Origin of the sequence: Bacteroides neonati (genome assembly GCF_000499785.1) — a bacterium.
In the GTDB taxonomy this organism is placed as follows: domain Bacteria; phylum Bacteroidota; class Bacteroidia; order Bacteroidales; family Bacteroidaceae; genus Bacteroides; species Bacteroides neonati.
In genome coordinates, this window is record NZ_HG726020.1 from 762,857 (window position 1) to 934,387 (window position 171,531).

The 171,531-nt window shown below is 43.5% G+C and carries 137 protein-coding genes, 1 tRNA gene, 1 other RNA gene, 6 pseudogenes and 1 riboswitch (1 of these 146 running past the window's edge); of the genes and pseudogenes, 64 read left to right on the forward strand and 81 right to left on the reverse strand.

The features are described from left to right. On the reverse strand, positions 1-407 hold the beginning of the coding sequence (locus TY03_RS06220) for a DUF6845 domain-containing protein (RefSeq protein WP_042368296.1). The gene continues 457 nt to the left of window position 1, outside the view; only the first 407 of its 864 coding nucleotides appear in the window; its start codon is at positions 405-407; its stop codon lies off the left edge, out of view. 898 nt (positions 408-1,305) lie between these two features. Between TY03_RS06220 and TY03_RS06225 the strand changes: the two genes are divergently transcribed. Together TY03_RS06225 and TY03_RS06230 are read left to right on the forward strand one after the other, a co-directional pair. Beyond that, on the forward strand, positions 1,306-1,707 hold the full coding sequence (locus TY03_RS06225; protein ID WP_042368298.1) for an FKBP-type peptidyl-prolyl cis-trans isomerase: 402 nt from the start codon (positions 1,306-1,308) through the stop codon (positions 1,705-1,707). A gap of 10 nt (positions 1,708-1,717) precedes the next feature. Next, positions 1,718-2,458, forward strand: coding sequence for an SDR family NAD(P)-dependent oxidoreductase (locus TY03_RS06230; protein WP_042368300.1), 741 nt, complete (start codon positions 1,718-1,720; stop codon positions 2,456-2,458). Positions 2,459-2,465: 7 nt separating this feature from the next. Here TY03_RS06230 and TY03_RS06235 read toward each other — a convergent pair whose 3' ends face one another. Then, positions 2,466-2,738 (reverse strand): GNAT family N-acetyltransferase, encoded by a 273-nt coding sequence (locus TY03_RS06235; protein WP_042368301.1) that lies wholly within the window; start codon positions 2,736-2,738, stop codon positions 2,466-2,468. A gap of 77 nt (positions 2,739-2,815) precedes the next feature. After that, positions 2,816-3,661: pseudogene (locus TY03_RS06240) on the reverse strand (TIGR01777 family oxidoreductase); the annotation flags it as partial. A 119-nt stretch (positions 3,662-3,780) separates the two neighbouring features. Between TY03_RS06240 and TY03_RS06245 the strand changes: the two are divergent. Then, complete coding sequence (locus tag TY03_RS06245) at positions 3,781-4,758, forward strand: lytic transglycosylase domain-containing protein (RefSeq protein ID WP_042368303.1); 978 nt, start codon at positions 3,781-3,783, stop codon at positions 4,756-4,758. A 61-nt stretch (positions 4,759-4,819) separates the two neighbouring features. Further along, positions 4,820-5,653, forward strand: a complete 834-nt coding sequence (locus tag TY03_RS06250) for an ion transporter (RefSeq protein ID WP_042369227.1) — start codon at positions 4,820-4,822, stop codon at positions 5,651-5,653. Positions 5,654-5,714: 61 nt separating this feature from the next. Here the strand turns inward: TY03_RS06250 and TY03_RS06255 are convergent, their stop codons facing one another. From TY03_RS06255 to TY03_RS06265, 3 genes are read right to left on the reverse strand one after another with little or no spacing between them, the layout of a single operon-like run. Next, a complete protein-coding gene (locus tag TY03_RS06255) occupies positions 5,715-6,488 on the reverse strand; it encodes a TIGR03915 family putative DNA repair protein (RefSeq protein ID WP_042368304.1) in 774 nt (257 codons plus the stop codon). Next, complete coding sequence (locus TY03_RS06260; RefSeq protein ID WP_042368305.1) at positions 6,485-7,750, reverse strand: putative DNA modification/repair radical SAM protein; 1,266 nt, start codon at positions 7,748-7,750, stop codon at positions 6,485-6,487. The genes TY03_RS06255 and TY03_RS06260 overlap by 4 nt, the downstream gene beginning before the upstream one ends. A 57-nt stretch (positions 7,751-7,807) precedes the next feature. Then, positions 7,808-7,984: a histone H1 gene (locus tag TY03_RS06265; RefSeq protein WP_042368308.1), complete on the reverse strand. Its 177-nt coding sequence runs from the start codon at positions 7,982-7,984 to the stop codon at positions 7,808-7,810. Positions 7,985-8,468: 484 nt separating this feature from the next. On the opposite strand from TY03_RS06265, the gene TY03_RS06270 reads away from it, so the two are divergent. From TY03_RS06270 to tatC, 6 genes are all read left to right on the forward strand, one after another. Continuing rightward, positions 8,469-9,098: a hypothetical protein gene (locus TY03_RS06270; protein WP_042368310.1), complete on the forward strand. Its 630-nt coding sequence runs from the start codon at positions 8,469-8,471 to the stop codon at positions 9,096-9,098. 149 nt (positions 9,099-9,247) lie between these two features. Further along, positions 9,248-11,341: a KamA family radical SAM protein gene (locus TY03_RS06275; protein WP_042368311.1), complete on the forward strand. Its 2,094-nt coding sequence runs from the start codon at positions 9,248-9,250 to the stop codon at positions 11,339-11,341. Next, positions 11,338-12,327, forward strand: coding sequence for a GSCFA domain-containing protein (locus TY03_RS06280; RefSeq protein ID WP_042368312.1), 990 nt, complete (start codon positions 11,338-11,340; stop codon positions 12,325-12,327). Before TY03_RS06275 ends, TY03_RS06280 begins: the two co-directional genes overlap by 4 nt. Then, entirely contained in the window at positions 12,306-14,789 is a 2,484-nt protein-coding gene (locus TY03_RS06285) for a bifunctional UDP-N-acetylmuramoyl-tripeptide:D-alanyl-D-alanine ligase/alanine racemase (protein ID WP_042368313.1), read from the forward strand. Before TY03_RS06280 ends, TY03_RS06285 begins: the two co-directional genes overlap by 22 nt. A 74-nt stretch (positions 14,790-14,863) precedes the next feature. Beyond that, a complete protein-coding gene (locus tag TY03_RS06290; RefSeq protein ID WP_042368314.1) occupies positions 14,864-15,115 on the forward strand; it encodes a Sec-independent protein translocase subunit TatA/TatB in 252 nt (83 codons plus the stop codon). A 3-nt stretch (positions 15,116-15,118) separates the two neighbouring features. Next, positions 15,119-15,907, forward strand: a complete 789-nt coding sequence (gene tatC, locus TY03_RS06295) for a twin-arginine translocase subunit TatC (RefSeq protein ID WP_042368316.1) — start codon at positions 15,119-15,121, stop codon at positions 15,905-15,907. A gap of 93 nt (positions 15,908-16,000) precedes the next feature. Here tatC and TY03_RS06300 read toward each other — a convergent pair whose 3' ends face one another. Further along, a complete protein-coding gene (locus TY03_RS06300; RefSeq protein WP_042368318.1) occupies positions 16,001-17,323 on the reverse strand; it encodes a nucleobase:cation symporter-2 family protein in 1,323 nt (440 codons plus the stop codon). Between the two features lie 7 nt (positions 17,324-17,330). Beyond that, positions 17,331-18,032 carry a nucleoside-specific channel-forming Tsx family protein gene (locus TY03_RS06305; protein WP_042368321.1) on the reverse strand — a complete coding sequence of 234 codons (702 nt, stop codon included), beginning with the start codon at positions 18,030-18,032 and terminating at the stop codon, positions 17,331-17,333. 87 nt (positions 18,033-18,119) lie between these two features. Between TY03_RS06305 and TY03_RS06310 the strand changes: the two genes are divergently transcribed. The 3 genes from TY03_RS06310 (at position 18,120) to TY03_RS06320 (ending at position 19,218) form a co-directional block, all read left to right on the forward strand. Further along, positions 18,120-18,704, forward strand: a complete 585-nt coding sequence (locus TY03_RS06310) for a uracil-DNA glycosylase family protein (protein WP_042368323.1) — start codon at positions 18,120-18,122, stop codon at positions 18,702-18,704. A 22-nt stretch (positions 18,705-18,726) separates the two neighbouring features. Further along, the gene (locus TY03_RS06315; RefSeq protein WP_042368325.1) at positions 18,727-19,080 is read left to right on the forward strand and encodes an arsenate reductase family protein; all 354 of its coding nucleotides are present in this window, start codon (positions 18,727-18,729) and stop codon (positions 19,078-19,080) included. Positions 19,081-19,145: 65 nt separating this feature from the next. Next, positions 19,146-19,218 (forward strand) — tRNA-Trp (locus tag TY03_RS06320). 59 nt (positions 19,219-19,277) lie between these two features. Here the strand turns inward: TY03_RS06320 and TY03_RS06325 are convergent. Then, entirely contained in the window at positions 19,278-20,150 is an 873-nt protein-coding gene (locus TY03_RS06325) for a pyridoxamine kinase (protein WP_042368328.1), read from the reverse strand. Positions 20,151-20,163: 13 nt separating this feature from the next. Continuing rightward, positions 20,164-21,015 carry a phosphodiester glycosidase family protein gene (locus tag TY03_RS06330; protein ID WP_042368330.1) on the reverse strand — a complete coding sequence of 284 codons (852 nt, stop codon included), beginning with the start codon at positions 21,013-21,015 and terminating at the stop codon, positions 20,164-20,166. Between the two features lie 141 nt (positions 21,016-21,156). Between TY03_RS06330 and TY03_RS06335 the strand changes: the two genes are divergently transcribed. Beyond that, positions 21,157-21,519, forward strand: a complete 363-nt coding sequence (locus TY03_RS06335) for a YbaN family protein (RefSeq protein ID WP_042368332.1) — start codon at positions 21,157-21,159, stop codon at positions 21,517-21,519. Here the strand turns inward: TY03_RS06335 and TY03_RS06340 are convergent. The 3 genes from TY03_RS06340 to TY03_RS06350 are packed head-to-tail and all read right to left on the reverse strand — an operon-like array spanning position 21,486 to position 22,949. Continuing rightward, on the reverse strand, positions 21,486-22,052 hold the full coding sequence (locus TY03_RS06340) for a phosphorylase family protein (protein WP_042368333.1): 567 nt from the start codon (positions 22,050-22,052) through the stop codon (positions 21,486-21,488). The two genes, TY03_RS06335 and TY03_RS06340, sit on opposite strands and share 34 nt — an antisense overlap. Before the next feature lie 5 nt (positions 22,053-22,057). Next, positions 22,058-22,345: a winged helix-turn-helix domain-containing protein gene (locus TY03_RS06345; RefSeq protein WP_042368336.1), complete on the reverse strand. Its 288-nt coding sequence runs from the start codon at positions 22,343-22,345 to the stop codon at positions 22,058-22,060. Beyond that, positions 22,338-22,949 (reverse strand): hypothetical protein, encoded by a 612-nt coding sequence (locus tag TY03_RS06350; RefSeq protein ID WP_042368338.1) that lies wholly within the window; start codon positions 22,947-22,949, stop codon positions 22,338-22,340. The genes TY03_RS06345 and TY03_RS06350 overlap by 8 nt, the downstream gene beginning before the upstream one ends. A gap of 862 nt (positions 22,950-23,811) precedes the next feature. On the opposite strand from TY03_RS06350, the gene TY03_RS06355 reads away from it, so the two are divergent. Next, entirely contained in the window at positions 23,812-25,095 is a 1,284-nt protein-coding gene (locus TY03_RS06355; protein ID WP_042366226.1) for an IS1380 family transposase, read from the forward strand. Positions 25,096-25,296: 201 nt separating this feature from the next. On the opposite strand, the gene TY03_RS06360 is transcribed toward TY03_RS06355, so the two are convergent. The 3 genes from TY03_RS06360 to TY03_RS06370 form a co-directional block, all read right to left on the reverse strand. Then, complete coding sequence (locus TY03_RS06360; RefSeq protein WP_042368340.1) at positions 25,297-27,465, reverse strand: collagen-like triple helix repeat-containing protein; 2,169 nt, start codon at positions 27,463-27,465, stop codon at positions 25,297-25,299. 89 nt (positions 27,466-27,554) lie between these two features. After that, positions 27,555-29,429, reverse strand: a complete 1,875-nt coding sequence (locus tag TY03_RS06365; protein WP_052332409.1) for an OmpA family protein — start codon at positions 29,427-29,429, stop codon at positions 27,555-27,557. 584 nt (positions 29,430-30,013) lie between these two features. Continuing rightward, complete coding sequence (locus TY03_RS06370; RefSeq protein WP_042366734.1) at positions 30,014-31,453, reverse strand: IS4 family transposase; 1,440 nt, start codon at positions 31,451-31,453, stop codon at positions 30,014-30,016. 292 nt (positions 31,454-31,745) lie between these two features. Between TY03_RS06370 and TY03_RS06375 the strand changes: the two genes are divergently transcribed. From TY03_RS06375 to TY03_RS06390, 4 genes are all read left to right on the forward strand, one after another. Continuing rightward, complete coding sequence (locus TY03_RS06375; protein WP_042368342.1) at positions 31,746-32,039, forward strand: hypothetical protein; 294 nt, start codon at positions 31,746-31,748, stop codon at positions 32,037-32,039. A gap of 13 nt (positions 32,040-32,052) precedes the next feature. Next, complete coding sequence (locus TY03_RS06380; protein ID WP_042368344.1) at positions 32,053-32,343, forward strand: cell division protein ZapA; 291 nt, start codon at positions 32,053-32,055, stop codon at positions 32,341-32,343. A gap of 118 nt (positions 32,344-32,461) precedes the next feature. Further along, a complete protein-coding gene (rny, locus tag TY03_RS06385; protein WP_042368346.1) occupies positions 32,462-33,997 on the forward strand; it encodes a ribonuclease Y in 1,536 nt (511 codons plus the stop codon). 69 nt (positions 33,998-34,066) lie between these two features. Continuing rightward, a complete protein-coding gene (locus TY03_RS06390) occupies positions 34,067-34,807 on the forward strand; it encodes a copper homeostasis protein CutC (protein ID WP_042368349.1) in 741 nt (246 codons plus the stop codon). A 17-nt stretch (positions 34,808-34,824) separates the two neighbouring features. Here TY03_RS06390 and TY03_RS06395 read toward each other — a convergent pair whose 3' ends face one another. Both TY03_RS06395 and TY03_RS06400 read right to left on the reverse strand, forming a co-directional pair. After that, positions 34,825-37,521 carry a transglutaminase-like domain-containing protein gene (locus TY03_RS06395; RefSeq protein WP_042368351.1) on the reverse strand — a complete coding sequence of 899 codons (2,697 nt, stop codon included), beginning with the start codon at positions 37,519-37,521 and terminating at the stop codon, positions 34,825-34,827. 24 nt (positions 37,522-37,545) lie between these two features. Beyond that, a complete protein-coding gene (locus TY03_RS06400) occupies positions 37,546-39,141 on the reverse strand; it encodes a YfcC family protein (RefSeq protein WP_042368353.1) in 1,596 nt (531 codons plus the stop codon). Between the two features lie 212 nt (positions 39,142-39,353). On the opposite strand from TY03_RS06400, the gene TY03_RS22615 reads away from it, so the two are divergent. Both TY03_RS22615 and TY03_RS06405 read left to right on the forward strand, forming a co-directional pair. Continuing rightward, positions 39,354-39,491: a hypothetical protein gene (locus TY03_RS22615; protein ID WP_187373978.1), complete on the forward strand. Its 138-nt coding sequence runs from the start codon at positions 39,354-39,356 to the stop codon at positions 39,489-39,491. Between the two features lie 94 nt (positions 39,492-39,585). Continuing rightward, positions 39,586-41,196, forward strand: coding sequence for a dipeptidase (locus tag TY03_RS06405; protein WP_042368355.1), 1,611 nt, complete (start codon positions 39,586-39,588; stop codon positions 41,194-41,196). Positions 41,197-41,253: 57 nt separating this feature from the next. Here the strand turns inward: TY03_RS06405 and TY03_RS06410 are convergent, their stop codons facing one another. From TY03_RS06410 to ssrA, 9 genes are all read right to left on the reverse strand, one after another. Then, a complete protein-coding gene (locus TY03_RS06410; protein ID WP_042368357.1) occupies positions 41,254-43,170 on the reverse strand; it encodes a heparinase II/III family protein in 1,917 nt (638 codons plus the stop codon). Between the two features lie 99 nt (positions 43,171-43,269). Beyond that, a complete protein-coding gene (gene dinB, locus TY03_RS06415) occupies positions 43,270-44,373 on the reverse strand; it encodes a DNA polymerase IV (RefSeq protein WP_042368358.1) in 1,104 nt (367 codons plus the stop codon). A gap of 219 nt (positions 44,374-44,592) precedes the next feature. Beyond that, positions 44,593-45,726 (reverse strand): DUF1735 and LamG domain-containing protein, encoded by a 1,134-nt coding sequence (locus TY03_RS06420; protein WP_042368360.1) that lies wholly within the window; start codon positions 45,724-45,726, stop codon positions 44,593-44,595. Positions 45,727-45,765: 39 nt separating this feature from the next. Further along, positions 45,766-46,890 (reverse strand): glycoside hydrolase family 18, encoded by a 1,125-nt coding sequence (locus TY03_RS06425; protein WP_442878959.1) that lies wholly within the window; start codon positions 46,888-46,890, stop codon positions 45,766-45,768. A 28-nt stretch (positions 46,891-46,918) separates the two neighbouring features. Continuing rightward, the gene (locus tag TY03_RS06430) at positions 46,919-48,556 is read right to left on the reverse strand and encodes a SusD/RagB family nutrient-binding outer membrane lipoprotein (protein ID WP_042368361.1); all 1,638 of its coding nucleotides are present in this window, start codon (positions 48,554-48,556) and stop codon (positions 46,919-46,921) included. Between the two features lie 15 nt (positions 48,557-48,571). Further along, positions 48,572-51,898 (reverse strand): TonB-dependent receptor, encoded by a 3,327-nt coding sequence (locus TY03_RS06435; RefSeq protein ID WP_042368363.1) that lies wholly within the window; start codon positions 51,896-51,898, stop codon positions 48,572-48,574. Between the two features lie 163 nt (positions 51,899-52,061). After that, the gene (locus TY03_RS06440) at positions 52,062-53,045 is read right to left on the reverse strand and encodes a FecR family protein (protein WP_042368365.1); all 984 of its coding nucleotides are present in this window, start codon (positions 53,043-53,045) and stop codon (positions 52,062-52,064) included. Positions 53,046-53,093: 48 nt separating this feature from the next. Then, positions 53,094-53,645 carry an RNA polymerase sigma-70 factor gene (locus TY03_RS06445; protein ID WP_042368367.1) on the reverse strand — a complete coding sequence of 184 codons (552 nt, stop codon included), beginning with the start codon at positions 53,643-53,645 and terminating at the stop codon, positions 53,094-53,096. 266 nt (positions 53,646-53,911) lie between these two features. Continuing rightward, positions 53,912-54,313, reverse strand: a transfer-messenger RNA (tmRNA) gene (gene ssrA, locus TY03_RS21775). A gap of 647 nt (positions 54,314-54,960) precedes the next feature. Here ssrA and TY03_RS06460 point away from each other — a divergent pair. Beyond that, a complete protein-coding gene (locus TY03_RS06460; RefSeq protein ID WP_042368372.1) occupies positions 54,961-57,813 on the forward strand; it encodes a glycoside hydrolase family 3 C-terminal domain-containing protein in 2,853 nt (950 codons plus the stop codon). Positions 57,814-57,817: 4 nt separating this feature from the next. Then, positions 57,818-58,933, forward strand: coding sequence for a lactonase family protein (locus tag TY03_RS06465; protein WP_042368374.1), 1,116 nt, complete (start codon positions 57,818-57,820; stop codon positions 58,931-58,933). Positions 58,934-58,952: 19 nt separating this feature from the next. Here the strand turns inward: TY03_RS06465 and TY03_RS06470 are convergent, their stop codons facing one another. The 6 genes from TY03_RS06470 to hpt all read right to left on the reverse strand — a co-directional run bounded on the left by TY03_RS06470 (position 58,953) and on the right by hpt (position 63,471). After that, positions 58,953-59,570 (reverse strand): M23 family metallopeptidase, encoded by a 618-nt coding sequence (locus TY03_RS06470; RefSeq protein WP_042368375.1) that lies wholly within the window; start codon positions 59,568-59,570, stop codon positions 58,953-58,955. Positions 59,571-59,659: 89 nt separating this feature from the next. After that, entirely contained in the window at positions 59,660-60,325 is a 666-nt protein-coding gene (locus TY03_RS06475) for a B3/B4 domain-containing protein (protein WP_042368377.1), read from the reverse strand. Between the two features lie 3 nt (positions 60,326-60,328). Continuing rightward, on the reverse strand, positions 60,329-61,138 hold the full coding sequence (gene pgeF / locus TY03_RS06480; RefSeq protein WP_042368379.1) for a peptidoglycan editing factor PgeF: 810 nt from the start codon (positions 61,136-61,138) through the stop codon (positions 60,329-60,331). Next, positions 61,135-62,295 (reverse strand): GTPase ObgE, encoded by a 1,161-nt coding sequence (gene obgE / locus TY03_RS06485; RefSeq protein WP_042368381.1) that lies wholly within the window; start codon positions 62,293-62,295, stop codon positions 61,135-61,137. The genes pgeF and obgE overlap by 4 nt, the downstream gene beginning before the upstream one ends. A 15-nt stretch (positions 62,296-62,310) precedes the next feature. Further along, entirely contained in the window at positions 62,311-62,874 is a 564-nt protein-coding gene (locus TY03_RS06490) for an adenylate kinase (RefSeq protein WP_042368383.1), read from the reverse strand. 60 nt (positions 62,875-62,934) lie between these two features. Beyond that, positions 62,935-63,471 carry a hypoxanthine phosphoribosyltransferase gene (gene hpt / locus TY03_RS06495; protein ID WP_042368385.1) on the reverse strand — a complete coding sequence of 179 codons (537 nt, stop codon included), beginning with the start codon at positions 63,469-63,471 and terminating at the stop codon, positions 62,935-62,937. A gap of 199 nt (positions 63,472-63,670) precedes the next feature. Between hpt and TY03_RS06500 the strand changes: the two genes are divergently transcribed. Both TY03_RS06500 and TY03_RS06505 read left to right on the forward strand, forming a co-directional pair. Further along, entirely contained in the window at positions 63,671-65,182 is a 1,512-nt protein-coding gene (locus TY03_RS06500; protein ID WP_042368386.1) for a bifunctional ADP-dependent NAD(P)H-hydrate dehydratase/NAD(P)H-hydrate epimerase, read from the forward strand. 74 nt (positions 65,183-65,256) lie between these two features. Next, complete coding sequence (locus TY03_RS06505; RefSeq protein WP_042368387.1) at positions 65,257-66,315, forward strand: DUF4831 family protein; 1,059 nt, start codon at positions 65,257-65,259, stop codon at positions 66,313-66,315. Between the two features lie 30 nt (positions 66,316-66,345). Here the strand turns inward: TY03_RS06505 and TY03_RS06510 are convergent, their stop codons facing one another. The 15 genes from TY03_RS06510 to TY03_RS06580 form a co-directional block, all read right to left on the reverse strand. Then, positions 66,346-66,687 carry a PqqD family peptide modification chaperone gene (locus tag TY03_RS06510; protein ID WP_042368389.1) on the reverse strand — a complete coding sequence of 114 codons (342 nt, stop codon included), beginning with the start codon at positions 66,685-66,687 and terminating at the stop codon, positions 66,346-66,348. A 14-nt stretch (positions 66,688-66,701) separates the two neighbouring features. Then, positions 66,702-68,093, reverse strand: coding sequence for an MFS transporter (locus TY03_RS06515; RefSeq protein ID WP_148335591.1), 1,392 nt, complete (start codon positions 68,091-68,093; stop codon positions 66,702-66,704). Positions 68,094-68,193: 100 nt separating this feature from the next. Then, positions 68,194-68,550, reverse strand: coding sequence for a preprotein translocase subunit SecG (secG, locus tag TY03_RS06520; protein WP_042368391.1), 357 nt, complete (start codon positions 68,548-68,550; stop codon positions 68,194-68,196). A gap of 4 nt (positions 68,551-68,554) precedes the next feature. After that, a complete protein-coding gene (locus tag TY03_RS06525; RefSeq protein WP_042368393.1) occupies positions 68,555-69,349 on the reverse strand; it encodes a hypothetical protein in 795 nt (264 codons plus the stop codon). Next, positions 69,346-69,870 (reverse strand): LPS assembly lipoprotein LptE, encoded by a 525-nt coding sequence (gene lptE, locus TY03_RS06530; protein ID WP_042368396.1) that lies wholly within the window; start codon positions 69,868-69,870, stop codon positions 69,346-69,348. The genes TY03_RS06525 and lptE overlap by 4 nt, the downstream gene beginning before the upstream one ends. Beyond that, the gene (locus TY03_RS06535) at positions 69,857-71,101 is read right to left on the reverse strand and encodes a sigma-54 interaction domain-containing protein (RefSeq protein WP_042368397.1); all 1,245 of its coding nucleotides are present in this window, start codon (positions 71,099-71,101) and stop codon (positions 69,857-69,859) included. The genes lptE and TY03_RS06535 overlap by 14 nt, the downstream gene beginning before the upstream one ends. 76 nt (positions 71,102-71,177) lie before the next feature. Continuing rightward, a complete protein-coding gene (gene pdxA / locus TY03_RS06540) occupies positions 71,178-72,272 on the reverse strand; it encodes a 4-hydroxythreonine-4-phosphate dehydrogenase PdxA (RefSeq protein ID WP_042368400.1) in 1,095 nt (364 codons plus the stop codon). A gap of 9 nt (positions 72,273-72,281) precedes the next feature. Continuing rightward, positions 72,282-73,322 carry a DUF4837 family protein gene (locus TY03_RS06545; protein WP_042368401.1) on the reverse strand — a complete coding sequence of 347 codons (1,041 nt, stop codon included), beginning with the start codon at positions 73,320-73,322 and terminating at the stop codon, positions 72,282-72,284. Between the two features lie 73 nt (positions 73,323-73,395). Next, entirely contained in the window at positions 73,396-74,430 is a 1,035-nt protein-coding gene (rlmN, locus tag TY03_RS06550) for a 23S rRNA (adenine(2503)-C(2))-methyltransferase RlmN (protein ID WP_042368403.1), read from the reverse strand. Between the two features lie 144 nt (positions 74,431-74,574). Next, on the reverse strand, positions 74,575-76,713 hold the full coding sequence (locus TY03_RS06555) for a peptidylprolyl isomerase (RefSeq protein WP_042368405.1): 2,139 nt from the start codon (positions 76,711-76,713) through the stop codon (positions 74,575-74,577). Positions 76,714-76,833: 120 nt separating this feature from the next. Next, on the reverse strand, positions 76,834-78,090 hold the full coding sequence (locus TY03_RS06560) for a hemolysin family protein (RefSeq protein ID WP_042368406.1): 1,257 nt from the start codon (positions 78,088-78,090) through the stop codon (positions 76,834-76,836). Between the two features lie 2 nt (positions 78,091-78,092). Beyond that, positions 78,093-78,710, reverse strand: a complete 618-nt coding sequence (lptC, locus tag TY03_RS06565; RefSeq protein WP_042369234.1) for an LPS export ABC transporter periplasmic protein LptC — start codon at positions 78,708-78,710, stop codon at positions 78,093-78,095. Positions 78,711-78,715: 5 nt separating this feature from the next. Next, positions 78,716-80,029 carry a hypothetical protein gene (locus TY03_RS06570; RefSeq protein ID WP_042369237.1) on the reverse strand — a complete coding sequence of 438 codons (1,314 nt, stop codon included), beginning with the start codon at positions 80,027-80,029 and terminating at the stop codon, positions 78,716-78,718. A 34-nt stretch (positions 80,030-80,063) separates the two neighbouring features. Further along, entirely contained in the window at positions 80,064-81,311 is a 1,248-nt protein-coding gene (locus tag TY03_RS06575) for a membrane protein (protein WP_042368408.1), read from the reverse strand. After that, on the reverse strand, positions 81,298-82,029 hold the full coding sequence (locus TY03_RS06580) for a type III pantothenate kinase (protein ID WP_042368410.1): 732 nt from the start codon (positions 82,027-82,029) through the stop codon (positions 81,298-81,300). The genes TY03_RS06575 and TY03_RS06580 overlap by 14 nt, the downstream gene beginning before the upstream one ends. A gap of 350 nt (positions 82,030-82,379) precedes the next feature. Between TY03_RS06580 and lnb the strand changes: the two genes are divergently transcribed. The 6 genes from lnb (at position 82,380) to TY03_RS06610 (ending at position 91,051) form a co-directional block, all read left to right on the forward strand. Further along, positions 82,380-83,612 (forward strand): lipoprotein N-acyltransferase Lnb, encoded by a 1,233-nt coding sequence (gene lnb / locus TY03_RS06585; protein WP_081713058.1) that lies wholly within the window; start codon positions 82,380-82,382, stop codon positions 83,610-83,612. After that, positions 83,609-85,183: an alkaline phosphatase family protein gene (locus TY03_RS06590; RefSeq protein WP_042368414.1), complete on the forward strand. Its 1,575-nt coding sequence runs from the start codon at positions 83,609-83,611 to the stop codon at positions 85,181-85,183. The genes lnb and TY03_RS06590 overlap by 4 nt, the downstream gene beginning before the upstream one ends. 42 nt (positions 85,184-85,225) lie before the next feature. Continuing rightward, entirely contained in the window at positions 85,226-88,522 is a 3,297-nt protein-coding gene (gene secA / locus TY03_RS06595) for a preprotein translocase subunit SecA (protein WP_042368415.1), read from the forward strand. 130 nt (positions 88,523-88,652) lie between these two features. Next, positions 88,653-89,750, forward strand: a complete 1,098-nt coding sequence (locus TY03_RS06600; RefSeq protein ID WP_042368418.1) for a DUF6340 family protein — start codon at positions 88,653-88,655, stop codon at positions 89,748-89,750. Positions 89,751-89,814: 64 nt separating this feature from the next. Then, the gene (locus TY03_RS06605; RefSeq protein WP_042368420.1) at positions 89,815-90,261 is read left to right on the forward strand and encodes a hypothetical protein; all 447 of its coding nucleotides are present in this window, start codon (positions 89,815-89,817) and stop codon (positions 90,259-90,261) included. 1 nt (position 90,262) lies between these two features. Further along, on the forward strand, positions 90,263-91,051 hold the full coding sequence (locus TY03_RS06610; RefSeq protein WP_042368422.1) for a glycoside hydrolase family 16 protein: 789 nt from the start codon (positions 90,263-90,265) through the stop codon (positions 91,049-91,051). A 9-nt stretch (positions 91,052-91,060) separates the two neighbouring features. Here the strand turns inward: TY03_RS06610 and TY03_RS06615 are convergent, their stop codons facing one another. Together TY03_RS06615 and TY03_RS06620 are read right to left on the reverse strand one after the other, a co-directional pair. Further along, positions 91,061-92,188, reverse strand: a complete 1,128-nt coding sequence (locus TY03_RS06615; protein WP_042369238.1) for an acyltransferase family protein — start codon at positions 92,186-92,188, stop codon at positions 91,061-91,063. A gap of 147 nt (positions 92,189-92,335) precedes the next feature. Continuing rightward, on the reverse strand, positions 92,336-94,981 hold the full coding sequence (locus tag TY03_RS06620; RefSeq protein ID WP_042368423.1) for a valine--tRNA ligase: 2,646 nt from the start codon (positions 94,979-94,981) through the stop codon (positions 92,336-92,338). A 111-nt stretch (positions 94,982-95,092) separates the two neighbouring features. Here TY03_RS06620 and TY03_RS06625 point away from each other — a divergent pair, with 111 nt between their 5' ends. Together TY03_RS06625 and mazG are read left to right on the forward strand one after the other, a co-directional pair. Continuing rightward, positions 95,093-96,172 carry a DUF3810 domain-containing protein gene (locus TY03_RS06625; protein WP_042368424.1) on the forward strand — a complete coding sequence of 360 codons (1,080 nt, stop codon included), beginning with the start codon at positions 95,093-95,095 and terminating at the stop codon, positions 96,170-96,172. Between the two features lie 6 nt (positions 96,173-96,178). Further along, the gene (mazG, locus tag TY03_RS06630; protein ID WP_042369239.1) at positions 96,179-96,964 is read left to right on the forward strand and encodes a nucleoside triphosphate pyrophosphohydrolase; all 786 of its coding nucleotides are present in this window, start codon (positions 96,179-96,181) and stop codon (positions 96,962-96,964) included. A gap of 65 nt (positions 96,965-97,029) precedes the next feature. On the opposite strand, the gene TY03_RS06635 is transcribed toward mazG, so the two are convergent. From TY03_RS06635 to TY03_RS06670, 8 genes and pseudogenes are all read right to left on the reverse strand, one after another. Beyond that, the gene (locus tag TY03_RS06635) at positions 97,030-98,292 is read right to left on the reverse strand and encodes a DUF3472 domain-containing protein (RefSeq protein WP_042368425.1); all 1,263 of its coding nucleotides are present in this window, start codon (positions 98,290-98,292) and stop codon (positions 97,030-97,032) included. A gap of 9 nt (positions 98,293-98,301) precedes the next feature. Then, positions 98,302-100,860, reverse strand: a complete 2,559-nt coding sequence (locus tag TY03_RS06640; protein WP_042368426.1) for a M60 family metallopeptidase — start codon at positions 100,858-100,860, stop codon at positions 98,302-98,304. 89 nt (positions 100,861-100,949) lie between these two features. Beyond that, the gene (locus TY03_RS06645; RefSeq protein ID WP_042368428.1) at positions 100,950-102,254 is read right to left on the reverse strand and encodes a BT_3987 domain-containing protein; all 1,305 of its coding nucleotides are present in this window, start codon (positions 102,252-102,254) and stop codon (positions 100,950-100,952) included. A gap of 20 nt (positions 102,255-102,274) precedes the next feature. After that, positions 102,275-104,191, reverse strand: a complete 1,917-nt coding sequence (locus TY03_RS06650) for a RagB/SusD family nutrient uptake outer membrane protein (protein WP_042368429.1) — start codon at positions 104,189-104,191, stop codon at positions 102,275-102,277. A gap of 20 nt (positions 104,192-104,211) precedes the next feature. After that, positions 104,212-107,079: pseudogene (locus TY03_RS06655) on the reverse strand (SusC/RagA family TonB-linked outer membrane protein); the annotation flags it as partial. A 169-nt stretch (positions 107,080-107,248) separates the two neighbouring features. Next, complete coding sequence (locus tag TY03_RS06660) at positions 107,249-108,532, reverse strand: IS1380 family transposase (protein ID WP_042366226.1); 1,284 nt, start codon at positions 108,530-108,532, stop codon at positions 107,249-107,251. Positions 108,533-108,609: 77 nt separating this feature from the next. Further along, entirely contained in the window at positions 108,610-109,125 is a 516-nt protein-coding gene (locus TY03_RS06665; protein ID WP_042368432.1) for a carboxypeptidase-like regulatory domain-containing protein, read from the reverse strand. 269 nt (positions 109,126-109,394) lie between these two features. Next, positions 109,395-110,342, reverse strand: a complete 948-nt coding sequence (locus TY03_RS06670; RefSeq protein ID WP_052332411.1) for a FecR family protein — start codon at positions 110,340-110,342, stop codon at positions 109,395-109,397. 186 nt (positions 110,343-110,528) lie between these two features. Between TY03_RS06670 and TY03_RS06675 the strand changes: the two genes are divergently transcribed. Continuing rightward, positions 110,529-111,092 (forward strand): RNA polymerase sigma factor, encoded by a 564-nt coding sequence (locus TY03_RS06675; protein ID WP_042368434.1) that lies wholly within the window; start codon positions 110,529-110,531, stop codon positions 111,090-111,092. Positions 111,093-111,553: 461 nt separating this feature from the next. Here TY03_RS06675 and TY03_RS06680 read toward each other — a convergent pair whose 3' ends face one another. The 6 genes from TY03_RS06680 to TY03_RS06705 form a co-directional block, all read right to left on the reverse strand. Next, entirely contained in the window at positions 111,554-112,015 is a 462-nt protein-coding gene (locus TY03_RS06680) for a hypothetical protein (protein WP_042368436.1), read from the reverse strand. A 26-nt stretch (positions 112,016-112,041) separates the two neighbouring features. Next, on the reverse strand, positions 112,042-112,449 hold the full coding sequence (locus TY03_RS06685; protein WP_042368438.1) for a hypothetical protein: 408 nt from the start codon (positions 112,447-112,449) through the stop codon (positions 112,042-112,044). Between the two features lie 17 nt (positions 112,450-112,466). After that, complete coding sequence (locus TY03_RS06690) at positions 112,467-113,018, reverse strand: RNA polymerase sigma factor (protein WP_042368440.1); 552 nt, start codon at positions 113,016-113,018, stop codon at positions 112,467-112,469. Between the two features lie 75 nt (positions 113,019-113,093). Next, complete coding sequence (locus TY03_RS06695) at positions 113,094-114,008, reverse strand: ribonuclease Z (RefSeq protein ID WP_042368442.1); 915 nt, start codon at positions 114,006-114,008, stop codon at positions 113,094-113,096. A gap of 71 nt (positions 114,009-114,079) precedes the next feature. Then, positions 114,080-115,888 (reverse strand): 30S ribosomal protein S1, encoded by a 1,809-nt coding sequence (gene rpsA, locus TY03_RS06700; protein ID WP_042368444.1) that lies wholly within the window; start codon positions 115,886-115,888, stop codon positions 114,080-114,082. A gap of 153 nt (positions 115,889-116,041) precedes the next feature. Continuing rightward, entirely contained in the window at positions 116,042-118,198 is a 2,157-nt protein-coding gene (locus TY03_RS06705; protein WP_148335621.1) for a DUF5686 family protein, read from the reverse strand. Between the two features lie 50 nt (positions 118,199-118,248). Between TY03_RS06705 and TY03_RS22835 the strand changes: the two genes are divergently transcribed. From TY03_RS22835 to TY03_RS06720, 4 genes are all read left to right on the forward strand, one after another. Continuing rightward, positions 118,249-118,425 carry a hypothetical protein gene (locus tag TY03_RS22835; protein WP_222860400.1) on the forward strand — a complete coding sequence of 59 codons (177 nt, stop codon included), beginning with the start codon at positions 118,249-118,251 and terminating at the stop codon, positions 118,423-118,425. A gap of 65 nt (positions 118,426-118,490) precedes the next feature. Further along, positions 118,491-120,680 carry a glutamine synthetase III family protein gene (locus tag TY03_RS06710; protein ID WP_042368446.1) on the forward strand — a complete coding sequence of 730 codons (2,190 nt, stop codon included), beginning with the start codon at positions 118,491-118,493 and terminating at the stop codon, positions 120,678-120,680. Positions 120,681-120,864: 184 nt separating this feature from the next. Further along, the gene (locus TY03_RS06715) at positions 120,865-121,566 is read left to right on the forward strand and encodes a Crp/Fnr family transcriptional regulator (protein WP_042368448.1); all 702 of its coding nucleotides are present in this window, start codon (positions 120,865-120,867) and stop codon (positions 121,564-121,566) included. Between the two features lie 43 nt (positions 121,567-121,609). Further along, positions 121,610-124,051: a family 20 glycosylhydrolase gene (locus TY03_RS06720; RefSeq protein ID WP_042368450.1), complete on the forward strand. Its 2,442-nt coding sequence runs from the start codon at positions 121,610-121,612 to the stop codon at positions 124,049-124,051. A 235-nt stretch (positions 124,052-124,286) separates the two neighbouring features. Here TY03_RS06720 and trxB read toward each other — a convergent pair whose 3' ends face one another. From trxB to TY03_RS23205, 4 genes and pseudogenes are all read right to left on the reverse strand, one after another. Beyond that, entirely contained in the window at positions 124,287-125,231 is a 945-nt protein-coding gene (gene trxB, locus TY03_RS06725) for a thioredoxin-disulfide reductase (RefSeq protein WP_042368452.1), read from the reverse strand. 22 nt (positions 125,232-125,253) lie between these two features. Further along, positions 125,254-125,895, reverse strand: a complete 642-nt coding sequence (locus tag TY03_RS06730) for a LolA-like putative outer membrane lipoprotein chaperone (RefSeq protein ID WP_042369242.1) — start codon at positions 125,893-125,895, stop codon at positions 125,254-125,256. Positions 125,896-125,933: 38 nt separating this feature from the next. Continuing rightward, positions 125,934-127,571: pseudogene (locus tag TY03_RS06735) on the reverse strand (DNA translocase FtsK); the annotation flags it as partial. A gap of 224 nt (positions 127,572-127,795) precedes the next feature. Further along, positions 127,796-128,444 (reverse strand): annotated as a pseudogene (locus tag TY03_RS23205) (DNA translocase FtsK 4TM domain-containing protein); the annotation flags it as partial. Between the two features lie 184 nt (positions 128,445-128,628). Between TY03_RS23205 and TY03_RS06740 the strand changes: the two are divergent. The 9 genes from TY03_RS06740 to TY03_RS06780 all read left to right on the forward strand — a co-directional run bounded on the left by TY03_RS06740 (position 128,629) and on the right by TY03_RS06780 (position 137,358). Beyond that, entirely contained in the window at positions 128,629-129,276 is a 648-nt protein-coding gene (locus TY03_RS06740; RefSeq protein WP_052332412.1) for a DUF5063 domain-containing protein, read from the forward strand. A 6-nt stretch (positions 129,277-129,282) separates the two neighbouring features. Beyond that, positions 129,283-129,909, forward strand: coding sequence for a 3'-5' exonuclease (locus tag TY03_RS06745; protein ID WP_042368456.1), 627 nt, complete (start codon positions 129,283-129,285; stop codon positions 129,907-129,909). Between the two features lie 23 nt (positions 129,910-129,932). Then, entirely contained in the window at positions 129,933-131,111 is a 1,179-nt protein-coding gene (locus tag TY03_RS06750; protein WP_042368458.1) for a class I SAM-dependent rRNA methyltransferase, read from the forward strand. Between the two features lie 310 nt (positions 131,112-131,421). Then, complete coding sequence (locus TY03_RS06755) at positions 131,422-132,642, forward strand: nucleoside permease (protein WP_042368460.1); 1,221 nt, start codon at positions 131,422-131,424, stop codon at positions 132,640-132,642. A gap of 8 nt (positions 132,643-132,650) precedes the next feature. Continuing rightward, complete coding sequence (locus tag TY03_RS06760) at positions 132,651-133,223, forward strand: bifunctional nuclease family protein (RefSeq protein ID WP_042368462.1); 573 nt, start codon at positions 132,651-132,653, stop codon at positions 133,221-133,223. 6 nt (positions 133,224-133,229) lie between these two features. Further along, positions 133,230-133,919, forward strand: coding sequence for a 16S rRNA (uracil(1498)-N(3))-methyltransferase (locus tag TY03_RS06765; protein ID WP_042368464.1), 690 nt, complete (start codon positions 133,230-133,232; stop codon positions 133,917-133,919). Positions 133,920-133,947: 28 nt separating this feature from the next. Further along, entirely contained in the window at positions 133,948-135,504 is a 1,557-nt protein-coding gene (locus TY03_RS06770) for a DUF4836 family protein (protein WP_042368465.1), read from the forward strand. A 10-nt stretch (positions 135,505-135,514) separates the two neighbouring features. After that, positions 135,515-136,159: an ATP-binding cassette domain-containing protein gene (locus tag TY03_RS06775; RefSeq protein ID WP_042368467.1), complete on the forward strand. Its 645-nt coding sequence runs from the start codon at positions 135,515-135,517 to the stop codon at positions 136,157-136,159. Next, the gene (locus tag TY03_RS06780) at positions 136,156-137,358 is read left to right on the forward strand and encodes a hypothetical protein (protein WP_042368469.1); all 1,203 of its coding nucleotides are present in this window, start codon (positions 136,156-136,158) and stop codon (positions 137,356-137,358) included. The genes TY03_RS06775 and TY03_RS06780 overlap by 4 nt, the downstream gene beginning before the upstream one ends. An 11-nt stretch (positions 137,359-137,369) precedes the next feature. On the opposite strand, the gene TY03_RS06785 is transcribed toward TY03_RS06780, so the two are convergent. Genes TY03_RS06785 through TY03_RS06795 form a run of 3 tightly spaced genes read right to left on the reverse strand, consistent with a single transcriptional unit; the run spans position 137,370 to position 139,798 of the window. Then, complete coding sequence (locus TY03_RS06785) at positions 137,370-137,876, reverse strand: GDYXXLXY domain-containing protein (RefSeq protein ID WP_042369246.1); 507 nt, start codon at positions 137,874-137,876, stop codon at positions 137,370-137,372. Next, entirely contained in the window at positions 137,863-138,843 is a 981-nt protein-coding gene (locus tag TY03_RS06790; RefSeq protein WP_042368471.1) for a DUF4401 domain-containing protein, read from the reverse strand. The genes TY03_RS06785 and TY03_RS06790 overlap by 14 nt, the downstream gene beginning before the upstream one ends. Continuing rightward, complete coding sequence (locus TY03_RS06795; protein ID WP_187373979.1) at positions 138,824-139,798, reverse strand: DUF2157 domain-containing protein; 975 nt, start codon at positions 139,796-139,798, stop codon at positions 138,824-138,826. Before TY03_RS06795 ends, TY03_RS06790 begins: the two co-directional genes overlap by 20 nt. A 685-nt stretch (positions 139,799-140,483) precedes the next feature. On the opposite strand from TY03_RS06795, the gene TY03_RS06800 reads away from it, so the two are divergent. The 5 genes and pseudogenes from TY03_RS06800 to TY03_RS23245 form a co-directional block, all read left to right on the forward strand. After that, entirely contained in the window at positions 140,484-141,092 is a 609-nt protein-coding gene (locus tag TY03_RS06800; RefSeq protein ID WP_042368474.1) for a hypothetical protein, read from the forward strand. A gap of 453 nt (positions 141,093-141,545) precedes the next feature. Then, positions 141,546-141,839: a carboxypeptidase regulatory-like domain-containing protein gene (locus tag TY03_RS06805; protein ID WP_042368476.1), complete on the forward strand. Its 294-nt coding sequence runs from the start codon at positions 141,546-141,548 to the stop codon at positions 141,837-141,839. A 191-nt stretch (positions 141,840-142,030) separates the two neighbouring features. Next, positions 142,031-143,884, forward strand: coding sequence for an outer membrane beta-barrel family protein (locus TY03_RS06810; protein ID WP_042368478.1), 1,854 nt, complete (start codon positions 142,031-142,033; stop codon positions 143,882-143,884). Between the two features lie 4 nt (positions 143,885-143,888). Next, entirely contained in the window at positions 143,889-145,010 is a 1,122-nt protein-coding gene (locus tag TY03_RS06815; RefSeq protein ID WP_052332413.1) for a cysteine peptidase family C39 domain-containing protein, read from the forward strand. Between the two features lie 224 nt (positions 145,011-145,234). Then, a pseudogene (locus tag TY03_RS23245) lies at positions 145,235-145,423 on the forward strand (IS1182 family transposase); the annotation flags it as partial. 712 nt (positions 145,424-146,135) lie between these two features. Here TY03_RS23245 and TY03_RS06825 read toward each other — a convergent pair. From TY03_RS06825 to TY03_RS06835, 3 genes are read right to left on the reverse strand one after another with little or no spacing between them, the layout of a single operon-like run. Then, entirely contained in the window at positions 146,136-147,533 is a 1,398-nt protein-coding gene (locus tag TY03_RS06825) for a glycoside hydrolase family 57 protein (RefSeq protein WP_042368482.1), read from the reverse strand. Positions 147,534-147,548: 15 nt separating this feature from the next. Further along, positions 147,549-148,817: a glycosyltransferase gene (locus tag TY03_RS06830; protein ID WP_042369250.1), complete on the reverse strand. Its 1,269-nt coding sequence runs from the start codon at positions 148,815-148,817 to the stop codon at positions 147,549-147,551. 14 nt (positions 148,818-148,831) lie between these two features. Further along, positions 148,832-150,772: a glycogen debranching enzyme N-terminal domain-containing protein gene (locus tag TY03_RS06835; RefSeq protein WP_042368484.1), complete on the reverse strand. Its 1,941-nt coding sequence runs from the start codon at positions 150,770-150,772 to the stop codon at positions 148,832-148,834. Positions 150,773-150,940: 168 nt separating this feature from the next. Between TY03_RS06835 and TY03_RS21785 the strand changes: the two genes are divergently transcribed. Beyond that, the gene (locus tag TY03_RS21785) at positions 150,941-151,714 is read left to right on the forward strand and encodes a rhomboid family intramembrane serine protease (protein WP_074434141.1); all 774 of its coding nucleotides are present in this window, start codon (positions 150,941-150,943) and stop codon (positions 151,712-151,714) included. Positions 151,715-151,716: 2 nt separating this feature from the next. Here TY03_RS21785 and TY03_RS22845 read toward each other — a convergent pair. From TY03_RS22845 to TY03_RS06865, 6 genes and pseudogenes are all read right to left on the reverse strand, one after another. Beyond that, positions 151,717-152,331: pseudogene (locus TY03_RS22845) on the reverse strand (DUF1003 domain-containing protein); the annotation flags it as partial. An 81-nt stretch (positions 152,332-152,412) separates the two neighbouring features. Further along, positions 152,413-153,423, reverse strand: coding sequence for an ABC transporter ATP-binding protein (locus TY03_RS06845; protein ID WP_042368486.1), 1,011 nt, complete (start codon positions 153,421-153,423; stop codon positions 152,413-152,415). Beyond that, positions 153,423-154,397, reverse strand: a complete 975-nt coding sequence (locus TY03_RS06850; protein WP_081713062.1) for an iron chelate uptake ABC transporter family permease subunit — start codon at positions 154,395-154,397, stop codon at positions 153,423-153,425. The genes TY03_RS06845 and TY03_RS06850 overlap by 1 nt, the downstream gene beginning before the upstream one ends. A gap of 58 nt (positions 154,398-154,455) precedes the next feature. Next, on the reverse strand, positions 154,456-155,583 hold the full coding sequence (locus TY03_RS06855) for an ABC transporter substrate-binding protein (RefSeq protein WP_042368489.1): 1,128 nt from the start codon (positions 155,581-155,583) through the stop codon (positions 154,456-154,458). Next, positions 155,580-156,704 carry a YncE family protein gene (locus tag TY03_RS06860; protein ID WP_042368492.1) on the reverse strand — a complete coding sequence of 375 codons (1,125 nt, stop codon included), beginning with the start codon at positions 156,702-156,704 and terminating at the stop codon, positions 155,580-155,582. The genes TY03_RS06855 and TY03_RS06860 overlap by 4 nt, the downstream gene beginning before the upstream one ends. A gap of 29 nt (positions 156,705-156,733) precedes the next feature. Then, positions 156,734-158,755 carry a TonB-dependent receptor plug domain-containing protein gene (locus TY03_RS06865; protein WP_052332414.1) on the reverse strand — a complete coding sequence of 674 codons (2,022 nt, stop codon included), beginning with the start codon at positions 158,753-158,755 and terminating at the stop codon, positions 156,734-156,736. 58 nt (positions 158,756-158,813) lie between these two features. Further along, a riboswitch (cobalamin riboswitch) is annotated at positions 158,814-159,025 on the reverse strand. A gap of 128 nt (positions 159,026-159,153) precedes the next feature. Here TY03_RS06865 and TY03_RS06870 point away from each other — a divergent pair. Genes TY03_RS06870 through TY03_RS06905 form a run of 8 tightly spaced genes read left to right on the forward strand, consistent with a single transcriptional unit; the run spans position 159,154 to position 168,586 of the window. After that, positions 159,154-161,895 carry a TonB-dependent receptor gene (locus TY03_RS06870; RefSeq protein WP_042368494.1) on the forward strand — a complete coding sequence of 914 codons (2,742 nt, stop codon included), beginning with the start codon at positions 159,154-159,156 and terminating at the stop codon, positions 161,893-161,895. A gap of 53 nt (positions 161,896-161,948) precedes the next feature. Beyond that, on the forward strand, positions 161,949-163,175 hold the full coding sequence (locus TY03_RS06875; RefSeq protein ID WP_052332443.1) for a DUF4876 domain-containing protein: 1,227 nt from the start codon (positions 161,949-161,951) through the stop codon (positions 163,173-163,175). A gap of 25 nt (positions 163,176-163,200) precedes the next feature. Further along, entirely contained in the window at positions 163,201-164,739 is a 1,539-nt protein-coding gene (locus TY03_RS06880) for a DUF6850 family outer membrane beta-barrel protein (RefSeq protein WP_148335593.1), read from the forward strand. Between the two features lie 37 nt (positions 164,740-164,776). Continuing rightward, complete coding sequence (locus tag TY03_RS06885) at positions 164,777-165,367, forward strand: OB-fold nucleic acid binding domain-containing protein (protein ID WP_042368497.1); 591 nt, start codon at positions 164,777-164,779, stop codon at positions 165,365-165,367. Continuing rightward, positions 165,351-165,920, forward strand: coding sequence for a PepSY-associated TM helix domain-containing protein (locus TY03_RS06890; RefSeq protein ID WP_042368498.1), 570 nt, complete (start codon positions 165,351-165,353; stop codon positions 165,918-165,920). The genes TY03_RS06885 and TY03_RS06890 overlap by 17 nt, the downstream gene beginning before the upstream one ends. Before the next feature lie 47 nt (positions 165,921-165,967). Next, complete coding sequence (locus tag TY03_RS06895) at positions 165,968-166,852, forward strand: ABC transporter ATP-binding protein (protein ID WP_042368499.1); 885 nt, start codon at positions 165,968-165,970, stop codon at positions 166,850-166,852. A gap of 6 nt (positions 166,853-166,858) precedes the next feature. After that, the gene (locus TY03_RS06900; RefSeq protein WP_042368501.1) at positions 166,859-167,527 is read left to right on the forward strand and encodes a hypothetical protein; all 669 of its coding nucleotides are present in this window, start codon (positions 166,859-166,861) and stop codon (positions 167,525-167,527) included. A gap of 21 nt (positions 167,528-167,548) precedes the next feature. Then, positions 167,549-168,586, forward strand: a complete 1,038-nt coding sequence (locus tag TY03_RS06905; RefSeq protein ID WP_042368503.1) for a DUF4857 domain-containing protein — start codon at positions 167,549-167,551, stop codon at positions 168,584-168,586. A gap of 483 nt (positions 168,587-169,069) precedes the next feature. Here TY03_RS06905 and TY03_RS06910 read toward each other — a convergent pair whose 3' ends face one another. Beyond that, on the reverse strand, positions 169,070-169,669 hold the full coding sequence (locus tag TY03_RS06910; RefSeq protein WP_042368505.1) for a MarC family protein: 600 nt from the start codon (positions 169,667-169,669) through the stop codon (positions 169,070-169,072). 188 nt (positions 169,670-169,857) lie between these two features. Here TY03_RS06910 and TY03_RS06915 point away from each other — a divergent pair, with 188 nt between their 5' ends. The 3 genes from TY03_RS06915 (at position 169,858) to TY03_RS06925 (ending at position 171,526) form a co-directional block, all read left to right on the forward strand. Beyond that, positions 169,858-170,544: a Crp/Fnr family transcriptional regulator gene (locus TY03_RS06915; protein ID WP_081713084.1), complete on the forward strand. Its 687-nt coding sequence runs from the start codon at positions 169,858-169,860 to the stop codon at positions 170,542-170,544. A 108-nt stretch (positions 170,545-170,652) separates the two neighbouring features. Next, positions 170,653-171,159, forward strand: a complete 507-nt coding sequence (fldA, locus tag TY03_RS06920) for a flavodoxin FldA (protein ID WP_042368509.1) — start codon at positions 170,653-170,655, stop codon at positions 171,157-171,159. Between the two features lie 19 nt (positions 171,160-171,178). Further along, complete coding sequence (locus TY03_RS06925) at positions 171,179-171,526, forward strand: DUF2023 family protein (RefSeq protein ID WP_042368511.1); 348 nt, start codon at positions 171,179-171,181, stop codon at positions 171,524-171,526. Positions 171,527-171,531 lie beyond the last annotated feature (5 nt).

The following is a 171,531-nucleotide window of genomic DNA, read 5'->3' on the forward strand; positions in this document are numbered from 1 at the left end:
TTCATGAAATTTTGATAAGCATCAAAATTCATATAAAACTCGTTACGGGTATTGAAAAGTCCTGCATAATTCTGTATCAGGTTCCGACGTGTGGCTGCATTGAAACAACTGTCGGGCTTCATCAATATAGCGCTGTCCTTGGGCGAAATCATCGGTTCTACGATGGTAGGAACAGCAGGTGCTTTCCCTTTAAGGTTCATATAATCCAACAGAGCATTAATCTCTTTTTCATTCACAAGGTTTTTCAGCACTTCCAGAGAAGTACTATAATAGCTAATTACTTCTTTTGCTTTTTGCAATTCGGCCATGGTAGCTGGGACGCCTGCCTGTTTATTACTATTGCCCGAACAAGAGAGCAATAAAAAGAGGCTAATGAGTGTGCCGAAGCACAAAACAATCTTTCTCATAACAATTTGTTTAATTAATTATAAATACTATATGCATTGAAAATAGAAACAATACAACTAAAACAAAATAAAACCTCTTTTGCTTTCAAGAAGGCAAGAAAAGATACATTAAAATGAATATTCAATAAAATGCAATCTTACCCACCCTATAGCACAAAAGTTGGCTACTCTCACGAGCAACCAACTTTTCGTTAACCTTAAATCTAATACTTATGAAAAAAACATGATACAAAGATACATAAACAGATATAACATGCAAATTTTCAGTCACAAACAGACTATAATATAACATGGTTTAATAGTAGAATCGGCTTATTAACACAGGACTGCGTTTATGTTAATTTTTAACACGACAATTAAAAGCGATAACGAAAGTTAAGAAGATAACAACAAAAGGCACTGCAAGAAGATTGATTTGCGCAGACGTACTAGCCAAAATCACAACGCCACAAGATATTGAAAACGCATATTAGCTGTATCCGAAGTACTGAAATATATACGCCAGCCAATCTCCGGAGATTTACGAACGTTGAAAAATTAGCCCAAACGGCTTTATTATCATGAGGTACAGCAATATAGCATCTCCTTAACAGCCATAAAAACAGCTTTATACTAACAAACAAAAAGAAAAACATAAATTATATAAAAAATAAATGCAATTACATAAAACAATTAGCGAGTTAATGCGTTTATTATAGTGTAAATCGGACTGAAACAGATATGAGTATGTGAATATACATAGCTGGCATATATGTCTCCCCGACATATATAGGAAAGATTACATAGTAGTTTTGTCGTGTTTTATTTTGTGTTTGTGTTGTGACGGTGCTCCGATGTGAATCGAAGTACCGTTTTTTCTGTGTATATTTGCCCCATCAAATTAAACTCAAAAATCATTATGAGCCTAAAACATCAAGCATACAAAGAAGCAAATATCCGCTTTCTGCAAGAAAATCTTCAAGAAGAAGGGATTATGGAACTACCGTGTGGTGTGCAGTACAAAGTTATATTGAAAGGTAATGGTCCCATGCCCACCGCTCGCAGCACCGTGAAGGTGCACTACCGGGGAACTTTGATTAATGGCAAGGAATTTGATAATTCATTCGCTCGCAAGCGCCCCGAAGTATTCAGAGTCAACGAAGTGATCGAAGGTTGGCAAGAGGCCCTAAAAGCAATGCCCGACGGATCGCGCTGGATGATTTACATTCCCTACGAATTAGGCTACGGCACACGCGCATGTGGCAATATCCCCGCCTACTCCACACTCATCTTTGAAGTAGAGCTGCAAGGAGTCAAATAAACAAGCAATTATGAAGGTACAAGAATCGAAACGAGCCATTATCATCGGTGCCACTTCGGGTATCGGGTATGAGGTAACCCTGCAACTGTTGCAGCAAGGATGGAAGGTAGGCATTGCCGGACGGCGACAAGAAGCGCTCGAAGCTCTGCAAAAGACCGACTGCACAAGGATTGAGATACAAGCATTGGACGTAACCCAACCACAAGCTACCGAACAGTTACAGCAGCTCATCGATAAACTGGGCGGAATGGATTTGTTTCTGCTGAGTTCGGGCATCGGATACCAGAACATGAAGTTAGATGCCGATATCGAGTTGAGAACTGCACAAACCAACGTCGAGGGTTTCACTCGCATGACGATTGCCGCCTTCCGGTATTTTCAAAAGCAAGGCCGGGGGCACTTGGCCGTTATCAGCTCGATAGCAGGAACCAAAGGGATCGGAGTTGCTCCCGCCTATTCGGCCACCAAACGATACCAGAACACCTATATAGAAGCCTTGGAACAGTTGGCGCGATTGCAAAAACTGCCCATCTGCTTCACCGATATACGTCCCGGTTTTGTGTCGACAGACTTGCTGAAAGACGGTAAGTACCCGATGCTAATGAGCCCGTCGGTTGTAGCAACGAAAATCGTGAAAGCATTACATCACAAAAAACGCATAGCCGTCATTGATTGGCGCTATGCGATTCTTGTGTTCTTTTGGAAAATGATTCCGGGCTGGCTGTGGAAGCGATTGCCGGTAAGGAGCTAACCATCCATCAAACCGGCAATTGACTAACCGGATGTCTTTCGAGCCATTTAACTGCATACGAGCAGGTAGCACTCGGTGTTAATCCTTGAGCAAGCGCATAGTCATAAGCCGCTTTTACCAGCGCAGCAGCTATGCCCTTTCCCTCAAGCGGACGAGGCACGATGGTGTGAATGATATCCAAACTTCCGTCTATCAAACGATACTGCACAAATGCCGTACGCCCCTCGACTTGAGTCTGAAACAGGCTTTGTTCGGGCTGATGAGTTATTTCGTAATCCATAAGTAAATCCTCCAGTTATTTAATGATTCATAAGTATAGGTTCAGTTTGCTTGGTCGGTCTGCCTCAATTCGTTTTCCTCAAACAAATCCTCGACTGTGGGGGTAATAAAGCGAAAACCGGCTTCGAGTATACGTGTAGGGCGCACGTACTGTCCGGAAGTAAGCATCGTGCTCGATTCGCCCATTAACATACGGATAAACCGGACAGGAATCAGCACCGTTGCCAACGCTTTATGGGCTTTTCCCAAAGCTCGCACAAAAGCATGTTGCGTAATTTCCTGGGGAGATACCAGATTCACTACCCCTTGCACCGACTCATTCTCTATAATAAACGCCATGGCTCGGCAAAGATCGTTCATATCAATCCACGGAAAGGGCTGTGTACCGGGACCAAACCCCACTGCCAAACGAGCCTTTTGGATAGGGCGAAGCAGCTGCTGCATCACTCCCCCATCGGGCGAAAGTACCAGTCCAAAACGAGTAATCACTAACCGCGTGCGGCTCGGACAGCGACGTGCCTCCTTCTCCCATGCATAACACAAATCGGCTAAGAATCCCCTTCCGCGGGTATTGGTATACTCGTCCGAAACTATATTATCGGCATAATACCCTACGGCCGATGTCGAAATAAAAAGTTTGGGAGGTTGCCTCAACGTATCGAGTGCATGTACCAAACGATGAGTAAGTTGAACTCTGCTATTGATAATTTCCTGTTGGTACTCCAACGTCCATCGTTTATTGATCGGAGCACCTGCCAGGTTGATAACAACATCGCAATGCGACAACTCATGAACCAGTTCGCCAATCATCCCCTCCCGAAAAAGCCGGCGAGGCAATGCTACAACACGATAACCGATCGCGGTAAGAAAGGCAGTGAGGTGTTGACCGATATATCCGGATGCACCGCTAATAGCTATATTCATGGGCGTTTGGACTATATAATTATGAGATTAGAACGTATAAAAGTGTAAAAAAGTTCTTTGCAACCGAAGAAATGAAACTATCTTTGCTCACCTAAACACGATCGATTAACATAAGAAGCATGAAGAAAAAGCAGATAAGTTACTTAGTAAGCATCAGTCTGGCAGTAGCCATGGGTGCTGCCCTACCCCTGTTGCTTGCCAACACTAGCGTCAACGAACATCAGTCCGTCAAATCCGAAGTTCCCTATTGTGTAACCTCGCCCAGCGTGCCCCAGGAGGTGACATTCGATGGCGTCACCATTGATCTACGTCGCTACGACCGTCGCGAACGCATGGATCGCGAACTGCTATCGTTCACCTATATGCATTCGAGTACCCTACTCATGCTGAAACGCGCCAACCGCTACTTCCCGATTATCGAACCCATCTTGAAAGAGAATGGCATCCCCGACGACTTTAAGTACCTGATGGTGATCGAAAGCAGCCTCAACGTACTGGCAAAATCGCCCAGCGGAGCAGCCGGGCTCTGGCAAATCATGCCGGCTACGGCACGTGAGTTGGGGTTGGAGGTAAACGATAACATCGACGAGCGTTACCACATAGAGAAGTCGACCCGTGCCGCCTGCAAATACTTCAAGCAGGCTTATGCCAAGTATGGCGACTGGATGTCGGTATCGGCAGCCTATAATGCCGGTCAAGGGCGTATCTCTAAACAGCTCGACAAGCAATTGGCCGATCATGCGATGGATTTGTGGTTGGTCGAAGAAACCTCTCGCTACATGTTCAGATTGCTGGCAGCTAAAGAGGTCTTTTCTTGTCCGCAACGCTTCGGTTTTCTCTTAAAGCAAGAGCAACTTTATCCACTCATTCCTTATACCGAGCAACAAGTTACGACAAGCATCGAAAACCTCAGCGAATATGCCGAAAAGCAGGGTATCACCTACGCACAACTACGCGATGCCAATGCGTGGCTGCGCGAACCTTCGCTACAGAACAAAAGCGGCAAGACGTATGTTTTACACATACCGACACAGGCCGGAATGTATTACGATCCGCTCAAAACCATTGCCCACGATAAGCGTTGGGTGATCGATTAATAACCAATAGATAGAGGAACGAAAGGAGGCAGCAAACGTGAAGAAGCGACTCAAACAGTTTATGAACAACGAAGCATTAAAGCGCAAGCTATACATCGTTATTTTTGAATCGGATACACCAGCAGGCAAAGCATTTGATATTTTGCTTATCTGCTGTATCTTGTTTAGTGTCTCCATCGTCATTCTCGAAACCGTGCCGGGGCTGCCGACTTATCTCGCCACGCCATTCATTATACTGGAGTATGTATTTACAGGATTTTTCACCTTCGAATACCTCACTCGCGTCTACTGTTCGCCACATCCTAAAAAGTATATTTTCAGCTTCTTCGGCATCATCGACCTGCTGGCCACACTGCCGCTCTACCTTGTCTTTCTGGTACCGAGCTTGCGACACCTGCTTATCATACGCGCCTTCAGACTCATCAGGGTGTTTCGTGTTTTTAAATTATTCAACTTTCTCATGGAGGGGCAAATGTTGTTGCGCGCACTCCGGCAGAGCAGTAAGAAAATCGCCGTATTTTTCTTTTTCGTGGTTATTCTGGTTACATCGATCGGTACGTTGATGTATATGATCGAGGGTTCGCGCCCCGACTCTCAGTTCGATAACATACCCAACAGCATTTATTGGGCCATTGTCACGATGACTACGGTAGGTTACGGCGATATTACGCCGGTTACACCGATGGGAAAGATGTTGTCGGCCTTTGTCATGCTACTGGGTTACACCATTATAGCAGTGCCTACGGGTATTGTATCCGTGTCAATGATGAAAGAGTATAGAAGGCAGCAAAATGTGGAATGCCCCAATTGTCATAAATCGGGACACGAAGAAACGGCAGCCTATTGCAAGTATTGTGGTACCAAGTTGAACGAACACCAGAGTCATCCAAGTTAAAGGTTCCGACGATCTGCCTCAAAGGTTCCGACCATCCACCCCAAAGGTTCCGACCATCGCATCACTTTTGTTTCTCGGTCAAGTACTTCCAGTACCTCACTGGCATGTCTTGCTTATGCTTACGCGGATTGAGCCGCTCTTTGATAGCGATTGATTTGAAATAAGTTTTCCAGAGTTGCTGAAAGAGCTGTTCGTCTTTATCCATCATACTTTCGCTCAACATGCCCGTTATCAGATGTGCTTCGGGGCTACCATCCTCAAAGGTTACTTCGGTTACATGGCGCAGGTCGTAATAGAAACCATATTGACGCTTCATATCATAAATGAGCCATCTCTGATCGGCAAACCTGTCTTTAAAGTGGTCGATCACCAACGGAAGGGCATTGTACTGAGGTTCGTAGGCAGCAAAGAAAGTGCCGTCGGCAGCTTTTTGAAAACGAACAAACTGAAGCAGGCGTACGCGCTCCCAATCTACCTTCTTCCATATTTGAGCCAGCTGCAATACATCGGGATCGCCAAAGTTAACTTCGATCGAAACCGGTGAGTCGATCGCTTTGCGTATGTAACGGAAAAGAATCATCGCCACCTCGGGCAGTTCCGACAACCAGCTTTGGGTGATGCAGGCCAGTGCCGAGGGCGAGAGTTTCTTCTGCAAACCACGCCACACACGCCCGGCCTTCTCCTCGTCGGTAACCACCGTCAGCACTTCATCGTAAAACAACGGCAAAGGCTCTCCTTCCGATAGCAGTGCATCGGGAAAGGTTTTGCGAAAATAGGCATCGAATACAGCCGTAAGCAAACCCTCGAACGTGCGGTCGTAAATAAATATATTCAATCGGTAAAGAATAAAGTCAATTGATTCTCATCTGTTTTCTTCTTGGTTGGCTTGGGCAACAGTAAGGTGCGCACCGTTTGCGGAGTCATCTCATGAATGGTCTTCATGGTGAGTTCGTTGGTTGTAATAAAGTATTGCGCTTTTTTCATCACCACCCCTATCTTCTTTAGTTGATAGAAGCCCAAGCGAGAGTAGCGACGGGAGGCAATGATCAGTTTGGCCGACTTTACGCCGATGCCCGGCACCCGCAGTATCATTTCATAATCGGCCCGGTTGATGTCGATGGGAAACTGCTCTGGATGACGCAACGCCCATGCCAGCTTCGGGTCGATCTCCAGATCGAGGTCGGGATAGGCATCATCGACTATCTCATCTACCTTAAAATGATAAAAACGCATCAGCCAGTCTGCCTGATAGAGGCGATTCTCGCGCACCAGCGGAGGTTGTTTGAGAGCAGGCAGACGGGTATCGTAGGCGTTGACCGACACATAGCCCGAGTAGTATACACGCTTCATGGTAGGACGTTGATAGAGAGCGGACGACAGACCGAGGATGTCTTTGTCCGTTTCGGGGGTAGCACCTACAATCATCTGGGTGCTTTGTCCGCCCGGAGCAAAACGCGGGGCGTAGCGAAACTTCTTCCGTTCTTCATTACTCTCCAACACCCCTTGCTGAATATAAAGCATCGGGGCAAACACGCTTTGGTGATCTTTCTCGGGTGCAAGACGCTTGAGGCTGGCTTCGTTGGGTATCTCGACATTCACACTCAGACGATCGGCGTAGAGTCCTGCTTCATTAACCAATTCTCGGCTGGCACCGGGGATGCTCTTCAAGTGGATATATCCGTTAAACCGATGTATCGTGCGCAAATCTTTAATCACCCTTACCAAACGCTCCATGGTATAATCGGGGCTGCGCACCACGCCCGAGCTCAGAAACAGCCCTTCGATGTAGTTGCGGCGGTAGAACTCAATGGTCAGATTCACCAATTCGGATACCGAAAGAGTAGCTCGCGGCAAATCATTGCTCCGTCGGTTGATGCAATAGGCACAATCGTATATGCAATAATTGGTCAACATGATCTTGAGCAGCGAGATACAACGTCCATCTTCGGCAAAGCTATGGCAAATACCCCAACCTCCCACTGTATTGCCGAGCATACCGGGCTTGTTGCTGCGCACCGTTCCGCTCGATGCACAGGAGACATCGTATTTAGCCGATTCGGCCAATATCTTCAGTTTTTCTAATACATGATCGTCCATAGCCAAAAAAACCACACCTGAAGGCGTGGTTTCCAAAATTCTTTTACGAAAATCAGCTTACTTCTTGCTCTCTTCGATAGATACTTTGCGGAATTCCTTCATTGCTTTCTCAATTTCCAAAGAAACCTTACGAGCACGAGTTCCAGCAGCTTTATTACCATTCTCAACCTGAGCGTTTGCGTCTTTTGCGAATTCAGCACAAAGAGCAGCCAATTTTTCTACTAATTCTTTCATAATCCTTTTTTATTATCGTTAATAATGATGGGCAAAAATACATTCTTTCCTGAAATAAATACATAAAAAGAAAGTTTTTTTTGATCCATTCCGCTAAAATAAATCAAAACAAAGATGATTTAAAGTCTTTCATCCTCTTTTTTATACATTTTCGTGCATAAAACCGTTTGTTAATAGCCATCTAAGGCATATCTCCACACATCCGAAGTTGTTCGTTTACACAATGGCTGTCTGTCACCAAATACTTCTTTTTTATCAAAGTTATCAATCTAACAAACAGGCGACGTCCAAAATCAATTCTTTATAATAGGTATAATGAATCGAAAATCGTTTTGCATCTATATATAAAAGAGAGATGGCTCGGAATACTTTTTGGTTTGTGAGTACTACTTCGCACCGAAATAAGCGGAATAGTTGGTGACAATCAAGATATTTACTACTTTTGCAATCATAATTTATAATTCATCATTCATACTAATAAGATATGTCCTTATTAACTAACTTATTCAAGAAGAAAACCGACGATGGAAAAGCTGTTGGCAATGTAGAGGATTTTGTTTCGCTGACACGCGTATACTTCCAATCGGTTATTGCTATAAACTTAGGTATCACGAACATCCGTTTCCTTCCGGATGTAGCTAACTTCAAACGTCTGTTTAAAGTGCCCACACAAGGTGGAAAGCTCGGTATGGCCGAGAAGTCGGCTTCGCGCAAAATGCTGATGCAGGATTATGGCTTGAGCGACACCTTTTTTAAAGAAATAGATGCTTCGGTAAAGAAAAACTGCCGGACACAAAACGATGTACAAGCATACCTGTTCATGTATCAAGGGTTCTCGAGCGATTTGATGATGCTTATGGGCAACCTCATGCAATGGAAATTTCGCATGCCCTCGTTCTTTAAGAAAGCGCTTCGCGGGATGACGGAGAAAACCGTGCACGATGTATGTACCAAAGCCGTATGGAAAAAAGACGATGTACACAAAACGGCTATGACCGTGCGCCAATACAAAGAGCGTTTGGGCTACTCGGAACAGTGGATGTCTGAATACGTATATAACATCATTATCCTGGCAAAAAAAGAGCCGAAACAGAAGGACGAAAACGCCAAATAGGCAAGCGTTATAAAACAGAAACAGATAGTGTTATAAAAAAAAAAGAATCGTAAAAGAGATACGATTTATAAAGCGGAGAATTGTGTTCTCCGCTTTTTTTACTATATTTAGCATCTATAGATTTGTATAACTTCCAAAAACAACCGCGTATGAAACAAAAGAAAATGCTTTCAATCACACTTTCACAGTTAAAACAACTTTATTGCCAAGAGCTTCCGGAGCTCACTTCACTGGCCGCAGAAAGCCTCGACGAGGCCGACTTCAAAAGCCGGATAAGCAAGTATCTGGACGCACAACCTTCGGCAGGAAGCAGTGCAGACAAGCAAATTCGATTGCTACTCAGCTACGATGGACAGTATATTCACGAACTCTCGACAGGAGAAGACATAGAGATACGCACGTTGGCGTTGCTCCGTCAGTTCATCACCGGACAAATGCCCGATACGGATATGCCTACCGATCTGTTCATCGATCTATACTATCAGTTCAAGCGACTGAAACAACCTGAAGCCACTCCTCTTTCGCCCAACCGTATCAAGAACCGCACCGAACGCTGGCCCACCGGACTGAACAAAGAAGTGGTGCGAATCAGGGAGGAGAACAAGGAGCGAATGCTTCATGTATTGATACAACGTATCGAAACCCGCAAAGCCGCGGCCACCCGCTTTCACTTTGACGAGGGTATCAGTTACGAAGAGAAATACCGGATGGTAAGCGAATGGTGGAACGATTTCCGTTTCCACCTGGCCATGGCGATCAAAAGCCCTGCAGAGCTCAACCGGTTTCTGGGCAACTCACTGTCGACCGAAACCATGTACCTGCTATCGCGTGCCCGCAAAAAAGGAATGCCGTTCTTTGCCACTCCTTATTATCTGTCGCTACTCAACGTAAGCAACGAAGGCTATAACGATGAAGCCATTCGAAGCTACATATTCTACTCGCCCGATCTGGTCGAAACCTACGGGCAGATCCGTGCTTGGGAAAAAGAAGACATTGTAGAGCCCGGCAAACCCAATGCGGCAGGCTGGCTCTTGCCCGACGGACACAATATTCATCGCCGATACCCGGAAGTAGCCATCCTGATACCCGATACAATGGGGCGTGCCTGTGGCGGCCTATGTGCTTCGTGCCAGCGTATGTACGACTTCCAAAGCGAGCGGCTCAACTTCGAGTTCGACTCATTGCGCCCCAAAGAGTCGTGGGACAAGAAACTGCGCCGATTGATGACGTATTTTGAAGAGGACACACAGTTGCGCGACATTCTGATAACAGGAGGCGATGCGCTGATGAGTCAGAACAAAACCCTGCGCAATATGCTCGATGCGGTATATCGCATGGCCGTACGCAAACAAAAAGCCAACCTCGACCGCCCCGAAGGCGAAAAGTATGCCGAACTGCAACGGGTACGGTTGGGCTCGCGCCTATTGGCTTACCTGCCCATGCGTATCAACGACGAGCTGGTCGAGATATTACGCGATTTCAAAGAAAAGGCTTCGGCCGTGGGGGTGAAGCAGTTTATCATCCAAACACACTTCCAAACGCCACTCGAGGTAACGCCCGAGGCGGAAGAAGCGATCCGGAAGATTCTATCGGCCGGATGGCTTATCACCAATCAATTGGTCTATACCGTAGCCGCATCGCGCCGCGGACACACCAACCGGTTGCGGCAGGTGCTCAATAAGCTGGGCGTGCTTTGTTACTATACCTTCTCGGTGAAGGGTTTCGATGAAAACCATGCGGTGTTTACGCCCAACAGCCGGTCGATGCAGGAGCAACAGGAGGAGAAGATTTACGGAACCTTGTCGGCAACACAAGCCGCCGAGTTGTCAAGCCTCATAGCTACGGGAGAGGATACCGCCGTACACATCCGCCGATTCATGAAGAAGCACAACCTGCCTTATCTGGCTACCGACCGCAGCGTACTGAACCTTCCCGCTATCGGGAAGAGCATGACGTTCAAGCTGATCGGCATCACCGAAAAAGGCAAACGGGTGTTGTGCTTCGAACACGATGCCACCCGCAACCACAGCCCCATTATCGACCAAATGGGCGAAATCTATATTGTAGAGAACAAGTCGCTGGCAGCGTATCTGCGCGAACTGTCGCAGATGGGCGAGGACCTTGAAGACTACACCACCCTCTGGACGTATACCGAAGGCGAAACAGAACCGCGCTTCAGCTTATACGAATATCCCGAGTTCGAGTTCGAAACAACCCGCCAAATGAGTAATCTCGAGATATGAACCTAATCACTCCCGTCGAACTTCCGGCAGGGTTGCCCGCCATCACACACGCCCAGCAGTTGCTGCTGCTGGGGTCGTGTTTTGCCGAGAACATGGGCAAGCAACTCTCCGAGAATGCATTCCGAACCGACATCAACCCTTTTGGAATTCTGTATAACCCCCTCTCCATTGCCCGCGCTTTGCGCGACATACAAGCAGGGCGGGTGTATGAAGAATCCGATCTGTTCTTTTATCGTGGATGCTGGCACAGCCCGATGCACCACGGTGCTTTCTCTGCCTCCTCGCCGACCGAGGTGCTGGAACGCATCAACAGCCGATTGCAGCAGGCACACAGACAACTCGAAAATACCGACTGGCTGGTGCTGACCTTCGGCACAGCTTATGTATACGAACAGGCTGTGAGTGGCAGCGTAGTTGCCAATTGCCACAAACTGCCCGAAAAGGAGTTTACCCGTCGTGCCCTGACGGTAGACGAAATCGTAAGCGAATACACCACACTGCTGAACGGGTTGCTGAGTCGCTGCAAGCAACTTAAAGTGCTTTTTACAGTGAGCCCCATCCGGCACGTACGCGATGGCATACATGCCAATCAGGTAAGTAAGGCAACGCTGCTGCTGGCCATTGATAAGCTACAAGCAATCTTCCCCCGGAGCACTTTTTATTTCCCCTCATACGAAATTGTACTCGACGAACTACGTGACTATCGTTTCTATGCCGACGACCTGCTTCACCCCACGCCGTTGGCAGTTCGCTATTTGTGGGATCGATTTGCCGAAACCTTCTTCACCGAAGAAACAAAAAGAATCATGGAGGAATGTGAAAGCATTCGTAAAGCAGTAGCTCACAAACCCTTCCATCCGGGCTCCGAAGAGCATAAAAGATTTTTAGGACAAATAGTGTTAAAAATAGAACGACTTAACAAAAAATACCCGTACTTAGATTTCGAAAACGAACTAATAAGGATATGTCGTACACCATTGAACTAATTTCTCAACTAATAGCTGCCCACCGTGTGGGCGACCGTCCGGCCACGATCAACTGGTTGCTAACCGATAGCCGTTCGCTTAGTTTCCCCGAGGAAACACTCTTTTTTGCGCTTACTACCAAACGAAATAAAGGAGCACAATACATTCCCGATCTCTTTGACCGGGGAGTACGCAACTTTGTCGTCTCTACCGATGACATGGCGAGATTGACTCTTTCGACCGACCAAAAAGACGACTGTAACTTTCTCGTCGTTGCCCATCCGATGAAAGCACTCCAGAAGCTAGCCGAGCAACACCGCGACCGCTTCCAGATTCCGGTAATCGGCATCACCGGAAGCAACGGAAAGACCATCGTCAAAGAGTGGCTCCACCAATTGCTAAGCCCCGACCGCATCATAACCCGCTCGCCACGTAGCTACAACTCACAGATAGGCGTTCCGCTCTCCGTATGGCAGATGAGCGAGGATGCCGAACTGGGTATTTTCGAAGCGGGTATCTCCGAAATGGGCGAAATGCGTGCATTGCAAAACATGATTAAACCCACCATCGGTATCCTGACCAACATTGGCGGAGCACATCAAGAAAACTTCTTCTCGATGCAGGAGAAGTGCATGGAGAAGCTCAGCTTGTTTAAGAACTGCGATGTAGTGATTTACAATGGCGACAATGAGATGATCTGCAACTGTGTAGCCAAGTCGATGCTCACCGCTCGTGAAATAGCTTGGAGCTGTAGAGATGCCGAACGCCCACTGTATATCAGTAAGGTGCTGAAAAAAGAAGACCATACCGTAATCGCTTACCGCTACCTGGGCATGGACAACTCTTTCTGTCTGCCTTTTATTGACGATGCCTCGATTGAAAATTCGCTCAACTGCCTGGCGGCGTGTCTGTACTTAATGACTCCTGCCGACCAGATCAGCGAACGGATGGTGCGACTGGAACCCATCGCTATGCGTCTCGAGGTAAAAGAGGGAAAGAACAATTGCGTACTGATTAACGACAGCTATAATTCCGATTTGGCTTCGCTGGATATTGCACTCGATTTTTTGTACCGCCGCTCTGTATCGAACGGACTGAAGCGTACCTTGATTCTATCGGATCTGCTGGAAACGGGACAAAACGCATCGGCACTGTACCGCAAGGTAGCCCAATTGGTACAAAACCGCGGTATCGAAAAGCTAATCGGTGTGGGGCACGAAATATCATCGAGCGAAGCACGCTTCGAGGAGGTGGAGAAATACTTCTTTCCCGATACGGAAAGCTTTCTGGCATCGGAGGTATGCAAGGAGCTCAAAAACGAAGTGATACTGATCAAAGGAGCGCGCTCGTTTCATTTCGACTTGGTGTCTGAAGCATTGGAGCTAAAGGTTCACGAAACCATTCTAGAAGTGAATCTGGGTGCGATGATCGAAAACTTGAACCACTACCGCTCCATGCTACGTCCCGAAACGAAGATTGTGTGCATGGTTAAAGCATCGGCCTATGGAGCCGGATCGTATGAAATAGCCAAGACTCTTCAGGAACATCATGTAGACTATCTGGCTGTGGCAGTAGCCGACGAAGGTGCCGAACTGCGCAAAGCCGGTATCACAGCCTCTATCATCATCATGAATCCGGAGTTGTCGGCTTTTAAAACAATGTTCGATTATAAACTGGAGCCGGAGGTGTATAACTTTCACTTGCTCGATGCGCTGATTAAGTCGGCAGCCAAAGAGGGTATTACGAACTTCCCGATCCACGTGAAATTGGATACAGGCATGCACCGCTTGGGCTTTGACCCAACGGAGGTGTCGCACCTCATTCGTAAGCTCAAGAATCAGCACTCAGTCATTCCCCGTTCGGTCTTTTCGCACTTTGTGGGTAGTGACGGTGTTCAGTTCGACGCATTCACCCGAAACCAGATAAGCGTGTTCAAGCAAGCCTCTGAGGAGTTGCAAGCCGCTTTCTCGCATAAGATACTGCGCCATTTATGCAATACGGCAGGCATCCAGCGATTCCCCGAAGCACAGTTCGACATGGTTCGTTTGGGGCTGGGACTCTATGGCATCAACCCGGTAGACAATTCGATAATCCACAACGTAAGCACCCTGCGCACCACCATCTTGCAGATACGTGACGTACCGGTAGATGATACGGTAGGCTATAGCCGCAAGGGAGAATTGATTCGCCCTTCGCGTATTGCCGCCATCCCCATCGGGTATGCCGACGGGTTGAATCGCCACTTGGGCTGCGGCCGGGGCTACTGTCTGGTCAATGGAGAGAAGGCGCGCTACGTAGGCAACATCTGCATGGATGTTTGTATGATCGATGTGACCGACATCGACTGCCGTGAAGGTGATCAAGCGATCATCTTTGGCGATGAACTGCCGATAACCGTTCTTTCCGATGTACTCGATACGATTCCTTACGAGGTACTTACCAGCATATCGACCCGCGTAAAACGGATTTATTACCAAGATTGATAGCCAAACAGAAATTTTAGAAGCTCAGAATAAATACGTATCTTTGCCACTACTTATACTATACACTTAACGTTATGACAAACTTATTATTATTAGGTTTCCTGCCCAGCGGTTCCGAATGGATCATCATCGGTTTGCTTATTCTCTTACTTTTCGGAGGTAAGAAGATCCCCGAACTGATGAAGGGACTCGGCAAAGGGGTGAAAAGCTTCAAAGACGGTGTAAACGAAGCCAAAGAAGAAATCAACAAAGCAAAAGACGAGGTGGATGCTGCCGATTCGACCAAAACCGATTCGACTAAGTCCGACTCAGCAAAGAAAGAATAAACGATGGCGGAAATGACCTTCTGGGATCATCTGGACGAATTGCGCCGGGTGCTTTTCCGGGTGATCGGGGTATGGTTTGTACTGGCCGTCGGCTATTTCATCGCCATGCCTTATTTGTTCGACAGTGTGATCTTAGCGCCTTGTCATAATGATTTTATCTTCTATGATCTGCTAAGATACATCGGAGAGCAGCTACACCTGACCGATGAGTTCTTTACCAAAGAGTTTCAGGTGAAGCTGATCAATATCAATCTGGCGGCTCCTTTCTTTATACACATGTCCACCGCTTTTTGGATGTCGGTAGTAACGGCTATGCCCTATATCTTTTTCGAAATATGGCGGTTTATTAATCCGGCACTCTATCCGAAAGAACGGCGAGGAGTGGCTAAGGCACTAACCATCGGTACGGTTATGTTTTTCATCGGTGTGTTGCTGGGCTACTTCATGGTGTATCCGTTGACTCTTCGTTTCTTATCAACCTATCAACTCAGTGCCGAGATAGAGAATGTGATCTCGCTCAACTCATACATCGACAACTTCATGATGCTGGTACTTTGCATGGGATTGGCGTTTGAATTGCCGTTGGTAACGTGGTTACTGTCGTTGCTGGGATTGGTTAATAAAACAATCCTCCAAAAATACCGCAAGCATGCGCTTGTGATCATTGTAATTGTAGCAGCCATTATTACGCCAACGGGCGATCCCTTTACCCTTAGCGTGGTTGCCATACCACTCTATATGCTTTACGAAATGAGTATCCTGATGATTAAGGATACAAAAAAAGGAGAATGATTCATTCTCCTTTTTTTGTGTGGCATCCGTTTGCATCCGTTTGCATCCGTTTGCATTCCTGCCATATCTTTATCGCTGTATAGCGAAACGTTCTTATTGATTTTCCTCTTTCACCCGAATCACTGCATTGGCAATGATGGCAGTCAATCCACCGGTGGTAATACCCGAAGCAAAGATACTGCGGATAGCCTCGGGAGCATTCTTCAACACATCGGGCATCAATTCAACTCCCAAACCAAGCGAAAGGCTTACAGCCAATACCAGCGTCTCTTTGCGACCTATGTTTTGAGAAGAGATGATACGAATACCGGCAGCAGCTACCGTACCGAACATCAGCAATGTGGCTCCGCCCAATACCGGATCGGGCATCAATGAAAAGACCGCACCTACAATCGGAAACAGTCCCAACAACACCAACATGGCAGCAATGTAATAACCTACATAGCGGCTCGCCACCCCGGTAAGCTGAATAATACCATTGTTCTGCGCAAAGATAGAATTCGGGAACGAGTTGAACACTCCCGCCAGTAAGGAGTTAAATCCATCGGCCAACACACCGCTCGATACACGTTTCATATACTTCTCTCCTTTAATATCCAATCCCGAAATCATAGAGTTGGCAGTTACATCACCTGTGGCCTCGATGGCTGTAATCAGATACACCAGACCGATGGCAATGAACGAAGAGATATTAAAGTCGAGCCCGTACTTAAAGGGTTGGGGAATGTTGAAACTCATCAACATACTCGGGTTCAAGGCACTCATATCGACTTTGCCCAGTGTAAAAGCCAATGCATAGCCCAAACAAAGACCCAATACGATGGAACTCATACGCAGATATTTGTTACTGCAACGGTTAAAGAAAAGCACACTCAGCAGAACCGATCCGGCAATAGAGAGGTTCTCCCACGAGCCAAACGTTCCGTTGTCCATCGCGCCAAACCCACCTGCACAAGAAACGATACCTACTTTAATCAGACTCAAGCCGATAAGCAGCACCACAATACCCGATACCAAAGGGGTAATAATATTGCGCATATAGCGAAAGGTGCGGCTGATAATCATCTCGATGGGAGCAGCAGCCATACACACACCAAAGATAAGTGGTAGGCCACCAACCATGCCCGTAGCAATAATCGGGCCGATGAAAGAGAAACTGGTACCTTGAATACAGAGCAGTTTCGCACCAATGGGACCGATGCGGCGGCACTGGATAAAGGTAGACACACCGGAGGCAAAAAGAGACATAGAAACGAGAAATCCGGTTTTCTCCACATCGAGCTTTAACGCTCCGGCAATAATCAGCGGTGGGGTAATAATAGCCACAAAGATAGCCAGCAAATGCTGCAAGGCAGCAAAGAAAGCATCTTTAAACGGCGGACGGTCTTCGATACCGTAAATCAAATCTGTTTTCATCCGATTCTTAATTTAGCGTCCATTTAAGTGCCAGAGTCGGAGTAACAAACGCACGTCCTTTGTAAAAGTTATCGGTAATTTCGAGTTCAGTACCTACGCTCAGGTTGAACTTTTCATTAACACCTTTCAAACGGTTTAGGTTCACCCAGAACTGAGGCTCGGCCATAAACGTCATTGTAGAACCAAACCAAGTTTTCTCTCTCCAATAATCGGCAAATCCGGAGAAGGTATAGAGGTTATTGCACATATTCATATACCAGGTAGCGGTTAACTGAAAGTTATTAGGCGATTGGTTTTTCTGGATATATTTATACATGGCACTGAGCGAGAAGCCACGCGAGAAGTTCGCATTATTATACGTATAGGTAAGACCTGCCAAGTACGCATTGTTGATCGAATACTGTTTGGCAAGCCCGCCATTGTACTCAAGGTGAATAGAAAAAGGAGCTTTCCAGAACTGAAGTTCACGGCTTATTTCCCAGTAAGCCTGCTCTACACCGTTGGAATTATAATCCATATCGACAAAGAAGAAGGTACTACCCCAGTTATCGGGCTGAAACTTCTCTACGGTAGTAGTAAAGTGCGGACGAGCCACCATGTCTTTATCGTAAAGAGAGCGTCCGAAATCATAGTGTAACTGAATGTTTTGTGCGTGTAGAGCCACTGTAGCGGTTAGAAGTAGAAGAAATAGAAGTGTAATTCGTCTCATAGTTCAATGTTTATAATAAATTAAGGGTGCGAAAATAGTTAATTAATTTAATAAATCGCGATATTTGCACGAAAAAGAACTGAGATTATGGAACAGCCGTTAGTTGAAAAGCATCCGTTAGCCCCCTTTTTGCCTGCTCAAGCTAAACTATTGATGCTGGGTAGTTTTCCACCACAAAAGAAAAGATGGTCGATGGACTTTTACTATCCAAACTTAAACAATGATATGTGGCGCATTGTCGGGATGCTATTCTTCGACAATAAAGATTACTTTCTCAACGAGAGCCGCAAAGCCTTTTGTGCCGATCCCATCATACATTTTCTCGAACAACGGGGCATTGCTATATTCGACACCGCCACTTCAATTCGCCGCTTACAGGACAATGCTTCGGATAAGTTTCTCGAAGTAGTAGAACCGACCGATATCGCCCGGTTACTTCACGAGCTTCCGCAATGCAAAGCCATCGTGACTACGGGACAGAAGGCAACCGACACTTTGCGGCAACAACTATCTGTTGCCGAACCCAAGGTAGGCGACTTTAGCGAATTCGTTTTCGAAGGTCGTGCCATGAGGCTCTATCGTATGCCCTCTTCGTCGCGTGCCTATCCATTGGCATTGGTCAAGAAAGCGGCTGCTTATCGCATCATGTTTCAGGATTTACAAATGCTTTGATACACTTTTAAAATACAAACAGATGAAACCAATCTTTTTGCAATATCCAGCCTGTAGTACTTGCCAGAAAGCAAAGAAATGGCTGACGGAAAACAACATGGAGTACACGAACCGCCTCATCGTCGAAGATCGTCCCACCGTAGCGGAGCTAACCCAATGGATTTCACAAAGCGGACTCCCGATTAAGCGTTTCTTCAATACCAGCGGCGTGGTATATAAAGAGCTAAAGCTCAGCGAAAAGCTATCTTCGATGAGCGACGAAGAGCAAATAGCTTTACTTGCCACCAATGGTAAACTGGTGAAGCGTCCTCTGCTGGTTACCGACAAGCAAGTGCTTGTAGGCTTTAAGGCCGATGAATGGGAAAGATTAAAATAATTAATCATTTCTTTACGAAAGTTCTTGGAAGTTCGAAAAGTTCTATTACCTTTGCACCCGCAATTACGGGAGTAGCTCAGTTGGTAGAGCACCGGTCTCCAAAACCGGGTGTCGGGAGTTCGAGCCTCTCCTCCCGTGCAAAGAGCGCTATAAATCATCGATTTATAGCGCTCTTTCTTTATCCGATCAACGGTTTATCAAATTAGTTCGTAGCTACTGCTTTGTATCGGCATATCCAGATTATGCAACACCTTCTCCAATAGAATACCTTCCCGGTTATCATATTCATAGCCAAACGTAGCGCGAATGCCTTGCAAAATAAACTGTGTAGCCCGGTCGAGCGCGATAGGCAGGCTATCACCCTGCATCAACGCACCGGTAATGACACTGGTAAAGGTGTCTCCCGTGCCGGGATAATGGGCGGGCAAGTAAGGGCAAGTCACCTTCCAGTACCGGTTGCCTTGCCTGTTGTAAGCATAGACCGAAGTTTTATGGCTGTCGCTCAGTACGGGCACACTGGTAATGATAACTATCTCGGGGCCCATATCAGAGAGGTGACGAAGATAATGCTTCAGCTCTTCGTCGGTATTCTTTTCTTTATGGGGTTCGCCCAATAAGTAAAACAGTTCGGTCATATTGGGGGTAATCACATCGGCTTTGGTGATGAGTTGCCGCATCTGCTGCACCATTGTTTCGTCGAAGTTGGTATAAAGCTTACCGTTATCGCCCAACACCGGATCGACTACCACCAAGCTGTCATTGCGGCGAAAATCGTCGATAAAGTCGCACACAACCTGTACCTGCCGGGGCGAACCCAGATAGCCTGTATAGAAGGCATCGAACTGAAAGCCCAATCGTGTCCACTCGGAAATAATGCGAGGCATCTCATCCGTGAGGTCGAGAAAGGTAAAGTCGGGGTATTGCGTATGGTTAGACAAGATGGCCGTAGGAAGCGGACAGACCTGAAAACCCATGGAAGAGAGAACCGGAATAACGACCGTAAGAGAGACCCGACCTACTCCTGAGAGGTCGTGTACTGCTGCTATTTTCTTTACTTTATTTGCATACATGCTGGTTCGATATTTAATGGTAAACACAAAGTGAGTTGGCTACAGCGCGCTCGCCTTGGCTATCGTACTGCCTGTTATCGCAAGGTTTGTTCAAGACCCCGTTATCGGGTGCAGAGGCGCTCCACAACGTGGTAGAACCTCCTCCATCCAGGTTCAGGGCATTCTTCCCTCCCAATATACGCAACAGATGCGCCAACTCGGCGATGCGTATGCCTTCGGCTTTTCCCTTGAAACGACCGTCGACAGTAACCAGCAGTACCTTACCGTCTTTTAACTGGCACACAGCACTGCGGGGATGTCTGGTATTAACAAAGTTCTGGTTGCAACTGTTCAAATCGCAAGGCGCACCGTCGAGCAACATCAAAGGTCCGGAGGCAAGCACCGTTCCTTTCTTGGCATTCCATTGCCGTTCCACCTGCGTGTTCCACGGTATCAACTCTATCTTTCCTTTGCGGAGATGAATGGCACCGGTCACTACCGTCGATAGCGCACCGGCGTTGGTCGAATCGATCACTACCCCCTCTTTGCGCAAGTAGCAAACCGAGTTTCCTTTTCGTATATCGAAGTAAGAGCCATTGATAGCAGCAACGGCTCCTGCGGCATGTGCTGCCTTACTGGTTTCCGCCTTAGGGGAATGAACCAATACGTCGAAACGATATTTCTTCGGTGTGATCTCAAGAATGGTAATGTGCTGCGGAACACCATACAGCGATGCGAATTCGGCTTCTTTGCATAGCATCCCTTTGCGAAGAGGGGTTTGTCGCCAAGAGGCATGCACAATGGCCAATGAGTCGGCCGGTGTTTGTGCTGCAAGTTCGAAAACGGTCGTTAGGAAAAAGAGAAAAAGAAAGAGCTTACATTTCATAACAGATGTATTAAAAGACTGTTGAATCGGGTTATCACTGGCAAAAATACCGTTTTTTGTTGTCCGACAAAAGGAATGAACGATTATTATTCCGTCTCGCCAACATTTGGCAGAGTCGATTCCAACCTGTATCTTTGCCACATGAAAACCTTATGTATCATCTTAGGCAGCTTCTCTTTAGCATTGGGCATCATTGGTATTTTCGTACCGTTGCTTCCCACCACACCCTTTCTGCTACTCACTGCGGCACTCTACTTCAAAGCTTCGCCGCGGTTGTATCAGTGGTTATTGAGCCAGAAACGTCTGGGGCCATACATCCGTAACTATCGCGAAAACAAAGCGATTCCCCTGCGTGCCAAAATTACTTCGCTCCTATTAATGTGGGGAACGATGCTTTATTGCATCTTCTTCCTCATTCCGCTTATATGGGTCAAAGTACTTCTGTTCGTTATTGCAGCAGGGGTCACTTATCATATTCTCTCTTTCAAAACATTGAAAAAGTGACTAAGACCTTCGCGGGCATCGGCTAGTTTATCTTCCCAATGCTTCACGGAGTTCTGTCCGACCACGTCTGTTACATACTTCACAGAGATAAACGGTATCTCTTTGGCACGGCATACAAACGCTTCTGCGTAGGCTTCCATATCGATAACATCGCCCTCGACGTGGGTCAGCTCAGTTAAGAATCCGTCGCCTGTATTACACGTTCCCTCTTCGGTCCAGTCGGTGCAATAGCCCTTTTCGGCAAGTAGTGGCGACGAATCTATTTGCCACTCCATTCCCAAATCGGTTAGTTTTCGCATATCGCGATCTACAAACCGGCGACAGACAAAGATGTCTCCTACCCGGTGATTGACCGTACCTGCCGTACCCAGATTAATGACCAAATCGGGATGTACCTGATTGATCGCTTCGGAAAGATGATAAGCTGCTTTGACCTTTCCGATGCCCGTACGCACGTAATACAACTCGGCATCGGGCCACTTAATCTCTGTAAATTCGCCTTGAACGGCGTTGGTTACCAGTATTTTCAACATACAATCTATTTTTTAATGATATAACTCTTCAGTGCTTCTACATATTCCTCAAAAGCATCGACCCCTTGCGGAGTTATTTTGCAGACGGTACAAGGCATTTTGCCCTTAAACATCTTGGTCACCTCCACATAGCCCGCCTTATTCAACTTATCAATCTGCACGCTAAGGTTGCCTGCCGTTGCTTTGGTTTGCTGGCGAATATAGACAAAGTCGGCCTCTTCGACAGATATAAGCAACGACATCACAGCCAAGCGCAGTTCGGAGTGGAGTAACGGATTTAGTTCTTTAAACATATTGTTTCTTTTCGTTTAATACTTGCTCTCTGGGTACATCACGATTCAATAAATGACCGGGAATAATCATCATAATAACAAAAATTGCAGCAAAAATAAGAATTTGTTCCTCTCCTTTTACAACCAAGCAAAGAAAAGAGAGCAGAATGCCTGTTATACCAAAACCGATATAGGTTTTGTAGCTGGCGATGCAGCCGGTCAGCGTCACTCCCATACTCATGATGAGGCTAATCAAAAACAAGATGGAGAAAGTGCCCGGAAGGAGCACGCAGGCCACCGAAAGCCCCCAGCCAACCAAACCCAATACCATCCATACCTGATTGATGACCCGGTCGAAGTAAGTTCGTTTAAGCGACTTCTGACTCAACCCCAGTCGCCACATAGCCAAACAACCTCCTACCGGAATTAAAAACCACAACCAAGCCACCTCATGATAGCCGGTCAACGCAAATCCGGTATAAACCAGCAGGGAAACAATCACTGTGATATACCCCCAAATGAGAGAAAAGCTACCGGCTTTGTATGCTACACTTTTTCTTGAATCACGAATTACTTGCGAGATAAGTTCTAAACTTTCTTGCTCACTCATTTTTTTGTCTTCCATTGTTATTCTTTTTTTTAAGTTTATTCTAAGTTTTGTTTATTCATTTACTTCCAGTTGCTTTACAACAAGCAAAAACAGGAAAAATCAAGGATATATCCTTGCAAAAGGCCAGAGAGGATTGCTATTCCTATCAAGGGGGGCAATAGAACTTTTACGTGGTTTCTTTTCATAAACTAAGCGTATTAAGTACATAATTCAAGTTCATTAACAGATTCGAATCTGCTGCAAATATAACTAGTTTATTTTATAAACCAAATAATATTATAAATCTTTTTATAATAAAAGTATGTAAGAGATATGAAAGGTAATTTTAATCTTTCGTCTATGAACAGATGGAGTTGGTAAATACACAAGTATCTTTGAAAAACACACGAACTATAAAACAAATAAAACGTGCAGTGAGTGAAGGAAACACAAATAGAGAACTGCACAAAATAGCGAAACAAACAACTAATTATCAACTAGATATAAAATAAATCCAAATCCATCATCAAGTTACTTTTCCTCATCTGTAAAATAACTATTTTAATGGTGTGTTAAATACGTACTTTTCATACTAAAGAATAGGTAGTCATTCATTCCAAAAGTACGTACTTTTGGACAAGAGCAAATGAAGGAATCAGGGAAAGAGTTAATAGTGTTAAGCCATAAGCTATTCATGCGTTTTTATTACATTATCTATATACAGTCAAAAAAAAGGCATTTGGAATAATATCCAAATGCCTTTTACCTTAAATCCGCAGTCATATTATTTTCAGAGAATCCAAACACTTGAGGATGAATAACATCCTCAAGGTTTGGTTATGTCACAAGATTCACCTAAATTAGTGCTACCAAACAAACCATAAAGGTACTTGTGCATATGACAACAAAAATAGCCATAAAATCAGATAATATCACTCCTTTTGGGGGTATATTTTACGCAATGGATGAATTTTCTCGTTTAGGACTGAATTCCGTGATCGATAAATCTTTAGGATTACGTTCTTCCTACGCCGGTTACCAATATAGCGAAATTATTTCGAGCCTATTTTGGATCTACTATTGCGGCGGTGACCACATCGAAGATATCGGCAAACACCTTGGCAAACATCTTGAATTACGCCCGGATACTGAAATCCCCAGTCCGGATACTTTATTGAGAGGCATAAAAGAACTCGCAGAATTGGATATCCACTATACTTCCCAAAAAGGAGCAAGCTATGCTTTCAATAAGGCGGAACAGCTTAATAGTTTGATGCTCGATATGCTCCTTCAAACAGAACAACTCAAGCCAAACACGCTTTATAACTTGGACTTCGACCACCAGTTTATTCCCACAGAAAAGTATGACACTCAGTATTCTTACAAGAAAAAACGTGGTTATTTCCCCGGCACGGCAACTATTGGTGGTAACATTGTTGGTGTGGAAAATCGGGCCGCAAACGCAAATGTCCGTTTTCGTCAAGCGGATACGCTCCAACGGACTTTTCGTCGTTTGGCCGATAGGGGAATATTCATAGACCGTTGCCGGATGGACTGTGGTTCTTATTCGGAAGAGATTATCCGTATGACACATGGCTACTGCAACAAGTTCTACATACGAGCCGGCAAATGTCAGTCTCTGTATGAAGAAATGACGAAAATCACAGATTGGAAAAAAGAAGAAATCAACTTCGAGAATTATGAAGTGACCTCCATACCTTTTACTTCCTTTTTGCAAGAAGAAAACTACCGACTTGTTATTCAAAGGCAAAAGCGTAAGGACAACCAATTGGACCTATTTGATGGTGAATACACCTATCGGTGCATCTTAACCAATGACCATGAAAGTTCTGAAAAAGACATTGTACTCTTCTACAATGCTCGTGGAGCCTGTGAAAGAACATTCGACATGATGAATAACGATTTCGGGTGGAGTCATCTTCCCTGTTCATTCCTCAAAGAGAATACAGTATTCCTGCTACTTACAGCCATGGCTAAAAACTTTTATGCTTACCTTATTGAGAAGGTTGCAGCCGTGTTTGAAGATATTGAACCGGTAAGCCGAGTCAAACGATTTATCTTTCGATTCATTACAGTTCCTGCGAAATGGGTAAAGACAGGCAGACAATGGGTACTCAATATTTATTCCGACAAACCATACAAGTTGCTTTGGAGTCCGTAAAAACAACTTTTCGTGGGATTACTTATGCCTTCAGCTAACTGGGGAAAGGGGAAGCTATGCCCTATAACCTGAAATCAAGGAGAAAAGCAGGGGGAAAAGCTACGAGTAGGAACTATTAGGTGAATTAAATCGCTATTTGAATCAGTTATAAATTAGCTGCGGATTTGAGGTTTTACATTAGCAGAGTTATCTAATCAAAACCTAGTACAATTTTGTGGTTGAACCCGCTCTATAGTTCCCTACTTGAGTGGCATTGTCTATGACACCTATATAGTTTGTCATAGGAGCAGTGCCAGCAAAAGGTCTTTGAGTTTGATTAACATGAATTTCGGCAAAATTATCCGATTGAATTAACATGGATTGAAGCGGTCGATTCCATCTTTGCTTTAGCACGCCATCATATAAGAGGTCTAACGAATAATCTCCAGTTTGAGTGCATAGAATTGCAAAATTACATGTCAAGACTTTACTTTCCGTATCATATTTCATTGCATTGCTGCGAACCTCGGTTGTTACCGCGTTAAATTTAGAATAAACAGATGTCAGAATTGATGTGGTTTGCGTCATTCGAAGAGTAACTTTTGAAATATCGAACAAAGTTTCATCAACACCCATAAAGGTACAAAAGTCTCCTACATAAACCTGAATCATCGCAGCCGCCCGTTTTAAACGTATAATTTCATTATTACTACCATTGTTTAACGTATATGAGTACTGTACCATATACGTATTGTAGGGTATGGGCTTATAAAATTCGTTGTCACCGTATTTCTCCAGTGTAAGGCAAAATCCGTTAGGCTTATTCTGTAGCCCTATAAGATAAGAGGCAGTTATACTATCAGGATTATAAATAGCAGAAACAATTTTAAAATTTGAATCAGCATCATTCTCTTGCTTGTCTTGCTGGAACGAAGGGTATCTCCGGATGTCTGCCGAAAGATTATTTTCAGCTGTACCATATCCATATTGCTTCTGTAATGATAAAACGTAATCAAGATTATCGAGTCTGAAAAAATCTTGTTTTAGAACTGCATTAGCAGGTAGTACCAATGAATTTAGCGGAGTAGTGGGTCGACCCAGTTCTACAGAGTTTAAAGGATTATAAAAATAACTGATATACAAATATTTATTTAAGTGCAACTTGATAAACTGAGTCAAAACGGCTCCTTTCTCATCAAGTGCATAAAATACCGCATCTCCATTAAACATGGCTCGATCCAGATCAATAAGAATAGGTGCCTTGATCCTGATTACTCTTTGTGAAGGATTAGCAGAAATAAAGGGTTCTGCACTCCAACCCGGAGGAAGAACGCTACGTATACTGGTAACATTATCACTACTTTGATAAGGAACCTCAATAACCTGCCCTGCAGAAACATAGTTAATAACGTTATTTTCGTCTGCTATCCCTTGCGAAAGCAACTTAAAATCCACTTTAACAATGGGCACAACAAATGTATCTCCAAACTTGGTGGTAATGGTAATTTTCGTTCCATCGGAAGATTGCTCAATATTGGTAACAAAACTTTCCGTTCCAGGCTCCCCTTGTGGCCCTTGTGCTCCTTGTGGCCCTTGCGCTCCTGATTCTCCGTTTTGTCCATCAATCGCATTTGCACGAATCTTTTGTCCATTTACAACCAAAAAAACAGCTTCTTTATCGGGATATTTTATAGTCCAATAAAAGTTTTGATCGTCAGGGTTTGATAAATCTTGAGCCGCACTAACAACAGGTATACCACCATCCTTTCCATCGACTCCAACAGCCTTATAATTTGTTATCTCACCATTGAACATCCAATATCCATCTTTACTGATCTCAATAGTAGGCGTTATTCCATCTCGCCCTGCAACACCGTCCTGTCCGTTGGTTCCATCTTGTCCTTTGGCCAAAACGCCTGTATCTTTATCACCTATAAACCAGTTGCCATTCTCTCCAATGTGTGGTGAGACACCGTCTTTTCCGTCTTTTCCTCTCGCCGGAATACCTACATCCGTATTACCTATCACCCAGTTTCCGTTTGCTCCTATACGTGGGGTCAGCCCATCTATTCCGTTTTTTCCATTTTTCCCGAAGGGAACATAGAAATCGGTATCTCCTAACGTAACTGTAACACCTATCGTATCGTTACCAGGTAGAATTGTATAGACCAGATTGGAGGCAATGGGCTTGTTATTAAGTATTTCATAAAGTTCCTTAAGCTGCTTTATATCCGCATTTATAATAGTGATTCTTTCATTAATACTCTTCAAACTTTCCGCCAATACATATTGACGGCTATATAGTGTACTAACATCTTCTTTATAACAACTTGCCAGGAGCGTACTAACTAAAACAGTACAAGCAAGACATATCCTAATTACTCGTTTCATTTTATTACTTATGTTTTAAATTTGACTTTTATTTCACTTTACCTTTTCTCTATTTTTCTGATTCTTAGAGAGGGAAAACCGTGTTCCGGTTATTTTGAGTAACGATTAGAGGCAAAATTATTCATGTTTTGCACTGCATTTTTATCGCCATTATCTATTGCCTTTTGAAAATACTGCTCGGACAATTGCCGGTTGCCGAGTTTTGCATACATAACTCCCATTAGATTCCACGCCCGACTGTCTGAAGAGACTCTATCTAAATAAGTTTGAGCGGCTGGTGCGTTATCTCTAAGCAATTCGACCAAAGCCTTATATATGTTCACCAAAGGATGTGCCGGATAAAATTTAAATGCAACATCTACAGTTGTTTCAAAGTTTGCATCCCCCATAGGATACTGATTGGCTACAGAGATCATCTCTTCAGCACTCAACTTCTCAGGGGATACTTGAATAATTTTAACTGCGTCAGCTACTTCATAAGGCTTCACTGAATAATGGAATGTATATTCATTTCTCCTCAACGCCGGGTAAAGAGTTGCTGACATTTTATAATAAGGCTCACCAAGTAACTTCAGTTTAGCTTTTTTCTGCCCGACGGCAATGTTTTGATCCAACACTAGCACGATCTGTTCTTTATTCGGATACGCCCACCTTTCTACAGACTTCTGCAATCCTTCCCAATCTTCGCCTTTACCTATAATATCTATCTGATTTGTAGGAAATCGATACAATCTTGAAATATAGTCTCCAACAGCTTTCGCCCGATTATATGACAAGACTTTATTAAATGCTTCATCTCCTTCGGGAGAGGCATAGCCTGTTACTGAGATTCGTTCCATAGTCAAGTCTTCATCACTTTTTAGCTTTGAGAACGCGACTGCTATTTTATCCAATTCTACCTGATTATAGTTTAGCGAAGGAATAATATCCCATTTTGAAACTGGAAAATAAAGCATTGCCTCATCTGAAAAGCTGCGTTCCTTTCGAGTGGTTATGTCTGGAGTTAAAAAAGAGAATGCAAAAGTCCGGAATATTGCACTCTCGTTTTTTTCCTCCTGCTTAGGAATGGGAGCTATATCAACAGATGTAAGCTTCGGCTTTAATTCAGTCTTTCTTCCAAATTTCCAAATGATGGTTGCACCGGAAGACCAGATATAGTCATCTTTTGAACGCTTCATTGTGCGTATCCCATCAAAATTCTGATTATTAACCCAAACAAGCCCACTGCTTAATTCCAAACCCAACTGACGGGTAAGGCGAAAGTGCAATGCAATATCTCCACCCAATCCTATGCTCGGCGAGGTTTTTACCTTAGGAGCAATTTCCTTATCATTAGCTTTAGCATAAGCTTGCGAAGAAAACTTCTGCAAATATATACCAGGTTTAACGAGTACAGACAAAAACTGTTCTTTATCAGTCGGCACCTCCATAAACATTCTATTCAGATTAAATACTCCTTGCAGTGCGAACTGCATATAGCAAACTTTGGCATATATATCTGAATATTTCACCCCTGTGAGATGAGCATTCTCACTGTTCTTATCCCAAAAGCCAAAAAGATCAGGATAGACGGAATATTCTTGTCCATCGACCAGTGTATACGGATAATAAGTCATGCCATCGTTACCCAGTATAAAATCTTTAGAGAAGTTGCGCGAAGAGGCTTTCATTTTTCCAATAGAGGCACCAAACTCCAATCCAAAAATATTAGAAAAGCGATAACCCAACTTCAAGTCAAACCGACTTCCAAAGTGTTTTTTCGGTTCGGTAAGCGAATATACATCGCCAAACATGAGAGGCACAGAGTAACCTGCACCGACATACCAATAAGGAAATACTTTTTTAATTTCTGTTGTTTTTGCTGCCACAATGCCTTTGTGTTGCGTAACTTGTGCACAAACCGGAAGCAGATTTAACAAGCTAACAGCTAGTGTTAACCAGATGAGTAATACTGTTTTCTTCATTCTTTCGTTGATTTAAATTGTTATTTTTTAGTTTGCCGAATTATATTGTAAACTATATTTTTTTCATTCGAATTGCCAATGACCAATTTAACGAACCCTTTAAATATCAGATATCAATAACCTATAAAATATATTATTTTACAAAACATAAAAAGAGTTGAAATACACTAAAATAAATAATACCCTAAACACATCAATACTGATACGAATATATTAAAAAAGCATGAATACCTGTAATTATGCTTATTCTTTTTTCAGGGAAAGCCGTGCTAATATAACCAACGCGGCTCTGTGCGCGCGCTTAAAGATTAACACCTAATTTAGAGAAAATCTGTATTTTTGATTCCTTAAGAAGAGTATGCTTTATCTAATTCATTTATAAAGGAATAAGTCAAATAAAGAAAGTCAGATTTAAACGAAACTTAACCGTAGAATATCATTAACATTATGTAATATCAAAATAGAACAATGAAGATCGGCATGTAAGAGAAGCGTCTATTTCATTCTTCAATTTATTTTGCTAGGAATACATACTCAAAACAGTGAATGTTTGAGCATATTAACTCAAGTTTCGGATTTAGAAATCAAGCCGTTTGAGCGTACGCTCGGAGTGCTGCAAGTCGTCTGTCATTTTCTATGATCTGTATCATCAGTTGCTCTTCATCAGCCCCTGTGAGTTCAGCCACGACTGCCACTACTTCTAATATGATTGCCCATATCTTCTCCATAACAGTCAGTTCGTGTACTCCGGCAAAAATATCGTTGAACAACCCACCGATTGTTTCGTAGTCCAGACTCCTTTTTACCGAGGCAAGCAAATTGTAGCGTATCATAACCAGTGATACGTGCGCTATCTGCGAGGAAAAGTCTCTTGCCGAGCATCCTGCAAGATTAAGCAATCGCTTGCTATCGGCAAAGAAAACCTCAATAGCCCAACGCATTGCATAGATTTCATATGCCCGCAAGAAATCAAGTTTTACATTGGTTGTCAGCAATATTTTCCATCCCTCTCTCTTTCCTCTGCGACAGAAGAACAGCCGCACCTTGCGCCCACCGAGCATCACGTCCACCGACGCATAGTGGCAACGGTACCGTCTACTGTATATCACAGATTTAGAGCCCAGCAGCTTACTGATTATGGCTTTTGCCGTCAGTTCACCCCACTTTTTGGTGAGATATTTGGTATTACCCATCTTTGCCATCCCTAACAAGTGAAACTTCTTATGACTGTTGTATACGAAATCGACAAGCCCGGAACAAGTGAACCAACTGTCAACAAGCAGATATTCAAAAGGAATCTTTGCTTTGATGGCGCGTCTGACCATTTCAATGAGTTTCTTTCCCTTACTCATGAAATATTCCTCTTTACGTTTGGCCACATGGGAGTTCTCATCTCGTTTCCTATTATAACGGTTCTGTCGTTGCTTTGCGCTTAACCCCTGTTCCTTACCCTCTACCTTGCCTTTCTCTCCATGCAGAGATGAGTCAAGCATAAACTGGGTGCGCCCGTCACTCCAGCACAGCATAAGCGCTTTATACCCAAGAATACATTTCTGATGAACATGTGAGAATATCTTGCCGATAGACTCCATACGCATTCCGGTTTTAGGCAAGTCAGAGTCATCAGCGATGAGTACTACAGGAAGATGACTCTTCTTGAAATCCTGACGGTTAGTCACTTTGGCTATCAGCTTGACAACAATGCGGTATATCAGATTGCGCCAGTTGATATTATCATGTGACATAAACGAATACAAGACATCCTTCTTGCCGCCGAACATTCGACTTAAAGCCGAATCAGGATAATGGGAAAAACCTTTTATGGCGAAAAACGGCATCAGGACAAGAATCTGAAACAGCTGAAGATTGGTCAACTGACAGTTTTCACGTTTGTTCCCTCCAAGACAACGGCTGTCAAGATGAAGAGACTCTAACAGTCCTGAAAATGAGTCCATCACAGAGCAACGGCGTTTTTCACTCAAAATATTGCGGATTTCTGACGGAATTTTAGTAATTTTGCTCATGGCTTTGAGAATGGTTAATTAGTTGTTTGGTCACTGCTAATTTACTAAATTTCCGAGATTTACGGAAAGTCTCAAAGCTTTTTTTATGTCTAGAATTAGGATGTCAGCCTAAATCCGAAACTTGAGATATTAACTAACCGGCATCATTTGAGATACTTCTCTTTCCGGCAGCAAAAATGAGGCACAAAAGTATTCACAAGTAACTTTTTTCTCTCCAAACAAGTTATTTCTTGCAAAAAGTTTTTGTAATCTCAGAGTTAATCGTATTTTTGTGTACAATTTTAGTGTAGTAATGACAGAAGAAGAAAAAAAGTTATTAAACACCTTTGAAACAAAGTTGCGACATTTAATCTATCTGCATGATAAATTAAAGCGCGAAAACGCTGAGTTAAAGCTACTTCTTGAATCAGAGAAGCAGAAGAGCGAGAAGGTAAAGGCCGAATATACAGAATTGGAAGCCTGCTACACCAACCTAAAAACAGCTACGACAATCAGCCTTAACGGCAGCGATGTAAAAGAGACAAAGCTGCGATTGTCTAAATTAGTGCGTGAAGTCGACAAATGCATCGCTCTGTTGAACGAATAAAATAAGGAGATGTATGAACGATAAAATAAAGATAAACCTGTTGATAGCCGACTCATACTATCCGCTCACCATCAACCGTGAGGAAGAAGAAAGTGTAAGAGAAGCAGCCAAGCAGGTCAATATCAGACTAAATACGTACCGGGAGCATTACAAGACCCTATCGCCGGAAAAGATTCTGGCCATGGTAGCCTATCAGTTTTCGCATGAGAACTTGATGCTAACACAACGAAATGACACCCAGCCGTATGCGGCCAAGATAGATGAATTGACGGAAGTACTGGATCAATATTTGAAAAACGAATAATCTTCCCGTTCTCCGCGTTTTATTAAAAAAGAAATTCACGCACTGCAAGATACCCGAAAGAAAGAATTTTCGAGTGTTTGGCGGTGCGTTTTTTATTTATATAATAATTTAATTGACAATGATAGTAATAATAGGAGCATCCATTGCTTGCTTCGTCGTAGGTGGCGTTCTATCGTACGTATTCTTTAAATACGGGCTGAAGGCCAGATACGATAATTTGCTCAAAGAAGCAGAGATCGAAGCAGAGGTAATCAAGAAAAACAAACTGCTGGAAGTGAAGGAGAAGTTCCTGAACAAAAAGGCAGATCTCGAAAAAGAAGTAGCCCTGCGCAATCAAAAGATTCAGCAGGCCGAAAATAAACTGAAACAACGCGAAATGGTACTGACACAGCGTCAAGAAGAGCTTCAGCGCAAAAAGTTGGAAGCAGACGCAGTGAAAGAAAACCTCGAAGTGCAACTGGTCATTGTAGACAAGAAGAAAGAAGAACTCGATAAACTACAACACCAGGAAATTGAGAAGCTGGAAGCTATCTCGGGTCTTTCGGCCGACGATGCCAAGGAACGCTTGGTAGAATCACTGAAAGAAGAGGCTAAAACGCAGGCTCAGTCATTTATCAACGACATCATGGACGATGCCAAACTAACCGCCAATAAGGAGGCTAAGCGCATCGTTGTACAGTCGATTCAGCGGGTAGCAACCGAAACGGCGATCGAAAACTCGGTGACAGTATTTCACATCGAATCGGACGAAATCAAAGGACGTATCATTGGTCGCGAAGGACGCAATATCCGTGCCTTGGAAGCAGCAACCGGTGTCGAAATCGTAGTAGACGATACCCCCGAAGCCATTGTACTTTCGGCCTTCGACCCCGTGCGTCGCGAAATTGCCCGTTTGGCATTGCATCAACTGGTTACCGACGGTCGTATTCACCCGGCTCGTATCGAAGAGGTGGTATCGAAGGTGCGCAAGCAGGTGGAAGAAGAGATTATCGAAACAGGTAAGCGCACAACCATCGACTTGGGTATTCACGGATTGCATCCGGAACTGATCCGTATCATCGGTAAAATGAAGTATCGCTCGTCATACGGTCAGAACTTGCTGCAACACGCACGCGAAACAGCCAACCTCTGCTCGGTAATGGCAGCCGAATTGGGATTGAACCCCAAGAAAGCCAAACGCGCCGGATTATTGCACGATATTGGTAAGGTGCCTGATGAAGAGCCCGAATTGCCACATGCTTTGCTGGGTATGAAACTGGCCGAGAAGTTCAAAGAGAAACCGGATATCTGCAACGCCATCGGTGCTCACCACGACGAAACAGAGATGACCAGCTTATTGGCTCCTATCGTACAGGTTTGCGATGCCATCTCGGGCGCACGCCCCGGTGCTCGCCGCGAAATTGTAGAGGCTTATATCAAACGATTGAACGACCTCGAACAGTTGGCTATGTCTTATCCGGGTGTAACGAAGACTTACGCTATCCAGGCAGGACGCGAGTTGCGTGTCATTGTAGGTGCAGACAAGATCGACGACAAGCAAACCGAAAACCTGTCGGGCGAAATTGCGAAGAAGATACAAGACGAGATGACGTATCCGGGACAGGTGAAGATCACCGTTATCCGCGAAACGCGCGCAGTGAGCTTCGCTAAGTAAATCAAAGAAGAAAATAAAACAGATAAGGGCGAAGCAATTCGCCCTTTTTTAATACCCATTCTTATAAATATGGAAAAATATCGGTTCGAGATTTGTACCAATTCGGTAGAAAGCTGTCTGGCAGCCCAAAAGGGAGGAGCCCAACGTGTAGAATTATGTGCGGGCATACCCGAGGGCGGAACAACTCCTTCGTGGGGCGAAATAGCCACCGCCCGGGAGTTATTGCAGATAAAGCTGCACGTCATTATCCGTCCGCGCGGAGGAGACTTTCTCTATTCGCCCGTCGAACTCAGCACCATGGTGAAAGATATCGAAGCAGCCCGCCAATTAAAGGCCGATGGAGTAGTATTCGGTTGCCTGACAGCCGATGGAGAGATAGACTTGGATGCCATGAAAACACTCATGAAGGCAGCAGAGGGATTATCGGTTACCTTTCACAGAGCCTTTGATGTATGCAAACAACCGCAACAAGCATTGGAACAACTAATTGCACTGGGGTGCGAACGAATATTGACTTCGGGACAGCAGGCTACAGCCGAACAAGGCATTCCGCTGCTTAAGGAATTACACCAACAGGCAGCAGGACGAATCATCCTGCTGGCGGGCTGTGGTGTGAATGAGGGGAATATAGCCCGTATCGCTTCGGAAACAGGCATCCGGGAGTTTCATTTCTCGGCACGCGAATGCGTGAAAAGCGGCATGCGTTATAAGAACGAAGCCGTATCGATGGGCGGTACCGTTCGCATTGATGAATACGAACGGAATGTAACAACGGCCGAACGGGTAAGAAAAACCATCTCGTCTATCTGACCGGAACAATCCATGGGCTATAGCCCATGGATTACTTTCATCAGTTGTTCGCCCAATCCGATGGTATAGCCTTGCGAAACAAAAACCACCCGGTTGAATGTATCGGCTACGATAAACATCGGCAGAATTGTTGCATTGGGCAGTTTCATGCCTTGAGCTATCTGCTTCTGAATGGCTCCATCTTTGTCGATACCGTAAACGATTGTCGAAGGCAATCCGGGGAAATCGGCCGGACGGAACTTCTTATATTGTGCTTCGTCGGGGAAAAGCAGTACCAGCTTACGTCCCCATTTTTCAAAGTCACCACTCAAAGCAGCGATGTCTCTGAGTGCATGGTTGGTAGGCTCTTGTCCGGCACCAAGCACTGCGACAACGAAATATCCACGGCCACAAGTTTTCAGCACCGTTGTAGGCTCGCTACTACCAATGGGCAGATAGGTCGATTCGGAATTGAAGTTACCAATCACCTGCACCTTGTCTTTACTTTCGCGCATGGTTAAATCTACGGTAGTGGTCTTTCCGGCCTCAATGGTAAAGAACGAGGCGGTAGCCAATACCTCGCCACTGGCCAGACGCGTTCCGGTTACCATCATATAATAGCCTGTATCGAGTTTGGTACCATTCTTCAATAAGTTCGACCAGGTAGCACCGCCACCCATGTCTACATCCCCTTCATCATAATTGAGCAGTTGAAAGGTTCCGTTCTTGTATTTAGAAAGCGTAAAGTGAGCGTAGTACTTCGGATCTTTCAAGGCGGGCTTGCTTTGAAAGGTTGCCATGAGTGTACCTGTTGCTTGTTGCGTCGGTTTGGCCTTATCAAAGTCTACATCAACGGTCTGCAGCTGTTGGTTGGCAGGGTTGACTGTTAGGTATTGCACCTTTCCGGTAACCGCGTCTATGCGGGCAGGTATCCCCAAACTGCGTGCCAACGAAACGAAGAAGATATCGCGTGAATGTTCGTCAGCCATTCTTGCTTTCCATACACCGGCAGGCGAAATAGGAATACGCTGAACATTCAACTCATTGGCCGGCATAATTTCCTTCTTACACCACTCCACCAACTGTTGCGGGTCGCGACGGAAACGTTCGGCATCGGCTTTATCAACCTGAGCCTGAAAGAACGACTTATAAGGAGTAATCATTTCATTGCTCACACGAGGGTTGAGTATATCACTTACAAAATCGGCCTGCGCATATTCCCCTTTGCCGGAATGAGTAAAATGATCGTTAAGTACCTCGATAGACACATCGCGAAGGTCCTTAGCCGAAAGTGTTTGTAGGAGATCAACGGCATCGGGCAATCTATTGCCGGCAGCTGCAGCTGTCAGAAAATCAACCAATGTCTGATGATTGCCTCTCGAACCGGTAAGGAAGCGTGCAATCACAGCCGACTGAGTAGCATCGCCTTTGGCTATACGGCTCAACAGTTCGTCGATCTGCTTCTGGGTGATAAAGGTTGCTACATAGGCATTGCGGATAGAGTCTTCCTGCGCCATGCGAAGCGTATTGGCAGCCCGTTGTTCGGGAGTTACCTCGGGTAAGAACGTATTTTCGACCGGAGGAACCAGATCAAAAGGTATCGAATAGCTCTCTCCTTCTTTCTTATCTAACGTCAGCAATAAAGTATCGGCTTTGCCGAATGACAGTTTGCCATATCCGAATCGATCGCCTTTCGAGGCCCATACCAACATATCTCCTTTACCGGCAGTGAGCGAAGTCTCGCCTTTACTGCCTGTCTTTTTAGTGGCAACGGTGTAGAACTCGGCATAGTTATAAACCTTATATTCTACTTTGGCATCGGCTACCGGTTGTCCGTTAGCATCCTGAACCAACACTACCCCCTTGCCGGTGGGTGCATAGTTTTCGATCACATTAATCTCGGTGTAGTTGGGGGTTTCTTCCATCGTCTCTTCGGCACCGTTGTAGCGCCCGAATACTTTGGTATGCATCAGCATTCCCCGACTGGCAGGAGCATTGAACCATCCGAGATTTAATACAGGTTCGGGTTCGCAAGCACCTAGAAAGTACCACTTTCCATCTGCCCAAGCCTCTACCCACGCATGGTTATCGTCGGTATGTGCCCAACGGGGGGTATATACCTGACGGGCAGGAATACCTACCGCTCTGAGAGCGGCCACCGTAAAGGTAGACTCTTCGCCACAACGACCGTAAGCCGTCTTGACCGATGCCAGTGGCGAACTGGTACGTGCATCACTCGGGGTGTAAACCACTTTCTCATGACACCAGTGATTCACTTCGAGAATCGCATCTTTCATCGACAAGCCTTTCACACGGTCTTTCAGTTCGCCATAGAACACACGCCGGGCATCATCCAGATTCTCGTTATTGACCCGAACAGGCAATACGAAGTGGCGATACAGCTCATTGGGAACAACCTTGCCCCAAGGCATTTCATCACTGGCCTGCTTCGACAAGCGAATATTCTCCACGTAATACTCGCCCGGATAGTCGGTTATATCGCCTATAGGCATATAGGCATAGAGAAACATCAAAGCCTCTCGCTCATGAACACTCAGCGATGCATCATCACACACCGCAAAAAGATTACCTTTGGGAAGCTGTTGCTTCTTCATCTCAAAATCGTTCATTACTTGATGCCGGTAAGCCTCATCGGTTATAAAATGAGATTCGCTGCACGAAAACAGACAAACGGCAAGTAACGATACAATCAGAGTACGGGATAAATAGGTCATAGTTGTATATATAATAAGGTGTAGTTAAAATCCATTCAAGGGAAAAACAACCGTAGGCACCAATAGCAATAAGCCCAACAGTATAAAGAATACCAGCAGCCGTCCGAACCATTTGACCCACACTTCATAGGGAATGCGGGCAATGCCCAAGGCTCCCATCAGCACAGCCGAGGTAGGCGTAATCATATTGGTAAATCCATCGCCAAACTGATAGGCCATTACAGTTGCTTGTCGCGAGAGTCCTATCACATCGGAGAACGGTGCCATGATAGGCATCGTAAGTGCTGCTTTGGCAGAACCCGACGGAATAATAAGGTTGATAAAGGTTTGAATGAGGTACATAACTCCGAGCGATACGAACTTCCCGGTTTCGCCCATGAGCGATGCCAGCGAGTGAAGAATGGGGTCAATAATGTGTCCGTCCTGGAGAATCTGAATAATTCCTCCTGCCAGCCCCACCACGATAGCTGCCGAAAGCATATCTTTCGCTCCATCGAGAAACTGTTTAATAATCGTATCCGTCTGTTCGCTATTGGCAAATCCCGATAAGATACCCATCGCCAAGAAGATAGCCGATATCTCTGGCAAATACCAGCCATGCGCCATCACCCCTACAATCAGAAAGAGAATGGTGAAGGCAAGCAGCGTCAGAATAAAGAACTGATTGGACTTGCGCAGCCCCAGTGCACCGAACAAAGCAAAGAAGAAGGATAGCACAGGAACGGCGTAACAGGTAACAGCCGATTCGCCCAATGCGAATGTGCTTTGCGGATAGTAAACCGAAAACAGAATCAAGGAGACAAGTATAAGTACATATACCGCATAAGCCGAGCGGGTGGTGACATAGGATAGCTGTTCGGAAGCCCCTTCGCCACGCTTACGCCAGTAAGCATCGGCCTGATACATAGGCGACTTCTCGGGATGTTTCTTAATGACCGATGCATATTTGAGGATACAGGCAATCAATACGCCTGTCAGTATCACCCAACAGACCATGCGGTACTCAAAGCCCGAGAACAGAGGCAGGTCGGACAATCCTTGTGCAATACCGATCGTAAACGGATTGAGCACAGCCCCGGAGAAACCGATGTGAGCGGCCACATAGACCATACACAAACCCGTGATGGAGTCATAGCCCATCGAGATGGCCAGCGGAACGATGATAATAACAAAGGCGAGCGCCTCTTCGCTCATACCGAACACTGCTCCGAACAGGCTGAACAAAGTAATGATAAGCCCGATAACCACGTTATTTACGCCAAGCATCCTGATAAACCGATGACGCTCCAGTCCTTTTGTAAATCCCAGAAAGGAGAAGATACCCGCATCAATAGCACGGCTACTGTTCATTATCTGAAAGGCTCCGCCCATAATCAGCAAAAAAGCAATAATGCCTGCTTGGCGTTCGAATCCATTGAGCAGTGCACTGAACACTTGCCATGTTTGGGGAGACTGGGGTACGGGGTGAAAAGAGTGGTCTACAATAACTGTGCGGGGGATACCGTTCACTTCGACTGTTTCGCGTACATATTCGCCGGCAGGTATTATCCATGAAAGTACGGCACAGATCAAAATCACGGAAGAGATAATGGTGTAAGTGTGTGGTATTCGCTTTAACATATCGGTTTTATTGTTCAGGCACAAAGTTATGTATTATATTTGTAATAACCAGCCCTCACTTTAGGCGCTATAGAAAAAAAATAAGGTAATAATGCATTTTTTCTATGTTGTATAACATATTATTCAAAAACAATTCGTATCTTTGCAGTGTAAAATAATAAAAGATATAAAATCACTCTCCAAAACGTGGGGGGTACAAAAAGAAGACGATTATGAAAAAGAATGAAAGTGCTAAGATTATGATGTTGCAGTATCGTATTAAACGTTATCACGCAATGGGAAATGGAACAATGTGCCAAGCCTTAAATGGCCAACTACAAAAACTGCTTTCACAGCAGACAGCCATGTAAAAAAATACACATTATATGAACGCTTGGCGGATAATCAACTATGATTCTCCGCTTTTTTTATATACTTTTGTAACCTCAACAATCTATTCATAGTATGAAACGAATCACTACCCTCGTGCTGTTTCTAGTCGGTATTTCTCTGACCTCACAGGCACAGACCCCTTATCAGGAGATGCCGGTACTCCATCCGGAAAGTTGCACAAGTATCATGGTAGGCAAAAAAGCCTCGACCGACGGATCAGTCATCACCAGTCACACCTGCGACAGCTATTACCGCACATGGCTCAACATAGAACCCGGACGCACCTACGATAAAGACACCACCCTTAATATTTATCAAGACCGCCTGCATACGGAATTTACCGACGATGCCACCGGGCTGAAGTTTAAAGGAACCATTCCACAGGCACATACTACCTTCTCTTTTCTGGATACAGCCTATCCGTGCCTCAACGAAAAGCAACTGGGCATGGGCGAGACAACCATCAGCGGACGCAAAGAGTTGGTCAACCCCAAAGGAATGTTCATGATCGAAGAGCTTGCCAAAGTGGCTCTGCAACGCTGCACTACGGCTCGCCAAGCCATCACCTTAATGGGCGAACTGATCGAGAAATACGGGTATAGCGATTGGGGCGAATGCCTGACCATTGCCGACCCGCAGGAAGTATGGATATTCGAAGTCTTTGGCGAGGGCAAAGAGAACATAGGCGGTGTATGGGCAGCCGTACGCATCCCCGATGAAGAGGTAAGCGTATCGGCCAACATATCGCGTATCGGCACGTTGAACCTAAAAGATCAGAACAACTATATGGCTTCCAAAAACGTATTCGATGTGGCCCGGAAGCTCGGCTTCTGGGACGGCAAAGAGCCCTTCAAGTTCTGGAAAGCGTATAGCGGTGGCAATTATTTCGGCGAGAAAAAGTCGTTTAGCATACGCGAGTTCTTTGTACTCAACACACTGGCTCCCTCATTGAAGCTAAGTTATGAGGCCGAGGAACTGCCGTTGAGCGTAAAGCCGGAGAAACTCGTCTCGCCAGCAGACGTAAGCAAGCTACTCCGCCAGACGTACGAAGGTACCCCTTGGGACGTAACCCAGAACCTAAAGGTACCCGTGAAACAAAAAGGCAGCGAAAAGACCGACACAATTGTAAGCCCCGTAGCCAACCCTTGGATGACTAGAGACATGATGGCATTGCTCAACAGCCTACGAAAAGACGCAGTGCCCAACAACCGCAACATTGCCGTTCCGCAATGTTCCTACTCTACCGTTATTCAGTTGCGCAGCTGGCTGCCCGATGCCATAGGTGGCATTGCCTGGTTCGCTTTCGACAATCCGGGGCAAAGCCCACGTATCCCTATCTTCTGCGGAGTCAATGAGCTTCCTGCCTCGTTCGGCATCTGCGGACAGCACCGTTATCGAGAAGATGCAGCCGTATGGCCGTATCGCCGTGCCAATAAGCTGGCCACGGTAAAGTGGGGCACTGCCCGAAAGGCGTTGGAGAAGCACCTCTCCTACTTTGACGAGAAGGCTGCGCGCGAACTACCTTTCGTAGAGAAGCAGTATGCCGAAATACAAAAGAAACAGGGCGCAGAAGTTGCACAGGCATTCCTCAACGGATACAGTGCCGACTATGCAGGTGCTACCCAATTGCGCTGGCAAGAGATGGGCGATCAGTTCTGGCACGACTTCCAGAAAGGTTTCTAACAAAAAGCCGGTTACTTATAGAGTAGCCGGCTTTTATGTTATATACCAGTATCGCAATCAATTGCGAATGACGAACGTATACGTTCCTGCGCTCTTCTGTTCTTTGGCCTTGAGCACAATGCGGTAAATCTCCTTGCCCCATACAGTAGACAAACGGGGATCATCAAGTGCTATCGGTTCCACAGTTGCATCGAATACGGTGGGGTAATCCAACTCTACTTGTTGACCGGCCGCTTCAATGGTTAGTTTACCGGGCGATTTCAATACAACCTTGCCCCAGGTAAGAAAGTTCACCTGCGTCGGTTCGGTTGTTTGATTCAATGCAAACTTATCGGTAATAGTCAATTGCTTGCCAGCCAGAGCGTACGCACGCACCCAACTCTTCACCCCTGCCTCTTCGGGATATGCACCGGCTATATCGGTCGAGAAAGTCATCTTACGCATGTTGCAAGTGGTCTGTGTTGCTTTATATTCCTGTCCGAAGCGTTGCGGCACTCCATTGATGAGCGGCAGGTTATGATAGTTGCTCTGCATGGTCCAGATGGTATAGCGTTCGCTGCCGAAGGTCTTCCGGGTATATGTACCCACCCCCGCATCGATCAGCATCGGGACGGTGTTCACATAGAGTGAAAATGTACCCACATCGTTGTGGTTATGGCTCTCGTTATTAAAGCCTCCCTTTGCAGCAAGAAACAATCCTTTGTTATTCTTCAGGTAGCAGAACTCCGTTTCGGGATACCAAGTCACATCGGGCGAGGCGTGCCGAGGGGTTGTCCGGGCAAACTGTGCATAGCTTGCAATCGACTCGAGCGAACGAAAGGCATCGTTGCCCAAGGTGATATATGCTTTCTTCTCCTCAACCAGGTAAGCGGCAAACTGCATCATCTCGTTGCTACCTACCGCCTGACCATAGCGGTAAATAAGCGGTGCATCACCTCCGCCTTTGGCCGAAGCATCGGCAAAGTTCACCACCCATCCGTTTCCTACATACGAACGAGAGATGTATTCGCCCATACTGCACACCATCGGTTCGCCAAAGAGAGAGATTTTTCCATCCGTACCGTCCGAAAGCAGTTGCAGGTAATCATACAGCTTTCCGGCCGCATGCCCCCAATACGAAGTTCCTTCCTCGCAAGCACCGTCGGCCTTTACGAAGTTGATAAACTTATCGACCGATTGCATGGAGCGGTGCACCGCTTTAGCCAAACGCCCCGGATCATTCTCCATCAATAGGAAACATTGCAGTACATTGGAGTTGCACCAAGGATTCCAGTTGTTGATGATCTCACCTGGCTTCCAGTTAAAAGCCATCCACCAAGCATCACTGCTGTTCATAAACGGATCGAGAATACGCTCCTGAATGGCATGACGCATGCGTACGGCAATGGCCGGATTTACCTCATCGAAGGTCGGTGCAAAGAAATAGTGAATCCATGCCATCAGCGAACCGTATCCACCCGATCCTAAATCAATGATCTGTTCGCGAAAGTCGGGGAGAGAACGACGGCTGGCCTGACGGGGCAAGTGAGCCGACAGTACCCACGAAGTCATCTCGCACCCTTGATACACCCCATTGATCAGCTGATCGATAAAGCGTCCTTTGCCTTCGGCCAGTTCGGCGAGCATCAACGTATTCAGCGCACAGCGGTTCTCTTCATAGGGATTTTGCATAATATTGCGTTCGCCACTACGCTCGTACTCCAAGTAGGCGGTGGCGGGAATCAGCTTCCATTGATACTTCAATAGTTTCTCTCCTTGCGCAATGAGCATCGCCTTTTGAGAACCCAAAAGCGAATCCCAAGACGGACGGTTGTGATAGGTAGGATACTTCACCCACTTCTGGTTCATCACTAAGGCAGCTTTCACTGTGGCCTCGTCGGCCTTCTTTTGTAGTAAGTTTCGTTCGGTATAGGCTTGTGCAGAACTACATCCGATAAGAATCAGCAGCAGGGTGCCGATAAGTTGTTGCTTCATGGTATTTGTTATTAATTACATTCGGAACGCAAAGATATGTTTCGGGAAAGATAAGTAAGGGGCAGAATAGTACAAAGATAGTGGCAAGAATGTACAAAATCACTCCCAACGACTAAATTCAAAGCTCAGTTGCTCCCAAACGCCGGTATGTTCGTTGCTCTTTTCATCACTCTCCTCGCGGGGATTCGATACCGAAAGACCAATGAGCCGAATGGGATGCTCTTCGTATTTGACCTCTTTGAGCAACTGCTTGGCAAGAGGCAGTATCTTATCGAGCGCAGTGAGCTCGGCCGACTGGGTACAACTGCGGGTGATCTGGCTGAAGTCGTGAAATTTGATCTTCAGCGTCAACGTGTTTCCTTTAAAATCTTTGCGTTGCAACCTCGCCACCAGTTCGGTAGCCACATGATAAAGTTCGATGATGACCGACGATGTAAGTGAGATATCTTTCTCGAGCGTGCGCTCGCAACCAATGGATTTGCGAATGCGTACAGCCTCGACCGGCCTTAAGTCAATGCCACGGGCAAAATCGTAATAGATAGCACCCGCCTTACCAAACTGCCTGCCGAGCATATCGAGCGAGCAGTCGCGCAGCTGGCATCCGTTGTGAATACCGAGTGCGTGCATCTTCTTTGCCGTAACCGGCCCTACGCCCCAGAACGATTCGATGGGCAGACGGTCGATGAACTCAATGGCCTGTGCGGGATGAATGGTGCAGAGTCCGTCGGGTTTGCGGTAATCCGAAGCGATCTTAGCCAGAAACTTATTGTACGATACACCGGCCGAAGCAACCAGGTTCAGTTCTTCACGGATACGTTGCTTTATCTCCCGCGCTATGTCGACAGCCAATACCATGTGCCGTTTATTCTCGGTTACATCCAGAAAGGCCTCATCGAGCGAAAGAGGTTCGATCACATCGGTATAATCATGAAATATCTCGTGTATCTGCCGGGACACCGATTTGTACACCTCCATCCTGCCCGGCACGAAGATCAATGAAGGGCATAAACGCTTCGCCTTTTGCGATGCCATGGCCGAGCGAACACCGTAACGCCGCGCCTCATAGCTCGCCGCAGCAACCACTCCCCGCTCTTCGGCATGCCCCACAGCGAGTGGTTTGCCCCGAAGTTCGGGGTAATCACGCTGCTCTACCGATGCATAAAAGGCATCCATATCGATATGTATAATCTTTCGTTCGCTCATTCTATTTCGAAGCAAATATACATGATAATTTTTAGGATTCTTATTGTAAGCCTTAAAAACTCTTCTCTCAAGATTTAGTATATTGGGGCTACAGTCTTCTTAGTACAACAGCACAAGAAAGAGAGCTAAATTGAATATAAAAAACCTGCGAACGAGTATTGGCTCAATTCGCAGGCTTCCCTTTTTCGCTTAAAAAACTACTCCTAATTTATTCAAACATTACTCAATAGCTACTGGAGTATCTAGTGTTTTAATTGTTATACCATTAGTCGTTCCTTCTATACGACCAGTAGCATCTTTAATAACTCCGCCTATTTGATTTTCAGATCCATCCAGTTTATAATAGAGTACCAAACCATCCGATTTCGGATCAACAGACAACATATTTTGGTTAAGTTGATTTTGAGTACGCGCAACGCTCCATACACGGACTTCACTCATATATCCATTCAATGGACGTTCTCCCCATGGAAATCTTGGAATCTTACCGATATTAAAACCAACATCTGAATTCGGATCAAAACCGGCAATACCCCAAGCCGATTCAGCCCATTTAGTTCCATTAACATAAATAGTAGTTCTCCCCGATGGTTGATCATAAGTCAAGGCTACGTGATACCAGCGTTTAGTCATCAATTTATCCGTTGTATGATAGTTCTGCGTTCCTGCAGCTTCCAAAACATCGTTGGGAACTCCAGGAGCGTCACCAATACGGAAAATCATTACACCTTCAGTCCCCATAATCGTATTATTATTAGATAAACGATTGACATACAGAAGTGTTTCGTACGTAAATGATGAGAAGAAAGTTCCAACTGGGAATTTTATTGAGATATACTGACTACTAAATGTACCAACTTTGGTAATCTTTATAGGCTTAGAGAGAAAAAAATACGCAATGCTTTCTCCAGGAAGAGTAGACACAGAAGACGACTGTACAGACACAGGCAAAATAAATGTTTTCCCTTCTTCCAGCGTTCCTAGATTGGATAGTTCCAAAATTACGTTATCCGCATACAGCTTTCCACTTGGAATAATTGAAATTGAGCTACTTAGCTTTACATGAGATACATCAAACATCTCGTAAGTTGTTCCATATTTCGCGTTGTATTCTTCAACCACGCTAGGATCGGCTATAGCATACGATACAGCTATTTGCGAAGAGGCCATAGTAGAAAGTCTTGAAGTTAAGTTGAAAGTCATCACATCGCTTTCGTCTTCCACCGAGAGAGTATATTCCTTATTTTCGAAATAAACCTTAGATTCCAGCAGCTTACTCTCTGAATCGTTGCAAGCACTCATCAGCAGTAATATGCCTCCCAATACCCAATAATTGAATATATGTTTATTCATAATTCTTTTCATTTTATTAATTTACAAATTCACCGATTCTTATAGCTTATTTTTTGATTCATCTTGTCCAGTTTTCCATTCGTTGAAAACCTTCTGATTTATCTGAATGGCCTGACGCATCCACTTATAGTTAGGAGTGTTATCATAGTCTTTGTCGAAGCGGTAAGCCCCCACTCCACCTTTGTAACCTTTTGATGGCATATTGGCAGCTTGCCCCAGCAGCCCTCCACCAGTGGGAGCGTAGGCTTCAAAATTTTCTGTAGTGATGATTGTCTTAGGATCAATACCATAGTGTTCAAGGCTAGGTCTAGAGGAGCCATAACTCTGTGTTATCCAATAGTCAACATAACCATCCAATTCAGTGGTAAGACCACTAATGCTACCATCAATACAAATCAATTTGTGTCCTTTACCTTCTGGGTCGCTCATCGGACCGATGTATTTATTCATTTCCTTAACCAAGTAAATCAAGTGCTTATTCGTACTCAACGTTCCATCCATATCGAATACACCACTTCCAATTTCCCAGTCAACATCATAACCGTCCCAGTCGTTTGCGTACAGAGAGTCGCACAGCGCTTTAGCAAACTTCGCCAAACATGCATAATGGTTTTCACTTTCAAATTGACCTTCAAATCCCCAATATTTCCAGCGAGCTTGTTTTTTTGCTTCTTCCAATTTGGATTCACTCCAACCTTCATCCTCTGCCTGCTTTTCTACATCCGCATATACCGCACCAGGAGTTTTTCCCTTACCTATAAATGAAAGAAGACTCACTTCCAGCAACTTCGTACCTTTGACCTTTTGCACAAACTCTTTGTCTGCCTTCTGTTCAGGAGTGATGTCGTAGCGACCGGGAGCACCGCTCCACATCGAAACTATATCCATGCTATCTGGCATCGAAGTTAGATATCCTCTTCGATAAGCTCCAGCAGGAGACCAGTTGGAATACCATCCAAAAGCTACGGGACGTCCGTAGTTCCAGGAAGTTGCCTTGTATGCACGCAAGTCGGCATAATAAGCCTCACTCTCCGCATTGTTCATTGTATTGTATCCACCGATATGCTCAATCTCTATATTTTCCACATCAGTACAAGCAGTCGCCATCATGCCAAACAACGGAACTAAATATAATATTTTTTTTAATGTTTTCATATTTTTCATTTTGTATTAAAATAATTACCACAGATTATCACTTGCAGTCCCACCACAAACGGGTTGAAGATTTATCCTCACCGCCCTTACCATTATTAAACAACTGCAAAGCAGCTCCATAAATAGCCTTTCCATCAGTCGTTTCATAAAAACTTGTAGGATAAATCATACGGCGGACCCCTCCTTCTTTAGTTGCTCCTTGGGTGGCACCTCTATTTTGCATAACAGGATTCAATTTCGGATAACCGGTTCTTCTCCACTCTGTCCATGCCTCTTGACCATTCGGGAATAATGCAATCCATTTCTGAATCATGATCTTCTCCAACTTCTGCTCTGAACTACCTTCAAATTTAGCAGTAGAAGAAGAAGGAGCAGCGAAACTACAAGCATATGGTCCTGCAAATTCATGTTTTACCGGCACCCTACCAGAGTTCATGTAATTATCCACAGAAGAAGTTACTCCATTTTCCTGGAACGACATTTCGATACCTTGTTTATAGAGCACATCGGCACTGCCAAACTCAGCTCCCCATACCAAAGCTGCTTCGGCACGTAGAAAATAAACCTCGGAAGCACGTAGCCAATAAGTCGGAGTACTACTTTGAATATTAGGTTTGGAAAATAACTTATAAGTATCATTCTGTGCAAAAGTATGACCGGCGGGAATAGCTTGGTATTTCTTGCCATCATAAGCAATTTGCCCTAATGTACTTTTATCATCCACCGGTTTGAAATAAGCACTTAAACGGGGATCAGCATAGCCCATTAGGTAGGAGAATATGGACGAGCCCATGCGTGACTCATTGTATGTTTCAGACAGCCATTCGATATTATTACGGAAAGTAATACCTGCTCCCACACTCATTTGGGCTTCATCACCTTTTTCAATCATGACACCAATAGAATGTCCGATAGCCTGAGATACATACTTTTTAGCCATTTGTTCATCAGCAAATCGAATACGCATTGCTAGACGAAGCATCAGCGAATTGGCATACTTCACCCATTTCTTTGTATCACCAGCATAAACAGCATCGTAATCTGCCATTACAGTTACACCAGTTCCAGCTTTCTTTGTCAACAAATCAATGGCATCTGTCAAGTCCTGAAACATGGAACTGTACACATCTTTCTCCGCATCAAATGGAATATTCATTGTTGCGTCAGCCGCATGCAAGTATGGCATCGGTCCGAAAGACTCTAATGCTTTATGCCATGCTGAAATTTTTAGTATTTGTGCCAATGCAAAAACTTCCGGAGTATTGTTCACTTCTGAATATAGCTTCAATCTCTTCCATGGATCAAGCGGATTAGTATATGAACGAGTATAAGTACCCTCAATCCAACCATTAATTAAAAAATAAGTTGTATTGTTATTCCCTGATCCCCAGCCGCTAGAGTTATTTTGTCCAAAAAAACCACTCCAAGAATCGGCGGACAGATGATAGTCAGTCTGATATTGGTTAATTATATCCGTATCATCAGCCTGTGTACCTACCGGAAAAACAGATCTTTCCATGGCCGTAACCAGACCACCAACGGCATAACCATCCGCTACTCCCTCTTCAGGAGTCATCTCTAATAAATTCGTATTGATTTTTTCAAAATCACATGATACAAATAACGCCACGGCACATATACCTGCTAAGAGTTTATATTGATTTATCCTTTTCATAATAAAGATAGTCTATTATAATTTAAATTTAATTCCAAAACCGAAGCTACGAACGCTTGGTTGCATAAAGTAGTCGTTACCTTGTCCGTAAGTGCTTGTAGAAGGAGTCAGCTCCGGGTCGAACGGAGCCTTACAATACAACATCCAAGGGTTGTTTGCAATAAACGAAACCGATACATCTTTCAATATATTACCAAACCATTTATCAGGCATGGTATAGCTGAGTGTTAACTCTTGTAGACGAATATTAGTTGCATTGTACACGTAATAGCCAGACGTTTCATAGTTGCCAGAACCAATCATCTGATAATAGGTTTTTGCATCTACTCTGCCTTGTCCTTTTAATAGAGCACCACCTTCATCGCGAGCTTCAGCCGAGCGTTTAGATACGCCAAAACGATCGAGCAAAGCTTCAGTAGAAGAAGTCACAACTCCCCCAAAACGTCCATTTATCAAGAAGCTAAGGCCAAATCCTTTGTATGACAATACATTGCTCCAGCCCATATTAAAGTCTGGAGAAGTCTTTCCCAGATAAACGGGTTCACCTCTTTCCAAACCATATGAACCATCACTCTTTACTTCCACATATCCCAAATGGTCTTTTTTAAGGAAGGTATTCGCATAGATATCATGGATGCTACCACCTACTTTCAGAAGCACACGACCTTTATCTTTGGATACTTCAGGAATATTAATCGGATCTTCCATTAAAGCAGTATGATAATTATTGACCATCTCCTTTATTTCATTGACATTGCGTGAAAAAGTCAAAGTAGAAGAGAAAGACAATCCGTTTTTAAGTTGATCATTGTAACCCAACGAAGCCTCCCAACCACGATTCTCTACATCACCTGCCTGCAAATAAATTTGCTTGTATCCGGTATATGCGGGAAGGGTACCCAAAAATGTTTGATTCTTTGTATTAGAATGGTAATAAGTAACTTCTGCACTCAACCTATTCCACAAACGCAAACTCAAACCAACTTCACGAGATTTGGTACGTTCTGCTTTAAAGTCGGTGAACGGGTAAATATAGGACGGTTGCAAAATACCACCCACAATTACTTCGGTCACTGTACCTGGAGTCAAACCCGAACGAGAAACCGGAGCACCTACTTCAGTGTAAGAGCCACGTATCTTTAAATAAGAGATAAATTTAGGTAATGTCACCATTTCAGAGACAATAGCCGACAAACCAATAGAAGGATAGAAGAAAGACTCTTCATTCGTGTTTACCAAACGGGAGTTCCAATCGTTACGTCCGGTTAATGTCAGATAGAGCATACTTTTCCAACCTAACTCCACATTGCCAAAAGCTGCATAATTACGCAAAGAAGCATCGCCTCCCTTTTCAGAAATACGCCCATTGGTCGGGTCGATATTGGCTGCGATAAATTTATTGGTTGCGCCAGCCAAAGTTCCTTTGTATCCTCTCTCAATCGACCAATAATTGGAGTAACTCCAACCAAAGTTAGCAGCAAGACTGAAATCCTGAATACGTTTGTTGACATTCATCATAAAATCAGCATACTCCTGACGGTCATTATAGTTGCTATATCCGTAATGTCCTTTCTTACCTTCCGCAAATTTCTGATCAGAAGATGCATAAATTTTACGCTCAAATCTGACATTGGTGTCATCCATTCTAAAGCGGGTAGCAACATTCAGCCAATCAGTAATTGTATAAGTTAATCCTACATTGAACATATAACGACTCTTTTCATTGGTGGCCACATTGCGATAAGCAGTCCAATAAGGGTTCTGAGAAGCATAAGTCGATTCGGCAATAGGCCAATATTGTACTGGCAGTTTACGACTTTCATCGTAGCGTTCAAAAGTCTTGATGTCCTCAAAGTTTTCACCACGTGGAAACAGATAAGCAGCCATCACCGGATTCCAATACTGACCTTGTGATACCATATTCTTATCTTTTTGTTTCACATACGACGCTCCAAGATCGAGTTGCAACTTTTCATTTAAAAATGTAGATGTATTGCGAATAGTAAAGTTCAAGCGATCATATGTATTATTAGGCACGATACCACTGGAGTTAGTTGATGAAACAGAGGCAAAAGTCTGATTCTGTTTAGTTCCTGTGGTCAACGTAAGTGAATTAATAAAATTCATACCCGTATTGAAGAAGTCATTCTTCGGATCATAGCTCGACGGAGTAGATAATTGCTCTCCCCAACTGTCATACATGTCTTTCTTATTTCCATATGTATTCTGGAATTCGGGTGTCATGTATGCCTTACTAAATTCAGTAGAAGAAGAGAATTGTACCGAAAGTTTTCCTTCTTTACCCTTTTTAGTAGTAACTAGAATTACACCATTGGCAGCACTACTACCATATAAAGCGGCAGCCGATGGGCCACTTAATACCGAAAGACTTTCAATATCTTCAGGGTTAAAATCGGCAATACCTTCCGTCCCAGCCTTACCTTCGCCCATGATACCACTATCTGTATTTCCCATATTCGTATTAAATAAAGGGATACCATCTACTACATATAGAACATTGTTATCGCCTTCAATAGATTTTGCACCACGCATAACTACGCGGGTAGCACCACCAACACCACTTGCACTCTTGTTGATATTCACACCGGCGATCTTACCGTTCAAAGAGTTTATAAAATTGGCATCTTTCACGTTAGTAAGGTCAGATCCTTTTATTTGCTGTACATTATATGATAATGCCTTTTCAGCACGTTTGATACCCAACGCCGTAACAACAACTTCGTCCAACACTTCTGTGTCTTGTGCCAAAGTAATTTGATAAAACTCTTTCTTTGAAACAGTTATCATTTGAGTAGCATACCCTATATAGGATACTTTCAATACCGATTTCTCAGGTACTTTTAGTGTAAATTCTCCATCAATATCAGATATTGTACCTGTAGAAGTTTCATTTATGGATATATTTACTCCAATCAACGGTTCTCCACCCGTATCGATAATTTTTCCGCGGATATTTTTAATCGCTTGTGTAGCTATAGGTTTCTGCTCAGTAATAATGATGTAATTACCTTGAATTTGATAAGTGAAACCTGTTTCTTTTAAGATTACGTCAAGTGCGATTGACACTAATGCATTTTTCAAGTTTAGATTGGCAATTTCCTTGCCTTTTAATTGTGAATCACTATAATTTATAGACATTTTGGACTGTCTTTCGACAACTTTCAAAGCATCAATCACTGTGATTTTTTTCTGCTGGACAGTAATTTTACTATCATTTTGAGCAAAAGAAGAAGTCTGCATAAGCAACAATAGGCTTAAAAAAGTAAGAAAGGCTCCTTTTTGTGCTATTAGTTCTGCTATTTTTTCGTAAGTTTGTAGCATCTTTTTAGTATTAGTAATTGGTTATTATTCTAGGATCATTTTGAATAGCGTCAATATACGCTAATATTTAAAAGACAAAGATTTCACATCCGGAAAGAACGCCCATTCTTTCCGGGTATTTTTTTACATAGTACATTAAGTTAAAAGGTTCTACAATAGAGTTCTATTTGTTAGTTATATAACATTTATTTCCTTTGATCGTATATTTTACCTCTCCTACTACTTGAGCTATAATTTCAATTACCTCCTTCAGGCTTGCCTGTTTTTGGAATCGGAAACTATAAGTATTCTTATTCAAGCTATGAAGGCTGTAAACGAATGTATAAGGAAATTTACGCTCAAGATTAGTGAATATATCTTCCAGGCACATATTACTAAAGACTAATTCTCCACGTTGCCATGCAGTTACATCTCCGATTTGGGGCAAATACAGGCTATGACTTTTCGTCTTCTTGCTATAAATAAATTGTTCATTAGGCTTTAAGATTATATTAGACATCAGATTATTAAATTCTATTTTTACACTTCCTTCCAAAAGAGTTGCAATCAACTCGTCATTTTCAGGATAAGCGTTTACATTAAACTCGGTTCCCAAAGCTGTAATCTGACAGTCATTAGCCTTCACTATAAAAGGATGTTCTTTATCCGACTTCACTTTAAAATTAGCTTCACCAATCAAATAAACGCTTCTGGTCTTACCATCGAATTGTTCCGGATACAACAATGTACTTTTTGAGTTCAACATTACATATGTACCATCGGGTAATGTCAGTTCATTAATTTCAGCCGCTGGTATATAACATTCGATCAAATCTTTTTGCGGTCTTTCTTTCTCGAGCATCAAAAATACTGAAATGGAGGATACTGCCAATAAAACAACTGCAACTGCCCTCCAAATACGTAACTGATATATTCTGTTAGTTTCAGCAGTTCTCACTCCTATATTACGTTGCATCTGTCGAATTGATTGTTTCATTCTGCAAGGTACCTTTTGCTCTCCAGCCTGACTCCATAACAGATGAAGTGCCTTTTCTTTTTCCTCGACATGTTCTTCTTTTACGAGCCATTGTTGTACTTTTCTTCGTGTACTTAATGAATATTCATTATTGGCGAACAAATCTATGATTTGCTGAATATAGTTTTTCATCGTTCTTTTTCTTTTCTTTATATACTAAATACACCTAGATGAATTGTACTACTTAAATGGGAGTAAAAAAAAAGCAAAAAGAAGCACTTTTTTTAATTCTATCAACACTAAATAGACCTGATGTTCTACTGTGCGAATAGAGATACCCAGTCTATCTGCAATTTCTTTATAGCTAATGCCCTGAAATCGATTGAGTTCGAATATCATTCTCCGACGCTCCGGCAGTTTTTCCAAAGTCAAACGAACCACTAACAGCATTTCATTATAATATATATTTTTTAGAGCGTCTTCATTTTCCGTCAATTCCTCGAGAAGAGTCTTTTCAAAAATACTTTCCTGATATTCATGTTCTACTTGCTGATGTTTAAAGATATTCAGGACAGCGTTTCTAGTCATTATAAAAAGATAGCTATCAAGTTCTCTTTCATTGTCTAGCCATATTGCAGGCTGTTGCCACAATTTACAGAAAATATCCTGAGCTACATCTTCTGCATCTGCTTCTGATTTAAGAAGCATTTGAGCAAAGTTTTTCACTTTTGGAAAACTTGTATTAAAAAGACGCTGATATTTAAGTTCTATCTGCCTGTCATTATATTCCATTTCAGTATCATTTTGTCCTTTTAAATAGTAAAAGTATATATTCCCTTTGCACTTGGATGCAACAGCAACTAAAGATTAACACTTATTTGCAATTAAACATATTCACAGTTTCCGATAAGAGTAAGAAGCGAGCAAAAAAAGAAAACGAGAGCAGTTAATATTTTATTATTTACATAAACGATAAAGTAAACAATTATTATACAATAGATTAAGAGCCATATACACCTAGGTATATATGGCTCTTAATCTATTCTTATTATCATCAAAAGTGGAGTTGGAGGGAGTCGAACCCTCGTCCAAACGAGGAAATCACAAGCTTTCTACATGCTTATCTTTGCCTAAATTTTCGTGCAGAAGCAGAACCAAAGCCATCAACTTCTACCTTATCCTCTTAATTTCATCTTCATCGAAAGCCCGAGGTAACTTCCAACTATTTCCGATATTACTGCATTACTTAACCAGACCGCTTCGGATCAACAGCATCTGAGTAATGTCCCGTCCCAGTACCTAGTACCGGGATTAAGCTAATCTACTATGATTCGATTAAGCAGCAAGAGCAAATTGTCTTTCGCCAGATAAAATTTTGATAACTGAGATTTAAGTGCAAATCACCGACGCACTGCATGCTTACTCACCATTTCTGCCCGCTGTCAAATCCAGTCAACCCCAGATTCTTTTCGTGCACAAAGCGATAACTTTTAATTGGTCGAAACGCTTTCCTGAGGCAAAGATACGAAATACTTTCCGATTCGCGATGGTTTATTCAAAATTATTAAGGAAGATGGCCGACCAACTAACCGGCAATGGGCAAGCGGTTGAAGGGGAAGAAACCTGAACAGTGAGCGATAAAGGCCTGAACAACGATCGAGAGAAGCCTCAAGAAAAAGTGAAAGAAGCCGGGAAGAAGTGAAAGAAGCCGGGAAGAAGTGTTTTTCATGCCGTCATAGTACTATTTAGGTACGGAGATAATTGCCTCCCCACCTTGGTGGGGAGACATTCTCACCAAGGTAGGGAAGATTACCCACCCGGGTGGGGAGATATTCTCACCCGGGTGAGAAGCTGATTATCTCGATAGTAAAAACGGATGTAGATACGGGAATAAACGATGAGCGCCACCGACTCGACAGAGAAAAGAGTACAGCATACTGAAAAAGAGCGTACAACATACCCCAAAAGGACGTATGCCGCACCGAAAAAGAGCATCGCCCACAAAGCCACCCCCGAAGTATTTTATGCAACAAAGAAACACATTTTTTCGGAAAGAAGCACTATCTTTATGCACTGATACGTTGAATCATAACAGACCTGAATAATCATGAACAAACTTCTCCTCACCACCCTGCTACTGGGAGGCAGCACGCTGCTCCCGATGCACAGTTCCTTACTACAAGCGCAGAAGCTGCCGGCCACCTATCGTCCCGCCAAAACCGAAATGTACCGAAAGGGATGGATAGACTTCAACAAAAACGGCATCAAAGATATTTACGAAGACCCTACAGCTACCGTAGATGCACGCATCGAAGACCTCTTGGGACAGATGAACATGAACGAGAAAACCTGCCAGATGGTTACTCTCTACGGCTACAAGCGGGTGCTGAAGGATGCGTTGCCCACCCCCGAATGGAAGCAACAACTCTGGAAAGACGGCATGGGAGCGATTGACGAACACCTGAACGGTTTTCAGCAATGGGGACTGCCACCTTCGGACAACGAAAACGTATGGCCGGCCTCACGCCACGCGTGGGCACTGAACGAGGTGCAACGCTTCTTTGTCGAAGAAACACGGCTGGGCATCCCGACCGACTTTACCAACGAGGGCATCCGCGGCGTGGAGAGTTTCCGCGCCACCAACTTCCCTACCCAACTGGGACTGGGGCATACGTGGAACCGCTCGCTGATTCGCCAAGTAGGACGCATCACCGGACGAGAGGCGCGTATGCTCGGCTACACCAACGTCTATGCGCCCATTCTCGACGTAGGGCGCGACCAACGCTGGGGACGCTACGAAGAGGTGTACGGCGAATCGCCCTATCTCGTAGCCGAACTGGGCATTGAGATGGTGCGCGGATTGCAACACAACCATCAAGTAGCCGCCACCGGCAAGCACTTCATCGCCTATAGCAATAACAAAGGCGCACGCGAGGGCATGGCACGGGTCGACCCGCAGATGTCGCCCCGCGAGGTGGAGATGATACATGTATATCCCTTCAAGCGAGTGATACGCGAGGCGGGCATGCTGGGCGTGATGAGCTCGTACAACGATTACGACGGATTTCCCATACAGAGCAGCTACTACTGGCTCACCACGCGGCTGCGGGGAGAGATGGGCTTCCGAGGCTACGTAGTGTCGGACAGCGATGCCGTGGAGTATCTGTATACCAAACACGGAACAGCCAAAGATATGAAAGAGGCCGTGCGCCAAAGTGTCGAAGCGGGGCTGAACGTGCGCTGTACCTTCCGCTCGCCCGACTCGTATGTGCTTCCGCTACGCGAACTCATCAACGAGGGAGGATTGAGCGAAGCGGTTATCAACGACCGCGTGCGCGACATTCTTCGGGTGAAGTTCCTTGTCGGACTGTTCGATGCCCCGTATCAGACGGATTTGAAGGGGGCGGATAGCGAAGTCGAGAGCCTCGCCAACCAAGCCGTCGCCCGACAGGCCTCGCTCGAATCGATCGTGCTGCTCAAAAACGATAACAATACCTTGCCACTCGATGCTTCAACGATTCGTAAGATAGCCGTATGCGGTCCCAATGCCGATGAAACCTCGTATGCACTGACTCACTACGGTCCCTTGGCAGTAGAAGTGATCAGTGTGCTCGACGGCATCAGAGAGAAACTCAACAACAAAGCCGAGGTGCTCTACACGAAAGGGTGCGAACTGGTCGACGCCAACTGGCCCGAATCGGAACTGATCGACTTTCCGCTCACACCTGCCGAACAGGAGGAGATAGACAAAGCCGTGCAACAGGCGCAACAGGCCGATGTAGCCGTGGTGGTGCTGGGTGGCGGACAGCGCACGTGCGGAGAAAACAAATCGCGCAGCAGCCTCGACCTTCCGGGGCGGCAGCTCAATCTGCTGAAGGCGGTTCGGGCTACCGGAAAGCCGGTGGTGCTGGTGCTTATCAACGGCCGTCCGCAGTCGATCAACTGGGCCGATCGGTTCGTTCCGGCCATTGTCGAGGCGTGGTATCCGGGATCGAAAGGGGGCGAGGCAGTGGCCGATGTACTCTTTGGTGACTACAATCCGGGGGGCAAACTAACGGTGACGTTCCCCAAAACGGTGGGACAGATACCATTCAACTTCCCCCATAAACCCTCATCGCAGGTCGATGGCGGCAAAACACCCGGAGGCGAAGGCAATATGTCGCGTGCCAACGGAGCCCTCTACCCCTTCGGCTACGGACTGAGCTATACGACGTTTGCTTACTCCGACCTGCAACTCTCCTCCTCCACCATCACTCCGCAGCAACAGGCACAGGTGCGTTGCCGCATCACCAACACCGGACACCGGGCGGGCGACGAGGTGGTGCAGCTCTACCTGCGCGATGTACTGAGCAGTGTAACCACCTACGAAAAGAATCTGGCGGGTTTCGAACGCGTACACCTGCAACCGGGCGAGAGCAAGGAGGTATGCTTCACGATTGACCGCAAACACCTCGAACTGCTCAACCTCAACAACGAATGGGTGGTAGAGCCGGGAGCGTTTAAGGTGATGGTCGGTGCCTCGTCCGAGGACATCCGTCTGAACGGAACACTCACCGTAGCCGACTACGGAACCACCGCTCCGAACAGCCCGACAAAGGCTAACCCCGTAAGTGCCAGCACGAACGAGGAAGCGGTGAAACAGGTATTCGATACAAATTTGTCGACCGTTTGGCAAGGAAATAAAGGAGATTATATTACTTTTGCTTTGCAAAGCGGTGCTACCGTAGCCGATGTTTCCATCGCCTTCGGTAGAGAAAACGCACTGCCTGCCGAGTTCGAAATCCAGCTTTCGAGCGGAGGCGGACAGTTCCTGACGGTGTATAGCGGACGGGTGACGGAGTATAACAAGCTACTCACCTATCGCTTCAAAGAGACGGCAGCGAGCGATCTTCGCATTGTGCTCGGAGCCGACCGCGTAGGCATTGCCGAGGTAAAAATAAAACAACTTAAACAAGAATAAAGAAATGATTAAACAAGCAATCGGGCTATGTGCCATCGGTATCTTGTCCGCCGCCTGCTCATCGAAGCCGTCGGCAGGCAAGCAAGAAAACGAACTGTCGATGCTGGTAGGCACGTACACATCGGGCAGCAGCAAAGGTATCTACACCTTTCGTTTCAATGAAGAGACAGGAATCGCCACTCCGCTAAGCGAAGTAGCATTGTCGAACCCCTCCTACCTGACGCTATCGGCCGACGGAAAATTTGTCTACGCCGTTAGCGAGGAAGACGGTGCCTCCTCGGCCGTCAATGCCTTTGTGTTCGACCAAGAGAAGGGCACATTGCAGCTGCTCAACAGCCAACCCACCGAAGGATCGTCGCCCTGCTACGTATCGACCGATGGTAAAAAGGTGCTGACGGCCAACTACGGGGGCGGCAGCATGTCGGTGTTTACCGTACAAAGCAACGGATCGTTGGCAAAGATCGATACGTTGTTTTTGGGAGCGGCCACCGGTCCGGATAGCGAGCGGCAAGGTGCGGCACATGTGCATTGCGCTACCTTCTCGCCAGATGGGAATTACATCTTCGCGACCGACTTCAGTGCCGACCGCCTGTTGCAGTATGCCGTTCATGAGAAAGAGGAGAAGCCACGTCCGCTATCGGCAACGGTAGACATCGCTCCCGGTTCGGGACCGCGCCACATCACCTTCAGCCCCAATGGAAAGTTCGCTTACCTGATTAACGAACTGTCGGGCAAGGTGATCGCTTTCAGCTATGCCGACGGACGATTGAACGAGATTCAAACCATCACGGCCGATACCGTTCGGGCAAAGGGCAGTGCAGATATCCACCTGAGCCCCGACGGGAAATACCTCTACGCAAGCAATCGCCTGAAAGAAGATGGATTGGCCATTTTCGAGGTGAACAGCGAAACGGGCACGCTGGCCAAGGTGGGCTATCAGCTTACGGGTATTCATCCGCGCAACTTCAACATCACGCCCAACGGCAAGTATCTCTTGGTGGCTTGCAGAGACAGCAACGTGATTCAGGTGTTCGAAAGAGATCCGATAACCGGATTGCTCACAGATACGAAGCAAGACATTGTGGTCGACAAACCGGTCTGCATACAGTTTGCCGAATAGTGATTCTACCGGATGCCTCTTATTGGGTGGGTTTCTTAACCAATACAGAGGCACCTTTCTTTACGCACTTCACCGTACCGTTGAGAAGCTTGCCTGCTTTCATATCGAAAATAAGATTGGGGTTGAAGTGCTGTCCGTTGACACGCGTCTCGAAATGCAGATGCTCGGTAGTGGCGCGTCCCGTACGTCCGGTCAGTCCGATGGGTTGACCGGCTTTTAATTGATCTCCTACCTTCACGAAATTAGTAAAGTTATGGCTGTAAATGGTTTCGAGTCCGTTGCCATGACGCACAACGACTACATTGCCGTAGCCTCCGTAGGCTTTGGACAACCGCACCACCCCATCAAAAGCACAGCGAATGGTATCTTTGGCACAGGTCTTGATATCGACCCCGCTGTGGCTTCGGCGTTGGTGAGTGCCGTAGCCCGATATCACCTTGGCACCGGGCAACGGGAAGGCATAACCCGCCTTAGCAACAGAGTCGAGGTTCCACACCAGTTTGTTGCCGCTGGCAAAGAGTCCCGGGGTGGGTACTTTAATATCGATTGTTTCGCGCCCCGTAAAGGTAGGCTTGCTTTGTGCCGCAACTGTAAGCGATACACAGCAAAGGAGAAAGAGAAGGTAGTAATGTTTCATGGTATATTCGTTAAGTGATGGTTTGTGGTTCGTTGAGTGATTGCTTGCCGTTCGTTAAGCGCTTGCTTATATGAAGGGGCTGCTTGCCGTTACGGGAAGAAGAGCAGTTCTCCTCCATCCGAACCGGTATAGTTTTTCAGTAAGGTTTGTATCATGTGGGCTGCTTCGGAGAGTCCTTTCTCGCCGCTATATCCGTTGACCAACGCGAGAATATGCGAGGTTTCCAGTCCCATCTTCGTGCGCTCGTTGTCGCTGGTGGGTGTACCGATACCGCCCAACGCATCGCGATAGACGGGAAGCCCTTCGATATTCAACACTCCCCGCCCGATGCCCTCAAAGGGTTCGGCAGCTCGCCCGATGCCGAGTTCGAGGCTGTTGCCCGTTATCTTATCAGCATCGAATCCGCCGATGGAATAGCCTGTACGCAACGACACCAAATTAATCAGATCGACCAGCGTATCAATCTGATACAACGGAATACCCCGTAGCAATCTACGACGCAAGGCTTCGGCCGAAGGGCGATAGCGTCCGGGGTCTTTGCCGCACCGTTTATAAGCTTCGCGCGTAGCAGCAATGGCAGGTTGGTGTTTTATATCGTCCAGACAAGTAGCAGCAGTCAACTCGGCCGTAAAGGAGTCGATCTCTTGCCACAGTCCGGGGCAGAAAGACGTGTTCTGTACGTGTGCATAAACGGCTACTCCGGCAAAACCGGGACAAGCCTGTTTGATCTCTTCCGAAAGGGTAATGGTAAACATAGGCTAATGAATCATGATTCCCGACAGGATGCGACCGGACTGAATGCCCAACCTTCGCGCCGAGAAGAATTGTTCGTGATGAATATAGGTGCAGATACCTGCCGTTTCTATCTGCGGGGCAGGAACACCAAAGTCGAGCAATGCCAAGCGGTTCGCTTCCCACAGGTCGATGTGCGGCTTTCCGGTTTGAGCATTGCGCAGAGAGAGGGTCTGCATATTGAATCCGTTGCGGAGAAAGGTATCGTACACCTCCTCGCCTACTTCGAACGATGCCGGTGAAATACCGGGACCGATACACGCCCACACATCTGCTCCCTGCGTACCGAAGTGTATTTGCATCTGCTCGAGGGTATGGGCAACGATGCGGTTCACCGTTCCGCGCCAGCCGGCATGTATGGCGGCAATGACTTGCCTGCGTTTGTCGTAGAGCAAAAGGGGAATACAGTCGGCCGTTGAGATGCAAAGGCAGTAGCCGGGCAAACGGGTCACCACAGCATCGACTCCATGCAGGAGAGCTTTCCGGGTAGTTGCGTCGGCAGCCTGAAAGGCCTCATCGATGATGCGCACCTCTGTACCGTGGGTTTGCCGGGGGATGATGAACTCGCGCGGTGCTTGCGGCAACGCCTCGATCAGCCGTTGACGGTTGTGCTCCACAGTGGCAGGATCGTCGCCACAATAGGGCGAGCAGTTGAAGGTACCGTAAGCACCCTCTCCACATCCACCCATACGGGTGGTGACAAAATGAGAAATGTTGGCGCACGAGCCGAACGACTCGTATGCCAACATCCTGTTATCTACTGTAAGTGGAATCATTTTTCGTCGAAATCCTCTTCTTCGTATTCGTATTCAAAGTCATCGTCATCATCGTCGTTGCCGGTTTCGAAGATAATCTCTCCGTCCTCGCCCATTTCTCTAAGCTCCTGTTTGAGGTAGCTTACATCCTTGGGACGATGTACAATGCTTTCGATCTTATTGCTCTCTTTGTTCAGCTCCTCCCAAAGCATATCTTTCAACGTCGGGATACCCAAACCGGTAATGGAAGAGATGAACACATGGGGCACGCCATCGGGCAGCGTGGGTTCAATTTCATCCATCAACTCCTGATCGAGCATATCGCATTTGGTGATCGCCAATACGCGCTGCTTGTCGAGCATCTCTGGGTTAAAGGTAGCCAGCTCGTTGAGCAGAATATCGTACTCCTTGCGGATGTCGTCGCTATCGGCAGGCACCATGAACAGCAACAAAGAGTTACGTTCGATATGACGCAAGAAACGAAGTCCGAGCCCTTTGCCCTCGCTTGCGCCCTCGATAATACCGGGGATATCGGCCATTACGAACGATTTCCCGTCGCGATAGGACACAATGCCCAAGTTGGGTTCGAGTGTAGTAAAGGGGTAGTCTGCGATTTTGGGTTTGGCAGCCGACACAGCCGAGAGCAAGGTAGACTTGCCCGCATTGGGGAAACCTACGAGTCCGACATCGGCCAGCAGCTTCAGCTCCATGATCACCGTCATCTCCTGCATCGGTTCGCCCGGTTGGGCAAAGCGTGGAGCCTGACGGGTCGCTGTTTTGAAGTGCGTATTGCCTTGTCCGCCGCGACCGCCCTTGAGCAGCATAACCTCTTGTCCGTCTTCGGTAACGTCGCAAATGTATTCACCTGTTTCGGCGTTATAGACAACGGTTCCGCAGGGAACTTCGATGATTTTATCCGCGCCGTCTTTACCAAAGCTACGAGCCTTACCGCCCGACTCTCCGTGACCGGCCATGGCATGGCGGTCGAACTTCAAGTGAAGCAGTGTCCAGTAGTTACGGTTACCGCGCAAAATGATATGGCCTCCTCTTCCGCCATCGCCCCCATCAGGGCCGCCATTAGCAACATATTTCTCGCGCCTCATGTGCGTAGAGCCTCTTCCGCCCTTTCCGGAGCGACAGTATATCTTTACGTAGTCAACAAAATTCGATTCAGCCATAATTCATTCATTTAATTAACCAATTGCCTTGCAAATGTCGGCAAAGATACCGTCCATCGTGCCCAGCCCCTGGATATGCTTATACTTTCCTTCGCCTTTGTAGAACTCCTTCAAAGGTGAAGTTTGTGTGTTATATACTACCAAACGTTTTTTGATGGTCTCTTCGTTGTCATCGGCACGACCGGACTCTTGTCCGCGCTTGATGAGGCGAGTCATCAACTCTTCCTCGGGCACATCAAGATCGAGCATTACAGAGATGTCCTGTCCGCGCTCCTTCAACATTACCTTCAACGCCTCAGCTTGTGGAATAGTTCTGGGGAAACCATCAAAAATAACTCCCTTGCTGTCTTGAAAGCTATCGAAAACGCTTGCCAAGATGTCGATCATCAATGAATCGGGGATCAATTGTCCCTGATCGATGTATCCTTTGGCTGTTTTACCTAATTCCGTGTTGTTCTTGATCTCAGCACGAAGTACATCTCCTGTCGAGATGTGATTAATACCATACTTTTCTACAATACGTTCGCTTTGTGTCCCTTTTCCTGAACCGGGAGCACCAAAAATTACAATGTTCAACATCTTTTCTATTATAATTTAACTAGTTACTTCTTACCCGCGAGGGTAGCTTATATTTTATGTTTAATCTACTACAGTATAAATATCGGGATAGTTGCGGCCAAAGCCATCATAATCCAATCCGTAACCGACAATGAAATCGTTGGGAATTTCCATCGCTACGTACTTAATATCCAATTTTACTTTCAGCTTCTCGGGTTTAACCAGCAACGAGGCAATGTGAATGGTTTCGGGGCCGCGAGTACCCAAGGTCTCAAGCAAACGTTGCATGGTGAGTCCTGTGTCGACGATATCTTCGATGATAACGATGGTGCGTCCCACAATCTCTTCATTGATGCCGATGACCTCCTTTATGGCTCCGGTCGATGAAATACCTTGGTAAGATGCCAACTTCACAAAGGATAATTCGCAAGGGATGGTAATGTGTTTCATCAAGTCGGAAGTGAACATAAACGAACCGTTCAATACACTGAGGAACAGTGGGTTTTTATCGGCCAAATCCCGATTGATTTCGTTCGCAACGCGAATCACTTGTGTGAGTATTTCTTGTTCTCTGATGGAAACAGAAAACTGTTTATCTTTTATCTGAATGGTATCCATAACCGATGTTTTTAAAAAAGTTGGATGCAAAAATACGACTTTTATTCCACTCTTTCACCCCATCTGCTCTATTTTTCTGAAAACAGTTATTGATATTTGGCAAAAACCAACGACTATGTGTGGCAAATAAAGGGAGAATAAAGAGATATCTGAACCATTATTTGTAATTTTGCAGAAAATTGAATAATACAAAGTTGACATGAAGATATTTTCTGGTAACAGCATCAAAAAGTTAGATGCATATACGATCGAACACGAACCCATCAGCTCGTTCGACTTGATGGAGCGGGCAGCACAAGCACTCACAGAGGCTATTTGCGAAGGTTGGGAAAAGGAAACACCCATCACCGTCTTTGCCGGACCGGGCAATAACGGTGGAGACGCACTCGCTGTAGCTCGTATGATGGCGGAGCGGGAATACAACGTAGAGGTTTATCTGTTCAATCCCAAAGGCGACCTGTCTGCCGACTGCAAAGCCAATAAAGAGTTGTTGGAGATCATGGATGAGGTAGTGTTTCATGAAATCAGCACTCAGTTTGTTCCTCCTGCGCTAACTGTCGACCATTTGGTTATCGACGGTCTGTTCGGCTCGGGACTCAACAAACCGTTGAGCGGTGGTTTTGCAGCAGTAGTTAAGTTCATCAACGCATCGGCTGCCACGGTGGTATCTATCGATATCCCTTCGGGACTGATGACCGAGGATAACACGTTTAACATAAAAGCACACATTATCAAAGCAGACGTCACGTTCAGCCTGCAATTTCCCAAACTGGCTTTTCTCTTTGCCGAGAATGCAGAGTATGTAGGCCAATGGCATTTGCTCGATATTCAACTCAACGAAGAAGGCATCGAAGAGATAGCTACCAGCTACGAAATGCTGGAAGGCGAAAAGGTGAAAACACTCATCCTTCCGCGCAAGAAGTTTGCCCACAAAGGAGACTTCGGTCATGCTTTACTGATAGCCGGTTCGCAAGGCATGGCAGGTGCATCGGTATTGGCAGCCAAGGCTTGCCTTCGCTCCGGCGTAGGACTGCTGACTGTACATGCTCCTTTTGTAAACAATAACATTCTGCAAACAGCCGTACCCGAAGCTATCGTTGAGGTAGACAGACACGAATTCTATTTTACGCATGCCACCGAAACAGACAATTACATGGCTATCGGTATCGGCCCCGGCTTAGGCAAAGAAACAGAAACCGAAGCAGCTTTGCTGGAACAGCTCACCCGGTGCCAAGCTCCTTTGGTAGTCGATGCCGATGCACTGAACATACTCGCCAACCATCGTCATGCATTGAATCATTTACCCAAAGGCTCGATCCTAACACCTCACCCCAAAGAGCTGGAGCGCCTCGTTGGCAAATGTCAGGATTCGTATGATCGCCTTCAGAAAGCCTGCGAGCTGGCACGTACAGCCAGAGTACACATTATATTAAAGGGAGCCTATTCGGCCATTATTACCCCGACAGGCAAATGTTTCTTCAACCCCACCGGAAACCCGGGTATGGCCACAGGAGGTAGTGGAGATGTATTGACAGGTGTCTTATTAGCCTTGTTAGCGCAAGGATACAGTGATGAACATGCCGCATTGATCGGTACTTACGTGCATGGACTGGCAGGAGATTTTGCCAGAAAGAAACAAGGCATGATCGGCCTCACGGCAAGCGATATTATCGAATCTTTGCCCATGGCTTGGCGCTTGGTAAGCGAATAAAGGTTAAGAGGGTATGAACTCTCGAATAAGTTTATTACTTTTGTTAGTCGAAACCACTTATTAAAGAACAGAATATGAAGAAATTAATGATATTAACAGGGTTACTGATGATTACATCGGTAGCTTCTGCGCAAACAGAGGTTCTAACCGGAGTCACTCGTGGTAAAGATTTCGGGGTGACGTATGCACTTCCAAAGACTCAGATTGAAGTGGAAGTAAAAGCCAATAAAGTAAACTATACACCGGGTGAGTTCAGTAAATATGCAGATCGCTATCTGCGACTGAATAATGTATCGGCCGACCCGGAAGAGTACTGGGAGTTGGTGAGCGTCAAAGCCAAATCGGTAGGTGTGCCCGATAGCGAGAATGTTTACTTCGTTAAAATGAAAGATAGAACCGTGGCACCGCTTATTGAATTGACGGAAGACGGGATTATTAAATCCATCAACATGCCGCTCGGTCCTAAAAAAGCAACCCCGGCACCTACCCCTATAGTGGCTAAAAAGAAAGTAAATGCACGCGACTTTCTCACAGAAGAGATCTTAATGGCAAACTCCTCGGCAAAGATGGCCGAACTGATTGCCAAAGAAATTTATAACATCCGCGAAAGTAAAAATGCATTGGTACGCGGACAGGCGGAAAATATGCCCAAAGACGGCGAGCAACTAAAGCTAATGCTCAATAGCCTCGACGAGCAAGAGACTGCCATGACGGAGATGTTCTCGGGCGTCAAAAACAAAGAAGAGAAAATATTCACGATCCGGATAGACCCTGCCAAAGAACTGACAGACGAAGTTGCTTTTCGTTTCTCAAAAAAGTTGGGCGTAGTTGCCAACAACGATCTGGCAGGTGTGCCGGTCTACATTAGTTTAAAAGATGTAAAGACTCTGAACGTGCCGCAAGAAGATGGAAAGAAGAAAGTAGAAGGCATTGCTTACAATGTACCCGGCAAAGCATTGGTTACATTAACAGAAGGAAAAACAAAATTATTTGAAGACGAACTTCCGGTTACTCAGTTCGGAACAATAGAGTATTTAGCTCCGGCACTATTCAATAAAAAAGCAACAACCAAGGTTAGCTTCAATCCCGTTACCGGTGGATTAATCAAGGTAGACAGAGAAGAGGAGAATTAAAAACACCCGATCACCGTTAGCTAAATCTAATTAGCAACCCACCGCAAATTGGATAAAATGATCTTTCTGTAGCTGATACATATACGTAATAATACGAGACTCGTAGTTGACTTCTTCCGGGAAGTGGGCTACGAGTTTTTCTATAATCTCCCGTACCGTACGTTTGCCATCGATCAGCTCCCAAATAGCTGTCCCATGCTTCTCGAGCTTTACATGGATATCGGCAGACATCCCTTTGGGCAATAAAAAGCGACGCATCCATGCATACTTAAACCGAGGAAAGGCGATGACTATGCAATCGCCTTCCTTCTCGGTTGTAATATGTGCACTGCGGAAAGGTATAACATCCAATAAATTGGTCTTTTCTTTCATGACAGTTTGCTTAATCAGTCTTTGATATTGGGTTGTTCAAGACCGTAGTGGTGTTTCTTATCTTCGGCTTTGAGCCAGATACCTAATAAAAAGGCCAGAATACCTAAGCTGGCAAACACCAACATAGACAGGGTATAATCGTAACGGCCATCGGTTACATCGGGATTGGCCCAAACCAATACCTTACCGATGATGTTGGGGAATGCAAACAAACCAATATTCTGAATCCAGAAGATAACAGAATAAGCTGAACCCAAATAACGCTCTTCGACCAATTTCGGAACAGACGGCCACAAAGCAGCCGGTACCAGTGAAAAGGATACGCCCAATACAATAATGGCAGCATAGGCTACCACCAAACTAGCCGTATTATTTCCCATCGGATAGATAGCAAACACCATGTGGCAAGCAAATACCAAAACAGAGCCCAGTATCAACATCGAAGCTCCCTTGCCCCTCTTATCGAGGAACCAACCCAGCAACGGTGTAAGCACCATTGCACCAATAGGGAACCAAGAGAACAGAGCCGAAGCATCGCTGGTAGGCATTCCTAAACGGTTTTCGAGCATGCTGGTTGCAAACTTCTGAAAGGGGAATATAGCCGAATAATACAATACGCACAAGAATGCCACAATTAAAAATGGCTTGCTGGTGAATAAGATACCCAAATCGCTGATTTTAAAGGGTTCTTCTTCCTCTTGATTGGCTTCGCCACCCAGTTGCTTATCGAGTTTTTTATCCATTAAAGAGTAAACAATAAAAGACAATAAACCGATGCATAGCAAACCTGCACAAATAGCTACAGGGCGTACAATATCCTCGGAGCCCAATGAAGCGAAGTAAGGCGATAAACGAAACACAGCAAAGACTCCCAAACGCGCAATAGCCATCTCGAGCCCCATAGCCAAAGCCATCTCTTTGCCACGAAACCATTTAACGATCGATTTAGATACGGTGATACCTGCCATTTCGACGCCACAACCAAAAATAGCAAAACCAATAGATGCCAACTTAGCAGTAGGAGGAAACGATACCCAGAAAGAGTCCAGAAAGTCGTAAATGATATTGCCCGGACCAAAGAAAGAGCTGATGGCATAGAGCTTAATACCACCACCTATCACCATAATCGCTCCCGAAAGAATTCCGGTAAAACGAACTCCCAGCTTATCCAGAATAATACCTGCAAAGATTAAGAAAAAGGCAAATACATTCAGGAAGTACTCAGAGCTGGCAAATGTACCATAGGTATCAGCCGTCCAGCCGCGCTGTGTTTCGAGCATGGTTTGAAGAGGGGATAGCACGTCTACAAACATATACGCAAAAAACATCATCGATGCAATCAGAATCAGCGCAGTCCATCTCAAAAAGGCTGACTCTCTCATAGTTTTGTTTATCATATAAAATATAGTTATAAAAGTTCGTGTTAAACAACTATGGCTGCAAACCTTTGTTACAAAGAGTTGCAGCCATAGCCTTTATACTATTCCAGTAAATAGAAGTAGCATATTAATTCGCAGCAGAATCAGTTGCAGCAGGAGCTGTTTCAGCAGCCGGTGCAGCTGTACCCGAAGGCATGTTGTAGGGGTTAGTTGCTTCTTCTTGTTGAGCTTGCTCCATAATGACATCTTGTGTTTTAGAAGCAGTAGGAACCACATAAGCGGCAGCAATGCTCATCACGACCATAAATATAGCCAGTCCCCAAGTTGTCTTTTCTAAGAAGTCAGTAGTTTTGCGCACACCCATAATTGCATTCGATGATGAAAATCCCGATGAAAGACCTCCTCCTTTAGAGTTCTGAATCAATACGATGAAACACATCAATATGGCTGCAATAACCATTAAGACAATTAATAATACGTACATTTTATTATTTTGATTTAGCGTTAATAATCAATTTCTCCAAAAATCTTATTTGGTCTGCAAAGTAACCATTTTTTTTTGGATATTTCAAACTTAATTTTTTAATAATTTCAAGAGCTTTGGAATATCGTTGCTGTTTGACGTATATTTTAGCTAAAGTTTCTGTAAAACAGCTATCATCTTCATCTTCTTCTAGATGGACAACATCCGATGATGACTCTTCGACAGTTGCTTCATGGATGGTTACAGATGGCAGTTCCTCCGTTTCGACCGATTTCATTCGCATAGAAACCAATTCATTGTCGCTTTTTTCTATGAAGCCGTCGATCAGTTCCTGTCCGCGTAGTTTCGGAGAGGGTGTCGTTTCGTCCGACTCATCTACTTCATCACTCTGTAAAAGATATGACGTGTAATCGGTCGTATAATCCAGACTGATTTGTTGTGATAGTTCTTCGGGAACAGTGGCCAGAAAAGCGTCAATCAAAGAAAGTGTCCGATCAAAGCCCGGCTCCTCCTCTTTCTCTTCTATAAAAGCAGGTTTCGCACCGTGCGGCACTTGCAATGAATGCTTATCTCCTTCGATAAGATAGAACAGAGCTCTACGGTCGGCTACGTACAGTGTAGTTTTTCGTAGTTCGGATCCGAAGGTAATGTCGTGAAGCAAAAAGAGATTTTTCAGATAAAGCAGACGAGCCGATTGAAAATAGGGATAACGGGTAACGCATGTACGTAGTTCGTACAAAGTTTCCTTATTGAGCGTCTCAGGGTGCTGAATCCATTGTTGAAGGTTAGCAGAAGTCATTCCCAGTTTGCCACAGTTGCGTTAAAAATTTGATCGGCAATCTCTTTAGACATTTCGGCGATATAAGTGTCCTGCACAGCAGATAGTAGCTGCGTAGAGGGGTAAACACGAAAAGCAGAGAACTGTTGTTCAAAGTCTTCTTCATGGTTGGTATTGTTTACAAAACGCACGTTAACTGTTAGGGTTAACTTCGTTTCGGAAGCATATCCATCTCCCTGTACCGATTGGTTATATTGGCTGTATCCGGTTATTTCTCCGTCTATTTCCAAATCGGCATTACCTTTAACAAGTTGCAAGCGGGTTTGCCGCACAAAGATATCTTTCAAATCTTCATTAAACCGAGTAGCCAGGGGGGCATATACATATTCCGATTTAATAGGGAAGTTCTCGATCGAAATGGTTTTCACCTTATCATAATTAATCGATGCCCCATTAAACTTATAAGAAACAGTACAGGCAATGATCACTACCGGCAAAACTGCCAATAGGCCTACACGTATTATTTTTTTAATCCAATCCATATTCTTTTATTTTTCTGTATAGGGTACGTTCCGATATATTCAGATCTTTAGCCGCACTCTTTCGCTTCCCGTGATGCTTCTCAAGTGCTTTACGTATCATCTCTTTTTCGAGATCATCGAGCGATAGTGACTCTTCCACATACTCCTCAGTATCCTGTATATCGTCGTCGACCGGAGAAGGTGCTTTCACCGCATGAATAATAGTAGGCACAACCGATGAGGTAGATGCCGGTCCAACCACCGGTGTCACATTACCATAATAATTGGCAGGAGGCGAAGCAGGTACTCCCTTTTTTTCGGCCATTAAGTTGTGAACCATCTTCTTCAGTTCAGCTACTTCCTGACGCATATCAAAAAGCACCGAATAGAGTATTTCGCGTTCACTCTCAAAGCTCTTCCGTTCCTTGGAGCCAAACATCAAAGCAGGCAAACGCTGCGTGTTCTGCTCGGGGATATAGGTTTGAAGAATGGCTGCATTAATCTCTCTGTTGGTCTCAATGATCGATATTTGCTCTGTGATATTTTTAAGTTGGCGCACATTGCCCGGCCAGGAATAAGCCAGTAATACTCGCTTCGCATCTTCGGTCAGTTGAATAGAAGGCATACGGTACTTCTCGGCAAAGTCCGATGCAAATTTTCTGAACAGCAGCAAAACATCCTCGCCACGCTCACGCAAAGCCGGTATCTGTATGGGTACTGTATTGAGACGGTAATACAAATCCTCGCGGAAACGTCCTTCGGCGATAGCCTGCATCAGATTAACGTTCGTAGCAGCCACAATACGTACATCTGTTTTCTGCACCTTCGATGAGCCTACTTTGATAAACTCTCCGCTTTCAAGCACACGCAACAGACGCGCTTGTGTGGGCAAAGGCAACTCTCCTACCTCATCTAAAAAGATAGTTCCTTTATCGGCCTCTCCAAAGTAACCTTTACGTTCGCCTATGGCTCCGGTAAATGCACCCTTTTCATGACCGAATAGTTCCGAGTCAATCGTTCCTTCCGGAATAGCTCCGCAGTTCACAGCAATGTACTGTCCATGCTTGCGGCGACTATATTGATGGATAATCTGGGGAAAACTCTCTTTTCCAACTCCACTCTCTCCGGTTATTAGCACAGACAAGTCGGTAGGTGCCACCTGAATAGCTACATCAATGGCACGAGATAAGGTTTCGGTATTACCGATAATACCGAACCTTAGTTTTACTTGTTGAATTTCCGCTTTTGTCATGATCGTACTAAATCTATGACAAAATTACAAAAAGCTTTCAATAGCACAAGCTAAATGAGAAGAATTTTCCCAGACATTATGCGTCCTCAACCGTATCTAGCTTAAGTTTATCGCTATCGTCACGCTTTTCGTAGTACTGTTTTCTCAACGGGTTGGCATGAGCCGCCTTTTCGAAAAGACGATTACGATAAACATCGATTGCCACATAAACAGCCTGACGGAAAGAGTCCTCACAGGCTGCTCCTGTTCCCGCAATATCATAGGCTGTTCCATGAGCCGGAGAGGTACGTATAACCGGAAGACCGGCTGTATAATTCACACCTTCATCCATTGCCAATGCTTTAAAAGGTGCCAAGCCCTGATCATGATACATAGCCAACACACCATCAAAGTGCATATAGTTGCCTGCTCCCATGAAACCATCGGCGGGATACGGTCCGTAGCACAATACTCCCTGTGCCGTCATCTCTTCGATAGCCGGTACAATGATTGTCTGTTCCTCTTTACCCAACAGTCCTTCGTCTCCCGCATGAGGATTCAATGCCAGTACAGCAATACGAGGAGCACCAATTCCAAAATCAAACTTCAACGAACGGTTGAAAATCGCCAATTTTTCTTTGATAAGTTCCTTGGTTATGGAAGAAGCAATTTCGCTTACAGGAATATGCCCGGTTACCAAAGCCACTCTAAAATCATCTTTCATCAGAATCATGAGCGATTTGGAACCATTGCCCAGTTTTTCTTCAATATATTCCGTATGACCCGGAAATGAAAATCCTTCGGACTGGATGGTGTGTTTATTGATCGGTGCCGTAACAATCACGTCGATCAGCCCCGCTTTGTACTCTTCAATGGCTCTTTCCAAAGCACCTAGAGCAGCTTTTCCTGCCTCCGGATCGGCTTTGGCAAACTCCACTTTCACCTCATCGTCGGTACAATTAACCACACTCAGCTTATCGTCACCTGCCTCCGAGGCAGAGTTCACAATACTAAAGTTAGTGGGTAAATCGAGTGATTTACGGTGATAAGCTGCCACCTTTGGCGAACCATAGATAATGGGGGTGCACAGTTCGAACATCACAGGATCCGAAAAGGTTTTCAATATAACCTCATACCCAACCCCATTGATATCTCCCTGAGTGATACCAATCCTTATTTTGCTATTTTCCATATTGGTTATTTATTTTTTATCTGCTTCCTTGGTTACGCCAAGCGGAATCTCTGTTTGCGCCTTCTCATTGGGCAATTTCAATGTGTACAGCGATGCCTCCATCATGCGTATCAAGTTGCGTTTCATTTTATCGGGCGAATATACAAAAACTTCGGCAGTAATGATACGATTGTTCGCTTTATCCAAGCGTGTATGCGAAACAAACGGACCTCCCATGAAATCATTCTTCATACGCCATAGTCCGCGAGCCTCGAGTGTATAATCACCTTGCACATTAATCGGACGCACATCCGTACGCAACGAGTCGGTCATCATATACATACCTTCTTTTGAACCGGGAATATTGGCTTTCATTACCGAATCGCGTTTATGCACAAAGTATTCTTTCGTAAATGTATCTTTATCGGTATAAGGATATGAGTAGATCACCATATTCTGGTCGGCAGTAGCCGTATTGGTACCTGCCCAGAAGAAATTTTCGCCTTCTTTAGCATTCGTCAATTCGGCTGGTACCCATATATCCGAATCAAATATACTATTGACTTTCGTAGACACATAATCATTGTGCTTCTTTTCCAATTGGCTGATTTGACGATTCATTTCGGCACGGGTAAAGAAATCGATGATGGTCTGCTTATTATCGGTTACAAATTTCTCAAATTCGGCATCGTTGGGTGCTTGAATGGTAAGAATAAGTTGTGGAGCAGCATACACATCTCTGGCATACTTAAAGGTAGCTTTGGTATAGATATCCTGCACATCGACAATGATAATATTACGAATCAATTTAAGCGTAGTGTCATAGTTGCGCGGATCGGTATACATGATACGAAAAGAGCGTTCTGACTGAGGCAGTCCGGGTACATCGGTATCCAGTACATCAAATAAGGCTCTTCCGGCAGGAGCTTCCCATAACTGGGGGTTAACAACCACAAGAATTTCATACGCACGACCACTGGAAGTGGGAGTAAATACACCTTTCTTCCCACCACAAGAAGAAACCATCATTGCTACAAGAGCCATACTAAGGTATAACAAGTACTTTTTCATACTGATCGTTTTTAAGTTTTTACAAAACTACGAATACTTCGTATATATTTAGTTGCAGACAGATTAATTTATGTTAATCTTTTTCTCCGTCTTCTTTCTTTGCCGTCGACAGCATTCCGCAAGCAGCAAAAATATCTTCGCCACGCGAAGCACGAATCGTCGAGAACAACCCATGCGAAGTCAAATAATCACGGAAGGTTGTCATCGTCTCCATATCGGCTCCCTCTAGTTGAACTCCGGGAATGGCATGAAAACGAATTAAGTTCATGCGACAATCTAATCCACGCAATAACTTGACTAGCTCCTTGGCATAAATCAATGAATCGTTGACTCCTTTGAAAACAATATATTCAAATGAAAGTCGGCGCTGTTTACTAAAATCATAGTTTTTTAACAACTCTACCATATCTGCAGCAGAGAAGCCTCTTTCGGCCGGCATCAAATCGGCCCGTTGAGAGGATATCGGAGAATGCAGGCTAATGGCTAAGTGACAATCGCTCTCTTCCAGAAAACGCTCCAATCCTTTGCGCAGTCCGGATGTAGACAGGGTGATACGCTTCGGACTCCAGCCATAGCCATAAGAAGAGGTAAGTACTTCTAGTGTTTTCAGAACTTCTTCGGTATTATCGAGTGGTTCGCCCATCCCCATAAATACCACATTGGTCAACGTATCCCGTTCGGGCAAAGAGCTGATCTGATTCAATATCTGATTGGCTGTGAGGTTGGCCGTAAATCCTTGTTTGCCCGTCATACAGAATTTGCAGTTCATCTTACAACCTACCTGAGAAGAGACACAAAGTGTTGCCCTGTCGTCATCAGGTATGTAAACAGCTTCTACAAACTGATTCTCGCCCGTGCGATAGAGGTACTTTACCGTACCGTCAACCGAGCGCATGGCTTCAACCGGTCCGGCTCCTCCCACTTCATACTCCTCTTTCAACAATTCGCGGTGCTTTAACGACAAATTAGTCATTTCATCAATGGAAGCAACTTTCTTTTCGTATAACCATGACGCGATTTGTTTGGCGGCAAAAGTAGGCATACCTATGTTTTTTACTACTTTTTGCAGCTCTGCAAGAGTCATTCCTAAGAGAGGATATTTGGTCATTATCATGAGTTTCAATATTTATCTTATGCAAATGTAGCGAAATTAAGTTGATTTAAGAACAGACAATAAGCAAAACTTAACACAAAAAGGCTGTTTCCGCTATGGAAACAGCCTTTTTAATATAAGGTATTCGGATTCCGGTTCTTAGAAGAACAGGTAACGAGTATCTTTCACTTCTGCTTTCAAATACAAATCGTTCATCAAGCGACTGGCAAAACGAGCGTGCATAGCTTGCAACGTTGTTTCTTCTGCTTTTGCATCAAACGTTTCGTTCAACTTATCTTTTGCATACATCTGCAACACAAATACACCGGCATTACCCTTGATTGGGGCACTTAGCTTGTTCATTTCGGCAACCGATGCATAAGCACCTACCAATGGTTCGCTGCTACGCAAAGCAGCTACATAAGCAGGAGCAGCAAAAGTAACGTGCTTCAATGAGTCGCTTACTGCACTTGCCATCGATTTGTATTGATCGATTGTTGTTGCATTGGCAGCTTTCATGTCTGCCATGATCTTTTCGGCCTTTTTGTCTCTGATGATCTCAGCTTTCAACTGATCTTGCACCAAAGCCAAGGGGCGATAACCTTCTTCAACGATACCAGCCAAACCTACTACAACCATTCTATCGCTTTCGCCACATTCGTACAATCCCGAAACATCGTTTTTCTTGGCACCAAATGCCCATCTCAATGCTTCTTTGGTACCTTTGATACCACCGATAGTATGTTCGTAGTTATTCAAGTCGTTTCTTTCAAGCAGTTTATAACCTGCTTCTTCGGCATTGGCTACCATTTTATCCAATGTAGGGTTGGCAGCGATAAACTGGCTGAATTCGTTGTAAGCCTTGCTATAAGTATCCTTGCTGAATTCAACAGGACGTTTGATTACAGCCACTTTATATTTATCTTTCGTTCCTTTTTTGTTGGTTACCTGAAGAATAACATTGGCTTGTCCTAAAGAAACGCTCGACAATTCGTTTACACCCATGTTGGTAAGAGCCGCAATAAACTTCACGTTATCGCCTTCCAATTGAGCATTTTCATAGTTGGCAGAAGAGATCCAGTTCGGAGTTCCTGCCTGACCGTACTTCTTAGCCAGTTCGGCAAAGTCAGCTCCACCCTTGATAGCAGTCAGGATACTATCTGTCAACGCTTTGGTTTTATCCAGATCAGCAGCAGCTACTTGAATCTGACGGAACTCAATAGAGTCGGCAGCAGCAGTCTTGGCCAATACTTTAAACGAGTTGATAGAGTTGTCTGTAGCGTTATAGTAAGGACCATAAACTTCTCCGAGAGCAGCAGAGTCCATACGGGCAACAACATCAGCCGGGAAAGCCGTTTTGCTATAATACAGATCAACATAAGGATATTCTGAACCGGTAGTACGAATAAACGAAGTATAGTCGGCAGGTGTACCAGCCAATTGCTCTGTATATTCGGTCACTTCTTTTTGAATTTCTGCTTTATCCTCTGGACTTGCAGTTACCTGAACATCGATGTATTTGATGTTACGAGTTTCTACATATTGCTTGAATTGCTCTTTTTTCTTGTTATAAAGGTCTTTCAATTCAGACTCTTTCACTGTAATCGTAGAGTCAACAATTGAAGAGTAAGGAACAGCTGCCATCAACAGATCCATCTGATTTACTCTTGCCTCAAAAGCATCTTTCGCCTCGATTGGGTTAGAGAACAGCGCTTTTGATACCAAAGCCTGATATTTCTCTGCCAAACGGCTTTGAATCAAACTTTTTTGAATAAAAGACCAGAATTTGTGCATAGACTCATAGTATTCTGCATACTGGGCCGGCATTGTCTTCTTGTCCATCTTCGAGTATTCCACCAAAAACTTCTTCAACATATCTTTATCAAAAGCACCCGTCTGTGGGTTGCGGAACGGAGTTTGTTGCAAAAGCGGATTCACACCTGCATCAATAATCGCTTGGATTTCGGCTTTCGAAACAGTGATACCCAATTTCTTTGCTTCCTTCTCAAGTAGTTTGTTGTTCACATAGGTGCGCCATACTTCGTCTTTCACCTGATTGGTTTGATCGTCGTTCAACGAATTCATTCCATTGGAGAATTTGATTACTTCCGTATACTCTTCCACCAATGCCTGATAATCTTGAGCCGAAAGCTCATCTCCGTCTACTTCACCGACTTTTTGTGATTGATGAGGTTGGAGTACTTTCCAAGCATCACCAGCGATGAAGGCAAACAACGCCAAGCCAATAACGATCACCAATAAAGGTCCCTTCGTTCTAATCTTCTGTAATGTTGCCATTTTAATTAATACAATTTATTTGTTTATTATTATTTTCGTTCAAGTTGTTTTAGCGCACGAAGATACAAAAAATGCTAATATGCATCTATTTATTAGCGAAAAAAATACGTGTATATATTATTATTCGATCACTTTGAGCCGAACAAGCTCTATTTTGGTGGCTGTGACCTTAATAATCTTAAACTGATAGTTACCCACAGTAATCAATTCGTGCAATTTAGGGAAGCTTTGATATTGGTGCAAAATCAGTCCGCCTACTGTCAGATAATCGTCGGATTCGGGAAGTTCCAGACCAAATGTTTCGTTTACCTTTTCAATTTCCAAACGCCCGGACAGTACGTATTCGCCCGGAGCTATCTCTTTACAAATATAAGACGTATTGTCGTGTTCGTCCTCAATATCTCCAAAAATTTCTTCAACCAGATCTTCCAACGAAACAATACCTGCCGTTCCTCCAAACTCATCAACGACTACGGCAATCGTTTTTTTCTGCTGCATAAATAACTTCATCAGCTTATGGGCAGCCATTGTTTCGGGAACAATCGGTACCTCCTTGACACTATCTCGCCAATCCTTGAGGTTGCGAAACATCTCGGAAGAGTGAATATAGCCTATAATATTATCGATATTCCCCTCGTATACAATCATTTTCGAGATGCCCGACTCGACAAAACGGCTTTTGAGCTCTTCGACCGAAGCAGTTAGGTCTACTGCAACAACCTCGGTGCGAGGTACAATACAGTCACGAATTTTAATTGTCGAAAAGTCTAAGGCATTCTGAAAAATTTTCACTTCCGCATCAAGTTCCTCTTTGCTGTCTGCATTGTCGATACTCGACTGCACAAAGTAATCCAAATCAATCTTTGTAAAGGCCTTTGCCGAATCATCTTTGGTCACTTTCAAACCAAACAAACGAAGAAATAAATAAGAAATGCCGGAAGAAAATTTAGAAATGGGATACAAAACAACATAACAGAAAAACAGAGGGATGGCACAGACCTTAAGCACCAGGTTGGGGTTAATTTTAAAAAGCGTTTTAGGCAGAAACTCTCCGGTAACAAGGATGAGAAGAGTAGAAATCAAGGTTTGCAGCAAAACCATTACAAAATGGTTTGTAATAAATCCGGCCAGTAGATTGTCGCCAATAATTTGAGCCATCAGGATACCATAAATAACCAAGGCAATATTATTTCCAACGAGCATCGTAGAAATAAAATTATTCGGATTCTTAAAGAACAGAGTAAGAACGCGTGATGAGACACCTCTTTTCCGATCCAGTTCAAAGCGAAGCTTATCTACTGAAACGAAAGCAATCTCCATTCCCGAGAAAAAGGCCGAGAAGGCCATAGTCATTAAAAGGTAAACAATAATGCTCATAGTTATTTCACAGAATCAGTTTTCGTACTATCGGCCTGCTCGTCTACATAAAAAATTCCTTCCATATTATGAATAACGTAGTTGGTCATCTGCTGGTTCGAATCAAACCCATGTCCGGTAATGATTCGATCGGGTTGTTCAATGCGGATAAACTTATCGGAATATACCTTTTGAGTGGCCTGATTCCAGTAGAGCAGTTCAGTATTAAACCGTTCACCTTTCAAGTTTTTAATATCGACATGACCTATTAGTTTCCACAGTTTTTCCCGATCGTAATAATAAGCCGTATCGGCCTTTATACTGGCATCGACGTTCAGCAAAGAGTCGAATTGTTCCAGATAAATTCCTTTTTCAAAGGCCCAATACGAAGGTATCTTCTTATCGTACATCAGCCACTCATCGGTATTGACACGATAACGGGTAACACCCGAATCGGATATCAAGGTTGTTACCTTATAGGTAGCCATAACGGGCAATGAATCGCGATTATTAATAGCCGCCCCCATCACCTTCTTCCTTCCTCCGCAAGAAGAAAATAAAAGAAGCATAACAACTACCCCAAAGATAGTTGTTATGCTTAAGCTTTTACGTGATAAGTATTTACTTCGTTTTCGAAACATATATATTATCTGATCGTTGTAGTCTCTCCGATCCATCCACCAATCGTAATACGATCGCCGGATTTGTAACCAAGCATGAAGAGGTCTTGCGCTTGCGGCGTATAGCGTGAGTAAGTACCAATCAATTTATTTGCTTCATCGGCTACACTTGGATCAACTGATTTTGCACGTTGCAATTTATCAATAACAGCGAAATATGTACATTTATTCAATGCATTCTCATCGCTCCAGTTAGGGCTTGTTGCGTATAAGTTGGCAATCAAGATATAAGGTGCACCGTAGTTCTCCTTATAGTTAATCGCTTTCTGTGCATACGTTCTTGCTTGAGACAATTTCTTGGCAGAGGCAAGTACGGCAGCGGCAGCATACGCTTTTTCAGCCTTCTTTGCATTGTCTGTTTCAAGGTTGATCGACTCATCAAAGAACTTCACAGCACCATCAATATCACCTTTCTTAAATGCTTGATAAGCACAACCTGCTGCAGCTTCTGTAGTCGGTTCTATTTTATAAGCATAATAAGCAGCTTGCAGATAAGCTTCGCTTTCGGTGCAGTTCATCATTTTCATGATGTCGATTACTTTTTTCAAATAAGCTAAATCTTTTTGGTTAGCCTCCACCTTAGGTGCATAGATACCTTGAAGTGAAGCACAATCGGCAGCACCGCTATTGATAAACAGAGCAACCAAGTTCTCTTTCACACCGTGGTATGATTTTTTAGTGCTTTCTTTTGTTGTTGCAGCAATGGCCTCATCAGCCCATTGGCTTGCATTTAAATAATCCTGAATGAACTGCTCTTTGTGATTAGGATCATTAGCTAGTTTTTTAGCAGACTGATCCAAGAAGTAGAACAGAACAGGAGCCAAGGTTTCGCCCTTATCGGCATCGACAGAGGTAGACAACCATCCGTAGGCTACATTGGTATCAGCTTTTGGAGCAAATTGAATATAATCCATTGCCTTCAGTCCCAATGTTCTCTCGGCAGGACGTACCTTTACCGTCTTCTGAAGCTCGGGAGTGTATTTGATTAATTGGTCGTAAACTCCCATCAACTCATTAAAATACTTTTCATACTCAGGCTTGCCCTTGTAAGTCTCCAAAAATGAGTGAAGAATATCAATACCATCCGAGTAGGTATAGTATCTAAGTGTGGGACATTTTTCCATTACGGCTTTCCAAGGTAAATAAGCATCCTTAAAATTACCAGCCTTTACCGCTTCATGAGATATACTACTATTTGAGTTGCAGTCATCACTCTGAGCCGCTACTGTAGTTGAGCCAGCTGCAAGAAACAACATGGCTACAAGCGTTTTCATCTTCATTGTATCTATATTTTTTTTAGTTGTATAATTTCCCTTAATCGACTCTACGCTTAAAGAACCAACGCTCATTGAACGTAAGCCCAACGCTTAGTCTGACAATATTCTCGCTGACTGCAGCCGGCACCAATCCTTCTACTCGTACAAACTGAGCAGTGACACTGATAATGGAACGCGATCTTGGAACGGGCAAACCAAAACCAGCTGTCACTCCGTACTCGCGAGACGCTCTTTCATTAGAACCTTGCAATTTATAATAAGGAGTTGTATAATAACCTCCTAAACGATATTTGATGTGCGACAAATAAGTTTTCCCCAATAAGTTAGGCAAATACTCTGCACCTACCGAGATTCTGGTTCTATCGCAAAAAGCATGTGACTGATTCATATAAGAAACATCGCCCCACTTTTGCAAGCTGTAATCAAAGCCAACCGTAAGCCGCTTATCGTAATTGTAGGTCATACCAAAGCCAAAGCTATTCGGAATTCCGGCCGTTACGGCAGTATCTCTTTTCACCACGCTACTTGAAGTTGTCTGTATATAGGTATCGTTGCTCAAATTCTGTTCCGGCGAGAAAACAACACCCAGAGTCACACTGTGTTTTTTCCCAAAATCCTGTGTGTATTGAGCACCAAAGTCTATTTTATAGTCATGCACAGCCATATGCGTCAGCTCTGAAAACGAATAAGCTGCACTGCTCGACGGATAATAAATGGCTGCCGTACGATTTATTTCTCCCCAAAAGTAAGAAACATTGGCACCGACCGACAGGTTTTTAAAAGGCTTAACAGCCAGACCGACATAGACTTGATGCAGTCCTCCGTCTCCTGTGAAAGCTTTCGTATTATCAGGTTGAGTTTCATTGGCAACAGTACTTTGCGACAAGCTATACCCTACATTTGAATAAGGCAGCAAACCAATACTCATTCCCATCCACTTTTGCAGACGAAACTGCATAGCCAGATAATCGAAACTGGAGTTTTTAGCATTCAACTTGATTCCATTCAAATTCATATTTGCATTTTGCAATGAAAAACCTCCTTCAAACAGAAAGGTCAACGAATCAATTGCCGTATAAGAAGCGGGATTTAACGGGTTTATTTGTGAGCCATCTCGTAATCCATAAGCAATACCTCCCATCGCTTTACTATTTCCGAAACTCGGATCAACCAAATCACCATAACCGTATCGTGTATAAGGAGAGTTTGTATTATTTTGAGCGACTGCCACTCCTGCAAAAACCGTGAGCAATAGCGCACAAATTGTGTGTTTAAATCCTACCATTATTATAGTTTAAAATTCTATTTAATCCTTTCAACACTAAAAATCTATCTGCAAAGATGATACTTTTTATGTTCGTATCAAAAGAAAAATCATCTCCGCCCGTTAAAAAAACCAAAAGTTCAGGATATTTATGTTTCATAGCCTCAATATAACCTGAAATTTCATATTCCATCCCTTTCACCACTCCGGCACGAATAGCCGTTTCCGTATCTTTACCAATGGACAACAGCCTACCTTCACGCGCAATCAACGGCAAACGCCCGGTAAACTGATTAAGCGCCTTAAAACGCATCTGCAACCCCGGCGAGATATTTCCACCTTGATACTGCCCTTTTGCATCGATAAACTCGTAGGTAATACAAGTTCCCGCATCAATAATCAGTATATTTTTGTCAGGAAATTGCTCGTAAGCACCTATAGCCGCTGCAATTCGATCCCCCCCTAGCGTATCGGGTGTTTCGTACAAATTAATTACCGGAAGCTTCGTTTGGCTATTTAACCAAAGCAACGGAACATCCAAACTATTTAACTGATTGATAATTGATTCGTTCAGATCAATAACCGTAGCCACAATCGCTTTATCAACGGGATACTTACTACAAAGCTCCCGAAGGCTATTCAACGACTGATTCGAATCATAAACGACGTCCACCATTGTAGCACCATCAAATAGTGCCATTTTGGCCACCGTATTCCCTATATCAATAATTAAATTCACTGTTTTTTCTATACGTTTGGCTGCAAAGATAGATATATTTTTTTATTAGCTACGACCATAGACCTAATTATTATAAAATAGAATCATTGCATCCTTTTTGAGCACCGAACAACCTCGTTCCAAACAACCTGTTTGAAAACAGCGATCAAGGTGTTATACTGTATAGATAAACAAGTTCATCGATATCATTCATTGCAATCGGTAGAAGAAACCACCTTGCACACACCATAACACACTGATAATCAACAGATATAAAAGTACGTATTTAACAGTATATTAAATACGTACTTTTATATCGCAAAAATACGTACTTTTGTAGCCTAAAAGTACGTACTGTTACCAGCAATATTATGCATATCGTTAAAATTATACTAATAACACTGTTTCTCGCAAGCACCCACACGCTTCGAGCAGCACAAGAAGAGGAGACACCACAAGCACCCGTTGACTCCATCCGGCTCAGCTTACTAACCTGTGCACCGGGAGAAGAAATATACTCTTTGTTCGGTCACACAGCCATTCGCTATGAAAATCCGGCGCGCGGCATCGATGCCGTATTTAACTATGGCATGTTTAGCTTCAACACCCCCAATTTCATACTACGATTTGCCTTGGGACAAACAGATTACGAGCTGGGAGTTAGTAACTACGAGCGGTTTGCGAGCGAATACTCCTACTATGGGCGAAGCGTTTGGCAACAAAACCTAAACCTCACACCACAAGAAAAACAGAAACTAGTTGCTTTGCTCGAAGCCAATTACCAGCCTCAAAACCGCGTTTATCGATACAACTTCTTTTACGACAACTGTGCTACGCGCCCGCGCGATATAATAGAGGAGAGCGTTGCCGGAAAAGTTATTTACGCAGCAGACCCGGCAGATGCAAACCAAACCCGTTCCTTTCGCGATATCGTACATCAGTACACCCAAGGACATCCCTGGGCACAGTTTGGCATCGATCTTTGCATTGGCAGCGAAGCCGATCGTCCAATTGATGACCGGCAGACGATGTTCGCACCTTTTTATCTTATGAATTTCTTTTCGACAGCACACATTGCAGAAAACAGCCGGAGCCGCTCGCTGATAACCGATACCGAGAAAATAGTAGATTGTGAGAAATGGCTGGCAACACAAGAAAGTGAAATAGAAAAAGAGCCGTACCTCCCTACCCCACTGCAAGTGGCGCTTGCCTTATTTATGTTGACCGCAGGTGCTACTATTTACGGACTAAAAAAGAAAAAAGGGCTGTGGGGTATCGACCTCGTTTTATTCGGCACGGCAGGTATTGCCGGATGCATTCTTGCCTTTTTGGCACTCTTTTCCGAGCATCCTGCTGTCAGCTCAAATTACCTATTGCTGGTTTTTCATCCAGGACAGCTATTTTGCCTCCCGTTTATCATTCATGCCGTTCGAAAAAAGAAAAGATCGTGGTATCATCTATTTAATTTCATCGTTTTAACTTTTTTTATATTGCTTTTTCCGCTAATCCCGCAAAGATTTGACTTAGCTGTCGTACCTTTGGCACTCTGTTTGCTGATACGTTCAGCAAGCAACTTGATTTTGACATATAAGCATAAAAAATGAAAGGACTACTAACTTCCCTGATTACCGTACTAACCTTCACCGGTCTACAAGCTCAGCCGTTGCCTGCTACACCTAAGCTGGTGATAGGGTTGACGATTGACCAGTTACGTACAGACTATCTGGAAGCTTTCTCTTCATTATATGCCGATAAAGGATTCAAGCGGCTCTGGAGAGACGGACGTGTATTTCGCAATGCCGAATATACGTTCAATACAATAGATAGAGCCTCGGCCATGGCAGCCATCTACACAGGAACCACCCCTTCGATGAATGGGATCGTGGGCAACCAATGGCTCGACATCAAAACATTACGCCCGGTAGAATGCGTTGACGACCCCAACTTCATGGGCAATTACACCGAAGAGAATAGTTCGCCTTCACAGCTACTAACCTCTACCATCGCCGATGAGTTAAGAATAGCCACCCGCAGTCAGGGATTGGTATATGCCATTGCCCCTTTTCGCGAGGCTGCCATTATAGCAGCCGGACATGCAGGCAACGGTGCGTACTGGCTCAATCCCAATACGGGAAAATGGTGTAGTACGACCTATTATACGGAATTCCCTTGGTGGGTAAGCCAATATAATGACCGTCAGGCTATTGATTTTCGAATCAAAGACTTGACATGGACACCGGTTCATCCGGTTGAGAGGTACAGTTTTCTTCCCGAGTGGAGAAGCGATGCGTTCAAGTACAATATGGACGATAACCGGAGAAATAAATATCGCCGCTTCATCACCAGCCCGTTTGTAAATGACGAAGTCAATGCACTAACCAAAGAGTTGTTAGAAAAAACAGCAATTGGCAAAGATGGCGTGACTGACATGCTTTCGCTCACTTACTATGCCGGTAATTACGACCATAAAACCTCGCAAGAGTGTGCCATGGAACTTATGGACACTTACGTTCGTCTGGATCAAAGTATCGCTACACTACTCGATCTGGTTGATAAAAAAGTAGGCTTGCAAAACGTTTTGTTCTTCATCACCTCGACCGGATACGTAGACGGCGACGGAGCCGATCAAGGGCTTTATCGCATTCCGGGTGGAGAGTTTCATATGAAACGTTGCGCTGCGTTGCTCAATATGTTCCTGACTGCCACTTATGGCGAAGGTCAATACGTAGAGGCATACCACGACCTCCAGATCTATCTGAATCACAAATTAATTGAGCAGAAACAACTGAATTTAAAAGAGATACAAGACAAATCGGCCGACTTTTTAATTCAGTTTAGCGGTGTGAACGAAGTCTATTCGGCCAATCGTTTGCTGTTGGGTGCATGGACTCCCGAAATTCACCTGATACGTAACGGATTCCACCGCAAACGTTCGGGCGATTTATTAATTGATGTGTTGCCGGGTTGGACAATCATCAATGAAAGCACATCGACCAATCAGATTGTGCGCAATGCACATATCCCCGCTCCACTTATTTTTCTGGGAAGCTCGGTCAAACCTGCCGTGATAGAAACACCGGTAACCATTGATCGCCTTGCTCCTACCCTGACTCACGTCATGAGAATACGGGCACCCAATGCCTGCACCTCTACTCCGCTTACCGACATCCGGTAAGGTTCAAATCAATTCGTAAATAATAAATAAAAATAATACAAAATGGGATTTAATGAATTTTTAAGCTCGATTTTTGGAAACAAATCCACACGAGACATGAAAGAAATCCAACCCTGGGTAGACAAGATCAAAGCTGCTTATCCCGAGGTTGCCGCACTTGATAACGATGCTCTTCGTGCCAAAACACAAGAGCTAAAAGCATACATCTACGATTCGGCCACTGCCGAACGAACCAAAGTAGAAGAGCTGAAAGCCAACATCGAAAACGTCGAACTCGAAGACCGTGAAGAGGTATTCGCACAAATCGACAAACTGGAGAAAGAGATTCTTGAAATCTATGAAAAGGCACTCGACGAGGTGCTTCCGGTAGCTTTCTCGATTGTAAAGGAGACAGCGAAACGATTCACCGAAAATGAATTTATCGAAGTAACCGCTACTGCGTTCGACCGTGATTTGGCTGCAACCAAAGACTTTGTACGCATCGAAGGCGACAAAGCCATTTATCAGAACCACTGGTTGGCCGGTGGTGCCGAAGTAAGCTGGAACATGGTACACTACGACGTACAGTTGTTTGGTGGTGTAGTACTGCACAAAGGTAAAATTGCCGAAATGGCAACCGGTGAAGGTAAAACCTTGGTAGCAACCCTGCCCGTATTCCTTAACGCACTTACCGGAAACGGTGTGCACGTGGTTACCGTGAATGACTACCTGGCCAAACGTGACTCGGAATGGATGGGACCATTGTATATGTTCCACGGACTAAGCGTTGACTGCATCGACCGTCATCAACCCAACTCGGATGCACGCCGCAAAGCCTATCTGGCAGATATCACTTTCGGTACGAACAACGAGTTCGGTTTCGACTACCTGCGCGATAACATGGCGATCAGCCCCAAAGACTTGGTACAACGTCAGCACAACTACTCCATCGTCGATGAGGTAGACTCGGTATTGATTGACGATGCCCGTACTCCTTTGATTATCTCAGGTCCTGTACCCAAAGGCGAAGATCAACTTTACGAGGCACTTTGCCCCATGGTAGAACGCTTGGTCGACGTACAAAAAGCATTGGCCACCAAATACCTGACAGATGCTAAGCGTCTCATCGCATCAAGCGATAAGAAAGAGGTAGAGGAAGGTTTCCTTGCCCTGTTCCGTAGCCATAAAGCCTTACCCAAAAATAAGGCATTGATCAAATTCTTGAGTGAACAAGGTATCAAAGCCGGTATGCTCAAAACCGAAGAGATCTATATGGAGCAAAACAACAAGCGGATGCACGAAGCTACCGACCCGTTGTATTTCGTTATCGACGAAAAGCTGAACAGTGTTGACCTGACCGACAAGGGTGTCGACCTGATCACCGGTAATTCGGAAGACCCTACCTTGTTCGTACTGCCCGATATCGCTGCTCAACTTTCCGAACTGGAGAACGAAGCATTGGGCTTGACCGACGAACAAAAGCTCGAAAAGAAAGACGAGTTGATGAATAATTACGCCATCAAATCAGAGCGCGTACACACCATCAATCAGTTGTTGAAAGCATACACCATGTTCGAAAAAGATGACGAGTATGTAGTCATTGACGGACAAGTGAAGATCGTAGACGAACAAACCGGACGTATCATGGAAGGACGTCGCTACTCGGACGGACTGCACCAGGCTCTCGAAGCCAAAGAGCGCGTGAAGATCGAAGCAGCTACACAAACATTCGCAACCATCACGTTGCAGAACTACTTCCGTATGTATCACAAACTGTCGGGTATGACCGGTACGGCAGAAACGGAAGCAGGCGAACTTTGGGACATCTACAAACTGGATGTAGTGGTGATTCCGACCAACCGCCCCATTTCACGTAAAGACATGAACGACCGCGTTTATAAAACCAAACGCGAAAAATACAAAGCCGTTATTGAAGAGATTGAGCAACTGGTCAATGCCGGACGCCCGGTACTGGTAGGTACAACCTCGGTCGAAATATCGGAAATGCTCAGCAAGATGTTGACCATGCGCAAGATCGAGCACAACGTTCTGAATGCCAAATTGCACCAGAAAGAGGCTGATATTGTAGCACAGGCAGGTTTCAAGGGAACCGTAACAATTGCTACCAACATGGCGGGTCGTGGTACCGATATTAAATTGAGCCCCGAGGTAAAAGCTGCCGGCGGTTTGGCGATCATCGGTACGGAACGTCATGAGTCACGTCGTGTAGACCGCCAGTTGCGTGGTCGTGCAGGACGTCAGGGCGACCCGGGTTCTTCTATCTTCTTCGTATCATTGGAAGATGATTTGATGCGTCTCTTCTCTTCAGACCGTATTGCCGGTGTGATGGATAGGTTAGGCTTCCAAGAGGGAGAAATGATCGAACATAAAATGATTTCAAACTCGATTGAACGTGCACAAAAGAAAGTCGAAGAAAACAACTTCGGTATTCGTAAACGCTTGCTCGAATATGACGACGTAATGAACAAACAACGTACGGTTGTTTACACCAAACGCCGCCATGCTTTGATGGGCGAACGTATCGGTATGGATATTGTAAACATGATCTGGGATCGTTGTGCGGCAGCGATCGAAAACAACGATTACGAGGGCTGCAAAATAGACCTTCTGCATGCATTGGCCATGAATATTCCATTTACCGAAGAAGAGTTCCGCAGCGAGAAGAAAGAGGCATTGGTCGAAAAGACATTCGATCTGGCAATGGCCAACTTTAAGCGGAAGACCGAGCGTTTGGCACAAGTAGCCAATCCGGTAATCAAGCAGGTATACGAAACTCAGGGACAGATGTACGAAAACATCTTGATCCCTATTACCGACGGTAAACGGATGTACAACATCTCGTGCAACCTGAAGGCAGCTTACGAAAGCGAATCGAAAGAGGTAGTGAAAGCATTCGAGAAATCAATTCTGCTACACGTTATCGATGAAGCTTGGAAGGAAAACCTTCGCGAACTGGACGAATTGAAACATTCGGTTCAGAATGCCAGCTACGAGCAGAAAGACCCGTTGTTGATTTATAAATTAGAATCGGTAACACTGTTCGATACCATGGTAAGCAAAATCAATAATCAAACAGTATCGATTTTAATGCGCGGACAAATTCCTGTACAAGAACCTGAGCAAATTCGTCAGGCAGCTCCCGAAGAGCATCAGGACATGAGTAAGTATCGCGAGCAGAAGCAAGATTTGAATGATCCGAATCAACAAGCTGCTGCCCAACAAGATACACGCGAAGCTGTAAAACGCGAGCCCGTACGTGCCGAGAAGACAGTAGGTCGCAACGACCCATGTCCTTGCGGCAGTGGCAAGAAATATAAAAACTGTCATGGTCGCGATTGATCACTGACCCAATCTTAACGAAAGCCTCAAACAACATCTCTGTCGTTTGAGGCTTTTTTATAAGCTTTTAACGCAGCTATTAAAGTAAAAATTGTATTTTTGCTCATTAAGAACAAGAATAACAAAAACAATGGCTAAACATCATTTTCCACTCCTGCTGTCGCTCATCCTCACGCTTGGCTCCTGCCAAACACTCGAAGAGCTTTCCATTGATTATATGCTACCGGCAGAAATCAGTTTTCCGGCCGAATTAAAGCGGGTTGCTGTGGTTAACAATACCAGTTCAACACCCGAGAACACGATGCTTCCTGAAAAAGAAGCAAACAAAGAGAATGAAGTAAGCCGTGCAGTAGCCTATCACAATGGAGATGCAACAGCTGCAACAACTGCATTGGCGGAGGCTATTGCCCACGAAAATTACTTCGACGAAGTCGTTATTTGCGATTCGGCTTTACGCGCTAAGGATATCACCCCCAGAGAAAGTACCTTAAGCAAAGAAGAGGTACAAAGTTTGACTCAAAACCTAGGTGTCGATTTCATTATTGCCTTAGAAAACATGCAACTGAAAGCAACAAAAGCCATCCGCTATCTACCCGAATGGGCCTGCTTCCAAGGGGCGATTGACGTCAAGGCTTATCCTACCGTCAAGGTTTATCTCCCGGGCAGAAAGGGGCCGATGGTAACAATCAATGCCAACGACAGTATCTTCTGGGAGGAGCTGGGAACGACAGAAACCTATGTGCGTAGCCGTATGCCAAACGATAATAGGGTGGTAGAAGAAGCTTCCAAATTTGCCGGAAATATTCCGCTAAAATATATTCTGCCTTATTGGAAAACAAGCAAACGTTATATGTATATCAACGGATCCGTTAATATGCGAGATGCCACTATCTATGTACGCGAAGAATCATGGGACAAAGCCTCCAAACTCTGGAAAGAAGCCTATGAAGCTACAAAGAGCGAAAAGAAGAAGATGGCTGCCGCACACAACATCGCCCTGTATTATGAAATGCAGGATAGCATAGAGACCGCTGAAACATGGGCTATCAAAGCGCAGCAACTCGCTCACAAAGTAGAGAAGGTGGATGAAGTAAGCCGACAAGGTAAAGGTGCCGATAGCGTACCTAACTACGTCATGATTTCGCTCTATTTAAATGAATTGAAAGAGCGAAAAGCAGCATTATCGAAGCTAAATATGCAGATGAATCGATTTAATGATGATTTTTAAGAAAATAATGCATCGCTTATTTTTTTTTTATATATCTTTGAACTGAAATAAAAGGAAGCATCACATGAAATTGAGTCAACAATCGCAATCATTAATAGAATCGGCTATCCGGAAAGCACTCGGTAAATATAGCTGTGGCTGTGAACAAACAATCGTTACTGACATCCATCTACAGCCAAGCCCAAATACCGGTGAGCTTCGTGTTTTCGACGATGAAGACAAAGAGCTATCTTTTGTAACAATTGAAGAATGGTTGACTTATGAGGGTGATGATTTTTATGAATGTATAGAGCGCCAACTACGCCTAATTCTCAGTCAGTTAAAAGAAAATGGTGAGTTAGATAAGCTTACCATCATCAAACCCTATTCTTTTGTATTGGTCGATGACGATAAAGAAACAATCTCCGATTTATTATTGGTAGATGATGATACATTGCTATTAAACAGCGAGTTACTAGAAGGGCTGGATGAAGAATTAGATAGCTTCCTGAAAGAGTTGCTGGAAAAGTAACATGAAAAAGTCCGTATTTATATACTTTTGCTTACTTTGTATGGCAGCTTCCGTATCATCGTGTAGAAGCAGTCGTATCTCTCAAAAATGGAATTTAGTATGGGAGGAGAATTTCAATCAGCAAAAAGAATTCGATTCGCAATCATGGAGTAAAATACCCCGTGGTGGTTCGGATTGGAATAACTATATGTCTGATTTCGATTCCTGTTACGCCATGCAAAAAGGTAACTTGGTGTTGCGTGGAATGGTAAACCACAGCTTACCCAACGATACGGCTCCTTACCTCACCGGTGGAATCTATACCAAAGATAAAGTATCTTTCACGAATGGTCGATTAGAGATTCGGGCCAAACTACCGGCTGCTCAAGGAGCCTGGCCGGCTATCTGGCTATTACCAACCGATGCTCCTTGGCCTATGGGCGGAGAAATCGATATCATGGAACACTTAAACCATGACAGTATTGTTTATCAGACCGTACATTCTTATTATACCTACAAACTAGGTATTAAAACGCCTCAACCCCATGCCACAAGTACCATCAACCCTGATGAGTACAACACTTATGCAGTAGAGATGTACCCCGACAGCCTGTCGTTTTATGTAAATGACAAGCATACATTTACCTACCCACGCATTGAAACAGATAAAGAAGGACAATATCCTTTCGATCGCCCTTTTTATCTGCTTATCGATATGCAACTCGGTGGTTCTTGGGTAGGCAAAGTGAATGCGGCCGAACTTCCGGTAGAGATGCAAGTGGATTGGGTTCGGTTCTACCAAAAGAAATAATCGACGAACTTATATCTTCCAAAAAATACGTTGCTTGTACATGGCTCTCAAGATAAAGAATACAATGAGGTAGTTGCCGAAAGAGAGCCATACGGAGTAATAGTCTCCCAAGTAGGGTTGTAACCCATAACTAAGCGAGCCAACCACACAGCGAAAGTTAATCACCTCTCCCAAGAGATAGGCCGTGATGGAATTCATACCGTATATTTTCAACCAGTTCAAGCCCAAGCTACGGCCTTTGTAGTCGATCCAATAGTAAAACAGCCCCATAAGCAGGAAGCAAAATCCACCCGAAAGCAGTGTCATACTACCTGTCCAGATACGCTTGATAACAGGCATTTGGAAACTCCACAACCAAGCCATACCGACCAAAAGCAATCCGATGATTAAGAGTTTTTGTACGACCCGACGGCGATCGTCTCCACCTTCTTTCATTATCTTTCCGGCAAATGCTCCCAACATCACTGTTACCCCAAACGTAAGACTACTCCATATCCACGTATAGGTATAACCGGGGGAGAAAGCCCAAGTACCATCTTCTTTCCAAGAAACTCCGTCTCGGAAGCGCCCTAAAACAACTTGATCGACTTGCTCGGCAAAGTTTCCTTGCGGTGTAAAGTCTCCTCCAAAGGTCATCGGTATCCAGTAGATCAAGAGTAAAAGAAGCGTTGCCCCCATCTGCCATCGAAACGATAAGTGCAATTGAATAACGGCTGCAATCAAATAACCTATGGCAATAGCCTGAAGCGTATTTGTATAGAAGTAAATATGTTTGGGATCGAGTCCCAATAGATTTCCTTGTACAATCATTCCAAAAAGGAAGAGTAACACCACTCGCTTCACTATTCTCCGATAAATAGGTCGTTTATTCTTATCTACTCTGTATTTTGAAAAGGAGAAAGGCATCGCAGCTCCTGTCATAAAAAGAAAAAGAGGCATCACCAAGTCCCAGAAACGAAACCCAATCCACTGCTCATGATCAAACTGATAGAGTATATCATTGATGAAAGGCAGATTCATTTTTTGTCCCAATGCAACAAACACCGGTTGAAAGAAAACTAAAAGGAAAAGATCGAAGCCGCGCAGAATATCGAGCGAAGCCAATCGAACAGAAGTAGTTGTAGAAAGCTTATTCATAATATGTTTTTCAAGATAAATAGTAGTTCGTGATGTGTCTTTCTCAAAGATACTGATGTAAGTTTTTTCAAAGTTAAAAAAGGCTTCGTTGATTATCAAACGAAGCCTTTTTATTTATGATTTATTTAGTAGATAGCGAGAATGTAACTATGCTTTTCTCAGCGAAGCGATACTTTCTTTGAGTGAGTGGATGATACTCTCGGCATCAGCTTGCTTCTTGCGTTCCAAATCAAGCACGGCTTCGGGTGCATTACTAACGAAACGCTCATTACTAAGTTTCTTCAATACGCCTTGCAGGAATCCCTCCTTATGCTTCAACTCGGCTTCCATGCGAGCTATTTCTGCTTCCACATCGATATTATCTCCCATCGGTATTGTGTATTCTGTGGTTCCTACCATAAACGAGATGGCGTTATCGGGCTTCACATCGGCAGCCTGAACCACTTTTGCATTACACATCTTGCCTACCATGGTTTCAAGCAGATAAATATCTTCTTGCTTCTCATAAGCCAGTTGCAATTCAATGGCCTCTTTCATCGGAATATTCTTCTGCACACGGATGGTACGAAGGTTGGCTACCGCCTCTTGTGCGGCAGCAAATGCTTCGATACGCTCCTGGTGAATGTCTGCTTTGGCAATTACAGGCAGTTTTACCGTCATGATACTCTTGCCCGGCTCGTTATTGTTAGCCCATAGGTTTTGCCACAACTCTTCGGTAATAAACGGCATAAACGGATGCAATAGTTTAAGCAGCGCATCAAAGTTAGCAATCACCTTTTCGTAAGTAATTGAATCGATAGGCTGACCATAAGCCGGTTTCACTAATTCCAGATACCACGATGAGAAGTCATCCCAAAACAGTTTATAAACAGCCATCAATGCCTCACTTAAGCGATATTTAGAGAACAGGTCGTTCACTTCTTCAATAGCTTTGCCAAGCACTGCTTCGAACCAATCGTTTGCCACATCGGCAGCAGCGGGAGTTGATGCATTGTTATCGACCTCCCAACTGTTTACCAAACGGAAAGCATTCCATATTTTGCTACAGAAATTACGGCCTTGTTCACAAAGCAGTTCATCGAACAAGATATCGTTACCGGCAGGCGCAGCGAGCATCATACCCATACGTACACCATCGGCTCCAAACTTCTCGATCAATTCCAACGGATCGGGTGAGTTACCAAGCGATTTAGACATTTTGCGTCCTTGCTTGTCGCGCACGATACCGGTGAAATAAACGTTTTTAAATGGCATGGTTCCTTCATACTCATAGCCTGCCATAATCATACGGGCTACCCAGAAGAAGATAATATCGGGACCGGTAACCAAGTCGCTCGTGGGATAGTAATAATTAATCTCTTCGTTACGCGGATTGTTAATACCATCGAACAGAGAAATCGGCCATAACCAAGACGAGAACCAAGTATCCAGACAATCCTCATCCTGACGAAGATCGGCCATTGTCAAAGCAGCGTTCCCTGTTTTTTCCTGTGCCAGTGCCAAAGCCTCATCGGGAGTAGAAGCAACCACATAGCCTCCTTCGGGCAGGAAGTAAGCCGGAATACGATGTCCCCACCATAGCTGACGGCTGATACACCAGTCTTTGATGTTCTCCATCCAGTGACGATACGTATTCTTATATTTAGCCGGATAGAATTTGATGTCATCATCCATCACGGGTTCCAGAGCTATTTTAGCCAAGTGCTCCATCTTAAGAAACCATTGCATTGACAGCTTTGGTTCAATCACCACATTGGTACGCTCCGAGTATCCCACTTTATTGGTATAGGCTTCGGTCTTTTCGAGCAATCCGGCAGCTTCGAGGTCTTTTTCAATCTGCTTGCGAACAGCAAAACGATCTTGCCCCACGTACATACCGGCAGCTTCGCTCAATGTTCCGTTGTCGTTGAAGATATCGATGCTTGGCAAGTTATACTTCTCGCCCAACATATAGTCATTTACATCATGAGCAGGGGTTACTTTCAAACAACCCGTACCGAACTCGATGTCGACATAATCGTCTTCGATAACCGGAATCACACGACCAACCAAAGGCACAATTACCTTTTTGCCTTTGAGGTGTGCATTTTTAGGATCGTTCGGATTGATACACATAGCCGTATCGCCCATAATCGTCTCGGGACGTGTGGTGGCTACTACCGCATAACCCTCTTCACCTTCAATTTGATAGCGGAGATAGAATAATTTACCGTGCTCTTCCTTAAAGATCACCTCTTCGTCAGACAAAGCAGTAAGTGCCTGGGGATCCCAATTTACCATTCGAACACCCCGATAAATCAATCCTTTCTTATATAGATCGACAAATACTTTGAGTACACTCTCGCTACGTATCTCGTCCATGGTAAAAGCAGTACGATCCCAGTCGCACGATGCGCCAAGTTTGCGAAGCTGTTGCAGGATAATGCCACCATGCTCATCAGTCCACTCCCACGCATGTTTCAAGAACTCATCACGAGTTAAGTCGGTTTTCTTAATACCCTGAGCAGCCAGTCGGTTCACTACCTTTGCTTCGGTAGCAATCGAAGCATGATCGGTTCCGGGTACCCAACACGCATTTTTACCTTCCATGCGGGCACGACGAACCAGAATATCCTGAATGGTATTATTAAGCATGTGTCCCATATGCAATACTCCTGTGACGTTTGGGGGCGGTATGACGACTGTGTAAGGCTCACGGTCATCGGGTTTCGAACTGAATAACTTTTGATCCAGCCAATACTGGTACCACTTTCCCTCTACGTCTGCGGGATTGTACTTACTTGCTAATTCCATTATTATATTATTATGTTGTTTTAAATACGATGTAATGGCGCAAAATTAATAAAATTAGTAGAATATAGTCGCAAGAATATGTACTTTTGTTATCCGAAAAGATCAATAGACATGAAAAGTAGAAAACAAATCATTCGATATTCCATTTTAGGAACGCTATTGCTCGTGATATGGCTTACTCAACTTATTCCTTCGTGGGGAGAAGCATACGCCCGTTCCATTTATCCCTATATCTCACTCGCTTTATCTCCGTTCTCCTTGTATGTTCCCTTCGCCATAGGCGATCTGTTTATATTCTTGAGCATTCTGGGCGTCATTGCCTATCCCATATACGGTCGTATCAAAAAGCAATCGTGGAAGAAGATAGTATTCCGGGACATCGAATACCTGGTATGGGTGTATGTCTGGTTCTATTTGGCGTGGGGGCTCAATTACTCGCAGCCAAACTTCTACCAACGAACGCGTATCCCCTATACAGCCTACACCCCCGACAATTTCAAAGCCTTTGTTGATGAATATGTTGACCGTTTAAATGAGTCATACATACCGGTAGCTAGTATTAACAAAGAGTTGGTTTGCCGCGAATCAGTTAAAGGCTACTATACAATCAGCCATACACTGGGTGTACACCGTCCTCCCTATCAATCGCCCCGGGCAAAAACGATGCTCTTTACCCCACTCATATCCATGGTAGGGGTAAGTGGCAGTATGGGGCCTTTCTTCTGTGAGTTCACGCTCAACGGCGATCTACTTCCTTCACAATATCCAAGCACATACGCGCATGAGATGGCTCATCTTCTTGGCATCACCAGCGAGGCTGAAGCTAACTTCTATGCCTATCAAGTATGCACCCGTTCGCAGGTCAAGGAGATTCGTTTCTGCGGATATTTCTCTGTTTTGGGACATGTGCTGGGCAATGCAAAAAGCTTACTATCGGACGAAGAATACACTGAATTACTTGACCGCATACGCTCCGAAATTATTGATCTGGCTCGTAGCAATCAGGCATACTGGATGGCTATGTATAGTCCGCTCATCGGCAATATACAAGACTGGATTTACGATCTTTACCTGAAAGGCAACAAAATCGAAAGCGGTCGAAAAAACTATTCGGAAGTCGTTGGGCTGCTTATCTCCTATCGCGAATACAGCCTTCGTGCTCCTCATTCAACCATTATCAATTCAAAATAAATGACCATGCATACAAGAGAAGAAAAGATGGAAGCCTTTGGTCGCTTTCTGGATATACTCGACGAACTACGCGTTAAATGTCCGTGGGACCGCAAGCAGACCAACGAAAGCCTACGCCCCAACACCATTGAAGAGACGTATGAGCTTTGCGATGCTATTGTGAAGAACGATAAGCAAGAAATTTGTAAAGAGTTAGGCGATGTATTGCTACACGTGGCATTCTATGCCAAGATAGGCTCGGAAACAGGCGATTTTGATATCAAAGATGTTTGCGACAAGCTATGCGATAAACTGATCTTCCGCCATCCCCATGTATTTGGCGATGTAGAAGCGGAAACAGCCGGACAGGTTTCGCAAAACTGGGAGCAACTCAAACAAAAAGAAAAGGGAGGAAATAAAACCGTACTGAGTGGTGTGCCTGCTGCATTGCCTACCTTAATCAAGGCCTATCGCATACAAGACAAGGCGCGCAACGTAGGCTTCGACTGGGACGAAAAAGAGCAAGTATGGGATAAGGTTCGCGAAGAGTTCGCCGAACTACAAACAGAAATCAACCGACTCGACAAAGACAAGGCCGAAGCTGAATTTGGCGATCTCTTTTTCAGTATCATCAATGCGGCTCGCTTGTATGGTATTAACCCCGATAATGCACTCGAACGCACCAATCAGAAGTTTATCCGCCGTTTTAACTACGTTGAAGAACAATCGCTCAATGCCGGAAAAAGTCTGAAAGAGATGACACTCGAAGAGATGGATACCTTCTGGAATGAAGCCAAGAGACAAGGATTATAATAAAATTAAGTTCATATACCCACTAAAAGCACAAAGCGATTAATGGGTATATGAACCTATTTATATCAGAGTTTTTCCAGCTTTTTCAGATCAATCTCGGGCATCTTTCCCGATGCTGTCCGTTCAAATTTACTTCTCAATGGAGTAGCTCCATCAAAGAACCCTCCCATCTTCAGGTAAAACGCAGACTGATCGGAGGTAAGTCCTCCTTGATAGTCCAATCGTACTCCCGCAGCCGCCGTGGCATCATACGTAAAGGTAGCTTGGTCAATACGTCGCCATACTCCATCCGTACCCAATGCCCATTGATTCGTGAACTCGACTTGCCGGGTTAGATAACCTTGTTCGGGACTAAAGTTTTCAAGAAACGAATGTGCTCGTTTATACCAGGTATCGGTTTTAGGTCGTAAGAAACTTGCCACCAATTTCCATTGCTCTTCTTCTGTGGCAAAAAAGTAAGCGGTGTATACCGTATTACCTTTCCCATCGGGACGAATGTGCATCAGAAACTTATACGTTTCTCCTGCCTTCCACGGGTATTTCAGGTAGCTCTGTCCACCCGACCCTTCATTGCCAAACTCTCCGATATGAACTCCTTCTCCGCGTCTTAACAACTTAATTCGATCAGATTCGGGAATTAACTTCGGGTCTTGCGTATCAAACGGGCTCCATACCGAGAATAAGATTCTACGCTCTGTCGGAGAGTTAAACTGCATACCGAAGTATCCCTCACCAAAGCCGGCAGCCATGTAGTAGCTGTGCATTATTTCACCCTCTTTAGGTACTCTGATTTCGTTGTAAAACCACTCGGTATTCTGTTCGGGTAAGGCGTAGGCTAAGTGCACCGATGGGCCTCTCCTCCCCCAATAGTCAGCAAAATCATGCACATAACTAATCTTTCCTTTTGCACCTTCAATAACCAAATCGGTAATTTCGCCAAATGTTTCACCACTCTTTTGTATACCACTGATATCGATTCGTACGTAACCGGGAGCATTTACTTTGATTTCGCCAACGGGTATGAGTGAGAAATCAGACGAGGCAAGATTTACTTTCATTTTTTTCTTCCCATAGTTTACTAGGATGGTGGAGTGTCCCTTTCCTTGTAAAGCCAATCGAAGAGTCGTTGGCGTATTACAGTGGAAAAAAGTACTGACTATGGCATCATTTCCACGCCACTTTTCCAATCCATGAGAAGTAATCTTTGCGTTCCCAAATCCAGCAGTAACATATGAATTCCCTGCAAATCCAATCAATACTTTGTTAGTTTGGGCTTGTAAGCCCAAACTAACAAAAAAACAGATAAAAGATAAAATAACAAATTTCATAAACAGATTTTATTTAACATTAATCAATAACCGCTCCCCATCGGTCTGCACAGCATACAACTGAGCTATATCTAACGAAATAGCTGATGGAACCTCAAAAGAAGTAAAATTTGAGAAGAACAACAAATCATTACCTCTTTTTATTTCAAAAGCGACTGCTTCATCACCATTCTGAATAGAGATCATCTGTCCACTGCGTGTATAAGTAACCGTTTTGGTTATTTTCTGTTTATTTTGAAATTGAGTATAATAGCCAACATCACCTACCTCCTTATATCGGTAATCTGAAGCGCCAAATTCGGTTTTCTTTCGATCCTCCAAGTATTGAATAGGAGCAGCTTTCTTGGGATATTGACGTATAAATTGACGAGCGTCTTCAATCATCTTTGGGGTTACGATATAGTCAAACTCTCCATACTGATTAACCTTACTAGACACCGGCTCAAAAAAGCCCCACAAATCAAAAAACTCCTCCAGGTTCTCTCCTGCTGCCTTACTAGCCATCATGGCAAAAGTCAGTTGCCGTTTTCCCGGACTCGTCTCCGGAACCCTATTAGCATCTTCACGCATCAAATTAAATAGTCGAGGCCAGAAATCCTTTTTGAAACCACAACGATGGTAATAATTCCACAGCTGCCAATTCATTCGCATATGCGTTTCCGTATCTTCGCCTTGATGAGTAGCTGTGCCCATATTATACCATGCCTGCTTGTCGACAAAACGAGCGTTTGCCAACTTCATCAAACCACTTCCACGCGATTTATATTTACCTAACTTATAGATAATATAGTTCGAAAATAAATTGTTCGATGATTCTGTAGAACCCGGCCAATTAATTGCCGCTTGATGTATATGCCCTATTTCATGTGCGGGTCCCCAAGCATTATCTTCAGCGGCCATTACATTATCCTTTAACAAAATATTTCCTAAATAAGTATATACAAAACCTATTTGATAATCAGAAGCCCACATATACGATCCTTCGGGAGAAATCGCAAAAATATGATTATTTACCTGACTAGGACGCACATCTGTAATTCCCATCAGCTCTTGCTGCCAGCCAATAATATCATCCCACAAATTAATCGCAGACAGGATATTATCCGGTAAATGGCTCAACATTTTATCTCGATGAAAATAAAATATTATTTTTTCTCCTTTTACGCAAAAATATTTATGCGTGGCTTTACGCAACAGCTCAGCATATTTACTATCGGTACGATGTTCTTTCAAATCAAAAAATCCGGAAACAAGCCCACTGCCCAAAGGAATATGAATTTTAATTGGCTTGGCAGTAGATGATGATAGGTCTGTGTTATACATAACAAACAGCTGCCCCTGTTCTTTCATTATAAACTTATTCACTCCCGAACGTAGCATATACACGTCTCCGCTTGCCGCAGTCTGTTTATAGTCTCTACCTGTTTCCCAGATGCACTGCAAAGAGATATCATGCCCATAGGTATCACCTACCAACACGATAATCTCGTCTCCCTTTTTCACTGATATTCCGGTAGGGTTATCCAGATTGCTATATTTTTTGGTCATTAACTTTGCAGCCCATTCTTCCACATTACTATATGGAGCATATTCGCGAACTCGAAAGTTTTTCTCCCATGCGTCATAGCTTCCAGCTTTGAGAGTTTCTGCAATACGTATAAAATAAGTAGGCAGAGCCGCTATGTCTTCATTTGTTGCATCTTCTTTTATATCGGTACATGTAATGTCTTTAAAGACCTTTAGAAGCTGTTTATCCAGCGTTGTGTCTTCGTTTCGTTTGAAAAATTGCATTTCATCGCAACTAACAAAATTTCCTAGACCACTCATTACTTCGAAACGTATCCCTGTGGCCTTAACTCCCTGAGAGAATGAGATTCTAGAAGGTGCATTCTGCTCCTTAAAATCATATTCTCCTTGCAATATATACTCTTTTCTGTCTGTGTCGGTTGCTATATATAGCTTTAATTTCCCGAAATTACCATTTCCCGAGCGGGTATAATAAATCAAATAGTCAATAAGCTCTTTACCATTAAAATAGTACTCCAAAATCACTGGAAATTTAGCACTTTGCCCCCAAGGAGTATGAAAAGGAGAGCCACCATCGGAAGAGAACTTTCCATCGTAAGTATTCGTTATATCTTGTCCTGACTGATGTTCACTATCCTTACCTCCATAAGGTTTCACTTGTATATCGTCCTCAACTATGACGTCATTATTCCCATACTGCTTAACAGTAATCGTATAATTCTTAACACTAGAAGTAACCTGTATCGTACCTGTTCTGATATCTCCAGTATTCGCACTTACAGAGACTTCCAGCATGCTCCCTGCTGTATCCGATTTCTTTGAAACAAATAACCAATTAACGTCTGAACGCGCGCCCCAGTCGGCCATTGGCAACGTGGTTATAACCGGGATACTTATTTTTACAGCATTTTTATCTACACTTTTCGAGATATCACTCTGTGCTATTTCGAAAGTCGTTAATATATCTTCTTTACGATCCGCACAACACGTAAATACAAACACTAATAAAAGAACATTAAGTAAAATCGTTTTTTTTCTCATGGTATAAACTTTGATTAAGGTATTAATGGAGTAATGATAATAGAAGAGAGGGGAAATACCTCTCTCTTCTATATTTTAATTAAATAGCACTAAAAACCATATAAGCTAAATTCGCTCCAAACAAAGTATTTACCTCCTGTGAAGTTTTTCTTACACACAAAGCGTAAATATTTTGTTGCTGACTTAGTTTCCAATAAAGGAGAATTATATACTCCCGCACCACCACCAGGCAGTTTATCAACATCTGAAATAAAATGTTTCAAAAGAGTAAAGTTTTTATTGTCCTCACTGCCTTGAAGTTCAAAGTCTGCGAGTGCAGCATTTCCATTTACAGATCGATTTGTATATGAAAACTTAAAAGAACTTATGCCTTGAGGTAAACTTACTTGTACATAATGATCACCTGTTACCGCAATAGACCATGCAGTATGGAAATAGGAGGTAACATCATTGTCCAATAAATTAGCTAACGATCCCTCAGTTGGTTCTGTTGCATTGGATGTTAACATCGCAACTGTCAAAGGGTATTTTTCTATGGTGACTCCCATTAAAACAGGAGTTTTATCCACAGTAAAAGTTTCTTTACTTACACTTTTTATACGTAAAGGAAGTGTATTATCTGCATGTTGTAAAGCATTCACTTTAACTTGTAAAGTGGCCTTACTACTTCCTTTTTTGAAAGATACTTTTCCACCATTAACCAGTTCATAAGTTCCTTTAGGCAGCAAATTATATTGAGTTCCTGCTAAAGCAGTCTCATCAACTTCTACCAAACAATCAAAATCCCAATTATTAGTAATCTGCAAGGTTAAGGGTATATCTATCGTTTTCCCTTCTTTGGGACTAATATTACTTACATAGCCCACTGTCTCAAAAGCAATCGATGGGACAACAACAACGGGTTTAATAATCAGAACATTCATGGTAGAATTAATTGAATCATTCACACTTGTAAGCATAAATGGTATTACATAATCTGTCTCCACATCTTTTTGAACTACCGATTCGATTTCACTAGTTTTTAAAGAAAGACCAATCTTCTTATAAAGTTCTGTAGCGGTAAATGACAGATCGGTTGCATCTAATGTGTAACAGTTTTCGGGTAATGCCTGATAAGAAAGCCCTCTAGAAGCACAGTAAATATCCAACGTTTTTTGATCCATTGGTGTAAACTTCGCATCAGCTATTGCAGTTGGATCTGTGCCAGCTTTCACAACAGTAACTGAATATTCTGTATTTTCACCTGTTTTAAACAGTTTCATGTCTATTACTCCACTATTCTTCAAATAGAGTATTTTGTGAAACTTTTCCGGATACATATTATCATAATTTGTACATCCGGCATTTATTAGTAACAGGATAAGTATAAAAGCTGCTAAATATTTCTTTTTCATAAATATAAATTCATTTAATATTAATAACCCGGTGCTTGAATCATTTGGGGATTCTTGTATACTTCATTATAGAATACGCTACCCAAATTCATTCTATTTTCCCATTTATAAGGTTGCGAAACTTTAACACGTTGATTGTACTCATTAAAGGTAGGGTCTAGTTTAGCTTCTGCATTCAATCCTTCTCGTTTTCCTGCTGCCAAGTATTCAGCCCCCTTGCCCCAACGACGAATATCAAAATAACGCTGACCTTCTCCCCAGAACTCAATGAATCGTTCATTGATAACCCACTCCATTATAGGCATATCGTTCGTTACATCACTTTCTTTCAAAGCTGGTACTCCGGCACGCTGACGTATTGGATTAAGATAACTAAGAGCTTCCTGCTTTTGATCCAAAGCAGCATAGCATTCGGCTATATTCAAATAGAGTTCAGCTAAACGAATCAAAGGTCTAGGGCTATTCTTAAAATTCCATGAGTTATTTACGGAAAGGTTTAAATTGGGACGTATCCATTTTTGAGATAAAAATCCTGTTACACAATGATCACGATTAAATAACGAAGGATTAAATCCTTGCAATTGACTATTTCTCAACTGCAATTTAAGAGGTTTTCCGTCTGCTAATTTTGAACTATAATCACCTCCATCAAATGCCATCCAAGCATAAAAACGTGGTTCTCGGCCAATATTAATTTTAATAATATCAGGTCTTCCATTCACATTGGCGCTCTTCAACCATTCGCTTTTAGGCGTATAGGCATTATCTTTTGATGGTAATTTGCCCGTATTTGTATAGAATCGTTCTATAGTATTTAAGAAGGGTGAAACACCACTGTATCCGCTATACCAATTTCCATTATTTAACTTCAATACACGTGTCGGTAAGGAAGCCATCCAAATGTTATCACCTACATTATCGAGCCCCCAGACAAGCTCCTTATTCCCTTCATTGGAGCGCGTTGTAGCTAAATATCTCATTAATAAAACCTTTTTTCTAAATGCGATTCCTTCTGCCGACTCATTCTCCAATCCAGGAATAAAAGGCAATGCCACATTTTCTTTTGCATATAGTTCTTCATCAGTATATAAAGAACAACCGCCATCACTTTGCGCATACTCCAACGCCTCTTTACAAGCAGTTAATGCTCGATTCCACTTTTCACGATCATATGTATGACTAACCAGCTCTTTACCATATCCCGGAGTTTCATAGTTTTTATTCTTCCACTCTGGATAAGGGAAACTACCATTCCATAAAGGAGAGGCAGCATAAAGTAAAGCCTTAGCTTTTATTGCTTTACAAATAGTAGAGGTCGTTCTTCCCCATTCACTACTAGAACGAGTTGCTGGAAGATCCTTTGCAGCTTCATCTAACCGATTACAAATCCAATCTGTTACATAGTCGTAATGTGAACGTCCCGGATATTCGCTACTTGGGGTATCCATAGCGATATAGGAATCAGTGATAGGGCAAGGACCATAAAAACGTAATACTTCAAAGTGATAATAAGCAATTAAAAAGTTAGCTTCTGCTGCCCATTCAATTCTTTGCGCCTCAGTTATTCCATAAGCATTTTTCAACTGCTGCAAAAACAGATGAGACTGGCCTATAAAGCGATAAAGGCTTCCCCACCGATGATCTGGGCTATTTGGAAGATTCTGGTCAAAAGCAACTAAATGAGAGCGGTGATTCCACAGTTCAGGCAATGCAAACTCGTCTGTAGAAGCTTCTGACTCTGTATAAGAAATAGGGTTTCTTATACCTGCATAACAAGAGTAGAGGAAACCTAATGTGGCTTCTGCATCTTTGGTAGCATCTGGTAATTCCGCTTGCTCCGGTGGAACTACATCTAGATAATCACAAGACATTACTGAACAGCACATTGACATAATTAGTATGCCACTATATATCTTTATATTATTAAATAGCTTCATATTCTATAAAAGTTTTTAAGTTAAAAGTTCAATTGTAGACCGACGTTTACAGTACGCTGTAAAGGGTATTTATACCAATCTAATTCAGGATCCCATTCTTTAAATGAACTAAATACGGCTAAGTTATCACCACTTAGAAAAACACGTCCACCTTTAAAGCGATAGCCTAATTCCAAAGTCTTGAAACGAAGGAAATTACCGTTTCTCATCCAAAAAGTACTATTCACTTGATTATTCTTAACATCAGCATCTCTCAGTCCTAGACGAGGATATGCTGCGCTAGGGTTTGGATTACTTTCTGTCCAGTAGTCATCAGCAATAAACTGAAAAATATTTCGATCTGACTGCCCAAAAGGATGTATCCCATTAACCATAATCTTTCTTTTTGCTGATCCGTTAAAGAATACACCAAAATCAAATTTCTTATATGTTAAATTTAATCCGAGACCATACTGAATACGCGGAGTATCGCCATACTCAGAAATCATTGTATAATCATAGGAGTCAATAACATTATCTCCATTCAAGTCACGATATTTAATATCACCAGGTTTTACAGTACTTCCTAAATTTTGTTTTGGACTATTGTCTATTTCATCTTGAGTTTGGAATAGGCCTTCGGCGATATAGCCGTATTTTGCATCTAATGGCTTACCTGTAGTATTTGTCCACTCATATGGATAAATAGGTTGATCAGAGTCTACATACTTATTTTCGGTGTACGTGAAATTTCCGCGAACTTCCATAGAGAAGTTTTTTGCAATTTGATAACGATAAGAAGAACTAAGTTCAAAGCCCCAGTTATTTACTTTACCAACGTTGCTCCATGGTTTAGCTGTATAATATCCCAATGATTCGGGCCATGCCTCACGATGTAACAAAATGTTATATCGATGTTCAAAGAAATAATCAGCAGTAATATTCCAATTGCGGAACAGGGTCAAATCCAATCCAACATCAAGTTTCCTCGAACGCTCCCATCCACCATTTTGTACTCCATATTGAGTTACGAGTGGACCTTTCTTCGTTGTTTCAAAATCTTCTCCGGTCGTAAAACCAACATTACCTAGAGTTACAGAGTTAATATAAAGATAATGAGGCGATCCTGCTATCAAACCGGTTTCATCACTACCAACCAATCCATAAGATGCTCTTAACTTCATATTATCTACAACTTTCTTTAATGGCTCAAAGAAAGCTTCGTTACTTGCAACCCAACCTATAGAAGCTGCCGGAAAAAATTCAAAACGCTGCCCTTTAGCTAAACGTTCTGTTCCATTGTATCCAAAATTAAATTCAAACAAGTATCGTTGACCGTAATCATAAGTTACACGTCCAGACACTCCTTGGTTGCGTTTTGGCAACTGATACTTTTTATAATCACGCTGTTGATACATCAACATACCACCTACATTATGAAGACCAAACTGCCTATTATAAAGTAACTTAAAATCTAACGTAATAGTTCGATCACCATCTTTAGAGATATCCGATTGGGAAATATAGTCTGTACCCGAAGTACCCAAACGTTCAAGTTCATAGCCCGTTGGATTTAACGGATCATAACTACCGTCTATTATACGATAATAATAAGGCTCAATAGTTTGACTGTAATCAGAATAAGACCAGTTTTTAAAGTTAACCAAAGCAGTAATTCTTAACCCTTTGGTAATAAAATCAAGTTTCTGATCAATTTTGACCGATGTGTTCAAGGTATTCTCGTCTGATTCCTTATAGGATGTCGACATATAAGCATATGGATTCCCATAAAGATTGTTTCCACTCAAAATAGAATTACCAAAACGCACATGATTATCTCCATCACGTCCTGGATATATAGCCGGATGATTTATTGGATTAGATGCCAGTGTCATCAGAAATAAATCTTTTGTACTAAAGTTAGGTCCTCCATGCATACGAATCTGAGCATTCATGTTCAAATCGATCTTCGTTGTTGGGGTGACCTTATATGAGATATTATTTTGAAAATTATATCCCATATTATTTATATTATTCTTAAACGAATAAAGTTTAGGCGAATCCAATAAGCCAGTATCATGATTCATCTGTAGACTCATATAGTAGGTTGCTTTCGAACCTCCACCCGATATATTTACATTAGCTCGCTGGTTCATCGCCATACTCTTAAAAATCAGATCTCCCCAATCTACATCCGGATAAACATATGGATTTAAATGCTGACGAGTTCCATCAATTCGAGTCTGCGAGTATTTAGCTGTAGCACTCGGATTACGGGTCAATTGGGCTTCATTATACATTTCCATCCAAGTTGCACCATCTGCAAATTTCGGGAAATTCATGGGTGAATTGAAAGAGTTTTCTAAAGTTACATTGATCGTTGTTTTAGAGTTTTCCATACCTCTTTTTGTAGTAACTAGCATAACACCATTGGCTCCTCTAGCTCCATAAATAGCTGTAGCAGAAGCGTCTTTCAATATAGAAAAACTTTCGATTGTCTCTGCCGGGATATTATTTAAATCTGAAGTTGATATTTCGACATCATCCAACATAATAAGTGGAGTAGCACGTCCACCAAACGTACTAATACCACGAATATAAAACTCAGAAGCAGATCCCGGCTCTCCACTAGAGGTTTTTGATATTACACCCGCTAATTTACCAGCCAATGAATTCGTTAAAGAAGAACTCGGCGATTTAAGCTCTAAACCCTTTACACTCGTAATTGCACCAGTAACACTTACTTTCTTTTGTGTGCCTGCGCCAACAATAACAACTTCATCTAATAAGGCATTATCAGACTCCATTTTTACATTAATCACTCCAAGGTCATCCACAGGGATTTCACGTTTTCTGTAGCCAATGTAAGAGAATTCTAATATAACACGAGATCCAGTTATTTGAATTGAACCTCATCCGCAGCTAATTTATAACTGATTCAAATAGCGATTTAATTCACCTAATAGTTCCTACTCGTAGCTTTTCCCCCTGCTTTTCTCCTTGATTTCAGGTTATAGGGCATAGCTTCCCCTTTCCCCAGTTAGCTGAAGGCATAAGTAATCCCACGAAAAGTTGTTTTTACGGACTCCAAAGCAACTTGTATGGTTTGTCGGAATAAATATTGAGTACCCATTGTCTGCCTGTCTTTACCCATTTCGCAGGAACTGTAATGAATCGAAAGATAAATCGTTTGACTCGGCTTACCGGTTCAATATCTTCAAACACGGCTGCAACCTTCTCAATAAGGTAAGCATAAAAGTTTTTAGCCATGGCTGTAAGTAGCAGGAATACTGTATTCTCTTTGAGGAATGAACAGGGAAGATGACTCCACCCGAAATCGTTATTCATCATGTCGAATGTTCTTTCACAGGCTCCACGAGCATTGTAGAAGAGTACAATGTCTTTTTCAGAACTTTCATGGTCATTGGTTAAGATGCACCGATAGGTGTATTCACCATCAAATAGGTCCAATTGGTTGTCCTTACGCTTTTGCCTTTGAATAACAAGTCGGTAGTTTTCTTCTTGCAAAAAGGAAGTAAAAGGTATGGAGGTCACTTCATAATTCTCGAAGTTGATTTCTTCTTTTTTCCAATCTGTGATTTTCGTCATTTCTTCATACAGAGACTGACATTTGCCGGCTCGTATGTAGAACTTGTTGCAGTAGCCATGTGTCATACGGATAATCTCTTCCGAATAAGAACCACAGTCCATCCGGCAACGGTCTATGAATATTCCCCTATCGGCCAAACGACGAAAAGTCCGTTGGAGCGTATCCGCTTGACGAAAACGGACATTTGCGTTTGCGGCCCGATTTTCCACACCAACAATGTTACCACCAATAGTTGCCGTGCCGGGGAAATAACCACGTTTTTTCTTGTAAGAATACTGAGTGTCATACTTTTCTGTGGGAATAAACTGGTGGTCGAAGTCCAAGTTATAAAGCGTGTTTGGCTTGAGTTGTTCTGTTTGAAGGAGCATATCGAGCATCAAACTATTAAGCTGTTCCGCCTTATTGAAAGCATAGCTTGCTCCTTTTTGGGAAGTATAGTGGATATCCAATTCTGCGAGTTCTTTTATGCCTCTCAATAAAGTATCCGGACTGGGGATTTCAGTATCCGGGCGTAATTCAAGATGTTTGCCAAGGTGTTTGCCGATATCTTCGATGTGGTCACCGCCGCAATAGTAGATCCAAAATAGGCTCGAAATAATTTCGCTATATTGGTAACCGGCGTAGGAAGAACGTAATCCTAAAGATTTATCGATCACGGAATTCAGTCCTAAACGAGAAAATTCATCCATTGCGTAAAATATACCCCCAAAAGGAGTGATATTATCTGATTTTATGGCTATTTTTGTTGTCATATGCACAAGTACCTTTATGGTTTGTTTGGTAGCACTAATTTAGGTGAATCTTGTGACATAACCAAACCTTGAGGATGTTATTCATCCTCAAGTGTTTGGATTCTCTGAAAATAATATGACTGCGGATTTAAGGTTGAATAATTTCCATCAATATCGGAAATCACACCTGTATTCGAACCTTTAACTTTGATGTTTGCTCCAATAATAGGTGTCCCATCTGATGAATCTGTTACTACTCCAGATATGATTCGAGTTTTTTTCTGCTGGGAAACAGCTGGTTTATTGACTTTAATAATAATTTCATGTTCTTTTACCACATAGTTCACATCACTTCCTTTAAAGATAACAGAAAGAACTTCATCGATTGTTCCTTTACAATCAATATCCTTCCTACTTGTATCATCAATATCACTTGCCTTGAAGAAGAAAGTATAATCACTTGTATTCTCTATGATCTTAATGGCCTGTTTCATTGTAATCGACTGGCCTTTAACCGCTATGGTTCCTTGAGCAGCACTTACCGCAATAGGAGCGAACAGCAGCATAACAATGGTATACCTGATATACCTACATTTTAGAAATAAGATTTTCATGTTTTTTGTTGAATTAATAAAAGGTTAATTATCAAATTACAAAGGCTGTATTTTGACTGAAATTTAATCTACAAAATAGTTCTGTGAGAACTTATTATTTTTCATTAATAATATTCTACATAACAGTTATATTTTATCTAAGTTTTATTCATCTTTTCAAGTTTTAGTATTAGTTAATAAGTTAATTTACAAATATTTAAACATCAGCCAAGTGCTAAGTTCTCACAGAACTTAGCAGAAAAAATTAACAAATTTTTCATTGATTAATTTTAATACAATGTAACATATTTATTCGACTTTTTCCGTTTCAGATCAAACGTGAAGCAAACCTTATCCAAAATATCTTCTAAAGGCTCCCCCTTGCGAATAACACCCGAGAACTTTGATTTCTCATAGTCTGTATTTTTCAATACAATATCAATTTTATAAGTCCGATTTAAGAAGCTAATCAACTCCCCTAACGGCTTATCTACAAATCGATATTCTGAGCTCCGCCAATCGTATTCTACCGCATCTACATGGGTAAGCATCACATTCTTATTAACAGCATCATAAACGATCCGATCGGAGGGCTTCATTTCGACTGCTGTTTCTGATTCGGGGGGGGTGAATGCAACCTTACCACTGAATAAGATCACTTCAGCCTTCTTTTGCTCGGATTTAATAGTGAAAACAGTCCCTTTTACCTCCACACACGAACCATTAAAATAAACTCGGAAAGGCGAAGAAGGCATCTTAACGACATCGAAAAAAGCCTCACCATCAAGTAGCACTCGTCTGTCTTCGCGAAAATCTTTTTTATAGCGCAATGTCGTACCGGCATTCACCCAAACGGTTGAACTATCGGGAAGCACTAACGCCATTTTACTATCCAGAGGTGCCGTTACCGTCATATATGAGTCGGTCATAACATTGGCAATCCATAAACCAACCAATAATATGGCCACTGCAGCAGCAGTAGCAGTGCCCAATCGGATGAGACGGGTTTTATTTGTCGGTTTGGTGATTGCAGGGGCATTTTTCTCCCAGCAAACAGTGGTTATGTTTTTCCAGATTACACTCGAATCGACCTTCTCCAAGATATGTTTATCGGTCTTTTCCTCCCACTGACGAGATAAAAGTTCTTTCATCGGCTGTTGCTCTGAAAGGTGAATCTTCTCGGAAGAATTAAGTCCCCGAACCAACATTTTCTTAATAAGTGCTGCTATATTATCCATCTTTTCGATATTTCATTTGGGTTGTATATAGTAAATACAAATCAAAGCATACCTCCCCCCCTCCCGATTCTCATTTTTTTTAATAAAAACAATAATTTCATCAAAGACTAATCGATATCAAATTATTTCCTTATTTTTGCGCAGACAATTTGTAGTAAAAAGCACATAACACTTGAGTAAATCTAAATGGAAGAGAAAGCGATCATAGTGCAGTTAAAAGAAGGAAATCACCAGGCATTCGAGTGGATATACACAACCTATTGGAGCCAAGTGTACAATTTTTGCCGCCTATACATCAACTCTATTGAAGATACGAAAGAGATCGTTCAACAGGTTTTCGTGAAAATATGGGAAACGCGTGCGTTTATTAAAGAAGAGGAAAATTTTAAGGGATTTCTGTTTATTATTACCCGAAACATCATTTTCAACCAATCAAAGAAAAAGTTTAATGAAGACTTTTATAAATTGTCCGTACTAAATGCATATAGCTCGTCGGATATACAAACTGAGCATGGTATAGAAGAGGAGATAGAAGTAGCGCAACTAAGCGAGTACATCAACCAACTAATCGACAGCCTACCACCGAGGCAAAAAGAAGTCTTTCTACTAAGCCGAAAATCGCATCTTAGCTATAAAGAAATTTCGACCCGTCTAAATATTAGTGAGAAGACGGTAGAACACTACATTTCCAAAGCTATAAAATACCTGCGACAGAACATACAACTGATGCTGATTTTTCTTGCTTGCTGAAAATGGAATTTAACAATGTTAATAATTTCAATCACTGCACCCCTTCTCTTACACAAAAGTATATAGTTTTGATACCAAAAAGTACGTATTGATAGGGATCAAAACTACCTATTTAACACACTCTTAAAATAGTTCTTTTTCAAGCCAAGAAAAGCTTTTATATAGATATATTAAAAAAGGAAATATACTACTGATATACAATTACTTGAAAGCATTCTATTGATACTCCCAAAGGCTCATCTTTTCTTCTTTCTTTCATGTGATTCTTCACCCCAATAGAACGATACTTATCTATTTCTTAACTTCACTCCCCCAGAAAACAGTTATCCGGGCATCTTAAATGCTTTTCATTCGGCTATATACAGCTTTCTCAAAAGTACTGAAATACCTTATACTATTTACAGCAAAAAGCCACCATCCGCTAAACGAATGGTGGCTTTTATCTTTTCATTTCTTATTCTTTATTTGCGAGGACGTGCTCCGTCGTGCTTCCGGTTTACTCCTTTAAGCAGCTCACGGTGAAAATGCATCTCGGCACGCTGAACCATATAAATCTTCTTACTGGACAATATCTTTTTGAACTTCTCAAAATAAGACTTCTCCAACTGATCCGAAGCAATACGGGTATCATACACTTTCTCCAGAATCTTATTGTATTCGGCTTCCGTTGTATCTTCGTTTCTACCTTTACGAATCAGGCTCCAGGCCTCATCGTTGAGTTGCTTCTTTTGGTCTTGAAGTTCAAAATATATGGGAAAGAATTTGGCTGCCTCTTCCTTTGTTAGCGCTGCTTTCTCTGTAATGAATGCTTGTTGTTTGGCTCTAAATTCCTCGGGGGATAGTCGTTGATCGCATCGTTCAACTGCATGTAGCAACGGTAAGAAGCTCACAACCATTAATAACAGAATAATTACCTTTTTCATTTTTCTACAATCAATTAATATTTTACTTATTCGTCGCCTGCGTCGCTGAGATAAACATACAATGAATAATCATCCATCATCGAAGCATCGAGTGCCGTATTGATATATTGGTCAGACACATTGGTCGTATCAGTTACTTCGGAGGCGATGACTGAATCAGTATCTGCTTGGCGATTGGCGGTTGCCACACGAATAATCAATGCAGCTCCAATAAACATTGCCGCCATGTATGCCCAAGGCTTCACTTTATCCCAAAGAGTCACTTTATGTGTCTCAAAAGTTGCCTTTTCGCGTTCGGGAAGTTTATTCATAACCTCTGAAGTCAGATTATCGAAATAACCTTCGGGTACTTTAAAGGAATTTCCTGCTCCCGCTTTTCGCAATATGTTATCGTCTTCTTTCATATTTCTTCTCCTCTCTTTGTTCTTAGACATTTAATGATAGAAAAGGTTTAATCGATTGATTCTAAAAACTTCTCTATTTTCTTCACAGCATGATGATAAGAGGCCTTAAGTGCTCCTACCGAAGTATTGAGTATCTCGGACATCTCTTCATATTTCATTTCCTGGTAATATTTCAAGTTGAATACCATACGCTGTTTTTCGGGCAGTGTAAGCAATGCCTTCTGCAAAGCCAGTTGAATCTGATCGCCCGAGAAGTAAGTGTCGCTCTCGAGTTTGTCGATCACGGTTGCTTCGGGAGCATCCATAGCCAGTGTATTTGTTGCCCGTTGTTTATTCAAGAATGTAATACACTCATTCATGGCAATACGATAGAGCCAGGTAGATATCTTAGATTCTGCCCGAAAGTAATCGATATTGGTCCATGCTTTGATAAATGTATTCTGAAGAAGGTCGTTGGCGTCATCGTGCGAAAGCACCATCCGACGGATTTGCCAGTATAGTTGCTCGCTATATTGTGCAACAATCCTTTCAAATCCTTTTCGCAGTGTGTCTTCTTCTTGCAAAAGTGCCAGAACCTCGCGTTCATTATATGGATTCATAAATTCATTCGTATATTATTCTGTACAAATATAATGCGTTCTACGCTATTATACAAACTTTGCTCCTGAAAGTTCTCAGAGACTGATACATAGGTTTTCATGGGCTAGAATGGTCGGTTCGAAAACGGCTTTGGCTTCTTCGAGCAATACTTGCTCATCCTCGTAGCGAGCCGAAAAGTGTCCGATTACCAATTGCTTAACATCTGCATCGAGAGCTATTTGTGCTGCTTGCCGGGCAGTACTATGACATGTTTCCTGAGCACGAGCCAATTCGCTTTCGGCAAAAGTCGCTTCGTGAAACAAAAGATCGACCCCACTTATTTGCGGCACTATTTGTTTGCGGTAGATTGTATCGGAGCAGTATGCATAACGCCGGGGGGGAGCTGCCGGATAGGTGAGCACATTATTGGCTATCACCTCGCCTTCGGGGGTTGTGTAGTCGCAACCGTTCTTGATCCGGTTCAATTCGTACACAGGTACCTGATAGTAATCAATTTGATCGCGAATGATGTGATTGGGTCCTTGCTTCTCTGAAAAAAGGAAACCACAACAAGGTATGCGATGCTTCAAGGGAATGGTGGTGACGGTCAGCGAACGATCTTCGTAAACAAGAGTCGGCTGCTTTGTCTCGAATTCATGAAAGATGACCTGATACTTCAGCGTTTTACAAAAGAAGGCGAGCATCGGGGCAAGCAGCTCTTCAAGACCCTTGGGTGAGTGTATATGCAGTTCGGCCGTGCGCCCCAATAGCCCGAAGGTAGAGATAAGTCCGGGCAAACCAAAACAGTGATCGCCGTGAAGATGCGAGATAAAGATGTGATTCAGTCGAGAGAACTTCAGCTTTGATCTGCGAAGTTGCATCTGTGCTCCCTCGCCACAATCGATCATAAAAAGTTTATCGCGCATGTTCACCACTTGCGAAGTGGCAAAGTGGCGTGTGGTAGGCAATGCAGAACCACAGCCCAGGATATGTAATTCGAATTTCTCCATAACAGACGCAAAGATAAAGAAAAAAGGGTATCCGTTGCCAGATACCCTTCTTTTATATAGAAATAATAAGATTACTTCTTACCTTCTAACTGTTCTTTCAAAGCAGCCAGAGCGTCGAAATCGCCCAAAGTTGTAGAAGCAGCTTGGTTTTGAATAGCAGGAGCCGATTCGCTTCTGTTATTGTTGCTGTTTCCGCCCTTCTTAGCATTTGAAGCAGCTTTCTTCTCTGCTCTCTCTTCTGCCTTAGCAACATCTTCGAAAATACGGCTGTGAGAAAGGATGATTCTCTTAGCGTCTTTGTTGAACTCGATTACCTTGAACTCAAGTTTCTCGTCCATCTGAGCTTGTGAGCCATCTTCTTTTACCAAGTGTTTCGGAGTAGCGAAACCTTCAACACCGTAAGGAAGAGCTACAACAGCACCCTTATCCAACATTTCGATGATGGTACCTTCGTGTACCGAACCTACTGTAAATACAGTTTCGAATACATCCCAAGGATTCTCTTCAAGTTGTTTGTGGCCTAAGCTCAAACGACGGTTGTCTTTGTCGATCTCCAATACCTGTACTTCGATGTCTGCACCAATCTGAGTAAATTCAGAAGGATGTTTCACTTTCTTAGTCCAAGAAAGGTCAGAGATATGGATCAATCCGTCAACACCTTCTTCGATTTCTACGAATACACCGAAGTTAGTGAAGTTACGCACCTTAGCAGTGTGCTTAGAAGCTACTGGATATTTTTGTTCGATAGATTCCCATGGGTCTTGTTTCAATTGCTTGATACCCAAAGACATCTTACGCTCTTCGCGGTCCAAAGTCAAGACTACAGCCTCTACATCGTCGCCCACCTTCATGAAGTCTTGAGCTGAACGCAAGTGTTGTGACCAAGACATTTCTGAAACGTGGATCAAACCTTCTACACCAGGAGCAATTTCGATGAATGCACCGTAGTCAGCCATAACCACTACTTTACCCTTCACCTTGTCACCTACCTGAAGTTCAGCGCTCAATGCATCCCATGGGTGAGGAGTCAACTGTTTCAAGCCTAATGCAATACGTTTCTTCTCGTCGTCGAAATCAAGGATTACAACGTTCAACTTCTGATCCAGTTCAACTACCTCTTTCGGATCGCTTACGCGGCCCCAAGAAAGGTCAGTGATATGGATCAAACCGTCTACGCCGCCCAAGTCGATGAATACACCGTAAGAAGTGATGTTCTTAACAGTACCTTCGAGTACTTGACCTTTTTCGAGCTTGCCGATAATTTCTTTCTTCTGTTGTTCCAACTCAGCTTCGATAAGCGCTTTGTGAGATACAACAACGTTTTTGAACTCTTGGTTGATTTTTACTACCTTGAATTCCATTGTCTTTCCAACGAATACATCGTAATCGCGGATAGGCTTCACGTCGATCTGAGAACCTGGCAAGAAAGCTTCGATGCCAAATACGTCAACGATCATACCACCCTTAGTACGACATTTGATGAATCCCTTGATAATTTCTTCATTTTCCAGAGCAGCATTAACGCGATCCCATGAGCGAGTAGCGCGAGCTTTTCTGTGTGACAGTACCAACTGTCCTTTTTTGTCTTCCTGATTTTCGATATACACCTCTACAGTGTCACCTACAGTCAATTCAGGATTGTAGCGGAACTCATTCAAAGGAATGATACCGTCTGATTTGAAACCGATGTTCACCACAACTTCACGTTTGTTCATTGCGATAACAACGCCGTCAACAACCTCGCGATCGCTAACTTTGTTAAGCGTACTGTCGTAAGCTTTTTCTAGATCTTCGTGGCTAGCGCTTGTGAAAGACTCGCCATGTTCGTAGGCATCCCAGTTGAAATCTTCAACAGGAGCGATGTTCTTTAAATTTTCCATTAATAATTTGTTTTGAGATCTTTAATTAAATAAGACATTATATTGATTCTATAAATCGGGCGCAAAGATAAGGTTATTTTCCGGACTGACAAAAAGATATAATAAAAAAGATTAGTGAATTATGGAAGGGATAACTCACTGCAAATAGTTGACTTATCGGTTAAAGAGTTCGAACGTAAACTTACAACCAATACCGGAATATTTGAAGTTTTCGCTGCCTACAAATACACCCACATCAAACACATGAGTGCCGATGCCATAGCCAACCTCAATATACGGATTGAGATGTGGAACACGCAGTGCGCTAATGTAGAGCCGCTCGTTCTGAACATAGCGCGTGTACTTCATCAAGTGACGGAGCATCAGAAAAGGGGCTTCGTAGGTAAAGTGGGCACGGACGTAATTGCGCGACGAGTTGTACCAACGTCCGTCGAGCAGTTGAAAGACTCCTCCGATTTCATCGTTCCACCCCACCGGCAGGTTGTTGCGGGTGAAGTTGGCAAAGTCGACAAAATAGAGTTCATCCGTATTGGTAAATGCACCAAAACCTACCCGATAGTAGATATTGCGCATGAGCCCCAGATGTTTCTTGTGCTGAAGATCGAACTCGATGCGTTCGTATTGACCGTTACTACGAAAGACACCTTTAATGCCACGCTCCCAGTCGACCGAGAAAGTAGGAAAGTTAGAGTATAAATTAATTTTCCGCTTCCCATTCATGTAGTAATACATATAAGGAGTCCACTCGATACGCACACGCGGTGCAAAGCTGATATAGGCACTCTTGATTTTGTCCATCACCTCGGGAGGTGGCAGTACGCCCGGTTTAGTAATGATCAGATTGGACGACTGCACAGGGGTTCGACGATGTGCCGATAAACCAACACTCAAGTCCAATCCGTTTACAATTTCAATGCTATGCCGCAAATTAAAGAACAAGTCGCGGAAATATTCCAGATGAATCTGATCAAAATTAAACAGACTATCGGGCATTGCCTTCAGTTCGTCGAGTACATCGCTACTATAAATACGATTACCGTTACCAAAATTGACATGGATGCCACCGCGCTTCTGAGGCCAATAGTCGAAATCGGTATTTACCGACCAATAAAATTCCTTCCGGGTGAAGTTATACCCAAAACGCGGAACAATACGAAGGAGTTTATCGCCCGCAAACAGACGGTTGTACTTGAAATCTTGACGATACGACAATCCATTGCTACCACCGAAACTTAACAAAAGAGGATTAATAATGGGCGAAAACCTCACTGTGCCCATATTCGAAAGGTTTACGTTATAATCACTGATCAGGAAATCGCCAATCTCTCCCCAAAACACACGCCTTTTAGAAGGTGGTTTTACCGTAACAGTGTCTCGGCGCAGTGCGTGGTCTACATATAATTTCCGTTCTACCGTGGTCAATTCTATCGGGCGGATGGAATCGAAAAAAGCACTGTCTCTACGATATGCATTCGTATCGCACTCCAAGGTGTACGACTCGGTAAGGTCGTAGTTATTCTTCCCTTTCAGGTGTTTCCTTTTTTCTTGTAGCACAATGGAGTCGTAATTCAAAGAGGCTAGATAACTACCATCAACCACATTGTTCATAAACTTAAAACGCATCTTAAATTGGTAATACACGGGCAGAAATTCATTTGATTCGCCCACCTCACCCATTTTTATGTAATTCTCGAACAGGATCAGTTCCGATCGTCCCGAAAACCTAATCTCACGTACACTGCATACATTCGCACTGATCACCATATATCCGCCAACGAGCTGATCGCTCTTGCTCTTGGGTATGAAACGTATCTTGTATTGCACATCATTGGGCTCGCCCATGACCGAATCTAAACGATAATTATAGTATTTCCTCCCGTTTTTGGCAAGAGGAGACAATAACCGGTCATTGAGCAAGGTAGAGGAGTAGATATTGATATGAAAGTATTCGAGCATCTCTCTTTCAAGCCTACCGCTACCGGGAAGGGTACCAATGCTTGCTTTGACCTTTTGGTCGTAAATGCGGGGAGCGGTGTAGTGTAGGTCGCTCGACGATTCAGCGATGTATTCCCTCACCCCCTTTTGCAAACGAAATAAGGTAGGCAGGTAACGAAACATCAGGTTCTTCTTTTTAATGTCGATCTTCCCTTTTATATAAAGTTCTGCACGATATTCTTTCACGATATTCTCATAGAAAGGAGCAAAATTCATGGCACAGGAAACAATCGAGTCGGCCAAAAGCTGATTCCGATAATAAGATTCGGACACGGAAGATGCTGTTCCCTTTACAGAAAAAGAGAATACAAGCATACAAACTATCCCAATCAGCTTCAACCGTTTCAATAGAATACTTTTATTAAATGGAAGCAAATATAAACAAAAACGATGAAAAGAACCGATTTCATGACAGATTAACATTGATTCACTTCAAAACAAAAGACAGACCGGTTTATAAAAAACACAAAAACAGAGAGTACCCCATAAAAAACAGGGGTATTAGAGGAAAAATAGCATTAAAAACGAAAAATACCCCATAAAAATAGATAGCATATCACAAAAACAACTATTTTTGCACCCAATAACTGATAAAAGACAGAGAAGCATGTCAAAAATGAGATTTTTCGCATTACAGGAACTTTCCAACCGATGCCCGTTAGAGGTAAACAGTCCTTCCAACAAACTATCCGACTACTATGGTAGCCATGTATTCGACCGCAAAAAGATGCAGGAGTACCTTCCCAAAGAAGCCTTTAAGGCGGTAGTCAACGCCATCGAAAAGGGTGCACCCATTAGTAGAGAAATGGCAGACTTAATTGCTAACGGCATGAAAAGCTGGGCCAAGTCACTCAACGTAACTCATTATACGCACTGGTTTCAGCCCCTGACCGACGGAACTGCCGAAAAGCATGATGGCTTTATCGAGTTTAGCGAAGACGGGGGAGTCATTGAACGATTCTCGGGAAAATTACTCATTCAGCAAGAGCCGGACGCTTCTTCGTTCCCCAACGGAGGCATTCGCAATACATTCGAAGCACGGGGTTACACCGCTTGGGATGTATCATCGCCGGCATTTGTGGTAGATAGTACCCTATGTATACCTACTATATTTATTTCGTATACGGGCGAGGCACTCGACTATAAAACACCTTTGCTCAAGGCATTGGCAGCAGTCGACAAAGCAGCCACTGAGGTTTGCCAACTGTTCGACAAGAACATTACCCGCGTGTTTACCAATCTGGGATGGGAACAGGAGTATTTTCTGGTAGACTCTTCCTTATATAATGCACGCCCCGACCTTTGCTTGACAGGACGCACATTGATGGGACACTCCTCGGCCAAGGATCAACAATTGGAAGATCACTACTTCGGATCGATCCCACCGCGCGTTACCGCTTTTATGAAAGAACTCGAAATAGAGTGCCATAAACTGGGTATTCCTGCCAAGACACGTCACAACGAGGTTGCGCCCAACCAATTCGAGCTGGCTCCTATCTTCGAAAACGCCAACTTGGCCAACGACCACAATCAGTTGGTAATGGATTTAATGAAGCGTATTGCACGTAAACATCATTTCGCTGTACTGTTTCACGAAAAGCCTTATAGCGGCGTCAATGGTTCGGGCAAGCACAACAACTGGTCGCTGTGTACCGATACCGGCATCAACTTATTTGCTCCGGGCAAGAACCCCAAAGGAAACATGCTTTTCCTTACCTTCTTGGTCAACGTACTGATGATGGTATACAAAAACCAAAACCTACTACGTGCCTCGATCATGAGTGCAGGCAACAGTCACCGTCTGGGAGCCAACGAAGCACCTCCGGCCATTCTTTCTATCTTTCTGGGCAAGCAGCTTTCGGCTACACTCGACGAGATTGTACGTCAAGTAGGCGACTCCAAGATGACTCCCGAAGAGAAAACAACCCTGAAGCTGGGCATCGGTCGTATCCCCGAGATACTCTTAGATACCACCGACCGCAACCGTACCTCTCCGTTTGCCTTTACCGGCAACCGCTTCGAGTTCCGTGCAGCCGGTTCCTCTTCCAACTGTGCCGCTGCCATGATAGCCATCAATGCAGCCATGGCCAATCAGTTGAACGAATTCCGTGTTTCGGTAGAGAAGTTGATGGAAGAGGGCATCAACAAAGACGAAGCCATCTTCCGTTTATTGAAAGAAACGATTCTGGCATCCGAAGCAATCCGCTTCGAAGGAGATGGCTACTCGGAGCAGTGGAAGCAGGAAGCCGAACGTCGTGGACTTACGAATATCTGCCACGTGCCCAAAGCATTGATGCACTATGTCGACAATCAATCTAAATCGGTGCTGATCGGTGAGCGCATCTTCAATGATACCGAGCTGAACTGTCGTCTGGAGGTAGAGCTCGAAAAGTACACGATGAAGGTACAAATAGAAAGTCGTGTATTGGGCGATTTGGCCATCAACCACATCGTACCCATTGCCGTAAGCTACCAAAATAGATTATTAGAGAATCTGAGAGGACTTAAAGAGGTATTCAGTCCCGAAGAGTTTGAAGAAATGAGCGGAGACCGCAAAGAGCTGATTCGCGAGATATCGCGTCGTGTAAGTGCTATCAAGGTACTGGTAAAAGATATGACCGAAGCCCGCAAGGTAGCCAACCACATGGAGAATTATCACGAAAAAGCATTTGCTTATGAAGAGACCGTGCGTCCGTATCTGGATAGTATCCGTGACCATATAGACCACTTGGAATTGGAGATAGATGATGACATCTGGCCACTTCCTAAATACAGAGAACTGCTGTTTACTAAATAGGAGAATTCTTCACAGAAGGCGCAGAGGATACAGAGGAAAAGCCTATCGGGCTACTACACCCCTGTTTTTCCTCCGTGTCTTCATGTATTCTATTTGTAAAAGCAATGAAACTTTTTTCATTTTTATTCTTTTTTTCATTTTTTCTTTCTACATTTGTGCTTTATAACACAGTTTTGCAGCACTTATGGTTAAGATAAACTTGTCGGATATAGATATTTCGGAAAAACTTTCCGATATGTGGGCTCCTTTGAACGAAGAGCAAAGAGACTTTTTGACCAATAACTTCACCTTACAAAATTACAAAAAAAACGAAACCATCTACTGTGAAGGAGAAACACCCACACACTTGATGTGTTTAATCAGCGGAAAGGTGAAAATCTATAAAGACGGTGTAGGCGGCAGAAGCCAAATCATCCGTATGATGAAACCAACAGAATACTTTGGTTATCGTGCCTTCTTTGCCAAAGAAGCTTTTGTAACTGCTGCATCTGCCTTCGAGCCTTCCATCATCGGCCTTGTTCCGATGAGTGCAATCATGCATCTGCTGTCGCAAAACAACAACCTCGCACTTTTTTTCATCAAACAACTCTCAGTCGATTTAGGAATAGCCGACGAACGAACCGTTAATCTCACTCAAAAACACATCCGCGGTCGCTTATCCGAATCACTACTTTTCTTGAAAGAGAGCTATGGACTCGAAGAAGACGGATCTACCCTGAGTATCTACCTCTCGCGCGAAGATCTGGCCAATCTATCGAACATGACAACCTCCAATGCCATCCGTACTTTATCAAACTTTGCTACCGAACGATTAATCACGATCGACGGACGAAAGATTAAGATTATCGACGAAGAGAAACTAAAGAAAATCAGCAAGATAGGATAAACTCTGTTTTTTTATATTATTATACTTAACACACATTTGAATTATGAAGAAAGGAATTCCACTCTTTCTTTTGTCGCTTCTCTTTATCTCCCCCGGATGCAAGCAGACAAAAGAGGTTGTTAACGAGTACAACATTGTTCCCTTACCCAATCAGATGATCCCTCAGGAAGGGCGTTTCGAGCTAAGTTCCAAGGTAAAGGTAGTCACAGCTGCCTGTACACCCGAAGTCAAAACCATAGCCGACAGCTTGGTGGAGCGCATAGCACTCACCTCGGGCATTCGGTTATCGCAAACGGATCAGGCCAACTCGAGTGCTCCGACCATTACATTCGCCATGAACCCCCAACTACCGGCCGAGGGATACGAGCTATCGGTTAAGCCCTCGGGCATTATCCTTTCGGCTTCTCAACCCAATGGCTTTTTCTATGGGGTGCAGTCACTCTATCAATTATTACCACCGGCTGTTTATGGTCGCACGAAAGATAAAAAAGCAGCCTGGTCTGTTCCGGCAGTCGAAATACAAGATGCTCCGCGCTTTCCTTATCGAGGACTGATGCTCGACGTATGCCGGCACTTCTCCGAATTAGACTACATTTATAAGTTCATCGACCAACTGGCGGCGCATAAGATGAATACCTTCCACTGGCATCTTACCGACGATCAGGGATGGAGAATCGAGATCAAGAAATACCCGAAACTAACAGAGATCGGATCAAAGCGCAAAGAAACACTGGTGGATTATTACTATACGAATTGGCCGCAGATATTCGATGGCAAAGAGCATGGCGGATACTATACGCAAGAGCAGATCAAAGCGGTAGTTGCCTATGCAGCCTCTAAATACATCACCGTGATTCCCGAAATTGAGATGCCGGGACACGCCGTTGCAGCCATTGCCTCCTACCCCGAACTATCGTGTACCCCCGACACCACTTACGATGTAACGGGCACTTGGGGTGTATTCGATCAGGTGTTCTGTCCCAAAGAAGAGACTTTCGCCTTTCTGGAGGGAGTACTCGATGAGGTGGTTGAGCTCTTCCCCAGCTCGTACATCCACATCGGTGGAGACGAATGTCCTAAAACAGCCTGGAAAAACTGCGACCACTGTCAGACACTCATCCGCACATTAGGATTGAAAGACGACACTACCCCCAATGCAGTCGATGGTAAGAAACATACGAAGGAAGAAAAGCTGCAAAGCTACGTCATCACCCGCATGGAGAAATACCTCAACAGCAAAGGACGCAACATCATCGGATGGGACGAAATACTGGAAGGCGGACTGGCTCCCAACGCCACCGTGATGTCATGGCGTGGTGTAGAGGGTGGAATTACGGCTGCCAAAGCAGGTCACAACGCCATTATGACGCCGAATCCGTACGTTTACCTCGATCATTATCAAGAAGATCCGGAGTTTGCACCCACCACCATCGGCGGATACAATACGCTTAAGAAGACATATAGCTACAACCCGGTGCCCGACGATGCAGATGAATTGGTGAAAAAACACATCATCGGCCTACAAGGAAACATCTGGAACGAGTATATGCAGAACGACGAACGACGCGATTATCAAACCTTTCCGCGCGCCATAGCCATTGCCGAAACCGGATGGACGGAGAATCGAAACAAAAACTGGAACAGTTTCTGCCGGCGCATGGTAGAGGAGTTCGAGCGCATGGATATCATGCAGGTGAAAGCGTGTCGCAACTTCTTCGACGTCAACATCAACACACATGTAGAGCCCGGCAGCGGTGTATTGAACGTAGTGCTCGAAAGCTTCTACCCCAATGCCGACATACGCTATACAACGGATGGAAGCGAACCCACAGAGCAATCGGAACGCTATACGCAACCCTTCGCCTTGACGGGACAGCTGGATTTGAAAGCAGCTGTATTCAACAAAGATAAACGCTTGGGCAAGGTAAGTAGCAAATCACTTTACGGCAACCTTATCAGCGGAAAGCGGTTTACCACCACACCCGCCATGGGATGGGCAACGGGAGATGCAGTCAATGAGTACGATGTGCTTGGAGCAGATAGCACCACACTGGGACTGACCAACGGCAAACGCGGCAACAACGCCTCGTACGCCCCTTGGACAAGTTTCGGCATGAGCGATACCTGCGGCGAACTTGAGTTTATCGTAAACATGGAAAAGCCCACAAAGATCAGCAAGGTGGTTTTCGGTTCTTTATTTAACCCTGCCTATCGCATCCTACCTGCCGGTGGAGCTTCGGTAGAGGTATCGAACGATGGAGTACAATATCGGGAAGTTGCCGCATCGACCTTCGCGAGACAATTCCCCCCAAAGGGTCGCAAAGCCTATACCGATTCACTCAGTTTTCAGCCCACTGAAGCTCAGTTTGTGAAAGTGAAGATACAAAACGGAGGCACCCTGCGCAACGGAATCGATTGTCGCAAAGACACTCCCGGAGAAATCATCCATGCCGATCTGTACATTGACGAGATAGAAATTTATTAAGGCCGTAGAGAATAGAATAAAAAACGGCGAAGAATCTCAAAAAGATGGCGAGAAATATAAAAAAGACGGCGGCTTTTTCGAAAAAGGCCGCCGTCTTTTTTTACACAAAAATAGTTGTATTTATAAGCAGCTCAGTTCATGAAAATAAGACATGGAGAGTTGCCACTTTTTAGAAATAGCTATTTTCACCTTATATATAAGGGGTCATAAAGTTGTTTATCTACTTTTTCAAAGCTTACAAACCTCTTTCGGACAAATATCTTTCAGCTTCAATAGCAGCCTTGCAGCCACTGCCGGCAGCCGTAATCGCTTGACGATAATGTGGATCGGCCACATCGCCGGCAGCAAATACACCCGGTACGTTGGTGCGGGGAGAATTGTCTTCGGTTAAGATGTAACCGGTTTCGTCAGTATCGATGTAGGGTTTGAATATATCCGAATTGGGTTGATGACCGATGGCCAAAAAGAAACCGTCGATAGGCAAGCTATAACGTTTTTCGTCAGCTGCACCAAAGCGTTCCACCAGGTTCACACCCTCAACACCGTTGTCGCCATACAGTCCCACAGCATTGTGCTCGAACAGTACTTCGATCTTATCGTGATTCATGACGCGCTCCTGCATGATTTTCGATGCACGCAAGAAAGGCTTGCGCACGATGAGGTACACCTTCGAAGCCAAACCGGCCAAGTAGATGGCCTCTTCGCATGCAGTGTCTCCACCACCGACAACGGCTACTACCTTCTTACGGTAAAAGAATCCGTCGCACGTAGCACAGGCACTAACACCCATACCTGCATATTTCTTCTCATCTTCGAGTCCTAAATATTTCGCTGTGGCACCGGTGGCTATAATCAGGGTTTGCGCTTCGATGGTTTTCTCGCCATCGATCACGATCTGATAGGGAGCGTTGGTCAGATCAGACGCTGTGGCTATACCAAAACGAATATCTGCACCAAAGCGTTCGGCCTGCGTACGCAAGTCTTCCATTAACTTAGGGCCGTCGATTCCTTGAGGGTAGCCGGGAAAATTCTCTACCTCGGTAGTTGTAGTCAACTGTCCGCCGGGCTGAAGTCCTTCATAAAGTACCGGCGATAAATTAGCACGTCCGGCGTATATAGCAGCTGTGTAACCAGCCGGTCCTGAACCGATGATCAGGCATCTTACTTTTTCAATTTCCATTCTTTATTCTTTTTTCTTAGTTTTATCTTAAGTCTATAATCTCTGCATTTGGATATTGCTTCTTATTAAAAACAAACAGATTATCTGTATAGTTCAAGCCCGCCTGATAGCTTGTGATGGTGATTTCGCTGCGTGTTTTATCACGCATTTCGGCATCAATACGCATCGGCTGATAAGAATCCTTAGCAATGTAAAGTTTAATATGCGCCAACTCCTGCTGTTTGTTTGTAGCAGTGAGGATTACTTCGTACACCGATTTCCCCAGCCATACCTTCGTACTTCCCAACCGATAGGAAAATCCTTTCTGATACAGATAGAGCAGTGCATAGGGATTCATGCTTTGCAACTCGGCTGCGGTGGGGGTGCTTACGTTAACCTCGTCGCTTCCGTCAAGGTAGCTCCATTGCGTTTTTCCATCAAACCAAGTGGTTACATCGGGAGTTTTCAGGAGAAACTTTTCACCTTTCAGTTGAATGGCTCCACCCGAATCGACTATCTGTCGGCCTTTACTGAAAACCTTGATACGGAAGTCCGCTTTCACACCACCGGCCTTCTCGAAGGTAGCAGCCGTTTTGTCGAGTACTGTTCGTGCTTCCTTCTGCTGTTGGGCAAACAGGGGTAAGGCGAAGAATGCGATTAAAATGCTAATTATATACTTCATGATCTCTACGAGCAATCAGCTCATTATGGTTTAACAGTCAGTTATTGTATATTGTTCAGTCTCATGCCGAGATCGTTCTCATCGACACACAGCACCTCGCGTGCTTTACTACCTTGTGTAGGGCCTACGATACCTGCCTTTTCAAGCTGATCCATGATGCGACCGGCACGGTTATAACCGATGGAAAATTTACGTTGAATTAACGAAGTAGAGCCTTGCTGATGAATAACGATCAGACGGGCAGCCTCTTCAAACAACGGATCGAGGCGTCCCATGTCAACATCCGCCAAGTCGCTTCCTCCATCATCTGTAGTACACTCCGGCAGGAAGAAGGCAGTAGGATAACCCTGCTGACGGGCAATGAACTTCGTGATCTCCTCCACCTCCGGAGTATCGATGAATGCACACTGTACACGTACCGGATCGGCTCCTTGCAAAAAGAGCATATCACCACGACCAATGAGCTGATTGGCTCCCGGCCGGTCAAGAATGGTACGCGAATCCATCATAGCCGATACACGGAAAGCCACACGAGCCGGGAAGTTGGCCTTGATGGTTCCGGTAATGATATTCGTAGTGGGTCGCTGTGTAGCAATAATCATGTGGATACCTACCGCACGAGCCAACTGGGCAATACGGGCGATGGGCAGTTCGATTTCCTTTCCGGCGGTCATGATCAAGTCACCGAACTCATCGATCACTACAACGATATAAGGCATAAACTTATGTCCTTTCTCGGGGTTCAGCCGACGGTTGACAAACTTCTCATTATACTCTTTGATATTACGTACATGCGCTGCCTTAAGCAGGTCGTAACGAGCATCCATCTCCACACAAACCGAGCTGAGTGTCTGCACCACCTTGGTAACATCGGTAATGATCGGATCGCCTCCATCGGGCAACTTGGCCAGAAAGTGATTCTCAATCACCGAATAGATACTAAACTCTACCTTTTTAGGATCAACCAACACAAACTTCAATTCGGACGGATGCTTCTTATATAATAAGGAGGTGATGATGGCATTCAATCCCACCGATTTACCCTGACCGGTAGCACCGGCCACCAGCACGTGGGGCATTTTACAGAGATCGACCATAAACACCTCGTTGGTGATGGTTTTTCCGAAAGCAATGGGCAGGTCATACGTAGACTCCTGAAACTTCTTACTACCGATAATCGATTGACCGGAAACAAGTTTCGGGTTCGAGTTAGGAACCTCGATACCAATGGTTCCCTTGCCGGGAATCGGTGCAATGATACGAATACCCAAAGCCGAAAGGCTCAATGCGATATCATCTTCCAATCCCCTGATTTTGGAGATACGTACTCCTTGCTCGGGAGTTATTTCGTAGAGCGTAACCGTAGGTCCTACGGTAGCCTTGATTGTACTTATCTCGATACCGAAGCTTCTCAGCGTATTGATAATGCGATCCTTATTAGCGTTCTGCTCTTCCATATTGATGGTTGGTTCGCTATTCTCATAGTACTTCATCAACTCCACCGTCGGAAAACGATAGTTCTCCAAATCAAGTTTCGGGTTGTAAGGTTCTTGTTCGACTCCGTGATAAGCTTCATCATCGTCGGCAGGAGCTTCTATTTCGAACTCAGGCTCGTGGGCTGCCGACTGTACCTGAAAAGGGGGCACCGAATCGGTTGTAGTATCTTCGAAGGTCATCGCCAGCTCTTCCTCATCGGCAGGCTCATGCAACTCATTCGAAGCAGGAGTAGCAGATATCGGCCTTTGCAACTCTTCGGGTTTTGGCTTGGATACCTCCTGCTTATACGTGCGGTCAACAGCAAACTCTACCTCCTGAGGTTGCGGATTAACAAACTCTTGCGGTCTCTCCTCTTTGATCGCTTCGGCCTTGTCAGCCTCGCCGTTGAACAAATCAGATGCTTCACGTTCTTCACGCTGTTTGCGTTTCAGAAAACTAAGGGTCAGCAATTTGCGTAGCCAAACAATCGTTTTTGTACTTATATAAATAAAGAAAACAATCGCAGTAGCCAATAAGATCATCCACACACCCGGAACACCGACCTGCGAGATCATCCATTTACTGATATTGTATCCGTGGCGTCCTCCCAAGTATATAAATGAATCCTGATACGTATCCATGAATGCGAATCCGAGGAAAACAGAAGTCCATACAATCAATAAAGCGCAACAGATAAACCATTTCCAGATACGAACCACCCGCACGCGCATCAGCTTCAGTCCTACAACAGCCAGAAACACCAAGATAAAGAAAGAAGATACACCAAAGCAGTCGTTGATCAAATAACTGGCCAACTGCGCACCTCGCGATCCGGCATAGTTCTTTACCTGATTATTTACCTCAGACAGGTCCTGCGGATTACCACTGTCGATAATACTCTGATCGGAAGCACCTGTGAAGAAAAAGGACGAAAACGCCAACAGTAAATAAACGGAAAATATCACCAGAACCAATCCAATGACGAAATGAATGGTTTCATTCTTAAAGAATGCAACTAGCTTATTGGTAGAAACCGATTTCTCTTCGACTTCTTTTTCTATTTTCTTTTTTGCCATGAGTTTTGTTACCTTGAATAGTTGATGCAAAAGTAGCAAAAAAACAATAAACATCTCCACTAAATTCCCGAAAGTTATACGTTGTCATAAAAACTCCTTTCTTGCCCATATTGACTGTTTTTGTAATGAATCTCACTGCTCATTCAATCCTTTTTGCTACCTTTGCGTTTCAATTCAAGCAGATATGGAAAAAGGAAGTCAAGTTATATTCGAAAAAAGTGTCTCTGAGTTCGTTATAGTAGCCGCCGAGGTTTGCCGCTGTTTCGAACGTGCAGGAAGCATGAAGCGCAAAGAGTTTATCGACCAAAGTTTAAAGTTACTTCCGCTGCTTTATCTCAAGGCAACTTTGCTGCCCAAATGCGAAGCCATGGAAGAAGACGACCTCGAAACCTACGTAACCGAAGAGTTGTACGAAGAGGTACGCTCCAACTTAGCCCGTGTAATGGGCGAAAAAGATGATTACCTGGAGGTTTTCCTTCCCGACATGGCCTACAGTGACCAACCCATCCGCAAATGTATCTCCGAAGAACTGGCCGATATCTACCAGGACATTCGCGACTTTATCTTCATCTTCGGTTTAGGACTCAATCAAACAATGCACGATTCGCTGGCACGATGTATCGAGAACTTTGGTCCTATTTGGGGACAAAAGTTGGTAAATACCTTACGCGCCATCCACGATGTAAAATACAACATCGACCCCGATGATGAAACATTCGAGGATGAAGACTTACCGTATGACGATAGCGAGGAGGAACTGGATGAAGCGGACGCTGCATTTGAGATGAGAGAATTGGAAGAAGAAGAAAAATTTGACGAGGAAGAGGACTAAAAAAGAATGATTGTAAAAAGAACTATAAGCAAAGAAGCCGTTAAAGAACTACCCAAAGCTGTTTTTGCAGGAAGAATATTTGTCATCCAAACCGAAGCGGAGGCAGATAAGGCTGTTGCCTATTTGCAATCGCAGGCAGTGGTAGGTATCGATAGCGAAACACGCCCATCCTTTACCAAAGGACAGTCTCATAAAGTGGCTTTGTTGCAGATCTCCTCGGATGAATGCTGCTTCTTGTTTCGCTTAAACATAACAGGGCTTACCCCTTCATTGATCGAACTGTTAGAGAATCCGTCGGTAATGAAGATCGGCCTTTCGCTTCGCGATGATTTTATGATGTTGCACAAACGCGCACCATTCACCCCACAGAAATGCATTGATCTGCAAGATTATGTTCGCCCATTCGGTATTCAGGATAAAAGCCTTCAAAAAATATATGGCATCCTTTTCAATGAGAAAATATCCAAATCGCAACGTCTTTCCAATTGGGAGGCAGATGTACTGACCGATGCACAAAAACAGTACGCAGCTACCGACGCATGGGCTTGTCTTCATATCTACAACCTGCTTCAGGAACTCAAGGCAAGCGGCAATTTTGAGCTGGCACCCGAAGAGACCGAAACAATCAAATAATCCACCATTAATTATAACCTATAATGTACAAAGTATATCTCAAACCCGGTAAAGAAGAGTCGTTAAAGCGATTTCACCCTTGGATCTTTTCAGGAGCTATCGCCCGCTTCGATGGCGAACCCGAAGAAGGCGAAGTGGTAGAGGTCTATACCTCTCAAAAAGAATTCATTGCTGCCGGGCATTTTCAAGTGGGAAGCATTGCGGTGCGCGTACTTACATTTCGACAAGAACCTATCGACCACCTGTTCTGGAAGCATAAACTGCAAGTTGCGTATGATATGCGTTGTGCGATAGGCGTTGCCACCAACCCCACAAACGACACCTATCGCTTGGTACATGGCGAAGGAGATACATTACCCGGACTGGTCATTGACGTATACGCCAAAACGGCCGTTATGCAAGCTCACTCGGCAGGTATGCACATGGATCGTATGGCCATTGCCGAAGCATTGTCCGAGGTCATGGGCGATCGGATTGAAAACATCTACTATAAGTCTGAAACAACTTTGCCTTTCAAGGCCGATCTGTTTCCCGAAAACGGATTCTTAAAAGGAGGAAGCAGTGACAACCTCGCTCAGGAATACGGATTAAAGTTTCACGTAGATTGGCTAAAAGGACAAAAGACGGGTTTCTTTGTCGATCAACGCGAAAACCGCAGCCTGCTCGAACGATACTCTAAGGGACGTTCTGTTTTGAATATGTTCTGCTATACCGGAGGATTCTCATTCTATGCCATGCGCGGAGGGGCTCATCTGGTACACTCGGTAGACAGTTCGGCAAAAGCCATCGACCTGACCAATAAGAACGTTGAACTAAACTTCCCCGGCGATCAACGCCATGCAGCTTATGCAGACGATGCCTTCAAGTATCTCGACCGTATGGGCGACCAATACGATTTGATCGTTCTCGACCCTCCGGCTTTTGCCAAACACAGAGATGCATTGCGCAACGCATTGCAAGGATATCGTAAACTGAATGCAAAAGCGTTTGAGAAGATCAAACCCGGTGGTATTTTGTTCACCTTCTCTTGCTCGCAGGTGGTAACTAAGGATAATTTCCGTACGGCAGTATTTACAGCTGCGGCAATGTCGGGACGTAGTGTACGCATCTTGCATCAGCTCACCCAGCCCGCCGATCACCCGGTAAGTATCTATCATCCCGAAGGCGAATACCTCAAAGGATTGGTACTCTATGTAGAGTAAACCGACTCTATACAACAAAAAACGGAAACGAAAAATATAATTAATGTTAATACGTGGATTTTTTAAGCGAAAAGCTATGTTGTATAACATAAACCCATTATCTTTGCACTGTGTTTTTCATGGTATTAGATTTAAGGTTATGAAGATTGGTTGTCGAGATGACAATCAATTTTTTTTTGCCCCTACTCCTCATCAGCTTATTTATACCTGTACCCCTCATTTTTAAAAACAACAGACAGCTATCTTTAGAAAAAAAACATTATTTTTGCCAAATATAAAATATAGATAAAGATAAAATAAAAGTAGCAGTATGAGCATAAAGTTTCGTTTGATTATCATGAATTTTCTCCAGTACGCAATCTGGGGAGCATGGCTTATTTCACTAGGAGCCTATTTAGGTGGTGGGTTAGAGTTCTCCGGACGTCAGATCGGTAGTTTTTTTGCAACAATGGGTATCGCCTCCCTCTTTATGCCCGCCATCATGGGCATTATTGCCGACCGTTGGGTTCCCGCACAAAAACTGCTGGGTATTTGTCACTTAATTGCAGCAGTGCTTATGATAGCAGCAGCTCCTCAAACAGATTATGTTCCTCTATACTCGCTGATACTTTGTAGCGTCATGTTTTATATGCCTACTATTTCGCTATCCAACTCGGTAGCCTATAATGCATTGAGCAAGGCAGGACTTGAAACGGTCAAAGCCTTCCCTCCTATCCGCGTATGGGGTACGGTAGGTTTTATCGTAGCCATGATTGCAGTCGATCTATTGGGTTTTGCCAGATCGTCGATGCAGTTATATTTCTCGGCTGCATTAAGCGTTATATTAGGTGCCTATGCATTTACACTTCCCAACTGTCCGGTTGCCAAGATGGCGAAAAACCAATCTTGGATCGACGTTATGGGACTGCGGGCTTTTGCCTTATTCAAACAAAAGAAGATGGCTATCTTCTTCCTCTTCTCAATGCTTTTGGGCGTATCTCTACAAATAACCAACGCCTTTGGCAATGACTACCTGACCAACCACTTCGGAAGTAATCCGGCATATGCGGGCACATTTGGTGTAGAACACGCCAACATTCTTATTTCACTTTCGCAAATGTCCGAAACGCTGTGCATCCTTCTCATACCATTCTTCTTGAAACGCTTCGGTATTAAAAATGTAATGCTTATCAGTATGTGTGCCTGGGTACTTCGCTTTGCTCTTTTAGGAGCAGGCAATCCGGGTAGTGGCGTATGGATGCTTATTCTTTCGATGATGGTTTATGGAGTCGCTTTTGATTTCTTCAACATTTCGGGCTCGTTATATGTTGATAAAGAAACAGACCACTCCATCCGCTCGAGTGCACAAGGCGTATTCATGATTATGACCAACGGTTTCGGTGCATTCTTCGGTTCGTATGCAGCCGGCGAAGTAGTGGATCGAATGGGGTGGCCTGCATCATGGTTTGTCTTTGCGGGTTATGCAGTGGTAGTTACGGTATTATTTGCTATTATATTTAAATACAAGCACGATCCGAAGGCAGTTATATAAAGATTAGAATGGAAAGAAAGGTAGAGTTACAGGTTATCAATATTACCAACAGCCAGGCGCAGGTAGGTGCTTACGCCATGCTGTTGGGCGAAGTAAACGGTCAACGAAAGCTTCCTATCATTATTGGACCTGCCGAAGCACAATCTACCGCACTCTGCTTAAAAGGAATTCAAACACCGCGCCCACTTACACACGAGTTATTCAACACCTGCTTAAATATATTGGGGGCTACGCTTTACCGTGTACTCATTTACAAAGTAAACGAAGGTGTTTTTTACTCCTATATCTACCTTCGGAAAGAAGATACCGTCATACGTATCGATGCACGTACCTCAGATGCTGTAGCCTTGGCTGTTCGTGCAGATGCACCGATCTACATTTATGAAAGCATTCTCGACAAAGAGTGCCTTCATATACAAGAAGGCGAAGAAAAAGAACCGGTACCCGAAGAAGCAGATTTGTCTATAGATCGTGAACCGACCAACCTGTCCATACTTCAAGAACAGCTGAATGAAGCCATTAAGCAAGAGAATTATGAGCTCGCAGCTCAGTTGCGAGACGAAATACAACGACAAAAATAATTAATCATGCATGTATTCTATACTCCCGATATACAAATAAAAGCCGAACTTCCCGAAGAAGAAGCTCAACACTGCATCCGTGTTTTACGCTTAACAACAGGCGATGAAATAACCCTAACCGATGGTAAAGGCAGCTTTTATCGCGCAGAGATAAGTGCTGCAACCAACAAACGATGCATGGTAACCATTCTGGAAACAATCGGTCAAGATCCCTTATGGGAAGGGCATTTGCACATTGCCATGGGGCCAACCAAAAACATGGATCGCAACGAATGGTTTGCCGAGAAAGCAACAGAGATAGGGATGGATGAACTGAGTTTCCTCAACTGCCGGTACTCCGAGCGAAAAGTAATTAAAACCGAACGCATCGAAAAGATATTGGTTTCGGCTATGAAGCAATCACTCAAGACACGTCTTCCCAAGCTGAACCCGATGATAGACTTCGACAAGTTTATCGAACAGAAGTTCGACGGTCAAAAGTTCATCGCTCATTGCTACGAAGGCGAAAAGCCCCTATTGAAAGATGTTTTTAAAAGAGGCGAAGATGCATTGGTGTTAATCGGTCCCGAAGGAGACTTTAGCGAAGAAGAGGTTAAAAAAGCACTGGATAAAGGCTTTGTGGCAATCAGCCTAGGCAAGTCAAGATTGCGCACAGAGACTGCTGCTTTGGTAGCCTGTCATACGCTACATATGTAGAGTAACAACATTTTAAATCTAAGATAGTATGGTAAAGAATTTGATTTCTCGTCTCTCGGTACTGATTGTACTGATTGCTTTTCTGGCAGCTTGTTCTAAAAAAGCGGAATACACCCATGTTATTCCTGCCGATGTAACGGCTATTGCAGCCTTCGACTTACAATCATTGCACGATAAAGCCGGATTGAACGACAAGGACAATGCAGCAGCCAAACAAAAGTTGATAGATGCGCTGAAGAGTGGAGTCAATGCCGCTACCTTTCAGCAACTGGAGAAGATCATCAACAACCCTTCCGAATCGGGCGTCGATATAAAGTCACCAATCTATCTGTTTTCGGCTACTTCCTTCCCATACACGACCTTGGCAGCCAAAGTAAACAATCAAGAAAACCTGCGTGCCTCGCTCGATATCATGGTCAAAGAGCAAATCTGCCAACCGATAGCAGAAGCCGACGGATACAGTTTTACCACCATCAATGGTAACAGTCTCTTAGCGTTCAGTCCAACCACGATCTTACTGATCGAGGTCAGTGGAACCACTCAAACCGAAGAGGTTAAAAAAACACTTACCAACCTGCTCAAACAAACAGCCGATAACAGTATTGAGAGTAACCCCGGTTTCAAAAAGATGCAGAAAGAAACAGGAGATGTTACTTTCTTCGCCTCGATGGCGGCTATTCCCGAGATGTATACCAGCCAAGCCAGTATGGGTCTTCCGGGCAATGTAAATCCGAGAGACGTTATGGTGTTGGGCAACCTTAGTTTCGAGAAAGGAAGAATCGCCTTACAGTTCGAATATTTTTCGGAAAACAAAGAGGTAGAAGCCATGATCAAAAAGAGCGAAAAAGCCCTGATCAAGTTAAACGGCAATTTATTGAAATACTTCCCCGCCTCTACGCTTGCCTTTGCCAATGTAGGAGCCAACGGTACCGAACTCTACAACTTACTGCTCGAGAACAAGGAATTCACCAACAATGTAACGCTGGCACGGGCTGAGGAGATGAAAGAGTTGTTCGGCTCGTTCGACGGCGACATCGCTGCCGGACTGTTGAATGTATCAATGAAAGAGAATGCCGCCACCTTCCTTCTGTACGCCGATATAAAGAACGACAAAGTGTTGAAAACGATTTATGCGAACAAACAGTCCTTGAAGCTCGGCAAAGGAGAGGAGTTGCTACAGTTGGGCGATAATGAGTATGTGTATAAATCAAGAAGCATGAATGTATTTTTCGGCATACGCAACAAGCAACTTTATGCAACCAACGACGAATTAATCTATAAGGAAATAGGCAAAGCAGCCGACAAGTCGATCAAAGATAGTGGCTACGCTTCGGATATGAAAGGTAAAAATGCATTCTTTGCCATTAACATAGAAGCGATTCTCGAACTACCCATCGTAAAGATGATGATCGGTTTTGGTGGCGAAGAGTATAAGATGTACGCTACACTCGCCTCTCAACTGTCTTACCTCGAAATAGGTGTCGATGAGAATGGCAAAAGCGAAATGGCACTTGTACTGAAAAACAAAGATATCAACGCACTCAAACAAATAACAGACTTTGCCAAACAGTTTGCAGGCATGTAACATCGAACTTATGAACACCATCCACTTACAGCAAACACTTCCCCAAGTGTTTGCTGATCGCAATTCGGTCACATCAGACGTTTGGCATCAGGATTTGCTTTTCCGCAAAGGAGAAGCCTACTTGATCGAAGCCGCTTCGGGTACCGGAAAATCATCGTTATGCAGTTACATTTATGGTTATCGAAACGATTTCCAAGGTATTATCAACTTCGACGAAACCAACATCAAAGCGTTCTCGGTGAAACAGTGGATTGATCTGCGCAAACACTCCCTGAGTATGCTGTTTCAGGATCTGCGTTTGTTTCCGGAGCTAAGCGCATTCGAAAACGTGCAACTAAAAAATCAGTTAACAGGCTACAAGAAGAAAAAAGAGCTAATCGCCCTGTTCGAAACACTCGACATAGCCGATAAGCTGCATACAAAGGTCGGAAAGCTCTCTTTCGGGCAGCAGCAACGTGTTGCTTTTATCCGTGCACTTTCGCAACCTTTCGACTTCATTTTTCTGGACGAACCGATAAGCCATCTCGACGATGCCAACGGCCAACTCATGGGGCAAATGCTTCTGGAAGAGGCAAACAGGCAAGGAGCCGGCATCATCGTTACCTCTATCGGCAAACACATTGACTTACCCTACAACACTCTACTTAAGCTATGAAACTAGTCTGGAAACTCCTCCGCCAACACATCAGCATCGGGCAACTGTCCGGTTTCTTCCTGGCCAATCTTTTCGGCATGGTTATCGTGTTAGTTAGTATTCAGTTTTATCAAGACATCCTTCCGATGTTTACCGAAGGCGATAGCTTCATGAAGAAAGACTACCTCATTGCTACCAAGAAGATAAGTACGCTGGGCAGCTTTGCCGGTAAGAGCAATGCCTTCTCTGCACAAGATATCGACGAACTGAAAGCGCAGCCCTTTACCAAATCGGTAGGTACCTTTACTCCTTCTCAATTCAAGGTATCGGCAGGGTTGGGTATGGAAGAGGCAGGCATCCGCCTCTCTACCGAGATGTTCTTCGAAGCTGTTCCCGATAAGTATGTAGACGTCAGTCTCGACAAATGGCACTTCGATGAGCACACACATACCATCCCCATTATCATCCCACGCAACTACCTGAATCTCTATAATTTCGGTTTTGCGCAAAGCCGAAACCTTCCCAAACTATCCGAAGGGGTAATGAGCCTCATACAGATGGATATCGTGTTGACAGGCAACGGACGAACGGAGCGGTACAAAGGCAATATCGTAGGCTTCTCGAACCGTTTGAATACGATATTGGTTCCACAATCGTTCATGACCTGGGCCAATAAAACCTTTGCCCCCGATACCGAAGCGCAACCTTCGCGCTTAATTATTGAGGTGAGCAACCCCGCAGACGCAGGGATAGCTAAGTACTTCCAACAGAAGGGATACGAAACCGAAGATGGCAAACTCGATGCGGGCAAAACGACTTATTTCCTGCGCCTCATCGTAGGCATTGTGTTGGGTGTAGGCCTGTTTATCAGTATTCTTTCGTTTTACATACTTATGCTGAGCGTTTTCTTATTGCTGCAAAAGAACACAGCTAAGCTCGAAACCCTGTTGCTCATCGGCTATAGCCCCACACGCGTAGCACTCCCCTATCAATTGCTTACGCTGGGATTGAATGCCGTTGTGTTGCTTCTGGCGGTCGGATTCGTAAGTTGGCTCCGCAGCTTCTATATGGATACACTTACACTTTTGTCACCCCAATTAGAAGCCGGTACACTTTGGCCGACCATCGTTGCCGGAACCCTTTTGTTCTGTCTGGTGTCGGGAATCAACCTGATTTTAATCAAACGAAAAGTGATGTCCATCTGGATGCATAAAGCATAGCCGAAGTCCGGTCAAGGAATCAAGCGGAAACGATCATCGTAAAGCCCAACCAGAATACTGTTGCCATCGCTGTCTACTCGCAATCCGCCGTAGACTGCTTTGGTGTAGGGTTCTCCTTTCCCCTCTTCGAAGAAAAACGATTCGGCACCGAGTTTCAACAAGTCGAAATACCCTTTGTGGTATTTAATAAGTTGTTCATTCGCAGCCAATTCACTTTTATCGGGTTGAAGCCGCACAATCTTAGCTACCCGGTTACTATCCAGCACAATAACGGCATATCCTCGCCAAGGAACAAGGGCAAAACTGTCGGCAAGATGGTTTTGCTTGATATCGGAAACCTCATAATTGAGTGCCATATAGTCACCCTGCATCAACGAACGCGGGTCGACAGGAGCCAACCGAAACAAGACCAGTTCGCCCTCTTTGAGCGTTTGCTCCTTGCGAACGACCGACCAGTTAAAATAAGCCAGCAACAAGATCAGATTGCCCCCGATGAGCAGCCATTTATATTTCTTCATGATCATTCTTCTTTTTAGTAAAGTAATAATAGGTAAGCAGCAGCACAATACCCGTCAGAACGAGTATCCCCGACTTGGTTAAGAGCGTTAATTGCAGATCATAATAATACTTCACGATCACGTACATGACTAGCAGCAAGCTGGCTACCGTCTCTACATTATACCCGTAGCCAAAACAGAGCAGCAGCAAGAGCAATGCACCCGATAAGTAAGGAGCAAAAACAGTGGGAACGAGCAGTGCCGCACAGACCACATAAACCCATACCTTCGTCCGGACACTTTGCACGTCCATCGTCTTCATGATCCTCCGAAGCATCAGCACCATACCTACCCACGTAACAACCGAAAGAATACTAACCGAGTTGTTGAACACATAGCCAATACCCGACATCCACACCACTCCAACGGCAAAGGAGAGAAAGAACCCAGCATGCAGCGCACGAAACAATCGCCTCATAACAGAGTATCCGGCTACGATCCTTGCTTCGAATGTGTTCAGTAAGAAGAATACAATCCCCATCAGCAGCACCACAAACTGACTGGATTCAATCGCGTCCGCCCCATTCATAACCAGGCCGGTAAAAGCCGTATTGAAAAGAAGCACCGCAAGCGTAGGAAAGAAGCCCCCTCGGGAGAGAAAAAAGGTTGCTACGGCGATGAGCATAAAGACGATGCAAATCAGATAAGTATTCCAATGCGCAACCGTCATACCCGCCAGCAGTGCCACGCAACCTGCCACATAAAAGGTAATAATAGAGGTATCCAGAAAAAGTTGGTGAATGATTCGATTGCCCACAACGGATGCCCCGATGGCACAAACACCCACAACAAGCAATGCCGCCTCGGAGCGAGCTATATCCGATAGTATCAGAAAGCCAATTAAACACAAAGCGGCCAACAATCCACCCACCACCGAGAGCACCCGTACGGCGAGGTTAGAAGCAGGGTTATTGAGCTGTTGTTCCATATCCTTGCTTTTTTAGTTTAACAATCAACGAAACAATCGCAGTAGTGCCGGCTACCATCATCCCTCCCATCAACAAGATGATACTTATATCAAGCTGCTTTTCAAACATCCTAAACAGCGCGGCATTCAATACCAATAAGAGACAAAACAGGATTGTAGCAATATAAAACAACTGCTGTCTGCGAAAGCCCCAAAGCAGCCCACCGATACAGACCACGATCAGGAGCAAAAGAGAAGCCTTCGAGCTATGGGTGTTACTCAGTATATAGATCATCGCATTCAGGGTACCGCTAGCGAGCCCGGCCAAAGCTACCGTATTGATAAACCATACGTTTCGCTGCTCTAATTTTTTCTTGATAAGTAAGCTCTCGGCAATGACAACGGAGAGAAGACAAGTCAGTATAGGTGCATTCTCGATCAGTATCCTCACCCCTTGATCCGAAACAGCCACTTGTTCTTTGTAAAGGTATATAGTGATATTGGTCAGTGCTATCCACAATAGCCACAACGGAGCACAACGACCTGCAACAGCCCAAAGTGTAACGAACAGTGTCCAACCGAAAAAGAAATCGTATGCATTGGCACCCGTCTGGTAAATTTGTCCGTACACTGCAAAAAGTGCACCGACTAAGACCGAGGCTGCGGTAAGTAACACTTGCTTCATCGACACACTCCACCGGGTAAAAAGCACTAGAGCGATAGTAAGAATCAGCATCGCTTCGATAAGCCCCAGTTTAATGAATTTATGTAGCTCCGCCCAGTTATAAGCAAAGAAGAAAACAATTCCACTCACCATGAGCGATACTCCCAAAACAGGAAGTAGTATACGGAAAAACTGCTTCCATTGCGCACTATCGGCATACACATGCTCGCGAAGGAGCTGTTCCATGCCGCGCCAACCGACTTCGGAACCGACTGAATAAATCTCTTTTCGCTCTCTTCTCGTCTCATCCATAAGCATTGATGTGTTTCAGCGTAAGTTATGAATTTATATAGTTAGCAAAAATAAAGAAACAGTTGATTATCAAACTATTTTCTCTAAATTCTTATGTAAAATTAAGAAAAAACAGATTGATAAAATCAAAACAAAGACGGTTAAACTTCTTATTATCAATCAGATGACAATGGCTTCATCGACTATCCATGCGATTACTTTTCTTGGTTTACAAAAGAAGCATTTTAACGGTGCGTTAAAATACTATTCTTGGTATCAAAGAGTACGTATTCTTTGATGCCAAGAGTATATACTTTTGGTGGGTAAGAGATAGGGAAGAAACAGAACTTGTTAATAATGTTAAAATAGAAATGTACAATCGAAATATTCATTCTTACAAATATATGTGTTAAATGATAAAAGCAGTCACGATTAAGTTAAAGAAAACACATTTAGCATAATAGAAATAAAAAAACAAGCATAACCAATTGATTAATAACGCATTTATTTACATTTGCAATCATATTAAACTACTTATTAATTAACTTCAAGAAAGACTTTAAGCATATAATATGTCATGCATATTGTAAAAGGAATATCTAGTAATTGTACTGTTGGGTTAGATGCACTAGGTCTATGGTCAGAACAAAATGCAAGTATTTCATTTTTCAGGCTTTAATGTGTTTATAATAAATCATAGAACAGTATGAATAAAGTTGTCATATTTTTAATCTTTGCATTCAGCGCAATCGGTGCGCTGAGTCAACCCATCATTATCAAAAAGGAAATAATTAATAATGATACAGTAACCTGGACGGAGGATGACAACACAATAAGTAAGACGAGCAAATATATACGCGTATGTATTTCAAGCGATATGGTCAAACCTTCCACTATCATAGGACCCGAAGCCGCTTTAGCCTATGTTGTCGGGAAAACCCCTTTTAAACCGTATACTCTTCCTTACCATGTTGTTAGCCAACTTACGTTAGAAGAAATTCGAGTGTTATTAGAGAGCAAAAATCATCAGCCTATGTTTTTTAGCTTTATTTTAGATACAAAAGGTAAGGTGACTAACATTAAATTCTTTTTTAGCTCGGATATTGCCTTTAAGTTTTCTTCTGGTGAAATAAGTAGAATTAGAAATGCCATCAAAAGTAAATTTGAATTCAATAATGATCCAGATTACACACTGTATAATTATGTGAGTTATGGCTGTTATATTAAAAAAAAAGACATCATTTCAATATTTGAACAACTTATAAAATACTACACAAAAGAAAACACGCCCAATGAGCACGAACAGCCGCGATGAGATTATTGATTTCGTCCACAGTCATTGCCCAATGTCAGATATAGTTGGCATTATGCTGACAGGAAGCCATGCAGACCATACAGATAGTGATAATTCGGATATTGACATCATTGTTATATCCATGATCTCAAGCAGGCAGACGCACGAGAATATAAATATTTCAACTGAAAATTCTCTCGTGTATACTTAATGGATGAAGGATGTTGGTAATATAGTGGACAGATTAAAATCTCTAAATATAAAGGTATTTAATGCAATGTTGTCTTTAAGTCTCCTAGTAGCATTGGACTTACTGGCCGCATTACATCCTTAATACCAATAAAGAAGAGACTATTTGAAATAAAGCCGTCAGACTGGGGAGAGATCACAAAAAACAATATTATTATAGATCTTTTTGAATCAAAACACACACTTTTATAAACAAGTACTAATTACATATTAATATTTACATCTATGAGAGGAGTATTAACATTCGCTACGGTTCTCACACTATCTTGTTTAAATTTTAAAGTATCAAATGCTCAAAATTTAAGCAAGTTGAGTGGAATAATAGTAACAGAAAATCAGCTACCTGTTGAGTATGTTTACATTCTTGCCGAGAATGACAGCATATTGAAAGAAACGCTTACAGATTCAAATGGGAAATTTGAATTGTTAGTCAAAAATGGAAACTATAAACTGAAAGGAGTATATTTCAGCAAGATTCTTTTTGAAAAAGAATTAAATATTACCTCTACCTTAAATTAGATACATTTTATGTATCACCAAACCTATCACTTGACGAGGTTATTGTTGAAGCTCCGCATAATCTGGTTTCTCATAGAGAAGACAAATTAATATTTGATGTCCGCAAACTAAGCAAGACGGAAGGTTATAATGCAAATGACGTATTAAAATATGTACCCAAAGTAATTGTTGATTTTAACGGACAGATTAACGTGGGAAGCAAACAGGCAACCGTTTATTTAAATAACAGAAGATTATCATCCGATGAAATCGCAATAGCACTAAACAACCTGCATGCCAAAGATATTTCCGAGATTGAAGTACAATCTACTCACGGAGGAGAATACGGAGTAGATATTCAGGGAGGAGTTATCCATATTAAAACGGTCAAAAACCGTACAGGATTTAATGCAGCCACCCAGTTCTATGCAGCCTATCCAAAATCGGATTACTATACTTTATCACCTAATTTAAATCTTTTCTTTGGTAAAGAAAAGTGGAACATCTACTCTTCTTATAGTTTTAATCATGGAAAAGGTGGTAGTTATTCCGAGACCACCAATCATTATAACCAAAATAATATCACGCACGAGGCTTCTGGAGAATTCAAGAATAAACCAAACTCGCATACTTATAAAATAGGATCTTTATGGGATATAAACAAAGATCATACTATCAGTTTTGAGTTTAACGGAATATCAAATAACCCGGGTAGAAGTTCATCATTCTCTGATATAAATCTGCTAGAAGAGCAGGTATTAATTGACCGGGCAAAAAGCGAAAAAATTTATTCGTCAAACTCCGATTTTTATAATGTCGCTTTATATCATGAATGGAAAATCGACACCTTAAAAAGTAATTTAAAAACATTACTTAATTATAACAATAAACAAAGCTATTCCGACAATATAATTAATTCGAGGTATGAACTTTTGCATGATAAAAACATCTTTGAACAAAATAGCTCGACTGCCGATGCGAATAATTACTCCCTTAAATCCGATTTAAGGAAAAATTGGGCAAGCTCATTATCATTAAGAGCGGGTATTCAATATTCATATAGCAAAAGGAAAAGTGACCTGAAAATAAATAATCCAGATTCGGGCGAAAGCGCTTATGAACAGTGGACTTATAACGAAGGTATTGCCGGAGCATATATTGGTTTATCAAGAAATATCGGGAACGTTTATTTATATGGTAACATACGGGTAGAACATACTTATATAGAAGGAAAGTCCAGAGAATCAAAAACTCTTGACAAGAATTATACCGAAATATATCCATATATCACCCTCAACCATACACTTAAACCCAAACTATCCTATGGCATACTGTATACGAAGTATATATATCGCCCTCCATTTAATTTAATGAATAATTATTCGAATAGGGTTTCTGACGTATTATATGATGTAGGAAATCCGGATTTAAAACCCCAGAACACGCATACAGGACAAATTTCATTAAACTACGGCAGTCATTCCACTTCATTCGAAATAAATTACACTCCTGATGCGATTACGGAATTCTTTGAAGAGCGAAATGAGATCACTTATCATACTAACTTAAACTTTGGATCCGTTACGAGACTGGGCATAAATCACAATTTTAACAGTAACATTTTTAAGTGGTGGTACACCAACCTTTATATTTATGTAGGTTACGAACATATTCCTAAAAGTTATAATAAAAAAGAACTATTCCGAGGATTTATTAATTCAAATAATCGTTTTTCAATTCCTGCAGTAGGAGATATTCAATTTTCTTTCAACTACAATTCAGGAAATATCAATGGTAATGCACATAATAAACGTAACTATGGAATGGATATTTCTTATGGTCGATCCTTTTCAAATAATTCAGCCAATATACAGTTAGGCGTTTCAGATATTTTTAATACCCGCTATTATCGTTCACGTAATTATGTGCCGACGTTGGAGTATTTATTTTACAGTAAACCTCTTTCACGTAATTTTTGGATAAGACTAACTTACAATTTCAATACAAAGGAAAAAGTAAATAAACAAAGATTAAACAATCAGAACTCAATCATTAACAGGTTGTAGTACAATGCGTAAATTTCCATTTTATAAACAGCATGACAGTATGCAGTGCGGAATTAGCTGTCTCCAGATGGTATGTAAACACCATGGAAGATACTATTCTCAGGAAAAATTGTCTCATTATTGCTTTGCTTCCAATGAAGGCGTTTCGCTGTTAGGCATCAGTGAAGCAGCCTCACAGTTGGGATTCAGGACTATATGCGGAAAAATGACTTTAGAACAATTAAACAAAGTGCCTCTCCCTTGCATATTACATTGGAATCAAAATCACTTTGTGGTACTTTATAAAATCAATCAGAAAAAAAATCATAAGACCAAATACCATATTGCTGATCCAGGAAAAGGACTCATTAGATATGACCGAATTGATTTTAGTGATAATTGGTACAGTACATTATCTTCTGGTGAAGAAAAGGGAATAGCTATGATCATACACCCTAATTCTTCATTTTATGAGAATGAAAATGAGAAAGAAGATGGGAAAAAAAAGCATTCCATTTCATTCATGCTAAAATATATACTGCAATATAAACGTTTTTTTACACAAATACTGTTAGGGTTATTACTAGGTAGTATCTTTCAACTCATCTTCCCTTTTCTCACCCAAGCAGTTGTAGATATAGGTATTAACCACAAGCAAGTTAACTTTATTTTTCTTATCCTGCTTGCCCAGTTAATGCTGATATTCAGCAGAACAATAGTAGACTTCATACGACGTTGGATAATATTACATATCAGCATGCGGATTAATATATCGTTACTTTCGGATTTCTTTATCAAACTGCTTCGTTTGCCCATGTCCTACTTTGATACAAAACAGTTAGGAGATTTAATGCAGTGGATAAATGATCATTCAAGAGTAGAAAACTTCTTGACTACCCAAACACTAACTATATTATTTACATTTTTCAATTTTATTATTTTCGGGATTGTGTTATTAAGTTATAATACAATAATTTTCATAGTTTTCTTATCCGGAAGTGTAGTTTATGGCAGCAGGATTGCTATTTTTATTAAGAAAAGAAAAAAATTAGACTATCTGACTTTTGAAAAACAGTCAGCAAATAATAATAAGACATATCAATTGATAGCATATTACATCAAACGTATCACAATTTTGAATTTTTAATTATCGATAATGGGAAGCTGACAAGTTGAACTCCATCGAAAAGAAAATATTTACAGAACTGATGACCGACACCCCATTGATTCTATTTAATAAAATTCAAATTTTAGATTTGATAAGAAAATTAGTAAGCTCCCGAGAGTCTGTGCAAAAACCGTAGAGGCTATATTGAATTATCATTTGTTTTTCGTATATTTATGGAAAGAAACTAAACAATATATCTATGAGATACTCAAGTAAGTCTGACAGACAAAGATTCAAGAGCATTAATGTTAACCAATAATGTATCAGGAGTTGGATATGCGGTTCAAGCAGCCTCTGATAGTAAACACAAATTATTGGTTCACTCTCATATTGGAGCATCAACTGATAAAAGAGAAAACAACAATATTAATGTTAGTATTATTGATGCTCTAATTGATTATGATACAAACTATAGAAGCCAAGAACATGGATTCGAGCTGGTAGTTCAGAAATATAACTTAAACGAAAGGGATGTATATTTCTTAGCATTCAGTATAGAAACGTTTGATTACTTGATAGACTCTATACCTATGGAAACAAGAAGTGGAAAGAAGCTTGTAAGTTGTGCTACTGCTGTTGTTGGTAGCGTAATTACAACAATAGGAGCAACAACCATAGCAACGGGATGGGGATTGGGGCTATTTCTTGTCGGGAAAGCTGTTTCGTTAGTAGGTGTAGCAATGTGTGCCACTTAAGATATTATAATATGAAAAGATTTATATATGCTTCGCTAGCCATATTAATAATAATAAACCTCTTCTTTTCAATAAAAGATTATCATATTTCCTATATATTAAACCTAATAGTAATATGTATAGTTATTTTACTTGTTCTTATTTCTAAGAAAAAGACTTCTTGATACTTGTATTTTAGAGAGTCTCTTTACGCTACTTTACAGAGAAGTAAACATTAAAAACTGATTAAATTATATCCGTGGAGTAGAGTAAATAGTTAAAATGACTGCTGACGAGTGTCCAAGAAAGCCTTAAACAATAGAAGGTTCATCCCTCTTTTTTATGGCAAAAAAGTGAACTAAATAAAAGCTACGAGATTTTCTCGTAGTTTTTATTTAGTTCACTTTTTACAAGAACACATTGTAAAGAATTATTCTACTTCTTTTTTCGTTGCTGTTTTTTTAGTCGCCACTTTCTTAGAAGCTGTTTTGGCGACTTTCTTCGCTGGGTCTGCTTTGGGTTTAGCTGCCTTAGCGACCTTTTCTACTTTTACAACCTCCTTATCCAACTCCTTATGAAGAGCTGAGATCTCTTCGCCTTGATTTTTGATTGTGGTTAAGAGCGAATTGAGTTCCTCATTGTCCATATCTTCGGGATAGAGAGCGTTTACTCGTTTGATGAAATCGCCTAAGATATTCATATAATTGGTAAATGCATCGTAGGGTGAATCATAAATCCCTCTATTCAGCCAAAGACCTGTATTCTTGGTTGTCATAAACCGGAAATTATTGCTTGCTTGCAAGTAATCCCAATCCTGCTTAATGCGGCGATCATCACATAAGTGCACACGTTCAGCCACGCTATAGAGTTTATTAAATGCTTCGCGTTGCAACACATTGCCTAACCAGCTGCTTGTATCTCTCTCTTCATCGACCCATGACAATGGATACGATACTTCAATAGGAGAAATAGACTTCAGCTTGGTAACAACCTCTGATGGAGTAGAGAATGTGATTCCTCTCTCTTTGGCACAGAATGGCAATGCTTTCAAGAATTCAAGTATATTGGATGAAAGTGGCTGATCCATGCCCAGTGCACTCAGTTCCATAAAGATATTAATCACTTGCTCATCCTGCGGTAAGGCATCAATCCAACCGATATACTTATCGGCAAATAGTGGATACTCACTCCAATCAGAGTTAGAGAACCGCAGACTGATATCATCGGATAGTTTGAAATCTCTCAGTAATACCTTCAGGCTGGGTGCTTGACTGCAATGATAAACGTAATGAGGGCTCTTCCAGCCCAATATATGCTTAGCTCCTTCGGTCAAGACTCCTTTGAATCCCATAGAAGCAATCATTGCACCAATTTCATCCGAATAAATCAGACTCGAATTGCGAAAGACCTTAGGTGCCTTGCCAAACATCTGCTTCATCTTGTCACTTTGACGAAGTACTTCTTCGCGGAAGCACTCTTCATTAGCCAAGGATGATAAACCATGAGAGTAAGGCTCGGCCAAAAACTCACAACATCCGGTATCGTTAAGCTGGTGCAACAGGTCAATGACTGCAGGTGCATGTATTTCGAGTTGTTCGAGTGCAACCCCGGAAATAGAAAGAGCTACTTTAAAAGCTCCCGCCGATTTCTTTGCCATTTCAATTAAGGCACTCAAAGCAGGAATATAAGAGCGTTCGGCAACTTCGTTCATACCTGTTTCGTTGGCATAATCATCATAGTAATAATGATCGGCACCAATATCAAAGAAACGATAACGTTTCAAATGAATAATTTGATGTATTTCAAAATAAAGACAGATTGTTCTCATATCTATATTATTTTATTATTTGTAATTTTTGATAACTGCATCGTAGATACCACGTACTTTGTATCCTACCGTTTCCCACTTAATCTCATCGACCTCTTTTTTACCCTCATTACGCAGGTATTCGTATAAAGCCGGATAGGTACAAATAGAATAAATGGCATCGGCCATTGCATTGATATCCCAATAATCTGTTTTGATACATTTTTCCAAAATCTCGGCACAACCGGATTGTTTAGAAATGATAGTAGGCACACTACACTGCATGGCCTCTAGGGGTGAAATTCCAAAAGGTTCGGAAACCGATGGCATGATGTATACATCACTCGCTTTCAATATTTCGTAAACCTCCTTGCCTTTCATAAAGCCGGGAAAATGGAAGCGATCGGCAATTCCACGTTCGGCAGCCAAACGAATCATTTGATTCAACATATCACCATTGCCAGCCATCACAAAGCGAACATTATTCGTTCGCTTCAGCACCATAGCGGCTGCTTCGACAAAGTACTCCGGACCCTTCTGCATCGTGATTCTTCCTAGAAATGTGACGATCTTCTCGTTCGTATTTCTTTTTGGAGCAATCTCAAGAATCTCCTGCGATAAAGGTGAAACGGCATTGTGTACTGTCGTTACCTTCTTGGGGTCTTGGAAATACTTATCGATAACCGTTTGACGGGTCAGTTCGCTCACACACATAATATGATCTGCATGGTCCATACCATTCTTTTCGATGGCGTATACTACCGGGTTTACATTTCCCCGGCTACGATCAAAGTCGGTAGCATGTACATGAATCACCAGTGGCTTGCCGGATACTTGCTTGGCATGAATACCGGCAGGATACGTTAACCAATCGTGCGAGTGAATAATCTCGAACTCTTGCTGACGGGCAACAACACCGGCTACTATGGAGTAATTATTAATCTCTTCGTGTAGGTTATCGGGATAACGTCCGGAAAACTCAATACACCCCAGATCATTGGTATTCAAATAATTAAAATCGGCATAAATATGATCTCTAAGATCATAATAAAGTTGCGGATCCATGTAAGAACCCAATCGTCCGTTTACATAATCCCAGTTTACATTTCGCCATACTACCGGCGTACTATTCATACCCAGTATTCTCAGAAAGCTCTGATCTTCGTCTCCCCAAGGCTTTGGTATACAAAAGGTTATTTCCATATCCTCTTGCATGGACATTCCTTTGGTCAGACCATAGCTAGCCGTACCTAAACCTCCTAAAATATGGGGAGGAAACTCCCATCCAAACATTAAGACTTTCATTTTCTTTCCTCCTTTCATAAATTATATTTAGACAATAGTTTCAACACACGCAGAATCTCGGCTACATTCATTGCAAACGAAACCGCTCCACGTCCTTTGAAAGGTGGATTACCATCGAATAGCTCGGGAAGAGAACCGATACAGTGACTCGTCATTTCATCTTCGAGACCAATCAGTTGACGTTCAACAAACGAGATACCACTTATTTTATAAACTCTCAGGTAAGCTTCCATATAGAATCCCATTAACCAAGGCCAGGCAGTTCCCTGATGGTAAGCATAGTCGCGCTGCATCTGTGGCCCTACATAATTGGGGTTATAACCACCACTCTTTGGACTCAACGTACGAAGTCCCTTCGGAGTCAGTAGCTCTTTGGTTACAATATCGAGTACTTTTTTCTTTTGTCCTCTTTCGAGTGGAGAATAGTCAAATGCTACCGTAAATATCATATTGGGACGTACGCTCCAGTCCATCATGTGTCCATCTACATAATCGAACAAATAACCATATTCGTTCAAAAAGATATCGACAAATGATTTGGCCGTTATGGCAGCCTGTGTGTCTAGCGAATCGGCAAGGCAGTTATTACCTCCTTCACGCATCAAATCGGCGATAAAACGAAGTGCATTGTACCACAAGGAATTTAGCTCAACTAAATAGCCCGAACGAGGGGTAACGGGACGTCCATTTGCTATCGAATTCATCCAACTAATCGGTTTATCCGCACCGTTGGCATAAAGCAATCCGTTTTCGTGAAGAAACAGATTATCGTGTCTTCGCTGGCGAATGAACTCCATGATATCTTCGAGCAGTGTGCCATATGTGTGCCGGCATCGCTCACGGGAAGTCTCTTTGGCATACTGTTGAATAGCCCATACCGCCCATAGTAATACATCTGGGTCGCTCATTTCGTATATTTTACAGTCCAAAGGCTCCTCATTGATAAAGTGGCGTATCGCTCTTTCGGCTGTTTTCATCACATCCTCAAACTCATCTACTTCATCAATGGCCAAGGTAAGTCCGGGCAATGATACAAATAAATCGCGTGCACGACATTTAAACCAAGGATAGCCGGCCAGTAAATAATGATTTTCGCTTTGTTTATTATGGAATTGATGAGCAGAGTTTTTCAAGCAATGATAAAAGCTATCGCGAGGTGTACGATCGGCAACTTCGGCATCAAACATCGCCTTTAACTTACGGGGAGAGACTTCTGAAATTCCGGCAGAGAAAATGATACTTTCTCCTTTTTTAATACTGACTTCAAAAAAGCCAGGTACATAGAGGTCTTCATTGAAATCATAGCCCCTCTCCTGCTCTTTTGTGTATTCAATCCCTTTGTACCAATTCGGATCAAAATGAAATTCATTTTTTTTATTCACCTGCATAAAAAGTTCGGGATATCCGGGATACATGCACGTCTTAATTCCATTCTCAACCTGTTGATACTCTCGATTTGCCTGAGCATTTTCGTGTGTATATTCACGTACGCTTCTGAATGCTAAGAAAGGTCGAAAACGTAAAGTGGTAGCCGAGTGAGCATCAACCAATGTATATCGAATTAAAATTCGATTTTCATGATGAACGAATATTTTCTCTTTACGTAAAATGACCCCTCCTACCCGATAGGTCGTTGCCGGAATACGTTCGCAGTCGAACTCGCGGATGTACTTATGTCCTTTCGGGCTATAATTATCTCCTTGATACTTATGCAATCCAAGATTAAATTCAGCTCCATGCTGAATGACCGTTTCATCCAAAGAAGATAGTAGCACATGATTCTCATCATCCAAATTGGGTACAGGAATCACTAATAAGCCGTGATATTTCCGCGTATTACAATCCACAATCGTTGTACAATGATAAGCACCCGATTTATTTGTCCGCAGAATTTCTCTCGGTAGAGATTCTTCCAGATTAATCATCAGAGTCTTGTCGAATCGTAAATAACTCATAATTGTGCGTTATTAAAGGTTAATTATTTTGGTTATTACCCCATCACAATGAAGTATGATGCCCAAAAATACAAATTATAGGTAGAAACAAAAACAAAATATGCTTTTATTTTTTGTTTCACTATAAATATTCGTAGCATTGTAATAAATTAGCAGAAAACAGATGAAATGAAACCCGATATACGACATATTATCCTGGCAGGCATCGTGCCATTGTTCCTTATTTTTATTCTATACATGATCAAGATATGGGAAACAGGAATGGACTGGCAATTCACTCAGTTAGGAGTTTACCCTTCCGAGGTAAAAGGATTGTTGGGTATTTTTACATCCCCTCTAATACATAGTGGATTTACACATCTTATAGCCAACAGCTTACCTCTATTTTTCCTCTCATGGTGTTTATACTATTTCTATCGTGATATTGCTTCATATATATTACTGATTCTATGGATCAGTACCGGAGTATTGACCTTTCTTATCGGTAAACCGGGATGGCATATAGGTGCTAGCGGACTTATTTACGGTTTGGCCTTTTTCCTCTTTCTAAGTGGGTTGTTACGAAAGTACGCTCCGCTGATAGCTATTTCGCTATTGGTTACTTTTCTTTATGGCGGGTTGGTATGGAATATGTTCCCACATTTTACACCTAGCAATACATCATGGGAAGGACATTTAAGTGGAGCCGTATCGGGCGTACTTTGTGCTTTGGCTTTTAGACATTACGGACCTCAACGCCCCAACCCATTTGCTGATGAGTCTGACGAAGAGCCCGAAGAATCATTTGACGAAATACCCGAATCGGAATCTGATGAATACGAGACAGGATCTAATGAAGAGGAAGTTAAGGAAGAAGGGGCTACAGATAAGTTGACTCTATCCAATATGTCTTCAAGATATTCAACCTGCATCTGCTGTACTTCCAGCATACGCTTGTTCTGAATAAATGTCAGATGATCAATCTTTTCGTGTAAAAGCTTAATTTCCAGTTCAGCTTTCAGATTAATTTTATAGTCATTCTCTCCCCTCAATCTATCCTTTTGTTCCAATCTATTTTGACTCATCATAATAATAGGAGCCTGAATAGCTGCCAAACAGGACAGAATCAAATTCAACAAAATAAACGGATAGGGATCGAACGGATGCTTTCCTAAGAACCAAATATTCAGTATAATCCAACCGATAAGTAATAGAAAGAAAAGAATTATAAATTTCCAACTACCTCCAAATGCAGCTATCTTATCTGCAGCACGTTGCCCGATCGTTAGTTGATTTTCCAAAATCGGTTCAACATCTTCCGAAAGTAATTTATTGTTTGTAATAGAATCAACAACCTGACGTTGAACAAGCGAAAGCTCATCTTCCTCCATTGATAAGAGATGCAACAGATAGTTTTTACGCAGTTTATCAAACTCGGCCTTAGATATAAAATCTTGTTGGGTGAATCCGGGATAATTTTCGCGGATATAGGCAAAAAGCGTATCACGCATTTCGCCTCCTTTCACAACATTAGATTCATCGACCAATTGATGTGATATATAACAGGTTACTCGTTGCATACTAAAGTATTTACTATAAAAAAACAAATACTCGTGCAATAAGTTCGATTAAGAAACTATTACACCATAAGAAAAACCGTGTTATAAACTTAGTGCCCGAAGCATGGTTTCAAACGAATTATATTCCACTATTTCATCATCTTGGCGAAGCAGTAACCGGTTACAAGCCCGTACACTCAAACGAGGGAGTTCTGCGTGCGCGTGACTAATAGGCAAACACGAATAGTTGTGGCGATTCAATGCATTGGTTGCCCAATGTAGCAACACTTCATCTTCAGCTTCGATCTCTATCTGCTTGTATCCGTTTACTTTCGGATAATAGATGCCATGCGCATAGTCGAACCGGATGTCATTGTGGGCAAAAAGCGTATCCATGCGGTGATTTAAAATCAAATCTTCGGTCACACCACATTGTAATCCACTTTCGTCGGAGAGCAACCATAGTTTGTCCGAAAGAACCAATGCTTGTTCTATGTCGTGTGTAGAGAGTAATACTGCTTTATGCTGTGTCACAGCCAGATTGTGCAACAAAGTCATAATTTCAATGCGGCTCACCACATCCAGAAAGGCCGTAGGTTCATCGAGCAATATCAACGGGCACTCTTGCACCAATGCTTTGGCAATCATCACTTTTTGTCGTTCACCATCAGAGAGTTCGGCCGTATAGCATTTTGCTTTGTGGGCAATGCCTACTGCCTCTAATGCTTCGTCGATAATGACTTTGTCTTTCGCATGAAGCCGACCAAAGAAACCGGTATGAGGCTGGCGTCCCAAAGCTACCAACTCATATACATTAAGTCCACCGGCTTGTGTTTTATCGGTCAGTACTACACCAATAGTACGGGACCGTTCTCTTTCGGTCATAGCCGACAATGGTTTGCCTTGCAATAAGAGTGCACCTTCCAAAGGGGGTTGCGAAGCAGCCAAGGTACGCAACAGAGTCGATTTACCCGTTCCATTGGCCCCCAACAAGCAAGTCAGTTCTCCGGGATAGAGATTGAACGATAGCTTTTCGTGCACGCGCTTCTCGCTTTTATGCGTTCGATAACCGATACAAAGATCGGTTGCAGTCATTACAGCCTCCTGTATCATCAGTTAAAGTATTGAATTTTGCGTTGGTTAATAATCACATAAATAATAATGGGTGCACCCAGTACCGGAGTAACGGCATTGAGCGGAATGATACCTGCTTCGCCCGGAAGCACACAGATTAAGTTGCAAACTAGTGCAATTACGCCCCCCGTAAGCAAAGTGATCGGAAGCAGAATATTGTGATTGGATGTACCCAGCAACAAACGAGCCATATGCGGAACAGCCAGCCCAATAAAAGAAATGGGACCACAGAAAGCAGTTGTGATAGCTGTTAGCAAGCCCGTAGCCAACAACAACAGATTGCGCGTACGCCGGATGTTTACCCCTAGATTTTCTGCATAACGAGTGCCCAGCAGCATCGCATTGAGTGGCTTGATAAGCAAAACAGATAGAATAAGCCCCAGTAGAGTAAAAAGGGCAAAATAAGGTAATTGCTGTAACGATACGCCACCAAAATTGCCCATGCCCCATATCATATACGAATGTACTCCTTCGGCTGTAGCAAAAAAGTTCAGCAGTGAAATAACCGAAGAAATGATATAACCGATCATAATACCAATAATCAGCAACATGATATTGCTTTTAATCAATGTAGAGAAGAACAGAATCAACCCCATCACCAGCATAGCACCCAGTAAAGCTCCTATCACTACCGAAAAGAAACCAGAAAAAGTAAATACTCCTGCAACCATGCTTCCTCCTCCGGCAAGCATCACTAGAGCAACCCCTAAACTGGAACCCGAGCTAATTCCTAGGATAGAGGGATCGGCAAGCGGATTGTTGAATGCCGTTTGCAGCATCAAGCCGGAACCTGCAAGAGCCGCACCACACAACAAAGCAGTTACGCTTTGCGGAAAACGAGATTCCCATATAATAAAACTCCAACTAGCCTTTGCCACTTCATTTCCCAATAGAATGTTCCAAACGGCATCGACTGGGATGCGAACCGAGCCAAATAAAAGATTAGCGCCCATCAATACCAAGAGGACAACGACTAATGCAATGCTGTATGTAGTTTCTTTCCGTTTCAAATCAGTCGGCTAATTTAGTGAAATATTTTAAATCATAATACGTTAACAGCGACGGATGAAATATTTTTATCAAATCTTTCAATAGCCATTCCGGATGAAAAGGATAATCTTCGTAAAAAGACACCTTTCCGGTATTGCATCCATAGATTGCTCGTTCCTTAAAAGGACGAAAACCGGCATAAGGAGCATATTCTTTTTCTATCTCGCTGTATGTTTTATCCGACGGTTGATTGTATTTAATCAACCAAATGTCGGCATTATGTCCTTTATCAAATACAGTCTCAAAAGCCAATGCCACCGATCCGCTATGAGTATCGTCGGCAAAGAGATAGCAACCTCCCGCATCGGCGTAAAAGCCAGCCGTTGTACTTTTTCCTCCGGGAACGTACCAGGCCGAGCTACTCTTCAGTTCACTGATCACCGTAGGCGCATCCGTTGCATTATTTGCCAGTTCGCGCAATGTTAGATACTCTTTCTCGACCTGTGTAAAGAGTGTTTCTGCCTCTTGCTTCCGACCGAAAAGCATTCCATAAAAGCGCATCCACTCAGCACGACCCAGCGGAGAAGTCTCCATGTAGTCGGCACATTCAATGATGGGGATATTCAATTTCTCAATCCGCCCGTATCCACCACTATTCTCAAAAGGCGATAATAAGATAGCATCGGGATGCAGATCGATGATCTTTTCAATATCGGGACTCATACCATCACCCGTATCTACGATCTTTCCGTCGCGACATCCGTCTTGTATCTCTTTAATTTTGATATACTTTAAATCGCACACTCCACCGATATTGCCTATTGCACCCAGTTGTTGCAGTAAACTGCAATGCACAGACGAGTAAACAACTGCCTTGGTGACAGGTGTTCTCACTACCGTTCCTTTAGGGAGTACGGCCGGTAGCGGCTGCTTTTTATCGACCAATACATACGTGTGCAGCACCTTCGTCGTATCCCAAGGATTACGCAATTTAGCTACCGCATAATCATCATATTCAGTCAAAGAAAGATTGGTTGCGTAACGCAGATCAGCCGGTATACCTCCTGTATCTGCCAAAGAGTCCTTACTCTTTCCGCCACAGGCAGAAAGAATAAGGACTGACATTACTATAATTAAAAGATGCTTCATTTATTATTTAAAAAGATCATCTTCACAGGATTGATGCCACCACAATCAAACTTTTCTATAAACGTGCCATTAGCACTAAAGCGATATGCATCTCCATTCGATGTAAAATCGGAAGTAGTCACATAGATATCACCATTCTCATCATCAATGCTAATACCCATTAGGCTTTTCCGGCCCAGCTCTTCGGGCATATTCTGAAGAAATGTCTTCTTATTCAACGTATGATTTTTGGCATTATACGTAAAAAAGGTGTTTATCGTCTCTTTAGTCGTCCAATTGGTTTTAGAATCAATCAGATAAATCAAATCATTACGTTCTGCAAACAAAGATGCGTCAGCAATTACTTCATACCCTTTCTCACCTGTTTTTGGATCGGTAATGACGCGTTGAAATGTTTGTGGAATATCTCCCCAGTTTCCAAACGAAATCAGGTATATTTCATCATTTGCTTCAAGCAGCAAGTTCGGATTAACTGTAACTTCAATGTCTTTCTCTTTCTTGAAAGTAGCCATATCAATCACTGATACAGTAGTACCGCTACCCCATCCCGAGTTGGCCACATACAGCTTATTACCTTCCTCAATAATCTCTTCGGGATTCTTTCCAACAGCTACATAGCCTTCAATGGCTAATGTATTGGCATCAATTCGAGCCACTTTTCCACTGTACAACGTAACATAAATTTTTCCGTTATCAACAGCCATGTAGCGAGGGGCACCATCGGTTTCTGTGAACGAGATTCTTTGTTGCTCCACACCTGCTTCATTCAATTTAATCAGCAGTTTAGACCCATACATTGTTATGTATATATGTCCGTTGTACTTTATAATATCTTGTCCCACATCACCAAGTTCTTGTCCGTTTTGTAACTTATAGATATTAGTGATGAAGTTATCTTTGCTATCGGCTGCATTTTTATCGGGAGCATAAAAAGCCAGACCAGCATTATTTCCTCCATTCTTTCCCTGGTTTAGAATAAAGGCACGATTAGCAGGTAACTCTACTTTAGAGCCTTCATCATTAGACCAATCATCTTGATCATTATCACTGCTACAAGCAGTCAATGCTGCCGACATTGCCAGTACACATAGTGTACTAAATAATAAACTTCTTACTTTCATTTTTATTTCCTTTTTTGATTTATATTTATTTAAAACTCAATACGCCCCGTAACCCGAAACGAACGTCCCGGCATTGGGTAGTATTTAATGATATCATATTGTTCATTGGTCAAATTCACTAATTCGGCTTGCAGAGTCAACTTACAGCTCTTAAGCAGGAAACTACGAGAAGCCGAAAGGGTGTGTTCTAAGTATCCGTCAATCTGGTTCTCGACCAAATTTTGTGGCAGGCTGTATCGCTTGCCTACTCCTGTCAAACTATACCCTAAATTAACCCAATCATTCTCCGCAAGTAAACCTATATTTCCACTATGCTTAGGCGAATAAGGTATTTGTTCTTTATAGTTTTTTGCTGTAGGGTCAGTTACATCAATCGCCTTCTGATATGTATATCCCGCAGTAAACAGTAGTTGGAGTCTATCACTTACCGACATACCGGTTCGTAACGTTACGTCTATTCCTGTAATGTCTACTTTGCCAAAGTTCATCATTTTCCATACGTATGTAGATGGAAATGCAACAATTTTATCGTTTACTTTATTATAGTACCCATCAACGGTTACCATCACATAGTCAGTAAAAGAAAAAGGTGCACCATTCCATGTTATGCCTACATTGTATTCTCGGGCTTTCTCGGGACGCAGTCCGGTATTCCCCATACGCAAGTAATAGAGGTCATTGAATGTAGGCACCCGGAACGTATCTTTATACATCAACCTCAAATAAAGAGATTGCTCTGCAAAAGGACGATACATCAGCGAGAAAGCAGGACTTAACCGACGGCGATCTGCCGGTTTTTCTCCTTGTTTCACATGCTCTGTTACCCACGTATTAACCGCAGTTGCCGTAGCAGTAAGTCCCTTCCACCGGTAGCGGATGTTAAGAGCCGACAGAGAAGTGAAACGTACCGGACTGGGAGAATCAGGCAAATTATTATCGAGTGTATTCACCGCCACATCCGTAGCCAGCGAAGCAGAAAAACCAGCAAACGGCTGATAAAGGGCGGTAGCTGAAACATAATATTCCTGTTGCTTGTTTCTATCCGTCTGCTTACCACCTTCGTACTTAACATCGGTATCTTCGTATTTATTCCATGAATAGTTATATTTCGCTTGCAGTTGCAACGCCCATTGCTGCGAGAAGTACTTTTTGTAACGAGTTTGCACAAAGAAGTTCTTGTCCCACAATCGTTCATTCGCCTGATCATTGTAGAGTACAACCGACCCAGGAAGTCCACGCTCGGAATCATAGTAATATGCTTTCATGTCAACGCGGCTGCTATCTTTAAGTGTACAATAAAGATTTGCCTCCGTATGCCAGGACTGAATATCAGAATTCTTCCTCTTTTCTTTCGTTGTATATTTGCCATTTATTAATGTAAACGGGTATCCACCATCGGCTCGTAAAAAATTACCGCTAATACTATACGTTGTTCGAGGGGCAATACGCTGTACCCACTTTAGCGAGGGATTTAAAAATCCGAAAGAACCGGTCTTCAGTTGCGCTTTAAGCAAATGAGATTTTTGGGTACCATCCAATGGATTGCGACTATAAACAGAGAGTACGCCAGCCGAAGCAAATAAGCGTGCTGATTGCATCAAATTATTGTCTTGCCCGATTGAGAGAGAAAGTAGATCCACATCATCCAGCGAAAAACGTCCGATATCAATCTGTCCAGCCTGACAATTACTCACAGCAACACCATCATAAGCGACCGCTGTGTGTTCAGCTCCAAGACTACGTACCGAAATTGTTTTCAATCCACCAATTCCTCCATAATCTTTCACACTGGCTCCTGTAAACCGACGTACGGCATCGCCCATGTTTTGCAATCCCAGTCCTTCTATTTCTTTTCTATTTATTGTCTGCAGGGGCGAAGCTACCGCCATACGTTGCGGAGTGCGTCGCGCCTTCACCGTTACATCCTGCAATTGATGCACTTTATTCGTAATAGTATCACTCTTCTGTTGCGCCTCCAACCCCAAAGGAAGCAGACACAGCAGGCAGAATGCACGAAACCACAGCTCACGGGCCAGGTTAGTTATTCTCATATAAACGAACATTAAATTGAAACATAGTTTATCCCGACGCTCTTTCCTCGAAAGCAACAGGCATTGACTTCGTTTTGCAGGTCTTCTGACTTACTCCGTAAATTTACCCGCCTTCCCACCTTAATATATGGCAGTGGCATAAAGTGATTGGTAAACCGTTCATCAATGGAGTTCACAGCAGCGGGACTGTTCGGGATTTACACCCGATTCCCTTTTCATCCGGAGCTTCGCCAAGGAAGCTTCTTCGGAACAAAACGTTGCAAAGGTAGGAAGAGGAATTCAAATATACAACTATAAGTAGTACCTAATAGGTATTAAAATCACTAAATATACCTAAAGATGATGATTGACTTCCGATGGCAGATAGTGTACCTTTGCAAACAAAATTACTAAGCACAATGAACAGGTTTTCTTCACTGATTATATCGATACTTTTAGGTGTACTACCCGCTGTTGCCCAGCAGACTTACACGATGACGGGTACAGTACGCGATGCAGAAACGAAGGAAGCATTGAGTTTTGCCACCATTCAACTAAACTCTTTAAAGAAAAATGACTATGGAGCCATTACTGCAGCCGATGGTCATTATAGCCTCATCGGGTTACCTGCCGGAACGTATACCGCGACTGTCTCTTACCTCGGATATCAGACATATATAAAAGAGGTTACCATTATAAAAAATACCTCCCTTACTTTTTACCTCACCTCTTCGGCCACCTCTCTCAACGAAGTGGTTATCACCGCTTCCGAATCAAAGGGAATCACCAGTGCATCTAAAATAGGATTAACGGCCATGAAGCATCTGCAACCCACCAGTTTTACCGACTTACTCGAACTGCTGCCGGGAAGCAAAGCAAGCGTACCTGCCATGGGAGCTGCCAACCTTATTCACTTACGCGAAGCAGGTAGTACCAGCGAAGCTATCTCTTCTTTGGGAGTGGGCTTTGTAGTCGATGGAGCTCCGGTCAATACCGATGGCAATTTGCAATATGTACCAGGTACCAATCAGTTCAATCAGGCACGCGAATCGGTTTCGAGAGGTGTGGATATGCGTACCCTTTCTACCGATAATATAGAGAGTGTGGAAATTGTGCGAGGCATTCCTTCTGTAGCCTATGGCAATCTGACCGGAGGTGTGGTACTTATCAATCGTAAACAAACAGCATCACCCCTGACAGCACGCTTCAAAGCCGATCAGTATAGCAAATTGTTCTCGGTAGGAAAAGGATTTCGCCCTACCGATGAGCACAATGTGCTCAACATGGATCTCAGTTATCTGGACTCAAAGGTAGATCCACGCAACAGTCTTGAGAACTATAAACGCATCACAAGCTCCCTGCGATGGAACGCCGACCGCATGCCGGGACATCATAAAACGATGAACTGGAACCTTTCGGCCGACTATACAGGTTCGATTGATGATACGAAAACAGACAAAGACATCACCCTGAAAGAGAACCGCTACCGAGCTAGTTACCACCAATTTTCGTTGGCAGGACGATGGAACTTGAAGTTTTCGGACACCTCCTTCATCAGAGCCTTGCGTGCCAATGTCTCCTTATCGCAAGAGATAAATGAAACAACCGAAACCAAATCGGTATCGATCGATCGCCCCATGGCCATACCCAGTAGTACCGAATCGGGTGAAGCAGACGGCATCTACCTACCCTACAACTACATCGCAAAGATGGTTATCGATGGTAAACCCTTTTATGTCAACAGTTCTTTCGCAGGCGACTTTGCCTTTCGCTGGTTCCAAAGCACACACCGTTTGAGAGCAGGTTTGGAATGGGCATACAATAAGAATTTCGGAAACGGACAGGTGTACGACGTCACCCGGCCGCTTACCGTTGCCTCCACTACCCGTCCACGGAGTTACCGCGATATACCTGCCCGGCAAACAGCTTCTTTCTACATCGAAGATCAAGTAAAACTCTCTTTGGGCAAGCACCGACTCTATCTGGAGGCCGGTTTGAGAGGCAACACGTTGCTTCATCTATCGAGTCGGTTTGCCATGAAGAGCCGTCTATATCTTGACCCACGCCTAAACCTGCAATGGCGGATGCCTGCCTTCGGAGCACAGAAAGATTGGTTTGTCGACCTATCCGGAGGCATCGGTTGGCTATCGAAGATGCCTACTACGGCACAGTTATACCCCGACTTCAAGTACGTCGATGTGGTGCAGCTAAACTATTATCACAACAATCCCGACTATCGCCGCATCAACCTGAATACCTATAAGTGGGACAATACCAATTACAATCAAGAACCGGCTCGTAACCAGAAATGGGAAGTGCGGCTTGCACTCTCGCACCGGGGAAATGAATTTAGCGTAACCTACTTTCAGGAACGGATGAACAATGCCTTTCGAGACATTTCCTATTACCGCACTTTTCAATACAAGAAGTACGACGTGAGCTCCATTGATCCGTCGACCATTACGGCAAAGCCGGATTTATCGGACTTGTCTTATGTACCCGACACGCTCATCAACACCTTTACACAAAGCGGAAACGGAACACGCGTTCGCAAACAAGGAATCGAGTTTCAGTTTGCTTCACAGCGCATCAAAGCATTGAAAACTAAAATCACCATCAACGGTGCTTGGTTTCGTACCATCTATAGTAATAGTGTGCCGAAATACGAAGAATCGTCCATATTCCTCAACGGAAAACAGTTGAGTTATATCGGTGTATACGACTGGGAGGATGGAACAGAAAAGCAACAATTCAACACCAACGTGATGTTCGACACCTACCTGGAGCGATTGGGATTGATCTTTTCGACCTCTGCCCAATGCTCTTGGTTTAGCAACAGCAAAGCATTGTGGAACAATGGTACCCCTGTTGAGTATATCGACAACACCGGAACGGTACACCCTTTCACCGCTTCAAGTGCCGAAAATGCAGAGTTGCAACATTTAATAACCAACTATTCTGCAGCCTATTTTGATCGTAAAACAATCCCTTTTGCCATGGACATCAATCTCAAGGCAACCAAGAAGATAGGTCGATATATGAATCTGTCATTGTTCGTCAACAAACTGCTCACGGTATATCCCGATTATTACTCGGGCACTCAACTGATGCGGCGCACCTCCTCACCTTATTTCGGTATGGAGGCAAACCTCACCTTTTAATATTTCAGTCAAGTTAATCAACTCATTATATGTTTAATTTAACCATCATAACAATGAAAATGAAGAATTTCAATCTGGCCCTATTGCTGGCCGCTTCGCTTGCCTTTGGGGCTTGCAGCAACAACGAAGAGATCAAGGTGTCGGAAGTAACGCTAGGCATTACGCTGCCTGCTTTATCCGAAGGAACGATTACGCTCAAAAGCGGAACGTACACCTTTACAAACATAAGCAACGGACTGGAAACACCGGTAGATTATGCCGGCACGCAGGTAACACTACCCGACGGACTATACAACGTCAGCTTTATCGGTAAAGCCGATCTTACCACTGCCCAAACCACCGAGGTCAACGTTCAGGGCATTCAACAAAACGTATCGGTTACAGGCGGAGCGATGAATCTGGCTATCACGCTCCATATACGCAATGCGAACGAACAGGGAAACTTCGTGATTGCCGAAGTCTTTTCGGGCGGAACCATTCACCCTACTACCAATAAAGCCTATAATGGCGATCAATACATCCGCATCTACAACAACTCGAACCAAACACTCTATGCCGATAGTTTGATACTGCTCGAATCTGAATTCGTCACAACCCGCAAGCAAGATTACACACCCAATATCATGGGCGAAGCGATGACTGTTCAGGCCATAGCCATGATTCCGGGCAACGGAAAGCAACACCCCATCGCTCCGGGTGCTTACATTACCCTTTGCGATAATGCGACCGATCATTCCATCGAAAATTCAAACTCATTGAATCTGTCGACTGCCGATTTCGAGTGGTATACCGGGTCGACCAATGCCAACTATCCCGATATTGACAATCCGGCAGTTCCCAACCTGGATATGATATATAATTATACTAAAACCATCTGGGTGCTAACCAAACAAGGAAACAGAGCCTACGCTATCGGCCGTTTACCGAAAGGAGTCACTCCGCAAAACTATCTCAAAGACTACACATACGATTGCCACTATACACTTGCCAACGGCAATCCTACCAAAGAGTTTAAATACTACAAGTTCCCCAATAGCTGGATTATCGATGCAGTCAACATGAGCCCTAAGAACAGCTATGTATGGAATGTAGTCGATGCTTCGCTCGACATGGGCTTTACCTACATTAACGCAATGAACAGTACCATCGAAAACGCCGGTAAGGCAGTCGTGCGCAAGATAGCCTATAAAGAAGACAACCGCGATGTATTGCAAGATACCAATAACTCTACGGTCGATTTTACCCCTTCGGTACGCGCCACCCTGCTTCCTAAGCATTAATTCAATCATTATAACTCCACCCTGCATGAAACGATCTGTCTTCCTCTTTCTACTTCTCCTGCCCATGTGCCCGGCAGTTGCTTCGGCACAGTCGGCAGATTCACTCAGCGTAGAACAAAGAAGGTTGCTAACAGAAACCCCCGTTGCCACCTTTGGCGAAACAGCGATTCACAATGCTGCTATGCGTTATCGGCAATACCCGTTCAGCCTCACCACAACGAGTTTGAACCATTACTATGACCAACGGGGCGATGCAACACTCGTACAAGAAGGAACTGCCAGCCGAAACACCTCCCTCGAGGTAGAATCGTTTGTTCAACTCTCGAATAAGAGTAGGGCTTTCGGGCAGGCTTCCTATCGCAACGGACGTCGCGAGCATGTGCGATGGAATGAGAACAGCGACTTTTCTCTCATCTATCCCTATGTAACGGGCGACTCAATCGGAGGATTCATGAAAGAAGAAGAGTATCGATTCATGGGAGGATATGCCCATCGTCTGGGTGCATGGACGCTGGGCGGGCAATTGGCTTACCGGGCCTCTATCGCCTATCGCGATAAAGACCCTCGCCCACGCAATGTGGTGTCAGACCTCGAAGCAAGCATGGCATTGGCACGCTTACTAAACCGTTCGTATACCATCGGCACCTCTGTTCACGCCCGTAAATATACACAGGATAGTAGCATCAGTTTTCTGGCTGATAAAGGTGCTACTTCTGTTTCGCAGATGCTTGGCATGGGAGTTGAGTACATCCGCTTTGCCGGTACACAAACATCGACCCGCCATGCAGGCACCGGAATGGGAGGTAGCGTTGACCTGTCTCCCACTCAAGGTAATGGATTCTCGGCTTCGTTGCGTGGCGATTATTTCCATTTTGTCAAAGAGCTAAACAGCCTCAACTATGCACCGATGGTGGAAGCTACGGAAACAACAATGGCTGTCGATCTGGCATGGACAAAGCAAACAAGAGCTTGGTATCGAGGTCTTAAAATACAGGGAGTGAAAAAAACACGCAACGGAACGGAGAATATCTTCGGAGATGCTTCGGGCAATGTTTATCCGCAGATCAGCAGTGTACAACAATACCGCAGCACAGCAGCACAGCTTACACTGAGCGGTATGGTAGGACAACCCATCGGGCTTAGTCAACGTACGCATGGTTGGGTACTCCTGCCGCAAGTAGGATACGAATCGATCAGCAGCGAGCATAAGGAAGCCGCCCGCCGCTTCGAAGCATCCCATCTGCGTGCAACCATCGAGTTGCAATGGCATTGGCAACTATCCAAGTTATTGTTCACAACAGGCGGTGGTACGGAATACTTAAAAAAGCTCCGAACAGATGGCTTGCTTCCGGGTATTACCTCCAACAGTTCTTCGGGTAAGGCACTGCTGAGCAATATCCAATACCTAAGCGACAGTCACGTTACAGCACGACTATTTGTCCGAGCTGATTATGAATTGACGAGGAGGTATGCCCTTTTCCTATCGGCCGCATATCGGTACCAACACTACCAACGAAGCGGAGAGACACACGCTGGAACAGCCTCGCTCGGCTTCTTATTTTAAAACAAAAATTACTTACTTATTAACAATAAATTAAAAAATGAAACAAATGACTTTTTTTGCCGCTTTAGTGGCAGCGATTCTTCTGGGAACTTCTTGTGGTGGTAACAAAACACAAAACGCTGAACAAGCAGAAACACATACAGCCGATCGGGCAAACAGTGCACTCGAAGTGGACAGCTTGCTGGCTCATGCCGAAACATTGGCCGGCAAAGAGGTAACCATCGAAGGGGTATGTACCCACATCTGCAAACACGGTGGTCGCAAAATCTTCCTCATGGGAAGCGATGATACGCAAACCATTCGCATAGAGGGAGGCAGCGTAGGCAAATTCGATCAGAAATGCGTTAACAGCGTAGTGCGTGTAACGGGTATCTTGAAAGAACAACGCATCGACGAAGCTTACCTGCAAAACTGGGAAGCCCAACTTAAAGCAGCAGCAGCCGAGCAGCACGGCAATGGCGAAGCAGGATGCAGCACCGAGAAGAAAGCCCGTGGCGAAACAGCCAACACACCCGAGGCTCGCATAGCCGACTTTCGCAATAAGATAGCGCAGCGCAAAGCCAGTAACGGAAAAGAATACCTGTCGTTCTACTTCATGGAAGCCACGAACTATGACATTCAGCCTTAACACCTGCCGCAAATGGAGCCGGGTGGTGCACCGCGATCTTTCTTTCTTCTTCTCGGGTATGTTGATCATTTATGCCATTTCGGGTATTGTAATGAATCATCGCGACACGATTAACCCGCATTTCTCGATTGAGCGCAAAGAGTATACCCTTACTCCGCTGCCCACTCCTGCAAAAGAGATCGGGAAAGAGGAGGTAATGACGATACTGCAACCACTCGGCGAAGCAGGCAACTACACCAAGCACTACGCTCCCAAAGCCGGACAGCTTAAGGTGTTCCTCAAAGGGGGGTCGAATCTACAGGTAGATACCGACACAGGAGCAGCCGTTTACGAGTCGGTAAAGCGACGTACCGTGCTCAGTGCCATGACACGCCTGCACTACAACCCCGGACAGTGGTGGACACTTTTTGCCGATACCTTTGCCGTAGGCCTTATCCTTATTACCCTCAGCGGTATCGTAATGCTAAAAGGGAAAAAAGGAATCGGCGGACGCGGCGGATGGGAGTTTGCCGCCGGTATCGCTCTACCGCTACTCTTTCTTTTGTTCTTCTAAAAAGAACGCAAAGCTAATGTTAACGATTAAAAAACAAATACACTGTAATGGAACAGATCATCGAATGTAAAAACCTCACCCACTACTATGGCAAGAGGCTCATCTATCAAGACTTGAGTTTCAACGTACCCAAAGGGCGTATCCTGGGATTGTTGGGAAAAAACGGAACAGGCAAAACCACTACCATCAATATTCTGAGTGGTTATCTTAAACCTCGCTCAGGCGAATGCCGCATCTTCGGCAGTGAGGTACAGAGCATGGACCCTGCCTTGCGACAAAACATCGGACTGCTGATCGAAGGACACGTTCAGTACCAGTTCATGACACTTACCCAGATTGAGAAATTTTATGCTGCATTTTACCCCAACTGGAAGAAGGAAGCCTACTACGAACTGATGAAAAAACTGCAAGTAGCTCCGGGACAGCGCATCTCGCGTATGTCATGCGGTCAGCGTTCGCAGGTAGCATTGGGGCTTATTCTGGCACAGAACCCCGAACTATTGATACTTGACGATTTCTCACTAGGGCTCGACCCCGGTTATCGCCGCCTCTTTGTGGATTATCTGCGCGACTATGCGCAAGCAGAGAGCAAAACCGTGTTCCTCACCTCGCATATTATTCAGGATATGGAACGCCTCATCGACGATTGCATCCTGATGGATTACGGACGCATACTGGTACAAAAACCTGTCGGCCAACTGCTCAACGAAGTACGTCGCTATACCTGTACCGTTCCCGAAGGGTACGAGCTGCCATCCATCGAAGGTCTTTATCACCCATCGGTACTACGCAACACGTTGGAAACCTTCTCTTTTCTACCTCCCACCGAGGTAGAGGCAAAGCTACATACGATGGCCGTGCCGTTTACAAACTTACACTCCGAAAAAGTGAACTTAGAAGACGCCTTCATCGGCTTAACCGGTAAATATTAAAAAATCATGAACGCTATATTTTATAAAGAATGGATCAAAACACGGTGGTATTTTCTGCTGGCCGTGGTCACTACTTTAGGCTTTTCGGGCTATTGCATGCTACGCATCAACCGCGTTGCCGAGCTCAAAGGAATCGAACACGTATGGGAGGTCATGTTGCAACGCGATGCCATCTTCATTGATCTGCTGCAATTCGTTCCGTTGCTGGTAGGTATACTGCTGGCAGTGGTTCAGTTTGTACCCGAGATGCAACGCAAATGCCTCAAGCTCACCCTACATCTCCCCTATCCGGCCTTACGGATGATCGCCACCATGTTGCTGTCGGGAGTTATGCTACTGCTGATCTGCTTTGGCAGCAATCTACTATTGATGGATACTTACCTAGGATCTGTATTGGCTCCCGAGTTGAAAGCCCATATTTTACTAAGTGCCCTTCCATGGTATCTGGCAGGCATAGCAGGTTATCTACTCATTTCGTGGGTCTGTTTGGAACCTTCCTGGAAACGAAGACTACCTAACCTACTCATTGCCGTTCTGCTGTTGCGTGTGTTCTTCCTTTCGTCGACACCCGAGGCCTACAACTCCTTTCTGCCTTGGTTGGCGGTGTATACCTTACTAACAGCCTCATTCACCTGGATCTCTATTGTACGATTCAAAATGGGCAAACAAGATTGATAATTCCTAACAACAACAACTATGACTCGTTTTAGCAAACTATTTTTATATTTTACCGTTGCCCTGTTGCTACTTTGGCAACTGCCGTGGTGCTACCGTTTCTTCACTTCAAAAGCCGAGAAATCTCCTTTCACGCTCTACAGCACCGTTATCGGCGATTTTGTTCAGATGAGCCCCGAAGGCGACAAAGGATTGGTTCGTCGCGATCTGAAGGGGAATCTCTATACACAGGCTGAATTTGACAGTATTCTGCCCCTGTTTTATGCCCGCCAACTAATGGCCGACGAACGTTTTCCCGACAGTATTCGTGGTGTAGCGGTTACCCCCCGAATGGCTCAGGTAGAGAGCTTTACCTTTCGGGTTATTCCGTCGGATATCAATGCGCCTCACATCGGGCTCTATCCATTGTTAGAGTCTATGTCGGGCCGGGTAGATCTGAAAATGCCCGACGATGTATTCCGTATCACCAACCGCGGCATCGAGTTTGTCGATATCGCTTCCAACAGCATCGACCTGCCCAAAAGCAAACAGTTCACCCAAGCGATGCTTCGCAAGGGATTTCGCTTTCCGGCACTCGAAATAGCCGGAAACCCTACCACACGCAAAGAGTATGACGAAGGGTATCTGCTACTCGATGCAAACCGTCAACTGTTTCACCTGAAAAAGACCAAAGACCGCCCATACGTTCGCAACGTTCAACTACCCCACGGGCTGCAATTGGAGCACCTGTTCGTGACCGAGTTCAAGAACCGCCGAACACTGGCTTTCATGACCGATACGGATCATGCATTTTATGCCCTCAACAATAAAACCTATGAGGTGGTGAAAATTGGCGTACCGTCTTATGACCCGCAAACGGAGGCGATAACCATTTTGGGCAATATGTTCGACTGGACCATACGCATTGCATCAACCCAGACAGATAATTATTATGCCGTACGTGCCGATGATTATTCGCTCATCAAAAAGTTCGAGAATCAATCGACCGAAAGCGATCATCTACCTTCGCTTGCCTTTACCTCGGGGATGGATAAGTTTGTGAAATTACGCGTTGAGTAATTAACACTTTTAACTATTTTATTTCCTGCCAATATCTTTCTTTGCAAGAGTACGTATTCCTATCAGATAAGAGTACGTACTCTTGCTGGCAAAGAATACGTTATTAACACATGCTTAAATAGGAAGTCATGCGAGGCAAGAAAAGGTTATTTTCAATCGTTTGAACAAACGACATATTCATCTATAATACAGATATTTATAGAAAAACACACTTATTAATTGACTGTCATTCTCTTTGTTTGCCCTGTTCTTGTTTTTTTTATTTATCGATACTTGCGAGAGCAATACTTATGCATAAGATAAATAATAAAAAGAAGTCATCATCCAAGATTACGATGTAAATGGTTCTCTATGGGTGTTGGCACAAGAGAACAACATTCCACTCAGAATAATAAAATTGGAAACGATAGAAATTTCTGATAACAGCTATCAGTATATGCACAGCCTGCCGGTTTACTAAGTTTTTGAAAGCCGATGATATGCTCAATGTGTTTGAACCGCCTCTATCAATAAAGTGATATTACTCATAAACAGCTTCACCGAAATAGCAAGCAGAATAATACCGAAGAATTTGCGAATGAGATAAATTCCTCCTTTGCCCAGGAAACGTTCGACACGTCCGGTCATACTCAGCACAAAATAGACCCAAATCATATTGAGTATCAAAGCAATTACAATATTCATACTGGCATATTCGGCTCGCAAAGAGAGCAGTGTAGTAAAGGCACCGGCACCAGCAAGCAACGGAAAGACTAAAGGGACTAAGGTAGCCTCTTTGATGGGGCCTTGGTTTTTAAATATCTCGACATCGAGCAGCATCTCGAGAGACATAAGGAAGATAACCAATGCACCTGCCACGGCAAACGATTCAATATCGACATGGAAAAGTTTGAGCATAAAATCGCCTGCATAAAAGAAACCAATCATCAGCCCAAAAGATATTAAGGTAGCTTTTAACGCATTGACACCCTGCCCCCGCTCTCGTAGATTGATGATAATGGGAATGGAACCAATAATATCGATAACGGCAAACAGTACAATAAATGCACTAACCATCTGCTGAAGATTAAAGTCTGCAAACATAGTATCCTCCTTTTTTATGCAAATATAGTTTATTTATATGCACGCTCCAAGTGTTCGTTTTCTGAATTGCGTTCATAATTAAGAAATAATAAAAAAAACAAAAAGAGAGGAGCTACAACTACAGTAAGCCGCTATTATACCTACCTTTGTGCCTACAAATTAGAAGATTAAGTAAAATGGACACCACAATGTATGATACTCTTTTGCAATTACCTTTATTCCAAGGTCTTTGCCACGAAGACTTCAGTAAGATACTGGAAAAAGTAAAATTGCACTTTCTGAAGTACAAGGCAGGAGATGTAATTATGGAAAGCAGAAGTTCTTGTGACCAACTAATCTTTCTACTCAAGGGCGAAATTTCGTCCATGACAACCTCGCAGGATGAGACTTACACCATTGTAGAACATGCCGAGGCACCTTATGTGATTGAGCCGCACGCACTGCTGGGAATGAACATCAACTACGCCTCTTCGTATGTGGCTCGTACCGAAGTCAATGCCATAAGCATCAGCAAATCTTTTGTGCTGAATGCATTGCTCAATTACGACATCTTCCGCTTGAATTATATGAATTTTATCAGCAATCGGGCACAGGCTCTCTACGCACAGCTATGGCAAGAGGCTCCGTTGGATCTGATCGACAAGATTGTACGCTTTCTTCACATGCATATTGAAAAGCCACAAGGCGAGAAGATTATTAAGGTAAAAATGGAAGATTTAGCGAGCTATCTGGACGACACGCGATTGAATGTATCGAAAACACTGAATATATTGCAAGAGTCGGGCTTATTGTTGCTACGCCGAAAAGAGATTGTGATTATGGATACCGAAAAGCTAATGGACTGGAACGAAGCCCGAAAAATCGAAATGAAGTAACTACCTACCTACTTAGCGTTAAGAACCAACGCGTTATTCATGATAAATGGGTATTTCAGATGTAGCATAACCAGTCTATATTTGCATCATCACAAATATAAATTGATTATGAGTAAAATTGGTGTATTTTATGGTTCCACAACCGGAACAACCGAAGAGATAGCCCAACGCATTGCCGAAAGGCTGAGTGTTTCTACAAATGATATTCACGATGCTTCGAAGCTCAACGAAGAGATAGCCGGAGAGTACGATGTTTTGGTACTGGGAACTTCAACCTGGGGAGCGGGTGAACTGCAAGATGACTGGTACGATGGTATCAAAGTGCTTAAAAAGATGGATCTTTCACAGAAATCAATAGCGTTGTTCGGGTGTGGAGATGCAGACTCGTACAGCGATACGTTTTGCGACGGTATGGGCATCTTATATGAAGAGTTGAAGTCAAGCGGTTGCCGGTTTATCGGGGCAACAGCCATCACCGGATACACATTTGATGCATCTACAGCTGTCGTTGACGGAGCATTTGTAGGCCTACCATTGGATGAGGTAAACGAGGATGATAAAACTGCGGAGCGTATTGCTCGGTGGACAGAAGAGTTACAAAAACAAATTCATTAACCGCAAACGACCACACATTATGGGCAATGGAGGAAATATCCCGGGAGAGGTGAAAATATTCATGAATCACCTGTATGAGTTCAAAAAGGGCGTACGCAATATGGTGCTTTATACGGTGAAGCGGGAGCATGAGGGGTTTATGACACAGCGATTGGAAAATCAAGACATCAGTTACATTATACAGGAAGTGGGGGAAACTAAAATCAATCTTTTCTTTGGTAAACCGGAATGCTTGGAAGCCATCAGACACATGATTCTACGTCCGCTAAACCAATTAACCCCCGAAGAAGACTTCATACTGGGAGCCATGCTGGGATATGACATCTGCCAACAATGTAAACGGTATTGCGGAAAAAGAAGAGCATAAAAAAA

Bases quoted from the DNA above. Each gene is read 5' to 3' on its own strand.
- TY03_RS06225 (WP_042368298.1), top strand. From the start codon at position 1,306: ATGAGCCTAAAACATCAAGCATACAAAGAAGCAAATATCCGCTTTCTG.
- TY03_RS06230 (WP_042368300.1), top strand. From the start codon at position 1,718: ATGAAGGTACAAGAATCGAAACGAGCCATTATCATCGGTGCCACTTCG.
- TY03_RS06235 (WP_042368301.1), bottom strand. From the start codon at position 2,738: ATGGATTACGAAATAACTCATCAGCCCGAACAAAGCCTGTTTCAGACT.
- TY03_RS06245 (WP_042368303.1), top strand. From the start codon at position 3,781: ATGAAGAAAAAGCAGATAAGTTACTTAGTAAGCATCAGTCTGGCAGTA.
- TY03_RS06250 (WP_042369227.1), top strand. From the start codon at position 4,820: ATGAACAACGAAGCATTAAAGCGCAAGCTATACATCGTTATTTTTGAA.
- TY03_RS06260 (WP_042368305.1), bottom strand. From the start codon at position 7,750: ATGGACGATCATGTATTAGAAAAACTGAAGATATTGGCCGAATCGGCT.
- TY03_RS06265 (WP_042368308.1), bottom strand. From the start codon at position 7,984: ATGAAAGAATTAGTAGAAAAATTGGCTGCTCTTTGTGCTGAATTCGCA.
- TY03_RS06270 (WP_042368310.1), top strand. From the start codon at position 8,469: ATGTCCTTATTAACTAACTTATTCAAGAAGAAAACCGACGATGGAAAA.
- TY03_RS06275 (WP_042368311.1), top strand. From the start codon at position 9,248: ATGAAACAAAAGAAAATGCTTTCAATCACACTTTCACAGTTAAAACAA.
- TY03_RS06280 (WP_042368312.1), top strand. From the start codon at position 11,338: ATGAACCTAATCACTCCCGTCGAACTTCCGGCAGGGTTGCCCGCCATC.
- TY03_RS06285 (WP_042368313.1), top strand. From the start codon at position 12,306: ATGTCGTACACCATTGAACTAATTTCTCAACTAATAGCTGCCCACCGT.
- TY03_RS06290 (WP_042368314.1), top strand. From the start codon at position 14,864: ATGACAAACTTATTATTATTAGGTTTCCTGCCCAGCGGTTCCGAATGG.
- tatC (WP_042368316.1), top strand. From the start codon at position 15,119: ATGGCGGAAATGACCTTCTGGGATCATCTGGACGAATTGCGCCGGGTG.
- TY03_RS06300 (WP_042368318.1), bottom strand. From the start codon at position 17,323: ATGAAAACAGATTTGATTTACGGTATCGAAGACCGTCCGCCGTTTAAA.
- TY03_RS06305 (WP_042368321.1), bottom strand. From the start codon at position 18,032: ATGAGACGAATTACACTTCTATTTCTTCTACTTCTAACCGCTACAGTG.
- TY03_RS06310 (WP_042368323.1), top strand. From the start codon at position 18,120: ATGGAACAGCCGTTAGTTGAAAAGCATCCGTTAGCCCCCTTTTTGCCT.
- TY03_RS06315 (WP_042368325.1), top strand. From the start codon at position 18,727: ATGAAACCAATCTTTTTGCAATATCCAGCCTGTAGTACTTGCCAGAAA.
- TY03_RS06325 (WP_042368328.1), bottom strand. From the start codon at position 20,150: ATGTATGCAAATAAAGTAAAGAAAATAGCAGCAGTACACGACCTCTCA.
- TY03_RS06330 (WP_042368330.1), bottom strand. From the start codon at position 21,015: ATGAAATGTAAGCTCTTTCTTTTTCTCTTTTTCCTAACGACCGTTTTC.
- TY03_RS06335 (WP_042368332.1), top strand. From the start codon at position 21,157: ATGAAAACCTTATGTATCATCTTAGGCAGCTTCTCTTTAGCATTGGGC.
- TY03_RS06340 (WP_042368333.1), bottom strand. From the start codon at position 22,052: ATGTTGAAAATACTGGTAACCAACGCCGTTCAAGGCGAATTTACAGAG.
- TY03_RS06345 (WP_042368336.1), bottom strand. From the start codon at position 22,345: ATGTTTAAAGAACTAAATCCGTTACTCCACTCCGAACTGCGCTTGGCT.
- TY03_RS06350 (WP_042368338.1), bottom strand. From the start codon at position 22,949: ATGGAAGACAAAAAAATGAGTGAGCAAGAAAGTTTAGAACTTATCTCG.
- TY03_RS06355 (WP_042366226.1), top strand. From the start codon at position 23,812: ATGACAACAAAAATAGCCATAAAATCAGATAATATCACTCCTTTTGGG.
- TY03_RS06360 (WP_042368340.1), bottom strand. From the start codon at position 27,465: ATGAAACGAGTAATTAGGATATGTCTTGCTTGTACTGTTTTAGTTAGT.
- TY03_RS06365 (WP_052332409.1), bottom strand. From the start codon at position 29,429: ATGAAGAAAACAGTATTACTCATCTGGTTAACACTAGCTGTTAGCTTG.
- TY03_RS06370 (WP_042366734.1), bottom strand. From the start codon at position 31,453: ATGAGCAAAATTACTAAAATTCCGTCAGAAATCCGCAATATTTTGAGT.
- TY03_RS06375 (WP_042368342.1), top strand. From the start codon at position 31,746: ATGACAGAAGAAGAAAAAAAGTTATTAAACACCTTTGAAACAAAGTTG.
- TY03_RS06380 (WP_042368344.1), top strand. From the start codon at position 32,053: ATGAACGATAAAATAAAGATAAACCTGTTGATAGCCGACTCATACTAT.
- rny (WP_042368346.1), top strand. From the start codon at position 32,462: ATGATAGTAATAATAGGAGCATCCATTGCTTGCTTCGTCGTAGGTGGC.
- TY03_RS06390 (WP_042368349.1), top strand. From the start codon at position 34,067: ATGGAAAAATATCGGTTCGAGATTTGTACCAATTCGGTAGAAAGCTGT.
- TY03_RS06395 (WP_042368351.1), bottom strand. From the start codon at position 37,521: ATGACCTATTTATCCCGTACTCTGATTGTATCGTTACTTGCCGTTTGT.
- TY03_RS06400 (WP_042368353.1), bottom strand. From the start codon at position 39,141: ATGTTAAAGCGAATACCACACACTTACACCATTATCTCTTCCGTGATT.
- TY03_RS22615 (WP_187373978.1), top strand. From the start codon at position 39,354: ATGAAAAAGAATGAAAGTGCTAAGATTATGATGTTGCAGTATCGTATT.
- TY03_RS06405 (WP_042368355.1), top strand. From the start codon at position 39,586: ATGAAACGAATCACTACCCTCGTGCTGTTTCTAGTCGGTATTTCTCTG.
- TY03_RS06410 (WP_042368357.1), bottom strand. From the start codon at position 43,170: ATGAAGCAACAACTTATCGGCACCCTGCTGCTGATTCTTATCGGATGT.
- dinB (WP_042368358.1), bottom strand. From the start codon at position 44,373: ATGAGCGAACGAAAGATTATACATATCGATATGGATGCCTTTTATGCA.
- TY03_RS06420 (WP_042368360.1), bottom strand. From the start codon at position 45,726: ATGAATAAACATATATTCAATTATTGGGTATTGGGAGGCATATTACTG.
- TY03_RS06425 (WP_442878959.1), bottom strand. From the start codon at position 46,890: ATGAAAAATATGAAAACATTAAAAAAAATATTATATTTAGTTCCGTTG.
- TY03_RS06430 (WP_042368361.1), bottom strand. From the start codon at position 48,556: ATGAAAAGGATAAATCAATATAAACTCTTAGCAGGTATATGTGCCGTG.
- TY03_RS06435 (WP_042368363.1), bottom strand. From the start codon at position 51,898: ATGCTACAAACTTACGAAAAAATAGCAGAACTAATAGCACAAAAAGGA.
- TY03_RS06440 (WP_042368365.1), bottom strand. From the start codon at position 53,045: ATGAAAAACTATATTCAGCAAATCATAGATTTGTTCGCCAATAATGAA.
- TY03_RS06445 (WP_042368367.1), bottom strand. From the start codon at position 53,645: ATGGAATATAATGACAGGCAGATAGAACTTAAATATCAGCGTCTTTTT.
- TY03_RS06460 (WP_042368372.1), top strand. From the start codon at position 54,961: ATGAACAAACTTCTCCTCACCACCCTGCTACTGGGAGGCAGCACGCTG.
- TY03_RS06465 (WP_042368374.1), top strand. From the start codon at position 57,818: ATGATTAAACAAGCAATCGGGCTATGTGCCATCGGTATCTTGTCCGCC.
- TY03_RS06470 (WP_042368375.1), bottom strand. From the start codon at position 59,570: ATGAAACATTACTACCTTCTCTTTCTCCTTTGCTGTGTATCGCTTACA.
- TY03_RS06475 (WP_042368377.1), bottom strand. From the start codon at position 60,325: ATGTTTACCATTACCCTTTCGGAAGAGATCAAACAGGCTTGTCCCGGT.
- pgeF (WP_042368379.1), bottom strand. From the start codon at position 61,138: ATGATTCCACTTACAGTAGATAACAGGATGTTGGCATACGAGTCGTTC.
- obgE (WP_042368381.1), bottom strand. From the start codon at position 62,295: ATGGCTGAATCGAATTTTGTTGACTACGTAAAGATATACTGTCGCTCC.
- TY03_RS06490 (WP_042368383.1), bottom strand. From the start codon at position 62,874: ATGTTGAACATTGTAATTTTTGGTGCTCCCGGTTCAGGAAAAGGGACA.
- hpt (WP_042368385.1), bottom strand. From the start codon at position 63,471: ATGGATACCATTCAGATAAAAGATAAACAGTTTTCTGTTTCCATCAGA.
- TY03_RS06500 (WP_042368386.1), top strand. From the start codon at position 63,671: ATGAAGATATTTTCTGGTAACAGCATCAAAAAGTTAGATGCATATACG.
- TY03_RS06505 (WP_042368387.1), top strand. From the start codon at position 65,257: ATGAAGAAATTAATGATATTAACAGGGTTACTGATGATTACATCGGTA.
- TY03_RS06510 (WP_042368389.1), bottom strand. From the start codon at position 66,687: ATGAAAGAAAAGACCAATTTATTGGATGTTATACCTTTCCGCAGTGCA.
- secG (WP_042368391.1), bottom strand. From the start codon at position 68,550: ATGTACGTATTATTAATTGTCTTAATGGTTATTGCAGCCATATTGATG.
- TY03_RS06525 (WP_042368393.1), bottom strand. From the start codon at position 69,349: ATGACTTCTGCTAACCTTCAACAATGGATTCAGCACCCTGAGACGCTC.
- lptE (WP_042368396.1), bottom strand. From the start codon at position 69,870: ATGGATTGGATTAAAAAAATAATACGTGTAGGCCTATTGGCAGTTTTG.
- TY03_RS06535 (WP_042368397.1), bottom strand. From the start codon at position 71,101: ATGACAAAAGCGGAAATTCAACAAGTAAAACTAAGGTTCGGTATTATC.
- pdxA (WP_042368400.1), bottom strand. From the start codon at position 72,272: ATGGAAAATAGCAAAATAAGGATTGGTATCACTCAGGGAGATATCAAT.
- TY03_RS06545 (WP_042368401.1), bottom strand. From the start codon at position 73,322: ATGAAAAAGTACTTGTTATACCTTAGTATGGCTCTTGTAGCAATGATG.
- rlmN (WP_042368403.1), bottom strand. From the start codon at position 74,430: ATGACCAAATATCCTCTCTTAGGAATGACTCTTGCAGAGCTGCAAAAA.
- TY03_RS06555 (WP_042368405.1), bottom strand. From the start codon at position 76,713: ATGGCAACATTACAGAAGATTAGAACGAAGGGACCTTTATTGGTGATC.
- TY03_RS06560 (WP_042368406.1), bottom strand. From the start codon at position 78,090: ATGAGCATTATTGTTTACCTTTTAATGACTATGGCCTTCTCGGCCTTT.
- lptC (WP_042369234.1), bottom strand. From the start codon at position 78,710: ATGTTTCGAAAACGAAGTAAATACTTATCACGTAAAAGCTTAAGCATA.
- TY03_RS06570 (WP_042369237.1), bottom strand. From the start codon at position 80,029: ATGAAGATGAAAACGCTTGTAGCCATGTTGTTTCTTGCAGCTGGCTCA.
- TY03_RS06575 (WP_042368408.1), bottom strand. From the start codon at position 81,311: ATGGTAGGATTTAAACACACAATTTGTGCGCTATTGCTCACGGTTTTT.
- lnb (WP_081713058.1), top strand. From the start codon at position 82,380: ATGCATATCGTTAAAATTATACTAATAACACTGTTTCTCGCAAGCACC.
- TY03_RS06590 (WP_042368414.1), top strand. From the start codon at position 83,609: ATGAAAGGACTACTAACTTCCCTGATTACCGTACTAACCTTCACCGGT.
- secA (WP_042368415.1), top strand. From the start codon at position 85,226: ATGGGATTTAATGAATTTTTAAGCTCGATTTTTGGAAACAAATCCACA.
- TY03_RS06600 (WP_042368418.1), top strand. From the start codon at position 88,653: ATGGCTAAACATCATTTTCCACTCCTGCTGTCGCTCATCCTCACGCTT.
- TY03_RS06605 (WP_042368420.1), top strand. From the start codon at position 89,815: ATGAAATTGAGTCAACAATCGCAATCATTAATAGAATCGGCTATCCGG.
- TY03_RS06610 (WP_042368422.1), top strand. From the start codon at position 90,263: ATGAAAAAGTCCGTATTTATATACTTTTGCTTACTTTGTATGGCAGCT.
- TY03_RS06615 (WP_042369238.1), bottom strand. From the start codon at position 92,188: ATGAATAAGCTTTCTACAACTACTTCTGTTCGATTGGCTTCGCTCGAT.
- TY03_RS06620 (WP_042368423.1), bottom strand. From the start codon at position 94,981: ATGGAATTAGCAAGTAAGTACAATCCCGCAGACGTAGAGGGAAAGTGG.
- TY03_RS06625 (WP_042368424.1), top strand. From the start codon at position 95,093: ATGAAAAGTAGAAAACAAATCATTCGATATTCCATTTTAGGAACGCTA.
- mazG (WP_042369239.1), top strand. From the start codon at position 96,179: ATGCATACAAGAGAAGAAAAGATGGAAGCCTTTGGTCGCTTTCTGGAT.
- TY03_RS06635 (WP_042368425.1), bottom strand. From the start codon at position 98,292: ATGAAATTTGTTATTTTATCTTTTATCTGTTTTTTTGTTAGTTTGGGC.
- TY03_RS06640 (WP_042368426.1), bottom strand. From the start codon at position 100,860: ATGAGAAAAAAAACGATTTTACTTAATGTTCTTTTATTAGTGTTTGTA.
- TY03_RS06645 (WP_042368428.1), bottom strand. From the start codon at position 102,254: ATGAAAAAGAAATATTTAGCAGCTTTTATACTTATCCTGTTACTAATA.
- TY03_RS06650 (WP_042368429.1), bottom strand. From the start codon at position 104,191: ATGAAGCTATTTAATAATATAAAGATATATAGTGGCATACTAATTATG.
- TY03_RS06660 (WP_042366226.1), bottom strand. From the start codon at position 108,532: ATGACAACAAAAATAGCCATAAAATCAGATAATATCACTCCTTTTGGG.
- TY03_RS06665 (WP_042368432.1), bottom strand. From the start codon at position 109,125: ATGAAAATCTTATTTCTAAAATGTAGGTATATCAGGTATACCATTGTT.
- TY03_RS06670 (WP_052332411.1), bottom strand. From the start codon at position 110,342: ATGGATAATATAGCAGCACTTATTAAGAAAATGTTGGTTCGGGGACTT.
- TY03_RS06675 (WP_042368434.1), top strand. From the start codon at position 110,529: ATGGAAGAGAAAGCGATCATAGTGCAGTTAAAAGAAGGAAATCACCAG.
- TY03_RS06680 (WP_042368436.1), bottom strand. From the start codon at position 112,015: ATGAAAAAGGTAATTATTCTGTTATTAATGGTTGTGAGCTTCTTACCG.
- TY03_RS06685 (WP_042368438.1), bottom strand. From the start codon at position 112,449: ATGTCTAAGAACAAAGAGAGGAGAAGAAATATGAAAGAAGACGATAAC.
- TY03_RS06690 (WP_042368440.1), bottom strand. From the start codon at position 113,018: ATGAATCCATATAATGAACGCGAGGTTCTGGCACTTTTGCAAGAAGAA.
- TY03_RS06695 (WP_042368442.1), bottom strand. From the start codon at position 114,008: ATGGAGAAATTCGAATTACATATCCTGGGCTGTGGTTCTGCATTGCCT.
- rpsA (WP_042368444.1), bottom strand. From the start codon at position 115,888: ATGGAAAATTTAAAGAACATCGCTCCTGTTGAAGATTTCAACTGGGAT.
- TY03_RS06705 (WP_148335621.1), bottom strand. From the start codon at position 118,198: ATGCTTGTATTCTCTTTTTCTGTAAAGGGAACAGCATCTTCCGTGTCC.
- TY03_RS22835 (WP_222860400.1), top strand. From the start codon at position 118,249: ATGGAAGCAAATATAAACAAAAACGATGAAAAGAACCGATTTCATGAC.
- TY03_RS06710 (WP_042368446.1), top strand. From the start codon at position 118,491: ATGTCAAAAATGAGATTTTTCGCATTACAGGAACTTTCCAACCGATGC.
- TY03_RS06715 (WP_042368448.1), top strand. From the start codon at position 120,865: ATGGTTAAGATAAACTTGTCGGATATAGATATTTCGGAAAAACTTTCC.
- TY03_RS06720 (WP_042368450.1), top strand. From the start codon at position 121,610: ATGAAGAAAGGAATTCCACTCTTTCTTTTGTCGCTTCTCTTTATCTCC.
- trxB (WP_042368452.1), bottom strand. From the start codon at position 125,231: ATGGAAATTGAAAAAGTAAGATGCCTGATCATCGGTTCAGGACCGGCT.
- TY03_RS06740 (WP_052332412.1), top strand. From the start codon at position 128,629: ATGGAAAAAGGAAGTCAAGTTATATTCGAAAAAAGTGTCTCTGAGTTC.
- TY03_RS06745 (WP_042368456.1), top strand. From the start codon at position 129,283: ATGATTGTAAAAAGAACTATAAGCAAAGAAGCCGTTAAAGAACTACCC.
- TY03_RS06750 (WP_042368458.1), top strand. From the start codon at position 129,933: ATGTACAAAGTATATCTCAAACCCGGTAAAGAAGAGTCGTTAAAGCGA.
- TY03_RS06755 (WP_042368460.1), top strand. From the start codon at position 131,422: ATGAGCATAAAGTTTCGTTTGATTATCATGAATTTTCTCCAGTACGCA.
- TY03_RS06760 (WP_042368462.1), top strand. From the start codon at position 132,651: ATGGAAAGAAAGGTAGAGTTACAGGTTATCAATATTACCAACAGCCAG.
- TY03_RS06765 (WP_042368464.1), top strand. From the start codon at position 133,230: ATGCATGTATTCTATACTCCCGATATACAAATAAAAGCCGAACTTCCC.
- TY03_RS06770 (WP_042368465.1), top strand. From the start codon at position 133,948: ATGGTAAAGAATTTGATTTCTCGTCTCTCGGTACTGATTGTACTGATT.
- TY03_RS06775 (WP_042368467.1), top strand. From the start codon at position 135,515: ATGAACACCATCCACTTACAGCAAACACTTCCCCAAGTGTTTGCTGAT.
- TY03_RS06780 (WP_042368469.1), top strand. From the start codon at position 136,156: ATGAAACTAGTCTGGAAACTCCTCCGCCAACACATCAGCATCGGGCAA.
- TY03_RS06785 (WP_042369246.1), bottom strand. From the start codon at position 137,876: ATGAAGAAATATAAATGGCTGCTCATCGGGGGCAATCTGATCTTGTTG.
- TY03_RS06790 (WP_042368471.1), bottom strand. From the start codon at position 138,843: ATGGAACAACAGCTCAATAACCCTGCTTCTAACCTCGCCGTACGGGTG.
- TY03_RS06795 (WP_187373979.1), bottom strand. From the start codon at position 139,798: ATGGATGAGACGAGAAGAGAGCGAAAAGAGATTTATTCAGTCGGTTCC.
- TY03_RS06800 (WP_042368474.1), top strand. From the start codon at position 140,484: ATGAATAAAGTTGTCATATTTTTAATCTTTGCATTCAGCGCAATCGGT.
- TY03_RS06805 (WP_042368476.1), top strand. From the start codon at position 141,546: ATGAGAGGAGTATTAACATTCGCTACGGTTCTCACACTATCTTGTTTA.
- TY03_RS06815 (WP_052332413.1), top strand. From the start codon at position 143,889: ATGCGTAAATTTCCATTTTATAAACAGCATGACAGTATGCAGTGCGGA.
- TY03_RS06825 (WP_042368482.1), bottom strand. From the start codon at position 147,533: ATGAGAACAATCTGTCTTTATTTTGAAATACATCAAATTATTCATTTG.
- TY03_RS06830 (WP_042369250.1), bottom strand. From the start codon at position 148,817: ATGAAAGTCTTAATGTTTGGATGGGAGTTTCCTCCCCATATTTTAGGA.
- TY03_RS06835 (WP_042368484.1), bottom strand. From the start codon at position 150,772: ATGAGTTATTTACGATTCGACAAGACTCTGATGATTAATCTGGAAGAA.
- TY03_RS21785 (WP_074434141.1), top strand. From the start codon at position 150,941: ATGAAACCCGATATACGACATATTATCCTGGCAGGCATCGTGCCATTG.
- TY03_RS06845 (WP_042368486.1), bottom strand. From the start codon at position 153,423: ATGATACAGGAGGCTGTAATGACTGCAACCGATCTTTGTATCGGTTAT.
- TY03_RS06850 (WP_081713062.1), bottom strand. From the start codon at position 154,397: ATGGGCGCTAATCTTTTATTTGGCTCGGTTCGCATCCCAGTCGATGCC.
- TY03_RS06855 (WP_042368489.1), bottom strand. From the start codon at position 155,583: ATGAAGCATCTTTTAATTATAGTAATGTCAGTCCTTATTCTTTCTGCC.
- TY03_RS06860 (WP_042368492.1), bottom strand. From the start codon at position 156,704: ATGAAAGTAAGAAGTTTATTATTTAGTACACTATGTGTACTGGCAATG.
- TY03_RS06865 (WP_052332414.1), bottom strand. From the start codon at position 158,755: ATGAGAATAACTAACCTGGCCCGTGAGCTGTGGTTTCGTGCATTCTGC.
- TY03_RS06870 (WP_042368494.1), top strand. From the start codon at position 159,154: ATGAACAGGTTTTCTTCACTGATTATATCGATACTTTTAGGTGTACTA.
- TY03_RS06875 (WP_052332443.1), top strand. From the start codon at position 161,949: ATGAAAATGAAGAATTTCAATCTGGCCCTATTGCTGGCCGCTTCGCTT.
- TY03_RS06880 (WP_148335593.1), top strand. From the start codon at position 163,201: ATGAAACGATCTGTCTTCCTCTTTCTACTTCTCCTGCCCATGTGCCCG.
- TY03_RS06885 (WP_042368497.1), top strand. From the start codon at position 164,777: ATGAAACAAATGACTTTTTTTGCCGCTTTAGTGGCAGCGATTCTTCTG.
- TY03_RS06890 (WP_042368498.1), top strand. From the start codon at position 165,351: ATGACATTCAGCCTTAACACCTGCCGCAAATGGAGCCGGGTGGTGCAC.
- TY03_RS06895 (WP_042368499.1), top strand. From the start codon at position 165,968: ATGGAACAGATCATCGAATGTAAAAACCTCACCCACTACTATGGCAAG.
- TY03_RS06900 (WP_042368501.1), top strand. From the start codon at position 166,859: ATGAACGCTATATTTTATAAAGAATGGATCAAAACACGGTGGTATTTT.
- TY03_RS06905 (WP_042368503.1), top strand. From the start codon at position 167,549: ATGACTCGTTTTAGCAAACTATTTTTATATTTTACCGTTGCCCTGTTG.
- TY03_RS06910 (WP_042368505.1), bottom strand. From the start codon at position 169,669: ATGTTTGCAGACTTTAATCTTCAGCAGATGGTTAGTGCATTTATTGTA.
- TY03_RS06915 (WP_081713084.1), top strand. From the start codon at position 169,858: ATGTATGATACTCTTTTGCAATTACCTTTATTCCAAGGTCTTTGCCAC.
- fldA (WP_042368509.1), top strand. From the start codon at position 170,653: ATGAGTAAAATTGGTGTATTTTATGGTTCCACAACCGGAACAACCGAA.
- TY03_RS06925 (WP_042368511.1), top strand. From the start codon at position 171,179: ATGGGCAATGGAGGAAATATCCCGGGAGAGGTGAAAATATTCATGAAT.